Annotated in this window: 217 protein-coding genes, 9 tRNA genes, 6 rRNA genes and 3 pseudogenes (1 of these 235 cut by a window edge); 149 read left to right on the top strand and 86 right to left on the bottom strand. The window is 53.0% G+C overall.

Annotation, left to right across the window (positions count from 1 at the left end):
* Together mdtD and HV345_RS23550 are read right to left on the bottom strand one after the other, a co-directional pair.
* On the bottom strand, positions 1–797 hold the 5' portion of the coding sequence (gene mdtD / locus HV345_RS23555) for a multidrug transporter subunit MdtD (RefSeq protein ID WP_181636115.1). The gene continues 631 nt to the left of window position 1, outside the view; 797 of the gene's 1428 nt are visible here — the first part of the coding sequence; it begins with the start codon at positions 795–797; the stop codon falls past the left edge of the window.
* 1 nt (position 798) lies between these two features.
* Positions 799–1503: a FadR/GntR family transcriptional regulator gene (locus HV345_RS23550; protein WP_016157828.1), complete on the bottom strand. Its 705-nt coding sequence runs from the start codon at positions 1501–1503 to the stop codon at positions 799–801.
* A 454-nt stretch (positions 1504–1957) separates the two neighbouring features.
* Between HV345_RS23550 and HV345_RS23545 the strand changes: the two genes are divergently transcribed.
* The 6 genes from HV345_RS23545 to HV345_RS23520 all read left to right on the top strand — a co-directional run bounded on the left by HV345_RS23545 (position 1958) and on the right by HV345_RS23520 (position 7261).
* Positions 1958–3499: ribosomal RNA gene (locus HV345_RS23545) — 16S ribosomal RNA — on the top strand.
* 85 nt (positions 3500–3584) lie between these two features.
* Positions 3585–3660, top strand: a tRNA-Glu gene (locus tag HV345_RS23540).
* A gap of 220 nt (positions 3661–3880) precedes the next feature.
* Positions 3881–6787, top strand: a 23S ribosomal RNA gene (locus HV345_RS23535).
* Between the two features lie 98 nt (positions 6788–6885).
* Positions 6886–7001 (top strand): 5S ribosomal RNA (rrf, locus tag HV345_RS23530).
* The 16S, 23S and 5S rRNA genes sit together here with 3 tRNA genes alongside, the layout of an rRNA operon.
* A 55-nt stretch (positions 7002–7056) precedes the next feature.
* A tRNA-Asp gene (locus HV345_RS23525) sits at positions 7057–7133 on the top strand.
* Between the two features lie 52 nt (positions 7134–7185).
* Positions 7186–7261 (top strand) — tRNA-Trp (locus HV345_RS23520).
* 100 nt (positions 7262–7361) lie between these two features.
* Here HV345_RS23520 and hdfR read toward each other — a convergent pair.
* Positions 7362–8207, bottom strand: coding sequence for an HTH-type transcriptional regulator HdfR (gene hdfR / locus HV345_RS23515; RefSeq protein ID WP_087121878.1), 846 nt, complete (start codon positions 8205–8207; stop codon positions 7362–7364).
* Between the two features lie 106 nt (positions 8208–8313).
* Here hdfR and maoP point away from each other — a divergent pair, with 106 nt between their 5' ends.
* Complete coding sequence (gene maoP, locus HV345_RS23510) at positions 8314–8652, top strand: macrodomain Ori organization protein MaoP (protein WP_003018025.1); 339 nt, start codon at positions 8314–8316, stop codon at positions 8650–8652.
* A 25-nt stretch (positions 8653–8677) separates the two neighbouring features.
* On the opposite strand, the pseudogene HV345_RS23505 reads toward maoP, so the two are convergent.
* Positions 8678–10198 (bottom strand): annotated as a pseudogene (locus HV345_RS23505) (YifB family Mg chelatase-like AAA ATPase).
* A gap of 353 nt (positions 10199–10551) precedes the next feature.
* Between HV345_RS23505 and ilvL the strand changes: the two are divergent.
* The 6 genes from ilvL (at position 10552) to ilvA (ending at position 17201) form a co-directional block, all read left to right on the top strand.
* Positions 10552–10650 (top strand): ilv operon leader peptide, encoded by a 99-nt coding sequence (ilvL, locus tag HV345_RS23500; RefSeq protein WP_001311244.1) that lies wholly within the window; start codon positions 10552–10554, stop codon positions 10648–10650.
* Between the two features lie 139 nt (positions 10651–10789).
* Complete coding sequence (gene ilvG, locus HV345_RS23495; RefSeq protein ID WP_047499578.1) at positions 10790–12436, top strand: acetolactate synthase 2 catalytic subunit; 1647 nt, start codon at positions 10790–10792, stop codon at positions 12434–12436.
* The gene (gene ilvM, locus HV345_RS23490) at positions 12433–12696 is read left to right on the top strand and encodes an acetolactate synthase 2 small subunit (RefSeq protein WP_003018017.1); all 264 of its coding nucleotides are present in this window, start codon (positions 12433–12435) and stop codon (positions 12694–12696) included. Before ilvG ends, ilvM begins: the two co-directional genes overlap by 4 nt.
* A 17-nt stretch (positions 12697–12713) precedes the next feature.
* Entirely contained in the window at positions 12714–13643 is a 930-nt protein-coding gene (locus tag HV345_RS23485) for a branched-chain amino acid transaminase (RefSeq protein ID WP_003829030.1), read from the top strand.
* 157 nt (positions 13644–13800) lie between these two features.
* On the top strand, positions 13801–15651 hold the full coding sequence (gene ilvD / locus HV345_RS23480; protein ID WP_016157832.1) for a dihydroxy-acid dehydratase: 1851 nt from the start codon (positions 13801–13803) through the stop codon (positions 15649–15651).
* 5 nt (positions 15652–15656) lie between these two features.
* Positions 15657–17201, top strand: a complete 1545-nt coding sequence (gene ilvA / locus HV345_RS23475) for a threonine ammonia-lyase, biosynthetic (RefSeq protein WP_016157833.1) — start codon at positions 15657–15659, stop codon at positions 17199–17201.
* A gap of 63 nt (positions 17202–17264) precedes the next feature.
* On the opposite strand, the gene fabV is transcribed toward ilvA, so the two are convergent.
* Both fabV and ilvY read right to left on the bottom strand, forming a co-directional pair.
* The gene (gene fabV, locus HV345_RS23470) at positions 17265–18458 is read right to left on the bottom strand and encodes an enoyl-ACP reductase FabV (RefSeq protein ID WP_049270475.1); all 1194 of its coding nucleotides are present in this window, start codon (positions 18456–18458) and stop codon (positions 17265–17267) included.
* A 175-nt stretch (positions 18459–18633) separates the two neighbouring features.
* Positions 18634–19536, bottom strand: coding sequence for an HTH-type transcriptional activator IlvY (gene ilvY / locus HV345_RS23465; RefSeq protein WP_016155102.1), 903 nt, complete (start codon positions 19534–19536; stop codon positions 18634–18636).
* Between the two features lie 152 nt (positions 19537–19688).
* On the opposite strand from ilvY, the gene ilvC reads away from it, so the two are divergent.
* Positions 19689–21164 carry a ketol-acid reductoisomerase gene (ilvC, locus tag HV345_RS23460; protein WP_016157835.1) on the top strand — a complete coding sequence of 492 codons (1476 nt, stop codon included), beginning with the start codon at positions 19689–19691 and terminating at the stop codon, positions 21162–21164.
* A 55-nt stretch (positions 21165–21219) separates the two neighbouring features.
* Here the strand turns inward: ilvC and ppiC are convergent, their stop codons facing one another.
* Positions 21220–21501 carry a peptidylprolyl isomerase PpiC gene (gene ppiC, locus HV345_RS23455; RefSeq protein WP_016155104.1) on the bottom strand — a complete coding sequence of 94 codons (282 nt, stop codon included), beginning with the start codon at positions 21499–21501 and terminating at the stop codon, positions 21220–21222.
* Positions 21502–21646: 145 nt separating this feature from the next.
* Between ppiC and rep the strand changes: the two genes are divergently transcribed.
* On the top strand, positions 21647–23668 hold the full coding sequence (gene rep / locus HV345_RS23450) for a DNA helicase Rep (RefSeq protein WP_181636114.1): 2022 nt from the start codon (positions 21647–21649) through the stop codon (positions 23666–23668).
* A 47-nt stretch (positions 23669–23715) separates the two neighbouring features.
* Here the strand turns inward: rep and gppA are convergent, their stop codons facing one another.
* A complete protein-coding gene (gene gppA, locus HV345_RS23445; protein WP_181636113.1) occupies positions 23716–25200 on the bottom strand; it encodes a guanosine-5'-triphosphate,3'-diphosphate diphosphatase in 1485 nt (494 codons plus the stop codon).
* An 8-nt stretch (positions 25201–25208) separates the two neighbouring features.
* The gene (gene rhlB, locus HV345_RS23440; protein WP_003829013.1) at positions 25209–26477 is read right to left on the bottom strand and encodes an ATP-dependent RNA helicase RhlB; all 1269 of its coding nucleotides are present in this window, start codon (positions 26475–26477) and stop codon (positions 25209–25211) included.
* Between the two features lie 143 nt (positions 26478–26620).
* Between rhlB and trxA the strand changes: the two genes are divergently transcribed.
* From trxA to HV345_RS23350, 18 genes are all read left to right on the top strand, one after another.
* A complete protein-coding gene (gene trxA / locus HV345_RS23435; protein ID WP_001280776.1) occupies positions 26621–26950 on the top strand; it encodes a thioredoxin TrxA in 330 nt (109 codons plus the stop codon).
* Positions 26951–27080: 130 nt separating this feature from the next.
* Positions 27081–27200, top strand: a complete 120-nt coding sequence (locus HV345_RS23430; protein ID WP_049259789.1) for a rho operon leader peptide — start codon at positions 27081–27083, stop codon at positions 27198–27200.
* An 87-nt stretch (positions 27201–27287) separates the two neighbouring features.
* On the top strand, positions 27288–28547 hold the full coding sequence (rho, locus tag HV345_RS23425) for a transcription termination factor Rho (RefSeq protein ID WP_002437993.1): 1260 nt from the start codon (positions 27288–27290) through the stop codon (positions 28545–28547).
* 239 nt (positions 28548–28786) lie between these two features.
* Positions 28787–29890 carry a UDP-N-acetylglucosamine--undecaprenyl-phosphate N-acetylglucosaminephosphotransferase gene (gene wecA, locus HV345_RS23420; RefSeq protein ID WP_016155107.1) on the top strand — a complete coding sequence of 368 codons (1104 nt, stop codon included), beginning with the start codon at positions 28787–28789 and terminating at the stop codon, positions 29888–29890.
* Between the two features lie 12 nt (positions 29891–29902).
* A complete protein-coding gene (wzzE, locus tag HV345_RS23415; RefSeq protein ID WP_016155108.1) occupies positions 29903–30949 on the top strand; it encodes an ECA polysaccharide chain length modulation protein in 1047 nt (348 codons plus the stop codon).
* A 55-nt stretch (positions 30950–31004) separates the two neighbouring features.
* Positions 31005–32135 carry a non-hydrolyzing UDP-N-acetylglucosamine 2-epimerase gene (gene wecB, locus HV345_RS23410; protein WP_029139774.1) on the top strand — a complete coding sequence of 377 codons (1131 nt, stop codon included), beginning with the start codon at positions 31005–31007 and terminating at the stop codon, positions 32133–32135.
* Positions 32132–33394, top strand: a complete 1263-nt coding sequence (wecC, locus tag HV345_RS23405) for a UDP-N-acetyl-D-mannosamine dehydrogenase (RefSeq protein ID WP_047416514.1) — start codon at positions 32132–32134, stop codon at positions 33392–33394. Before wecB ends, wecC begins: the two co-directional genes overlap by 4 nt.
* On the top strand, positions 33391–34068 hold the full coding sequence (gene rffC / locus HV345_RS23400) for a dTDP-4-amino-4,6-dideoxy-D-galactose acyltransferase (RefSeq protein ID WP_181598711.1): 678 nt from the start codon (positions 33391–33393) through the stop codon (positions 34066–34068). Before wecC ends, rffC begins: the two co-directional genes overlap by 4 nt.
* Positions 34069–34072: 4 nt before the next feature.
* Positions 34073–35203: a dTDP-4-amino-4,6-dideoxygalactose transaminase gene (rffA, locus tag HV345_RS23395; protein WP_016155114.1), complete on the top strand. Its 1131-nt coding sequence runs from the start codon at positions 34073–34075 to the stop codon at positions 35201–35203.
* A 1-nt stretch (position 35204) separates the two neighbouring features.
* Positions 35205–36455, top strand: coding sequence for a lipid III flippase WzxE (gene wzxE, locus HV345_RS23390; RefSeq protein ID WP_019078442.1), 1251 nt, complete (start codon positions 35205–35207; stop codon positions 36453–36455).
* On the top strand, positions 36452–37531 hold the full coding sequence (locus HV345_RS23385; RefSeq protein ID WP_181598710.1) for a TDP-N-acetylfucosamine:lipid II N-acetylfucosaminyltransferase: 1080 nt from the start codon (positions 36452–36454) through the stop codon (positions 37529–37531). The genes wzxE and HV345_RS23385 overlap by 4 nt, the downstream gene beginning before the upstream one ends.
* Positions 37528–38883 carry an ECA oligosaccharide polymerase gene (gene wzyE, locus HV345_RS23380; protein ID WP_016155117.1) on the top strand — a complete coding sequence of 452 codons (1356 nt, stop codon included), beginning with the start codon at positions 37528–37530 and terminating at the stop codon, positions 38881–38883. The genes HV345_RS23385 and wzyE overlap by 4 nt, the downstream gene beginning before the upstream one ends.
* Positions 38883–39623: a lipopolysaccharide N-acetylmannosaminouronosyltransferase gene (wecG, locus tag HV345_RS23375; protein WP_065554886.1), complete on the top strand. Its 741-nt coding sequence runs from the start codon at positions 38883–38885 to the stop codon at positions 39621–39623. The genes wzyE and wecG overlap by 1 nt, the downstream gene beginning before the upstream one ends.
* Before the next feature lie 278 nt (positions 39624–39901).
* Entirely contained in the window at positions 39902–41287 is a 1386-nt protein-coding gene (locus HV345_RS23370) for an amino acid permease (protein ID WP_181626745.1), read from the top strand.
* A 102-nt stretch (positions 41288–41389) separates the two neighbouring features.
* A tRNA-Arg gene (locus HV345_RS23365) sits at positions 41390–41466 on the top strand.
* 56 nt (positions 41467–41522) lie between these two features.
* Positions 41523–41598, top strand: a tRNA-His gene (locus tag HV345_RS23360).
* A gap of 20 nt (positions 41599–41618) precedes the next feature.
* Positions 41619–41704 (top strand) — tRNA-Leu (locus HV345_RS23355).
* A 41-nt stretch (positions 41705–41745) separates the two neighbouring features.
* A tRNA-Pro gene (locus tag HV345_RS23350) sits at positions 41746–41822 on the top strand.
* Positions 41823–42281: 459 nt separating this feature from the next.
* Here HV345_RS23350 and hemY read toward each other — a convergent pair.
* The 4 genes from hemY to hemC are packed head-to-tail and all read right to left on the bottom strand — an operon-like array spanning position 42282 to position 46359.
* The gene (gene hemY, locus HV345_RS23345; RefSeq protein ID WP_016155120.1) at positions 42282–43481 is read right to left on the bottom strand and encodes a protoheme IX biogenesis protein HemY; all 1200 of its coding nucleotides are present in this window, start codon (positions 43479–43481) and stop codon (positions 42282–42284) included.
* Positions 43482–43483: 2 nt separating this feature from the next.
* The gene (gene hemX, locus HV345_RS23340; protein WP_181636112.1) at positions 43484–44659 is read right to left on the bottom strand and encodes a uroporphyrinogen-III C-methyltransferase; all 1176 of its coding nucleotides are present in this window, start codon (positions 44657–44659) and stop codon (positions 43484–43486) included.
* Between the two features lie 21 nt (positions 44660–44680).
* Entirely contained in the window at positions 44681–45421 is a 741-nt protein-coding gene (gene hemD, locus HV345_RS23335; protein ID WP_181636111.1) for a uroporphyrinogen-III synthase, read from the bottom strand.
* Positions 45418–46359 carry a hydroxymethylbilane synthase gene (gene hemC, locus HV345_RS23330; RefSeq protein WP_016157846.1) on the bottom strand — a complete coding sequence of 314 codons (942 nt, stop codon included), beginning with the start codon at positions 46357–46359 and terminating at the stop codon, positions 45418–45420. The genes hemD and hemC overlap by 4 nt, the downstream gene beginning before the upstream one ends.
* A gap of 395 nt (positions 46360–46754) precedes the next feature.
* Here hemC and cyaA point away from each other — a divergent pair, with 395 nt between their 5' ends.
* Positions 46755–49301, top strand: a complete 2547-nt coding sequence (cyaA, locus tag HV345_RS23325; RefSeq protein WP_019078435.1) for a class I adenylate cyclase — start codon at positions 46755–46757, stop codon at positions 49299–49301.
* A gap of 40 nt (positions 49302–49341) precedes the next feature.
* Here the strand turns inward: cyaA and cyaY are convergent, their stop codons facing one another.
* Positions 49342–49662, bottom strand: coding sequence for an iron donor protein CyaY (gene cyaY, locus HV345_RS23320; protein ID WP_003828967.1), 321 nt, complete (start codon positions 49660–49662; stop codon positions 49342–49344).
* Positions 49663–49800: 138 nt separating this feature from the next.
* Here cyaY and HV345_RS23315 point away from each other — a divergent pair, with 138 nt between their 5' ends.
* The 8 genes from HV345_RS23315 (at position 49801) to corA (ending at position 56874) form a co-directional block, all read left to right on the top strand.
* Positions 49801–50004: a lipoprotein gene (locus HV345_RS23315; RefSeq protein WP_003017937.1), complete on the top strand. Its 204-nt coding sequence runs from the start codon at positions 49801–49803 to the stop codon at positions 50002–50004.
* A 48-nt stretch (positions 50005–50052) separates the two neighbouring features.
* Entirely contained in the window at positions 50053–50877 is an 825-nt protein-coding gene (dapF, locus tag HV345_RS23310; RefSeq protein WP_181636712.1) for a diaminopimelate epimerase, read from the top strand.
* Positions 50874–51581 carry a DUF484 domain-containing protein gene (locus HV345_RS23305; RefSeq protein WP_032932189.1) on the top strand — a complete coding sequence of 236 codons (708 nt, stop codon included), beginning with the start codon at positions 50874–50876 and terminating at the stop codon, positions 51579–51581. The genes dapF and HV345_RS23305 overlap by 4 nt, the downstream gene beginning before the upstream one ends.
* Positions 51578–52480, top strand: a complete 903-nt coding sequence (xerC, locus tag HV345_RS23300; protein WP_046274891.1) for a tyrosine recombinase XerC — start codon at positions 51578–51580, stop codon at positions 52478–52480. Before HV345_RS23305 ends, xerC begins: the two co-directional genes overlap by 4 nt.
* Positions 52480–53196 (top strand): 5-amino-6-(5-phospho-D-ribitylamino)uracil phosphatase YigB, encoded by a 717-nt coding sequence (gene yigB, locus HV345_RS23295; RefSeq protein WP_016155129.1) that lies wholly within the window; start codon positions 52480–52482, stop codon positions 53194–53196. Before xerC ends, yigB begins: the two co-directional genes overlap by 1 nt.
* An 88-nt stretch (positions 53197–53284) precedes the next feature.
* A complete protein-coding gene (gene uvrD / locus HV345_RS23290; RefSeq protein ID WP_181636110.1) occupies positions 53285–55447 on the top strand; it encodes a DNA helicase II in 2163 nt (720 codons plus the stop codon).
* A 265-nt stretch (positions 55448–55712) separates the two neighbouring features.
* On the top strand, positions 55713–55769 hold the full coding sequence (gene ysgD, locus HV345_RS26270; protein ID WP_212723238.1) for a YsgD/CorL family protein: 57 nt from the start codon (positions 55713–55715) through the stop codon (positions 55767–55769).
* 154 nt (positions 55770–55923) lie between these two features.
* Positions 55924–56874, top strand: coding sequence for a magnesium/cobalt transporter CorA (gene corA, locus HV345_RS23285; protein WP_003017920.1), 951 nt, complete (start codon positions 55924–55926; stop codon positions 56872–56874).
* A gap of 41 nt (positions 56875–56915) precedes the next feature.
* Here the strand turns inward: corA and rarD are convergent, their stop codons facing one another.
* Together rarD and yigI are read right to left on the bottom strand one after the other, a co-directional pair.
* Complete coding sequence (rarD, locus tag HV345_RS23280) at positions 56916–57809, bottom strand: EamA family transporter RarD (protein ID WP_016155131.1); 894 nt, start codon at positions 57807–57809, stop codon at positions 56916–56918.
* A 51-nt stretch (positions 57810–57860) separates the two neighbouring features.
* The gene (gene yigI / locus HV345_RS23275; RefSeq protein ID WP_003017917.1) at positions 57861–58328 is read right to left on the bottom strand and encodes an acyl-CoA thioesterase YigI; all 468 of its coding nucleotides are present in this window, start codon (positions 58326–58328) and stop codon (positions 57861–57863) included.
* A gap of 165 nt (positions 58329–58493) precedes the next feature.
* On the opposite strand from yigI, the gene pldA reads away from it, so the two are divergent.
* The 3 genes from pldA (at position 58494) to rhtC (ending at position 61966) form a co-directional block, all read left to right on the top strand.
* Positions 58494–59363 carry a phospholipase A gene (gene pldA, locus HV345_RS23270; protein WP_016157849.1) on the top strand — a complete coding sequence of 290 codons (870 nt, stop codon included), beginning with the start codon at positions 58494–58496 and terminating at the stop codon, positions 59361–59363.
* Positions 59364–59451: 88 nt separating this feature from the next.
* A complete protein-coding gene (gene recQ, locus HV345_RS23265; RefSeq protein WP_019078429.1) occupies positions 59452–61281 on the top strand; it encodes an ATP-dependent DNA helicase RecQ in 1830 nt (609 codons plus the stop codon).
* 64 nt (positions 61282–61345) lie between these two features.
* Positions 61346–61966, top strand: a complete 621-nt coding sequence (rhtC, locus tag HV345_RS23260) for a threonine export protein RhtC (RefSeq protein WP_019078428.1) — start codon at positions 61346–61348, stop codon at positions 61964–61966.
* Positions 61967–62010: 44 nt separating this feature from the next.
* Here the strand turns inward: rhtC and rhtB are convergent, their stop codons facing one another.
* Complete coding sequence (gene rhtB / locus HV345_RS23255) at positions 62011–62631, bottom strand: homoserine/homoserine lactone efflux protein (protein WP_003828938.1); 621 nt, start codon at positions 62629–62631, stop codon at positions 62011–62013.
* 110 nt (positions 62632–62741) lie between these two features.
* On the opposite strand from rhtB, the gene pldB reads away from it, so the two are divergent.
* The 3 genes from pldB to HV345_RS23240 all read left to right on the top strand — a co-directional run bounded on the left by pldB (position 62742) and on the right by HV345_RS23240 (position 65554).
* Positions 62742–63758 carry a lysophospholipase L2 gene (pldB, locus tag HV345_RS23250; protein ID WP_003017911.1) on the top strand — a complete coding sequence of 339 codons (1017 nt, stop codon included), beginning with the start codon at positions 62742–62744 and terminating at the stop codon, positions 63756–63758.
* A gap of 15 nt (positions 63759–63773) precedes the next feature.
* Complete coding sequence (gene yigL, locus HV345_RS23245) at positions 63774–64574, top strand: sugar/pyridoxal phosphate phosphatase YigL (RefSeq protein WP_008787091.1); 801 nt, start codon at positions 63774–63776, stop codon at positions 64572–64574.
* Positions 64575–64654: 80 nt separating this feature from the next.
* On the top strand, positions 64655–65554 hold the full coding sequence (locus HV345_RS23240) for a carboxylate/amino acid/amine transporter (RefSeq protein WP_016157852.1): 900 nt from the start codon (positions 64655–64657) through the stop codon (positions 65552–65554).
* Here the strand turns inward: HV345_RS23240 and metR are convergent.
* Positions 65442–66395 carry an HTH-type transcriptional regulator MetR gene (gene metR / locus HV345_RS23235; protein ID WP_003017908.1) on the bottom strand — a complete coding sequence of 318 codons (954 nt, stop codon included), beginning with the start codon at positions 66393–66395 and terminating at the stop codon, positions 65442–65444. The two genes, HV345_RS23240 and metR, sit on opposite strands and share 113 nt — an antisense overlap.
* Positions 66396–66629: 234 nt before the next feature.
* Between metR and metE the strand changes: the two genes are divergently transcribed.
* Positions 66630–68891 carry a 5-methyltetrahydropteroyltriglutamate--homocysteine S-methyltransferase gene (gene metE, locus HV345_RS23230; protein ID WP_181636109.1) on the top strand — a complete coding sequence of 754 codons (2262 nt, stop codon included), beginning with the start codon at positions 66630–66632 and terminating at the stop codon, positions 68889–68891.
* 102 nt (positions 68892–68993) lie between these two features.
* On the opposite strand, the gene HV345_RS23225 is transcribed toward metE, so the two are convergent.
* Positions 68994–69800, bottom strand: coding sequence for a dienelactone hydrolase family protein (locus tag HV345_RS23225; RefSeq protein WP_016155137.1), 807 nt, complete (start codon positions 69798–69800; stop codon positions 68994–68996).
* A 265-nt stretch (positions 69801–70065) separates the two neighbouring features.
* Between HV345_RS23225 and udp the strand changes: the two genes are divergently transcribed.
* From udp to tatD, 9 genes are all read left to right on the top strand, one after another.
* The gene (udp, locus tag HV345_RS23220) at positions 70066–70827 is read left to right on the top strand and encodes a uridine phosphorylase (protein WP_006686084.1); all 762 of its coding nucleotides are present in this window, start codon (positions 70066–70068) and stop codon (positions 70825–70827) included.
* A gap of 140 nt (positions 70828–70967) precedes the next feature.
* Positions 70968–72398: a DNA recombination protein RmuC gene (gene rmuC / locus HV345_RS23215; protein WP_181636108.1), complete on the top strand. Its 1431-nt coding sequence runs from the start codon at positions 70968–70970 to the stop codon at positions 72396–72398.
* Positions 72399–72492: 94 nt separating this feature from the next.
* Positions 72493–73248: a bifunctional demethylmenaquinone methyltransferase/2-methoxy-6-polyprenyl-1,4-benzoquinol methylase UbiE gene (ubiE, locus tag HV345_RS23210; protein WP_003017897.1), complete on the top strand. Its 756-nt coding sequence runs from the start codon at positions 72493–72495 to the stop codon at positions 73246–73248.
* A 13-nt stretch (positions 73249–73261) separates the two neighbouring features.
* Positions 73262–73867 (top strand): ubiquinone biosynthesis protein UbiJ, encoded by a 606-nt coding sequence (ubiJ, locus tag HV345_RS23205; RefSeq protein WP_016155139.1) that lies wholly within the window; start codon positions 73262–73264, stop codon positions 73865–73867.
* Positions 73864–75504, top strand: coding sequence for a ubiquinone biosynthesis regulatory protein kinase UbiB (ubiB, locus tag HV345_RS23200; RefSeq protein WP_016155140.1), 1641 nt, complete (start codon positions 73864–73866; stop codon positions 75502–75504). The genes ubiJ and ubiB overlap by 4 nt, the downstream gene beginning before the upstream one ends.
* A gap of 78 nt (positions 75505–75582) precedes the next feature.
* Complete coding sequence (gene tatA, locus HV345_RS23195) at positions 75583–75837, top strand: Sec-independent protein translocase subunit TatA (protein WP_003017888.1); 255 nt, start codon at positions 75583–75585, stop codon at positions 75835–75837.
* Between the two features lie 3 nt (positions 75838–75840).
* A complete protein-coding gene (gene tatB, locus HV345_RS23190; RefSeq protein WP_016155141.1) occupies positions 75841–76389 on the top strand; it encodes a Sec-independent protein translocase protein TatB in 549 nt (182 codons plus the stop codon).
* Positions 76390–76391: 2 nt separating this feature from the next.
* Entirely contained in the window at positions 76392–77183 is a 792-nt protein-coding gene (gene tatC / locus HV345_RS23185; RefSeq protein WP_016155142.1) for a Sec-independent protein translocase subunit TatC, read from the top strand.
* 41 nt (positions 77184–77224) lie between these two features.
* Entirely contained in the window at positions 77225–78007 is a 783-nt protein-coding gene (gene tatD / locus HV345_RS23180; protein WP_181636107.1) for a 3'-5' ssDNA/RNA exonuclease TatD, read from the top strand.
* A gap of 5 nt (positions 78008–78012) precedes the next feature.
* Here the strand turns inward: tatD and rfaH are convergent, their stop codons facing one another.
* Positions 78013–78501 carry a transcription/translation regulatory transformer protein RfaH gene (gene rfaH, locus HV345_RS23175; RefSeq protein ID WP_047358740.1) on the bottom strand — a complete coding sequence of 163 codons (489 nt, stop codon included), beginning with the start codon at positions 78499–78501 and terminating at the stop codon, positions 78013–78015.
* Positions 78502–78705: 204 nt separating this feature from the next.
* Between rfaH and ubiD the strand changes: the two genes are divergently transcribed.
* From ubiD to HV345_RS23155, 4 genes are all read left to right on the top strand, one after another.
* Positions 78706–80199: a 4-hydroxy-3-polyprenylbenzoate decarboxylase gene (ubiD, locus tag HV345_RS23170; protein ID WP_016155145.1), complete on the top strand. Its 1494-nt coding sequence runs from the start codon at positions 78706–78708 to the stop codon at positions 80197–80199.
* Between the two features lie 40 nt (positions 80200–80239).
* Positions 80240–80941 carry an NAD(P)H-flavin reductase gene (gene fre / locus HV345_RS23165; RefSeq protein ID WP_003828903.1) on the top strand — a complete coding sequence of 234 codons (702 nt, stop codon included), beginning with the start codon at positions 80240–80242 and terminating at the stop codon, positions 80939–80941.
* A gap of 233 nt (positions 80942–81174) precedes the next feature.
* The gene (locus HV345_RS23160; RefSeq protein WP_047416484.1) at positions 81175–82089 is read left to right on the top strand and encodes an ROK family protein; all 915 of its coding nucleotides are present in this window, start codon (positions 81175–81177) and stop codon (positions 82087–82089) included.
* 7 nt (positions 82090–82096) lie between these two features.
* Positions 82097–83077 carry a LacI family DNA-binding transcriptional regulator gene (locus HV345_RS23155; RefSeq protein WP_181636106.1) on the top strand — a complete coding sequence of 327 codons (981 nt, stop codon included), beginning with the start codon at positions 82097–82099 and terminating at the stop codon, positions 83075–83077.
* Between the two features lie 213 nt (positions 83078–83290).
* Here the strand turns inward: HV345_RS23155 and fadA are convergent, their stop codons facing one another.
* Both fadA and fadB read right to left on the bottom strand, forming a co-directional pair.
* Positions 83291–84454: an acetyl-CoA C-acyltransferase FadA gene (gene fadA, locus HV345_RS23150; protein WP_016155148.1), complete on the bottom strand. Its 1164-nt coding sequence runs from the start codon at positions 84452–84454 to the stop codon at positions 83291–83293.
* A 9-nt stretch (positions 84455–84463) separates the two neighbouring features.
* Positions 84464–86653: a fatty acid oxidation complex subunit alpha FadB gene (fadB, locus tag HV345_RS23145; RefSeq protein WP_103767367.1), complete on the bottom strand. Its 2190-nt coding sequence runs from the start codon at positions 86651–86653 to the stop codon at positions 84464–84466.
* Positions 86654–86842: 189 nt separating this feature from the next.
* Here fadB and pepQ point away from each other — a divergent pair, with 189 nt between their 5' ends.
* The 9 genes from pepQ (at position 86843) to rrf (HV345_RS23100) (ending at position 96412) form a co-directional block, all read left to right on the top strand.
* Complete coding sequence (pepQ, locus tag HV345_RS23140; RefSeq protein ID WP_181636105.1) at positions 86843–88174, top strand: Xaa-Pro dipeptidase; 1332 nt, start codon at positions 86843–86845, stop codon at positions 88172–88174.
* On the top strand, positions 88174–88788 hold the full coding sequence (locus HV345_RS23135; RefSeq protein ID WP_065554888.1) for an IMPACT family protein: 615 nt from the start codon (positions 88174–88176) through the stop codon (positions 88786–88788). The genes pepQ and HV345_RS23135 overlap by 1 nt, the downstream gene beginning before the upstream one ends.
* Before the next feature lie 38 nt (positions 88789–88826).
* Positions 88827–90278 (top strand): Trk system potassium transporter TrkH, encoded by a 1452-nt coding sequence (trkH, locus tag HV345_RS23130; RefSeq protein WP_003017848.1) that lies wholly within the window; start codon positions 88827–88829, stop codon positions 90276–90278.
* An 11-nt stretch (positions 90279–90289) separates the two neighbouring features.
* Positions 90290–90835, top strand: coding sequence for a menaquinone-dependent protoporphyrinogen IX dehydrogenase (hemG, locus tag HV345_RS23125; protein WP_016155152.1), 546 nt, complete (start codon positions 90290–90292; stop codon positions 90833–90835).
* 374 nt (positions 90836–91209) lie between these two features.
* Positions 91210–92751, top strand: a 16S ribosomal RNA gene (locus tag HV345_RS23120).
* Between the two features lie 71 nt (positions 92752–92822).
* Positions 92823–92899, top strand: a tRNA-Ile gene (locus HV345_RS23115).
* A gap of 108 nt (positions 92900–93007) precedes the next feature.
* Positions 93008–93083: transfer RNA gene (locus HV345_RS23110), tRNA-Ala, on the top strand.
* 208 nt (positions 93084–93291) lie between these two features.
* Positions 93292–96198: ribosomal RNA gene (locus HV345_RS23105) — 23S ribosomal RNA — on the top strand.
* A 98-nt stretch (positions 96199–96296) separates the two neighbouring features.
* Positions 96297–96412 (top strand): 5S ribosomal RNA (gene rrf / locus HV345_RS23100).
* A gap of 121 nt (positions 96413–96533) precedes the next feature.
* Here rrf (HV345_RS23100) and mobB read toward each other — a convergent pair.
* Together mobB and mobA are read right to left on the bottom strand one after the other, a co-directional pair.
* On the bottom strand, positions 96534–97052 hold the full coding sequence (gene mobB, locus HV345_RS23095) for a molybdopterin-guanine dinucleotide biosynthesis protein MobB (RefSeq protein WP_029139699.1): 519 nt from the start codon (positions 97050–97052) through the stop codon (positions 96534–96536).
* Positions 97034–97618, bottom strand: a complete 585-nt coding sequence (mobA, locus tag HV345_RS23090; protein WP_016157861.1) for a molybdenum cofactor guanylyltransferase MobA — start codon at positions 97616–97618, stop codon at positions 97034–97036. Before mobA ends, mobB begins: the two co-directional genes overlap by 19 nt.
* 69 nt (positions 97619–97687) lie before the next feature.
* On the opposite strand from mobA, the gene HV345_RS23085 reads away from it, so the two are divergent.
* From HV345_RS23085 to dsbA, 3 genes are all read left to right on the top strand, one after another.
* Positions 97688–97957 (top strand): YihD family protein, encoded by a 270-nt coding sequence (locus tag HV345_RS23085; RefSeq protein ID WP_003028616.1) that lies wholly within the window; start codon positions 97688–97690, stop codon positions 97955–97957.
* A 76-nt stretch (positions 97958–98033) separates the two neighbouring features.
* Positions 98034–99020 carry a serine/threonine protein kinase gene (locus tag HV345_RS23080; RefSeq protein WP_046275259.1) on the top strand — a complete coding sequence of 329 codons (987 nt, stop codon included), beginning with the start codon at positions 98034–98036 and terminating at the stop codon, positions 99018–99020.
* Positions 99021–99036: 16 nt separating this feature from the next.
* Positions 99037–99660 carry a thiol:disulfide interchange protein DsbA gene (dsbA, locus tag HV345_RS23075; RefSeq protein WP_016155156.1) on the top strand — a complete coding sequence of 208 codons (624 nt, stop codon included), beginning with the start codon at positions 99037–99039 and terminating at the stop codon, positions 99658–99660.
* Between the two features lie 13 nt (positions 99661–99673).
* On the opposite strand, the gene HV345_RS23070 is transcribed toward dsbA, so the two are convergent.
* Positions 99674–100534 carry an acyltransferase gene (locus HV345_RS23070; protein WP_223949845.1) on the bottom strand — a complete coding sequence of 287 codons (861 nt, stop codon included), beginning with the start codon at positions 100532–100534 and terminating at the stop codon, positions 99674–99676.
* Between HV345_RS23070 and HV345_RS26540 the strand changes: the two genes are divergently transcribed.
* Together HV345_RS26540 and polA are read left to right on the top strand one after the other, a co-directional pair.
* Entirely contained in the window at positions 100428–100763 is a 336-nt protein-coding gene (locus tag HV345_RS26540; protein WP_019077950.1) for a hypothetical protein, read from the top strand. The genes HV345_RS23070 and HV345_RS26540 overlap by 107 nt on opposite strands.
* 215 nt (positions 100764–100978) lie before the next feature.
* Complete coding sequence (polA, locus tag HV345_RS23065) at positions 100979–103765, top strand: DNA polymerase I (protein WP_181636104.1); 2787 nt, start codon at positions 100979–100981, stop codon at positions 103763–103765.
* A 333-nt stretch (positions 103766–104098) separates the two neighbouring features.
* Here the strand turns inward: polA and yihA are convergent, their stop codons facing one another.
* Positions 104099–104731: a ribosome biogenesis GTP-binding protein YihA/YsxC gene (gene yihA, locus HV345_RS23060; RefSeq protein WP_005121851.1), complete on the bottom strand. Its 633-nt coding sequence runs from the start codon at positions 104729–104731 to the stop codon at positions 104099–104101.
* A gap of 209 nt (positions 104732–104940) precedes the next feature.
* Here yihA and HV345_RS23055 point away from each other — a divergent pair.
* The 3 genes and pseudogenes from HV345_RS23055 to hemN all read left to right on the top strand — a co-directional run bounded on the left by HV345_RS23055 (position 104941) and on the right by hemN (position 107366).
* Positions 104941–105189 (top strand): annotated as a pseudogene (locus HV345_RS23055) (hypothetical protein).
* Between the two features lie 105 nt (positions 105190–105294).
* Positions 105295–105804, top strand: a complete 510-nt coding sequence (yihI, locus tag HV345_RS23050; protein WP_019077947.1) for a Der GTPase-activating protein YihI — start codon at positions 105295–105297, stop codon at positions 105802–105804.
* A 188-nt stretch (positions 105805–105992) separates the two neighbouring features.
* Entirely contained in the window at positions 105993–107366 is a 1374-nt protein-coding gene (gene hemN, locus HV345_RS23045; protein ID WP_016157864.1) for an oxygen-independent coproporphyrinogen III oxidase, read from the top strand.
* An 87-nt stretch (positions 107367–107453) separates the two neighbouring features.
* Here hemN and HV345_RS23040 read toward each other — a convergent pair.
* From HV345_RS23040 to glnA, 4 genes and pseudogenes are all read right to left on the bottom strand, one after another.
* Positions 107454–107565: pseudogene (locus HV345_RS23040) on the bottom strand (YshB family small membrane protein).
* Positions 107566–107678: 113 nt separating this feature from the next.
* A complete protein-coding gene (gene glnG / locus HV345_RS23035; protein ID WP_016155162.1) occupies positions 107679–109088 on the bottom strand; it encodes a nitrogen regulation protein NR(I) in 1410 nt (469 codons plus the stop codon).
* Positions 109089–109099: 11 nt separating this feature from the next.
* Positions 109100–110149: a nitrogen regulation protein NR(II) gene (gene glnL, locus HV345_RS23030; RefSeq protein ID WP_016155163.1), complete on the bottom strand. Its 1050-nt coding sequence runs from the start codon at positions 110147–110149 to the stop codon at positions 109100–109102.
* 203 nt (positions 110150–110352) lie between these two features.
* On the bottom strand, positions 110353–111762 hold the full coding sequence (glnA, locus tag HV345_RS23025) for a glutamate--ammonia ligase (protein ID WP_003028638.1): 1410 nt from the start codon (positions 111760–111762) through the stop codon (positions 110353–110355).
* Positions 111763–112142: 380 nt separating this feature from the next.
* Here glnA and typA point away from each other — a divergent pair, with 380 nt between their 5' ends.
* A complete protein-coding gene (gene typA, locus HV345_RS23020; protein WP_008786988.1) occupies positions 112143–113966 on the top strand; it encodes a ribosome-dependent GTPase TypA in 1824 nt (607 codons plus the stop codon).
* Positions 113967–114035: 69 nt separating this feature from the next.
* On the opposite strand, the gene ompL is transcribed toward typA, so the two are convergent.
* The 8 genes from ompL to yihU form a co-directional block, all read right to left on the bottom strand.
* On the bottom strand, positions 114036–114728 hold the full coding sequence (gene ompL, locus HV345_RS23015; RefSeq protein ID WP_019077945.1) for a porin OmpL: 693 nt from the start codon (positions 114726–114728) through the stop codon (positions 114036–114038).
* A gap of 66 nt (positions 114729–114794) precedes the next feature.
* Entirely contained in the window at positions 114795–116216 is a 1422-nt protein-coding gene (locus HV345_RS23010; protein WP_131380424.1) for an MFS transporter, read from the bottom strand.
* A 46-nt stretch (positions 116217–116262) separates the two neighbouring features.
* On the bottom strand, positions 116263–117645 hold the full coding sequence (locus tag HV345_RS23005; RefSeq protein ID WP_181636103.1) for an MFS transporter: 1383 nt from the start codon (positions 117643–117645) through the stop codon (positions 116263–116265).
* Positions 117646–117690: 45 nt separating this feature from the next.
* On the bottom strand, positions 117691–119727 hold the full coding sequence (locus tag HV345_RS23000; protein ID WP_181636102.1) for an alpha-glucosidase: 2037 nt from the start codon (positions 119725–119727) through the stop codon (positions 117691–117693).
* Positions 119728–119779: 52 nt separating this feature from the next.
* Positions 119780–120655, bottom strand: a complete 876-nt coding sequence (locus tag HV345_RS22995; RefSeq protein WP_181636101.1) for an aldose-1-epimerase — start codon at positions 120653–120655, stop codon at positions 119780–119782.
* Between the two features lie 18 nt (positions 120656–120673).
* A complete protein-coding gene (yihS, locus tag HV345_RS22990) occupies positions 120674–121915 on the bottom strand; it encodes a sulfoquinovose isomerase (protein ID WP_016155169.1) in 1242 nt (413 codons plus the stop codon).
* Between the two features lie 12 nt (positions 121916–121927).
* Positions 121928–122803 carry a sulfofructosephosphate aldolase gene (gene yihT / locus HV345_RS22985; RefSeq protein WP_016155170.1) on the bottom strand — a complete coding sequence of 292 codons (876 nt, stop codon included), beginning with the start codon at positions 122801–122803 and terminating at the stop codon, positions 121928–121930.
* 19 nt (positions 122804–122822) lie between these two features.
* On the bottom strand, positions 122823–123713 hold the full coding sequence (gene yihU / locus HV345_RS22980; protein ID WP_181626731.1) for a sulfolactaldehyde 3-reductase: 891 nt from the start codon (positions 123711–123713) through the stop codon (positions 122823–122825).
* Between the two features lie 166 nt (positions 123714–123879).
* On the opposite strand from yihU, the gene HV345_RS22975 reads away from it, so the two are divergent.
* From HV345_RS22975 to fabY, 6 genes are all read left to right on the top strand, one after another.
* Positions 123880–124776, top strand: a complete 897-nt coding sequence (locus HV345_RS22975; protein WP_019077939.1) for a sugar kinase — start codon at positions 123880–123882, stop codon at positions 124774–124776.
* Positions 124777–124809: 33 nt separating this feature from the next.
* Positions 124810–125613, top strand: a complete 804-nt coding sequence (locus HV345_RS22970; protein WP_016155173.1) for a DeoR/GlpR family DNA-binding transcription regulator — start codon at positions 124810–124812, stop codon at positions 125611–125613.
* A 104-nt stretch (positions 125614–125717) separates the two neighbouring features.
* Positions 125718–126317, top strand: a complete 600-nt coding sequence (gene yihX / locus HV345_RS22965) for a glucose-1-phosphatase (RefSeq protein WP_181636100.1) — start codon at positions 125718–125720, stop codon at positions 126315–126317.
* The gene (locus HV345_RS22960; RefSeq protein WP_181636099.1) at positions 126311–127183 is read left to right on the top strand and encodes a virulence factor BrkB family protein; all 873 of its coding nucleotides are present in this window, start codon (positions 126311–126313) and stop codon (positions 127181–127183) included. Before yihX ends, HV345_RS22960 begins: the two co-directional genes overlap by 7 nt.
* Positions 127180–127617 carry a D-aminoacyl-tRNA deacylase gene (dtd, locus tag HV345_RS22955; protein ID WP_149382140.1) on the top strand — a complete coding sequence of 146 codons (438 nt, stop codon included), beginning with the start codon at positions 127180–127182 and terminating at the stop codon, positions 127615–127617. Before HV345_RS22960 ends, dtd begins: the two co-directional genes overlap by 4 nt.
* 44 nt (positions 127618–127661) lie before the next feature.
* Positions 127662–128603 carry a fatty acid biosynthesis protein FabY gene (fabY, locus tag HV345_RS22950; protein WP_003825286.1) on the top strand — a complete coding sequence of 314 codons (942 nt, stop codon included), beginning with the start codon at positions 127662–127664 and terminating at the stop codon, positions 128601–128603.
* A gap of 17 nt (positions 128604–128620) precedes the next feature.
* Here the strand turns inward: fabY and HV345_RS22945 are convergent, their stop codons facing one another.
* The 3 genes from HV345_RS22945 to HV345_RS22935 all read right to left on the bottom strand — a co-directional run bounded on the left by HV345_RS22945 (position 128621) and on the right by HV345_RS22935 (position 130395).
* On the bottom strand, positions 128621–129073 hold the full coding sequence (locus HV345_RS22945; RefSeq protein WP_094761751.1) for a type II toxin-antitoxin system HigA family antitoxin: 453 nt from the start codon (positions 129071–129073) through the stop codon (positions 128621–128623).
* Positions 129070–129381, bottom strand: a complete 312-nt coding sequence (locus tag HV345_RS22940) for a type II toxin-antitoxin system HigB family toxin (RefSeq protein WP_019077936.1) — start codon at positions 129379–129381, stop codon at positions 129070–129072. The genes HV345_RS22945 and HV345_RS22940 overlap by 4 nt, the downstream gene beginning before the upstream one ends.
* Before the next feature lie 84 nt (positions 129382–129465).
* Positions 129466–130395: an alpha/beta hydrolase gene (locus HV345_RS22935; RefSeq protein ID WP_181636098.1), complete on the bottom strand. Its 930-nt coding sequence runs from the start codon at positions 130393–130395 to the stop codon at positions 129466–129468.
* Between the two features lie 204 nt (positions 130396–130599).
* Here HV345_RS22935 and HV345_RS22930 point away from each other — a divergent pair, with 204 nt between their 5' ends.
* Positions 130600–130842 carry a CopG family transcriptional regulator gene (locus HV345_RS22930; RefSeq protein WP_016155181.1) on the top strand — a complete coding sequence of 81 codons (243 nt, stop codon included), beginning with the start codon at positions 130600–130602 and terminating at the stop codon, positions 130840–130842.
* The gene (locus HV345_RS22925) at positions 130842–131216 is read left to right on the top strand and encodes a type II toxin-antitoxin system VapC family toxin (protein WP_016155182.1); all 375 of its coding nucleotides are present in this window, start codon (positions 130842–130844) and stop codon (positions 131214–131216) included. The genes HV345_RS22930 and HV345_RS22925 overlap by 1 nt, the downstream gene beginning before the upstream one ends.
* 36 nt (positions 131217–131252) lie before the next feature.
* Here HV345_RS22925 and fdhE read toward each other — a convergent pair whose 3' ends face one another.
* From fdhE to fdnG, 4 genes are read right to left on the bottom strand one after another with little or no spacing between them, the layout of a single operon-like run.
* Positions 131253–132182 carry a formate dehydrogenase accessory protein FdhE gene (gene fdhE, locus HV345_RS22920; RefSeq protein WP_003028685.1) on the bottom strand — a complete coding sequence of 310 codons (930 nt, stop codon included), beginning with the start codon at positions 132180–132182 and terminating at the stop codon, positions 131253–131255.
* A complete protein-coding gene (fdoI, locus tag HV345_RS22915) occupies positions 132179–132814 on the bottom strand; it encodes a formate dehydrogenase cytochrome b556 subunit (protein ID WP_003028686.1) in 636 nt (211 codons plus the stop codon). Before fdoI ends, fdhE begins: the two co-directional genes overlap by 4 nt.
* Positions 132811–133713, bottom strand: a complete 903-nt coding sequence (gene fdoH, locus HV345_RS22910; protein WP_003028691.1) for a formate dehydrogenase O subunit beta — start codon at positions 133711–133713, stop codon at positions 132811–132813. Before fdoH ends, fdoI begins: the two co-directional genes overlap by 4 nt.
* A 12-nt stretch (positions 133714–133725) precedes the next feature.
* Positions 133726–136776 (bottom strand): formate dehydrogenase-N subunit alpha, encoded by a 3051-nt coding sequence (gene fdnG, locus HV345_RS22905; protein ID WP_088583081.1) that lies wholly within the window; start codon positions 136774–136776, stop codon positions 133726–133728.
* Positions 136777–136970: 194 nt separating this feature from the next.
* Between fdnG and fdhD the strand changes: the two genes are divergently transcribed.
* Together fdhD and HV345_RS22895 are read left to right on the top strand one after the other, a co-directional pair.
* On the top strand, positions 136971–137807 hold the full coding sequence (gene fdhD, locus HV345_RS22900; protein ID WP_181636097.1) for a formate dehydrogenase accessory sulfurtransferase FdhD: 837 nt from the start codon (positions 136971–136973) through the stop codon (positions 137805–137807).
* Positions 137808–137935: 128 nt separating this feature from the next.
* Complete coding sequence (locus HV345_RS22895; protein ID WP_003825262.1) at positions 137936–138148, top strand: DUF1471 domain-containing protein; 213 nt, start codon at positions 137936–137938, stop codon at positions 138146–138148.
* Positions 138149–138204: 56 nt separating this feature from the next.
* On the opposite strand, the gene HV345_RS22890 is transcribed toward HV345_RS22895, so the two are convergent.
* The 6 genes from HV345_RS22890 to HV345_RS22865 all read right to left on the bottom strand — a co-directional run bounded on the left by HV345_RS22890 (position 138205) and on the right by HV345_RS22865 (position 144077).
* Complete coding sequence (locus HV345_RS22890; protein WP_137367529.1) at positions 138205–139950, bottom strand: putative frv operon regulatory protein; 1746 nt, start codon at positions 139948–139950, stop codon at positions 138205–138207.
* Positions 139950–141020: an aminopeptidase gene (locus tag HV345_RS22885; protein WP_181598699.1), complete on the bottom strand. Its 1071-nt coding sequence runs from the start codon at positions 141018–141020 to the stop codon at positions 139950–139952. The genes HV345_RS22890 and HV345_RS22885 overlap by 1 nt, the downstream gene beginning before the upstream one ends.
* Positions 141010–142455 (bottom strand): PTS fructose-like transporter subunit IIBC, encoded by a 1446-nt coding sequence (locus HV345_RS22880; RefSeq protein ID WP_016157882.1) that lies wholly within the window; start codon positions 142453–142455, stop codon positions 141010–141012. The genes HV345_RS22885 and HV345_RS22880 overlap by 11 nt, the downstream gene beginning before the upstream one ends.
* A 10-nt stretch (positions 142456–142465) precedes the next feature.
* Complete coding sequence (locus tag HV345_RS22875; RefSeq protein WP_181636096.1) at positions 142466–142912, bottom strand: PTS fructose transporter subunit IIA; 447 nt, start codon at positions 142910–142912, stop codon at positions 142466–142468.
* A gap of 182 nt (positions 142913–143094) precedes the next feature.
* Positions 143095–143418: an AzlD domain-containing protein gene (locus HV345_RS22870; RefSeq protein ID WP_016155190.1), complete on the bottom strand. Its 324-nt coding sequence runs from the start codon at positions 143416–143418 to the stop codon at positions 143095–143097.
* A complete protein-coding gene (locus HV345_RS22865) occupies positions 143418–144077 on the bottom strand; it encodes an AzlC family ABC transporter permease (protein ID WP_181636095.1) in 660 nt (219 codons plus the stop codon). The genes HV345_RS22870 and HV345_RS22865 overlap by 1 nt, the downstream gene beginning before the upstream one ends.
* Before the next feature lie 101 nt (positions 144078–144178).
* Between HV345_RS22865 and HV345_RS22860 the strand changes: the two genes are divergently transcribed.
* Positions 144179–144727 (top strand): helix-turn-helix domain-containing protein, encoded by a 549-nt coding sequence (locus tag HV345_RS22860; protein ID WP_016155192.1) that lies wholly within the window; start codon positions 144179–144181, stop codon positions 144725–144727.
* Between the two features lie 336 nt (positions 144728–145063).
* Positions 145064–146461 (top strand): carbohydrate porin, encoded by a 1398-nt coding sequence (locus tag HV345_RS22855; RefSeq protein ID WP_016157885.1) that lies wholly within the window; start codon positions 145064–145066, stop codon positions 146459–146461.
* A 291-nt stretch (positions 146462–146752) separates the two neighbouring features.
* On the opposite strand, the gene rhaM is transcribed toward HV345_RS22855, so the two are convergent.
* The 5 genes from rhaM to rhaB form a co-directional block, all read right to left on the bottom strand.
* The gene (rhaM, locus tag HV345_RS22850) at positions 146753–147067 is read right to left on the bottom strand and encodes an L-rhamnose mutarotase (protein ID WP_016155195.1); all 315 of its coding nucleotides are present in this window, start codon (positions 147065–147067) and stop codon (positions 146753–146755) included.
* Complete coding sequence (gene fucO, locus HV345_RS22845) at positions 147064–148212, bottom strand: lactaldehyde reductase (protein WP_181636094.1); 1149 nt, start codon at positions 148210–148212, stop codon at positions 147064–147066. Before fucO ends, rhaM begins: the two co-directional genes overlap by 4 nt.
* A gap of 126 nt (positions 148213–148338) precedes the next feature.
* The gene (rhaD, locus tag HV345_RS22840) at positions 148339–149166 is read right to left on the bottom strand and encodes a rhamnulose-1-phosphate aldolase (protein ID WP_016155197.1); all 828 of its coding nucleotides are present in this window, start codon (positions 149164–149166) and stop codon (positions 148339–148341) included.
* Positions 149167–149309: 143 nt separating this feature from the next.
* The gene (gene rhaA / locus HV345_RS22835) at positions 149310–150569 is read right to left on the bottom strand and encodes an L-rhamnose isomerase (RefSeq protein ID WP_019077926.1); all 1260 of its coding nucleotides are present in this window, start codon (positions 150567–150569) and stop codon (positions 149310–149312) included.
* Positions 150566–152035, bottom strand: a complete 1470-nt coding sequence (rhaB, locus tag HV345_RS22830) for a rhamnulokinase (protein WP_181636093.1) — start codon at positions 152033–152035, stop codon at positions 150566–150568. The genes rhaA and rhaB overlap by 4 nt, the downstream gene beginning before the upstream one ends.
* A 300-nt stretch (positions 152036–152335) precedes the next feature.
* Between rhaB and rhaS the strand changes: the two genes are divergently transcribed.
* The 8 genes from rhaS (at position 152336) to HV345_RS22790 (ending at position 162529) form a co-directional block, all read left to right on the top strand.
* The gene (gene rhaS, locus HV345_RS22825) at positions 152336–153184 is read left to right on the top strand and encodes an HTH-type transcriptional activator RhaS (protein ID WP_181636092.1); all 849 of its coding nucleotides are present in this window, start codon (positions 152336–152338) and stop codon (positions 153182–153184) included.
* A gap of 105 nt (positions 153185–153289) precedes the next feature.
* Positions 153290–154138 (top strand): HTH-type transcriptional activator RhaR, encoded by an 849-nt coding sequence (gene rhaR / locus HV345_RS22820; RefSeq protein WP_049040553.1) that lies wholly within the window; start codon positions 153290–153292, stop codon positions 154136–154138.
* A 222-nt stretch (positions 154139–154360) separates the two neighbouring features.
* Positions 154361–154822, top strand: coding sequence for a hypothetical protein (locus HV345_RS22815; protein WP_141876144.1), 462 nt, complete (start codon positions 154361–154363; stop codon positions 154820–154822).
* The gene (locus HV345_RS22810; protein WP_016157892.1) at positions 154752–155066 is read left to right on the top strand and encodes a PTS fructose transporter subunit IIB; all 315 of its coding nucleotides are present in this window, start codon (positions 154752–154754) and stop codon (positions 155064–155066) included. The genes HV345_RS22815 and HV345_RS22810 overlap by 71 nt, the downstream gene beginning before the upstream one ends.
* Complete coding sequence (locus HV345_RS22805; protein WP_181636091.1) at positions 155059–156174, top strand: PTS fructose transporter subunit IIC; 1116 nt, start codon at positions 155059–155061, stop codon at positions 156172–156174. Before HV345_RS22810 ends, HV345_RS22805 begins: the two co-directional genes overlap by 8 nt.
* A gap of 87 nt (positions 156175–156261) precedes the next feature.
* Positions 156262–158853: a glycoside hydrolase family 38 C-terminal domain-containing protein gene (locus HV345_RS22800; protein WP_104651891.1), complete on the top strand. Its 2592-nt coding sequence runs from the start codon at positions 156262–156264 to the stop codon at positions 158851–158853.
* Between the two features lie 4 nt (positions 158854–158857).
* Entirely contained in the window at positions 158858–161347 is a 2490-nt protein-coding gene (gene ptsP / locus HV345_RS22795; RefSeq protein WP_181636090.1) for a phosphoenolpyruvate--protein phosphotransferase, read from the top strand.
* Positions 161348–161350: 3 nt separating this feature from the next.
* Positions 161351–162529 (top strand): MFS transporter, encoded by a 1179-nt coding sequence (locus tag HV345_RS22790; RefSeq protein ID WP_181636089.1) that lies wholly within the window; start codon positions 161351–161353, stop codon positions 162527–162529.
* A 116-nt stretch (positions 162530–162645) separates the two neighbouring features.
* Here the strand turns inward: HV345_RS22790 and rhaT are convergent, their stop codons facing one another.
* On the bottom strand, positions 162646–163680 hold the full coding sequence (rhaT, locus tag HV345_RS22785; RefSeq protein WP_016157897.1) for an L-rhamnose/proton symporter RhaT: 1035 nt from the start codon (positions 163678–163680) through the stop codon (positions 162646–162648).
* A 201-nt stretch (positions 163681–163881) separates the two neighbouring features.
* Positions 163882–165303, bottom strand: coding sequence for an L-fucose/L-arabinose isomerase family protein (locus HV345_RS22780; RefSeq protein WP_032932209.1), 1422 nt, complete (start codon positions 165301–165303; stop codon positions 163882–163884).
* A 255-nt stretch (positions 165304–165558) separates the two neighbouring features.
* Here HV345_RS22780 and sodA point away from each other — a divergent pair, with 255 nt between their 5' ends.
* Entirely contained in the window at positions 165559–166179 is a 621-nt protein-coding gene (gene sodA / locus HV345_RS22775) for a superoxide dismutase [Mn] (protein ID WP_016155203.1), read from the top strand.
* Positions 166180–166414: 235 nt separating this feature from the next.
* Complete coding sequence (gene kdgT / locus HV345_RS22770) at positions 166415–167398, top strand: 2-keto-3-deoxygluconate transporter (RefSeq protein WP_016155204.1); 984 nt, start codon at positions 166415–166417, stop codon at positions 167396–167398.
* 41 nt (positions 167399–167439) lie between these two features.
* On the opposite strand, the gene HV345_RS22765 is transcribed toward kdgT, so the two are convergent.
* A complete protein-coding gene (locus tag HV345_RS22765) occupies positions 167440–168336 on the bottom strand; it encodes a dihydrodipicolinate synthase family protein (protein WP_046276210.1) in 897 nt (298 codons plus the stop codon).
* A gap of 152 nt (positions 168337–168488) precedes the next feature.
* On the opposite strand from HV345_RS22765, the gene yiiM reads away from it, so the two are divergent.
* The 4 genes from yiiM to HV345_RS22745 all read left to right on the top strand — a co-directional run bounded on the left by yiiM (position 168489) and on the right by HV345_RS22745 (position 172430).
* Complete coding sequence (gene yiiM, locus HV345_RS22760; protein ID WP_053388910.1) at positions 168489–169163, top strand: 6-hydroxyaminopurine reductase; 675 nt, start codon at positions 168489–168491, stop codon at positions 169161–169163.
* Positions 169164–169391: 228 nt separating this feature from the next.
* On the top strand, positions 169392–170096 hold the full coding sequence (locus HV345_RS22755; RefSeq protein WP_019077919.1) for a GntR family transcriptional regulator: 705 nt from the start codon (positions 169392–169394) through the stop codon (positions 170094–170096).
* A gap of 8 nt (positions 170097–170104) precedes the next feature.
* Positions 170105–171061, top strand: a complete 957-nt coding sequence (locus HV345_RS22750; RefSeq protein ID WP_047497555.1) for a sugar phosphate isomerase/epimerase — start codon at positions 170105–170107, stop codon at positions 171059–171061.
* A gap of 118 nt (positions 171062–171179) precedes the next feature.
* Positions 171180–172430 carry an MFS transporter gene (locus tag HV345_RS22745; RefSeq protein ID WP_029139693.1) on the top strand — a complete coding sequence of 417 codons (1251 nt, stop codon included), beginning with the start codon at positions 171180–171182 and terminating at the stop codon, positions 172428–172430.
* Between the two features lie 40 nt (positions 172431–172470).
* Here HV345_RS22745 and cpxA read toward each other — a convergent pair whose 3' ends face one another.
* Both cpxA and cpxR read right to left on the bottom strand, forming a co-directional pair.
* Positions 172471–173844, bottom strand: coding sequence for an envelope stress sensor histidine kinase CpxA (cpxA, locus tag HV345_RS22740; RefSeq protein WP_016155210.1), 1374 nt, complete (start codon positions 173842–173844; stop codon positions 172471–172473).
* A complete protein-coding gene (cpxR, locus tag HV345_RS22735; RefSeq protein WP_006686193.1) occupies positions 173841–174539 on the bottom strand; it encodes an envelope stress response regulator transcription factor CpxR in 699 nt (232 codons plus the stop codon). The genes cpxA and cpxR overlap by 4 nt, the downstream gene beginning before the upstream one ends.
* A gap of 150 nt (positions 174540–174689) precedes the next feature.
* Between cpxR and cpxP the strand changes: the two genes are divergently transcribed.
* Positions 174690–175190, top strand: a complete 501-nt coding sequence (gene cpxP / locus HV345_RS22730; protein ID WP_016155211.1) for a cell-envelope stress modulator CpxP — start codon at positions 174690–174692, stop codon at positions 175188–175190.
* Between the two features lie 167 nt (positions 175191–175357).
* Here cpxP and HV345_RS22725 read toward each other — a convergent pair whose 3' ends face one another.
* On the bottom strand, positions 175358–176338 hold the full coding sequence (locus tag HV345_RS22725) for a tyrosine-type recombinase/integrase (protein WP_016155212.1): 981 nt from the start codon (positions 176336–176338) through the stop codon (positions 175358–175360).
* A 69-nt stretch (positions 176339–176407) separates the two neighbouring features.
* Positions 176408–176713, bottom strand: coding sequence for a helix-turn-helix transcriptional regulator (locus HV345_RS22720; RefSeq protein ID WP_016155213.1), 306 nt, complete (start codon positions 176711–176713; stop codon positions 176408–176410).
* 110 nt (positions 176714–176823) lie between these two features.
* Between HV345_RS22720 and HV345_RS22715 the strand changes: the two genes are divergently transcribed.
* The 13 genes from HV345_RS22715 (at position 176824) to HV345_RS22655 (ending at position 184263) form a co-directional block, all read left to right on the top strand.
* Positions 176824–177105 (top strand): Cox family DNA-binding protein, encoded by a 282-nt coding sequence (locus HV345_RS22715; protein ID WP_016155214.1) that lies wholly within the window; start codon positions 176824–176826, stop codon positions 177103–177105.
* 12 nt (positions 177106–177117) lie between these two features.
* Entirely contained in the window at positions 177118–177315 is a 198-nt protein-coding gene (locus HV345_RS22710) for a DUF4761 family protein (protein WP_181636088.1), read from the top strand.
* A complete protein-coding gene (locus HV345_RS22705; protein ID WP_181629464.1) occupies positions 177315–177545 on the top strand; it encodes a phage filamentation protein Fil family protein in 231 nt (76 codons plus the stop codon). The genes HV345_RS22710 and HV345_RS22705 overlap by 1 nt, the downstream gene beginning before the upstream one ends.
* Before the next feature lie 86 nt (positions 177546–177631).
* The gene (locus HV345_RS22700; protein ID WP_063922350.1) at positions 177632–178063 is read left to right on the top strand and encodes a tellurite resistance TerB family protein; all 432 of its coding nucleotides are present in this window, start codon (positions 177632–177634) and stop codon (positions 178061–178063) included.
* Complete coding sequence (locus HV345_RS22695; protein ID WP_155020265.1) at positions 178063–178245, top strand: DUF3927 family protein; 183 nt, start codon at positions 178063–178065, stop codon at positions 178243–178245. The genes HV345_RS22700 and HV345_RS22695 overlap by 1 nt, the downstream gene beginning before the upstream one ends.
* An 85-nt stretch (positions 178246–178330) precedes the next feature.
* Positions 178331–178723, top strand: a complete 393-nt coding sequence (locus tag HV345_RS22690) for a hypothetical protein (protein ID WP_181629461.1) — start codon at positions 178331–178333, stop codon at positions 178721–178723.
* Between the two features lie 69 nt (positions 178724–178792).
* Positions 178793–179734 (top strand): Dam family site-specific DNA-(adenine-N6)-methyltransferase, encoded by a 942-nt coding sequence (locus tag HV345_RS22685; protein ID WP_181636087.1) that lies wholly within the window; start codon positions 178793–178795, stop codon positions 179732–179734.
* Positions 179734–179970, top strand: a complete 237-nt coding sequence (locus HV345_RS22680) for a hypothetical protein (RefSeq protein WP_001514715.1) — start codon at positions 179734–179736, stop codon at positions 179968–179970. The genes HV345_RS22685 and HV345_RS22680 overlap by 1 nt, the downstream gene beginning before the upstream one ends.
* A gap of 2 nt (positions 179971–179972) precedes the next feature.
* A complete protein-coding gene (locus HV345_RS22675) occupies positions 179973–180182 on the top strand; it encodes a hypothetical protein (RefSeq protein WP_001514716.1) in 210 nt (69 codons plus the stop codon).
* Positions 180182–180490: a DUF4406 domain-containing protein gene (locus HV345_RS22670; RefSeq protein WP_160387343.1), complete on the top strand. Its 309-nt coding sequence runs from the start codon at positions 180182–180184 to the stop codon at positions 180488–180490. Before HV345_RS22675 ends, HV345_RS22670 begins: the two co-directional genes overlap by 1 nt.
* Entirely contained in the window at positions 180487–182964 is a 2478-nt protein-coding gene (locus HV345_RS22665) for a replication endonuclease (protein ID WP_255467590.1), read from the top strand. The genes HV345_RS22670 and HV345_RS22665 overlap by 4 nt, the downstream gene beginning before the upstream one ends.
* Positions 182961–183392 (top strand): hypothetical protein, encoded by a 432-nt coding sequence (locus tag HV345_RS26535; protein WP_239689278.1) that lies wholly within the window; start codon positions 182961–182963, stop codon positions 183390–183392. Before HV345_RS22665 ends, HV345_RS26535 begins: the two co-directional genes overlap by 4 nt.
* Before the next feature lie 190 nt (positions 183393–183582).
* The gene (locus HV345_RS22655) at positions 183583–184263 is read left to right on the top strand and encodes a DNA adenine methylase (protein WP_181636086.1); all 681 of its coding nucleotides are present in this window, start codon (positions 183583–183585) and stop codon (positions 184261–184263) included.
* A gap of 382 nt (positions 184264–184645) precedes the next feature.
* Here HV345_RS22655 and HV345_RS22650 read toward each other — a convergent pair whose 3' ends face one another.
* Positions 184646–185692 (bottom strand): phage portal protein, encoded by a 1047-nt coding sequence (locus HV345_RS22650; RefSeq protein ID WP_181636085.1) that lies wholly within the window; start codon positions 185690–185692, stop codon positions 184646–184648.
* A 2-nt stretch (positions 185693–185694) separates the two neighbouring features.
* Positions 185695–187410 carry a terminase large subunit domain-containing protein gene (locus HV345_RS22645; RefSeq protein WP_181636084.1) on the bottom strand — a complete coding sequence of 572 codons (1716 nt, stop codon included), beginning with the start codon at positions 187408–187410 and terminating at the stop codon, positions 185695–185697.
* A 146-nt stretch (positions 187411–187556) separates the two neighbouring features.
* Between HV345_RS22645 and HV345_RS22640 the strand changes: the two genes are divergently transcribed.
* The 17 genes from HV345_RS22640 (at position 187557) to HV345_RS22560 (ending at position 197977) form a co-directional block, all read left to right on the top strand.
* Positions 187557–188396: a GPO family capsid scaffolding protein gene (locus HV345_RS22640; protein WP_181636083.1), complete on the top strand. Its 840-nt coding sequence runs from the start codon at positions 187557–187559 to the stop codon at positions 188394–188396.
* Between the two features lie 38 nt (positions 188397–188434).
* The gene (locus HV345_RS22635; protein ID WP_181636082.1) at positions 188435–189481 is read left to right on the top strand and encodes a phage major capsid protein, P2 family; all 1047 of its coding nucleotides are present in this window, start codon (positions 188435–188437) and stop codon (positions 189479–189481) included.
* A gap of 44 nt (positions 189482–189525) precedes the next feature.
* Entirely contained in the window at positions 189526–190371 is an 846-nt protein-coding gene (gene gpM / locus HV345_RS22630; protein ID WP_181636081.1) for a phage terminase small subunit, read from the top strand.
* Positions 190372–190470: 99 nt separating this feature from the next.
* Complete coding sequence (locus HV345_RS22625) at positions 190471–190959, top strand: head completion/stabilization protein (RefSeq protein ID WP_181636080.1); 489 nt, start codon at positions 190471–190473, stop codon at positions 190957–190959.
* The gene (locus tag HV345_RS22620) at positions 190959–191162 is read left to right on the top strand and encodes a tail protein X (RefSeq protein ID WP_001514728.1); all 204 of its coding nucleotides are present in this window, start codon (positions 190959–190961) and stop codon (positions 191160–191162) included. The genes HV345_RS22625 and HV345_RS22620 overlap by 1 nt, the downstream gene beginning before the upstream one ends.
* A gap of 9 nt (positions 191163–191171) precedes the next feature.
* Positions 191172–191501: a phage holin, lambda family gene (locus HV345_RS22615; protein WP_001514729.1), complete on the top strand. Its 330-nt coding sequence runs from the start codon at positions 191172–191174 to the stop codon at positions 191499–191501.
* On the top strand, positions 191494–191883 hold the full coding sequence (locus tag HV345_RS22610; RefSeq protein WP_181636079.1) for a M15 family metallopeptidase: 390 nt from the start codon (positions 191494–191496) through the stop codon (positions 191881–191883). The genes HV345_RS22615 and HV345_RS22610 overlap by 8 nt, the downstream gene beginning before the upstream one ends.
* Positions 191880–192404 (top strand): DUF2514 family protein, encoded by a 525-nt coding sequence (locus HV345_RS22605; protein ID WP_181636078.1) that lies wholly within the window; start codon positions 191880–191882, stop codon positions 192402–192404. Before HV345_RS22610 ends, HV345_RS22605 begins: the two co-directional genes overlap by 4 nt.
* Positions 192401–192586 (top strand): hypothetical protein, encoded by a 186-nt coding sequence (locus HV345_RS22600; protein WP_181636077.1) that lies wholly within the window; start codon positions 192401–192403, stop codon positions 192584–192586. Before HV345_RS22605 ends, HV345_RS22600 begins: the two co-directional genes overlap by 4 nt.
* Positions 192579–193046, top strand: coding sequence for a phage tail protein (locus tag HV345_RS22595; RefSeq protein ID WP_181636076.1), 468 nt, complete (start codon positions 192579–192581; stop codon positions 193044–193046). The genes HV345_RS22600 and HV345_RS22595 overlap by 8 nt, the downstream gene beginning before the upstream one ends.
* Positions 193047–193679, top strand: a complete 633-nt coding sequence (locus HV345_RS22590) for a phage virion morphogenesis protein (RefSeq protein ID WP_181629448.1) — start codon at positions 193047–193049, stop codon at positions 193677–193679.
* Positions 193680–193859: 180 nt separating this feature from the next.
* Positions 193860–194495, top strand: a complete 636-nt coding sequence (locus HV345_RS22585; protein ID WP_181629447.1) for a phage baseplate assembly protein V — start codon at positions 193860–193862, stop codon at positions 194493–194495.
* Complete coding sequence (locus HV345_RS22580; protein ID WP_181629445.1) at positions 194492–194857, top strand: GPW/gp25 family protein; 366 nt, start codon at positions 194492–194494, stop codon at positions 194855–194857. The genes HV345_RS22585 and HV345_RS22580 overlap by 4 nt, the downstream gene beginning before the upstream one ends.
* The gene (locus HV345_RS22575; protein ID WP_181629443.1) at positions 194854–195765 is read left to right on the top strand and encodes a baseplate assembly protein; all 912 of its coding nucleotides are present in this window, start codon (positions 194854–194856) and stop codon (positions 195763–195765) included. Before HV345_RS22580 ends, HV345_RS22575 begins: the two co-directional genes overlap by 4 nt.
* Positions 195758–196375, top strand: coding sequence for a phage tail protein I (locus HV345_RS22570; protein ID WP_181629441.1), 618 nt, complete (start codon positions 195758–195760; stop codon positions 196373–196375). The genes HV345_RS22575 and HV345_RS22570 overlap by 8 nt, the downstream gene beginning before the upstream one ends.
* Positions 196365–197378, top strand: a complete 1014-nt coding sequence (locus HV345_RS22565) for a phage tail protein (RefSeq protein WP_181636075.1) — start codon at positions 196365–196367, stop codon at positions 197376–197378. The genes HV345_RS22570 and HV345_RS22565 overlap by 11 nt, the downstream gene beginning before the upstream one ends.
* On the top strand, positions 197378–197977 hold the full coding sequence (locus HV345_RS22560) for a tail fiber assembly protein (protein ID WP_181629437.1): 600 nt from the start codon (positions 197378–197380) through the stop codon (positions 197975–197977). Before HV345_RS22565 ends, HV345_RS22560 begins: the two co-directional genes overlap by 1 nt.
* Before the next feature lie 116 nt (positions 197978–198093).
* Here HV345_RS22560 and HV345_RS22555 read toward each other — a convergent pair whose 3' ends face one another.
* Genes HV345_RS22555 through HV345_RS22530 form a run of 6 tightly spaced genes read right to left on the bottom strand, consistent with a single transcriptional unit; the run spans position 198094 to position 203689 of the window.
* Positions 198094–198543 carry a phage tail protein gene (locus HV345_RS22555; protein WP_087904820.1) on the bottom strand — a complete coding sequence of 150 codons (450 nt, stop codon included), beginning with the start codon at positions 198541–198543 and terminating at the stop codon, positions 198094–198096.
* 11 nt (positions 198544–198554) lie between these two features.
* On the bottom strand, positions 198555–201485 hold the full coding sequence (locus tag HV345_RS22550; protein WP_181636074.1) for a phage tail tape measure protein: 2931 nt from the start codon (positions 201483–201485) through the stop codon (positions 198555–198557).
* Position 201486: 1 nt separating this feature from the next.
* Positions 201487–201561 carry a GpE family phage tail protein gene (locus tag HV345_RS26530; protein ID WP_326490683.1) on the bottom strand — a complete coding sequence of 25 codons (75 nt, stop codon included), beginning with the start codon at positions 201559–201561 and terminating at the stop codon, positions 201487–201489.
* Positions 201562–201611: 50 nt separating this feature from the next.
* Positions 201612–201950 carry a phage tail assembly protein gene (locus HV345_RS22540; RefSeq protein ID WP_181636073.1) on the bottom strand — a complete coding sequence of 113 codons (339 nt, stop codon included), beginning with the start codon at positions 201948–201950 and terminating at the stop codon, positions 201612–201614.
* A 14-nt stretch (positions 201951–201964) separates the two neighbouring features.
* Entirely contained in the window at positions 201965–202480 is a 516-nt protein-coding gene (locus HV345_RS22535; RefSeq protein WP_004956533.1) for a phage major tail tube protein, read from the bottom strand.
* Between the two features lie 12 nt (positions 202481–202492).
* On the bottom strand, positions 202493–203689 hold the full coding sequence (locus HV345_RS22530; RefSeq protein WP_181636072.1) for a phage tail sheath subtilisin-like domain-containing protein: 1197 nt from the start codon (positions 203687–203689) through the stop codon (positions 202493–202495).
* A 161-nt stretch (positions 203690–203850) separates the two neighbouring features.
* On the opposite strand from HV345_RS22530, the gene HV345_RS22525 reads away from it, so the two are divergent.
* Together HV345_RS22525 and HV345_RS22520 are read left to right on the top strand one after the other, a co-directional pair.
* The gene (locus HV345_RS22525) at positions 203851–204978 is read left to right on the top strand and encodes a phage late control D family protein (RefSeq protein WP_181636071.1); all 1128 of its coding nucleotides are present in this window, start codon (positions 203851–203853) and stop codon (positions 204976–204978) included.
* A 46-nt stretch (positions 204979–205024) separates the two neighbouring features.
* On the top strand, positions 205025–205267 hold the full coding sequence (locus HV345_RS22520) for an ogr/Delta-like zinc finger family protein (RefSeq protein ID WP_001514747.1): 243 nt from the start codon (positions 205025–205027) through the stop codon (positions 205265–205267).
* 39 nt (positions 205268–205306) lie between these two features.
* Here the strand turns inward: HV345_RS22520 and HV345_RS22515 are convergent, their stop codons facing one another.
* The gene (locus HV345_RS22515) at positions 205307–206032 is read right to left on the bottom strand and encodes a hypothetical protein (protein WP_181636070.1); all 726 of its coding nucleotides are present in this window, start codon (positions 206030–206032) and stop codon (positions 205307–205309) included.
* A 286-nt stretch (positions 206033–206318) separates the two neighbouring features.
* Between HV345_RS22515 and fieF the strand changes: the two genes are divergently transcribed.
* The 5 genes from fieF (at position 206319) to HV345_RS22490 (ending at position 211796) form a co-directional block, all read left to right on the top strand.
* Positions 206319–207221 (top strand): CDF family cation-efflux transporter FieF, encoded by a 903-nt coding sequence (gene fieF / locus HV345_RS22510; protein ID WP_016155246.1) that lies wholly within the window; start codon positions 206319–206321, stop codon positions 207219–207221.
* 184 nt (positions 207222–207405) lie between these two features.
* Positions 207406–208368, top strand: a complete 963-nt coding sequence (gene pfkA / locus HV345_RS22505) for a 6-phosphofructokinase (RefSeq protein WP_003028778.1) — start codon at positions 207406–207408, stop codon at positions 208366–208368.
* A 206-nt stretch (positions 208369–208574) separates the two neighbouring features.
* Positions 208575–209564, top strand: a complete 990-nt coding sequence (sbp, locus tag HV345_RS22500; RefSeq protein WP_016155247.1) for a sulfate/thiosulfate ABC transporter substrate-binding protein Sbp — start codon at positions 208575–208577, stop codon at positions 209562–209564.
* Positions 209565–209668: 104 nt separating this feature from the next.
* A complete protein-coding gene (locus HV345_RS22495) occupies positions 209669–210418 on the top strand; it encodes a CDP-diacylglycerol diphosphatase (RefSeq protein ID WP_016155248.1) in 750 nt (249 codons plus the stop codon).
* Between the two features lie 73 nt (positions 210419–210491).
* Positions 210492–211796, top strand: a complete 1305-nt coding sequence (locus HV345_RS22490; protein WP_181636069.1) for an SLC13 family permease — start codon at positions 210492–210494, stop codon at positions 211794–211796.
* Positions 211797–211877: 81 nt separating this feature from the next.
* On the opposite strand, the gene tpiA is transcribed toward HV345_RS22490, so the two are convergent.
* Positions 211878–212645, bottom strand: coding sequence for a triose-phosphate isomerase (gene tpiA, locus HV345_RS22485; RefSeq protein WP_003028783.1), 768 nt, complete (start codon positions 212643–212645; stop codon positions 211878–211880).
* Between the two features lie 111 nt (positions 212646–212756).
* The gene (locus tag HV345_RS22480; protein ID WP_016155250.1) at positions 212757–213353 is read right to left on the bottom strand and encodes a YiiQ family protein; all 597 of its coding nucleotides are present in this window, start codon (positions 213351–213353) and stop codon (positions 212757–212759) included.
* 100 nt (positions 213354–213453) lie between these two features.
* Between HV345_RS22480 and HV345_RS22475 the strand changes: the two genes are divergently transcribed.
* The gene (locus tag HV345_RS22475) at positions 213454–213885 is read left to right on the top strand and encodes a DUF805 domain-containing protein (RefSeq protein WP_016155251.1); all 432 of its coding nucleotides are present in this window, start codon (positions 213454–213456) and stop codon (positions 213883–213885) included.
* 38 nt (positions 213886–213923) lie between these two features.
* Here the strand turns inward: HV345_RS22475 and fpr are convergent, their stop codons facing one another.
* From fpr to HV345_RS22455, 4 genes are all read right to left on the bottom strand, one after another.
* Positions 213924–214670, bottom strand: coding sequence for a ferredoxin--NADP(+) reductase (gene fpr, locus HV345_RS22470; protein ID WP_049040560.1), 747 nt, complete (start codon positions 214668–214670; stop codon positions 213924–213926).
* Positions 214671–214765: 95 nt separating this feature from the next.
* The gene (glpX, locus tag HV345_RS22465) at positions 214766–215776 is read right to left on the bottom strand and encodes a class II fructose-bisphosphatase (protein WP_016155253.1); all 1011 of its coding nucleotides are present in this window, start codon (positions 215774–215776) and stop codon (positions 214766–214768) included.
* A 135-nt stretch (positions 215777–215911) separates the two neighbouring features.
* Positions 215912–217420, bottom strand: a complete 1509-nt coding sequence (gene glpK / locus HV345_RS22460; protein WP_016155254.1) for a glycerol kinase GlpK — start codon at positions 217418–217420, stop codon at positions 215912–215914.
* 22 nt (positions 217421–217442) lie between these two features.
* Complete coding sequence (locus HV345_RS22455) at positions 217443–218288, bottom strand: MIP/aquaporin family protein (RefSeq protein ID WP_016155255.1); 846 nt, start codon at positions 218286–218288, stop codon at positions 217443–217445.
* 428 nt (positions 218289–218716) lie between these two features.
* Between HV345_RS22455 and zapB the strand changes: the two genes are divergently transcribed.
* Positions 218717–218962, top strand: a complete 246-nt coding sequence (gene zapB / locus HV345_RS22450) for a septal ring assembly protein ZapB (protein WP_019077914.1) — start codon at positions 218717–218719, stop codon at positions 218960–218962.
* Between the two features lie 221 nt (positions 218963–219183).
* Here zapB and rraA read toward each other — a convergent pair whose 3' ends face one another.
* From rraA to priA, 7 genes are all read right to left on the bottom strand, one after another.
* Complete coding sequence (gene rraA, locus HV345_RS22445) at positions 219184–219669, bottom strand: ribonuclease E activity regulator RraA (RefSeq protein WP_008787034.1); 486 nt, start codon at positions 219667–219669, stop codon at positions 219184–219186.
* Positions 219670–219761: 92 nt separating this feature from the next.
* On the bottom strand, positions 219762–220691 hold the full coding sequence (gene menA, locus HV345_RS22440; RefSeq protein WP_016157915.1) for a 1,4-dihydroxy-2-naphthoate polyprenyltransferase: 930 nt from the start codon (positions 220689–220691) through the stop codon (positions 219762–219764).
* A 67-nt stretch (positions 220692–220758) separates the two neighbouring features.
* Positions 220759–222090, bottom strand: coding sequence for an HslU--HslV peptidase ATPase subunit (gene hslU, locus HV345_RS22435; protein WP_003028803.1), 1332 nt, complete (start codon positions 222088–222090; stop codon positions 220759–220761).
* Between the two features lie 9 nt (positions 222091–222099).
* Positions 222100–222630 (bottom strand): ATP-dependent protease subunit HslV, encoded by a 531-nt coding sequence (gene hslV, locus HV345_RS22430; protein ID WP_003028805.1) that lies wholly within the window; start codon positions 222628–222630, stop codon positions 222100–222102.
* A 91-nt stretch (positions 222631–222721) separates the two neighbouring features.
* Entirely contained in the window at positions 222722–223696 is a 975-nt protein-coding gene (ftsN, locus tag HV345_RS22425; RefSeq protein WP_071600361.1) for a cell division protein FtsN, read from the bottom strand.
* A gap of 93 nt (positions 223697–223789) precedes the next feature.
* Positions 223790–224815 (bottom strand): DNA-binding transcriptional regulator CytR, encoded by a 1026-nt coding sequence (gene cytR, locus HV345_RS22420; protein ID WP_016157916.1) that lies wholly within the window; start codon positions 224813–224815, stop codon positions 223790–223792.
* 156 nt (positions 224816–224971) lie between these two features.
* The gene (priA, locus tag HV345_RS22415; RefSeq protein WP_151223058.1) at positions 224972–227170 is read right to left on the bottom strand and encodes a primosomal protein N'; all 2199 of its coding nucleotides are present in this window, start codon (positions 227168–227170) and stop codon (positions 224972–224974) included.
* Between the two features lie 257 nt (positions 227171–227427).
* On the opposite strand from priA, the gene rpmE reads away from it, so the two are divergent.
* The 3 genes from rpmE (at position 227428) to HV345_RS22400 (ending at position 230172) form a co-directional block, all read left to right on the top strand.
* On the top strand, positions 227428–227640 hold the full coding sequence (gene rpmE, locus HV345_RS22410) for a 50S ribosomal protein L31 (RefSeq protein ID WP_008787040.1): 213 nt from the start codon (positions 227428–227430) through the stop codon (positions 227638–227640).
* A gap of 339 nt (positions 227641–227979) precedes the next feature.
* Positions 227980–228660, top strand: coding sequence for an oligogalacturonate-specific porin KdgM family protein (locus tag HV345_RS22405; protein ID WP_115191123.1), 681 nt, complete (start codon positions 227980–227982; stop codon positions 228658–228660).
* Between the two features lie 87 nt (positions 228661–228747).
* Positions 228748–230172 carry an MFS transporter gene (locus tag HV345_RS22400; protein ID WP_053388904.1) on the top strand — a complete coding sequence of 475 codons (1425 nt, stop codon included), beginning with the start codon at positions 228748–228750 and terminating at the stop codon, positions 230170–230172.
* Between the two features lie 53 nt (positions 230173–230225).
* Here the strand turns inward: HV345_RS22400 and metJ are convergent, their stop codons facing one another.
* Positions 230226–230543, bottom strand: coding sequence for a met regulon transcriptional regulator MetJ (gene metJ / locus HV345_RS22395; RefSeq protein ID WP_003825168.1), 318 nt, complete (start codon positions 230541–230543; stop codon positions 230226–230228).
* Between the last annotated feature and the right edge of the window lie 143 nt (positions 230544–230686).

Below are 230686 nucleotides of genomic sequence, written 5' to 3'. Positions count from 1 at the left end.
ACGGAAAAAGTTCGGGTCTTAAATATAGGAAGCGATATTAGCGGCGTTGGGTGACGACGCGCGTGGCGAATGTAGGCGAGCAGTAACAGAATGCTGGCAAGAATAATGCTGAGCGCTATCCAGGTCTCGACAAGCTTCTCACCGAACAGCTCTACCCCGCTGGAAAACAACACCAGGCTCAAACCAAACAGAAAGAAACCGGTCATATCAAAACCGCGGCGCGGCGTGGTGAAGTTCGGCATATATTTGCGGGCATAGAAGATACCGGCAACCCCAATTGGAATATTAATCAGGAAGATCCAGTGCCAACTGGCCCACGTGACCAGTACACCGCCCAATACCGGACCTAAAATCGGCCCCACAAGTCCAGGCATGGTTACGAAGTTAAGCACCGGAAGCAGTTCGCTGCGGGGGTAAGCACGTAATAATGCCAGACGGGCAACGGGCATCATCATGGCGCCACCGATGCCCTGAATGATGCGGAAAATCACCAGTTCGCTTAGGGAGCTGGACAGCGCACAAGCCAGCGAACCCAGCGTAAACAGGCTAACAGCTATCATAAAGACGCGCCGGGTACCGAACCTGTCTGCCAGCCATCCACTCACCGGGATCAGCATCGCGACCGTCAGGGTGTAGCTGATAATGGCCGACTGCATGGCGAGCGGAGAGCGGTTAAGGCTGTGTGCTATTGCGGGTAAGGCGGTATTTAGGATCGTGGCGTCTAGTGCCTGCATAAAAAAGGCCATGGCTGCTATCCACGGTAGCCCGGCCATACTGCGTGATTTCTTTTCTGACATATTATTTATCCGGTAGCACGTTCGGTGCTATCAGCAATGCCTGACAGGCAGCGAAGGCGCGATCGCCATCGCTCTCATCTATTGCGTCGACAATGGCCTGGTGTAAATCCAGCTTGACCACGTCGTTATAGGTAATAGAGGTAAAATAGGTCTGGTAAACGGAATGGAAGAGTGATGCAAAGGAGATAAGGAACGGGTTCGCACTCATTTCATAGATGTGTTCATGCCAGGCGATATCAACCTCAATCCAACGCTCGCGTCTGAAGTTTCTTTTCAGCTCGACCATTTCTTCCATCAGCGTGTTGAGATGCGCTTTCTGTTCTGCCGTACCTATAGTCGCCGCCAGTAAACACGCCTGAGGCTCCAGGCTGATACGCATCACCAGAAAATGTTTAATGACCTGAGAGAAATTATCTTCTGTCATCCACCAGGTGAGCAGCTCCTGGTCGAGGAAGTTCCAGTTTGCCTGCGGCATGACGCGTGTACCAATACGCGGGCGCGGTAATACCATACCTTTTGCCGTTAACGTCTTTACCGCTTCTCTTACCGCGGTACGACTCACGCCAAACTGATCGCCCAGCTCTATTTCGCCAGGCAATATAGCGCCCGGTGCGTATTCACCTTTTAATATTCGCTGAGCCAGCTTTTCGGCCAGAACGTAGGACAGGTTTTTCTGTGCGGCTAGCTGTTGGGCATTTAACGGCATGAATGGTTTTCCTTACTTTATTTCTTATTCATTAGTATGCCACCTGGAAGTGTTATTGCGGCTGCAAAAACGGCAATTTGCTTATTTTATGGCATGTTAATGGTGGTTTTGCTGAAAAAACACGCACTCGGAAAGTTATTTTAAATTTCCCCTTGTCAGCCTGAAATAACTCCCTATAATGCGCCTCCACTGACACGGAACAACGGATTACAAACCGCCGGGTCAGCGGAGAAAAGCGAAAATAAACGCTTGACTCTCCAGCGGGATGGCGTAATATGCACACCCCGCGCCGCTGAGAAAAAGCGAAGCGGCACTGCTCTTTAACAATTTATCAGACAATCTGTGTGGGCACTCGAAGATACGGATTCTTAACGTCGCAAGACGAAAAATGAATACCAAGTCTCTGAGTGAACACGTAATTCATTACGAAGTTTAATTCACGAGCATCAAACTTAAATTGAAGAGTTTGATCATGGCTCAGATTGAACGCTGGCGGCAGGCCTAACACATGCAAGTCGAACGGTAGCACAGAGGAGCTTGCTCCTTGGGTGACGAGTGGCGGACGGGTGAGTAATGTCTGGGAAACTGCCCGATGGAGGGGGATAACTACTGGAAACGGTAGCTAATACCGCATAACGTCGCAAGACCAAAGAGGGGGACCTTCGGGCCTCTTGCCATCGGATGTGCCCAGATGGGATTAGCTAGTAGGTGGGGTAACGGCTCACCTAGGCGACGATCCCTAGCTGGTCTGAGAGGATGACCAGCCACACTGGAACTGAGACACGGTCCAGACTCCTACGGGAGGCAGCAGTGGGGAATATTGCACAATGGGCGCAAGCCTGATGCAGCCATGCCGCGTGTATGAAGAAGGCCTTCGGGTTGTAAAGTACTTTCAGCGAGGAGGAAGGTGTTGAGGTTAATAACCGCAGCAATTGACGTTACTCGCAGAAGAAGCACCGGCTAACTCCGTGCCAGCAGCCGCGGTAATACGGAGGGTGCAAGCGTTAATCGGAATTACTGGGCGTAAAGCGCACGCAGGCGGTCTGTCAAGTCGGATGTGAAATCCCCGGGCTCAACCTGGGAACTGCATCCGAAACTGGCAGGCTAGAGTCTTGTAGAGGGGGGTAGAATTCCAGGTGTAGCGGTGAAATGCGTAGAGATCTGGAGGAATACCGGTGGCGAAGGCGGCCCCCTGGACAAAGACTGACGCTCAGGTGCGAAAGCGTGGGGAGCAAACAGGATTAGATACCCTGGTAGTCCACGCCGTAAACGATGTCGACTTGGAGGTTGTGCCCTTGAGGCGTGGCTTCCGGAGCTAACGCGTTAAGTCGACCGCCTGGGGAGTACGGCCGCAAGGTTAAAACTCAAATGAATTGACGGGGGCCCGCACAAGCGGTGGAGCATGTGGTTTAATTCGATGCAACGCGAAGAACCTTACCTACTCTTGACATCCAGAGAACTTAGCAGAGATGCTTTGGTGCCTTCGGGAACTCTGAGACAGGTGCTGCATGGCTGTCGTCAGCTCGTGTTGTGAAATGTTGGGTTAAGTCCCGCAACGAGCGCAACCCTTATCCTTTGTTGCCAGCGATTCGGTCGGGAACTCAAAGGAGACTGCCAGTGATAAACTGGAGGAAGGTGGGGATGACGTCAAGTCATCATGGCCCTTACGAGTAGGGCTACACACGTGCTACAATGGCATATACAAAGAGAAGCGACCTCGCGAGAGCAAGCGGACCTCATAAAGTATGTCGTAGTCCGGATTGGAGTCTGCAACTCGACTCCATGAAGTCGGAATCGCTAGTAATCGTGGATCAGAATGCCACGGTGAATACGTTCCCGGGCCTTGTACACACCGCCCGTCACACCATGGGAGTGGGTTGCAAAAGAAGTAGGTAGCTTAACCTTCGGGAGGGCGCTTACCACTTTGTGATTCATGACTGGGGTGAAGTCGTAACAAGGTAACCGTAGGGGAACCTGCGGTTGGATCACCTCCTTACCTTAAAGAAACGTTCTTTGTAGTGCTCACACAGATTGTCTGATGAAAAGTAAATAGCAAGGCGTCTTGCGATTGAGACTTCAGTGTCCCCTTCGTCTAGAGGCCCAGGACACCGCCCTTTCACGGCGGTAACAGGGGTTCGAATCCCCTAGGGGACGCCACTTGCTGGTATGTGTGAGTGAAAGTCGCCGACCGAAGTATCTCAAAACAGACTTTCGAGTCTCGTTTGAGATATTTGCTCTTTAAAAATCTGGATCAAGCTGAAAATTGAAACGACACACTGTTTCATTTCTCCGTAAACAAGAAATGAAAAGCGGTGTGTTCGAGTCTCTCAAATTTTCGCAATACTGAAGTGTTTTACGAAACATCTTCGGGTTGTGAGGTTAAGCGACTAAGCGTACACGGTGGATGCCCTGGCAGTCAGAGGCGATGAAGGACGTGCTAATCTGCGATAAGCGTCGGTAAGGTGATATGAACCGTTATAACCGGCGATTTCCGAATGGGGAAACCCAGTGTGATTCGTCACACTATCATTACGTGAATACATAGCGTAATGAAGCGAACCGGGGGAACTGAAACATCTAAGTACCCCGAGGAAAAGAAATCAACCGAGATTCCCCCAGTAGCGGCGAGCGAACGGGGAGCAGCCCAGAGTCTGAATCAGCATGTGTGGTAGTGGAACGGTCTGGAAAGTCCGGCGATACAGGGTGACAGCCCCGTACACAAAAGTGCATATGTTGTGAACTCGAAGAGTAGGGCGGGACACGTGGTATCCTGTCTGAATATGGGGGGACCATCCTCCAAGGCTAAATACTCCTGACTGACCGATAGTGAACCAGTACCGTGAGGGAAAGGCGAAAAGAACCCCGGCGAGGGGAGTGAAAAAGAACCTGAAACCGTGTACGTACAAGCAGTGGGAGCCTCTTTATGGGGTGACTGCGTACCTTTTGTATAATGGGTCAGCGACTTATATTCTGTAGCAAGGTTAACCGAATAGGGGAGCCGAAGGGAAACCGAGTCTTAACTGGGCGTTAAGTTGCAGGGTATAGACCCGAAACCCGGTGATCTAGCCATGGGCAGGTTGAAGGTTGGGTAACACTAACTGGAGGACCGAACCGACTAATGTTGAAAAATTAGCGGATGACTTGTGGCTGGGGGTGAAAGGCCAATCAAACCGGGAGATAGCTGGTTCTCCCCGAAAGCTATTTAGGTAGCGCCTCGTGAACTCATCTTCGGGGGTAGAGCACTGTTTCGGCTAGGGGGTCATCCCGACTTACCAACCCGATGCAAACTGCGAATACCGAAGAATGTTATCACGGGAGACACACGGCGGGTGCTAACGTCCGTCGTGAAGAGGGAAACAACCCAGACCGCCAGCTAAGGTCCCAAAGTCATGGTTAAGTGGGAAACGATGTGGGAAGGCACAGACAGCCAGGATGTTGGCTTAGAAGCAGCCATCATTTAAAGAAAGCGTAATAGCTCACTGGTCGAGTCGGCCTGCGCGGAAGATGTAACGGGGCTAAACCATGCACCGAAGCTGCGGCAGCGACACTATGTGTTGTTGGGTAGGGGAGCGTTCTGTAAGCCGTTGAAGGTGTGCTGTGAGGCATGCTGGAGGTATCAGAAGTGCGAATGCTGACATAAGTAACGATAATGCGGGTGAAAAACCCGCACGCCGGAAGACCAAGGGTTCCTGTCCAACGTTAATCGGGGCAGGGTGAGTCGACCCCTAAGGCGAGGCCGAAAGGCGTAGTCGATGGGAAACAGGTTAATATTCCTGTACTTGGTGTTACTGCGAAGGGGGGACGGAGAAGGCTATGTTAGCCGGGCGACGGTTGTCCCGGTTTAAGCATGTAGGCGGAGATTCCAGGTAAATCCGGAGTCTTGCTAACGCTGAGGTGTGATGACGAGGCACTACGGTGCTGAAGTAACAAATGCCCTGCTTCCAGGAAAAGCCTCTAAGCATCAGGTAACACGAAATCGTACCCCAAACCGACACAGGTGGTCAGGTAGAGAATACCAAGGCGCTTGAGAGAACTCGGGTGAAGGAACTAGGCAAAATGGTGCCGTAACTTCGGGAGAAGGCACGCTGATATGTAGGTGAAGTGATTTACTCATGGAGCTGAAATCAGTCGAAGATACCAGCTGGCTGCAACTGTTTATTAAAAACACAGCACTGTGCAAACACGAAAGTGGACGTATACGGTGTGACGCCTGCCCGGTGCCGGAAGGTTAATTGATGGGGTTATCCGTAAGGAGAAGCTCTTGATCGAAGCCCCGGTAAACGGCGGCCGTAACTATAACGGTCCTAAGGTAGCGAAATTCCTTGTCGGGTAAGTTCCGACCTGCACGAATGGCGTAATGATGGCCAGGCTGTCTCCACCCGAGACTCAGTGAAATTGAACTCGCTGTGAAGATGCAGTGTACCCGCGGCAAGACGGAAAGACCCCGTGAACCTTTACTATAGCTTGACACTGAACACTGGTCCTTGATGTGTAGGATAGGTGGGAGGCTTTGAAGTGTGGACGCCAGTCTGCATGGAGCCAACCTTGAAATACCACCCTTTAATGGCTGGTGTTCTAACGTAGACCCGTGATCCGGGTTGCGGACAGTGTCTGGTGGGTAGTTTGACTGGGGCGGTCTCCTCCTAAAGAGTAACGGAGGAGCACGAAGGTTAGCTAATCCTGGTCGGACATCAGGAGGTTAGTGCAAAGGCATAAGCTAGCTTGACTGCGAGAGTGACGGCTCGAGCAGGTGCGAAAGCAGGTCTTAGTGATCCGGTGGTTCTGAATGGAAGGGCCATCGCTCAACGGATAAAAGGTACTCCGGGGATAACAGGCTGATACCGCCCAAGAGTTCATATCGACGGCGGTGTTTGGCACCTCGATGTCGGCTCATCACATCCTGGGGCTGAAGTAGGTCCCAAGGGTATGGCTGTTCGCCATTTAAAGTGGTACGCGAGCTGGGTTTAGAACGTCGTGAGACAGTTCGGTCCCTATCTGCCGTGGGCGCTGGAGAATTGAGGGGGGCTGCTCCTAGTACGAGAGGACCGGAGTGGACGCATCACTGGTGTTCGGGTTGTCATGCCAATGGCATTGCCCGGTAGCTAAATGCGGAAGAGATAAGTGCTGAAAGCATCTAAGCACGAAACTTGCCCCGAGATGAGTTCTCCCTGACCCTTTAAGGGTCCTGAAGGAACGTTGAAGACGACGACGTTGATAGGTCGGGTGTGTAAGCGTAGCGATACGTTGAGCTAACCGATACTAATGAACCGTGAGGCTTAACCTTACAACGCCGAAGGTGTTTTGGCGAAAGAGACATCGAAATTCAGCTTGATTACAGATTACATCGACAGGCCCGAGAGGTGTGTTGATAAACAGAATTTGCCTGGCGGCTGTAGCGCGGTGGTCCCACCTGACCCCATGCCGAACTCAGAAGTGAAACGCCGTAGCGCCGATGGTAGTGTGGGGTCTCCCCATGCGAGAGTAGGGAACTGCCAGGCATCAAATTGCAGTAAACCGGGATGAATAATCCGGGTAGTGACAAAGAAATTCGGTGGAGCGGTAGTTCAGTTGGTTAGAATACCTGCCTGTCACGCAGGGGGTCGCGGGTTCGAGTCCCGTCCGTTCCGCCACTTATTAGAAAATTAAGCCTGCTACCAAGCAGGCTTAATGATAAGAAAATTTAGGGGCGTAGCTCAGTTGGTAGAGCACCGGTCTCCAAAACCGGGTGTCGCGAGTTCGAGTCTCTCCGCCCCTGCCAGAAACAATCCTTAGCATTTTTGCTAAGGATTTTTTTTTACCTGCAATTTGAATTATGCCTTCCTGCTGTTTTACTCCCGGCATCCTTGCCTATATTTTCTTTAATTTTCCAGAATATCTGTTCTCAGCAGATCGCAAATTAGTCCATTTTTATCGCTGTTTTGCAGCCAAACTGCATATAAAGGACGTGAAAGCGTTGTACTGTCGGTAACCGTATGGAGATCGCTTTTGGTTTTGGCCCAGTTGACGGGAAGCCAGCTAAAGCCCTTAATCACTGAAAGTTGCTGCCTGGCCAATTCTGCCGAACTGGTGGTGAGTACCGGCACTTCATCTCCCGCTATTAGTCCCGCTTCGTGTTGTTGAAAATCGGGTCCCCATTCCAGGCGTAAATAATTCAGCTCATCTTTGGTTTGCGAAGGAGAGCTGCAATAGAGCGCCAGCGTGAAATATCCCAACAGTTGGCTGCTAAATTCGTCCATTTTGGGTGTTTCGGTAGTAATCAGTAGATCAAGCTGTCGTTCATGAAGCTGTTTTACTAACGATTGGCGTTGAGCGATCCTCGCTTCAAACTGCAGGCTGGATTGTGGCTCCTGAGATTGATACAAACGCTTCAACCAGTCATTAAGCATGCACTCCCAGAGAGATGCGCTGGCACCGATAGAAAACTCGTTATGCCGCGAGGTATTCGCGACTTCCTTACGTGCTGCCTGCCACGTATTCATCAACGTTTCGGCGTAAGGCAATAATTTTTCACCTGCAGCGGTTAAACGGATATTGTTTCTGTGTCGGGTGAACAGGTTTACACCCAATTGATTTTCCAGTTGTCTGATCCGGAAACTAACCGCTGATTGGGTCAGGTAGAGCGCTTCAGCAGCCCTGCCAAAGTGGCGTGTCCGGCTAACTTCCAGGAAAGTTTTTAACAATTCCGTATCCACAACTCGCTCCATAAAATTATTTGTCGTTATGATTTAAATCTTTTGTTTGACGCTCTGTCAAGCGTAACTAATACTCCGCGCCATAAATAGCTCGGCCAAAGAATTAGGAGCGTGCAGGATGGCGGAAAGCTTTACGACGACTAATCGATATTTCGATAATAAATATTATCCCCGCGGATTCTCCCGTCATGGTGATTTCACCATTAAAGAAGCACAACTGCTTGAGCGTCACGGTTATGCTTTCAACGAGCTGGATCTGGGCAAGCGTGAGCCGGTAACTGAAGAAGAAAAACTGTTTGTTGCGGTATGCCGTGGTGAACGTGAGCCGGTTACCGAAGCTGAACGTGTGTGGTCTAAATACATGACGCGTATTAAGCGTCCAAAACGTTTCCACACCTTATCGGGTGGGAAACCTCAGGTGGAAGGCGCAGAAGACTACACCGAATCTGATGATTAATAAAAAAAGGGCGAAAGCCCTTTTTTTATGTCAGTAATTTCTGCAGATGAATGAGTAACCTGTCTATCGCTCGGTACCCAACGGCCTCCTGTAAATGCTGGCGAGAGATGTGATCACATTGTTCGATATCCGCAATCGTTCGAGCGACCTTAATCAGGCGCAGCCAGGCGCGGATAGACAATCCGAGATGCGCGAGCGTTTCTTCAAGCCACTGTGCATCGTCGCTACGCAGTAGGCAGTATTTATGGATATCCTGACTGTCCAGATGTGCGTTTAACTTATTTTGCCGCTGATACTGACGCTCTCGCGCTGCCATAACACGTTGCTTCACCGTTGCGCTATTTTCCCCTTTCATCGCGTTCTGGCTGAGTATACCGGGCGGCGGTTAGGGAATTTCGAGGGAGAGGTCGAAGCGGTCAAGAAATGGACCTGACAATCGATTTAGGTAGCGCAGCGTCTGTTCTGGGGTACAGCGGTTATGGTTCCCCTGATAATGGCCCGTCGGGCTTGGATTCATCGCAGCTATGAGTTGAAAGCGTGCGGGATAGGTTATTTTTGCTCTGGTGCGGGATAGATGGATCTGCCCGGACTCGATGGGTTCGCGCAGTGCATCCAGCGTGCGCCGCTCAAACTCGGGTAGTTCATCCAGAAACAGTATGCCGTTGTGCGCTAAAGAGATCTCTCCTGGCGCAGGAATAGAGCCTCCACCGACCATGGCGGTTAATGAAGCACTGTGATGTGGCGAGCGAAAAGGGCGCTGCTTCCACTGTTTTTGTATCGTGTCGGAATGGATCAGACTGAGTATCGCGGCACTTTCCAGCGCTTCATCGTTGCTAAGTGGAGGGAGTAGCCCTCTGAGTCGACTGGCTAGCATAGTCTTTCCCGTACCCGGCGGGCCGATGAGCAAGAGGTTGTGGCCGCCTGCTGCGGTAAGCTCCAGCCCGCGTTTACCCTGTTCCTGGCCGATAACATCACTCAGATCATCAGCTAATGCGTTAGGCGTAAAATCTGCGGATGATGGCCTGTCTAAATCATGCTTACCTTCGAGAAATGCGCATACGGTCTGCAGGTGATCGGCGATCAGGCACCCTTCGCCGTGTATCAGTCCAACTTCAGCGGCATTCTCTTTTGCGACAATAATTCGCCTGCCTGCACGAATGGCCTCGGTTGCGCTTGATATCGCGCCGGGAACGCCGCGTAGCGCGCCTGTAAGCGCTAATTCACCTACCAGCTCGTAGGTGTCGAGATTGTGGGGTGTAAGCTGCTCAGAAGCGGCCAGAAGCGCAACAGCGATAGGTAAATCATATCGCCCCCCTTCTTTCGGGAGATCGGCCGGAGCGAGGTTTATAGTTATCTTCTTTGCCGGGAATTCATAACCGCTATTAATAATCGCGCTGCGTACCCGATCGCGAGCCTCTTTCACCGTCGTTTCGGGCAGCCCCACCATGGTTAAACCAGGCAGGCCGTTGCTGATATGTACCTCGATGGTAATGGCTGGCGCATTCACGCCTAGCGCGGCGCGTGTGTGAACAATCGATAGTGACATAATTCCTCCTGATAAAAGTATTATGTCGTAATACATCGCGGCAAGATTTCATATAATTGCGGTTTTTAGATGCTGATTCCCGTATTTTTGCGCAACGTATAACTGCTTGCATTAAGCCTGGAATGACGCCCGCAAATGCTTTTGAATGGTGTTTGTATTGGGGATCGGGTTACCGAGGATCGCCTGAAGCGTGAAATATTTTCATTTTTGATTTTTTTGTATAAAAAACAACGGTATTTATCTAAACCGTTAACGACGTCAGAAAAACGAATAAAAAAATATCTTGTGTCATTTGCAAATTCTATGGTAACTCTTTAGGTATTCCTTCGAACAAGATGCAAGAAAATACAAAAATGACAGCCCTTCTACGAGTGATTAGCCTGGTCGTGATTAGCGTGGTGGTGATTATTATCCCACCGTGCGGGGCTGCACTTGGACGAGGAAAGGCTTAGAAAACAAACCTTAACGAACTAAGACCCCCGCACCGAAAGGTCCGGGGGTTTTTTTTGACCTTAAAAACATACACGAGGAGCAGAAAGTGAACGGTAGCATAAAATTCTGTTTCTCAAGATTTACGGCGGGGATGTAACTATGAATGGGGCACAGTGGGTGGTACATGCGTTGCGTGCACAAGGGGTTCAAACCGTCTTTGGTTATCCTGGTGGCGCAATTATGCCGGTTTACGATGCGTTGTATGACGGCGGCGTAGAGCACCTGTTGTGCCGACACGAGCAGGGTGCGGCAATGGCGGCGATTGGCTATGCCCGTGCGACCGGTAAAACCGGCGTTTGTATCGCTACCTCCGGCCCTGGCGCAACCAACCTGATCACGGGCCTTGCCGATGCGCTGTTAGATTCTGTTCCAGTGGTGGCGATCACCGGTCAGGTGGCATCACCTTTCATCGGAACGGATGCGTTCCAGGAAGTGGACGTGCTGGGGATGTCTCTGTCCTGCACCAAACACAGCTTCCTGGTACAGTCACTCGAAGAACTGCCGCGTATCATGGCTGAGGCTTTCGCCGTGGCGAATTCCGGTCGTCCGGGTCCGGTTCTGGTTGATATCCCGAAAGACATCCAATTAGCCAGCGGTACGCTGGAGCCATATTTTACGACCGTCGAAAACGTAGAGACGTTTCCGCACGCTGACGTTGAGCAGGCACGTAATATGCTGGCGCAGGCACAAAAACCCATCCTGTACGTAGGTGGTGGCGTAGGTATGGCGCAGGCGGTCCCGGCCCTGCGTGAATTTATCGCGGTAACCCAAATGCCGGTCGCCTGCACGCTGAAAGGTCTGGGCGCAGTAGATGCTGACTACCCGTACTATTTGGGCATGTTGGGAATGCACGGTACTAAAGCCGCGAATTTCGCGGTGCAAGAGTGCGATTTACTGATTGCGGTTGGCGCACGTTTTGATGACCGGGTGACTGGCAAGCTGAATACCTTCGCACCGAACGCCAGCGTAATCCACATGGACATCGATCCAGCGGAAATGAACAAACTGCGCCAGGCACACGTGGCGCTGCAGGGGGATTTAAATTCTCTTCTGCCAGCATTACAGCAATTGATGAAGATTGACGAATGGCGTCAGCACAGCGCTGAACTGCGCGCAGAACATACCTGGCGCTACGACCATCCGGGGGAAGCTATCTATGCGCCACTGTTGTTAAAGCAGTTATCCGATCGCAAACCTGCGGATAGCGTAGTGACAACGGATGTTGGCCAGCATCAGATGTGGTCGGCACAGCATATGACCTACACTCGCCCTGAAAACTTCATCACGTCGAGCGGTCTGGGGACGATGGGCTTTGGCCTGCCAGCAGCGGTTGGCGCGCAGGTTGCTCGCCCGAATGATACGGTAATCTGTATCTCCGGTGACGGTTCCTTCATGATGAATGTACAGGAATTGGGCACCGTAAAACGCAAGCAGTTGCCGCTGAAGATAGTTTTACTCGACAACCAGCGGTTAGGCATGGTGCGACAATGGCAGCAGCTGTTTTTCCAGGAACGTTATAGCGAAACCACCCTTACCGATAACCCCGATTTCCTCATGTTGGCCAGAGCCTTCGGCATTCCTGGTCAACACATCACCCGTAAAGACCAGGTTGAAGCGGCACTCGACACCATGCTGAACAGCGAGGGGCCATACTTGCTTCATGTCTCAATCGACGAACTTGAGAATGTCTGGCCTCTGGTGCCACCTGGCGCCAGTAACTCAGAAATGCTGGAGAAATTATCATGATGCAACATCAGGTCGCCGTTGAGGCTCGTTTCAATCCGGAAACGTTAGAACGTGTTTTACGCGTGGTACGCCATCGTGGTTTTCAGGTGTGCTCCATGAATATGGAAGCCGCCAGCGATGCGCAGAATATAAATATCGAATTGACCGTTGCCAGCCCCCGGTCGGTCGACTTACTGTTTAGTCAGTTAAGTAAACTGGTAGATGTTGCACATGTTGCTATCTGCCAGAGCACAACCACATCACAACAAATCCGCGCCTGAGCGCAAAAGGAAGAAAAATGACGACGAAAAAAGCTGATTACATTTGGTCTAATGGCGAGATGATTCGTTGGGAAGACGCGAAGGTCCACGTGATGTCCCACGCGCTGCACTACGGTACTTCTGTATTTGAAGGGATCCGTTGCTACGATTCTCACAAAGGGCCGGTAGTGTTCCGACATCGCGAACATATGCAGCGTCTGCGTGATTCAGCCAAGATCTATCGTTTTCCCGTTTCTCAGAGCGTTGATGAGCTGATGGAAGCTTGCCGTGAGGTGATTCGTAAAAACAACCTGACCAGCGCCTATATCCGTCCGCTGGTGTTTGTTGGCGACGTAGGGATGGGCGTTAACCCGCCTGCGGGATACACCACTGATGTGATAATCGCCGCGTTCCCATGGGGGGCTTACCTCGGTGCTGAAGCGCTGGAGCAGGGGATCGACGCGATGGTTTCTTCCTGGAACCGCGTTGCACCAAACACGATTCCTACCGCTGCTAAAGCAGGTGGTAACTATCTGTCTTCGCTGCTGGTGGGTAGTGAAGCGCGTCGTCATGGCTACCAGGAAGGCATTGCGCTGGATGTGAATGGCTACATCTCCGAAGGCGCGGGCGAAAACCTGTTTGAAGTAAAAGACGGCATTCTGTTTACCCCGCCGTTTACCTCTTCCGCGCTGCCGGGTATCACCCGTGACGCGATCATTAAGCTGGCGAAAGATCTCGATATCGAAGTGCGTGAGCAGGTGCTGTCTCGTGAATCGCTGTACCTGGCCGACGAAGTGTTCATGTCCGGTACCGCGGCCGAAATCACCCCAGTACGCAGCGTCGATGGTATTCAGGTGGGCGAAGGCCGCTGCGGTCCGGTCACCAAACGCATCCAGCAGGCCTTCTTTGGCCTCTTCACCGGTGAAACGGAAGATAAATACGGCTGGTTGGATTCAGTAAACCAATAACAAAATTAATATTTCCCCAAAATAGTTCACGTTGCAGGAAGACGGCAACGCAGCGAGTCCCCAGGAGCTTACTTTAGTAGGTGACTGGGGGGAGCGAGGCAGCCCTCAGCTGCGGCGTGAAATATACAGGGGAAAGACAGACGGGAGTTAATCAAGCATGCCTAAGTATCGTTCTGCTACCACCACCCACGGCCGCAATATGGCGGGTGCCCGCGCACTGTGGCGCGCCACCGGGATGACCGATGATGACTTCGGTAAACCGATTATCGCTGTGGTGAACTCCTTTACCCAGTTTGTGCCGGGCCACGTCCACCTGCGCGATCTCGGTAAGCTGGTTGCCGAACAAATCGAAGCCTCAGGCGGCGTGGCGAAAGAGTTCAACACCATTGCCGTGGATGATGGTATCGCCATGGGTCATGGCGGCATGCTTTATTCACTGCCGTCGCGTGAGCTGATCGCCGATTCAGTGGAATATATGGTTAACGCCCACTGCGCCGATGCGATGGTCTGCATCTCTAACTGCGATAAAATCACCCCCGGGATGTTAATGGCCTCTCTGCGGCTAAACATTCCGGTGATCTTTGTTTCCGGCGGCCCAATGGAAGCCGGGAAAACCAAGCTCTCTGACCAAATCATCAAGCTTGATCTGGTTGATGCGATGATTCAGGGCGCAGACCCGAAAGTCTCCGACTCGCAGAGCGAGCAGGTTGAACGTTCGGCCTGTCCGACCTGCGGCTCGTGCTCCGGGATGTTCACCGCCAACTCGATGAACTGTCTGACCGAAGCGCTGGGTCTGTCGCAGCCGGGTAACGGTTCGCTGTTGGCGACTCATGCCGACCGTAAAGAGCTGTTCCTCAACGCAGGTAAACGCATCGTTGAGCTGACCAAACGCTACTACGAGCAGGATGACGCTTCAGCCCTGCCGCGCAACATTGCCAGCAAGGCGGCGTTTGAGAACGCCATGACGCTGGATATCGCGATGGGCGGCTCCACCAACACCGTTCTGCACCTGCTGGCGGCCGCGCAGGAAGCGGAAATCGACTTCACCATGAGTGATATTGATAAGTTGTCCCGCAAAGTCCCGCAACTGTGTAAAGTTGCGCCGAGTACGCAGAAATACCATATGGAAGACGTGCACCGCGCGGGCGGCGTACTGGGCATTTTAGGTGAGCTGGATCGCGCCGGGCTACTGAACCGCGACGTGAAAAACGTGCTGGGGCTGACTCTGCCGCAAACGCTCGATAGTTATGACGTTATGCTGACCAAAGACGACGCGGTGAAAAAAATGTTCCGCGCAGGTCCGGCTGGCATCCGTACCACCCAGGCGTTCTCACAGGATTGTCGTTGGGACACCCTGGATGATGACCGCGCAGAAGGTTGCATTCGCTCGTTGGAACATGCTTACAGCAAAGACGGCGGCCTGGCAGTCCTGTACGGTAACTTCGCGGAAAACGGCTGTATCGTAAAAACCGCTGGTGTGGATGACAGCATCCTGAAATTCACCGGCCCGGCAAAAGTGTATGAAAGCCAGGACGATGCGGTTGAAGCTATCCTCGGCGGTAAAGTGGTTGCCGGCGACGTGGTGGTGATTCGCTACGAAGGGCCGAAGGGCGGGCCAGGCATGCAGGAAATGCTCTACCCAACCACCTTCCTGAAATCGATGGGTCTCGGTAAGGCCTGCGCGCTGATTACCGACGGTCGTTTCTCTGGCGGTACTTCGGGGCTTTCCATTGGTCACGTTTCTCCTGAAGCGGCCAGCGGCGGTAATATCGCAATTATCGAAGATGGCGACATGATTGCTATCGATATCCCGAATCGTGGCATTCAACTGCAACTGAGCGATGCGGAAATCGCTGCGCGCCGTGAAGCGCAAGAAGCTCGTGGTGACAAAGCCTGGACGCCAAAAGATCGTCAGCGTCAGGTCTCCTTTGCGCTGCGCGCTTACGCCAGCCTGGCAACCAGCGCCGACAAAGGTGCGGTGCGCGATAAGTCGAAACTAGGGGGATAATGACCATGGCGGATTCTCAACCCCTCTCCGGCGCTCCAGAAGGCGCCGAGTATCTCAGAGCAGTGCTGCGTGCGCCGGTATACGAAGCGGCGCAGGTCACACCGCTACAAAAAATGGAAAAACTCTCTTCGCGCCTCGATAACGTGATTCTGGTGAAGCGCGAAGACCGTCAACCCGTTCACAGCTTCAAGCTGCGCGGTGCCTATGCCATGATGGCCGGTCTGACCGAAGAGCAAAAAGCGCATGGAGTAATCACCGCATCGGCAGGTAATCATGCTCAGGGCGTAGCTTTCTCTTCTGCGCGATTAGGCGTGAAGGCGCTGATTGTCATGCCTACGGCTACCGCTGATATCAAAGTCGATGCCGTTCGCGGTTTCGGTGGTGAAGTACTGCTACACGGCGCGAATTTTGATGAAGCCAAAGCCAAAGCGATTGAGCTGTCGCAGCAGCAGGGTTTTACCTGGGTTCCTCCGTTCGACCATCCGATGGTGATTGCCGGGCAGGGCACGCTGGCACTGGAGTTATTGCAGCAGGATGCCCACCTTGATCGTGTATTCGTGCCGGTGGGCGGTGGCGGATTAGCGGCAGGCGTGGCGGTGCTGATCAAACAGCTGATGCCGCAGATCAAAGTGATTGCCGTTGAAGCTGAAGACTCAGCCTGCCTGAAAGCGGCGCTGGATGCCGGTCAACCGGTCGATCTGCCGCGTGTTGGCCTCTTTGCTGAAGGCGTGGCGGTGAAACGTATCGGCGACGAAACCTTCCGTTTGTGCCAGGAGTATCTCGACGACATCATCACTGTCGATAGCGACGCTATCTGTGCGGCAATGAAAGATCTGTTCGAGGATGTGCGCGCGGTGGCGGAACCATCCGGTGCGCTGGCGCTGGCGGGGATGAAAAAGTACATTGCCCAGCACAACATTCGCGGCGAACGTCTGGCGCATATCCTTTCCGGCGCTAACGTTAACTTCCATGGCCTACGCTATGTTTCCGAACGTTGCGAGCTGGGCGAACAGCGCGAAGCGTTGCTGGCAGTAACTATTCCGGAAGAAAAGGGCAGCTTCCTGAAGTTTTGCCAGCTGTTGGGAGGACGCTCGGTTACCGAGTTTAACTACCGATTTGCTGATGCGAAAGACGCCTGTATTTTTGTTGGCGTCCGTCTGAGCCGTGGGCTGGAAGAGCGTAAGGAAATCCTCCAGTTGCTTAACGAGGGTGGCTACAGCGTAGTGGATTTGTCCGACGACGAAATGGCGAAGCTGCACGTGCGCTACATGGTCGGTGGGCGCCCGTCTAAACCCTTGCAGGAGCGGCTGTACAGCTTCGAATTCCCGGAATCTCCGGGGGCATTGCTCAAATTCCTGCATACCCTGGGGACGCACTGGAATATTTCGTTGTTCCACTATCGTAGTCACGGAACCGATTATGGTCGCGTACTGGCGGCGTTTGAGTTGGGTGAGCACGAACCTGATTTCGAAACGCGACTGAACGAACTGGGTTATGACTGTCATGATGAAACGCATAACCCGGCGTTCAGGTTCTTCCTGGCGGGTTAGCGGCAGCCATTAAAAAAGGGTTCATGTAAAAACATGAACCCTTTTTGCAACTGTATCAGCAGATTACAGCGTGATGACTTCGAATTCGACTTCGGTGTTTACATCCGCATCGTAATCCACTTCGTCGAGACCAAAACCGAACAGATTCAGGAATTCCTGCTTATATCCTGCATAGTCCGTTTTTTGCGCCAGGTTTTCGGTAGTGATCAGCGGCCACAGATCGCGGCATGCCTGCTGAATGTCTTCACGCAGTTCCCAGTCATCCATACGGATACGCTGGTTGTCATCAAGCACCACTTTATCGCCGTACAGGCTGGTGGTCATCAGACGGTTGATCTGCTCGATGCAGCCTTCATGAATGCCCTGTTCTTTCATCAGCTTGAAGACCATGGAGATGTACAGCGGCATCACCGGAATAGCAGAAGAGGCCTGCGTGATAACGGATTTCAGTACAGCAACGTTAGCGGAACCGTTCAGCGGAGCCAGTTGATTACGCAGCGCGCCTGCCGCGCGGTCGAGATCTTCTTTTGCTTTGCCCAGCGCGCCGTGCCAGTAGATTGGCCAGGTCAGGTCAGTACCGATGTAGGAGTAGGCAACGGTTTTCACGCCGTCAGCCAGCACGCCAGCTTCGCTCAGCGCGCCCATCCACAGTTCCCAGTCTTCGCCGCCCATAACGGTGACGGTGTTCTGAACTTCTTCTTCGGTTGCCGGCTCAATGCTGGCGGTTATGATCTGATCTTTGTTGGTATCGATCGCTTTAGAGGTATAAACCTCACCGATTGGCTTCAGCGCAGAACGGACGATTTCACCGGTTTTCGGCATTTTACGTACCGGAGATGCCAGTGAGTAAACCACCAGGTCAATCTGACCCAGGTCTTCTTTGATCAGTTTGATAACTTCGTCGCGACACTCGTCGGAGAACGCGTCGCCGTTGATACTTTTGGAATACAGACCTTCACGTTTTGCGGCCTCATCGAAGGCTGCAGAGTTATACCAGCCCGCGGAACCTGGCTTGGTTTCCGTGCCTGGTTTTTCGAAAAATACGCCGATAGTGGCGGCTCCGCTGCCAAACGCGGCGGAAATTCTGGAAGCAAGGCCGTAACCGGTGGAAGCACCGATGACCAGCACGCGGGAAGGGCCGTTAGCGATTTTCCCGTTTTTCTTCACATAATCGATCTGTTTTTCCACATTGACTTTGCAGCCAGTCGGATGGGTCGTTGTACAGATGAATCCACGAATTTTTGGTTTGATTATCATAATGATGGCTAATTAAGTTTGTATTTTCGCTGTCAAGTGCGCAATGACACCGTCTGTTCTGGCTTGCTAAACGTGATGGTTAACAAGCCCCCCACATCTATTATGGCACGGGACATTATACAGAAAAGGAGCGCCAATACTGAATCTACCACTGATTTTAGGCCTGACGCTGGCGCTACTCGGCGGATTTACGCTCCAGAACAATCTTCCAGAACGCGTCTATGAGCGGCTCATGCAGCCGTTTTTTCGGCGCGCAGACACCCAGCTCGAACGGTGTTTTTTCGTCGCTGCGTTCTAAAATCATCACGCGATTCCGTACCGGCTCCGGGCTATTTTCCAGCACCACTTCCGGCAGCAGAGCCACGCCGCAGCCCAGCGCCACCATCGAGACCATCGCTTCGTGCCCCCCGACCGTGGCGTAAATCGATGGGTTGCTGATTTTGTGACGGCGGAACCACAACTCGATGCGGCGGCGTACCGGCCCCTGGTCGGCCATGATAAACGGCACCGTCGACCAGTCCGGCTTATCGACCGAAACCTGATTCCGTACCGGGCAAGGCAATGCTGGTGCGATCAACACTACCGTTAAATTCTCCAGCATCGAGAATGCTACTGCGCCGGGCAGCGTCTCCGGCTTACCCGCTATTGCCAGATCGGCCTCTCCGGTGACCACTTTGTCCATTGCGTCAGCGGCATCGCCGGTGGTGAGCTTAATTTCAACCGAGGGGTGCTCGGCGCGAAAGCGGTCGAGAATTGGCGGCAGGTGGCTGTAGGCGGCGGTAACCGAGCAGAAGATATGCAGCTCACCCGACAGCGACGGTCCCTGTTGATCGAGGGTGTGGCGCAATTGTTGATACTGCAACAGCGTCTGCTGGGCAAACACTCGCAGCTCTTCGCCTGCTTCGGTCAGCGTGACCGTACGGTTATCGCGCACAAACAGCGCCTGGCCGAGATCTTCTTCCAGCCGTTGGATCTGGCGTGAGAGTGTGGAGGGGCTGACGTGCATTGCCCGCGCACTGCGGCCAAAGTGGCGGCTTTCCGCCAGATGCAGGAACATTTTCAGATCGCGTAAATCCACGGACGAGCCTCCGATTTTCTACGTTGCAGATATTGCAATGTGATGTTGTGAATATATCAATTTCCGCAATAAATTTCCTGTTGTAATGTGGGTTCATTCTCGCTGAAACGCGAACCGAACAATAAGACAGTACAACATCACGAGGTATCACCATGGCTAACTACTTTAATACACTGAACCTGCGCCAGCAGCTGGCGCAGCTGGGCAAATGTCGCTTTATGGGGCGCGACGAATTCGCCGATGGCGCAAGCTACCTTCAGGGTAAAAAAGTGGTCATCGTCGGGTGCGGTGCTCAGGGGCTGAACCAAGGCCTGAACATGCGCGACTCCGGTCTGGATATCTCCTACGCCCTGCGTAAAGAAGCGATTGCTGAGAAGCGCGCTTCGTGGCGCAAAGCGACCGAAAATGGCTTCAAAGTAGGTACTTATGAAGAACTGATCCCGCAGGCAGATCTGGTGGTTAACCTGACCCCGGACAAACAGCACTCCGACGTTGTACGTTCCGTACAGCCGCTGATGAAAGATGGCGCGGCGCTGGGCTACTCCCACGGTTTCAACATCGTCGAAGTGGGCGAGCAGATCCGTAAAGATATCACTGTGGTGATGGTTGCGCCGAAGTGTCCGGGTACCGAAGTGCGTGAAGAGTACAAACGTGGTTTTGGTGTTCCAACCCTGATCGCCGTTCACCCGGAAAACGATCCGAAAGGCGAAGGCATGGCGATTGCCAAAGCATGGGCTGCGGCCACTGGCGGTCACCGTGCAGGCGTGCTGGAATCGTCCTTCGTTGCGGAAGTGAAATCTGACCTGATGGGCGAGCAGACAATTCTGTGCGGTATGCTGCAGGCTGGCTCTCTGCTGTGCTTCGACAAGCTGGTGGAAGAGGGTACTGACCCGGCTTACGCCGAAAAACTGATTCAGTTCGGCTGGGAAACCATCACCGAAGCGCTGAAGCAGGGCGGTATCACCCTGATGATGGATCGTCTGTCTAACCCAGCGAAACTGCGTGCTTATGCGCTGTCCGAACAGCTGAAAGAGATCATGGCGCCACTGTTCCAGAAACACATGGATGACATCATCTCCGGCGAATTCTCTTCAGGCATGATGGCTGACTGGGCCAACGACGATAAGAAACTGCTGACCTGGCGTGAAGAGACCGGCAAAACCGCGTTCGAAACCGCGCCGCAGTTTGAAGGTAAAATTGGCGAGCAGGAGTACTTCGATAAAGGCGTGCTGATGATCGCGATGGTGAAGGCTGGCGTTGAGCTGGCGTTTGAAACCATGGTGGATTCCGGCATCATCGAAGAGTCTGCTTACTACGAATCACTGCACGAACTGCCGCTGATCGCGAACACCATCGCCCGTAAGCGCCTGTACGAAATGAACGTTGTCATTTCCGATACCGCAGAATACGGTAACTACCTGTTCTCTTACGCGTGCGTACCGCTGCTGAAAGAGTTCATGACCACCCTGCAAACCGGAGATCTGGGCAAAGCGATTGCCGAAGGTGCGGTAGACAACGCGCAGCTGCGCGACGTAAACGATGCTATTCGCGGCCATGCTATCGAGAAAGTGGGGCAGAAACTGCGTGGCTATATGACTGATATGAAACGTATTGCTGTAGCTGGCTAAGAGGCTGCAATTTGGCAAAAAAAAAGCCCGGTGGTTGAACACACCGGGCTTTTTATTAGTTACGGTACAGCACTTTAATGATGTGATAACCGAACTGAGTGTGCAGTGGGCCGGTTGGCTCCAGCACCGGGCAGGAGAACACCACTTTATCAAACGCCGGAACCATCTGGCCCTGACGGAATTCGCCTAAATCGCCGCCGCGTTTGCCCGACGGGCAGATAGAGTGTTTCTTCGCCAGTTTACCAAAATCGGCGCCATTTTTGATTTGTTCCAGAAGATCGAGAGCCAGTTTCTCTTCTTTAACAAGGATATGCACTGCTGATGCTGTTTTTGCCATGGTTTGCGCTCTGAGTTGAGTGATAAATCAGGGCGCAATAGTAGCATGTAATCCATGGTCTTCGGCGATGGGCTATGACCGATCCCCCTGGCGTCACTTTCTGCTACAATCCACATCCCCGTGTTTACAGATTGAGCAATCCTCTATGCGTTTGAACCCCGGACAACAACAAGCCGTCGAATTCGTCACCGGACCTTGCCTGGTGCTGGCGGGAGCGGGTTCCGGTAAGACGCGTGTTATCACTAACAAAATCGCACATCTGATCCGTGAATGTGGCTATCAGGCACGACATATTGCGGCAGTAACCTTTACCAATAAGGCTGCGCGCGAGATGAAAGAACGTGTGGCGCAAACGTTGGGTCGTAAAGAAGCGCGCGGGTTGATGATCTCTACTTTCCACACTCTGGGACTGGATGTCATTAAGCGTGAATACGCCGCGCTAGGGATGAAGTCGAACTTCTCGTTGTTTGATGATACTGACCAGGTGGCCCTGCTTAAGGAATTGACCGAAGGGCTAATTGAAGACGATAAGCTTATCCTTCAACAATTGATTTCAACGATCTCCAACTGGAAAAACGATCTGATGACCCCAGCGCAGGCGGCAGCCAATGCAAAGGGTGAACGCGATCGTATTTTTGCCCACTGCTATGGTCTGTATGACGCGCATATGAAGGCGTGTAACGTCCTCGATTTTGACGATCTGATCCTGCTCCCCACGCTGCTGTTGCAGCGCAATGAAGAAGTACGTGAACGTTGGCAAAACCGAATCCGCTATCTGCTGGTGGATGAATATCAGGATACCAACACCAGCCAGTACGAGTTGGTGAAGTTGCTGGTGGGGAAACGCGCGCGCTTTACCGTCGTGGGTGATGACGATCAGTCGATCTACTCCTGGCGCGGTGCACGTCCGCAGAACCTGGTACTGTTAAGCAAAGATTTTCCGGCGCTGCAGGTGGTGAAGCTGGAGCAAAACTATCGCTCATCAGGGCGTATCCTGAAGGCGGCGAACATCCTTATTGCTAACAACCCGCACGTCTTTGAAAAACGGCTCTTTTCTGAGCTGGGCTACGGCGCTGAGCTGAAGGTGTTGAGTGCGAATAATGAAGAGCACGAAGCGGAACGCGTGACCGGGGAACTGATTGCCCATCACTTTGTGAACAAGACGCAGTATAAAGACTACGCCATCCTGTATCGCGGTAATCATCAGTCGCGAGTGTTCGAAAAGTTTCTGATGCAAAACCGCATCCCGTACAAAATTTCCGGCGGGACGTCGTTCTTCTCACGTCCGGAGATTAAAGATCTGCTGGCCTATCTGCGCGTGCTCAGCAACCCGGATGATGACAGTGCATTTTTGCGCATCGTAAATACGCCAAAGCGTGAAATCGGTCCGGCCACGCTGCAAAAGTTGGGGGAATGGGCGATGACGCGTAATAAAAGCCTGTTTACCGCCAGCTTTGATATGGGACTTAGCCAGACGCTAACCGGGCGTGGATATGATTCTCTGACCCGCTTTACGCACTGGCTGGGTGAAATTCAACGTCTGGCGGAGCGCGAGCCGGTTGCCGCCGTACGCGATCTGATCCACGGCATTGATTACGAATCCTGGCTGTATGAAACCTCGCCGAGCCCGAAAGCGGCCGAAATGCGTATGAAAAACGTCAACACGCTGTTCAGCTGGATGACGGAGATGCTGGAAGGTAGTGAGCTGGAAGAGCCAATGACCCTGACTCAGGTCGTTACCCGCTTTACCCTGCGCGACATGATGGAGCGCGGAGAGAGCGAAGAAGAGTTGGATCAGGTGCAGTTGATGACGCTGCATGCTTCAAAAGGACTGGAGTTCCCGTACGTATTTATGGTGGGAATGGAAGAAGGATTTTTGCCGCATCAGAGCAGCATCGATGAAGACAACATCGACGAAGAGCGTCGTCTGGCTTACGTCGGGATTACGCGTGCGCAGAAAGAACTTATCTTCACGCTGTGTAAAGAGCGCCGCCAGTACGGTGAACTGGTTCGACCGGAACCGAGCCGGTTCCTGTTGGAACTACCACAAGATGACGTTATCTGGGAACAGGAGCGTAAAGTGGTGAGTGCCGAGGAGCGGATGCAAAAAGGGCAGGCCAGCATTGCCAATATTCGGGCGATGATGGCGAAAGCCAAAGAGAAATAGGTATTTTGTAGGCCGGATAAGCGTAAGCGCTATCCGGCAGCCAGCATCTAATGCACTTCCAGCGGCCAGTGGACATAGCTTTGCCACTGTATTTCCTGATCGATTAACTCTGTACCTAATGGATGATGTTCCAGCCAGCCTTCCGGTAGCGTTAACGTCAGATTCTCATCCTGAGCTTGCAGGGTGATATGTGGCACTAAATCGTCGCGACGGCGAGCGGCGAAAATGATCGCCAGGCGTAGCAAACGGCAAAGGTGCTCAGCGATGCGTGGTGGCACAGCGTTTTGCTGGTGGAGTGAAGAGAGATCGACCGGATTAGTTTGGTTGAGCAACAGCGTGGCTAACAGTTTTTTCTGCGCGGGAGTAAAGCCCGGGAGATCGAGATTACGTACCAGCCAGGCGGCATGCAGTGGCGCCTGCTTATATTCTACGCTCAGTCCTATTTCATGCAACTGACAGGCACTTTGCAGCAGTTCACGACAAATGGCTTCAAGATGCCACTCATCTTTCACCTGTTCGAGTAAATGTACAGCCAATTGCGTGACGCGATTCGCCTGATCGGTGTCGACCATAAATCGACGCTGAATATTACGCAGCGTACGGCTGCGAATGTCCTGATCAACCGGCAAGTGCAGCATTCCGTAGACCAGACCTTCGCGTAGTGCGCCGCCGGCCAGTGTCATGCATTGAATATTCAGTTCGGTGAAAATGGCGATCAGAATGGCCAGTCCGCTGGGAAAAACCAGTGCGCGTTCGAGCGTTAACCCTTCTATTTCCAGCTCTTCCAGACGACCACAATGAATGGCGCGCTGTTTAAGCTGCTGAAGCTTGGCCAACGTAATGCGCTCATCCATGCCTTGCGCCATCATGATTTCCTGTAACGCCTGGACGGTGCCAGAGGCACCAACGCAAACTTTCCAGCCATGAAAACGCAGTTTGTCGGCGACCGGGCGCAGAACTTCGCGAGCCGCTTTCTCTGCTTCGTCAAAGTTTTCCTGTGCCAGATTACGATTGGTGAAATACCTTTCGAGCCAGGTGACGCAGCCCATTGACAGGCTGAACAGAGAGGTGGTTTGCGCGCCGGAGCCGGTAACCAGTTCAGTGCTGGCACCGCCAATATCAACGACAAGACGCTGATCGGCACCGCCGGTGGTGTGGGCAACACCTTGATAAATCAGCCGCGCTTCTTCTTCGCCGCTGATGACCTGGACAGGACAGCCGAGGATCTCTTGCGCTTTGGCGATAAACTCATCGGCGTTTACCGCGATGCGTAATGTTGCCGTGGCGACCACGCGGATTTGCGGCTGAGGGATATCCTGCAGACGTTCAGCAAACAGGCGCAGGCATTGCCAGCCGCGCTCCATAGCTTCAGCGGAAAGAACGTTGTCGCTGTTGAGGCCAGCGGCCAGACGCACCTTGCGTTTAATACGCGTGAGTGTCTGAATGCTTCCCGCCACCTCGCGTACAACCAGCATATGAAAACTATTCGAGCCTAAATCAATTGCGGCGTACAGCGAAGTGGTTGTGAGCATATCTAACGTTAACCTGAACGACGACGATTACGCGGAGCACCACCGGTACGGCGTGGGCCATTGCCTGTGCGCGGACGCGTTAAGCGTAACGGCTTCGGCAGATCGGTCATCAGCGCATCCGGGTTGTACTTGCTGACCGGGATCGAGTGACCGATATAGGTCTCGATTGCTGGTAAATTCAGCGCATATTCTTCACACGCCAGGCTGATAGAGTGACCGCTTGCTCCGGCGCGACCGGTACGACCGATACGGTGAACGTAATCTTCACAGTCATCCGGCAGGTCATAGTTAAATACGTGCGTTACGGCTGGGATATGCAGACCACGCGCGGCGACATCCGTCGCAACGAGAATGTCGAGATCGCCACGGGTGAACTCATCAAGGATACGCAGACGTTTTTTCTGCGCCACGTCACCGGTCAACAGACCGACGCGATGACCGTCAGCGGCAAGGCTACCCCAGATATCTTCACAACGATGCTTGGTGTTAGCAAAGACGATGGCGCGATCTGGCCACTCTTCTTCAATCAGCGTTTGCAGTAAACGCATTTTCTCTTCGTTGGAAGGATAGAAGAGCTCTTCTTTAATACGGTGACCTGTCTTCTGTTCCGGTTCGACTTCAACGTACTCGGCGTTATTCATCTGTTCGAACGCCAGTTCGCGAACGCGGTAAGAGAGGGTTGCAGAAAACAGCATGTTCAGACGTTGGGTGGTTGGCGGCATACGACGGAACAGCCAACGGATATCTTTGATAAAGCCCAGATCGTACATACGATCGGCTTCATCCAGCACCACGACCTGAATCGCGCCCAGGTTAATGTGGTTCTGTTTTGCATAGTCGATGAGACGACCGGTCGTGCCGATAAGAATATCGACGCCGCTTTCCAGCACTTTCAGCTGTTTGTCATAACCGTCGCCGCCATAAGCCAGGCCTAATTTCAAACCGGTGGTCTGTGCCAGCGGCTCGGCGTCAGCGTGGATCTGCACGGCTAACTCACGCGTTGGCGCCATAATTAACGCACGCGGTTGGTTCACCTTGCGATCGGCAATCGCGGGATGAGAGAGAAGATAATGAAACGTTGACGTCAGGAACGCCATCGTTTTTCCGGTACCGGTTTGCGCCTGCCCTGCAACATCACGACCTGCCAGCGTTAGCGGCAGCGCGAGGGCCTGAATGGGCGTGCAGTTATGAAAGCCTTTATTTTCAAGGGCTTCTATCACCTTTGGGTGCAGGGCGAAGTCGGAAAACTTCTGTTCTGTTAAATGTGTTTTGCTCATAGTGTGGTAGAATATCAGCTTACTATTGCTTTACGAAAGCGTATCCGGTGAAATAAAGTCAACCTTTAGTTGGTTAATGCTACATCAACACGTCGTTGATTAAGAGTACACCAACGCACCAGGCTTATTCCTGTGGAGTTAATATGAGCGATAAAATTATTCACCTGACTGACGACAGTTTTGACACGGATGTACTCAAAGCGGACGGAGCTATCCTCGTTGATTTCTGGGCAGAGTGGTGCGGTCCGTGCAAAATGATCGCTCCAATTCTGGATGAAATCGCTGACGAATATCAGGGCAAATTGACGGTTGCTAAACTGAACATTGACCAAAACCCAGGCACCGCGCCGAAGTATGGTATCCGTGGCATCCCGACCCTGCTGCTGTTTAAAAACGGCGAAGTTGCGGCGACTAAAGTCGGCGCACTATCCAAAGGTCAGTTGAAAGAATTCCTCGACGCTAATTTAGCGTAAGGAAGTCTCATGATCGGGCGACCATACTTCGAAATGATTCGGATGACTGGACGCCCGACTTGAGTCGTGCTAAGTTAGTGTTGACTTCGTATTAAACATACCTTATTAAGTTTGAATCTAGTTATATCCAATACTTCCCGTTGTTTCTCGCGCGAGAAGTGGACAGATTCCTGGCTTGTCACTCAATCCGTCTTGTCGTTTCAGTTCTGCGTACTTTCCTGTGACCAGACAGCGAACAGACATGAGTTGATGGCCGTAAACAGGCATGGATGACCCTGCCATACCATTCACAACATTAAGTTCGAGATTTACCCCAAGTTTAAGAACTCACACCATTATGAATCTTACCGAATTAAAGAATACGCCGGTTTCTGAGCTGATCACTCTCGGCGAAAATATGGGCCTTGAAAACCTGGCTCGTATGCGCAAGCAGGACATTATTTTTGCCATCCTGAAGCAGCACGCAAAGAGTGGCGAAGATATCTTTGGTGACGGTGTGCTGGAGATATTGCAGGATGGATTTGGTTTCCTCCGCTCTGCAGACAGCTCCTACCTCGCCGGTCCTGATGACATCTACGTTTCTCCCAGCCAAATCCGCCGTTTCAACCTCCGCACTGGTGATACCATCTCTGGTAAGATTCGCCCGCCGAAAGAAGGTGAACGCTACTTTGCGCTGTTGAAAGTTAACGAAGTTAACTACGACAAACCAGAAAACGCCCGTAACAAAATCCTCTTTGAGAACTTAACACCGCTGCACGCAAACTCTCGTCTGCGTATGGAACGTGGTAACGGTTCTACTGAAGACTTAACGGCGCGTGTACTGGATCTGGCATCACCGATCGGTCGTGGCCAACGTGGTCTGATTGTTGCTCCGCCGAAAGCAGGTAAAACCATGCTGCTGCAGAACATCGCGCAGAGCATTGCTTACAACCATCCGGACTGCGTGCTGATGGTGCTGCTGATTGACGAACGTCCGGAAGAAGTTACCGAGATGCAGCGTCTGGTGAAAGGTGAAGTGGTTGCGTCTACCTTTGACGAACCAGCCTCCCGCCACGTTCAGGTTGCGGAAATGGTTATCGAGAAGGCGAAACGTCTGGTTGAACACAAGAAAGACGTTATCATTCTGCTCGATTCCATCACCCGTCTGGCGCGTGCTTACAACACCGTGGTTCCGGCTTCCGGTAAAGTTTTGACCGGTGGTGTTGATGCCAACGCCTTGCATCGTCCGAAGCGTTTCTTCGGTGCGGCGCGTAACGTGGAAGAGGGCGGTAGCCTGACCATCATCGCGACTGCGCTGATCGATACCGGCTCTAAAATGGATGAAGTTATCTACGAAGAGTTTAAAGGTACCGGCAACATGGAACTGCATCTCTCTCGTAAGATTGCTGAAAAACGCGTCTTCCCGGCTATCGACTACAACCGTTCCGGTACCCGTAAAGAAGAGCTGCTCACCACTCAGGAAGAGCTGCAGAAAATGTGGATCCTGCGCAAAATCATCCATCCGATGGGTGAAATTGATGCCATGGAATTCCTCATTAACAAGCTGGCGATGACCAAGACTAACGACGACTTCTTCGATATGATGAAGCGTTCGTAATTCAGGTCTCATCCGAAAACGCCACGTTTTTACGTGGCGTTTTGCTTTTGTGGCTGTAATCTTAACGACACAATAACGATAATACGGTATGAAGTACCAACAAGTAGAAAAAGATTCGTAATCTGTTTCTTGTGGTTGATAATTATACAAAACCATTGGGTATGAAGTCGGGTTTCCCTTCTGAATATAGGTCTTCGTGGTTATACTTCTGCTATTAATATTCTCTGAGAGCATGCATTGTGAATTTACTGACAGTAAGCACTGATCTCATCAGTATTTTCTTATTCACAACACTGTTTCTTTTCTTTGCCCGCAAGGTCGCAAAAAAGATTGGTTTAGTGGATAAACCCAACTTCCGTAAACGGCATCAGGGATTGATTCCGTTGGTTGGAGGGATTTCGGCTTACGCAGGTGTATGTTTTACGTTTGCCATTGCTGACTACTACATCCCGCATGCTTCTCTCTTTCTGGCCTGTGCTGGTGTATTAGTTTTGGTCGGCGCGTTAGACGATCGCTTTGATATCAGTGTAAAAATCCGTGCGATTATCCAGGCCGCGATCGGCATTATTATGATGTCGGTTGGCAAACTCTATCTTCTTAGCCTTGGGTATATTTTTGGCCCCTGGGAGATGGTGCTCGGTCCGTTCGGCTATTTACTCACCCTGTTTGCCGTCTGGGCGGCAATAAACGCCTTCAATATGGTGGATGGGATTGATGGTCTGCTAGGTGGGTTGTCCAGCGTTTCATTTGCGGCGATGGGATTCATTTTGTGGTTTGATGGTCAGACGAGTCTGGCTATCTGGTGTTTTGCCATGATCGCCGCCATTCTGCCTTATATCCTGCTAAATCTGGGCATCCTTGGACGTCGCTATAAAGTTTTTATGGGTGACGCGGGCAGTACACTGATTGGCTTCACCATTATTTGGATCCTGCTGGAGACTACGCAGGGCAAAACTCACCCCATTAGCCCGGTAACTGCACTGTGGATTATTGCCATTCCATTGATGGATATGGTGGCAATCATGTACCGACGTTTGCGAAAAGGCATGAGCCCTTTCTCCGCGGATCGTCAACACATACATCATTTGGTGATGCGGGCAGGGTTTACTTCCCGACAAGCATTTGTTCTGATTACGCTGGCTGCGGCGGTACTGGCGTCTATCGGCGTGTTGGCTGAATATTTTCGCTTAGTCCCTGAATGGGCCATGTTGTTGCTTTTTTTACTGGCCTTTGGCCTCTACGGTTACTGTATCAAGCGTGCCTGGAAGGTAGCGAGATTTATCAAGCGAGTGAAGCGCAGATTGCGAAGAATTCGTGAAGGCAAACCAAACTTAACCAAGTAAATTGAGGATGCGATGAGACAACCATTACCGGGGGAAGACGCCGTGAGCGCTGAAAATGAACTGGATATCCGTGGGTTGTTTCGTACCTTGTGGTCAGGGAAGGTGTGGATCGTCGGTATGGCTCTCGCCTTCGCGATAGCGGCCCTCGCCTATACGTTTTTTGCGCGTCAGGAGTGGAGCGCCACGGCGATTACTGACAGGCCAACGGTCAATATGTTGGGTGGCTTTTACTCTCAACAACAGTTTTTACGCAACCTGGATATTAAGGCCAGTCTTGCGTCCACGGACCAACCGTCAGTAATGGATGAGGCCTATAAAGAATTCATTATGCAGCTTGCCTCCTGGGATACACGCCGAGAATTCTGGCAGCAGACTGATTACTATAAGCAGCGTATGGTCGGTAATAGTAAAGCCGATGCGGCGATGCTGGATGAACTGATCAATAACATTCAGTTTTTACCTGGCGATGCGCTACGTAATACCAATGACAGCGTGAAGCTGATTGCCGAGACGGCTCCTGATGCCAACAATTTGCTGCGCCAGTACGTCGCGTTTGCCAGCCAACGCGCGGCACGTCATCTGAATGATGAGTTAAAAGGCGCATGGGCCGCACGCACTGTGCAGATGAAAGCGCAGGTCAAACGTCAGGAAGAAGTGGCAAAATCCATTTTCTCTCGCCGCGTCCACAGCATTGAACAAGCGCTTAAAATTGCTGAGCAGCATAATATTTCGCGTACTTCCACAGATGTTCCAGCTGATGAATTACCGGATTCAGAATTGTTCTTACTCGGACGTCCTATGTTGCAGGCGCGACTTGAGAATCTGCAGTCAATTGGTCCGGATTTCGATCTGGACTATTTCCAGAACAGGGCAATGCTGAACACCCTGAACGTTGGACCAACTTTAGATCCGCGTTTTCAGACCTATCGTTATTTGAGAACGCCGGAAGAGCCGGTAAAACGTGACAGCCCTCGTCGCGCCTTCCTGATGATTATGTGGGGTATCGTTGGGGCTCTGATCGGTGCTGGTGTCGCGTTAACCCGTCGCCGTACGATTTAGCAATGCCGTTGCAGTGAGGGGCTGGGCCCTCACTGCCAATCCGAAGAGAATCGATGTGAAAGTACTGACTGTATTTGGTACGCGACCGGAGGCCATTAAGATGGCTCCTCTGGTTCATGCGCTGGAAAAAGATCCTGATTTTGAGGCGAAAGTTTGCGTTACGGCGCAGCATCGGGAGATGCTCGATCAGGTGTTGAATCTTTTTTCCATTGTACCTGACTACGATCTCAATATTATGCAGCCAGGTCAGGGACTAACAGAAATAACCTGCCGCATCCTGGAAGGGTTAAAGCCTATTTTGGCTGAATTCAAGCCTGATGTGGTGTTGGTTCATGGTGATACCACAACCACGATTGCTACCAGTCTGGCCGCATTCTATCAGCGCATCCCGGTGGGGCATGTAGAGGCTGGTTTACGTACAGGCGATCTCTATTCACCATGGCCGGAAGAGGCTAATCGTACGCTGACCGGGCGTCTGGCAATGTATCATTTTGCCCCAACAGAAAACTCGCGGCAAAATCTGTTACGAGAAGCTATCCCTGATGATCGTATTTTCGTCACGGGTAATACGGTTATTGACGCGTTGATCTGGGTTCGGGATCGCGTACTGGGAAATGAGACGCTGCGTGCGGATCTAGCCGAACGTTATCCTTTCCTGGATGCTGATAAAAAGATGATCCTGGTGACCGGTCATCGTCGGGAAAGCTTCGGTCGCGGTTTTGAGCAAATCTGTCATGCCCTGGCGGAAATAGCCGCGTCTAACCAAAATGTGCAGATTGTCTATCCGGTACACCTGAACCCTAACGTCAGTGAGCCGGTCAATCGCATCCTGGGTCACGTTGAAAACGTGGTGTTGATTGAACCGCAGGACTACCTGCCATTCGTATGGCTGATGAATCACGCCTGGTTGATCCTTACTGATTCCGGCGGGATTCAGGAAGAAGCGCCGTCTCTGGGGAAACCTGTGCTGGTGATGCGTGAAACAACGGAGCGCCCGGAAGCTATTACCGCAGGGACTGTACGTCTGGTAGGTACAGACCCACAGCGGATTGTTGAAGAAGTCACGCGTTTGCTGCATGACGACAATGAATATCAGATCATGAGCCGCGCCCATAATCCGTATGGAGACGGGCTGGCATGTGACCGCATTTTAGATGCATTAAAAAATAATCGGATATCGCTATGAGTTTTACGACCATTTCTGTCATTGGGCTGGGTTATATCGGACTGCCAACGGCGGCTGCCTTTGCTTCCCGTCAAAAACACGTAATTGGCGTAGATATAAATCAACATGCGGTGGATACCATTAATCGCGGTGAAATTCACATCGTTGAGCCCGATCTGGGGGCGGTGGTGAAAACGGCGGTCGAAAATGGGTTTTTACGTGCGAGCGCGACACCCGTAGATGCTGATGCGTATCTGATTGCGGTGCCTACCCCGTTCAAGGGAGATCATGAACCCGATATGGTCTACGTAGAAGCCGCGGCGAAATCTATTGCGCCAGTTTTGAAAAAAGGCGCATTGGTGATTCTGGAATCCACTTCACCTGTCGGGGCAACTGAACAGATGGCCGCATGGCTTGCAGAAATGCGGGCTGACCTGACTTTCCCGCAGCAGGTCGGTGAACAGGCGGACGTTAACATTGCTTATTGCCCAGAGCGCGTACTGCCGGGTCAGGTAATGGTCGAACTGATTAAAAACGATCGGGTGATTGGAGGAATGACCTCCGTCTGTTCCGCGCGCGCCAGCGAGCTGTACAACATCTTTCTCGAAGGCGAATGTGTGGTAACCAACGCCCGCACCGCAGAAATGTGTAAGCTGACGGAAAATAGCTTTCGCGATGTCAATATCGCCTTCGCCAACGAACTGTCGCTGATTTGCGCCGATCAGGGGATCAACGTCTGGGAACTGATTCGCCTGGCAAACCGCCATCCACGCGTGAATATTTTGCAGCCCGGCCCTGGCGTAGGTGGACACTGTATCGCGGTCGATCCGTGGTTTATCGTGGCGCAGAACCCACAGCAGGCGAAATTGATCCGTACTGCACGTGAGGTAAACGATGGTAAACCGCATTGGGTGGTCGATCGGGTGAAGGCTGCCGTAGCCGACTGTCTGGCGGATACCAACAAACGGGCTAGCGAAGTAAAAATTGCCTGTTTTGGTCTGGCATTCAAACCCAATATTGACGATTTGCGTGAAAGCCCGGCGATGGGAATTGCGCAGAATATTGCGCAATGGCACAAAGGCGAAGTGCTGGTGGTGGAACCGAACATCCATCAACTGCCGAAAAAACTGGATGGTCTTTGCCAACTGGCGACGCTGGACGATGCTCTGGCACGTGCTGATGTGTTGGTCATGTTGGTTGACCATAATGAATTTAAAGCCATCAAAGGCGATGCGGTTCAACAGCAGTACATCGTTGATACCAAAGGGGTCTGGCGGTGAAAATCCGCGCCAGTATTGAGCCGCTTAGCTGGGAAAATACGTTCTTTGGCGTGAATAGCGCCATTGTCCGTTTTGACCAACGCGCGCCGGTTCTAACCGCAGATGCGTTGCTGCCCTGGTCGCGTGTACAAGCAAAAATACTTGCCGCAAATAGCCATGAATTAGATGCTCTGCAGCATTTGGGGTTCTCACTGGTAGAAGGTGAAGTCGATTTTGTACTGCCGGTAACGTGTGCCAGCGGCGACCCCGGTGCGCAGGTCGCGCAAACTACGGATATCCCGGTATTACGCCATCTGGCAGGACAGGCATTTGCGCAAAGCCGTTTTCGCGCCCCGTGGTATGCCGAAGATGCCAGCGCGCGTTTCTACGCACAGTGGATTGAAAACGCGGTGCTGGGGACGTTTGATCATCAATGCCTCATTTTTCGTAAACCGACTGGTGAGATTCGTGGCTATGTCTCGCTGCGTGAACTGAATGCGACCGAGGCGAGAATTGGCCTGCTGGCCGGGCGTGGTGCGGGTGCAGAACTGATGCAGGCCGCGCTTTGTTGGGCACAGGCCCGCGGTAAAACAACATTGCGCGTGGCGACCCAAATGGGCAACACCGCCGCGCTTAAACGTTATATACACAGTGGTGCGAATGTGGAAAGCACCGCGTATTGGTTATACAGGTGACACGATGATTCCATTTAATGCACCGCCGGTGGTGGGAACTGAACTCGATTACATGCAGTCTGCGATGAATAGCGGCAAACTGTGTGGTGACGGTGGCTTTACCCGTCGCTGTCAGCAGTGGCTGGAGCAGCATTTTGGCAGCGAGAAAGTGCTGCTGACGCCTTCCTGCACCGCATCGCTTGAGATGGCGGCATTGTTGCTGGACATCCAGCCTGGCGATGAAGTCATTATGCCGAGCTACACGTTTGTCTCGACGGCCAATGCCTTCGTGTTGCGCGGCGCGAAAATCGTCTTTGTTGATATTCGCCCGGATACCATGAACATTGACGAAACGCTGATTGAAGCGGCGATCACCGATAAAACCCGCGCTATTGTGCCGGTACATTACGCGGGCGTGGCCTGCGAAATGGATACCATCATGGGGCTGGCCACTAAACATAACCTGTATGTGGTGGAAGATGCCGCCCAGGGCGTCATGTCGACCTACAAGGGGCGTGCGCTGGGTACGATTGGTCACATCGGCTGCTTTAGCTTCCATGAGACCAAAAACTATACCGCAGGCGGGGAAGGTGGAGCGACGCTGATTAATGATAAAAAATTAGTCGAGCGTGCAGAGATCATCCGTGAAAAAGGGACGAACCGTAGTCAGTTTTTCCGCGGCCAGGTAGACAAGTATACCTGGCGTGATATCGGTTCCAGCTATTTGATGTCCGATCTGCAGGCGGCTTATCTGTGGGCGCAGTTGGAAGCGGCTGATCGTATTAACCAGCAGCGTCTGGCGCTGTGGCAAAAGTATTACGATGCCCTGGAACCGCTGGCGCGTGCCGGGCGTATTGAGCTGCCTTCGATACCGGAGGGTTGCGTACAGAATGCCCATATGTTTTACATCAAACTGCGTGATATCGACGATCGCACGGCGTTGATTAACTTCCTGAAAGAAGCTGAAATTATGGCGGTGTTCCACTATATCCCGCTGCATGATTGCCCGGCTGGCGATAAATTCGGCGTGTTTGCCGGTGTTGATCGTTACACCACCAAAGAGAGCGAACGCCTGCTGCGTTTACCGCTGTTCTACAATCTGTCGCCGGTGAACCAGCGAACAGTCATTACGACCTTACTCAACTACTTCGCCTGATATGTCGCTTGCAAAAGCGTCCTTATGGACGGCGGCCAGTACGCTGGTAAAAATTGGTGCAGGTTTGCTGGTTGTGAAGTTGCTGGCGGTGTCGTTTGGACCGGCAGGCGTGGGGCAGGCGGGTAACTTCCGCCAGATGGTCACCGTGCTTGGCGTGTTGGCGGGGGCCGGCATTTTCAATGGCGTCACGAAATACGTTGCGCAGCATCATGACGATCCGGCCCGGCTCCGTAAGGTGGTCGGTACATCTTCCGCGATGGTGCTGGGATTCTCTACGCTGATGGCGGTGATTTTTTTGCTGGCGGCCGCACCTATCAGTCAGGGATTATTTGGTCATACTCATTATCAGGGGCTGGTTCGACTGGTTGCGCTGGTGCAGATGGGCATTGCCTGGGCGAACCTGCTGCTGGCGCTGATGAAGGGCTTCCGCGATGCGGCGGGTAACGCGCTGTCGTTGATTGTGGGGAGCCTGGTGGGTGTAGCGGCTTATTATGGCTGTTATCGCCTGGGAGGGTATGAAGGCGCCTTGCTGGGCCTGGCGCTGGTACCTGCGCTGGTCGTTATCCCTGCCGCTATAATGCTGATTAAGCGTGGGACTATCCCCCTGCATTACCTGAAACCCTCGTGGGATAACGGTCTGGCAGGGCAGTTAAGCAAGTTTACGCTGATGGCGCTGATTACCTCCGTAACGCTGCCAGTGGCATACGTGATGATGCGAAACCTGTTGGCGGCGCAGTACAGCTGGGATGATGTGGGGATCTGGCAGGGGGTGAGCAGTATCTCCGATGCTTATCTGCAATTCATCACCGCCTCATTCAGCGTTTACTTGCTGCCGACGTTGTCGCGTTTGACTGAAAAGCGCGACATCACACGCGAAGTGATCAAGTCGTTGAAATTCGTGCTGCCGGCGGTTGCTGCCGCAAGCTTTACCGTCTGGCTACTGCGCGATTTTGCTATCTGGCTGCTTTTCTCCGCTAAATTCACCGCCATGCGCGACCTGTTCGCCTGGCAACTGGTCGGTGATGTGCTGAAAGTCGGCGCCTATGTTTTCGGTTATCTGGTGATCGCGAAAGCGTCGCTGCGGTTTTATATCTTGGCAGAAATTAGCCAGTTCATGTTATTGACGGCGTTTGCACATTGGCTGATCCCTGCACATGGTGCGCTGGGCGCGGCACAGGCTTACATGGCAACGTACATTGTCTATTTCTCTCTTTGTTGTGGCGTGTTTTTACTCTGGCGTAGGCGGGTATGACTGTACTGATTCACGTTCTGGGATCGGATATCCCTCACCATAACCAAACCGTGCTGCGGTTTTTCAACGACTCGCTGGCCGCGATGAGCGAGCACGCGCGCACGTTTATGGTTGCAGGTCAGGATGCCGGATTCAGAGAGAACTGCCCGGCGTTATCGCTAAGCTTCTATGGTGGGAAAAAGGCGCTGGCTGAAGCGGTTATCGCGAAAGCAAAAGCGGATCGCCAACAGCGTTTTTTCTTCCACGGTCAGTTCAACACCAGCCTGTGGTTAGCGCTGCTGAGCGGGGGAATTAAACCGGAGCAGTTTTACTGGCATATCTGGGGCGCGGATTTATATGAAGTCTCCAGTGGACTGAAATTTCGCCTGTTTTACCCCATTCGCCGTATGGCGCAGAACCGCGTGGGCTGCGTATTTGCCACGCGGGGTGATTTGAGCTATTTCGCCGAACAGCATCCGCGCGTGCGTGGCGAGTTGCTCTATTTCCCAACGCGGATGGATCCCTCGCTCAATAATATGAGCAACGCGTGTCAGCGCAGCGGCAAGATGACGGTGCTGGTTGGCAACTCTGGCGATCGCAGCAATGAGCATATTGCCGCGCTACGCGCCGTCCATCAGCAGTTCGGCGACACGGTGAATGTGATTGTACCGATGGGGTACCCCGCCAATAATGCGGCTTATATCGACGAGGTTCGTCAGGCCGGCCTGGCATTGTTTAGCGCTGAGAATCTGCAAATTTTAAGTGAAAAGCTGGAATTTGATGCCTATCTGACATTATTACGTCAGTGTGATTTGGGTTACTTTATTTTTGCCCGTCAGCAGGGGATCGGTACCCTGTGTTTACTGATTCAGGCCGGTATCCCGTGCGTGCTCAACCGTGAAAATCCCTTCTGGCAGGATATGGTGGAACAGAATCTCCCGGTGTTATTTACCACTGATGAGCTCAATGAAGGCGTCGTACGCGAAGCGCAGCGCCAGTTGGCATCGGTAGATAAAAATTCAATCACCTTCTTTAGCCCGAATTATCTGCAGCCGTGGCACAACGCGTTGCGTATTGCTTCAGGAGAAACCGTATGAGCCTGATGCAATTTAGCGGTCTGCTGGTGGTATGGCTGCTCTCCACCTTGTTTATCGCCACGCTGACCTGGTTTGAATTCCGCCGCGTGCGTTTTAACTTCAATGTTTTCTTCTCACTGCTGTTTTTGCTGACGTTCTTCTTCGGGTTCCCGTTGACCAGCATACTGGTGTTCCGTTTTGATGTGGCAGTTGCTCCGCCGGAGATCCTGCTGCAGGCCTTGCTGTCAGCCGCCTGTTTCTATGCCGTCTACTACGTGACGTATAAAACACGCCTTCGCAAGCGAGTCGAGGATAAGCCACGCAGGCCGCTATTTACCATCAATCGCGTTGAAGCGCATTTGACCTGGGTTATCCTGATGGCGATTGCATTGGTGAGCGTGGGCGTCTTCTTTATGCACAACGGATTCCTGCTGTTCAGACTGCAATCCTACAGCCAAATTTTTTCCAGTGAAGTCTCTGGCGTCGCTCTGAAGCGTTTCTTCTACTTCTTCATTCCGGCAATGCTGGTGGTCTATTTCCTGCGTCAGGACAGCAAAGCGTGGTTATTCTTCCTGGTGAGTACCGTCGCGTTTGGTTTGCTGACCTATATGATTGTTGGCGGGACGCGCGCCAATATCATCATTGCGTTTGCCATCTTCTTGTTTATCGGCATCATTCGCGGCTGGATTTCGCTGTGGATGCTAGCCGCCGCGGGCGTGCTGGGTATCGTCGGGATGTTCTGGCTGGCGCTGAAGCGCTATGGGATGAACGTTAGCGGCGACGAGGCGTTCTATACCTTCCTGTACCTCACGCGCGACACCTTCTCGCCGTGGGAGAATCTGGCGCTGTTGCTGCAAAATTACCACAATATTGAGTTTCAGGGGCTGGCGCCGATTGTCCGTGACTTCTACGTCTTTATCCCTTCCTGGCTTTGGCCTGGGCGGCCGAGTATTGTCCTCAACTCAGCGAACTACTTTACCTGGGAAGTGTTGAACAACCACTCAGGTCTGGCGATTTCGCCGACGTTAATTGGTTCACTGGTGGTGATGGGCGGGGCGCTGTTTATCCCGTTAGGCGCGATTGTCGTTGGACTCATCATCAAGTGGTTTGACTGGCTGTATGAGTTAGGCAACCGCGAAACCAATCGCTACAAGGCGGCGATTCTGCACAGTTTCTGTTTTGGCGCTATTTTCAATATGATCGTGTTGGCACGTGAAGGGCTGGATTCGTTTGTCTCGCGAGTGGTCTTTTTCCTCGTGATTTTCGGCGTTTGTCTGCTGGTGGCAAAACTGCTGTTTTGGCTATTCGATAGTGCGGGACTCATCCATAAACGAATCAAATCGCTGCCCCGGACACAGATTGAAGGATCGTAATGACAGATAACACAACTGCGCCACTCTACTCGCTGCGCGGGCTACAATTGATTGGCTGGCGCGATATGCAGCATGCGCTAAATTACCTGTTTGCCGAGGGGCATCTCAGGCCTGGAACACTGGTGGCAATCAACGCCGAGAAGATGCTGACGGCAGAAGATAACCCTGAAGTGCGGGATCTGATCAACGCCGCTGAGTTCAAATATGCGGATGGGATTAGCGTGGTGCGCTCAGTGCGCAAAAAATTCCCGCAGGCGCAGGTTTCACGCGTGGCAGGGGCTGATCTTTGGGAAGCGCTTATGGCGCGAGCCGGGCAGGAAGGAACGCCTGTCTTCCTGATTGGTGGCAAGCCTGAAGTTCTGGCGCAAACGGAAGCCAAACTGCGTGCCCAGTGGCGCGTGAACATTGTAGGCAGTCAGGACGGTTATTTTACCCCGGACCAGCGCCAGGCGTTGTTTGAACGTATCCACGCCAGCGGTGCGCAGATTGTGACGGTGGCGATGGGCTCGCCGAAACAAGAGATCTTTATGCGTGACTGCCGGAAGATTCACCCTGAAGCGCTGTATATGGGCGTCGGTGGGACCTACGACGTCTTTACCGGTCACGTTAAGCGTGCGCCGCGAATCTGGCAGAGTCTGGGGCTGGAGTGGCTGTATCGCTTATTGTCGCAGCCAAGCCGTATCACTCGTCAACTTCGCTTATTACGCTATCTCCGCTGGCACTATACCGGCAATCTCTGACGCCCTCCCTCCTTTGATAAGTAGCGTGATCTGCTAATTACGCTACTTATTCACAACATAATCGCTGCTTTCTCGCACAATCTATTTATTTTTTGAATGCTTTAATTGCCATTTAAGCGATTTTAGGAAACCATTCGCAACAATCATTGCAGTGCCGTGGTGTTTTTGACGCCAACCGTTAAGCGGTCGGTGCCGTATGGCCTGTTATGGCATAACAAGATGTACCCATAACGAGAACCGGTAATACCGGACAGTATGCAAACACAACAAGAGGATTTATGGCCGAGAACAAACCTGAGCTACAGCGTGGGCTGGAGGCTCGTCACATCGAATTAATTGCCCTTGGGGGGACAATTGGCGTCGGGCTATTTATGGGGGCCGCCAGTACCCTGAAATGGGCGGGACCTTCGGTTCTGCTGGCATACATTGTCGCCGGGCTGTTCGTCTTTTTCATTATGCGTTCTATGGGTGAGATGTTATTCCTCGAGCCGGTTGCCGGTTCATTTGCTGTTTACGCCCATCGTTATATGAGCCCCTTCTTTGGTTATCTCACTGCCTGGTCATACTGGTTTATGTGGATGGCGGTGGGGATATCAGAGATTACCGCCATCGGGGTGTACGTCCAGTTCTGGTTCCCGGAAATGGCACAATGGATACCCGCACTGATAGCTGTCGGACTGGTTGCGCTGGCAAATCTCGCCGCGGTTCGCCTGTATGGTGAAATTGAGTTCTGGTTTGCCATGATTAAAGTGACCACCATCATTGTGATGATCGTCATTGGATTAGGGGTGATTTTCTTCGGTTTTGGCAATGGCGGTCAGGCGATCGGCTTTGGCAACCTGACCGAGCACGGCGGCTTCTTTGCTGGTGGTTGGAAGGGCTTCCTGACGGCATTGTGTATTGTCGTGGCTTCTTACCAGGGCGTGGAGCTGATCGGCATTACTGCGGGTGAAGCGAAGAATCCGCAGGTCACGCTGCGTAGTGCAGTAGGGAAAGTGCTGTGGCGTATTCTGATTTTCTACGTTGGTGCGATTTTTGTTATCGTCACTATTTTCCCGTGGAATGAGATTGGCAGTAACGGTAGCCCGTTTGTTCTCACCTTTGCCAAGATTGGTATTACCGCCGCGGCAGGGATTATTAACTTTGTGGTCCTGACGGCGGCGCTGTCGGGCTGTAACAGTGGGATGTACAGCTGTGGGCGTATGCTTTACGCGCTGGCAAAGAATCGCCAGCTACCTGCTGCCGTTGGAAAAGTTTCGCGCCAGGGCGTGCCGGTTGCCGGCGTGGCTATTTCTATCGCGATCCTGCTGGTTGGTTCGTGCCTGAACTACGTCATTCCCAACCCGCAGCGTGTGTTCGTTTATGTCTATAGCGCCAGCGTGCTGCCGGGGATGGTGCCGTGGTTTGTGATCCTGATAAGCCAGATACGTTTCCGTCAGGCGCATAAAGCGGCGATCGCCAGTCATCCCTTCCGCTCGATTCTGTTCCCGTGGGCGAACTATTTGACGATGGCGTTCCTGATTTGCGTATTAATCGGCATGTACTTTAATGAAGATACCCGAATGTCGCTGTTTGTTGGCATTATCTTCTTACTGGCCGTGACGCTCATTTATAAGGTTTTTGGCCTGAATCGTCATGGCACAGCCCAAAAATTGCAGGAATAAGCGACAAAACGCACAAACCATGACCAAACGATAATTTATTTTAAAAAAGCACTAGACAGCAGACCGAGACCTCCGTAATATCCAGCCCCGCAACGGCGCTAAGCGCCCGTAGCTCAGCTGGATAGAGCGCTGCCCTCCGGAGGCAGAGGTCTCAGGTTCGAATCCTGTCGGGCGCACCATTTAGTAAGGTGCCGGAGCTGCGGTGGTTTTAATACCGCGTAAAAGATTTGCAGTGGTGGCTATAGCTCAGTTGGTAGAGCCCTGGATTGTGATTCCAGTTGTCGTGGGTTCGAATCCCATTAGCCACCCCATTAATTTAAAGTTGTGAAATGCGAAGGTGGCGGAATTGGTAGACGCGCTAGCTTCAGGTGTTAGTGTCCTTAGGATGTGGGGGTTCGAGTCCCCCCCCTCGCACCACGACTTAAAGAATTGAACTAAAAATTCAAAAAGCAGTAAAACGGCGAGTAGCGCAGCTTGGTAGCGCAACTGGTTTGGGACCAGTGGGTCGGAGGTTCGAATCCTCTCTCGCCGACCAATTTTGAACCCCGCTTCGGCGGGGTTTTTTGTTTTCTGATTTTCCCTTCTCAGCCTTTATTTCCCCGAATTTCCTGATGTCTTAAAAAGTCCGGTTCCATTGTTTTTGCAGTGCAATCGTGGCATGCCTTGTGCAATAATATACGGGTAGATGCTCATTCCATCTCTTATGTTCGCCATCTGGCCTCATAAACTCAGGAATGATGCAGAGCCGTTTACGGTGCTTATCGTCCACAGACAGATGTCGCTCTGGCCTCATCAAACACCATGGACATAACGTTGAGTGAAGCACCCATTTATGTTGTCATACAGACCTGTTTAACGCCTGCTCCAAAAGAGCGGGCGTTTTTTTATGCATATACACCTCATCCTTCAAGTCGCCTCGAAGCATCTCGAATGATTTGGTGTATATGAAATAACGGTAGGCCCGGTAAGCGAAGCGTCACCGGGCAAGAAGGAATTACTGCGGGGGATTGTTGTTCTGCAGCGTCAACATCAGGCCATCACGACGCATGGTGGCGGCTTCTTCCGGCTGATGCAGTCTGTCCAGCGCGTCAGCAAGCCAGGCGTAGTCATAGGCATCTGGACGCTGTTTGAGAGCGGCACGGAAGGCGAACGTGGCTTCCTGCCATTCGCCGTGCTTCATTAGCGACTGGCCCAGCGTGCTCCACAGTAATGGGCGATCGCCGACGGCTTTAATCTGCTGGCGCAACACTTTTTCTATCTGTTCCGGGTTGTTGGTTTTCAGACGCGGGATCGGCAGCACCAGGCGGTCGTCATACTGGCGTTTAAGACCATCAATGATGACCTGCTGTGCCGTATCGTGATCGTCACACTCAATCAGATGTTCAGCCATTGCTACCTGCAGGGCAACCTGGTGACGGGTTTTACGGTTCTGGTTTTTCCACCATGCACGTAGCCCCTCGCTGCCCTGATCGGCGCGAACCTGATCCATCAGACCAACCCATGCCTGCTGTTCCAGCATCGCGCGGTGCTCGTCATCACCCACGTGCGCTTTTGCCATGGATGGAATGATATCCAGTAACGAACTCCATGCACCGGTACGAATGTAGGCCTGTTCAGCCAGACGCAGCACTTCCGGATGACGTGGCGTCACTTCCAGCAGTTTATCTACGCTGTGGCGCGCGGCGTGATTTTCATTACGCGCCAGCTGCAGGCGAACGCGAGTGATTTCTACCGGGATCGTATCATTTCCGGCCAGTTCGGCAGCACGCTCAAGGTGTTGGTTGGCACGAGCTTCGTCACCGCGCTGTTGAGCAGCTTCTGCCGCCAGCAGGTAATTCACTACCGGCTGTTCTGCATGATCGGCGTTTTTCGACATCAGCTTTTCAACCTGCTGATAATCGCCTTCTGCCAGCTTGAGCAGCGCCTGCTCCGTCTGCTTACGGGCGCGACGACGCTTCCGACCGACAAACCATCCGCGGGTATGCGCGCCAGTGCGGAAAATTCGGCGCAGCAGCCATTCAATCGCAAACAGGACGACCATTGCGACGATCAGAATGATCACCAGCCCCGTCACGCTGGTTTCGATATTGTAATTATCCGTCTGGATCAGTACGTAGCCCTGATGACCGGCAATCATTGGACCGACAACGATCCCGGCGATTAACAGCACAAAGAGCAATAATACTTTTAGCATCATTATTCTCCTTGCGGCGCAGTTGCCGGAGTTTCAGCTGAAGGCGCAGGAGTTGCTGTAACCGGCGCTGTGGCAGGCTGTGCCAGTAAATTACGTACGCGGGTCTGCATGAGCTTGTCGAGAAGCGCCTGGCTCTGCAGCGTTTCCGGTACGTCCATGCTGATGCTTTGTTGGCTCAGTTGGTCTACCTCTTCAAGGAAAGCTTTGGTGGCTGCATCGTCGGTGTCGTAGTAGGCGCGCACCCAGGTGGAGACGTTTTCCAGCGCCTGGCGATATGTTTCCTCCTGATGACGCGGCACGGCCTGGGCGGCTACTAACAGGCGAGAACGGATATTTTCACGTAAGTAAACGTCCTGGTTCGGTGCCAGCAGCGGGACGGCGGTTTCATCACGACGGCGAACGGTGATAAAGCTGTCCATAAAGTTCTGCCAGCTTTTTTGCAGATTGACGCGCCATTCGCTGATCGAGCTGGAAAGCTCGCTGCTGTCGGAATCCATCGGCGAATCGTCGGTGTCGTTGTCGGCCAGACGCAGGTTATCAATCTGGTTAGAGAGCTGATTCACTTTCAGGATAATGCCGTCATAGTCGACCTGAGTCACCGCAGAGAGGCTCGCGATATCGTCGGTAATCGCGCGACGGGCGGTAATCAGGCTTGGGTCATTCATATCCGCCAGACTGGCGTCAGCGCTTTTCAGCAGCGCCGCAGCGGTAGTAACGTCCTGATCGCTCCATAATTTGCGACCGGCCAGTTTCACCAAGAAATCAGCCTGCGCCAGCAGCCACGTCCCGGCATCGCTGCCGGAGATAGTGGCGACTTTTTGCTGGACTTCGTCAAGCTGTTTGACCAGCGCGGCTTGCTGGCGAGCGGCTTCATCCAGCTGCGTTGCCTGCTGTTTAATAATGTCTTCCAGCTCAGCTTTTTGGCTTTCTTGCGCTTTTTGCAACGCTGTAAGCTGGTTCGCCAGCGCATCGCTGGTTGCTGTCTGCGTTGTTGCCTGCTGTTTCCCCCAACCGTACAGCCCAACGCCTGCAGCCAGCGCAATAGCAATCGCCACTGCGCTCAGAATCAGCGCCGTGCTGTTCTTACTCTTTTTTTCAGTATTGACTGGCTGTGACGTGGTTTCCACGGCCTCCCTGGTCTCTTCAACCACGGCGGAGGATTTTTCTTGTTCCGTCATTATGGCATCCCATTATGAGAGTTATTGTAATGCGCGTAGTAGCGCATCGTTGTCGGCGTTATCAGCGACCTTAATATCTTGCCAGCCCAGTTCCCGGGCGAAGTGCGCCAGACGCTCACTGACGACCAGCAGCCGACAGCGTAGTAACCAGTGCTCACGATACCACTGCGGAATGAGCGACCAGAGCTGTTGTAGCATCTCTCCGCTGGTGACAACCACCGTGGTCACACCACGAGATTGCCAGCGCATCGCTTCTTCTGCACCATCGTAATATTTTGCACTGCGTTGATAACATTCACAAAAATTGACATCAGCTCCGCGTGCTGTCAGGGTTTCACCTATCAGCTCACGGCCACCATTGCCGCGTAATATAAGCGCGCGTTTTCCCGCAATATTTTGTAATTCAGGTAATTGTAGCAAGACTTCGCTAATTTCCCGATCCAGAGGGTAGTGAATATTGAAACCGCTAACGGTATGCAGCGCCAGCGCCGTTGTGCGACCAATGGCAAAATAACGCGGAAGGGAGGGCCAGCTTTTCCCTTGTTGCTGAAGTTCGGCATCTGCAAAGGTGACGGCGTGCTGCGAGAGGGCGAAGACCAGATCGTTTTCCGTCAGCGCCGACAGTCGGGAAGCCAGCGTTGCCAGTTCCCGACCGGGCGAAAACTCGATGAGCGGAAAGCTCCAGGCCACCTGCCCCAGTGTGCGCAGACGGCTCACTAACTCTTCCCCTGCGGGAGACGGGCGGGTGACCAGAATACTCATGCGGGGGCTTCTCCGTTGTAAACTTCAGCCAGAATGGTGCGCGCACCGTTCTCCAGCAGCTCTTCAGCCAGAGAGATGCCCATCTGTTCAGCTTCCTGCGCGGCGCCGCGACGTTCTCCGCATACCATCTGCGAACCGTCAGGCGCGCCGACCAGCGCCCGCAGCCAAATCTCACCGTTAATGAGTTCTGCATAACTGCCGATAGGGACCTGACATCCCCCTTCCAGGCGGGTATTCATGGCGCGTTCGGCTTTGACGCGCAGCGCCGTCTCTTCATGGTTGAGCGGTGCTAACAGCGCCTGAGTGCGCATATCATCCAGTCGACATTCTATGCCAACTGCGCCTTGCCCGACAGCGGGTAGGGAGACTTCCGGCGGCAGAGCGGTGCGGACTCGCGACTCAAGACCTAAACGTTTTAATCCGGCGACCGCCAGAATAATGGCGTCATAATCGCCGTTATCCAGTTTGCTCAGACGCGTACCTACGTTACCGCGCAGTGAACGGATGACGAGATCCGGGCGACGCTTTGCCAACTGGCACTGGCGACGCAAACTGGATGTCCCGACGATGCTGCCTGCCGGTAGTTCATCCAGCGTGTTGTACTTATTTGAGACGAAAGCATCACGCGGATCTTCTCGCTCGCAAATGGTGACCAGTCCAAGACCGTCAGGGAATTCAACCGGCACATCCTTCATGGAATGCACGGCGATATCGGCGCGTTTTTCCAGCAGCGCGACTTCCAGCTCTTTAACAAACAACCCTTTCCCCCCGACTTTCGCCAGCGGGGTATCAAGGATCACATCGCCACGGGTTACCATCGGAACCAGTTCCACGATCAGACCGGGGTGGTTTGCCATTAAGGCGTCTTTGACATAATGTGCCTGCCAGAGCGCAAGGGGGCTTTGGCGTGTGGCAATTCTCAAAACATTGTCTAACATGCTTGTTACCGTCATTATCAATCATTGACCATCCTAACATCCTTATCAAAGGGATGTCAGCGTTACGCTCAAACGTGAGTGAGAGGAAAAGGCGCTGCATCATCACTGGCAGTGAATAATGACGAGAAACCTCCCGACCGTATGAAGGAATTTACACGTAACGAACGGTGCTACACTTGTATGTAGCGCATCTTTCTTTACGGTCAATGAGCAAGGTGTTAAATTGATCACGTTTTAGACCATTTTTTCGGCTGTACAGCATAAAAAAATATGGGCGAAAAAACAGGTAACGGTTATTTTTGACATACGGTTTATCCGAATTGATGACGATTATTGTGAGCGCTTGTGCCGCAGCAATCGACAACATGACGGATAGCAACATCAGGCGATACGTCTTGTACCTCTATATTGAGACTCTGAAACAGAGACTGGATGCCATAAATCAACTGCGTGTGGATCGCGCGCTTGCTGCCATGGGACCTGCCTTCCAGCAGGTATACAGTCTGCTGCCGACATTATTGCACTACCACCATCCGCTGATGCCGGGTTACCTTGATGGTAACGTTCCCAAAGGCATATGCCTTTACACGCCTGATGAAACCCAACGCCACTACCTGAACGAACTTGAACTGTACCGCGGTATGTCACCGCAGGATCCTCCCAAGGGCGAACTGCCTATCACCGGCGTTTACTCAATGGGCAGCACCTCTTCGGTAGGGCAAAGCTGTTCCTCTGACCTTGATATTTGGGTCTGCCATCAATCCTGGCTGGATAGCGAAGAGCGCCAGTTGCTGCAGCGTAAATGTAGCCTGCTGGAAAGCTGGGCCGCCTCGCTGGGCGTGGAAGTCAGCTTCTTCCTGATTGATGAAAACCGTTTCCGCCACAATGAAAGCGGCAGTTTGGGTGGTGAAGACTGTGGCTCGACGCAGCATATCCTGCTGCTTGATGAATTCTATCGCACCGCTGTGCGTCTCGCGGGTAAACGTATTCTGTGGAATATGGTGCCGGGCGACGAAGAAGAGCATTACGACGATTACGTCATGACGCTTTACGCACAGGGTGTGTTAACGCCAAACGAATGGCTGGATCTCGGCGGACTCAGTTCGCTCTCCGCCGAAGAGTACTTTGGCGCCAGCCTCTGGCAGCTGTACAAGAGTATCGACTCCCCGTACAAAGCGGTATTGAAAACGCTGCTGCTGGAAGCTTATTCCTGGGAATACCCCAATCCACGCCTGTTGGCGAAAGATATTAAACAGCGCCTGCACGATGGCGAGATCGTCTCTTTTGGTCTCGACCCTTACTGCATGATGCTGGAGCGCGTTACCGAGTACCTCACGGCGATCGAAGACCCGACTCGTCTGGATTTAGTGCGTCGATGTTTCTACTTAAAAGTGTGTGAGAAACTGAGCCGCGAGCGCGCCTGCGTGGGCTGGCGTCGTGAAGTATTAAGTCAGTTAGTGAAAGAGTGGGGCTGGGATGACGCCCGTCTGACCATGCTGGATAACCGCGCTAACTGGAAGATTGACCAGGTACGCGAAGCGCATAACGAACTGCTCGATGCGATGATGCAGAGCTATCGTAACCTGATCCGTTTTGCCCGCCGAAATAACCTCAGCGTGAGCGCCAGCCCGCAGGATATCGGCGTGCTGACCCGTAAGCTGTATGCCGCGTTTGAAGCATTACCAGGTAAAGTAACGCTGGTGAACCCGCAGATATCTCCGGATCTCTCGGAACCGAATCTGACCTTTATCCATGTGCCGCCGGGCCGTGCCAACCGTTCGGGTTGGTATCTCTATAACCGCGCGCCTAACATGGACTCGATCATCAGCCATCAGCCGCTGGAATATAACCGCTACCTCAATAAACTGGTGGCGTGGGCCTGGTTCAACGGCCTGCTGACCTCGCGTACGCATTTATTTATTAAGGGCAACGGCATTGTTGATTTGCCGAAGCTGCAAGAAATGGTCGCCGACGTGTCGCATCACTTCCCGCTGCGACTGCCAGCGCCAACGCCGAAAGCGCTCTATAGCCCGTGCGAGATTCGCCACCTGGCGATTATTGTTAACCTTGAATATGACCCGACGGCAGCATTTCGCAATCAGGTGGTTCATTTTGATTTCCGTAAGCTGGACGTCTTCAGCTTTGGTGAAGAACAAAATTGCCTGGTGGGTAGCGTCGACCTGCTGTACCGCAACTCGTGGAATGAAGTGCGTACGCTGCACTTCAACGGTGAGCAGGCGATGATTGAAGCGTTAAAAACGATTCTCGGCAAAATGCACCAGGATGCCGCGCCGCCGGATAGCGTCGAGGTCTTCTGCTATAGCCAGCATCTGCGCGGTTTAATTCGCACCCGTGTACAGCAACTGGTGTCTGAGTGCATCGAGTTGCGCCTCTCCAGCACCCGTCAGGAAACCGGACGCTTCAAAGCGCTGCGCGTTTCCGGTCAGACGTGGGGTCTGTTCTTCGAGCGCCTGAACGTCTCGGTACAGAAGCTGGAAAACGCGATTGAATTTTATGGCGCGATTTCACATAACAAACTGCACGGGCTTTCCGTTCAGGTTGAGACCAATCATGTGAAACTCCCGTCAGTGGTTGACGGTTTTGCCAGCGAAGGGATCATTCAGTTCTTTTTCGAAGAAACGGGTGATGAGCAGGGCTTTAATATCTACATTCTGGATGAGAGTAATCGGGCTGAGGTGTATCACCACTGCGAAGGCAGCAAAGAGGAGCTGGTACGCGATGTCAGCCGTTTCTACTCGTCGTCGCACGATCGCTTTACCTACGGCTCCAGCTTCATCAACTTTAACCTGCCGCAGTTCTATCAGATTGTGAAAACCGATGGGCGCGCGCAGGTGATCCCGTTCCGTACCCAGCCGATTAGCGCCGTGCCGCCCGTCAGTCAGGAAAACGACACTCCGCTGTTGCAGCAGTATTTCTCGTGAGCATGATGCCGGATAAGCGAAGCGTATCCGGCAATAAAACTTAACGGAAGCTCACCTCTTCACCCGCCTGCTGTGTCGCCGCCTGTTCTAGCAGATCCCAGAACGTTTCGCCGCTACGATCGCAGATCCACTCGTCGCCTTTCAGGTCAAAGTGGTAGCCGCCCTGTTTGGTCGCCAGCCACACCTGATGCAGCGGCTCCTGACGGTTAATAATAATTTTGCTGCCGTTTTCGAAGCTGATGGTCAGCACGCCGCCGTTGATCTCACAATCGATATCGCTGTCGCCGTCCCAGTCATCCAGACGCTCTTCAATGGTCATCCACAGGGTGTCAGCAAGGCGATGAAATTCACTGTCGTTCATTTTCTTATCCTGTTTTTCGTGATGACGGCAGTATAACCTGAAACAAAACGCGTTGCAGATTACAGGCTAACTCTTGCTTTTACGCCTTCTCCTGCGATGATAGAAAACAGAAAGCATGAACTTTACAGGCAATCGATAATGAAAAACGTGTTAAAGCCACTCGCTGTCATTTTTACTCTGTTCAGCCTGACGGGCTGTGGGCTAAAAGGCCCGCTCTATTTCCCGCCAGCAGATAAAACCGCGCCGCCTCCGACCAAGAGCGTTCAGCCGCAATCACAATCCACCACGCCAGAGAAAAACGATCGTGGGATTAGTGACGGGCCTTCTCAGGTGAATTACTGACGGCAGGAATAGATGTATATTTCTGTACCCGCGTGAACGGAGTGAATGATGCAATTCTCTAAAATGCATGGCCTTGGCAACGATTTTATGGTCGTCGACGCGGTAACGCAGAATGTCTTTTTCTCACCAGAGCTGATCCGCCGCTTGTCCGACAGGCATCTCGGCGTTGGATTTGATCAACTGCTGGTGGTTGAACCTCCGTATGATCCGGAGCTGGATTTCCACTACCGTATTTTTAATGCCGACGGTAGTGAAGTGTCACAGTGTGGCAATGGCGCCCGCTGTTTTGCCCGCTTTGTTCGCCTGAAAGGGCTGACCAATAAGCGTGATATTCGCGTCAGTACCGCTAATGGTCGTATGGTATTAACCGTAACCGACGACGAGCTGGTACGGGTGAATATGGGTGAACCCAATTTTGAACCCGCGCAGGTTCCGTTTCGCGCCAACAAAGCAGAGAAGACCTATATTATGCGCGTGGCTGAACAGACAGTATTGTGCGGCGTGGTTTCAATGGGGAACCCGCACTGCGTAATTCAGGTTGATGATGTTGATACGGCCACGGTAGAAACGTTGGGGCCGGTTCTGGAAAGCCACGAACGCTTTCCTGAACGCGCCAATATCGGATTTATGCAAGTGGTAAAGCGCGAGCATATCCGGCTGCGCGTCTATGAGCGCGGCGCGGGTGAAACGCAGGCCTGCGGCAGCGGTGCGTGCGCCGCTGTTGCGGTTGGTATCCAGCAGGGCCTGCTGGCAGAAGAAGTGAGGGTGGAATTACCGGGCGGTCGACTTGATATCGCCTGGAGAGGTCCGGGTCATCCGCTGTATATGACTGGCCCGGCGGCACATGTCTACGACGGATTTATTCACTTATGAAGCAACCAGGGGAAGAACTACAGGAAACGCTGATGGAGCTGGACGACCGGGCGGTCGTCGATTACCTGCAACGTAATCCTGAGTTTTTTATCCGTAATGCCCAGGCAGTTGAAGCGATGCGTGTTCCGCACCCGGTGCGGGGTACGGTCTCTTTAGTGGAATGGCATATGGCGCGGGCACGTAATCATATCAACGTGCTGGAAGAGAATATGGCGTTGTTGATGGAACAAGCCAACGCCAATGAAAGCCTGTTCTATCGACTGTTAAATCTGCAAGCACGGCTGGTATCGGCCAGCAGTCTTGACGACATGCTGATGCGATTTCATCGCTGGGCGCGTGAGTTAGGGCTGGCTGGGGCGACGGTTCGTCTGTTCCCGGATCGCTGGCGACTTGGTGCGCCATCAAAATTCACTCATCTGGCATTAAGCCGTCAGGCTTTTGAACCGCTGCGTATTCAGCGTCTGGGCCAGTCACTGCACTATCTTGGACCGCTCAATGGCCCGGAACTTCTGGTCATGATGCCCGAGGCGAAAGCGGTAGGCTCGGTGGCGATGTCGATGTTGGGGCAAGATGGATCCCTGGGCGTGATGCTGTTCAGCAGTCGCGACGTTAATCATTACCAGCAGGGGCAAGGTACGCAATTACTGCAGGAAATCTCGCTGATGTTGCCGGAGCTGCTGGAGCGCTGGATTGAACGCGTATGACCGATTCACCCCTTTCTCAGGATGTGGCGCGCTTTTTACGCTATCTGGGCGTTGAGCGCCAGCTTAGCCCGATCACATTGCTGAATTATCAGCGTCAGCTTGATGCCATCATTGCGTTAGCCGGAGAGACCGGTCTGCAAAGCTGGCAACAATGTGACGCTTCGATGGTACGCAGTTTTGCCGTGCGCAGCCGTCGTAAAGGGCTGGGGCCAGCGAGCCTGGCGCTGCGTCTCTCCGCATTGCGCAGTTTCTTTGACTGGCTGGTTAATCAGGGCGAGCTGAAAGCCAATCCCGCAAAAAGTGTTTCCGCGCCGAAAGCACCGCGTCATCTACCTAAAAATATCGATGTCGACGACGTTAATCGTCTGCTGGATATCGACCTCAACGATCCCCTCGCCGTGCGCGACCGGGCAATGTTAGAAGTGATGTACGGCGCAGGGCTGCGTTTGTCTGAACTGGTTGGGCTGGATATTAAACATCTCGATCTCGACACCGGCGAAGTATGGGTGATGGGGAAGGGCAGTAAAGAACGTCGCCTGCCAATTGGCCGCAATGCAGTGGCGTGGATTGAGCACTGGCTGGACCTGCGGGGGCTATTTGGCAGCGATGACGATGCGTTATTCCTGTCAAAACTGGGCAAACGCATTTCTGCGCGTAATGTGCAAAAACGCTTTGCGGAATGGGGGATCAAACAGGGGCTGAACAGCCACGTACATCCCCACAAATTGCGCCACTCTTTTGCGACGCATATGCTGGAGTCGAGCGGCGATCTGCGCGGGGTACAGGAGTTATTGGGGCATGCTAATCTCTCCACTACCCAAATCTATACCCATCTTGATTTTCAACACCTGGCTTCAGTGTACGATGCGGCGCATCCACGCGCCAAACGGGGGAAATAATGCGTTTTTACCGGCCTTTGGGGCGCATTTCTGCGCTCACCTTTGACCTTGATGACACCCTTTACGATAACCGTCCCGTTATCACACGCACCGAGCAGGAAGCGCTCGCGTTTGTACAGAATTACCATCCGGCGTTGAATTCGTTGCAAAATAGCGACCTACAGCGCTTACGTCAGGCCGTTCGCGACGCTGAGCCGGAAATCTACCACGACGTTACCCAATGGCGTCACCGCGCCGTAGAGCGCGCTATGCTGGAGGCGGGATTGTCAGAAGCAGAAGCCAGAATGGGGGCAAATGCGGCGATGATGAATTTCGCCAAATGGCGTAGCCGCATTGACGTCCCGCAGGCGACGCATGACACGCTGAAGGCGCTGGCCCGCAAATGGCCGCTGGTGGCGATCACCAACGGTAACGCACAGCCAGAACTGTTCGGCCTGGGCGATTACTTTGAGTTTGTGCTGCGCGCCGGTCCCGACGGGCGATCAAAACCGTTCAGCGACATGTATGCGCTGGCGGCGGATAAACTGAAAATGCCTGTGGCTGAGATTCTGCATGTGGGCGATGACCTGACGACAGACGTGGCGGGGGCCATCCGTTGCGGTATGCAGGCCTGCTGGATCAAACCGGAAAATGCCGACCTGATGCAAACCGCAGACAGCCGTTTGCTGCCGCATATCGAAATTTCACAGTTGGCATCTCTGACCTCGCTGATATAATCACCAGCAGAACTCTGTATATATACCCAGCTTTTTGGCGGATGACGCTACGCTTATCCGCCTTACCTACTTTTACGCGGCGGTGCCAATGGACGTTTCTTACCTGCTCGACAGCCTTAATGATAAACAGCGTGAAGCGGTGGCCGCGCCACGCAGCAACATGCTGGTTTTGGCCGGCGCGGGGAGTGGTAAAACTCGCGTGCTGGTGCACCGTATCGCCTGGTTACTGACGGTAGAGAACAATTCGCCATACTCCATTATGGCGGTGACCTTTACCAACAAAGCGGCGGCGGAAATGCGCCACCGTATTGGCCAGATCATGGGAACCAGCCAGGGCGGTATGTGGGTGGGTACATTCCACGGTCTGGCGCACCGCCTGCTGCGCGCGCACCATATGGATGCGAACCTGCCGCAGGATTTCCAGATCCTCGACAGCGAAGACCAATTGCGTTTGCTCAAGCGTTTGATCAAGGCGATGAATCTTGATGAGAAGCAGTGGCCGCCGCGTCAGGCGATGTGGTTTATCAATAGCCAGAAAGACGAAGGGCTGCGCCCGCACCATCTGCAGAGCTATGGCAACCCGGTAGAGCAAACCTGGCAGAAAGTGTATCAGGCCTATCAGGAAGCGTGTGACCGTGCGGGGCTGGTGGATTTTGCCGAGCTGTTGCTGCGCGCCCATGAACTGTGGCTCAACAAGCCGCATATCCTGCAGCACTACCGCGAACGCTTTACCAATATCCTGGTGGACGAATTCCAGGATACCAACAACATTCAGTACGCCTGGATCCGCCTGCTGGCGGGCGATACAGGCAAAGTGATGATCGTTGGCGATGATGACCAGTCGATCTACGGCTGGCGCGGGGCGCAAGTGGAAAACATCCAGCGCTTCCTCACGGATTTCCCGGGCGCAGAAACCATTCGCCTGGAGCAGAACTACCGCTCGACCAACAACATCCTCAGCGCGGCCAACGCCCTGATTGAAAACAACAACGGGCGTTTGGGTAAAAAGCTGTGGACCGATGGCGTCGACGGCGAACCAATTTCACTGTACTGCGCGTTCAACGAACTCGATGAAGCGCGTTTTGTGGTCAATCGTATCAAAACCTGGCAGGACAACGGCGGTGCGCTGGAACAGTGCGCCATTCTGTATCGCAGCAACGCCCAGTCGCGCGTGTTGGAAGAGGCGTTGTTACAAACCAGCATGCCGTACCGTATCTATGGTGGGATGCGCTTCTTCGAACGCCAGGAAATCAAAGATGCGCTCTCCTACCTGCGCCTGATCGCTAACCGCAATGACGACGCTGCATTCGAACGTGTGGTGAATACGCCAACCCGCGGGATTGGCGATCGTACATTAGATGTCGTGCGTCAGACCTCCCGTGACCGCCAGCTTACGTTGTGGCAGGCCTGTCGTGAGCTGTTGCAGGAAAAAGCCCTCGCGGGTCGTGCCGCCAGCGCCTTACAGCGTTTTATGGAGCTGATCGATGCGCTGGCGCAGGAGACCGCCGATATGCCGCTGCACGTGCAGACTGACCGGGTGATTAAAGACTCCGGCCTGCGCATGATGTACGAGCAGGAAAAAGGCGAGAAGGGTCAGACGCGTATCGAAAACTTAGACGAACTGGTGACGGCAACGCGCCAGTTCAGCTACAACGAAGAAGACGAAGACTTAATGCCGCTACAGGCGTTCCTGTCTCACGCCGCGCTGGAAGCAGGCGAAGGGCAGGCGGATACCTGGCAGGATGCGGTACAACTGATGACGCTGCACTCGGCGAAAGGTCTGGAGTTCCCCCAGGTATTTATCGTGGGTATGGAAGAAGGCATGTTCCCCAGCCAGATGTCGCTGGACGAAGGCGGGCGCCTCGAAGAAGAGCGCCGCCTGGCTTACGTAGGCGTGACTCGCGCGATGCAAAAGCTGACGCTGACCTACGCCGAAACGCGTCGTCTGTACGGCAAAGAGGTTTACCACCGCCCGTCGCGCTTTATCGGCGAACTGCCGGAAGCGTGCGTTGAAGAGGTTCGCCTGCGCGCCACGGTTAGCCGCCCGGTGAGCCATCAGCGGATGGGCACGCCAATGGCGGAAAATGATACCGGCTACAAGCTCGGCCAGCGCGTGCGCCACGCTAAGTTTGGTGAGGGCACCATCGTCAATCTGGAAGGAAGCGGTGAGCACAGTCGTTTGCAGGTCGCGTTCCAGGGGCAAGGGATCAAATGGCTGGTGGCAGCCTACGCCAGACTGGAAACGGTTTGATCGGTTTGGCTTTGCCGGATGGCGACGCTGGCGCGTCTTATCCGGCCTACAGACCGGGTAACATTTTGATTTCCAGGCCGGACGAGGCGAAGCCGCCATCCCGCTATCTGTCGGTTAATATTCTGAAATCATAGATAAATAATTCCCCTCTGCTAACCTTTTTGTATAAGGGGAAATTATTACTTTTTCGCCATCTGTTGCGTGTTGACGTCAAAATTTTGCTGGCGTAACATGCGCGCACGATTACGCTAAGAGGACATTCGCCTTGGACACACCCAGTAGATACTGGCTCATTATCCTGTCATCCAGGATCAACTCCTAAGGCTATCCCTTTTTGCTGATAGCCTTCGCGGTTGTCAGCGACCTTCTGTTTTTTCCCGTCGCGCTGAGTCAGGCTGTTTAATGGTCTGAAACCCAATTTGTTTCTGTGTGCCCTCCGAACTGTCCGATAATTTTTTGCATTGGGAGTCCCGGTCATGCTGAGCGCATTTCAACTGGAAAACAATCGTTTAACTCGCCTTGAGGCAGACGAAATCGAGCACCTGGCCAGTTCGGTTTGGGTCGATTTAGTCGAGCCGGATGACGAAGAACGAAACCGTGTGCAAAAGGACTTGGGCCAGAATCTGGCTACGCGCCCTGAACTGGAAGACATCGAAGCATCTGCGCGTTTTTTTGAAGACGAAGACGGTCTGCACATTCACTCCTTCTTCTTCTATGAAGATGCCGACGATCACGCGGGTAACTCAACCGTCGCATTTACCATTCGCGAAGGTCGCCTGTTTACTCTGCGCGAGCGCGAGCTGCCGGCATTTCGCCTGTACCGCATGCGTGCGCGTAATCAGGCGATGGTGGATGGCAACGCTTACGAGCTGCTGCTCGACCTGTTCGAAACTAAAATTGAACAGTTGGCGGATGAGATCGAAAATATCTACAGCGACCTGGAAAAACTCAGCCGTGTGATCATGGAAGGGCGTCAGGGCGATGAATATGACGAAGCGCTTTCGACGCTGGCGGAACTGGAAGATATTGGCTGGAAGGTCCGCCTGTGTCTGATGGATACCCAGCGCGCACTGAACTTCCTGGTGCGTAAAGCGCGTTTGCCGGGGAGTCAGCTGGAACAGGCGCGCGAGATTCTGCGCGATATCGAATCCCTGCTGCCGCACAACGAATCACTGTTCCAGAAAGTTAACTTCCTGATGCAGGCGGCGATGGGCTTTATCAATATCGAGCAGAACCGCATCATCAAGATCTTCTCGGTGGTCTCTGTGGTGTTCCTGCCGCCGACGCTGGTGGCTTCCAGCTACGGGATGAACTTTGAGTTCATGCCGGAACTGCACTGGAGCTTCGGTTACCCAGGGGCGATTGTCTTTATGATGCTCGCGGGTCTGGCACCGTATCTGTACTTTAAGCGCAAGAACTGGCTGTAATGGCTGTGCCGGATGGCGGTTACGCCTTATCCGGCACTTCTTCAGCTCCGACGTACCCGTCGTTGCGTATAAATCGCATCCATCACGAAAACTGCCAGCGCCACCCAGATAAACGCAAACGTGACCATTTTATCCGCTCCCGGAACTTCACCGTAGAAAGTGACGGCCAGCAGGAACATTAGCGTGGGTCCGATATACTGGAAGAAACCCAGCGTGGACAGACGCAGGCGGGTCGCCGCGCCGGTAAAGCACAGCAGCGGAATGGTGGTCACGACACCTGCAGCAATCAGCAGCAGATTGAGCGACATGGGGTTTTGACCCATATGGCTGGTTGGGCTGTCCGCGATGCCAAACAGATAGATAGCCGCAACGGGTAAAAGCCACAGGGTTTCGATCAGCATGCCGGTTTGTGCTTCGACGGCAATCTTCTTGCGTACCAGACCATAGAAAGCAAAGCTGAACGCCAGGCCCAACGCGATGATTGGCAGCGATCCGAAGGTCCACAGCTGTACCAGTACGCCGCAGGCGGCTAACAGTACCGCCAGCCACTGCATGCGACGAAAGCGCTCGCCGAGGAAAAGCATTCCCAGCACAATATTCACCAGCGGGTTAATAAAATAGCCCAGGCTGGCTTCCAGCATATGATGATTATTGACCGCCCAAATGAACAGCAGCCAGTTTCCACCGATGAGCACTGCAGAGAGCGCCAGCAGGAAGATCTTCTTTGGCGTTTGTAGCAGCGTTTTGATGCCCGACCACTGGCGGCTGATGCTCATCAGTACCACCATAAAGAAAAATGACCAGATGACGCGGTGCGTCAGGATCTCATCCGCCGGGACATAGTAAATCAGCTTGAAGTAGGCAGGAGCGATACCCCAAATAAAATAAGCAGCAAGAGCGAGTAACACGCCCTGCCGCGTTTGTTTAGCATCCATCGGGAAAACTCATTTCAGAAATGTAACAGCAGTTTACCTTTTTTTGGGCACTTACCCCACCATATAAGTGGCGGTTGCGCTGGCAATATAAAGCTGTTCTTCGTTATGCAGTTCCACGCGCGCAACGGCGACTTTATTCCCCGCCCGCAGCAGGCTACTGGTGGCGGTAAAGCGATTTCCTCTCCCCGGGCGCAGGTAATCAACGCGCAAATCGATTGTCCCCATACGTGACATTCGCTGACGCAGTTCGTCCTCGCTGATCGTCTCATGGCGGGTCAGCGTACTGCCAACGCACACCAGCCCGGCGGCAACGTCCAGCGCCGACGCGATCACGCCGCCATGCAGAATGCTTTGCGCCCAGTTGCCGACCATCATCGGTTGATTATTAAAGGCTAATTGAGCAAATTCTTTCTCATAGCGTTCAAGCTCCAGACCCAGCGCCCGGTTAAACGGCATATGATAGACAAACATTTCACCCACTAACTTCAGCGCTTCCTCAGCAGTAAGTACGGCAGACATACGATCCCTACATCTCAATGGTTAATGAAATGTTGATATTATGCTTATTATTTGTTGTTTTCTACTTTAGGACGGGATAACTAACGAGGAACTCGCTAAGTATGTAGAATACTTGCCAGATAATTATACAATTCATCAATATTTTGGTTCAGGAGAACATTACCGATGCGGGCGATTCTGGGATGGTTACTACCAGCAGTCATGCTGCCGTTGACCGCGTATGCGCAGGAAGCGACAGTGAAAGAGATTCATGATGCACCGGCGGTTCGCGGCAGTATCATCGCCAACATGCTGCAGGAGCATGACAACCCTTTCACGCTTTATCCTTATGAGACCAACTATCTCATCTACACCAATACCAGCGACATGAACAAAGAGGCGATCAGCAGCTATAGCTGGTCCGAAAATGCGCGCAAAGATGAGGTTAAGTTTCAGCTAAGCCTGGCGTTTCCGCTCTGGCGCGGAATATTAGGCCCGAACTCGGTACTCGGCGGTTCCTATACCCAGAAGTCCTGGTGGCAGCTTTCGAACAGTGAAGAGTCTGCGCCGTTTCGCGAAACCAACTATGAACCGCAATTGTTCCTCGGTTTCGCCACCGACTATCGCTTTGCCGGTTGGACGCTCCGCGATGTTGAAATGGGCTATAACCATGACTCCAATGGTCGATCCGACCCCACCTCACGTAGCTGGAACCGCCTTTACACCCGGCTGATGGCTGAAAACGGTAACTGGCTGGTGGAAGTTAAGCCGTGGTACGTTATCGGCAGCACTGACGATAACCCTGATATCACCAAATATATGGGCTACTATCAGTTGAAAATGGGTTATCACCTGGGTGACGCGGTGATCAGTGTGAAAGGCCAGTACAACTGGAATACCGGCTACGGCGGCGCAGAGCTGGGGGCCAGTTATCCCATTACCAAGCATGTGCGTCTTTATACCCAGGTCTACAGCGGCTACGGCGAATCACTGATTGACTACAACTTCAATCAGACCCGTGTTGGCGTGGGTGTAATGCTTAACGATATCTTCTGACAGGTATTGAGAGTATTTTAATCATTGCAGTTTCTCTCTCAGGCGCTGAAAATAGCGCCTGTTTTTATTTCAGGCTAATGGGGTTAATGTGGCGCAGGCGGAAGTGTTGAATCTGGAAATGGGCGCTAAACAGGTTTTGCAGGAAACCTTTGGCTACCAACAGTTTCGCCCTGGTCAGGAAGAAATCATTGATACCGTGATCGCTGGTCGCGACTGCCTGGTCGTTATGCCGACCGGTGGCGGAAAATCCCTGTGCTATCAAATTCCCGCATTATTGCTTAACGGCCTCACCGTTGTTGTTTCTCCGCTGATTTCTCTGATGAAAGATCAGGTCGATCAACTGCTTGCCAACGGCGTGGCGGCCGCGTGTCTGAACTCCACCCAAAGTCGTGAGCAGCAGCTTGAGGTGATGGCAGGCTGTCGTAGCGGGCAGATTCGCTTACTGTACATTGCGCCCGAACGCCTGATGCTGGATAACTTCCTTGAAAATCTGGCGCACTGGAACCCGGTGCTGCTGGCGGTTGATGAAGCGCACTGTATTTCGCAGTGGGGGCATGATTTCCGCCCGGAATACGCCGCGCTGGGGCAGTTGCGTCAGCGTTTCCCAACTCTGCCGTTTGTCGCGCTGACCGCGACCGCGGACGAGACAACCCGGCTGGATATTGTGCGTCTGCTGGGGCTCAACGACCCGTTAATTCAGATCAGCAGCTTTGATCGCCCGAATATTCGCTACATGTTGATGGAGAAGTTTAAGCCGCTCGATCAACTGATGCGCTACGTGCAAGAGCAGCGCGGTAAGTCCGGTATTATTTACTGTAACAGTCGCGCTAAAGTAGAAGACACTGCCGCGCGTCTGCAAAGCCGAGGCATTAGCGCCGGGGCTTATCATGCCGGGCTGGAAAACGCTGTACGTGCAGAAGTGCAGGAGAAATTCCAGCGTGATGACCTGCAAATCGTCGTGGCGACCGTGGCGTTTGGCATGGGAATCAACAAACCCAACGTACGCTTCGTGGTGCATTTCGATATTCCGCGCAACATCGAGTCCTATTACCAGGAAACCGGCCGCGCCGGGCGTGACGGCCTGCCTGCGGAAGCAATGCTGTTTTACGATCCGGCTGATATGGCATGGCTGCGCCGTTGCCTCGAAGAGAAACCCGCCGGGCAACTGCTGGATATCGAACGGCATAAGCTCAATGCGATGGGGGCGTTTGCCGAGGCGCAAACCTGTCGTCGTCTGGTGCTGTTGAACTATTTTGGCGAGGGGCGTCAGGAGCCGTGTGGTAACTGCGACATCTGTCTCGACCCGCCAAAACAGTACGACGGACTCATGGATGCGCGCAAAGCGCTGTCGACTATCTACCGTGTTAATCAACGCTTTGGTATGGGTTATGTCGTGGAGGTTCTGCGCGGAGCGAATAACCAGCGAATTCGCGAGCTGGCCCATGACAAGCTGCCTGTCTATGGCATTGGTCGTGAGCAAAGCCATGAACATTGGGTAAGCGTTATCCGCCAGCTTATTCATCTTGGGCTGGTGACGCAGAATATTGCTCATCACTCCGCGTTACAGCTAACCGAAGCCGCGCGTCCGGTACTGCGTGGTGATGTTGCGCTACAGCTTGCGGTACCGCGTATTGTGGCGCTGAAACCGCGAGCGATGCAGAAATCCTTCGGTGGCAACTACGATCGCAAACTGTTCGCCAAATTGCGGAAGCTGCGTAAAGCCATTGCTGATGAAGAAAATATCCCGCCGTATGTAGTGTTCAACGATGCCACGCTGATTGAAATGGCTGAGCAGATGCCGGTTTCACCGAGCGAAATGCTGAGCGTTAATGGCGTGGGGATGCGTAAACTTGAGCGTTTTGGCAAAGAGTTTATGGCGCTTATTCGCGCGCACGTTGATGGTGACGACGAAGAGTAGTCAGCCAGGCAAAAAAGTGCCAGGATGGTGACTCACTGAACTATTTCCCCCGCGAGTCATTTTTATGTTAACGCTATTTTTCACCGTTGCGTTGGTGCATATCGTTGCGCTGATGAGCCCTGGTCCCGACTTTTTCTTTGTTTCTCAAACAGCGGTTAGCCGTTCGCGCAAAGAAGCTATGATGGGCGTGCTGGGTATTACTTGTGGCGTCATGGTCTGGGCTGGCATAGCGCTGCTCGGCCTACATCTGATTATCGAAAAAATGGCCTGGCTGCACACCATTATTATGGTGGGCGGGGGGCTGTATCTGTGCTGGATGGGTTATCAGATGCTACGCGGCGCGTTTAAAAAACAGGATGTTGCGACTCCCACTCCGCAAGTTGAGCTGGCGCAGAGCGGACGCAGCTTTTTGAAGGGGCTGCTGACCAACCTGGCGAACCCTAAAGCCATTATCTATTTTGGCTCCGTGTTCTCATTGTTCGTTGGCGATAACGTGGGAACGGGCGCACGCTGGGGGATCTTTGCCCTGATCATCGTGGAAACGTTGGCGTGGTTTACCGTAGTCGCCAGCCTGTTTGCACTGCCGAAAATGCGTCGTGGCTATCAGCGTCTGGCGAAGTGGATTGATGGTTTTGCCGGTGCGCTGTTTGCGGGCTTCGGTATCCACCTGATTATTTCGCGTTAAGTTTCTTCCGGGCCGGATAAGCGCAAGCGCCTCCGGCACCTTCATCAGGCATGCCGTGCCGAGGCTAACAAGGCGCCTATCAGCATAAACAGCGAGCCAAACACTTTGTTTAACGCTTTCATTTGCTTTGGCCCTTTAATCCAGCCAGCAATGCGCGTGGCCAGCGTCGCGTAACCGATCATCACAATGATATCGACCACGATGGTCGTGACGCCAAGCACCACGTACTGCATTAACTGCGGTTCCTGCGGCAGGATAAACTGCGGGAACAGGGCTGCAAGGAAAACGATGCTCTTGGGGTTGGTCAGATTAACAAAGACTGCGCGTTTGAACAGGCGGCTGCGCGATTGCGTATTCGCCATGGTGTTCAGATCGATAGCACCCGCCGCCCGCCATTGCTGAATACCCAGCCAAATCAGATAGGCCGCCCCCGCCCATTTCAGCACCTCAAATGCGATCACCGAACGTGAAAATAGCGTTCCCAGTCCTACACCAACCAGAACGATATGAATGCCAAGCCCAGTCTGTAAACCAGCGATCGACGCGCTGGCGCCGCGATAACCGTGACTGATGGCGGTGGTCATGGTGTTGATTGCGCCAGAGCCTGGAGACAAGCTCAAAATAATAGAGGTCAACAGGTAGGCGAACCACCATTCAAAGGTCATGAGAAACTCCCGGATTGTCTATTTTTATGCCACAATACGCTACTGCCGTTAGGTTGTGTCAGCGACGGCGAAAAAAACGATTTTACTTGGTCAGCGAGGCTGGATACCCGATGTTTCAGCAGCAAAAAGACTGGGAAACAAGAGAAAACGCGTTTGCTGCTTTTTCCATGGGGCCACTGACAGATTTCTGGCGTCAGCGGGAAGAAGCGGAATTTACGGGCGTGGATGATATCCCCGTCCATTTTGTGCGTTTTCACGCAGAAAAAAACGATCGCGTCATCGTCGTCTGTCCTGGACGCATTGAAAGCTACGTGAAATACGCTGAACTGGCGTATGACCTGTTTCATTCTGGTTTTGACGTCCTCATTATCGATCACCGTGGCCAGGGGCGTTCCGGGCGTATGCTTTCGGACCCGCATCGCGGTCATGTCGATAACTTTAATGACTATGTCGACGATTTAACCGCCTTCTGGCAGCAGGAAGTGCTACCCGGTCCGTGGAGAAAGCGCTATATACTGGCGCATTCAATGGGCGGAGCGATAGCCACGTTATTCTTGCAGCGCCACCCGAATCAGTGTGATGCCATCGCGCTTTGCGCGCCGATGTTTGGTATTGTGATGCGCTTTCCCGACTGGATGGTACGCCACATTCTGGACTGGGCTGAAGGGCATCCGCGGATCCGCGAAGGTTATGCGATGGGGACCGGGCGCTGGCGGGCGCTGCCATTCGGTATGAATGCGTTAACCCATAGTCGACAGCGCTATCGGCGCAATCTACGCTTCTATGCGGATGAGCCACGGCTGCGCGTTGGCGGCCCCACCTACCACTGGGTACGTGAAGGTATTCTGGCAGGCGAACAGGTTCTGGCTGGAGCAGGAGACGACGCGACGCCGACGCTGCTGATTCAGGCCGAAGAAGAGCGTGTGGTAGATAACCGCATGCACGATCGTTTTTGTGAACTCCGCGCCGCAGCGGGTCATCCCGTAGAAGGGGGGCAGCCGCTGGTCATCAAAGGCGCGTACCATGAGATCCTTTTTGAAAAGGACGCAATGCGCTCAGTCGCGCTTAACGCTATTGTCGAATTTTTCGACAAGCATAACTCATCCAGCGGAACCCGCTTTGCCTAGAGGTTGAATTTTCTTATGTATCAGGTTGTTGCGTCTGATTTAGACGGTACGCTGCTTTCTCCCGACCATACTCTGTCCCCTTATGCCAAAGAGACGCTGAAGTTATTGACCGCTCGTGGCGTTAACTTTGTGTTTGCGACTGGCCGTCATCATGTTGATGTGGGGCAAATTCGCGATAACCTCGGCATTAAAACCTACATGATCACGTCCAACGGCGCGCGTGTGCATGATTCTGACGGGAATCTGGTGTTTTCGCATAACCTGGATCGCGACATTGCCAGCGACCTGTTTGGCGTAGTAAATGCAAACCCGGACATCGTTACCAACGTTTATCGTGATGATGAGTGGTTTATGAACCGCCATCGCCCGGACGAAATGCGCTTCTTCAAAGAAGCAGTGTTTAACTATTCACTGTTTGAACCTGCGCTACTGGAGCCGGAAGGTGTGAGTAAGGTGTTTTTCACCACCGATTCTCACGAAAGGCTGCTGCCGCTGGAGCAGGCGATTAACGCCCGCTGGGGCGACCGCGTCAACGTCAGTTTCTCTACGCTTACCTGCCTGGAAGTCATGGCTGGCGGCGTATCGAAAGGTCATGCGCTTGAAGCGGTAGCGAAAGCGATGGGCTACAGCCTGAAAGATTGCATCGCTTTTGGCGACGGGATGAACGATGCGGAAATGCTCTCCATGGCAGGGAAAGGCTGCATTATGGGCAACGCTCACCAGCGCCTGAAGGATCTGCATCCGGAACTGGAAGTCATTGGTCTTAATGCCGACGATGCCGTGCCGCATTATCTGCGTGAGCTGTTTTTGCAGTAATTTTTTTGTTCGTTAGTTGACCAGATGTCAACTTAAAACTTCGCTACAATGGGCGTACCTTTTGTTAAGAGACATCCATTGTGGCGTTACTCATCATTACCACAATTCTGTGGGCCTTTTCCTTTAGCCTGTTTGGCGAGTACCTTGCCGGTCATGTCGATAGCTATTTTGCGGTGCTGGTGCGCGTTGGGCTGGCGGCGCTGGTGTTCCTGCCGTTTTTACGTACCCGTGGGCATAGCGTAAAAACCATCGCGCTGTATATGCTGGTGGGCGCCATGCAGCTTGGCATTATGTATATGCTGAGTTTTCACGCCTATCTGTACCTGACGGTTTCAGAACTGCTGCTCTTTACCGTGCTGACGCCGCTCTACATTACGCTGATTTATGACCTGATGAGCGGACGTCGTCTGCGCTGGAGCTACGCCTTCAGTGCGTTGCTGGCGGTGATTGGTGCGGGGATCATTCGTTACGATCAGGTGACCAGCCACTTCTGGACCGGCCTGCTGCTGGTGCAGTTGTCCAATATCAGCTTTGCTATTGGCATGGTGGGCTACAAGCGTCTGATGGAAACGCGGCCAATGCCGCAGCACAACGCCTTTGCCTGGTTTTACATGGGGGCCTTTATGGTGGCGGTCGTGGCCTGGTTCATGCTGGGGAATGCGCAGAAAATGCCTGCAACCACGCTACAGTGGGGAATTCTGGTCTTTCTTGGCGTGGCAGCGTCCGGCATTGGTTACTTTATGTGGAACTACGGCGCGACCCAGGTGGATGCGGGGACGCTGGGCATCATGAACAATATGCATGTGCCGGCCGGGCTGCTGGTTAACCTGGCTATCTGGCATCAACAGCCTCACTGGCCAAGCTTCATTATTGGTGCGGCTGTGATAGTGGCTTCACTGTGGGTACATCGAAAGTGGGTCGTTCCGCACTCCGTACAAACGGCAGGTGATCGCAGGCGTGATTCCGCGCTGAGCGAATAAACGCTTCCGTGACCGGCTGTCGCTGCTCGCCATCGCGCACGGCGGCGTACAGCCGACTCCACAATCCATCGCCCAGGGTTTTGGTCACCACCAGGCCCTGGCGTTCAAAACTCTCCACCACCCAGTGCGGTAAAGCTGCAATACCCATTCTGGCTGCAACCATCTGAATCAGCAGCAGGGTGTTATCCACGCTCTTCAGCGACGGACTAACGCCCGCAGGCTGCAAGAAATGCCGCCAGACATCCAGTCGACTCCGTTGCACCGGGTAAATAAGCAGCGTCTCACTGGCTAAATCCTCCGGCGTGATCTGCGTCTTGCTGGCCAGCGGATGGTCCGGCGCCAGTACCAGGCGGACTTCAAAATCGAACATCGGCGAGTAGTGCAGTCCGCTACGCGGCAGAATGTCGGATGTCAGCACCAGATCCAGCTCATCCTGTTGTAGCGCTGGTTGCGGATCGAACGTCACGCCGGATTTAAAGTCCATCTCCACCTGCGGCCAGTTGGCACGAAAATTCTCCAGCGCGGGCGTCAGCCATTGAATACAGCTATGGCATTCAATAGCGATCCGCAGCCGGGTTTGCTGCGGTTCGTTGCAGGCCTGCAGCGCACGACCAATTTGCGGCAACACCTGATTTGCTAACTGCAGCAAAATTTCGCCTTGCGGCGTAAAGCGCAGAGGCTGGCTTTTACGGATAAAAAGTCGAAAGCCAAGGCGCTGTTCCAGATCGCTGAACTGGTGAGAGAGGGCGGATTGGGTCTGATGCAACGTCGCCGCTGCGGCCGCCAGCGAACCACTATTCCGCAACGCCTGGAGCGTTTTCAGGTGTTTAATCTCGATCATGAAAGTCCTTCACTTCGGCATGAACAAATTGCGCTTGAGGAATATACAGTAACTGTCAATTATGGATGTGTAAACATCTGGATGGCTAAAATCCTTCGTCTTTTAAATTTATGGTGCGTTGGCTGTGTTTTTCCACCCCGGTCACTTACTTCAGTAAGCTCCTGGGATGAATAAACTTGCCACCTTCCCTAAATTAAAAATCAATAGGATTTACATATAATTAGAGGAAGAAAAATGACAATACTTAATCACACCCTCGGTTTCCCTCGCGTTGGCCTGCGTCGCGAGCTGAAAAAAGCGCAAGAAAGCTACTGGGCGGGAAATTCTTCCCGTGAAGATTTGCTAACCGTTGGCCGCGAGCTGCGTGCCCGTCACTGGGATCAGCAGAAGCAGGCGGGCGTTGACCTGCTGCCAGTGGGCGATTTTGCCTGGTACGATCACGTGCTGACCACCAGCCTGCTGCTCGGCAACGTTCCGGCTCGTCATCAAAATAAAGACGGCTCGGTCGATATCGATACCTTATTCCGCATTGGCCGTGGCCGCGCACCAACCGGGGAGCCCGCGGCGGCGGCAGAAATGACCAAATGGTTTAACACCAACTATCACTACATGGTGCCAGAGTTCACCAAAGGTCAGCAGTTCAAACTGACCTGGACCCAACTGTTGGATGAAGTGGATGAAGCGTTGGCGCTCGGTCACAAGGTGAAACCTGTGCTGCTGGGACCGGTAACTTACCTGTGGCTGGGGAAAGTGAAGGGCGAACAGTTTGACCGCCTGAGTCTGTTGAACGATATTCTGCCGGTTTACCAGCAGGTGCTGGCCGAGCTGGCGAAACGCGGTATTGATTGGGTGCAGATTGATGAACCGGCTCTGGTGCTGGAGCTGCCTCAGGTTTGGCTGAACGCCTTCAAACCGGCGTATGACGCGCTGACGGGTCAGGTGAAGCTGCTGCTGACCACCTACTTCGAAGGCGTAACGCCAAACCTGGATACCATTACCGCGCTGCCGGTGCAGGGGCTGCACGTTGACTTCGTGCACGGTAAAGATGATGTGGCCGAGCTGCACAAGCGTCTTCCTGCCGACTGGTTGCTGTCAGCGGGGCTGGTGAATGGTCGCAACGTCTGGCGTGCCGATCTCAGCGAAAAATACGCGCAAATTAAAGATATCGTCGGTAAACGTGACCTGTGGGTAGCTTCTTCCTGCTCCCTGCTGCACAGCCCAATCGATCTCAGCGTGGAAACCCGCCTTGATGCAGAAGTGAAGAGCTGGTTTGCCTTCGCCCTACAAAAATGCAGCGAGCTGGCGCTGCTGCGTGATGCGTTGAACAGCGGTGATACGGCGGCAATTATGGCGTGGAGCGCACCGATCCAGGCTCGTCGTCACTCTACCCGCGTACACAACGCCGCAGTGGAAAAACGTCTGGCGGCGATCACCGCCCAGGACAGCCAACGTGCCAACGCTTACCCGGTTCGCGCCGAAGCGCAGCGTGCCCGCTTTAATCTGCCGGCATGGCCGACCACCACTATCGGCTCATTCCCGCAAACCACGGAAATTCGCGGCCTGCGTCTGGACTTCAAAAAGGGCAACCTGGATGCAAGTAACTACCGCACCGGTATCGCGGAACATATCAAACAGGCGATTGTTGAACAGGAACGTCTGGGGCTCGACGTGCTGGTGCACGGTGAAGCCGAACGTAACGACATGGTGGAATATTTTGGCGAGCACCTGGACGGTTTCGTCTTTACCCAGAACGGTTGGGTGCAGAGCTATGGCTCTCGCTGCGTGAAGCCGCCGGTGGTTATTGGCGATGTCAGCCGCCCGGAAGCGATCACCGTGGAGTGGGCGAAGTATGCCCAGTCGCTGACCGACAAACCGGTAAAAGGCATGTTGACCGGTCCGGTGACCATTCTCTGCTGGTCATTCCCGCGTGAAGACGTGACGCGTGAAACCATCGCTAAGCAGATTGCGCTGGCGCTGCGTGATGAGGTAGCGGATCTGGAAGCGGCGGGTATTGGCATCATCCAGATTGACGAACCGGCACTGCGCGAAGGTCTGCCACTGCGCCGCAGCGACTGGGCGGCGTATCTGGAGTGGGGCGTGGAAGCCTTCCGCATTAACGCGGCGGTGGCGAAGGATGAAACCCAGATCCACACCCACATGTGTTACTGCGAGTTCAACGACATTATGGACTCCATTGCGGCGCTGGACGCGGACGTGATCACCATTGAGACTTCACGCTCTGATATGGAGTTGCTGGAATCGTTTGAAGAGTTCGACTATCCGAACGAAATCGGGCCGGGCGTATACGATATTCACTCGCCGAACGTCCCGAGCGTGGAGTGGATTGAAGCCCTGCTGAAGAAAGCCGAGCAGCGTATTCCTGCCGAGCGTCTGTGGGTCAACCCGGACTGCGGCCTGAAAACGCGCGGTTGGCCGGAAACCCGCGCCGCACTGGCGAACATGGTCAAAGCTGCGCAGAACCTGCGTCAGGCGTAATTCAGAGCCGGTGGCCGGGAAGCGCAAGCGCTTACCCGGCTTACAGGAAATAGCAAGAGTTGTAGGCCCGGTAAGGTGTAGTCGCCGCCGGGCAATTAACGTTTATTTCTTCCCGCCGTATTGTGTGAACCACTCCAGCATTCTCAGCCAGCCATCTTTCGCGGACTCTTCGTGATAGCTCGGACGATAATCGGCGTTAAACGCATGTCCGGCATCGGGATAGACCACGATTTCCGCTTTTGCATTGGCGGCGCGCAGCGCCTGACGCATTGTTTCAACGGTATCTTGCGGAATACTGGTGTCCTGGCCGCCATAAAGTCCCAGAACAGGGGCGTTAAGATCGGTCGCGATATCAACAGGATGTTTCGGCGAGTTGAGAGTTTTATCGCCCACCAGTTTGCCATACCACGCTACCGCCGCTTTTAACTGCGGATTATGAGCTGCATACAGCCAGGTGATGCGTCCACCCCAGCAAAATCCGGTGATCATCAACTGGTGGGCATCTCCTCCGTTACGAGAAGCCCAACTGGCGACATGATCCAGATCGGCCAATACCTGAGAGTCAGGCACTTTGGCGACAAGGCTGCTGAGCAACGTAGGGATATCGGCAAAGTCATTGGGATCGCCTTCACGAAAATAGAGCTCTGGTGCGATAGCCAGATACCCTTCCAGAGCCAGACGGCGGCAAACGTCACGAATGTGTTCATGAATGCCAAAAATCTCCTGCACGACAATGACCACAGGCAGCGGGCCATCGGACTGTTTTGGTCGTGCGTGATACGCTGGCATATCATCGCCTTGTGAAGGTATGGACGTTACACCGGCGATAATGGCGTTATCCGGAGTGTGAACCGTGGTAGACGTCGGTGGAGATACAGCAGGTGCAAAGCCAGATTGTCGTGTTGTCATGGTATTCTCCGTACCCTTAAATATTCAGCCAAAAAGCGCATTGTTAACTATAGACACATGCAACGAACCACATTGCCTTAAACGGTCTATCTTTTGTGCAGGGCTTCCTTACATTGCATCATTTATGTGATTCAAGTCACTATTTTATGGTAATGGAATGCAATTGATTTACATCATAGTGATGACTGTCACGAAAATATGTTCATGCCTTCGGTAAAGTGTGTTTTTGCTTCTTCTGACAAAACCGATTCACAGAGGAGTTTTTATGTCTAAGTCTGATGTTTTTCATCTCGGCCTCACTAAGAACGATTTACAAGGGGCTCAGCTCGCTATCGTCCCTGGCGACCCGGAGCGTGTGGAAAAGATCGCCGCGCTGATGGATAAGCCGGTTAAGCTGGCATCTCATCGCGAGTTCACTACCTGGCGTGCTGAGCTGGATGGTAAAGCCGTGATCGTTTGCTCTACCGGTATCGGCGGTCCGTCAACCTCTATTGCCGTAGAAGAACTGGCACAGCTGGGCATTCGTACCTTCCTGCGTATCGGTACGACTGGCGCCATCCAGCCACATATCAACGTAGGAGATGTACTGGTCACCACGGCGTCTGTCCGTCTGGACGGTGCAAGCCTGCACTTCGCGCCAATGGAATTCCCGGCCGTCGCGGACTTCGAGTGCACCACCGCGCTGGTGGAAGCGGCGAAATCTATCGGCGCCACCACCCACGTAGGCGTTACCGCGTCTTCTGATACCTTCTATCCGGGCCAGGAGCGTTATGACACCTTCTCTGGTCGCGTAGTGAGCCGTTTCAAAGGCTCAATGGAAGAGTGGCAGTCTATGGGCGTCATGAACTACGAAATGGAATCTGCTACGCTGCTCACCATGTGCGCAAGCCAGGGTCTGCGTGCTGGTATGGTCGCGGGGGTTATCGTGAACCGTACTCAGCAAGAGATCCCTAATGCGGAAACGATGAAACAAACAGAAAGCCACGCGGTGAAAATCGTGGTGGAAGCTGCGCGTCGTTTACTGTAATTCTCCCGTCTATTCAAAAAGGCCGACGCGTTCGGCCTTTTTATTTTGCGTAGTACCTCGCAGGAAATTCCTTTTAAACTGGACGTTTATACAGCACAATTCTATTTTGTGCGGGTAAGTCGTTGCTGTAAGGGGGCGTTGTGGATATTTCAATTATGATGAGTGCCGTGCTGGCGTTAGCCGCAGGGCTGCTGGTGGGGTGGCTGGCAACAAAAGCGCATGCCGATCGGATCCGTGCCGACCTCATCGAAGAACGACGCGAACTGGATATTGCGCTAAGCGCCGCCCGCCAGCAGCTCTCACAGGAAGCCCACTGGCGCGATGAGTGCGAATTACTCAATAACGAATTGCGCAGCCTGCACAGCATCAACACCTCTCTGGAAGCCGATCTTCGAGAAGTCACTACCCGACTGGAAGCGACGCAGCAGCATGCGGAAGATAAAATCCGCCAGATGATCAACAGCGAACAGCGTCTGAGCGAACAGTTTGAAAATCTGGCGAACCGTATTTTCGAGCACAGCAACCGTCGTGTAGACGAGCAAAATCGCCAAAGCCTGAACAGCCTGCTTACACCGCTTCGCGAACAACTGGACGGTTTTCGACGCCAGGTACAGGATAGCTTTGGTAAAGAGGCGCAAGAACGCCATACTCTGGCGCACGAAATTCGTAATCTGCAGCAACTGAACGCGCAGATGGCGCAGGAAGCGGTAAACCTGACGCGGGCATTAAAAGGCGATAACAAAACGCAGGGCAACTGGGGCGAGGTCGTACTCACGCGGGTGCTTGAGGCTTCCGGTCTGCGCGAAGGCTATGAATACGAAACCCAGGTCAGCATTGAGAACGACGCCCGTTCGCGGATGCAGCCAGATGTCATCGTCCGGTTACCGCAGGGCAAAGATGTGGTGATCGACGCGAAAATGACGCTGGTCGCCTATGAACGCTATTTTAATGCTGAAGATGAATACACCCGCGAGAGCGCGTTGCAGGAGCACATCGCCTCGGTACGAAACCATATCCGTCTGCTGGGGCGCAAAGACTATCAGCAGCTTCCTGGGCTGCGCACACTTGACTATGTGCTGATGTTTATCCCCGTTGAGCCTGCTTTTTTACTGGCGCTCGATAGACAGCCTGAACTGATTACCGAAGCCCTTAAAAATAACATTATGCTGGTTAGCCCTACCACGTTGTTGGTGGCATTGCGCACGATTGCCAACTTGTGGCGCTACGAGCATCAGAGTCGTAATGCGCAACAGATTGCCGATCGGGCCAGCAAACTTTATGACAAGATGCGGTTGTTTGTGGATGATATGTCGGCAATTGGCCAAAGCCTGGATAAAGCCCAGGATAACTACCGACAGGCGATGAAAAAATTCTCTTCAGGCCGTGGAAACGTCCTGTCGCAGGCAGAAGCGTTTCGCAGTTTAGGCGTGGAAATTAAGCGCGAGATTAATCCTGAACTGGCTGAACAAGCCACTACGCAGGATGAAGAGTACCGCTTGCGTTCGGTCCCTGAAACGCAGCAGGATGAACCTTACCCTGATGATGAAGCGGTAAACCAGCAATCAAACTAGTCCGTTTGGGGTAGTTGAACCGGGCAGAAGGGTAGGGCAAATTGGCCCAATCTGTTACACTTCTTGAACATTTTTTGGATGAGCAGGCACTGAGATGGTGGATAATTCACAAGAAACGACGCACTTTGGCTTTCAGACCGTCGCTAAAGAGCAGAAAGCTGACATGGTGGCCCACGTTTTTCATTCTGTGGCGTCTAAATATGACGTTATGAATGACTTAATGTCATTTGGCATTCATCGTTTGTGGAAGCGCTTCACCATTGACTGCAGTGGCGTGCGTCGCGGGCAAACCGTTCTCGATTTAGCGGGCGGTACGGGCGATCTGACGGCGAAATTCTCTCGCATGGTAGGCGAAACTGGCAAAGTTGTGCTGGCGGATATCAACGACTCAATGCTCAAAATGGGTCGCGAAAAGCTGCGTAATATCGGCGTCGTGGGTAACGTTGAGTACGTTCAGGCGAATGCGGAAGCATTACCTTTCCCAGACAACACGTTTGACTGCATCACCATCTCTTTCGGTCTGCGCAACGTAACGGATAAAGATAAAGCATTACGATCTATGTATCGCGTGTTGAAGCCGGGCGGACGTCTACTGGTGCTGGAGTTCTCCAAGCCGATTATCGAACCGCTGAGTAAAGCCTACGACGCATACTCTTTCCACGTTTTGCCGCGCATTGGTTCTATGGTGGCAAGCGATGCAGACAGTTATCGCTATTTGGCGGAGTCCATCCGCATGCATCCCGATCAGGACACCTTAAAAGCAATGATGCAAGATGCCGGGTTCGAAAGCGTTGATTACTACAACCTGACGGCAGGTGTCGTTGCGCTGCATCGTGGTTACAAGTTCTGACAGGAGATTGGGGATGCCTTTAAAACCCTTAGTGACCGCCGGCGTTGAAAATTTACTTAACACCTTTCTGTATCGTTCTCCTGCGCTCAAGTCAGCCAGAACGCGTTTACAGGGCAAAGTGCTGCGTGTTGAGCTCAAAGGATTTTCAACACCGTTAGTGCTGGTGTTTAGTGAGCGCCAGGTCGATGTGCTGGGGGCATGGGAAGGCGAAGCCGATTGCACCGTAATCACACATGCCAGCGTGTTACCGAAATTACGTGACCGGCAGCAACTCACCACGCTTATCCGCAGTGGTGAACTGGAGGTTCAGGGCGATATCCAGGTGGTACAGAATTTTGTCGCGTTGGCCGATCTGGCGGAGTTTGATCCCGCAGAACTGTTAGCACCTTATACCGGCGATATCGTCGCGGAAGGGGTCAGCAAAGTTTTGCGTGGTGGAGCGAAGTTCCTGTGCCACAACATTCAACGCCAGCAGCGCTATGTTGCCGAAGCGATCACCGAAGAGTGGCGTATGGCTCCAGGTCCGCTTGAGGTTGCATGGTTTGCAGAAGAAACGGCAGCCGTTGAGCGTGCGGTCGAATCTCTGGCCAAACGGCTGGAAAAACTGGAGGCCAAATGACGCCAGGTGAAGTACGGCGCCTTTATTTCATCATTCGCACTTTTTTAAGCTACGGTCTTGATGAACTCATCCCCAAAATGCGTATCACGCTGCCGCTACGGCTGTGGCGTTACACGCTGTTCTGGATGCCCAACCGACATAAAGACAAACCGCTGGGAGAACGGCTGAGACTGGCTTTACAGGAGCTCGGCCCAGTGTGGATTAAGTTCGGGCAAATGCTCTCTACCCGTCGTGATCTTTTCCCGCCGCACATCGCCGATCAGCTAGCGCTATTGCAGGATCGGGTAGCCCCATTCGATGGGCAAAGAGCGAAAGAACAAATCGAAGAGGCGATGGGTGGGCTGCCCGTCGAGGAATGGTTTGATGATTTTGAGATCACGCCGCTGGCATCTGCGTCTATTGCTCAGGTTCACACCGCGCGACTGAAATCGAATGGGAAAGAGGTGGTGATCAAAGTTATCCGCCCGGACATACTGCCGGTAATCAAAGCGGATTTAAAACTGATCTACCGCCTTGCTCGCTGGGTACCTCGCCTGATGCCAGACGGCCGCCGCCTGCGACCAACAGAAGTGGTCCGTGAATATGAAAAAACGTTGATTGATGAGCTGAATCTGCTGCGCGAGTCGGCGAACGCGATTCAGCTGCGACGTAATTTTGAAGACAGCCCAATGCTGTACATCCCGGAAGTGTACTCTGACTATTGCAGTCAGAACATGATGGTGATGGAGCGCATTTACGGTATTCCCGTTTCAGATGTCACCTCGCTTGAGAAGAACGGCACCAATATGAAGTTGCTGGCTGAACGGGGTGTTCAGGTCTTCTTTACTCAGGTATTCCGCGACAGCTTTTTCCATGCGGATATGCACCCTGGGAACATTTTCGTGAGTTATGAGCATCCCGAAAACCCGAAATACATTGGTATTGATTGTGGGATTGTGGGTTCTTTAAACAAAGAAGATAAGCGTTATCTGGCTGAAAACTTCATCGCGTTTTTTAACCGCGACTACCGCAAAGTTGCTGAACTGCATGTGGATTCTGGCTGGGTTCCGCCGGATACCAACGTAGAAGAGTTTGAATTTGCCATTCGTACCGTGTGCGAGCCGATTTTCGAAAAACCGCTGGCAGAGATTTCCTTTGGTCATGTGCTGTTAAATCTGTTCAACACAGCGCGCCGATTCAATATGGAAGTTCAGCCTCAACTGGTATTGCTACAGAAGACGCTGCTGTACGTTGAAGGTGTCGGACGTCAGCTCTACCCGCAGTTAGATTTGTGGAAAACGGCCAAGCCTTTCCTCGAATCCTGGATCAAAGATCAGGTCGGTATTCCGGCGCTTGTTAGGGCATTTAAAGAAAAAGCACCGTTCTGGGTCGAAAAAATGCCAGAAATACCTGAACTGGTGTATGACAGTTTGCGCCAGGGCAAATATTTACAGCACAGTGTTGATAAGATTGCCCGCGAGCTTCACGCGAATCATGTACGTCAGGGACAATCCCGTTATTTATTGGGCATTGGTGCAACATTGTTGCTCAGTGGAACATTCCTGCTGGTAAGCCGTCCTGAGTGGGGGCTTATGCCGGGCTGGTTAATGGCCGGCGGCGTCTTAGCCTGGTTGATCGGCTGGCGCAAAATGCGCTGAATTTTTCATCGCCCTAGGCAGGTCGTGTAACGTATACTACGGCCTTATTAATTCATCATCTATGACAGAGGAACATGTATGGGTGGTATCAGTATTTGGCAGTTGTTGATCATTGCCGTCATCGTTGTACTGCTATTTGGCACCAAGAAACTCGGCTCCATCGGTTCCGATCTTGGCGCGTCGATTAAAGGCTTCAAAAAAGCAATGGGTGATGATGAGCCAAAGCAAGATAAAACCAGCCAGGACGCTGATTTTACTGCTAAATCCATTACCGATAAGCAGGGCGAAGTGAAAAAAGAAGACGCCAAAAGCCAAGATAAAGAGCAGGTATAATCCGTGTTTGATATCGGTTTTAGCGAACTGTTATTGGTGTTCGTGATCGGCCTCATCGTCCTGGGGCCGCAACGTTTACCTGTAGCGGTAAAAACGGTTGCTGGCTGGGTTCGTGCTTTGCGTTCCCTGGCAACTACTGTTCAGAATGAACTGACCCAGGAGCTTAAGCTTCAGGAGTTTCAGGACAGCCTGAAGAAAGTAGAGAAAGCGAGCCTGACAAATCTGACCCCGGAGTTGAAAGCCTCAATGGATGAGCTGCGTGAAGCGGCAGAGTCGATGAAGCGTTCTTACAGTGTGCACGATCCTGAGAAAGAGAGCGATGAAGCGCACACTATCCATAATCCGGTGGTGAAAGAAGCTGAAGCGCAGCGAGAAGGGGTCACCCCTGCTGCCGCTGAAAACCAGGCCAGTTCGCCGGAGCAAAAACCGGAATCCACGGGTGCTAAAACGCCAGAGCCAACGGAAAACACTTCCGCTACGTTAATGGATGCAGAAAAGAAAGCTGTCGCACCTGTTGCCGAATCCTCCCCCTCGTCGAGTGATAAACCGTAAACATGGCTGTAGAAGATACCCAACCGCTCATCACGCATCTTATTGAGCTGCGTAAGCGACTCCTGAACTGCATCATTGCGGTAATCGTGATCTTTCTGGCGTTGGTTTACTTTGCCAACGACATTTACCATATGGTCGCGGCGCCGTTGATTAAACAGATGCCGCAGGGTGCAACGATGATCGCCACCGATGTGGCTTCGCCGTTCTTTACCCCAATCAAGTTGACCTTCATGGTATCGCTGATCCTGTCAGCGCCAGTGATCCTCTACCAGGTGTGGGCATTTATTGCGCCAGCGTTGTATAAACATGAACGCCGCCTGGTTGTTCCGCTGCTGGTCTCCAGTTCGTTGTTGTTCTACATCGGCATGGCATTCGCCTATTTTGTTGTCTTCCCGTTAGCGTTTGGTTTTCTGGCCAACACGGCTCCGCAAGGCGTGCAGGTATCAACGGACATTGCCAGCTATCTCAGCTTTGTAATGGCGCTATTTATGGCTTTCGGTGTCTCTTTTGAGGTGCCTGTCGCCATCGTGCTGCTATGCTGGATGGGCATTACGACGCCAGATGATTTACGCAAAAAACGTCCTTATGTTGTGGTGGGTGCTTTTGTCGTCGGGATGCTACTGACTCCGCCAGATGTCTTCTCGCAAACGTTGTTGGCGATACCGATGTACTGCCTGTTCGAGGTGGGTGTTTTCTTCTCTCGTTTCTATGTCGGTAAGCGACGTACGCGAGATGAGGACAACGAGGCTGAAGAAGCAAAAGAAGCCGAAGCCACCGAGAAAACTGAAGAATAAATTCAACCGCCCGTCAGGGCGGTTGTCATATTGGAGGAAGCATGTTTGATATTGGCGTTAATTTAACCAGTTCACAATTTGCGAAAGACCGGGATGAGGTCGTGGCGCGCGCCTTTGCTGCGGGCGTAAACGGTATGCTTCTGACCGGAACAAACCTTCACGAAAGCCAGCAGGCGTTAAAGCTGGCGCAGCATTATCCGCAGTGCTGGTCCACGGCTGGCGTGCACCCGCATGACAGCAGCCAATGGCAATCCTCAACGGAAGACGAGATTATCACGCTGGCAAACCAGTCGAAGGTAGTCGCTATTGGTGAGTGCGGCCTGGATTTCAATCGCAATTTCTCCACGCCGCAGGAGCAGGAACGTGCTTTTGAAGCGCAACTGCGCATTGCTGCTGAACTGCAGATGCCGATTTTCATGCATTGTCGGGATGCGCATGCGCGTTTTCTGACGTTGCTGGAGCCGTGGCTGGACAGCCTCCCAGGCGCGGTGCTGCACTGTTTCACCGGTTCGCGCCAGGAGATGCAGGACTGCGTGGACCGAGGGCTTTATATCGGTATCACCGGGTGGGTCTGTGATGAACGCCGGGGGATGGAACTGCGGGAGCTGCTGCCGTTTATTCCGGTGGAAAGACTGCTGATAGAAACCGATGCACCTTATCTACTCCCTCGCGACTTAACGCCTAAACCGACGTCACGTCGCAATGAACCGGCGCATCTGCCGCATATTCTTGAGCGAATTGCTCACTGGCGTGGGGAAGATCCTCAATGGCTGTCAGCAACCATTGATGCCAACGTCAGAACGCTGTTCGAAGTGACCTTCTAAACGGCTTATATTTTTCGAAAACCGGTATTTTTCACGCTCTGCTTAATCTCTTTATTCAAGAGGTTAAGCAGCAGCATGGAACGCGCTTCGCCATCCGGTTCGGTGAAGATCGCTTTCAGTCCCTCAAACGCCCCTTCAGTAATAATCACGCTGTCCCCTGGCTGAGGGGTTTGCGGGTCAACAATACCTTCAGGCTTGTAGATAGAAAGCTGGTGAATTACGGGGGATGGGACGGTCGCAGGCGTCGCTCCAAAACGAACGAAATGGCTGACACCACGCGTGGCGTTGATCGTGGTGGTGTGGATCACTTCCGGGTCGAACTCGACAAACATGTAATTAGGGAATAGCGGTTCACTGACTGTGGTACGTTTACCGCGCACCATTTTTTCCAGGGTGATCATAGGCGTCAGGCAGTTCACCGCCTGTCTTTCCAGGTGTTCCTGGGCTCGCTGAAGTTGCCCACGTTTGCAGTACAGTAAATACCAGGATTGCATAATAACTCTTATTCGCTTGTTCTGAGCGCTAGCATAGCAAAAGCCATGAGTTAAGTTAATTATACCCGCCTCAAAGCAGGCTGAAACCCAACGGGTATATACTCCCAGGACTTATATGTATCGCCAGAGTTCACGCTAATTTAACAAAAATACAGCATCACAATGATGAACGCCGTATAATGAAGCGCTTACGAAGAGGCCACAATGGACGCCATGAAATATCACGATTTACGCGACTTCCTGACGCTGCTTGAACAGCAGGGCGAGCTCAAACGCATTTCGCTTGAGGTGGATCCGCACCTGGAAATTACTGAAATTGCCGATCGCACCCTACGTGCTGGCGGGCCTGCGTTACTGTTTGAGAATCCTAAAGGCTATTCAATGCCGGTGCTGTGTAACCTGTTTGGCACACCGAAGCGTGTTGCGATGGGGATGGGGCAGGAAGATGTCTCGGCACTACGGGAAGTCGGTAAACTGTTGGCGTTTTTGAAAGAGCCGGAGCCACCGAAAGGATTCCGCGATCTGTTTGATAAGCTGCCGCAGTTTAAGCAGGTGCTGAACATGCCGACTAAGCGGTTGCGCGGTGCGCCTTGTCAGCAAAAAATCTACTCCGGTGATGACGTCGATTTAAACCGTATTCCGATTATGACCTGTTGGCCGGAAGATGCCGCACCGCTGATTACCTGGGGGCTAACCGTAACGCGTGGCCCACATAAAGAGCGGCAGAATCTGGGTATTTATCGCCAGCAGCTGATTGGCAAAAACAAGCTCATTATGCGCTGGCTGTCCCACCGCGGCGGCGCACTCGATTACCAGGAGTGGTGTGCGGCGCATCCTGGCGAACGCTTCCCGGTTTCGGTGGCGTTGGGGGCAGATCCTGCGACCATTCTGGGGGCCGTGACGCCCGTCCCTGATACATTATCCGAGTACGCATTTGCCGGGCTGTTACGTGGCACCAAGACCGAAGTGGTCAAATGTATTTCCAACGATCTGGAAGTGCCCGCCAGTGCTGAAATCGTGCTGGAAGGGTATATCGAACCGGGTGAGCTGGCCCCGGAAGGACCGTATGGCGATCATACCGGTTACTACAACGAAGTAGATAGCTTTCCGGTCTTTACCGTCACGCACATTACCCAGCGTGAAGAGGCGATTTATCACTCTACTTATACCGGGCGTCCGCCTGATGAGCCCGCAGTGCTTGGCGTGGCGCTGAATGAAGTTTTCGTTCCTATTCTGCAAAAGCAGTTCCCGGAAATCGTCGATTTTTACCTGCCTCCGGAAGGCTGTTCATATCGTCTGGCCGTGGTGACGATGAAAAAACAGTACGCTGGTCATGCCAAACGCGTCATGATGGGTGTTTGGTCGTTTTTGCGCCAGTTTATGTACACCAAATTTGTTATTGTCTGCGATGATGATGTCAATGCACGCGACTGGAATGATGTGATTTGGGCAATTACTACCCGTATGGACCCGGCTCGGGATACGGTACTGGTAGAGAATACGCCAATTGATTACCTGGACTTTGCCTCGCCGGTTTCCGGCCTGGGTTCAAAAATGGGGCTGGATGCCACAAATAAATGGCCGGGCGAAACCCAACGCGAATGGGGACGCCCGATTAAAAAAGATCCTGAAGTAACTGCGCGTATTGACGCAATTTGGGATGAACTGGCCATCTTTAATGACGGCAAAAGCGCCTGAGGCGCGATCGTTTTGCCTATTGATCCGACAGAGAGAGCGCATGACAACCTTAAGCTGTAAAGTGACCTCGGTAGAAGCTATCACTGATACCGTATATCGCGTTCGTTTAGTGCCAGACGCGGCGTTTTCCTTTCGTGCTGGCCAGTATTTAATGGTCGTGATGGACGAAAGGGATAAGCGTCCGTTCTCCATGGCATCCACGCCGGACGAGCAAGGATTCATTGAGCTGCACGTTGGCGCCTCTGAGCTAAATCTTTATGCCATGGCTGTGATGGACCGCATTCTGAAAGACCGGGAAATCAAGGTCGACATTCCGCATGGCGAAGCCTGGCTGCGTGATGAAGACGAGCGCCCGCTGATCCTGATTGCCGGTGGTACAGGGTTCTCTTACGTGCGTTCCATTCTGCTTACTGCGCTGGCGCGTAATCCAAACCGCGATATCACCATTTACTGGGGGGGGCGCGAAGAGAAGCATCTCTACGATCTCTCCGAACTGGAAGCGTTGTCTGTTAATCACCCGAATCTGCGCGTTGAGCCAGTGGTGGAACAGCCAGAAGACGGCTGGCGTGGTCGTACGGGAACCGTGTTAACGGCGGTATTGCAGGATTACGGTACCCTGGCTGAGCACGATATCTACATTGCCGGTCGTTTTGAAATGGCCAAAATCGCGCGCGATCTGTTCTGTAATGAACGCAGTGCGCGTGAAGATCGCCTGTTTGGCGACGCTTTCGCGTTCATTTAAGCGCTGTGCGCCGGAGCCCTTCCGGCGCATCCATCAATCATCTGTCTTCCAACTAGCAGGGCGCAGGCCCGGCGTCATTGCCTCTCTTTCTCATCATAATTATTTTTTAGTAAACATAATATGTCCGTCACTCAAACATAAATTGAGTTTTTGTGACAGCTCTCCATGTGTTTAGTAAACAAAATAGGCAAGCTAAACCGCATCACATTGTGAGATGCAAACGAGGAAAAACCATGAGGCTCGGACTGGATATCGGCGGGACTAAAATCGAAGCGGTGGTGATTGATAACGCGGGTGAAATTGTTTACCGCGAACGATGTGCGACACCAAAGCAGCGTTACGGTGATTTTTTCCAGGCCGTGACGGAGATGATAGCCAGGGCTATGCAGGCCATTAATCAGCCTTTATCGGTTGGCATCGGGGTGCCAGGTGCGGTGGATAGCGAAGGTTTGATTAAGAATTCCAACATTCTGGTGCTGAATCAGCAGGCCTTTGCGCAAGATCTCGAGCGTGCATTAGGAATGCCAGTGCCCGTTACCAATGATGCCAACTGCTTTACCCTGTCAGAAGCGATGGACGGTAGTGGGCGTGGGCATAGCGTGGTATTTGGCGTGATCCTCGGTACCGGATGCGGCGGTGGTCTATGCATCGAGAACCGGTTGATCTCCGGCCCTAACGCCTGTGCTGGAGAGTGGGGGCATAATGCCTTGCCGCGCTACCACGGATCTCGGGACGGGGCTGAAGTGACATGCTATTGCGGACAGTTGAACTGTATTGAGAGCTTTATTTCGGGTAGTGGCCTGGAGCGCCAGTATATGAATCACACCGCGCAACATATGGGTGTGCCACAAATTATGCAACGGGTAGCATCGGGTGATGCAGACGCCTGTTTGTTGTGGGAACGCTATTGCGATCAACTGGCTCGCGCGTTGGCGAGTGTGGTGAATATGCTCGATCCCGATGTTATCGTGCTGGGGGGCGGGGTATCCAATATCGATTTACTGTACTCAGGCTTACAGGCGCGAGTGGCGCAGTACGTGTTTGGTAAACAGTGCCGCACACCGATCGTTCAGGCCCGCCACGGCGACAGCAGCGGCGTACGCGGCGCAGCCTGGCTGGGGGCACAACAAGCCATAGTAAATCCATGAGAGTGAAATGACGAAACCTGTACGTATCAGAGACATTGCCGACGCTTGTGGCGTCTCGGTTGGCGCTGTTTCCCGCGCGCTAAAAGGGCAACCGGGGCTGCGTGAAGAGACCCGGCAGCGCATTATTTCAGTGGCGCAGCAGCAGGGTTATGATTTTTCACGCCTGCGCGCAGATAAAATCAAACGTGTCCTGTTTTTACTGCATCGCCAGCACAATATCAGCCGGGCTTTACCGTTTTACTCTCAACTGCTGCTGGGGATAGAAGATCTGTGTCGCGAAAAGGGGGTTGCGCTGAGCTTTCTCTCTATAGGTCCAGGCGATGCAGTGAGTGAGCAGGTGATGCTGCACCAGCCTGATGCGCTGATCTGCGCGGGATTTTTTGAACCTGAGTTGCTTGGGCTGCTACAACAGATGAAATTGCCGCTGGTACTGGTGGATCTCTGGGTGCCAGGACTGCCTTGCGTGAATCCTGACAATACCCTGGGCGGCTATCTGGCCACGCAACATCTGATTGCACAAGGCCGCAGCCGCATTGCTTTTCTTGCCAGTACGCTCGCGCACTACAGCATCCGTCAGCGTGAAAAGGGCTACCGTCAGGCATTGTATGAAGCCCGTTTGCTAATGCCGCCAGAGTATGACGTCGTTGCGCCGCCGCTGCTGGATACCGAGCAATCTCTGGTGGATGCGGTTAATGAGCTACTCAGACTGCCAGAGCCGCCCGATGCCATTTTTGCCTATAACGACGCGGCAGCGATGGTTGTTCAGCAGGTGTGTGCGCAGCAGGGTATACGTATCCCGGAAGATCTTGCGCTGGTGGGATTTGATGATATCGATGCTGCGTCCTGGTCACATCCGCCGCTGACTACCGTTGCGGTTGATAAAAAACAGCTGGGGCGTGAAGCGCTGCGTTTACTGCTGGAAGAAAATCAGGAAGAGAATCTGCTGCTGCCGGTGCAGTTAGTGGTGCGTGGTAGTTCAGGGAAATAAAAAACCCGCCCCTGACAGGCGGGAAGAACGGCAACTAAACTTTCTCTCTTCGCCATTGGCACCATAACTGTGTTGGCTTCGCTCATTCACCCGAATCACTTACTATACGTAAGCTCATCGGGATTCATTCGCTTGCCGCCTTGTTCTGGCACCAATGGCTTTGAGATAACATTTCGTAGGCCGGGCAAGCGAAGCGCCCCCGGCATGCTTTGATTAAACTCGCTCAAATACCGTTGCGATACCCTGACCTAACCCGATACACATCGTCGCCAGACCAAACTGCACGTCTTTGCGTTCCATCAGGTTGAGCAGGGTGGTGCTGATACGCGCCCCAGAACAGCCCAGCGGGTGACCCAAGGCGATCGCCCCGCCGTTGAGGTTGATCTTCTCATCGATCTGCTCCATCAGCCCCAGATCTTTAATACACGGCAAGATCTGAGCGGCAAAGGCTTCGTTCATCTCAAACAAACCGATGTCGCTGGTGGAGAGTCCCGCTTTTTTCAGCGCCAGCTTTGAGGCCGGAACCGGGCCGTAACCCATGATTGACGGATCGCAGCCGACAACAGCCATCGAACGAATACGGGCACGCGGCGTCAGACCCAGTTGACGGGCGCGGCTTTCGCTCATTACCAGCATCGCCGCTGCGCCGTCGGAGAGCGCAGAAGAGGTACCGGCAGTCACCGTTCCGTTCACCGGATCGAACGCCGGGCGCAGGGTGGAGAGCGCTTCAACGGTCGTTTCCGGACGGATAACCTCATCGTAGTTAAACTGCTTCAGCACGCCGTCGGCATCATGGCCGCCGGTCGGGATGATTTCGTTTTTAAAAGCGCCAGACTGTGTTGCAGCCCAGGCGCGAGCGTGTGAACGTGCGGCGAAAGCGTCCTGCATTTCACGACTGATGCCGTGCATGCGGGAGAGCATTTCCGCGGTCAGGCCCATCATCCCTGCGGCTTTCGCCACGTTGCGGCTCATACCCGGGTGGAAATCAACGCCGTGGCTCATTGGCACATGGCCCATATGCTCAACGCCGCCAATCAGGCACGCCTGAGCATCACCAGTCATGATCATGCGTGCCGCATCGTGCAGCGCCTGCATGGACGAACCGCACAGGCGATTGACCGTGACGGCCGGAACGGAGTGCGGAACTTCCGCCAACAGCGCGGCATTACGGGCGATATTGAAACCCTGCTCCAGCGTTTGTTGCACACAGCCCCAGTAAATGTCATCAAGCGCGGTTGGCTCCAGCGCCGGATTACGCGCCAGCAGGCTACGCATTAAATGTGCAGAGAGATCTTCTGCCCGCACGTTCCGAAACGCGCCCCCTTTTGAACGGCCCATCGGGGTACGGATCGCATCAACAATTACAACCTGTTCCATTGTGACTCCTTAAGCCGTTTTCAGGCTGCCAACCGGGCGGGCTGGCTCAACCTGGGGATAATACGGTTCGTTATGGCGCGCTTTATCACGCAGACCGACCGGAACTTCATACAGCGGACCAAGGTGCTGATACTGCTGAGCCATATCGAGATACTTCGCGCTGCCGAGCGTATCCAGCCAGCGGAACGCACCGCCATGGAACGGAGGGAAGCCCAGACCGTATACCAGCGCCATATCGGCTTCTGCCGGGCTGGCGATAATGCCTTCTTCCAGGCAACGCACTACTTCGTTGACCATAGGGATCATCATGCGGGCGATAATCTCTTCATCGCTGAAGTCGCGTTTCGGCTGGCTGACCTCTGCCAGCAGATCGTCAACGATGGCATCTTCTTCTTTCTTCGGCTTGCCCTTGTTGTCTTCTTTATAACGCCAGAATCCAAGACCGTTTTTCTGCCCGAAACGGTTAGCATCAAACAGGGCGTCTATCGCATCGCGATAATCTTTCTGCATACGCTGAGGGAAGCCTGCGGACATCACCGCCTGCGCGTGGTGCGCGGTATCAATACCTACCACGTCCAGCAGATAAGCCGGGCCCATCGGCCAACCAAACTGTTTTTCCATCACTTTGTCGACTTTGCGGAAATCCGCCCCGTCGCGCAGTAACTGACTGAAACCGGCAAAATAGGGGAACAGCACGCGGTTAACGAAGAAACCAGGGCAGTCATTAACCACAATCGGCGTTTTGCCCATCTGGCTTGCCCAGGCGACAACCTTAGCGATGGTTTCATCCGAGCTTTTCTCGCCGCGAATGATCTCAACCAGCGGCATACGGTGCACCGGGTTAAAGAAGTGCATCCCACAGAAGTTTTCCGGACGCTTAAGCGCGCTGGCCAGTTCGTTGATTGGGATGGTGGAAGTATTCGAAGCCAGTACGGTGTCCGGGCGAACCTGATCTTCGGTTTCCGCCAGTACCGCTTTTTTCACTTTTGGGTTTTCTACGACCGCTTCAACTACCACGTCCACGCGTTCGAAACCGCTATAGTCGAGGGTGGGATGAATGGTGGAAATAACGCCCGCCATTTTCAGACCGTCAATTTTGCCGCGCTCAAGCTGTTTGTTCAGTAGCTTGGCCGCTTCGGTCATGCCCAGCGTTAATGATTTGTCGTTGATATCTTTCATGACAACCGGCACGCCTTTCCAGGCCGACTGGTAAGCGATGCCGCCGCCCATAATGCCTGCGCCCAGCACAGCCGCTTGCTTTGGCGCTTCAACATTTTTGGTGAGCTTTTTGGCTTTGGCTTTCACGAACTGATCGTTAAGGAAAATTCCAACCAGTGCGCGGGCTTCATTGGTGTGCGCGAGTGGAACAAAGCTTTTATTTTCCAGATTCAGCGCTTCTTCACGACCAAAACGGGCCGCTGCTTCAATGGTTTTTACCGCGGTAATCGGTGCGGGATAATGCTTACCTGCCGTCTGCGCCACCATACCTTTGGCGATGGTAAAGCTCATTGCCGCTTCAATTTTACTGAGTTTCAACGGCTCCAGCTTCGGCTGACGTTTGGCTTTCCAGTCGAGGTCGCCGTTAATCGCCTGACGTAATACCGCGATCGCGCCATCAAGCAGTTTGTCTTGCTTCACTACGCCATCGACCAGACCGATTTTTAGCGCCTGCTCAGCACCCACATCTTTACCCGCAGCAATAATTTCCAGCGCGCTGTCCGCACCCAGCATACGTGGCATACGCACGGAGCCGCCAAAGCCTGGCATAATGCCCAGCTTGGTTTCCGGCAGGCCGATGCGCAGGTCCGGCGTAGCCAGACGATAATCGGTCGCCAGGACACACTCACAGCCGCCGCCCAGCGCATAGCCGTTAACCGCTGAGAGAGTCGGAACAGGCAGATCTTCCAGGCGATTAAACACGCTGTTGGCAAAATGCAGCCACTGGCTCAACTGCTCTTCAGGCACGAGGAACAGTGAAAGGAATTCGGTGATGTCGGCACCAACAATAAAGGCTGCTTTGTTAGAACGCAGCAGCAGCCCTTTTAAATTCGGTTGTTTTTCCAGCACGTCAAGCGCATGGCCCAGGCTGGCAACGGTGGCCGTGTCGAGTTTATTGACTGAGCCTGGGGCATCGAACACCAGTTCGGCGATGCCATCTTCCAGCCAGTCGAGGTACAGGGTGTCGCCTTTGTAAAGCATGTCAGTCTCCTGAATCCGCAAGGTGATCTGGTCATACCAGATGAATCGAAGTGTGTGTTTTGTGTTAATAAAATGCAAATGAATGATTAAAGAAATGACGATTTGATCACGCTCGGCAGAAATCACGCACTCACAAACCGATGTGCTAAGATGCGGACACTTGAGGTCAAAAAAACAGAAGGATAGAAAATGGAATCACTGGCCGCACTCTATAAAAATCATATCGTTACCCTACAAGAACGGACGCGCGACGCGCTGGATCGCTTCAAGCTGGATGCGTTACTTATTCACTCAGGAGAACTTGTTAACGTCTTTCTCGACGATCATCCCTACCCGTTTAAGGTCAATCCGCAATTCAAAGCCTGGGTGCCTGTAACGCAGGTTCCTAACTGCTGGTTGCTGGTGGATGGCGTGAATAAGCCGAAATTGTGGTTCTACCTGCCGGTCGATTACTGGCACAACGTTGAGCCGCTGCCGACCTCCTTCTGGACGGAAGAAATTGAGATCATCGCGCTGCCAAAAGCTGATGGTATCGGTAGCCAGCTGCCTGCTGCTCGCGGCAATATCGGTTACATCGGTCCGGTTCCGGAACGCGCGCTGCAGCTGGACATCGCGGCCAGCAATATCAACCCGAAAGGGGTTATCGACTACCTGCATTATTATCGTGCTTACAAAACAGATTACGAACTGGCCTGTATGCGCGAAGCACAGAAAATGGCGGTGAATGGACACCGTGCCGCGGAAGAAGCGTTCCGTACCGGGATGAGCGAGTTTGACATCAACCTCGCTTACCTGACTGCTACCGGTCATCGCGACACCGACGTGCCGTACAGCAACATCGTGGCGCTTAACGAGCATGCTTCGGTTCTGCATTACACCAGGCTGGATCATCAGGCTCCGTCTGAAATCCGCAGTTTCCTGCTGGACGCCGGTGCGGAATACAACGGCTATGCAGCAGACCTGACGCGTACGTGGTCGGCGAAAAGCGACAACGACTATGCGCATCTGGTGAAGGATGTGAATGACGAGCAACTGGCGCTGATTGCCACTATGAAAGCGGGCACCAGCTATGTGGATTATCACATTCAGTTCCATCAGCGCATCGCGAAGCTGCTGCGTAAGCATCAAATCGTCACTGATATGAGTGAAGAGGCGATGGTGGAAAACGATCTTACCGGGCCGTTTATGCCGCATGGCATTGGTCACCCGCTGGGTCTGCAGGTACACGATGTCGCTGGTTTTATGCAGGATGACAGCGGTACGCATCTGGCCGCGCCGTCGAAGTATCCTTACCTGCGTTGCACCCGCGTGCTGCAACCGGGCATGGTCCTGACCATCGAACCGGGCATCTACTTCATTGAATCGCTGTTGGCGCCGTGGCGTGAAGGGCAGTTCAGCAAACACTTCAACTGGCAGAAAATTGAAGCCCTGAAACCGTTCGGCGGTATTCGAATTGAAGACAACGTGGTGGTCCACGAGAACAATATCGAAAACATGACACGGGATTTAAAACTGGCGTAATGGACAGTTGGTTAATCCCTGCGGCGCCGGTAAGCGTCGTTGAAGAGATCAAAAAAAGCCGCTTCATTACGCTGCTCGCCCATACGGACGGCGTAGAAGCGGCGAAAGCGTTTGTTGAGTCAGTCAAAACGGAACACCCGGACGCCCGCCACCATTGTGTGGCGTGGGTGGCGGGCGCGCCCAATGACTCGCAGCAGCTGGGATTTTCAGACGATGGCGAACCGGCAGGTACGGCAGGCAAACCGATGCTCGCGCAGCTGATGGGGAGTGGCATCGGTGAGATTACCGCGGTGGTGGTGCGCTACTACGGCGGTATCCTTCTGGGTACGGGTGGGCTAGTGAAAGCCTACGGTGGCGGCGTGAATCAGGCGTTGCGTCAGTTAACGACGCAGCGCAAGACGCCATTAACCGAATATACTTTGCAGTGTGAGTACGGTCAGCTGGCAGGCATTGAAGCTTTGCTGGGGCAGTTTGACGGTAAAGTTGTTGCCAGTGATTACCAGGCTTTTGTTCGGCTCAGGGTGGCGCTTCCTTATGCCAAAGTGGATGAATTTTCGGCAAAACTGGCGGATTTTAGTCGTGGTTCATTGCAATTGTTAGCGATTGAAGAATAATCCCCACCTCATTTTAAAGAACTAAGGAAGCGGCAGAGATGCATTTTCGCGCCATCACCCGAATCGTTGGACTACTGGTCATCTTATTCTCGGGGACAATGATTATCCCCGGACTGGTAGCGCTCATCTACCGCGATGGGGCAGGGCGTGCGTTTACTCAAACTTTCTTCGTTGCTCTGGCGATCGGCTCCATGCTGTGGTGGCCAAACCGTAAAGAGAAGGGCGAGCTGAAATCGCGCGAAGGGTTTCTGATTGTCGTTTTGTTCTGGACCGTGCTGGGTAGCGTGGGTGCGCTACCGTTCATCTTTGCGGAAAGCCCTAACCTCACGATAACCGACGCTTTTTTTGAATCCTTCTCCGGATTAACCACCACGGGGGCGACAACGCTGGTGGGGCTGGATTCATTGCCACACGCTATCCTCTTTTATCGACAGATGCTGCAATGGTTCGGCGGGATGGGGATCATCGTGCTGGCGGTGGCTATTCTGCCTATTCTTGGCGTCGGTGGGATGCAGCTCTACCGGGCAGAAATGCCGGGCCCGCTGAAAGATAACAAAATGCGTCCGCGTATTGCCGAAACGGCGAAAACGCTGTGGCTTATCTATGTATTACTGACGGTGGCGTGTGCGCTGGCGCTATGGTTTGCCGGGATGCCCGCGTTTGACGCTATTGGGCACAGCTTTGCTACGATAGCCATCGGCGGCTTTTCCACACACGATGCCAGCGTGGGGTATTTCGACAGTCCCACGATTAACACCATTATTGCTATCTTCTTGCTGATCTCCGGTTGTAACTATGGTCTGCACTTCTCTTTACTCAGCGGTCGCAGCCTGAAGGTCTACTGGCGCGATCCAGAATTCCGCATGTTCATTGGGGTGCAGCTGACGCTGGTGGCTGTCTGTACGCTGGTGCTGTGGATACACAATACCTACGGTTCGGCACTCACGACCATCAACCAGGCTTTTTTTCAGGTGGTATCGATGGCGACGACCGCCGGATTTACTACGGACAGTATTGCCCGCTGGCCGCTGTTCCTGCCGGTGCTGTTGCTATGTTCTGCTTTTATTGGCGGCTGTGCCGGGTCGACGGGCGGTGGCTTGAAGGTGATTCGAATCCTGTTGCTGTTTAAGCAGGGTAACCGCGAATTGAAACGACTGGTCCACCCGAATGCGGTTTACAGTATCAAGCTGGGTAACCGTGCTTTGCCGGAGCGAATCCTTGAAGCTGTGTGGGGATTCTTCTCTGCCTATGCGCTGGTCTTTATTATCAGTATGCTGGCGATTATTGCGACCGGTGTTGATGACTTCTCCGCGTTTGCCTCTGTTGTGGCGACGCTGAATAACCTGGGGCCAGGGCTGGGGGTTGTTGCCGACAACTTTGCCAGTATGAACCCCGTGGCGAAGTGGATCCTGATTGCCAATATGCTGTTTGGTCGTCTGGAGGTCTTTACCCTGCTGGTACTCTTTACCCCTACCTTCTGGCGTGAATAATGGAGTAACACGTGAAAACACTGATTCTTTTTTCTTCCCGGGACGGACAAACGCGTGAAATCGCCGAGTATCTGGCTTCTGAACTCAAAGAGCTGGGCGTTTGGGCGGATGTCGTTAATTTGCATCGTACCGCGGAGCCTGACTGGCAAAATTATGACAGCGTGGTGATTGGCGCCTCGATTCGCTATGGTCATTACCATGCAGCTTTTCAGGAGTTTGTGAAAAAGCATGCCACGCGGCTGAACGCGATGCCGAGTGCCTTCTACTCCGTAAACCTGGTTGCCCGTAAACCGGAGAAACGCACGCCGCAAACTAACAGCTATGCGCGTAAGTTCCTGATGAGTTCGCCGTGGCGGCCTGATCGCAGTGCGGTTATTGCTGGCGCTTTGCTGTATCCCCGCTATCGCTGGTATGACCGCGTTATGATCCAACTGATAATGAAGATGTCAGGCGGTGAAACAGATACCAATAAAGAAGTGGTGTATACCGATTGGGAACAGGTCGCGGATTTCGCGCGGGAAATCGCCCAATTAACCCACAAAACGTTGTCAAAATAAGCACAAAGAATAAAAAATACGCACTCGGAAGATTATTTTAAATTTCCCCTTGTCAGCCTGAAATAACTCCCTATAATGCGCCTCCACTGACACGGAACAACGGATTACACGCCGCCGGGTCAGCGGGGTTCCACTGAGAATCTCGCAGAGAAAAGCAAAAATAAATGCTTGACTCTGAATGAGGAAAACGTAATATACGGGACCTCGCGACAGAGCGCTAAAGCGCGTCGCAACTGCTCTTTAACAATTTATCAGACAATCTGTGTGGGCACTCGAAGATACGGATTCTTAACGTCGCAAGACGAAAAATGAATACCAAGTCTCTGAGTGAACACGTAATTCATTACGAAGTTTAATTCACGAGCATCAAACTTAAATTGAAGAGTTTGATCATGGCTCAGATTGAACGCTGGCGGCAGGCCTAACACATGCAAGTCGAACGGTAGCACAGAGGAGCTTGCTCCTTGGGTGACGAGTGGCGGACGGGTGAGTAATGTCTGGGAAACTGCCCGATGGAGGGGGATAACTACTGGAAACGGTAGCTAATACCGCATAACGTCGCAAGACCAAAGAGGGGGACCTTCGGGCCTCTTGCCATCGGATGTGCCCAGATGGGATTAGCTAGTAGGTGGGGTAACGGCTCACCTAGGCGACGATCCCTAGCTGGTCTGAGAGGATGACCAGCCACACTGGAACTGAGACACGGTCCAGACTCCTACGGGAGGCAGCAGTGGGGAATATTGCACAATGGGCGCAAGCCTGATGCAGCCATGCCGCGTGTATGAAGAAGGCCTTCGGGTTGTAAAGTACTTTCAGCGAGGAGGAAGGTGTTGAGGTTAATAACCGCAGCAATTGACGTTACTCGCAGAAGAAGCACCGGCTAACTCCGTGCCAGCAGCCGCGGTAATACGGAGGGTGCAAGCGTTAATCGGAATTACTGGGCGTAAAGCGCACGCAGGCGGTCTGTCAAGTCGGATGTGAAATCCCCGGGCTCAACCTGGGAACTGCATCCGAAACTGGCAGGCTAGAGTCTTGTAGAGGGGGGTAGAATTCCAGGTGTAGCGGTGAAATGCGTAGAGATCTGGAGGAATACCGGTGGCGAAGGCGGCCCCCTGGACAAAGACTGACGCTCAGGTGCGAAAGCGTGGGGAGCAAACAGGATTAGATACCCTGGTAGTCCACGCCGTAAACGATGTCGACTTGGAGGTTGTGCCCTTGAGGCGTGGCTTCCGGAGCTAACGCGTTAAGTCGACCGCCTGGGGAGTACGGCCGCAAGGTTAAAACTCAAATGAATTGACGGGGGCCCGCACAAGCGGTGGAGCATGTGGTTTAATTCGATGCAACGCGAAGAACCTTACCTACTCTTGACATCCAGAGAACTTAGCAGAGATGCTTTGGTGCCTTCGGGAACTCTGAGACAGGTGCTGCATGGCTGTCGTCAGCTCGTGTTGTGAAATGTTGGGTTAAGTCCCGCAACGAGCGCAACCCTTATCCTTTGTTGCCAGCGATTCGGTCGGGAACTCAAAGGAGACTGCCAGTGATAAACTGGAGGAAGGTGGGGATGACGTCAAGTCATCATGGCCCTTACGAGTAGGGCTACACACGTGCTACAATGGCATATACAAAGAGAAGCGACCTCGCGAGAGCAAGCGGACCTCATAAAGTATGTCGTAGTCCGGATTGGAGTCTGCAACTCGACTCCATGAAGTCGGAATCGCTAGTAATCGTGGATCAGAATGCCACGGTGAATACGTTCCCGGGCCTTGTACACACCGCCCGTCACACCATGGGAGTGGGTTGCAAAAGAAGTAGGTAGCTTAACCTTCGGGAGGGCGCTTACCACTTTGTGATTCATGACTGGGGTGAAGTCGTAACAAGGTAACCGTAGGGGAACCTGCGGTTGGATCACCTCCTTACCTTAAAGAAACGTTCTTTGTAGTGCTCACACAGATTGTCTGATGAAAATTAGCAGTAAGAAAATCTCTGCAGGCTTGTAGCTCAGGTGGTTAGAGCGCACCCCTGATAAGGGTGAGGTCGGTGGTTCAAGTCCACTCAGGCCTACCAAATTCGCCTCCGTGCTGTGTTACGGCGATGCTCGCATACTTCAGTATGCTTCGCACCACCGCGCCTTGCCCGGAAACGAATTAGGGTACAGAGATTAGCATTTACGATGGGGCTATAGCTCAGCTGGGAGAGCGCCTGCTTTGCACGCAGGAGGTCTGCGGTTCGATCCCGCATAGCTCCACCATCCTTTACTGCAAAAAAACAAGAAAACTTCAGAGTGTACCTGAAAAGGTTCACTGCGAAGTTTTGCTCTTTAAAAATCTGGATCAAGCTGAAAATTGAAACGACACACTGTTTCATTTCTCCGTAAACAAGAAATGAAAAGCGGTGTGTTCGAGTCTCTCAAATTTTCGCAATACTGAAGTGTTTTACGAAACATCTTCGGGTTGTGAGGTTAAGCGACTAAGCGTACACGGTGGATGCCCTGGCAGTCAGAGGCGATGAAGGACGTGCTAATCTGCGATAAGCGTCGGTAAGGTGATATGAACCGTTATAACCGGCGATTTCCGAATGGGGAAACCCAGTGTGATTCGTCACACTATCATTACGTGAATACATAGCGTAATGAAGCGAACCGGGGGAACTGAAACATCTAAGTACCCCGAGGAAAAGAAATCAACCGAGATTCCCCCAGTAGCGGCGAGCGAACGGGGAGCAGCCCAGAGTCTGAATCAGCATGTGTGGTAGTGGAACGGTCTGGAAAGTCCGGCGATACAGGGTGACAGCCCCGTACACAAAAGTGCATATGTTGTGAACTCGAAGAGTAGGGCGGGACACGTGGTATCCTGTCTGAATATGGGGGGACCATCCTCCAAGGCTAAATACTCCTGACTGACCGATAGTGAACCAGTACCGTGAGGGAAAGGCGAAAAGAACCCCGGCGAGGGGAGTGAAAAAGAACCTGAAACCGTGTACGTACAAGCAGTGGGAGCCTCTTTATGGGGTGACTGCGTACCTTTTGTATAATGGGTCAGCGACTTATATTCTGTAGCAAGGTTAACCGAATAGGGGAGCCGAAGGGAAACCGAGTCTTAACTGGGCGTTAAGTTGCAGGGTATAGACCCGAAACCCGGTGATCTAGCCATGGGCAGGTTGAAGGTTGGGTAACACTAACTGGAGGACCGAACCGACTAATGTTGAAAAATTAGCGGATGACTTGTGGCTGGGGGTGAAAGGCCAATCAAACCGGGAGATAGCTGGTTCTCCCCGAAAGCTATTTAGGTAGCGCCTCGTGAACTCATCTTCGGGGGTAGAGCACTGTTTCGGCTAGGGGGTCATCCCGACTTACCAACCCGATGCAAACTGCGAATACCGAAGAATGTTATCACGGGAGACACACGGCGGGTGCTAACGTCCGTCGTGAAGAGGGAAACAACCCAGACCGCCAGCTAAGGTCCCAAAGTCATGGTTAAGTGGGAAACGATGTGGGAAGGCACAGACAGCCAGGATGTTGGCTTAGAAGCAGCCATCATTTAAAGAAAGCGTAATAGCTCACTGGTCGAGTCGGCCTGCGCGGAAGATGTAACGGGGCTAAACCATGCACCGAAGCTGCGGCAGCGACACTATGTGTTGTTGGGTAGGGGAGCGTTCTGTAAGCCGTTGAAGGTGTGCTGTGAGGCATGCTGGAGGTATCAGAAGTGCGAATGCTGACATAAGTAACGATAATGCGGGTGAAAAACCCGCACGCCGGAAGACCAAGGGTTCCTGTCCAACGTTAATCGGGGCAGGGTGAGTCGACCCCTAAGGCGAGGCCGAAAGGCGTAGTCGATGGGAAACAGGTTAATATTCCTGTACTTGGTGTTACTGCGAAGGGGGGACGGAGAAGGCTATGTTAGCCGGGCGACGGTTGTCCCGGTTTAAGCATGTAGGCGGAGATTCCAGGTAAATCCGGAGTCTTGCTAACGCTGAGGTGTGATGACGAGGCACTACGGTGCTGAAGTAACAAATGCCCTGCTTCCAGGAAAAGCCTCTAAGCATCAGGTAACACGAAATCGTACCCCAAACCGACACAGGTGGTCAGGTAGAGAATACCAAGGCGCTTGAGAGAACTCGGGTGAAGGAACTAGGCAAAATGGTGCCGTAACTTCGGGAGAAGGCACGCTGATATGTAGGTGAAGTGATTTACTCATGGAGCTGAAATCAGTCGAAGATACCAGCTGGCTGCAACTGTTTATTAAAAACACAGCACTGTGCAAACACGAAAGTGGACGTATACGGTGTGACGCCTGCCCGGTGCCGGAAGGTTAATTGATGGGGTTATCCGTAAGGAGAAGCTCTTGATCGAAGCCCCGGTAAACGGCGGCCGTAACTATAACGGTCCTAAGGTAGCGAAATTCCTTGTCGGGTAAGTTCCGACCTGCACGAATGGCGTAATGATGGCCAGGCTGTCTCCACCCGAGACTCAGTGAAATTGAACTCGCTGTGAAGATGCAGTGTACCCGCGGCAAGACGGAAAGACCCCGTGAACCTTTACTATAGCTTGACACTGAACACTGGTCCTTGATGTGTAGGATAGGTGGGAGGCTTTGAAGTGTGGACGCCAGTCTGCATGGAGCCAACCTTGAAATACCACCCTTTAATGGCTGGTGTTCTAACGTAGACCCGTGATCCGGGTTGCGGACAGTGTCTGGTGGGTAGTTTGACTGGGGCGGTCTCCTCCTAAAGAGTAACGGAGGAGCACGAAGGTTAGCTAATCCTGGTCGGACATCAGGAGGTTAGTGCAAAGGCATAAGCTAGCTTGACTGCGAGAGTGACGGCTCGAGCAGGTGCGAAAGCAGGTCTTAGTGATCCGGTGGTTCTGAATGGAAGGGCCATCGCTCAACGGATAAAAGGTACTCCGGGGATAACAGGCTGATACCGCCCAAGAGTTCATATCGACGGCGGTGTTTGGCACCTCGATGTCGGCTCATCACATCCTGGGGCTGAAGTAGGTCCCAAGGGTATGGCTGTTCGCCATTTAAAGTGGTACGCGAGCTGGGTTTAGAACGTCGTGAGACAGTTCGGTCCCTATCTGCCGTGGGCGCTGGAGAATTGAGGGGGGCTGCTCCTAGTACGAGAGGACCGGAGTGGACGCATCACTGGTGTTCGGGTTGTCATGCCAATGGCATTGCCCGGTAGCTAAATGCGGAAGAGATAAGTGCTGAAAGCATCTAAGCACGAAACTTGCCCCGAGATGAGTTCTCCCTGACCCTTTAAGGGTCCTGAAGGAACGTTGAAGACGACGACGTTGATAGGTCGGGTGTGTAAGCGTAGCGATACGTTGAGCTAACCGATACTAATGAACCGTGAGGCTTAACCTTACAACGCCAAAGGTGTTTTGGCGAAAGAGACATCGAAATTCAGCTTGATTACAGATTACATCGACAGGCCCGAGAGGTTTGTTGATAAACAGAATTTGCCTGGCGGCTGTAGCGCGGTGGTCCCACCTGACCCCATGCCGAACTCAGAAGTGAAACGCCGTAGCGCCGATGGTAGTGTGGGGTCTCCCCATGCGAGAGTAGGGAACTGCCAGGCATCAAATAAGTGAAGAAGCCCATCCTGCCGGATGGGCTTTTTTGCGTCTGTGCGGGATGAAAATCGCCGGAAGTGACCTCCCGCCTTATCCGGCCTACAAAGGCGTATCACGACACAGCAGCTATCTTCTTATCCATTGCGTAACAAAATCGGCAACTTGCTGTATATCGTTGATATCTAACAATGGAACATCCACCGCAAGCGGAATATCACTGGCAACCGCGATAACATAGTTGTCTAACGCCAGGTCCTCTGGACTGTGCCCGCAACCGTCGCGAAAAAGAACGATCTTAGCAACAGGTTCATGCTTAAAGCCCTCAACCAACACCATATCCAGTGTAGAAGCATCCATCCTGCTTACCAGGTACGCTAAATCCAGTTCGGGCTCTTCAGGGGTCTCTACCATTAATGCCCAGCGCTGCTGGCTGGCGACCAGGGTTTGTGCTGCACCGGCTTTGCGTAGCTCATAGCTATCTTTGCCGGGCTTATCAACATCCATATTGTGATGAGTATGCTTAATCAATCCGGGACGAATGCCTCTGGCACGTAGCTCCGGGATCAATTTTTTAAGCAGCGTAGTTTTTCCCGTTCCACTCCATGCTGCTATAGCGAGTAATGGGATCATGATTTGTCCTGCCATTTTGCAAGTTCTTCAGGGGTGTTCACGTTCACGAACGCATCTTTATGATCGCTGAAATCGACAGCATGACCGCCAGCCTGGCGCATAAAGACCATGACGCGTCTTTCACCGGACTGAAGATAATCTTGTAGCAAGGGTTGCATGGTGCGGTGCATTAGCGCAATGGTCGGATGATCTCTTTCGCCATCATGCACCCAGACAACCGGTGCAGCTTTGCGCTGCTCCTTCAAACGTTTGACCAGATCGTGAGGAATATAGGGCATATCGCACGGGCAGAACAGAAACCACTCCCCCGCTTGCTGCAGGAATACCGATAGCATCCCGGCCAGTGGGCCAGGGAAATCGGCCAATGAATCAGGGATAACTTTCAGGCCGCTTTGTTGGTAAATATCCCGGTGGCGATTGGCATTAACCACCACGGTTTCGACCTGTAAAGCGAGGGTATCGGCTACGTGCCGCCAAAGAGGTTTACCGTCCAGCTCAAGCAGACCTTTATCGGTTCCGCCCATCCGTCTGGCCTTACCGCCTGCCAGCACAACCCCTGTTATTGCACTATCCAGAATCACTGATATCGCCTCTTTTAATGTGGGATTGACCCTGCTAACGTATCTGTATTGAGCCTAAGGAGCACAACCATGAAATGTAAACGTCTGAATGAAGTTATTGAACTCCTCCAGCCGGCCTGGCAGAAGGAACCCGATCTTAACCTGATGCAATTTTTACAGAAACTGGCGCAAGAGTCAGGTTTTGACGGCGAACTGGCGGATTTAACTGATGACATTCTGATCTATCACCTGAAAATGCGTGACTCGGCGAAAGATGCCGTCATCCCAGGTATTCAGAAAGATTATGAAGAAGATTTTAAAACCGCACTACTCCGCGCACGTGGCGTAATTAAAGAGTAAAAGCTTGTAATCGCCACCACCGAAAGCGCTGCGAAATGATATCCTGAATCATTCGTAGTATTTTCCGGATGATGGGATGAACGACAACGCTTTTAATTTCCAGACGCTACACCCGGATACCATCATGGATGCACTGTTTGAGCAGGGGATCCGGGTGGACTCCGGGCTTACCCCGCTTAACAGCTATGAAAACCGTGTCTATCAATTCCAGGACGAAGACCGTCGACGCTTTGTCGTTAAGTTTTATCGCCCTGAACGTTGGTCCGTCGATCAGATCCAGGAAGAGCACCAGTTTGCTCTGGAACTGGTAAGCGATGAAGTCCCGGTAGCTGCACCGCTGGTACTAAGCGGCCAAACGCTGTTAAGCCATCAGGGTTTCCATTATGCGATCTTCCCCAGCGTCGGCGGGCGGCAGTTTGAGGCCGACAATATCGATCAGATGGAGGCGGTGGGGCGCTATCTGGGGCGTATGCATCAGACCGGATGCAAGCGTACTTTTGCCTTTCGCCCGACGATTGGCCTTGAAGAATACCTGACTGAGCCACGTAAACTTTTTGAACACGCACAGTTGATCCCATCAGGGCAAAAAGCGGCTTTCCTGAAGGCAACGGATGCGCTTATCGCGGTCGTTACCGAACGCTGGCATGCACGTTTTACCACGTTACGTCTGCACGGTGATTGTCATGCCGGTAATATTCTGTGGCGCGATGGTCCGATGTTTGTCGATTTAGATGATGCCCGCAATGGCCCGGCTGTTCAGGATTTATGGATGCTCCTCAATGGCGATAAAGCTGAACAACGCATGCAGCTTGAAACCATTATCGAGGCTTATGAAGAGTTTAGTGAGTTCGACACCTCTGAAATCGGACTGATAGAACCTTTACGCGCTATGCGTTTAGTTTATTATCTTGCCTGGCTAATTCGACGTTGGGCTGACCCTGCTTTTCCAAAAAACTTCCCGTGGTTAACCGGGGAAGATTACTGGCATCGTCAGACCGCGACTTTTATTGAGCAGGCAAAAATTCTGCAAGAGCCCCCCTTACAATTAACGCCAATGTATTAATCGGAGAAATTTTAACATGAAAAAATTATGGCTGGCGCTGGCTGGTATGGTTTTAGCTTTTAGCGCATCTGCAGCGCAGTTCCAGGATGGCAAACAATACATCACTCTGGAAAAGCCTGTTGCGGGTGAACCGCAAGTGTTGGAGTTCTTCTCCTTCTACTGCCCGCACTGCTATCAGTTTGAAGAAGTTCTTCACGTCTCTGATAACGTGAAGAAAAAACTGCCTGAAGGCACCAAGATGACCAAGTACCACGTCGAGTTTCTGGGGCCTTTGGGCAAAGATCTGACGCAAGCTTGGGCCGTTGCTATGGCGCTGGGCGTTGAAGATCAAGTAACCGTTCCGTTGTTTGAAGGTGTTCAGAAAACCCAGACCGTTCAGTCTGTAGCTGATATCCGTAAAGTGTTTGTCGACGCGGGTATTAAAGGTGAAGACTATGATGCGGCATGGAACAGCTTCGTGGTGAAATCACTCGTGGCGCAGCAGGAAAAAGCGGCGGCTGATTTACAGCTGCAGGGCGTTCCGGCAATGTTCGTGAATGGCAAATATCAGGTAAATCCGCAGGGCATGGATACCAGCAGCATGGATATCTTTGTACAACAGTATGCGGATACCGTGAAGTATCTGGTTGGTCAGAAGTAAAAGCAAAAGCCGGTCACTTGTGCTGACCGGCTTTTTCATTTGAGGCTTTAATCGCGTCGAGCTGCGCGTCTTTCTCACTCCACAGCGTATTAAGCCACAGCTGAAACCGACGCTTGAATCCCTTATCGTTGACGTAATCACCGTGTAACTCTTCATGAATTGGCTCCAGATTTACCCGCACGACAATACGCGTTAGCTTACCGCTCAGCATATCGTAGAACGGTCGGCTGCTGTTTTCCGGATAGCACAACGTGACGTTCAACATTTTATCGAACTGCGACCCCAGTACGTTCAATGCCATCGCAATACCGGCCGCCTTTGGAGGGAGCAAGTTTTGATAAGGAGAGCGGGTTTGCTCACATTTCTCTTTGGTAAAGCGTGAACCTTCGACAAAATTCACAATAGTTGTCGGGTGTACGCGAAACTTCTCGCAGGAACGACGCGTTGTTTCGACATCTTTACCGCGCCGTTCTGGATGACGGAGCAGGTAGCCACGCGAATAGCGTTTCATAAACGGCATATCCAGCGCCCAGCAGGCCAGGCCAATAAAGGGCACCCAGGCCAGTTGTTGCTTGAGGAAATATTTATTCATGGGGATGTGCTTACGGAACAGAACGCAAAGCACAACGATGTCAGCCCAGCTGTAATGGTTACAAATGAGCAGATACCAGTTTTTCTTGCTAAGACCTTCCAGCCCCTCGACATCCCACTTCAGTCGCGGATTGAGGTGTAGCAGTAGCGCCAGACCTTCACACCAGCAGTACATCATGAAATTACAGAAGACAGAAACCTTGCGCCAGACAACGGGAACGGGCAAAAGGAGTTTTACAACCCCGGCAAGGATGATCGGCACAGAACAAAAAATCGTGACCAATATGGTCAATACGATACTCAGCAACAGCGTTATCGCAGCGAGTATTCTCGTCATAATTAAATTATTCAAAAGGTTAGCCATAGATAGTGCGCTAAAGAGGCGCAAGGGGCTGATTTTATCAGAAAACGAACCAAATGATGGATCTTCCCTGAATAGAAAAAAAGGGAATATCTATCCACATCAGGATATAAGCTGTATAAATGGAATAAAATGCTACGCATTTATTTAAGCTTCTGAAATATATGTACAAAATAAATGATGTGTTAATTTTATTGCTATATTTAAAGAGCTGAAAATTATTTATTCACAAAGTTATCCACAGTCTTCTTTGCGAGCAAAGCAGAAGATCTACAAAAGTTTTTCGACAAATGCGGCGAAAAACTCATGTTTTCATCCTGTCTGTGGCATCCTTTACCCATAATCTGATAAACAGGCACGGACATTATGGTTCAGATCCCAGAAAACCCACTTATCCTTGTAGATGGCTCCTCTTACCTGTATCGCGCATACCATGCGTTCCCGCCGCTGACCAACAGTGCAGGAGAACCTACTGGCGCGATGTATGGTGTCCTCAACATGCTGCGTAGCTTGATTCTGCAATATCAGCCGACCCATGCTGCGGTGGTATTCGACGCTAAGGGTAAAACCTTCCGTGATGAGTTATTCGAACACTACAAGTCACACCGCCCACCCATGCCGGACGATCTGCGTGCGCAGATTGAGCCTCTGCATGCGATGGTAAAAGCGATGGGGTTGCCACTGCTGGCTGTTTCGGGCGTGGAAGCAGACGATGTCATTGGTACGCTGGCGCGGGAAGCAGAGAAGGTGGGGCGTCCGGTGCTGATTAGCACTGGTGATAAAGATATGGCTCAGTTGGTGACGCCGAATATCACCCTGATCAACACCATGACCAATACGATCCTCGGCCCGGATGAAGTGGTGAATAAATATGGTGTTCCACCAGAACTGATCATCGATTTCCTGGCGCTGATGGGGGATTCCTCAGATAACATCCCAGGCGTTCCTGGCGTAGGTGAAAAAACCGCGCAGGCTCTGCTGCAGGGGTTGGGGGGGCTGGATACCCTCTATGCTGAATCAGACAAAATCGCGGGGCTGACTTTCCGTGGTGCGAAAACTATGGCGGGCAAACTTGAGCAGAATAAAGAGGTAGCGTACCTCTCTTATCAATTAGCTACCATCAAAACGGATGTTGAACTGGAGTTGACCTGCGAGCAGTTGGAAGTACGTCAGCCGGCAGCGGATGAACTACTTGGCCTGTTTAAACAGTACGAATTCAAGCGTTGGGTTACTGACGTTGAAGCGGGTAAATGGCTACAGGCGAAAGGAACGAAGCCGGCGGCAAAACCACAGGAAACTATCGCCGTCGATGAAACGCCTGAGGGGCCGGCCACGGTTCTCTCGTATGATAACTATGTGACAATTCTGGATGAAGCGACGCTGGAAGAGTGGATTGCGAAGCTGAAAAAAGCGCCTGTCTTTGCCTTCGATACAGAAACTGACAGCCTGGACAACATCTCCGCGAATCTGGTTGGCCTGTCTTTTGCCATTGAACCGGGTGTGGCTGCATATGTTCCTGTTGCCCACGATTACCTGGACGCCCCCGATCAGATCGCTCGCGACCGCGCGCTGGTATTGCTGAAGCCGCTGCTGGAAGATGAGAACGCGCATAAAGTCGGGCAAAACCTGAAGTACGATCGCGGTATCCTGGCGAACTATGGCATTGAACTGCGTGGCATCACCTATGACACCATGCTCGAATCCTACATTCTTAACAGCGTCGCTGGCCGACACGATATGGACAGCCTGTCGGACCGCTGGCTGAAACATAAAACCATCACCTTTGAAGAGATCGCCGGAAAGGGCAAAAACCAGCTGACCTTTAACCAGATAGCGCTGGAAGAAGCCGGACGTTATGCTGCGGAAGATGCCGACGTTACGCTACAGCTCCATCTCAAAATGTGGCCAGAATTGCAGCAGCATAAAGGACCGCTGAACGTCTTTGAAAATATCGATATGCCGCTGGTTCCTGTTTTGTCTCGCGTTGAGCGCAATGGTGTGAAAATCGATCCGGCTGTTCTGCACAAACATTCAGAAGAGCTGACGCTGCGTTTGAACGAGCTGGAGCAAAAAGCGCACGAGATCGCCGGAGAAGCGTTTAACCTCTCTTCCACCAAGCAACTGCAAACTATCCTGTTTGAAAAGCAGGGTATTAAGCCGCTGAAGAAAACCCCTGGCGGCGCGCCATCAACGTCGGAAGAGGTACTGGAAGAGCTCGCGCTTGATTACCCATTGCCGAAAGTGATCCTGGAATATCGCGGCTTAGCAAAACTGAAGTCGACCTATACGGATAAGCTTCCGTTGATGATTAACAAGAAAACCGGGCGCGTTCACACCTCCTATCACCAGGCGGTGACCGCTACCGGGCGCTTATCATCTACGGATCCAAACCTGCAGAACATCCCGGTACGTAATGACGAAGGTCGTCGTATTCGTCAGGCGTTTATTGCGCCAGAAGACTACGTGATTGTCTCCGCAGACTACTCACAGATTGAGCTGCGTATCATGGCGCATCTCTCGCGTGATAAAGGTCTGCTTACCGCATTTGCCGAAGGGAAAGATATTCACCGCGCAACGGCTGCGGAAGTCTTTGGCTTACCGCTGGATTCCGTGACTGGTGAACAACGCCGCAGCGCGAAAGCCATCAACTTCGGTTTGATCTACGGGATGAGTGCCTTTGGTTTGGCGCGCCAGTTGAATATTCCGCGTAAAGAAGCACAGAAGTACATGGACCTCTACTTCGAACGCTACCCTGGCGTGCTGGAATATATGGAACGCACCCGTGCACAGGCAAAAGAGCAAGGTTATGTCGAAACGCTGGAAGGGCGTCGTCTCTATTTACCGGATATTAAATCCAGTAATGGCGCTCGTCGCGCTGGTGCAGAGCGCGCGGCAATTAACGCCCCGATGCAGGGTACTGCCGCAGACATTATCAAACGAGCCATGATTGCGGTGGACGGGTGGCTGCAAACCGAGCAACCACGTGTGCGCATGATCATGCAGGTACACGATGAACTGGTGTTTGAAGTGCATAAAGATGACCTCGAAAGCGTCTCTAAAAAGATCCATCAACTGATGGAAAACGAGACCCAGATTGATGTGCCGTTGCTGGTGGAAGTCGGTAGTGGCGAAAACTGGGATCAGGCGCACTAAGGGTTTACTGAATAACGCCCCTTTTTCGTAACTAAGCAACATAAGATAGAACTTTTTGTGATGTCCATTAGAATTCCCTATGTAAGGAATGAAAAAAAATTACAAAAAGTGCTTTCTGAGCTGCTCAAAAAAGAGTAAAGTTATTCACGTAGGGTACAGAGGTAAGATGTTCTATCTTTCAGACCTTTTACTTCACGTAATCGGATTTGGCTGAATATTTTAGCCGCCCCAGTCAGTAATGACTGGGGCGTTTTTTATTGTGCGAAAGAAAAGTTTCGCACAGGCTGTAGGCCGGGTAAGACGCGCAACGGCGCTATCCGGCATATCGGTGGGTTATTCCCCGTCCTGCATCTCTTCAATCGGCGCCAGTTCACTAAACCAGCTATCCAGCTTCTGCCGAAGTTTGTCCACGCCCAGTTTTTTCAGTGATGAAAATGCTTCTACCTGTACATCACCGTTAAATGCCAGTACGGCTTCACGTACCATATTCAACTGGGCTTTGCGCGCACCGCTGGCCAGCTTGTCTGCTTTAGTCAGCAGTACCAGAACCTGAACGTTGCTCTCAACCGCCCACAAGATCATCTGCTGATCGAGGTCTTTTAGTGGGTGACGAATATCCATCAATACCACCAGACCTTGCAGGCTCTGACGTTTTTCCAGATATTCAGCCAGCGCGCGCTGCCATTTGCGCTTCATCTCTTCCGGAACTTCGGCATAACCGTATCCTGGTAAATCGACCAGGCGTTTGCCGTCAACGACTTCAAACAAGTTGATGAGCTGAGTACGACCCGGCGTTTTAGATGTACGCGCCAGACTCTTTTGATTCGTCAGGGTATTTAGCGCACTGGATTTGCCTGCGTTGGAACGGCCAGCAAAAGCCACTTCGATACCGGTATCGGAAGGTAAGTGGCGAATATCAGGCGCACTCATCACAAAGTGCGTCTGTTGATAATTCAAGTTAGTCAAAGCAGTCCTCTCCATCAATCAGGGCTTTGCAGCGATTATACCTGAACCCCAGCAAAAGGCTGGTTTTTCGACGCGTAGGCTATGTAAGTAAAAACCTCGCACTTTGTGAGACATTGCCGATAGTTTCTATACGAGATGACAGAGTAAAAAATGACGTAACCAAAATAAATCATATAGTTAAGATAAGGCACTATTCTTAAAGTCCGAAATTGTTACCTAGGTTACTTGTACGTTTAAACCAAAGCGGTAAAGTAACGCCCATAGCGAGGAAGCTGACAGGATAGTCGACTCAGGATGAGGGTCAGGAGCGCCAGGAGGCGAAGACACAGGATTGTCAGGGAGACAAACGTCCGGAGACGTTAGTAAAAGGAAATGGAAACAACACGGAATGTTTCAGGCTAAGGGAAAAACAGGGTGTGTTGATAGCCAACAAGGATTGTAGAGCCCGTAAGGGTTGAGAGTCAGGAAAAAAGGCGACAGATTACTCTGTCGCCTTTTTTCTTTATTTCTGCTAGATTCCGGCGCAATTATATACTGAATAAAACAGCCAAAGACGAATCATGATGAAACCAACTTCTACACCACGCGGTAAAGGTCCTGCAAAAGCGCGTCGTAAAACACGCGAAGAAATTAATCAGGAAGCTCGCGACCGTAAGCGCCAGAAAAAACACCGTGGTCATGCGGCGGGTAGCCGTGCGTCCGGTAGCGAAGGCGCATCTGGTGGCGGAAACCAAAATAAGCAAAAAGATCCTCGTATTGGCAGCAAAAACCCCATTCCATTGGGCGTGACCGAAAAAGTCACCAAACAGCACAAACCGAAGAGTGAGAAACCTATGCTTTCACCACAGGCTGAGTTGGATTTACTGGAAACGGATGAGCGCCTGGATGCGCTGCTGGAGCGTCTTGAAGCAGGAGAAACCCTGAGCGCGGAAGATCAGACCTGGGTTGATGCCAAGCTGGACCGCATCGATGAGCTGATGCAAAAGCTGGGTCTTTCTTACGATGACGAGGAAGAAGAGGAAGAGGAAGAAAAGCAGGAAGACATGATGCGTCTGCTGAAAGGCGGCAACTAACGGTTTTACACCGTGGGTCTTCCCGTCCTGCTTATAACCCTTCCGGTTATATGTTATCTGGTGTGGTTATTCGTTAAACTACAGCGGTTGTCGCGGCGACAGAAGTGGCTGCGCAACCGGCTTATCACCCGCACTGGGGTTAAGCCGGTACGCCGTACCCGCCAGAGACGCCATCGGAAGGAGTGAGCATGTCAGAGCAGTTAATAGACTGGGACCTGGCCCTGATCCAGAAATATAACTATTCCGGGCCACGATATACCTCGTACCCGACCGCGCTGGAGTTTTCTGAAGACTACGGCACAGAAGCATTTCTAAAGGCCGTGGCGCGTTATCCTGAGCGTCCGCTCTCGCTGTACGTTCACATCCCGTTCTGCCACAAACTGTGCTACTTCTGTGGCTGCAACAAGATTGTGACTCGCCAGCAGCATAAAGCAGATCAATATCTCGATGCCCTGGAACAAGAAATTATCCATCGCGCACCGCTGTTCGCCGGACGCCATGTCAGCCAGCTGCACTGGGGCGGCGGCACGCCAACGTATCTGAATAAAGCGCAAATCAGCCGTTTGATGTCACTGCTGCGTGGCAATTTCAACTTTAACGACGATGCCGAAATCTCGATCGAAGTGGATCCGCGTGAAATCGAGCTGGATGTTCTTGATCATTTACGCGCTGAAGGTTTTAACCGTTTGAGCATGGGAGTGCAGGACTTCAACAAAGAAGTCCAGCGCCTGGTGAACCGTGAGCAGGATGAGGAGTTTATCTTTGCGCTGCTGAATCATGCGCGGGAGATTGGCTTTACCTCAACGAATATCGATCTTATTTATGGCCTGCCAAAACAGACGCCAGAGAGCTTCGCCTTTACCCTGAAACGCGTGGCTGAGCTGAATCCAGACCGTCTGAGCGTTTTTAACTACGCGCACCTGCCGACGCTGTTTGCTGCCCAGCGCAAGATTAAAGATGCCGACCTGCCCAGCGCGCAGCAGAAGCTGGATATCCTGCAGGAGACCATCTCTTCACTGACCGAAACTGGCTATCAGTTCATTGGCATGGATCACTTTGCCCGCCCGGATGACGAACTGGCCATTGCTCAACGCGAGGGCGTTTTGCATCGCAATTTCCAGGGTTATACCACCCAGGGGGATACCGATCTGCTGGGGATGGGCGTATCGGCCATCAGTATGATTGGCGACAACTACGCGCAGAATCAGAAAGAGCTGAAGCACTATTACCAGCAGGTAGACGAGCAGGGGAATGCGCTGTGGCGCGGAATTGCCCTGACCCGCGACGACTGCATTCGTCGGGATGTTATTAAGCTCCTGATCTGCAATTTCCGCCTCGACTATGCCGCCGTGGAACAACAATGGGATCTGAACTTCGCTGACTATTTTGCCGAAGACCTGAAACTGCTGGCGCCGCTGGCGAAAGATGGGCTGGTGGATGTGGATGAGAAGGGGATTCAGGTTACGCCGAAGGGGCGTCTGCTGATTCGTAATATTTGCATGTGCTTCGATGCATATCTGCGCCAGAAAGCGCGTTTGCAGCAGTTCTCGCGCGTTATTTAGCCGGGTTGCCCGGTGGCGCTTCGCTTACCGGGCCTACGAAATCTCAATACGTAGGTCGGGTAAGCGAAGCGCCACCCGACAAACCCGCTAGCTGAACAGCCCAACCAGCGCCGCACACAGCACGGCGGCAACCGCAGTTTGTGGCGTATGGCTTTCAACCGCACCGCTGCGATAGCAGATTTATCATTGATTCCAGCATGATGACTTCCCCCCCGTTTGCCGGGCACGATCATACTTAACTCATCGGAACAGTAAAGCGCAAAATAGCAGCAATTTGCGCTCAATTATCAATCTTTACACAGTGACCGATCGTCACTCCATTCCGAGTTCTTTTAACTTTCGCGTCAAGGTATTACGGCCCCAACCGAGCAGCCGTGCCGCTTCCTGTTTATGCCCCTGGGTATGGCGTAGCGCGGTGGTCAACAGCGTGCGCTCCATCTCCGGTTGAGCCTCTGAAAGCAGGTTTTGATGACCGGAACGTAATGCCCGATCCGCCCACTGTGCCAACAGGGTTGCCCAGCTGTCTGGCTGCATATGGGACGGTGCGTCAGGCACGGTGGTTTCAAACAGTTCGGTCGGTAAGTCCTGAATGAGTACTTCCTGTCCGGCGGCCATTACGGTTAACCAGCGACAGGTATTCTCAAGCTGACGCACGTTTCCCGGCCATGACAGACGGGTGAGCGCCGCCTCGGTTTCAGTGTGTAATTGCTTGGCTTCTACTCCCAGTTCGCGGGCGGCCTCCTGCAGGAAATGACGCGCCAGGCGTGGGATATCTTCCCGACGTTCGCGCAGTGGCGGCAGATGCACCCGGATGACGTTCAGGCGATGGAATAAGTCCTCACGGAATTTGCCTTCCTGCACCCGCAGTTCCAGGTTCTGGTGCGTAGCGGCGATAATACGTACGTCCACCTTCACAGGCGCATAACCGCCAACGCGGTAAAACTGTCCATCGGCTAATACGCGCAATAAACGTGTCTGCACGTCCAGCGGCATATCGCCAATTTCATCGAGGAACAGCGTGCCGCCGTCTGCCTGTTCAAAGCGCCCCTGACGAATCGTATTCGCCCCGGTAAACGCCCCTTTTTCATGGCCAAACAGCTCAGACTCGATCAAATCTTTCGGAATAGCAGCCATGTTCAGCGCGATAAACGGTGCTTTGACGCGCGGGCTATGACGGTGCAACGCATGGGCGACCAGCTCTTTACCGGTCCCGGACTCTCCGTTAATCAATACGCTGATTGAAGAACGGGACAGGCGACCAATAATGCGAAAGACGTCTTGCATTGCCGGTGCTTCGCCGATGATGTCGGTTGTTGGGCCGTTGATCTGAACATTACGCGGTTGCTGCTGTTCCTGATAATGGCTGATGGCGCGTTCGACCAGCGCCACGGCTTCATCAATATCAAAAGGTTTGGGCAGATAATCAAACGCCCCTTGCTGGTAGGCGCTGACGGCAGCATCCAGATCGGAGTGTGCGGTCATTATGATGACCGGAAGCATTGGATGCCGCTGTTTGATCTGTTTTAACAGCGTCAGGCCGTCCATGCCCGGCATGCGGATATCCGACAGCAGTACGTCCGGCGTTTTGCTGGCCAGCGCGTCCAGTACCTCTTTACCACTCTCAAATGTAGTGCAGCTTAGTCCTGCCCCTGCGAGCGCACGTTCAAGCACCCAACGGATGGAACTATCGTCATCAACTACCCAGACTATTCCTCGTTGCATAAACGTCACCTTTATTTCCTGATAGGCAGGTAAACCGAGAACTCGGTATGACCCGGCCAACTGGTAAATTCAATTTTGCCGGAATGTTGATCAATCAAATTACGGGCGATGGATAATCCAAGGCCGGTACCGCCTTCGCGACCGCTGACCATTGGGTAGAACAGCGTGTCCTGCAAATGCGAGGGAATTCCCGGGCCGTTATCCTCAACATCAATCCGCGCCGCCAGACGATAACGCATACCGTGCAGCGTGAGCTGAAACGCGGTGCGGGTACGCAGAATAATTTCGCCGCCTTCCGGTCCCAGCGCCTGCAAAGCATTGCGCACGATGTTCAGCAAAACCTGCTCGATCTGGTCCGGGTCGTGCAGTAATTCAGGCAGACTCGGGTCGTAATCACGAATCAGCGTGACGTTTTCCGGCAGCTCCATCGAGACCAGCGCTACCACGCGCTCCGCCACTTTGTGAATACTTTCCGTGACGTGCATTCCCGGCTGTTGCGGTCCCAGCAAACGGTCGACCAGATTACGTAGGCGGTCGGCCTGCTCAATAATGACTTTGGTATATTCGGTCAGCGCCGGGTCCGGAAGCGCTTTACTGAGCAGTTGCGCCGCGCCGCGTAATCCACCCAGCGGGTTTTTAATTTCGTGCGCCAGGCCACGCACCAGATCGCGGGCAGCAATCTGCTGGGCGTGCTGGAGCTGTTCCTGGCTCAGACGGCGCTGGTTATCCATTGGCGCCATCTCCAGCAGGATAAGGCCATCAGGCAGCCTCTGAGCGGTCACAGAGAGGATGTGTGAGTGGCTATCTATCACCAGCGTCACTTCGTTATCCGTAAAGCCCTGGCCTGCTTCCAGGCTCTCTCGCATCAGCCCGATGTTTAAGGAGAAATAACTCAACAGATCCGGAAGTGGGGTACCAAACAGTTTGCGGGAGCTTTGGGCGAGCAGCTGTTGTGCCGCCGGGTTGGCGTAATGTACCGCCAGCTCATCGTCGACGAGTAAGATGCTGTTGATTAAAGAATTGAGGATCTGCCCAGCATCGGGCAGCGTGCCGGTTGCCATTCAGCAGTCTCCTGAAAAGTGTTGCACCAATTTAGTGCATTATAGCTTTTTACATCAAAAAAGCGCGAGGAAGCAGGTTGTTAGTGGAGAAAAAAGCCCATCCTGGGATGGGCTAAAAGTTCCACGGCAACTTAAAGACTCTATATTTTTCTTGCTACAGCCGCGTGGGTCGCAACAAGAAATCTACGGAGTATTGGTACTAATTAAACGCTGTAGTACAGCTCAAACTCTACCGGGTGCGGAGTCATACGCACGCGGTCATCTTCTTCGCGACGCAGCGTAATGTACGCATCGATCGCTTCATTGGTGAACACGCCGCCTGCAGTCAGGAACTCACGGTCCAGATCCAGTTCTTTCAGTGCTTCTTCCAGAGAACCAGCAACCTGTGGGATCTCTTTCGCTTCTTCCGGCGGCAGGTCGTACAGGTTTTTATCCATGGCTTCGCCCGGGTGGATCTTGTTCTTAATACCGTCAAGACCCGCCATCAGCAGTGCTGCGAAGCACAGGTACGGGTTAGCAGCCGGGTCCGGGAAACGCACTTCGATACGACGCGCTTTCGGAGAAGCCACTACCGGAATACGGATAGAAGCAGAACGGTTACGGGCAGAGTAAGCCAGCATTACCGGCGCTTCGTAGCCTGGGACCAGACGCTTGTAAGAGTTGGTGGTTGGGTTAGCCAGGGCGTTGATCGCTTTAGCGTGTTTGATTACGCCGCCGATGTAGAACAGCGCCTGCTCAGACAGACCCGCATATTTGTCGCCAGAGAACAGGTTTACGCCGTTCTTGGACAGAGACATGTGGCAGTGCATACCGGAACCGTTATCGCCAAACATAGGTTTTGGCATAAAGGTCGCGGTTTTACCGAAACGGTGAGCGACGTTGTGAACCACATATTTGTAGATCTGAATTTCGTCCGCTTTTTTGGTCATGGTGTTAAAGCGGGTCGCGATTTCGTTCTGACCTGCGGTCGCCACTTCGTGGTGATGCGCTTCAACAACCAGGCCCATTTCTTCCATGATCAGACACATGGTAGAACGGATGTCCTGAGAAGAATCTACCGGAGGAACCGGGAAGTAACCGCCTTTCACGCCAGGACGGTGACCTTTGTTACCACCTTCGTATTTGGTGGAGGAGTTCCATGCGCCTTCGATGTCATCGATAGCCACGTGGGAACCGGAAATGGACGCGCCGAAACGGATGTCGTCAAACAGGAAGAACTCTGGCTCAGGCCCGAACAGAACGGTGTCTGCAATGCCGGTAGAACGCAGATACTCTTCAGCGCGTTTAGCGATGGAGCGCGGGTCGCGGTCGTAGCCCTGCAGCGTACCTGGTTCCAGGATATCGCAACGGATGATCAGGGTGGACTCTTCATAGAACGGGTCGATAAGTGCAGTAGACGCATCTGGCATCAGAACCATGTCTGATTCGTTAATGCCTTTCCAGCCACCGATTGAGGAGCCGTCAAACATTTTGCCTTCTTCAAAGAATTCGGCATTTACCTGATGAGCAGGAATAGTGACGTGCTGTTCTTTACCTTTGGTATCAGTGAAGCGTAAATCAACAAACTTCACTTCGTGTTCGTTCAGCATCGTCAAAACGTGTTCAGCGGACATACTTACTCTCCCGGATTGGTCATGGTCGTCGTGGTAACGAAGTCTTCAATTCTGCAAAAAATTGGCCGTGTCGCCGTAAAAAATATAAAGCGAAATCTGTGCCAACTTTTAAATTGCCCCTAAAAGGCGTTATCATGCGCACTATCGTGCAAAGGGGCTGCACCATGAAGGTTGTATTGCACCATTATAGTGCTTTAACGTGAACATTAAGCACCATATTGGTGCAAAGCATGTCAGATTACCCCTTTTAACGCTCCGTGAATGTGATCACAAAGAAACTCTGCAATACTTGTTTGCGGAGGATGTTTGTGATCCTGTTTTGTACTGCGATTAATCCGTGTACAATAACGCGCTATTTCTAAAATGCCTGAGGCAAAGTTGTGATCGAAAATTTGCGTAACATCGCCATCATCGCGCACGTAGACCATGGTAAAACGACCCTGGTAGACAAGCTGCTCCAACAATCCGGTACGTTCGATGCACGTGCTGAAACCCAAGAGCGCGTGATGGACTCCAACGATTTGGAGAAAGAGCGTGGGATTACCATCCTCGCTAAAAACACCGCTATCAAATGGAATGACTACCGTATCAACATCGTTGATACCCCAGGGCACGCCGACTTCGGTGGTGAAGTGGAACGTGTAATGTCCATGGTCGACTCCGTGCTGCTGGTGGTGGATGCAATGGATGGTCCGATGCCGCAGACGCGCTTCGTGACCAAAAAAGCCTTTGCCCATGGCCTGAAGCCAATTGTTGTTATCAACAAAGTTGACCGCCCTGGCGCGCGTCCTGACTGGGTTGTTGATCAGGTATTTGACCTGTTCGTTAACCTCGACGCTACCGACGAGCAGCTGGACTTCCCGATCGTTTATGCTTCCGCGCTGAACGGTATCGCAGGTCTGGATCACGAAGATATGGCTGAAGACATGACTCCGCTGTATCAGACCATCGTTGATCGTGTTCCGGCTCCAAGCGTAGACCTTGATGGCCCGCTGCAGATGCAAATCTCTCAGCTGGACTACAACAACTACGTTGGCGTAATCGGCATCGGCCGTATCAAACGCGGTAAAGTTAAACCGAACCAGCAGATCACTATCATTGATAGCGAAGGCAAAACCCGTAACGGTAAAGTCGGTAAAGTTCTGACCCATCTGGGTCTGGAACGTATCGAGAGTGATATTGCCGAAGCGGGCGATATCATCGCGATCACCGGTCTGGGCGAACTGAACATCTCCGACACCATCTGCGACCCGCAGAACGTCGAAGCGCTGCCGGCTCTGTCCGTTGATGAACCGACCGTAACCATGTTCTTCTGCGTAAACACCTCCCCGTTCTGTGGTAAAGAAGGTAAATATGTTACCTCTCGTCAGATCCTTGACCGCCTGAACAAAGAGCTGGTGCACAACGTTGCGCTGCGCGTCGAAGAAACCGAAGATGCGGATGCGTTCCGTGTATCCGGTCGTGGTGAGCTGCACCTGTCTGTTCTGATCGAGAACATGCGTCGTGAAGGTTTCGAAATGGCGGTTTCCCGTCCGAAAGTAATCTTCCGCGAAATCGACGGCCGTAAACAAGAGCCGTTCGAAAACGTAACGCTGGACGTAGAAGAGCAGCATCAGGGTTCTGTCATGCAGGCTCTGGGTGAGCGTAAAGGCGACCTGAAAAACATGAATCCAGATGGCAAAGGCCGCGTACGTCTTGACTACGTGATCCCAAGCCGTGGTCTGATCGGCTTCCGTTCAGAATTCATGACCATGACCTCCGGTACCGGTCTGCTGTACTCCACCTTCAGCCACTACGACGATGTTCGTGCGGGTGATGTGGGTCAGCGTCAGAACGGCGTACTGATCTCCAACGGCCAGGGTAAAGCAGTTGCGTTCGCACTGTTCAGCCTGCAGGACCGCGGTAAGCTGTTCCTGGGTCACGGTGCTGAAGTTTACGAAGGCCAGATCATCGGTATTCACAGCCGCTCTAACGACCTGACTGTAAACTGCCTGACCGGTAAGAAACTGACCAACATGCGTGCGTCCGGTACTGACGAAGCAACGGTTCTGGTTCCGCCGGTTAAGATGACTCTGGAGCAGGCTCTGGAATTCATCGATGACGACGAACTGGTAGAAGTTACCCCAACCTCTATCCGTATCCGTAAGCGTCACCTGACTGAAAACGATCGTCGCCGTGCAATGCGTGGCGCGAAAGAAGAGTAATTAACGCTCTTTCTCAGGTAAGCATAAAAAAGCCGCTGATTTCAGCGGCTTTTTTTATCATCAGGAGAATTAGAAGAAATACTTTGCCCCAACACGAATCTGGTTTTGTTCGCGATGATAGGGTTCAACATTGCGATCTAACCAGCGTAATTCAAGGTAGGGTAACCAGTGTTCATTGATACGATACTTAAAGGTATTGGTAATTTCCCAGTGATGATCTTTTCCATTGCTGCTATTGAAGTCATTGACTCGCATAAAATAGTGCGGTTCAAAGGTATAGGAAAATTTATCGGTAATGGTAAAGTTCCAGTAGTTGCCTATTTCATAGGTATCATTATTATCCAGCTCACCGTTTAGGTCGGTTGAACTGTAGTTATTATGGTTATATCGATTACGCACGGTAAGATTAAACCACGGAGTAAATTTATAGTTAACATCCAGATAAACAGCACCGCCTGAGCCAATACTCTTATCGTTTATTAACCCTCCAGGCTGGATTGTTAATTTATCTGTTGGTTTAAATAACGGGTACCAACCCTCTATTTCGTTATAGCCGTGTTTTAACTCATCCTTGCGTTGCATAGTGTAGGTGTTCGTAAGCATGATACCCGCACCCATATCGGAGTTATAGCCAACGCGCAGCATGACCTCCATTTGGTCGGATGCCAGGTTATATGCTTCGCGGTTTTCTACATAGGCTCCAGCGAAAGCAGAGGTTGATACCACAGAGGATAATAGAATTATTGTCGTTAATTTTTTCATGATAAATCCATTTTTTACGCGTAGGGAGGCCGCCATCCATTGGGATGGAATAGGCGGCAATTATTTTTATACGTTTACAGCAGAGGTGTTCTTTTTATTAGTAATAGGGTCCGGTTGGATGTTGTTTTTCTTCCGTTGGCTGATTTCCTCAATAATAAAAGCAAAACGAGTTTCGTTGAGCTTATAAAAGAAGCCCATCGTGAGTGCTGCAATAATTGCAAGTCCGCAAGGCCAGAGGAAAATAAGCTGACGCAAACCGAGCAGTGTGGCATCGCTCTGGACTATATTGGGGATATAACCGATTTGCGTCAGCATGATGCCTGGCAGGAAGCCTGCGAGCGCAGCAGAAATTTTGCGAGAAAAGGTATAACCCGTATACACCGAACCTTCCGCACGGATCCCCGTTTTCCATTCGCCATAATCGACCGTATCCGGAACCAGTGCCCAGTTTAGACTGTTAACAAAAGCGGTTCCGAAGAAGGCCATGCAAGAGAACGTGACGAATAAAAATGACGTACTGCCCCAGAAAAAGTTCAGCACATCACCGATAGCCCATAGCGCCAGGCCACCGAGGTAAACCTGCTTTTTACCGAAGCGTTTTACAGCCGCGGGAACCAGCAGTACCCCAACCAGAATGCATCCCATGCTGAAGAAACCCATCCACGACAGCAGATGAATATCGTTGAGCACGTACTGGGTGTAATACACCTGGATCGCCAGCTTGATGTTGAATGCCGCCAACGTGCACAGATTGGCGACACACAGCACCAGCAGTGGAGGGTTACGGAAAATGGCGCAGAACGACTTGAGAATGCTGGGCTTATGGTGATCCGGCACGATTTCGATATATCGTTCCTTCACACCGCTAAAGCACCACCACATACTGAACAGTCCGCAGACGGAGAAGATCAGTGCGGCAATCAGATAACCCAGCGAAGGTGAACTAACAAATAGCGCCTGAATAGGCATAAAGCCAACAGTACACAGTAACAGGCCTACGGTAGCTCCGCCCTGACGCCAGGCGGCGAGCTGAGCTCGTTCATGCGGGTTTTTCGTGATCGCGGGCACCATCGCGCCGTAGGAGCAGTTCATCAGGCTATAGAACAGCCCGAACAGCATAAACAACACTGTCGCCAGCCCGGTTTTCACCGTTAGCGTAAAATCTGTCGCTAAAAACTGCGCGCTGGCAACGACAGCAACAGGAAATGATGCATACAAAATAAAGGGCCTGAATTTCCCTTTTGCGCCAATATTACGCCTTGAGTCCAGCAACACACCGGTCAACATATCAGTGAAAGCGGTGAAGAACTTCGCCACCAAAAAGATAATCCCACCGTAATACGCCGGCATCCCTAGTTCATCGGTATAAAATTTAAGCAGATACAGCGTACCGATACACAGCATCAAATTTGAGCCGAAGTCACCCACTCCGTAGGCGAATTTTTCACGCAGGCTCAGTTTTAGCGTTAGCGGATCATGAAAAGACATAATCGCTCCTCAATAGCGCCCCGTAGAGCGCTATTCATTATTATTATCAAACGGGTTGTTTACGCGCTTCTATCTCTTCAACGATGCGGACATAAATCTTCTCGTTAAGGTTGTAGAAACAGCCCATAGCTACAATGGTGATCACCGCCAAGGCGCAGGGATAAATAAAGATCAACTGACGCAATCCTTCGACCGTACTTGCAGATTGCACCACATTGGGGACGTAGCCGATTTGCGTCAGCATCCATCCCGGGAAGAATCCTGCCAGCGCTTGTGACACTTTACGGAAGAAGGTGAAACCGGTGTATACCGTACCTTCAGAGCGTACGCCGGTACGCCATTCGCCATATTCCACCGTGTCCGATACCAGCGCCCAGTTCAGGCTGTTGACGAATGCCGAGCCAAAGAACGCCAGGCAGGAGAAGGCGACAAAGCTGACGGAGCCGCCGCCAAAGAAGTAATTAAGCAGATCGCCCGCCACCCAAATCAGCAAACCGCCGATGTAGACTTTTTTCTTGCCGAAACGTCTGACCATGCCAGGCATCAAGAAGACGCCGATGAAGATACAACCCATGCTAAAAAAGCCCATCCAGGAAAGGAGGATCGGGTCATTAAGAACGTACTGGGTGTAGTAGACCTGTATTGCCAGCTTGACGTTAAACGCGCCAAGCGTGCAAAGGTTGGCAATGCACAGAATAAACAGCGGGCGGTTACCGGCGATGGCGCGAAAGGATTGCAGCAATCCCGGTTTTTGCGCGGCATCAACGGGTTTCACTTCCACGTAGCGTTCTTTTACCCCGGCATAGCAGAGCCACATAAACAGCAGGCCAAACAGAGAAAACAACGTGGCGGCGAAGATATAACCCAGCTGCGAGTTGCCTTCGATCAGGTTCATTACGGGAACAAAGCCGACGGTACACAGCAACAGACCAAGGGTTGCGCCACCTTGCCGCCAGGCGGCAAGCGACGCGCGTTCGTCAGGATTTTTCGTAATCGCGGGAACCATCGCACCATAAGAGCAGTTCATCATGCTGAAAAACAATCCGTACAGCATAAACAGCACCGTTGCCATGACCGTTTTACCGGTTACTTCAAACGGAGTACCGACAAAGTTTGCAATCGCCAGCAAGGTAACCGGAAATGCGGCATAAAGAACGAACGGACGGAATTTTCCCTTCGGGCCGATTTTGCGGCGGGAATCAAGCATAATCCCAGTGCCCATATCGGTAAACGCGGTAAAAAACTTGGCGATGAGGAAAATGATACCGCCATAAGTTCCTGGTAAACCAAGGACATCGGTATAAAACTTGAGTAAATAGAGCGTACCAATATCCAGCAGGATATTGGAGCCTAAATCACCCATCCCATAGGCGAGTTTTTCTTTGAACGGCAAGCGTAGGGTTGCCGGATTAGAGGAAGTCTGACTCATTATTATTCTCCATATGCCCGCGAGTTTCCCCGCGGGCGAGCCGCATTAGATGTTGCGTAAAGTGGCAAACAGTGACGCCCATTCACTCTTCGCGCGATAAAACACCGGAGGCTTGCCAATAGGCGCATCCACGGTAATTTCACCGCCCTGGTAAGTTTCCCCGGTCCAGATGTTGACCCAGCTATCCTCCGGCAGGTACAGCGTCCAGTCGCTGCGCCCCTGTTCGTGAACCGGCGCAACCAACACATCCTGTCCCAGCAGGTACTGATATTTCAGGGTGTAGGTCCGTGCATCGTCTTCGTAATGTAGGAATAGCGGGCGCATCACCGGCAGACCGGTAGCGCTGTTTTGCGCGACCGCCTGTTTCAGATACGGTTTAAGGGTGGTAAAGACGGTGGTCATACGAGCAAAGTGAGCGATGGTTTCAGCATCACCATCAAACTGCCAGTTATCGCCAGGGCGGTTACCTTCGTGGGTGCGCATCATCGGCGTGAAGGCGCTAAAGTCACACCAGCGCAGCAGCAGCTCTTTGCTGCGTTTCATTTCAAATAGGGTGGTGTAGCCGCCGATATCGCTGTGGTGCAGACCATGACCGCTCATCGCCAGTGACAGCGCTGCAGGAACGACGGAAGCCAGACCGTCGTCAAGGCTCCAGTCAACGTTCTGATCGCCTGCCCACATCATGGTGGAGTATTTCTGGCTGCCGGTGTAGCCCGCACGCATAAAGAACAGGATCTCGCCGAGCTTGCCAGTCTCCTGTAACGCTTCGTAGTTACATTTCGCCCACAGCGCAGGCCAGGCGTTATGCATAATTTCAGCGCTAATGCCATTGTGCAGGTAAGTGTCGGTTGGCAGGTATTCGCCAAAGTCGGCCATCCAACCGCCGCATCCCAGCTCAATCATGTTCTTTTTGATGACTTCTTTGAACCAGGCGTAGGCTTCAGGGTTGGTCAGGTCCACCACGCCGCCGTAAAACTCGCCAAACTCAACCAGATAGTCAGCGCCAGAGGAATCTTTCGCCAGATAACCGTGCGCAGCCGCTTCAGCGCAGAGATCTTTATCGCTGGCGACGTACGGGTTGATGTAGGAGAGGAATTGCACGCCTTCTTCTTTCCACTGCTTAATACGGCTATCCAACTGAGGATAGTTGTCGCTGTTCCACTTCCAGTTCCACATCACGCGTTTGCCAAAGGAGGTCATGCGGATCCCGGACCAGTCCTGCGCCCAGATGCCGTTTACTTTCACGCCTGCGTTACGCATGGTGTCCAGTTTGTTCTGGCAAACCTCAGTACCGCCTTGAATACCGAGCGTGACGCCATCGTAGATCCAGTCTGGCAGCTCCGGCTGGCGTCCTAACAGCGCGGTTAGTTTTTCCAGTAAAGAGATGTAGGTGTCAGCGCATTCAAATCGCAGAGTGGTTTTGTCCTCCCACAATGCCAGTTCGTGATACTCCGGTGCGCTGAAGTCGAAATTCATATAGCAGCTGTTATCAACGTGGCAGTAGTACTTCTGCGTGCTGACGAAGGTCGGCTGCGGGAAAAAGGTCCAGTAGTAGTCACCACCGGCATTTTCTTTGCAGTCTGCCTGCCAGGTGACATAGCTATTTTTGTTACGGCCCACGCCCTGTTCGCTGGTCCACAGTGGGAACGGTTTACCGCGTAAGTCGAAATAAGAGAACTGTTCACCGCAGCCGTAAATATGATCGTCCGGGTTGGCAGCCAGACGCAGCCAGATGCGGTTATGGCTGAGGTCATCGTTGTGCAGATCCAGCTTCAGGCGACCCTGTTCATCGGTGGAGATGTGCAGCGTGGCGTTGATGGTGTTACCGCGACTGAAATGCACCTGCCAGCCGTCAGGCGACTCGCTGACCGTGGCGTCGGTCAGGGCAATCTTCTCATTGAGCTTGTCTTTAATGCTGAAGTTGCCGCGGAACATATCAATATCGGCAACGCCAGCGCCGATCCACAGGCAGGGGGTTTCTGTGCTGTGACGTAAAATCAGGCGCTGGTGGTATGTCAGCGTAAAGCCATTCTGTAACGTCGTTAGTTCTAAAGCGGTTGACCGTTGTTGTAGCGAATTCATTATCGTCTCCGTAAAAATAGGGTAATTCGGTAATTTTTGTTTTGGGATAAGGTTATTCGGCACCGATTAAAAAATGCATCCGATGCATCTCGCCGGGTGCCAGAGAGATAAGACTGATGCCTGAATTAAAGGCATCTGGCGGGCAGGTCATGGGTTCTACGGCAATCCCCAGACGGTGTAATTTCTCGCCGCTGTAAATCTGTAGCCACGGCTGGTCGCAACGTAAGTACGTCGTCATATTTTTCGTTGCACTGAACATGCTGACTTCCCATTCACGCCCGGACACAGGGGTTTTAAAGGTGTGATCGATCTGCGTTGCAGCGACAGGGCGCGGCGTGGTGAAATTCAGCGCGGTATTCTCAACGCGATGCGTTTCCAGGGTATCAATGTCAAAGACCTCATCTGTCGGAAGAGTGAGCGTACAGCTATCTATCTTCTCAAGACCACAGGTCAAATAGGGATGAGCGCCAGAACCATAAGGCGCTGATTCATCACCAATATTCAGCGTAGTAATAAAAATGTGCAGACCGCTTATTGCATCAAGGCGATATGTTGTTTCAACCAGTAATGAAAAGGGATAACCATAAGAGGGCGGCAGAAAAATCATCAGCGACACTTCCGATGCCGACTGCTGGTTAATCTGCCAGTCCCGCCAGGCCAACAGCCCGTGAATGGCGGTATGCGAAATAGGGTCGTTAACGGCAAGCTGGAAGGTCTTGCCGTTATGTTGATAGCAGCCGTCTGCAACGCGGTTTGGCCATGGGACTAACACTTTTCCTAAATGCGCCTGCGGCATCTCTTCCGGCTTATGTGGAATAACGATGTGACGCCCACGATGCATCAATTCTGCTAGCCCAGCGCCAACCGTGACGATTTTCGCCTGGTAGTGTCCGGCCTGAAGATGAATGGTTTTTCCACCACTATGCATGGCTGCTATCCTTGTGACTTATTTGGCGTTGATATCCAGAAGACCGGCAGCAACCGCCGGAGCAAGGCCCGGAGCCAGCGGTAGACGCGGGATTACCAGGCAGTGCAGCAGGTGATAAATGTCCTGCTTACCGTCCCAGACTTTGGTGGTCACTTTGTTATCGGTGTCCAACTCCTGCCACCATGAACCGGTCTCGTAGTCCATCAGATAGGTGATGCAGTAATCCCACCACTTCTGGTACCAGGCTTCGTACTGGCTGTCGCCGGTGAGGGTATACAAGGCATAGGCGGTACCCATGGCTTCGACTATCGGCCAACGCACTCTTTCGCGAACGATTGGTTTACCGTCCCAGTCCACCGAATAGACAAAACCATCCGCACCGTCCGGTGCCCAGGCATCACGGATGGTGGCGTGGAACAAGCCTTTGGCATCTTCCAGCAGCCAGGCGGGAGGCGTTTCGAAGCGGGCTTCCAACGCGGCATGCAGATGCAGCATCAGACGGCCCCATTCGATCCAGTGGCCCGGCGTGCCGCCGTATGCGCGGAAACGGTGAGCAGGGTTATCCTTGTTGTAATCGCGGATTGGGTTCCACTGTGAATCGAAGTGCTCGTTGACGCGATACTCCCCGCTGCGGGCCACGTCGTGAATAATCACCGAAGCAATTCGCAGTGCGCGATCGAGCCATTTACGGTCATGGGTAACGTCATAAACGATCAGGAAAGCCTCGACCGCGTGCATGTTGGCGTTACCGCCACGGTAATCTTCCGTCTGGCTGAAGGCTTCGTCCCAGGACTCCAGGCACATCTGCTCGTCTTCGCTCCAGAAGTACTTTTCAATCACCTCGATGGCATCATCCAACAATTGTCTGGCCTGTGGATGACCGGTAGTGACCGCGCTTGCCGCGCCGAGCAAGACGAAGAAATGCTGATAACCCTGCTTGGAGGCGTCCATCACGCCTTCGTCATTCACGCAGGCGTACCAACCGCCGTAGCGTGTGTCGCGTAGCGCACCGTTCAGCGCTTTAATGCCGTGATCGACGAGTTGGTATGCGCCAGGCCGTCCCATTGACGCGGCAACGGAGTAGACGTGCAGCATGCGGGCGGTGATCCACAGATGTGTCCCCATATCTGCTCTGACCTGACCACTGTTTCCCAGCCAGCCAAATCCGGTAGGTACCGCAGCGTTCTTACCAAAGTTAAAGATGCGGTCTGTTTCCTGCTCCAGCCAGCGGTTGTGGCTTAGGGTGTTAAACCATTTCATTCTGAGATCCTCTTAGCGCCGGGCCATCATTTCATCGACGATATCGCCCAGACGCTGCAACTTAGGTGCGGAAACATCACGCAGCATCAGTTCGGTATCCGGCAGGCCAACCACGGATGACCAGACCGCACGTCCGGCCAGGAAGCCGGATGCGCCAGCGGTCATTGCTACGCTGACCGCGCGTGGGAACAGTTTTTCATCCACACCGGAGGAGAGAATGACCCACGGCATGTTGATGTTTTCATTCAGGCGCTGAGAGGCGCTAAGCAGCTCTTGTTGGGTTCCTTTGCCGTACAGAGGCATTTCGACCTTGTAGAGATCGGCACCGCTATCACCCAGTTCTTTCGCGGCATCGATAATGGCCTGTTCACGATCGAACTTATCGCCACGACGTGGTGGGCGAACAACCGGCTCGATGATGCTCAGCAGACCATTGGAATGGCATAGTTCATTGAATTCTCCCACCATATCAAGACGTTGTTGGGCATCTTCATCGCTACGCCACAGCACCAGCAGTTTGAGGGCCTTGGCACCATCTTGCTTCACGGTCTGCGGGTCGATTTTTTTATCAATCACCACGCTATCGACCGGAATACCGTTACCCGGAATGAACTCATCAGCGGCCACAATCATGGCGCAGTTTTTGGCGACCGCGTTTTGCTCTACAACCTGGCGGTAGCAGAACTGCTGATCGACCAGAATGGCGGAGGCATAGGGGGAAAGGATCTTCGCCGCATTGACTTTGAAATCGGTCAGCACGCTGTCATTGACCGGGGATTTTGCACCCGCGGCGGCAAACATTAAGCGCATGGCTTCGCGCTGATCGACCGCCAGCATGGCAAACCCGCCGGAAGCTCGGGTGATATCTTTCAGGGTGTACTTGGTCATTGTTCAGTCCTTTTACTTATCAAAGTTGGGAATTCAGTCCGGCAGATGTCCGAACCTGCTCGAGTATTGCGGTCCAGTCTTCCCGGCCACGGCCAGCGGCGCGTGCCTGGTTATAGACTTCGCGGGAAGCGGCGCCGAGCGGCATCGGCACGTGCAATTGGTTGGCAACGTCCAGGGCGATGCCAAGATCCTTGTGAGCTAAATCGATCATGAAAGCCGGGGAAAGATCGCCTTTCAGCACTTTGTTCGGCCAGGAGGTAGTGAAGTGGCCCTTTCCGGCGGGGGTGCCGCTCATGACTTGCAAAGCCACATCGAAGGAGAGACCAAGTGCCTCGCACAACACGGCGGCTTCGGCAGAGAGGGCGTTTAGCGCGATACTCATGTAGTTGTTGATGAGCTTCACGCGGATCCCCATGCCGGGACCACCTGCATTGATCAATTCATTACCCATCGCCATCAGAACCGGTGTGGCGCGTTCTACCTGCTGTGCCGTTCCACCTGCCAGCAGCAACAGCGTTCCCGCTATGGCGTGATCGGAGGTGCGTCCAACCGGGCAATCCATCATATCGAAGCCTTTGGCACGCATATCGGCGATGAGTTTATCGGTTTGCAGTGGGTGAATAGTCGACATATCAATTACTAACGCCTGCTGTGAGAGGCTTTCGCAAATACCCTGCTCGCCGAACAATACGCTGCGCACCAGATCGCCGTTTGGCAGCATGGTGATGACAAATTCTGCACCTTTTGCTGCCTGAGCCGGGCTACTGGCAGGCTGTGCTCCTTTTTCCACCAGGCGCTGAACGGCATCCGGGTTAACGTCAAAGACGCTGAGTTGATGACCCTGCTTCAGCAAGTTGCTCGCCATGGGTGAACCCATCTGACCTAATCCGATAAATGCTATAACTGCCATAACGTTCTCCTGAGACGTGGATGTCATTTTTTGTCATTTAAGGTCGTTTGTTTCTGTCTGTTTTTGATCGTATTTGTAATTTATGGTCAAAAAATTGACAGCCGTCACTTTTTAAACATTTTGTGAAATTAAAATGATCCCATCTTGAAACGCCTAAGGAACGACCATGATTCGTATTGCTTGTGTAGGTATTGCCGTGATGGATCGCATCTATTACGTGGAAGGTTTACCGACTGAAGGAGGTAAGTATGTGGCGAAGCGTTATACGGAAGTGGGCGGCGGGCCTGCTGCAACGGCCGCAGTGGCTGCAGCGAAGCTGGGCGCTAAGGTGGACTTTATTGGCCGTGTGGGCGATGACGACACCGGAAATAGCTTGCTGGCGGAGCTGGAGTCCCTGGGGGTAAATACCCGCTATTCCCGGCGCTACGCGGGGGCGAAGTCTTCACAATCGGCAATTATGGTTGATGCGCAAGGGGAACGGATTATCGTTAACTATCCCAGCCCGGATTTACTGCATGATGCTGACTGGCTCAATGAGATCGATTTTACCCAGTGGGATGTGGTGTTGGCGGATGTTCGCTGGCACGAAGGGGCCAGGCAGGCGTTCACATTGGCGCGTCGGGCGGGAGTGATGACGGTACTGGATGGTGACGTAACGCCACAAGATATCCGCGAGCTGGTGGCGTTAAGCGATCATGCTGCGTTTTCTGAACCCGGTCTGGCGCGTTTAACCGGGATAAACGATCCTGAAGCCGGACTGAAACAAGCACAAACGCTCACAAATGGTCACGTTTATGTAACGCGTGGCAGTGCAGGCTGTGACTGGATAAAAAATAATACGTTGCAGCATCAATCTGGATTTAAAGTCGACGTTGTTGACACTACGGGGGCGGGGGATGTTTTCCATGGTGCGCTCGCGTTTAGCCTGGCCGGCGGCGACCTCCCGGAAGAGGCCGTCAGGTTCGCCAGCGGAGTTGCTGCGCTAAAATGTACGCGTCCGGGAGGAAGGGCCGGAATCCCTGACTGTGATCAAACCCGATCTTTTCTGTCACTTTTTGTATAAAATGCCAGGGCAATGGTTTTTCGAGGAAATTTCATGAGTCTTACCGAACTGACCGGTAACCCGCGACACGATCAACTGCTTATGCTGATTAGCGAGCGCGGTTATATGAATATCGACGAGCTGGCCAGCCTGCTGGACGTGTCCACGCAGACCGTGCGTCGTGATATTCGTAAACTCAGCGAGCAGGGATTAATTACGCGTCATCATGGTGGCGCGGGTAGAGCCTCCAGCGTGGTGAATACGGCGTTTGAGCAGCGTGAAGTCTCCTGGACGGAGGAGAAAAAAGCCATCGCGGAAGCGGTGGCGGACTACATTCCCGATGGGTCAACGGTGTTTATTACCATTGGCACCACCGTTGAGCAGGTGGCCCGCTCGCTGTTAAACCATAATCATTTGCGCATTATCACCAACAGTCTGCGCGTGGCGCACATTCTTTATAACAATCCACGTTTTGAAGTCATGGTGCCGGGGGGAACGTTACGCCCGCACAACAGTGGCATCATTGGTCCTTCTGCCTCGGCATTTGTCGCTGATTTTAGGGCCGACTACCTGGTAACCAGCGTTGGCGCGATCGAAAGTGATGGCGCGCTGCTGGAGTTTGATGTCAATGAAGCCAGCGTAGTGAAAACGATGATGTCGCACTCAAGACACATTCTGCTGGCAGCGGATCATACGAAATATACGGCTTCTGCCGCGGTAGAAATTGGTAACGTCTCTCAGGTGACCGCGCTGTTTACCGATGAATACCCAGGTCCCGCATTGCATAATTTACTCCAGTCACAACAGGTTGAAATTGTGCAGGTGAGTCCTTCACAAGATGATGCTTTGGCCGTGTAATTCCTCAGATGATGGCTCGATAAGTTCGAAGCCATCACTCTCACATAGTCAAACTTCTCCTTTCCCGCTACAGTTATTCATCCACGGCGAATAAGGAGAAGGGCATGCTCTATATCTTTGATTTAGGTAATGTGATTGTCGATATCGACTTCAACCGCGTGTTGGGCACATGGAGCGATCTGAGCAGTGTACCGCTGGCCTCGCTGAAGCAAAGTTTCACCATGGGGGAGGCTTTTCACCAGCATGAGCGAGGTGAAATAACGGATGAAGCCTTTGCCGAGGCGCTATGTCATGACATGGCACTGCCGCTAAGTTACGAGCAGTTCTCTCACGGCTGGCAGGCCGTTTTTGTGGCATTGCGCCCTGAAGTCATCGACATCATGCATAAACTGCGTGAGCAGGGGCATCGGGTGGTCGTTTTGTCGAATACTAACCGTCTGCACACAACATTTTGGCCGGATGAATATCCTGAAATTCGTCAGGCTGCTGACCATATTTATCTTTCCCAGGATCTGGGCATGCGAAAACCGGAAGCGCGGATTTACCAGCATGTCCTGCAGTCTGAAGGTTTTTCTGCGGACGATGCGGTCTTTTTTGACGACAACGCCGATAATATTGAAGGAGCTAACCGGTTAGGGATTACCAGTATCCAGGTCGTCGATAAAACGACCATTCCTGACTATTTCGCGAAGTTGTTATGCTAAAAAATGTTCAGCATCAAGCCAGGCACCATACGCGTCCTGTACGGGCCTGGCTGAAGCTACTATGGCAGCGGATTGATGAGGACAACATGACGACGCTGGCAGGGAATCTTGCCTACGTTTCGCTGCTCTCATTAGTGCCGCTTATCGCCGTTGTGTTTGCTCTTTTCGCCGCATTTCCGATGTTTTCCGACGTCAGTGCCCAGCTACGTCATTTTATTTTTGCAAACTTTATCCCGGCGACGGGAGACGTCATCCAGCGTTATATCGAACAGTTTGTCGCCAACTCGAACAAAATGACGGCCGTTGGGGCATGTGGGCTGATTGTCACGGCGTTATTGCTGATGTATGCCATTGATAATGCTCTGAATACTATCTGGCGCAGTAAGCGCACTCGTCCCAAAGTTTACTCTTTCGCCGTCTACTGGATGATTTTAACGCTGGGGCCGCTGCTGGCGGGGGCTAGTCTGGCGATCAGCTCTTATTTGTTGTCATTGCGCTGGGCCAGCGATCTCAACTCGGTGATTGATGACGTCTTGCGTATTTTCCCTCTGGTGCTTTCCTGGCTCTCGTTCTGGCTGCTTTACAGCATTGTACCGACTACGCGTGTGCCCAATCGTGATGCGGTTATTGGCGCCTTTGTGGCCGCCGTGTTGTTCGAGGCCGGAAAGAAAGGATTTGCGCTCTACATCACGATGTTCCCGTCGTATCAGCTCATTTACGGTGTCCTGGCGGTGATCCCCATTTTATTTGTCTGGGTATACTGGACGTGGTGTATCGTCTTGCTAGGCGCGGAAATAACTGTCACTCTCGGGGAATACCGCAAACTTAAACAAGCCGCAGAACAAGAAGAAGCAGATCAACCATGATTGCATTAATTCAGCGCGTAACCCGTGCCAGCGTCACCGTGGAGGGCGAGGTGACGGGTGAAATTGGCCCAGGACTTTTGGTCCTGTTAGGTGTCGAAAGGGATGATGACGAACAGAAAGCGAACCGTCTGTGCGAGCGCGTACTCGGCTATCGAATCTTTAGCGATGCCGAAGGAAAAATGAACCTCAACGTGCAGCAATCAGGTGGCAGTGTGCTGGTGGTTTCACAGTTCACGCTGGCGGCAGATACCGAACGTGGCATGCGCCCGGGGTTTTCGAAAGGCGCTGCACCCGAGCGGGCAGAAGCGCTGTATGAATACTTTGTTGAGCGTTGCCGCCAACAGGAAATGAATACGCAAACCGGTCGATTCGCTGCGGATATGCAGATTTCACTGGTTAATGATGGCCCCGTGACGTTCTGGTTACAAGTATGAACCAGCTACCGGTGTGGCCGCGGGCAACAAGAGAGAATACGACTATGTATCACCTTCGAGTACCGCAAACAGAAGAAGAGTTGGAGCGTTACTACCAGTTTCGCTGGGAGATGTTGCGTAAACCGTTGCACCAGCCCAAAGGCTCCGAACGGGATGCCTGGGACGCGATGGCGCATCACCAGATGGTGGTGGACGAAGAGGGAAATCTGGTCGCGGTTGGGCGTCTGTATATCAATGCGGATAACGAAGCCTCCATACGCTTTATGGCCGTTGACCCCTCTGTGCAGGAGAAAGGGTTGGGCACGCTGATGGCGATGACCCTGGAGTCTGTGGCGCGTCAGGAAGGGGTAAAGCGCGTAACCTGTAGCGCCCGTGAAGATGCGGTCGAATTTTTCGCCAAACTGGGGTTTGTGAGTCAGGGCGAAATTACCACGCCACAAACCACGCCGGTGCGCCATTTTTTGATGATTAAACCCATCGCAACGCTGGACGACATTCTCCATCGCGGGGACTGGTGCGGACAGCTACAGCAAGCCTGGTACGAACATATTCCATTGAGTGAGAAAATGGGCGTGCGCATTCAGCAGTACACCGGGCAGAAATTTATTACTACGATGCCAGAGACAGGTAATCAGAACCCGCACCATACGCTGTTTGCCGGAAGCCTGTTTTCACTGGCGACGTTAACGGGCTGGGGGCTTATCTGGCTGATGCTGCGCGAGCGTCATCTGGGGGGGACGATAATCCTCGCCGACGCGCATATCCGATACAGCAGGCCAATTACCGGGAAACCTACCGCTATTGCCGATCTGGGCTCGCTGAGCGGTGACCTGGACCGTCTGGCAAGAGGCCGCAAGGCGCGCGTTCAGATGCAGGTCGGGGTGTTTGGCGATGACACGCCGGGCGTCGTATTTGAAGGTACCTACATTGTGCTACCCGCGAAACCGTTTGGCGCATATGAAGAGGGCGGGAATGAGGAAGAGTAGGTCAGAGGGGATCCTCTTTACTCGATGAATGCGTCTGCTGGAAGGTTAAAGCGTTCTGCGAGCATTTTAATATGACTTACAGTCAGTGCTCTGCGACCATTCAAGATGTTGCTGACATTGGATTTTGAACCAAGTTCGTTGGCAAGATCTGCTGCTTTGAGACCATATTGATCCATGAGCGTACGCAGTAACGCAACGCCATGAGGAGTATGTTCCAGTTGTTGGTTGAGGGCACTGAACTCAGGCGCATGTTTTTCGTAGTCGCGGATCCGAGCTGAAAGCAGCTCAAACAACGGGTTTTCCAGGTCGTCACGATCAACCAGAAATTCCACCAAAGCGAGTGCTTTTCGGTACTCTGCCTCATTTTGTTCTTTGCCTAACAGGGGGATTTTTTTCACTGCATCGGTAAAGGTATCAATCATCAATTTTACACTGGCTGTGTCTATCTGATGGCTTTCATGCGTTCTCATTCTTTGTGACCCCGATAGTATGTGGTTAGTCTGTCATACTCGGCATGGTGAACGATATGCTTCACAAATACCTTTTGCAGTTTGAAATCAATATAGGCAATAAGTCTCAAGCAGTTACCTGAAACATTAATCACCCACCATTTATTTCTGTATTTAAAATTATCCAGTGAAGGTATGTACTGCTTCATCTCTTCAGGAGTGTGGAACATTTTTTTCTCTAAAATATTCAGCAAATCAACGAGTGCTGCCATGTGGTTTGGAAAACGGAGTATTGCCTCGTTGAAAGGTTTTCGGCTGATAACATGCATGGTGTAGTTCCATTACAAGGTTTTCAACCTGAAAACAAAATAACGCAAGGTAATTAAGTTTTCAAGATGAAAACAAAATATTAATCAAGCATGTCTTCCTGATACAGGATTTACGACGCGCCAGGCCACATCTCGCATAACATTTCGTGCCGCCTGGCTCACTCCTGCCAGCTGGAAAAATCCGTGGATAACGCCAAGATAGCGTTGGCAGGTGCACTCCACGCCCTGCTCCTGGAACCGTTGATACAGGGCCTCACCCTCATCGCGCAGTGGGTCGAATTCGGCTGTAATGATGTGCGTGGGCGGCAGACCGTTGAAGTCTTCACGCCAGACTGGGCTGGCTTCGGGATGCCGCAGGTCGGTTTGCGGCAAATACATCTCGTAGCCCGAAAGCAACGTGTCACGCGTGATAATGTAATCCTGCCCATTTCGGTCGTAGCTCTCAAACCTGGCGGTTGCGTCCAGCATCGGGTAAATCAGCATTAGCTGCGCAGGTTGCCATTGATTGGCAGCTTTCAAGCGCAGTGCGGTGACCAGCGCCAGATGCCCGCCCGCGCTGTCGCCAGCAAGCGTAATTCTGCCGCGATCGACACCCAGTTTCTGGGCATACTTCCAGATAATATTGGCTCCCGTTTCAGCGTCGTTATGTGCAGCCGGGAAAGTATGCTCTGGTGCAAGGCGATACTGCACCGCAATGACCCGACAGCCGCTGTACCAGGCGAGCTGCCTTAGCTGGTTATCATGCGTCGCGAATCCACCACTGACAAAGCAGCCGCCGTGATAATAGATAACGCAGGGTAGATTTCCCGTGGCGTCCCGCGGCGAAACAACGCGAAATGTCATTGCATCGAGTTCAATATCTTCAACCTGTACGCGGGTTTCAGTTTCTCCTGCCAGTACCGTGCTGGCAATGTAGCCTGCTCTCCGTTCATCAATATTTTGCTCGCGCGAAGAAGGGCGTCCCGCCGCGATAAATGCCTCAACCAGCTGTGCAATCCCGCTTTCCAGTGCCATTTATTATTTTCCTTATCTGTATGGATATACAGTTTTATAACCTGGATAGCCACGAATGAGAATGGGAAAAGTGACGGGTGTACGATTCTGGAAAGCGGCTCGCAAAAGTAAAAATCGTTCGCGTGAAGGCTATTTTCTCGCTTTTCTCGGGTGTATGTTGTGTGGAAATTAATCGCCAATGATATACTGGAGGTATATGTGAGTATGATGGCTGGGATGGATATGGGCAGAATTTTACTCGATTTATCAGACGAAGTGATCAAACGTCTTGATGATCTCAAGGTGCAGCGTAATCTGCCGCGGGCCGAGCTTTTGCGGGAGGCTGTTGAACAGTATCTTGAGAGGCAGGATCAAGCTGAAACGACAATTTCACGTGCTCTTGGGCTATGGCAAGGTTGTGAGGAAGATGGCGTTGATTATCAGCGTAAACTCCGTGAGGAATGGTAATGGTCACAGGATCTGCGCTTTTTGATACCAACATCCTCATCGACCTGTTTAGCGGGCGAAGTGAAGCAAAACTAGCGATAGAAACATGGCCGCCGCAGAACGCAATCAGCCTCATTACATGGATGGAGTTGATGGTGGGAGCAAAAAAATATCATCAGGAATCTCGCACACGCGTTGCGCTAGGCGCTTTTAATGTGATCGGTGTTTCACAGGATATTGCTGAACGAAGCGTGAGTATCAGGCAGGAATATGGGATGAAATTGCCGGATGCCATCATTTTGGCCACTGCGCAGATTCATCGTCTTACACTGGTTACGCGTAATACCAGGGATTTTGCAGGCATATCCGGCGTGGTCACACCGTATACGTTATAACCCGGGCGACCTGCGCCGCCCGGTAGAGCGAAGAACTTACTCCCCTTCACCCGGGAACAGGAACGGGTTGATGGAGCTGCGGGCAAAGCCCTCTTGCTCCATGTGTGCGTCCAGCATCAGTGAAGCGAGATCGTCGGCTACGGCCTCGACTTTCGGGTCTTTTTCCTGATAGAGAATCTTCAGGTAAGTCCCGCAATCGCCGCAGCTTTCAGCTTTAATTGCCGCCTGTTCGTTATCCAGCGACCAGTAGTTCAAATCACGGCTCTGCTCACAGTTGCTGCACTTCACGCGCACCACGTGCCACTCGGTTTCGCACAGGTTGCAGTGCAAATAGCGCAGCCCCTGAGTGGTACCGATTTGCACCATGCTGGAGACCGGCATTGAACCACACACCGGGCAGTACTGACGCTGTTCGCCGTATTCCGCACGGGCTTTGCCGGGGATCAGGCTCGCCATCTGCGCCCAGTAGAGCGACAGGGCAGCCCAAATGAACGGTGCTTTGTCGCTGCTGACGGAGGCGAAATCGGAGGCAAACAGCGCGCTGGCCATCAGTTCCAGCTCCTGCTCCGAGGCTTTTTCCAGATTCTCGATCACGGCCAGCGCAGGGCCGCTCATTTCCGGCTTCAGCTCAGCAATTAGCGATTGCAGCAGTTTTTGCCAGTGCTTGTCGCGTGGCAGAACGTGGATATCCAGTGGCGGTTTGCCCTGATCGTTCGCTTCTTTGATGCGAGCGGTCAGATCCATCTGCAGCGGGTGGTCGTACAACACCACTTCCTGCGCGTGAGCGATCAGCGCGGCAAAACGCAGGTAATCACCCAGCGGGTTGTTCTCGGCCAGCTCGCGCAGACGTTCAGCGCGGCGGTTATACAAATTTTTGAGTCTGGGGAATAATAACGGCGGAATCATATCCGCCGTGCGTTTCTCGCTCTTCTCCAGCTCATCTTGCGGGATTATGCGAATACTCATTCAGATGACTTTTCCTGTTTCTGGCGGACTTCACGGTACCAGCGCGGGTGATGTTTCTTCGCCCATGAGCTGGTAACCCATCCTTCCACCATCGCGGTAATGGTGCCTTTCACCCAAAGGGCGGCGTAAATGTGCACCATGATAACCACAATTAACGCTACTGCGGCAAATGAATGCAGCATTAACGCGAATCGGATCACCGGGATTGAGAAAGCAGGCGCAAAATACGGACGCCAGATGACCACTCCGCTCACCAGCAACAGGACCAGGAAGATAATCGCCGCCCAGAATACGCATTTCTGGCCGAAGTTATAACGTCCCGTGTCACCTACTTCCTCGTTGACGACAATCTTACGAATATTCTTCGCCCAAAAGATATCATCCCGATTGATTAGATTGTGGTGCCAGTAACGGAAAAACATGATGATAAACGAGGCAAACATGATCACGCCGACAAACGGGTGCACAATTCGCGCCAGTTGCGGCGTGCCCATGATGTGCATCAGCCAGTTAAAAGACGGGAAGAGAAAACCCATCCCGCTCACTGCCGCCAGAATGAAGCAGAAGGCGGTGATCCAGTGGTTGATGCGTTCCGGCGCCGTGTAGCGCACGATGGTGTCACGTCGTTTCATTTGCGCACCTCGTCTTTTTCTTCATGCAGATTGTCTTCTTCCTCTTCCGCACGGTTCGGGCCTACGCCGACGTAGTGGAAGATACTGGCCGCAAATGTCGCTGCAAAGCCGACGGCTGCGAGAGGTTTCCAGATGCCTTTCCAGAACTTCACGGTGGCGCTGATTTCCGGGTTCTCCGGCAGACCGTGGTACAGATTCGGCTTGTCCGCATGGTGCAATACGTACATCACGTGCGTACCGCCAACGCCTGCCGGATCGTACAGACCCGCGTTTTCGTAACCACGCGTTTTCAGCTCCGCCACGCGCTCACCGGCCAGCGTTTTCATCGACTCTTTAGTGCCGAAATGAATAGCGCCGGTTGGACACGTTTTCACGCAGGCTGGTTCTTGTCCGACCACTACACGGTCAACGCACAGCGTACATTTGTAAACGCGGTTGTCTTCCGGGTTGAGGCGCGGCACGTCGAACGGGCAGCCCGCGATACAGTAGCCACAGCCGATGCACTGCTCGGACTGGAAGTCGACGATACCGTTGGCATACTGAATGATTGCTCCTTCGGCCGGACACGCTTTCAGGCAGCCCGGATCGGCGCAGTGCATACAGCCATCCTTGCGGATAAGCCACTCCAGTTTGTCGTTTTGTTCCACTTCCGAGAAGCGCATTACCGTCCAGGATTTAGCGGTCAAATCAGCCGGGTTGTCGTACACCCCAACGTTGTTGCCCACTTCATCACGGATGTCGTTCCATTCTGAACACGCCACCTGACACGCTTTACAGCCGATACAGGTGGTGACGTCGATAAGCTTCGCCACCTCTTCCTGATGGTCCCGCGCCTGAGGCGCGGGGGTGAAACCGTTAGTGGCGGAACGACGAATGATGTCTTGCGATTGATAAGCCATAGGTCGTCTCCGTTACACCTTTTCCACGTTCACGAGGAAGGACTTAAATTCCGGCGTCTGCGTGTTCGCATCACCGACGAATGGCGTTAACGTGTTAGCGATAAAGCCTTTTTTCGCCACACCTTCGTAGCCCCAGTGAATCGGAATACCGATAGTGTCGATATCCTGACCGTTGGCCTTCAACGTGCGAATACGTTTGGTCACCACCGCTTTGGCTTTAATGTAGCCACGGTTAGAGGAGACTTTGACGGTATCGCCATGAGAGATACCGAGCTTATTCGCCAGCTTCTCGCCAATTTCCACAAACTGCTCCGGCTGGGCGATAGCGTTAAGCAGCGCATGCTTAGTCCAGTAGTGGAAGTGCTCGGTCAGACGGTAGGTCGTACCGACGTACGGGAACTTATCCGCTTTACCCAGTGCTTCCGCGTCACCTTTAAAGATACGTGCGGCAGGGTTAGAGATAACGTTCGGGTGCAGCGGGTTAGTCCCCAGCGGCGTTTCAAACGGCTCGTAGTGTTCCGGGAACGGACCTTCTGCCATCTTATCGATAGCAAACAGACGTCCCATCCCTTCCGGCTGCATGATGAACGGCCCAACGTTGCTGCCCGGCGCGGCGGCACTGTAGTCTGGAATATCCATCCCGCTCCATTTCGCCCCGTCCCATTTCAGGATCTGACGTTTTGGATCCCACGGATTCCCTTGTGGGTCTGCGGAGGCGCGGTTATACAGAATGCGGCGGTTGAGCGGCCACGCCCATGCCCAGCCCAGCGTATTGCCAAGGCCTGACGGATCGGCGTTATCGCGACGTGCCATCTGGTTGCCTTCCGGCGTCCAGCTACCGGCAAAAATCCAGCAGCCGCTGGAGGTGGTACCGTCGTCACGCAGTTGGGCGAACGAGCTAAGCTGTTGGCCTTTCTTGACGATAACGGCACCGGTGGCCGGGTCGATAATGTCGGCCAGGGCTTTTCCGTTGCTCTCCATCGCCACTTCTTCCGAAGCCGGTTCGTGTGGTGTGGAGTAGTTCCAGGTCATGCTCAGCACCTGTTCCGGGTTCGCGCCACCCTGTTCGGCATACATCTTGCGCAGACGCAGGAAGATACCGGCGAGGATTTCACCATCGGTAACGGCAATCCCCGGGGCATCCGCACCTTTCCAGTGCCACTGCAGCCAGCGACCGGAGTTGACGATAGAACCGTTCTCTTCGGCGAAGCAGGTGGACGGCAGACGGAATACTTCGGTCTGGATTTTCGACGGGTCAACATCGTTCGACTCACCGTGGTTCTGCCAGAAGGTGGAGGTCTCTGTGTTGAGCGGGTCGATGGTGACCAGGAACTTCAGTTTGGACAGTGAAGCCACAACCTTGTTTTTATTCGGGAATGATGCGACCGGGTTAAAGCCCTGGCAGATATAGCCATTCACTTTGCCCTGGTTCATCATCTCGAAGTACTGCAGGACGTCGTACCCTTTATCCCACTTCGGCAGCCAGTCGAAGCCCCAGCTGTTTTCTGCTGTCGCTTTATCGCCAAAGAAGGCTTTCATCATCGAAACGAAGAATTTCGGGTAGTTGCCCCAGTAGTTCACCTGGCCTTCCAGCAACGGTTTTGGCGTGTTGGCGGCAAGGTAAGTTTGCAGGTCAGTTTGTTTCTCGCTTGGCAGCGTCATGTAGCCCGGCAGGCTTTGTGACAGCAGACCTAAGTCGGTCAGACCCTGAATGTTAGAGTGTCCGCGCAGTGCGTTAACGCCGCCGCCTGCCATCCCCATATTGCCCAGCAGCAACTGGATCATCGCCATGGTACGGATGTTCTGCGCACCAACGGAGTGTTGCGTCCAGCCCAGTGCGTACAGGAACGACGCGGTTTTATCTGGGCGGCTTGTTTCTGCGATGTACTCACAGACCTTCAGGAAGTCGGCCTTTGGCGTACCGCAGATATTTTCTACGACGTCCGGCGTGTAGCGGGAGACGTGCTGTTTCAGCAGGTTCCATACGCAGCGCGGGTGTTGCAGGGTGACATCGCGTTTGGCGAAGCCTTTTTCATCCAGTTCGTAGTTCCAACTGGTTTTGTCATACTTGCGTTTGTCCGCGTCGTAGCCGGTAAACAGGCCATCTTCGAAACCGTAATCCTCACGCACGATCAGGCTGGCGTTGGTATAGGCTTCAGTGTATTCGCGGTTGAATTTTTCGTTGTTCAGCAGGTACAGCAAAACGCCTGACAGGAAAGCAATGTCAGTACCGGAACGAATCGGAGCATAGAAATCAGCCACCGCCGCGGTTCGCGTAAAGCGCGGATCGATAACAATCAGCTTCGCGCCGTTGTGAATTTTGGCTTCCATCGCCCAGCGGAACCCGACCGGGTGAGCTTCAGCGGCGTTACCGCCCATCACCACAACGAGGTTGGCGTTTTTAATGTCGACCCAGTGGTTGGTCATCGCACCGCGACCAAATGTTGGAGCAAGACTTGCTACCGTTGGTCCGTGTCAGACGCGTGCCTGGTTGTCGACCGCGAGCATACCAAGCGCGCGGGAGAATTTTTGTGTTAAATAGCCGGTTTCGTTACTGGAAGCGGAAGCACACAGCATCCCGGTGGAAAGCCAGCGGTTAACGGTTACGCCTTCGGCGTTTTGTGCAACGTAGTTAGCGTCGCGATCTTCTTTCATCAGCTTAGCGATGCGGTCAAATGCCTCATCCCAGCTAATCTGTTGCCACTTATCAGAGCCAGGTGCGCGGTATTCCGGGAATTTCAGGCGGCTTTCAGAGTGGATGAAGTCCACAAGTCCTGCCCCTTTCGGGCACAGTGCGCCACGGTTAACCGGGTGATCCGGGTCCCCTTCGATATGGAAGATGGATGCTTTGGCGTTTTTTGCTCCGTCACCGAGACTGTACATTAACAGTCCACAGCCAACGGAACAGTAAGTGCAGGTGTTACGGGTTTCGCGGGTGCGCAGCAATTTATATTGCCGTGTTTCCGCTAGCGCTACGCCGGGTGCAAAGCCCAGTGCCGCTGCCGTGGTGCCTGCCATACCGCCAGCGCAGATCTTAAAGAACTGCCTTCTGCTGACCTGCATGGTTCGCTCCTTGTTTCGACATTGTCACGTTCCCTTCGTTTTCCTATAACGCGAACGCGAGGGAAGTGGTTGTTATTTTTCTTTGCGGACGGGACCGCAAAGGTCCAGAATTGGGTGAATTTCCCTCCGTCCAGGAGGGGTTTGTAAAGAATACCACAATGTTGGTATGCGTGTTCCAATACGGTTAAAAGAAAGTGAATAAGATTATTCAAGAAAACATCAAGAATGTGACATCTCCGACAGGATCTCGTCAGTTGACCCTCTGGAAGCGCGAGGACTTGCAACATCCTCAGCCAGATGAGGTAGCTGAAGAAGTGCCTGTGGCACTGGTATACAACGGGATTTCACACGTGGTGATGATGGCATCACCGAAAGATCTTGAGCACTTTGCGATGGGTTTTTCACTTTCTGAAGGCATTATTGAGTCCTCGCAAGATATTTACGGGATGGACGTGGTGCCTTCCTGCAACGGATTAGAAGTGCAGGTTGAGCTGTCCAGCCGGCGCTTTATGGGGCTGAAAGAGCATCGTCGCGCGCTGGCCGGTCGGACTGGCTGCGGTGTTTGTGGCGTGGAGCAACTTAATGATATTGGCAAACCGGTCCAGCCGCTGCCGCTTACCCAGACATTCAATCTGGCGCATCTCGATAACGCCTTAAGGCATCTCCCTGATTTCCAGCCTGTTGGGCAACTGACAGGCTGCACGCACGCGGCTGCCTGGGTACAGCCGTCAGGTCATCTGGCGGGTGGACATGAAGATGTTGGACGTCATGTTGCGCTGGATAAACTGCTGGGACGACGTGCGATCGAAGGGGAAACCTGGCAGCAGGGCGCGGTATTAGTCTCCAGCCGCGCCAGCTACGAGATGGTGCAGAAGTCGGCAATGTGCGGCGTGGAAATCCTGTTTGCTGTTTCTGCGGCGACAACGCTCGCTGTGGAAGTTGCCGAACGCTGTAACCTGACGCTGGTGGGTTTTTGCAAACCGGGCCGGGCGACGATTTATACACATCCCGAGCGTCTGATAACTGAGTAACCAGTATTCAATTAATTTGAATAAGATTGACAAATCCTTCCGCTTTTAGTTGTGCGATGAGATGGCTATTATTTATCACATCAAGGCACGGTGCCTTAATCAAACAACTAAGTTAAAGGGTTTATATCATGAAAAGCATCAAAACTTTTGTCGCAGTTATCGCTCTGGCTACTTCTTTCGGTTCTTTCGCTGCTCAGACAGTTACCGCAACTGGTTCTACACTGGAAAGCGCTGAAGCAAAAATTGCCGCTCAGGCTGAACGTGCAGGTGCCAGCGATTATAAAATCACTCAGGCATACACCGGCAACCGCGTGCACATGACCGCTGAACTGCTGAAATAAGATACCTCAGTACTGTCGAAAGAGCGCCCTTGAGGCGCTTTTTTCATTTCCGGCATTCACTGCCTGAGCAATGCGATAAACGCGTTATAGTCTTTCAATCCCGCAATAGTTTCTGCCGGATGGCTGCTCAGCACGCTGGATAAATAACTGAAGATTTTTAGCTCATGCCGCGCCTCGGCGGCGGCACAGGCGATCAGGACATGGCTGACCGGTTCGTTATTCACCAGAATAGGGTGTGCGAGGGTAATAAAGAAACCACGAAAGCGGCGCTCCTGTTCGCTCCAGCAATGAGGAATCGCCAGGCGATTCACGATCAGGTTTTCACCTTCATGCTCCCGGGCGCAAATGCGCAGCGCTTCGTCCTCGGTGATATGGCTCTGTGCCACAAGCTGGCCGCAGATCCGGCCGATGATACTCTGCCAGCTTTCGGCCTTCATATTGGCGTAATGGAAGCTGCCCGGCTGTAAAAAGAAACGTTCGGGCTGCTGGCGGATAAAGGCCGTCGCGAGGAAGTGTTTAATCTGCTCGGTACCCGCAGAGGTGATGATATTCTTGATGGTTAAGGTGTTTTTTATAGATTCATCAAGTAAATAGTGACTATTGTTGATGATTAACAGTGGGGTGATTTCTTCACTGATGGCGCTGACTTCACTCGTATTTCGCGCAATGACCACCCGACAATTCAGAACATCTCGCTCAATGGCCTGTTGGTTAATGGTGGCGATAGCATTCTGGTCGGATAACAAAATGACCGGCTGGCGCTCGTTTTGATGGCGCTCCAGGGCGCAGGCGAAGTAAAGCCCGATGAGGTCGCTATCGAACAGTGGGATATCCAGTTTTTCACGCAACAGGGCAATAAAACGCAGACTCAAATCGAAGGCGGCAGGCCAGGTCGACTTCAGGTTGTGCATACTGCTCTGGCGATGTTCCGGTACCCAAACCGGGGCAGACACGCATCTCAGCAGGTGGCCGGTAATATTATCAACCAGTTGGGTATCGATAACGTTCAACGCAGCGATGCCGGGAACGCTTTTTAACAACAAGGTCACCGCATCGGCAGAAATTGTCATTGCCTGCTGTTGTCTGATTTCCAGAAGGCCGATCAGTGTTCTGAAGGCGTTCTCGCCCAGGTAGACTCCTCCTTGTTCCACCGCATTTTTCAGTGAAACATACCGACACTCCGGCCATGATCCGGAGAGCTGGTTACGCAGGGCATAGACGGCCAGCACCAGACTTGCCAGGTACTCTCCCGAGATGAGCGGGAATTCATTAAGTTTTTCACATGCTGCATTGAGCCTGTCGATGTTGTCTCGGGTAATACCCGGCAGTGGAATTAAGAGGGGATCTTTTTTAAGCAGATTCGCCAACAGGATAATGCGCTTTTCTTCCGGTTCATCAATGAAATGACCGACGCCCGGGCGGCTGGCAAGACAAAAGGCGCGCTCATAGCGCTGCTTCAACCGTGGGAGACGATCGGCCACCCAGGTTTCAGGTAAATTGAGCGCCGAAGCCAGCTGTACACGCGGTGTAAAGGTATTGAGCAGAAGAAAGGCCAGCAACCGGTCATCATTATCATGGCGTTGCAGAAGCTGAAAATAACCGCGTCTGTCGACAATTTCCAACTGATAGCCCGCACTGCCGCCGGGCTGAATGCGGGCCTTACCGCTGAGGGTAAAATTGAGGTAGTCAATATCGCGCAGGATGGTTCTGCCTGAAACGCCAGTTTGCCGCGCCAGGTCGCCCAGCAAACACGGCTGCTGTTCAAGAAGATCCACCAATTTTAACTGGCGTTCCGAAAGCATTAACTCTCCCGGCGAAAGTCAGTAAACGCGCGGACCTTTTCGGTCGACAGCGAGGTGAGCAGTTCGTGCACCAGCGTAAACAGCGCGTCGTAATCCGATGCGGAAATCATGCCGCTGTTGGCGTGGAGATAGCGAGTCGGCAGGCATAGTGCCGCCACCGGACGACCGCCGCCCATAACGTTATAGCGTCCACCGTCCGTCGCCCCGGTTTTCATGGTGCAAAACTGCAATGACGCACCGCTGTTTTCTGCACACGCTTTTAATGTGGCAACCAACTGCTGATTAGGGAAATAGCGCTTATCGAACAGCATCAGCCCTGGGCCCTCGCCAAGCTTGAGTGGGTATTTAATGCTGTCGATTCCGGGCACATCGCCCGCAACCGCAGTATCCAGCACGATAACCACATCGGGCTTGATATGCTCCGCTGAGGTTTGCGCCCCGCGTAGACCCACTTCTTCTTCCACGCTGCCCACGCCGTACAGGGTAATTTCAGGGTTATTCACGGTTTGTAAAAGCTCGGCCATCAGGGCGCAGCCGACGCGATTATCCAGCGCTTTGCCGACGATCTTATCTTCGCCCCAGCGAGCGAAATTGGCTTCCGGGCTAACGAAATCACCGATCGCAATTCCGCGGTTTTCTACTTCTTCGCGGCTGTTGGCACCAATATCGATGAACATTTCGTCAAATGTCAGAGGTTGCTGTTTCTGCTTTTCCGTTAAGGCGTGCGGTGCCACGGAGCCGATTATGCCAGGGATTTTAACGCCCTTGCGGGTACGGATGGCGACCCGGTGGTTCAGCATCGACTGGCTCCACCAACCGCCAATGGTGGTGAAGCGCAAAAAGCCGCTTTCGTCGATATGCGTGACCATAAAGCCCACTTCATCCATGTGACCGACGATGGCAACCTTCGGCCCACGGTTGCCCTTGCGTGCGACAAAGCTGCCGAGGCCGTCAAAAGTGATTTCATCGACGCTGGAATCCAGCGCATTAATGAGAAGAGTGCGAACTTCCTGCTCATCACCGCTGACGGCGCTGGCTTCGCATAACTGCTGAAGTAACTCAATGTTCATGGGCAAGCTCCTGCTGTGCGGCTTTACGTTTCAGCCACAATCCTTTCAGGATGATAATTAACGAAATATTCAGCGCCAGACCGATAGCCAGCACCAGGTAAAATGACCCCACCGGAGACATCAGGCCAATCAGCGGATCAAAGATACCTAAACCCGGCGCGAGACGTTTGATTCCAAAGGCGATGACCAGCATGCCGGTAATACCACCGGAGAGCGTATTGGCGGTAATCATCGGCAGCGGCGCGGCCAGCGCATAGGGGATTGCCGGTTCGGTGGCGACGGTGGCACCCACCACAATCGCACTGCTGGCGGCGGCCTTCTCCTGCTGGGTAAACAGTTTTGGCGCTAAATAGGTAGCGATACCTGCCGCGACGGGCGGCATCAGCGCCACCACGCCGACGATGGCGTACCAGTCATAGATATGTTTTTCCAGCAGTGAGAAGCAGAAGAACCAGGCCGTTTTATTGATTGGCCCGCCCATATCAAATGCCAGCATTGCGCCAACGAGGAAGGCTGCGCCCATTTTCATTGATGGTGGAATGGTGTTCAGGAAGTGCAGCAGCCCCCCCATGATGTCGGACATCACCGGGCCGATGACGTAATAAGTCAGTACGCCAAACACCAGCAAAGTGACAAACGGGATTAGCATGGAGCCGAGCAGCGGCTGCAACGCTTTGCCGAGCCGAACCTTGCGAAACCAAAGCACAAAGTAGCCAATTGCCAGTCCGAGTACGACCGCGCCGAGAAACCCCGCGCCGGACTGGGTGCCGAGAAGACCTTTATCGTTCGCCAGGTAACACACCAGAAACGCCGGGGCAAAAGCGGGCTTATCGGCAATCGACCACGCGATGTATGCCCCCATAATGGGGATCATAAAGGTGAAGCCCAGATAGCCGATGGATTCAACAACCCAGGTGAACGACGGCGCACCTTTCGACATATCGGCATAGGGCAAACCGAACTGCACCAGCATATTAGCGATGGCAACCAGAATACCGCCGCCAATAACAAACGGCAGCGCGGCGGAAACGCCAGCCATCAGGTGGCTCATCACGCTACCGTGCTGGACCTCCTGTTTTCCCAGCTTCACGCTGCTATCAGTGGCAAAAAGTTGTGAATGAGTCGGTAACTGCGTAAAAATCAGGTCGATATTTTTCAGCGCCTGGGAAATGGCTATTTCATAGACTTTTTTCCCGGCGAAACGCCCCCGGTCTTCACCGCTCAGGCCGCGCCCTGTAGCCAGAATAACGTAATCGGCAGCGGCAATTTCTTCACTGGTCAGTCGGTTTTCGACGCCGCTTGAGCCCTGGGTTTCGACTTTAATCGTATGGCCGAGCGAGCGCGCTTTTTGCTCCAGTGCTTCTGCCACCATATAAGTGTGGGCGATACCCGCCGGACAGTTGGTGATCGCCACTAAACGTAAGGATGACTCCATAGCCGCTTCCCTATGAGGTTAAGGTCTGATTTAACAAAGTGAGTACCTGACTGGCATCACCCTGTTTCAGTTGGTTGATAAAATCCTGGTGGATGATTTTGCGGCACAGGGTGCCAATAATTTTGACCTGGGCGTCCTCGCCGGTTTGTGGCACGCCGAGGCAGATCCAGCAGTTAACGTCCTCGCCGTCGCTGGCTTTCCAGTCCACTTTTTCTGATTTGCGCGCGAACAAGACGAAGGGGCGTGTGATACAGGCGCTTTTACCGTGTGGGACGGCAATGCCCGAACCAAAGCCGGTGGAATGCAGCTTTTCGCGTATCAGCAGCGTTTGCAGGAAGGCGCTGCGGTCAGAGACGTAGCCATTTTGAAGCGCCATATTCGCCAGTTGCTTGAGGATGGCATAAACGCTATTCCCCTGAATATTCAGGTCAATGCAGTTAGCTGTAAGGGCTGTCATGGTGGGACTCCGTTAAAAACTGTTTGATTTGATTTTAACGGTGAGATGGTGAAGAGATGAGCAGCAATATGTCAGCGGGAAGTGACAATTTGAGGCAGAGTTAGCGCCTGGTTTTGTGGGGTAAAACACATAACGCTACAGGTGATTACCCTGATGAATATTTCGCCAGGGTGATTATATAGTTAGTGTATACCCACCATTCGTAACAGCGCGGTTACCACCGCGGCGGCAACGATCACCACGATCAGCGGCATCTTACGCCAGGCGAGAAATACCGCAAAAGCCACGCCGAGTACGCGCGCCATTCCGGCAAAGTGTTCGCCTTCGTAAAAGGTGGTCGCCAGCGCAACGGAGAACAGTAATACCGTTGCGGCGTCGGAAAGCAGCGCCTGCGAGCGTTCTGAGAACGCTAAACGGCTTCCAAGCTTGGCTCCCCCTAAACGCATTAAATACGTTCCCAGAGATAACATGGCGATACCGACGATAAACAGCGTCATGTTGCCCATTATTTTTTCCTCGTCAGTAAGCCAAAGAGTGAGAGCAAAACCGGTAAACCGACCGGCGCAAAGGGGACGGCGGCAAGCGACAGCGCCGCGCCGCTACAGGCACGAATCAGCGTAGTGCGGTTTTTGAATGCCGGGACGACCAGAGCCAGCAGAATGGCAGGGAAGACGGCATCCAGACCGATGGTTTCCGGGGCAGGGAGCAGTTTGCCGACGCCTGCGCCGATCAGGGTGCCAACAGGCCAGAAAATTGCGACGCCCAGACCGCACAGCCAGTAGGCGGCTTTACGTTGCTCAGGCGTTTTTTGCGACAGGCCAAAGACCACGCTTTCGTCGTTCATAATATGACAGCCGAGGAAACTGGCAGCCCGGGTGCCTACCAGATCGCGCACGGTGACGCCGAACGGCACATGTCGGGCGTTAACCAGTAAACCGGCAGCCGCAGCCGCCAGTGGATTACCACCGCTGGCGATAATGCCGATAAACATAAACTCGGACGCGCCCGCCAGCACAGTAATAGAGAGTACAAACGGTACCCACAGCGGGAAGCCGTAGGCCATCGCCAGCGAGCCATATGACATGCCGACTACACCGACGGCCAGACAGACTAAAAATATTGCTTTTATCGTGTCGCCTTTGAGACTGGAAAAATAATGTTTCATACCGTTTTAGCCATATCGAACGAGTTTCCATTATAATGAACGCGACCAATTGGCTTTACAAGTCGAACAATTCGTTCGATATAAAAAACATGGAGTCGTGAATGACCCAGCCCATCAGTATGATCGCGAAAAGTCTGGTGCGTGAACGTCAGCGCACTGGTTTGTCGCTGGCGGAGATTGCCCGTCGCGCGGGGATTGCAAAATCGACACTCTCGCAATTGGAAGCGGGCAATGGAAATCCTAGCCTGGAAACGCTCTGGTCGCTGTGTGTGGCGTTAGATATTCCCTTTGCGCGCTTGCTGGAACCGCAGGAGCAAAAAACGCAGGTGATTCGCCGCGGCGAAGGGACAAAAGTCGTGGCTGAGCAGGCCCACTATCAGGCCATTTTACTGGCCGCCTGCCCACCGGGTGCGCGGCGGGATATCTATCTGCTGCTGACGCAGCCGGGCGCGGATCGTATTTCACAACCGCATCCACCGGGATCGGTTGAACATATTATCGTAACGCAGGGTAAGGCGATGGTGGGATTGACGGAAGCGCCGGAGGAGTTAGGTGAGGGCGATTATATTTGTTACCCTGCCGATCAAGCGCATATCTTTAAAGCACTGGAGCCTGACACTCAGGCGATTCTGGTTTCTGAGCAGAGTTAATTGAACGCTTATTAAATAAAGGCGCGGCGATTATTGTTCGCGCTTTTATTATTTTTAATTATATTTTATTGTTATTCATATAAAATTGTTTTTATTATTTTTCGTTAATTTCAGCACTATTGTTATATCCCTCACATTCTTAATTATATCTACGTTACACATAATAAAATCAGTATGATAATAAATATTAGCCTGCACTGGTGCCACGTTTTAATGTTCTGAATTTATTTCAGTCATCGGTATCGTATTACCTATAAAAATATTTTTTAGATTTGCATGTTGCGCGTCTTCCGGTCGGAAGACGTTGGACGATCTTTATTTCAAGGAAAGCAAATAATGAAGAAATCGACGTTAGCTTTAGCAATAGGTCTATTATTAGTGGCAAATAATGGCTTTGCTAAAACGCAAAAAATGACTCTGGAACAGCGGCTCGAACAGCTGGAGGCTCGGCTGGAAGCTGCGGAAAACCGCGCGGCAAAAGCGGAAAATCAGGTGCAGCAATTGCAGGTACAGCAGGCTGCGGAGATCCAGGAAATTAAAGTTGCTCAGGGGAATACGCCAGTCAACGGCACTACGCCCGCACAAGAGACCAAAAAGAACGCCACCACCCCTAACCTGGTGCTCTCCGGCTATGGCGATCTGAAAATCTACGGCGACGTGGAATTCAACATGGATGCGGAAAGCAACAAAGGCGTGCTGGCGGCAACCAATTCGAATGTGGGCGACCCAACCAATGAACGCTGGGATCTGAACGGACGCATCCTACTGGGCTTTGACGGTATGCGTAAGCTGGATAACGGCTATTTCGCCGGTTTCTCAGCGCAACCGCTGGCTGACATGACGGGTTCGGTCAATCTTGATGACGCCGCTTTCTTCTTCGGTCAGGAAAATGACTGGAAAGTAAAAGTCGGTCGTTTCGAAGCTTACGATATGTTCCCGCTGAATCAGGATACCTTTGTTGAGCATTCAGGGCATACCGCCAACGATTTGTATGATGACGGTAGCGGCTATATCTACATGATGAAAGAAGGTCGTGGCCGTTCAGATTCCGGCGGCAGCTTCCTGATGAGCAAACAGCTCGATAACTGGTATTTCGAGTTAAATACCCTGCTGGAAGATGGTACCTCGCTTTATCAGGATAGCCGCTATCATGGTCGTGAAATGTCGCAGGAGAAAAACGTGGCTTATCTGCGCCCGGTCGTCGCCTGGACACCGGTGGATGCGCTGACGATTTCTGCGGCCATGGAATCGAACGTTATCAATAACGCCTATGGATATACCGATGCTCAGGGCAACTTTGTCGATCAGTCCGATCGTACCGGTTACGGTATGACGATGACCTGGAACGGTCTGAAAGCCGATCCGGAAAATGGCCTGGTGTTTAACCTGAACACCGCTTATCTCGATGCGGATAACGAAAAAGATTTTACGGCGGCGGCCAACGCTCTGTGGAAGCGCTTTGAACTGGGCTATATCTATGCTCATAACAAGATCGACGAATTTAACGGTCTGATCGATCACGATGATAATGACTGGTTCTACAATGAGGGCACTTACGATATTCATACCATTCACGCGTCTTATTTAATTCCGAACGTGATGGATATGCAGAACTTTAATATTTATCTCGGCGCTTATTATTCGATGATTAACAGCGATAACAGCAATCCGGAGAATTATACCGACGACGACGACCGTTACGGCGCGCGTCTCCGTTTCAAATACTTCTTCTGATTTTCCGTTCTCAGGCGCCTGGATTCAGGCGCTTTTTTCTTAGAGCCTGGTCATCAGGCTTTTATTTTCCCACCCAGTTATTTTTGATTTTGAACTTGTCGGCGCGGTTGTAGCTACACGAGTAGTTAAATGCCGTCCCGTCTTCCAGTTTGGTGACGCCGGAGACTTTCAGCATCGGCATGCCTGAGCAGGTGCCGGGTTGTGGGGAAAAGGCGTGGATGACAAAACGAACGCAATGCTGCTGACGGGAGAAAAAGGTTTCCTCCCCCGTCAGGGGAGGAAACAGAGCGGTTAAGGCAGATAAAACACTTCTTTTAGCTCAGCGCTGACCGGGCTGTTGTCCGGGTTTGCCGGCATTACATCACGCATATGCTTCCACCAACGCTGGCAAACATCGGTGCTGGCAACGGCGTTCCAGCGCTCTTCTGACTCAATCTCTACGGTGGCGAACAGCAGGTTGCGTTCCTGGTCGAGATAAATCGCGTAGTGATGGGCACCGTGCTCTTTCAGCACCGCTTCCAGTTCTGGCCAGATGGGATTGTGCCGACGTTGATACTCAACGTGCGCGTCGGCATTCACCTGCATCACAAAGGCCTTGCGGATCATAACGCCTCCAGATACAGCTCGCGGACCTCATCGCGGCTGGCGGTGCGTGGGTTACACGGCGCACATGGATCGGCCAACGCTTTATCCAGCCAGCCTTCAATATCCTCTTTCGTCACGCCAAGGGAACTAAAACCAGCCGGAATACCTACACGCTTGCTCAGGGCACGAATCGCGGTGATGGCCTCCATGCTTGCCGCTTCGTCGCTCATCCCGCGGGTGTCCACTCCCATCGCCTGCGCCACTCGGGCAAAACGCGCCACGGCGTTAGGGCGGTTAAAGTTTTCGATGATCGGCAGCAGGATAGCGTTGCAGACGCCGTGCGGCAGATTATGGGTCGCACCTGGCTGGTGTGCCAGCGCATGCACCAGTCCAAGACCGGCGCTGTTAAACGCCATCCCTGCGAGGTACTGACCAAACGCCATTTGTTCGCGGGCTTCGAGGTTATAACCATCGTCGACCGCTTTCGGCAGCCACAGGTTGATCAGGCGAATTGCTTCCAGGGCGTTGGCGTCGGTGAGCGGATGCGCGCCAACGGAAACATAGGCTTCCACCGCGTGAGTCAGGGCGTCCATGCCGGTTGCGGCGGTAACGGAGGCTGGGATTTCCAGCATCACGCTGGCGTCATCCACGGCGATATCCGGGATGATGTTCGGGTCGATGATCACCTCTTTGACCTTGCGGGCAGAGTCGATAATGACCGCGTTGCTGGTCATCTCTGCTGCTGTACCAGCAGTGGTATTGATGGCAACCAGCGGCACGCCCGCATTTTTCACTTTGCCCACGCCGGAGTAAGCGGTAGAAGGACCGGGGTTGGCGGTCAGGATCTTCACCGCTTTGGCGGTATCGATCGGGCTGCCGCCGCCGAAGGCGATAATGTAATCACATTCTGCCCCCTGATATACCGTAAAACCTTTCTGTACCAGCTCTTCTGTCGGATTCGGGAACACCTCATCAAACAGGTGGTAAGACATTTGATGTTCATCCAGTGCGGCAAACAGGCTATCCAGCAGGCCCAGCTTCACCAGTTGACCATCGGTGACGATCAACGCTTTGCCCCATTGTTTATTCGCCACGAGATTCACCATATCGGCAATCGCGCCGGCGCCATGCAGGCTAATTTTTGGCAGTGCCAACATAAAGCTCATCACTATTCTCCTTAAAAAAAATCCCTGGTGCCCGATGGCATTACGCTTATCGGGCCGACGGTGAAACGTGCATCGTCATGTAGGCCGGATAAAGCGAAGCCGCATCCGGCGTTGAGTTGGCAGGTATCAGTACAGCTCTACGGCGCTTGCCAGCGGAGTCACGCCAAAGCGTTTAGCCAGTGCTACCAGCTCTTCACGCGTGATGGTCTGCTTCATACCGCCCATCGAATAGATTTTGACTAAAACTTCGGCGGATTTTTCTGCGGTATCTATCAAGCCAAATGCTTCGTCGAGGGAGGGGCCGCTGCCGAACACGCCGTGGAACGGCCACAGTACCAGCGAGTGTTTCTGCATTTCCTCGGCGGTTGCCTGGCCGATTTCATCCGTACCCGGCACCATCCACGGCAGAATGCCGACGCCATCCGGGAACACCACCAGACACTCGGTGCTGCCTTCCCACAGTTTGCGGGTAATCAGCGGGGTATTGTTTTCCAGCACGTAGGTCAGGGCGATCAGGTTGGTAGCATGGCAGTGCATGATCACGCGGTCTTTGCCGTTCGTCGCTTTAATACGCTCGCAATGGGAGAGGAAGTGAGCCGGCAACTCAGAGGTTGGCACCGCTTCGTGGGTCAGGCCCCAGAGGATGTGGTAGCCCGCGCCGTCGCTGTCTACTTTCACCACGCCCAAATTTGCCGCGGGATCGAGCTGAACGTTACGGAAAAATTTACCGGAACCGGTGACGATAAACGGCGTGTTCGCCAGCAAAGGCATTGGCTGACTTAGCGCGATATAGCGCGGTTTTTCGTGGAAATCGGCGCTAAATGGCGCAATATCAGCCTCATCCAGACGCAGCGTCAGATTGCCGCCGTTACGTTCGTCCCAGCCTTTCAGCCACGCGTCGGAAGTGGCTTTGATCATCCCCTGGACGAACCAGGAATTAGTCATGTTTTGCATATTCGGTGATCCTGTTGATTACCCGATCGTTATCGGGTCTTACGTAAGCCGGATAAGTGAAGATCCATCCGGCAATCGTCTTTCATTCATTGCCGGATAGCGACGTAGGGCGTCTTATCCGGCCTGTAAGCCTGGTGTCACGGTTAGCTACGTTTGCTCAAAATCTCTTTCTCATAGGCGCGCACGCTGTCCAGCCACTGGCTTCCTGCTGGCGTGTCGTGACGCTGGCAATACATCTCCCAGACGGCCTGCCACGGCAGCGATTTTTGCTCTTCCAGCAAGGCCAGACGTGCGGTGTAGTCGCCGCTGGCTTCAAGCTGACGCAGTTGTTCGGTCGGTTCTAACAGCGCGCGCAGCAGGGCTTTTTTCATATTGCGAGTGCCGATAACCCACGCGGCGATGCGGTTAATAGAGGCATCGAAGAAGTCGAGGCCGATGTGTACGCGGTCAAACAGGTTGTGGCGGACGATCTCGCTGGCAATCGCCTGCGTTTCGTCATCCAGCAGCACCACGTGATCGCTGTCCCAGCGCACCGGACGGCTGACGTGCAGCAGCAGACGCGGTACGTACAGCATGGCGGCGGAGATTTTGTCGGAAATCACTTCAGTCGGATGGAAGTGACCCGCATCCAGGCACAGAGCGGTCTGACGGCTGGTGGCGTAACCCATATAGAACTCGTTGGAGCCCACGGTGTAGCTTTCGGCGCCGATGCCAAACAGCTTGCTCTCGACGGCGTCGATATGGTGCGCCGGGTCGAGTTTTTCGCTGATCACTTCATCCAGTGCTTCAAGCAGACGTTGGCGTGGTGCTAACCGGTCAACGGTAATGTCTTTCATGCCATCCGGGATCCAGATATTCATCACTGACGGCGTACCCAACTGCTCGCCAAAATACGCTGAGACGCGACGGCTGGCTTTGCAGTGGTCAATCCAAAACTGGCGAATGGTGTCATCGGCGTGGGCCAGCGTGAAGCCGTCGGCGCTCAGCGGGTGAGAGAAGCAGGATGGGTTGAAATCCAGCCCTAACTGGTTTGCTTTCGCCCACTCAACCCAGTTTTTAAAATGTTCAGGTTTGATTTGGTCGCGGGCAACCGGCGTATCGGACTCCAGATAGATCGCGTGCAAATTCAGACGCTTTGGACCCGGGATCAGGCTCAGTGCCTGCTCCAGATCGGCGCGCAGTTCGGTGGCGTTACGCGCTTTGCCCGGATAGTTGCCGGTAGCCTGAATACCGCCTGTGAGCGAGCCTTCTGGATTCTCGAAACCGGCGACATCATCGCCCTGCCAGCAGTGCATGGAGACCGGCAGACGATCGAGCTGGCGTAAGGCCGCCTCGACATCAATGCCTACCGCGGCGAAACGCAGTTTTGCCAGTTCCCAGGCTTGTTCAAGTTGAGTGGTCATGCGCAAAGCTCCTTTGTCTGTCGTAGTGATGGAAACTGCGCCTGGTAGCGGGCAATTTCACTTTCAGGATTTGGAATGAAGGTGGTCAGGTCGTAGTTGGCACGCACCACCTGACGGAAATCATCGACGTTGTTAAGCTCGTCCAGCGTCATCAACTGGATGCCAATATTGCCGAGCGTGGAGGCCTCAATCGGCCCGGACATCACGCGAATACCGCAGGCATCCGCGCACAGCTGGTTCAGTAGGGCGTTCTGGCAGCCGCCGCCAACGATGTGCAGTTGGCTAAATGCTGCACCACGCAGCTGTGCCAGTTCTTGCAGAATGTCAGCGTATAGCAATGCCAGGCTGTCGAAGATACAGCGCGCCAGTTCGGCGTTTTGCTGGGGAACGGGTTGACCCGATTCACGGCAGGCCGCCTGAATTTCCGCGCTCATATCGTCGGGGTTGATAAAGCGATCGTCGTTCGGGTTTATCAGGAATTGGCAGGCCGGCAGCGCTTGCGTTTGGGCAATAAGCGTTGGCAGGTCGGTAATCTGGCGCTCTTTTAAAACGCGCTGGAGCAGCCACAGTCCCATGATGTTTTTCAGTACGCGGTAGCGCCCTTCCGCGCCCCCTTCGTTGGTGATGTTCGCCGCCAGCGCCGCATCGTTGGTATACGGCGTTCTGCTCTCAAAGCCCATCAGCGACCAGGTACCGGAAGAGAGATACGCACTATTTTTATCGGCCAGTGGTGAAGCGATGACCGCGCTGGCGGTGTCGTGACTGGCGACGGCCACAACCGGAATTTGGTTTTTCTGCGGGCAAATCCAGTGACCAATGACGTTCCCCGGATGCGTCGGGCGACCAAACCAGGCTTTGTCTGCCCCGGTCCACGCCAGCAGCGTGTCATCCCAGTCGTCGGTGTTGATATTGACTAACTGGGTGGTGGTGGCATTGGTGTATTCCCAGTTCAATTTGCCGGTCAGGCGAAAGCTGAAGTAGTCGGGGATCAGCAGGGCATGTGCCACCTGCGCAAGCAGTTCTGGCTGCTGTTCAACCAGCGCACGTAGCTGATACAAGGTGTTAAACGGCAGAAACTGAATACCGCTACGGCGGTAGATTTCACCTTTACCTGGCTGCGCCATCGCCTGTGACATAATGCCGGTCGTGCGGCTGTCACGGTAAGAGACCGGCAGACCAACACGTTGGCCGGCGTTATCGATCAATACGTAATCCACGCCCCAGGTATCAATGCCAATGCTGTCTATCCGAATGCCTTCATCACAGACTTTTTTCAGGCCAAGGCGAATGTCGTTTTCCAGGCTGTCGATGTCCCAGGTGTCAAAACCGTCCGTTTTTTGCAGACAGTTAACGAAGCGGTGGATTTCACGCAGCGTCAGGATGCGGTGTTTACTGTCGTAACGTGCGAGCATTACGCGCCCACTGGATGCGCCGAGATCGACAGCGACACAATGGCGAAAAGTCATGGCGAGGTCCTTCTGAGTTTTATTGCACTCAGTCTAAGAACCCCGAATAAAGCGTACCTTCTTGACAGTGACAGCCCCAATTAGCGGCTGGCAACATGGCAAAGGTGAACGTGATGTTGTTCACAGTTTCCACTAATCGCGCGGATTTTGGCGGATGTGACGCCTTCCGCATTTCCCGATCTTTCCCGCCATTTCTTGAAGAATTAACCGTGTTTACGCACTTTGGCGTCAAAAAATTAAGGTGAGGGTAGGAACCCTTAATTACTATTCAGCCATATTCGTTAATCAGGGGGAGCCGTCATGACCGTACTGCATTGCGTGGATTTTTTTCCGACAGGTAAAGCGCCAGTGGCTATTGAACCGCGGATTCCTCAGCCCGCGTTTCCTGAACATCATCATGATTTTCATGAAATTGTGGTGGTCGAACATGGAACGGGGATCCATGTGTTCAACGGACAGCCTTACACCATCAGCGGCGGTACGGTGTGTTTCGTCCGCGATCATGACAGGCATTTATATGAACATACTGACAATCTGTGTCTGACCAATGTTTTGTATCGCTCTCCGGATGCGTTTCAATTTCTGGCCGGGCTGAATCAGCTTTTACCTCAGGAACAAAATGGGCAGTATCCCTCCCACTGGCGCGTAAACCAGGGCGTACTGCAGCAGGTTCGTCACCTGGTGGGGCAGATGGAGACGCTCGGCGAGGAGATGGATACGCCCACGGCGGCAAATCGCGAGATCTTGTTTATGCAGTTGCTGGTACTGCTACGTAAAAGCAGCCTGATGGAAGCGGCGACCGATAACGATGCGCGGCTTAACCTTTTGATGGCATGGCTGGAGGATAACTTTGCCGAAGAGGTGTGTTGGGAGGCGCTGGCCGAGAAGTTTTCGCTCTCTTTACGCACTCTGCATCGCCAGCTTAAACAGCAAACAGGATTGACGCCGCAGCGCTACCTTAACCGTCTGCGACTGATTAAAGCCCGACATCTGCTCCGCCACAGTGATGACAGCGTGACTGATATCGCTTATTTCTGCGGTTTCGGTGACAGTAACCACTTTTCGACGCTTTTTCGCCGTGAGTTCGAGTGGTCGCCACGCGATATTCGTCAGGGGCGTGACCTTCTAGCGGGAAGCAGCCTTCAGTAACGCGAAAGCTATCAACGTTTTTTACCGTCCGTTTGCTGATAATCATACCCTTTCATGCCGGATAAGCGCAGCGCATCCGGCAAGCGTACAGGTTGAGGTGATGTGATGGCGAATCATCTGGTTCTTTTGAAATCAGACTTTTTTGCGCATGAGCAGCAGGCTGTCGCCGTGGCCGATCGTTATCCGCAGGATGTCTTTGCTGAGCATACCCACGAGTTTTGCGAGCTGGTTCTGGTCTGGCGCGGCAATGGTCTGCATGTCCTTAACGATCGTCCGTACCGGATAACCCGCGGCGATCTGTTTTACATTCGCGCCGAAGATAAACACTCCTACACCTCCGTTAACGACCTTGTGTTGCAAAATATCATCTACTGCCCGGAGCGGTTAACGCTGAATGTTGACTGGCAAGGGGCGATCCCCGGATTTGACGGTACGCCGAGGCAGCCGCACTGGCGGCTCGGCAGCGTTGGCATGACCCAGGCCAGACAGGTGATAAGCCAGCTTGAGCATGAAAGTAATCAGCGCGATGCGCAGGCCTTTACCATGGCTGAGCTGCTGTTTGGTCAACTGGTAACTCACCTTAAACGTCATCGTTATGCCACGGATACGCTCCCGGCGACGTCAAGTGAAACGCTGCTGGATAAACTGATCACCGCGTTAGCCGGTAGCCATGAGCATGCGTTCGAACTGGATACGTTTTGCGAGCGTGAACGGTGCAGCGAACGCGTTTTGCGCCAGCAGTTTCGCAGCCAGACCGGGATGACTATCAACCATTACCTGCGGCAACTGCGCATTTGCCATGCTCAGTATCTGTTATCGCATACTGAAAAGCTGATTGGTGAAGTTGCTATGCAGTGCGGTTTTGAAGACAGTAACTATTTTTCGGTGGTATTTAACCGCGAAGTCGGGATGACGCCAGGGCAATGGCGCCATCGTAGTCGGGTGACACCATAATATATAAATGTGGTTTATATATTGCAGTGGCGTTTTGATACATATTCAGACTAAATTTGACATAATGAGTGAATGCTCTGTGCAATAAATCACAGTTGCTCTTTTATTTTTGTTTTATTCTCAGCAAACTTATTTATCGGAGTAACGTTTGTGTTGACCAACTCTATAATCATCAAAAGTCTGCTTTTAATTTTGCTATCTTGCGATCGCAAAATTAAACGTATGCTTGATTATTTTTGCTGGTTTAATTCCGTTAACGATCTGGCTGAAAATGATATCGCCGAGCAGGAGTGTATGGATACGCAAATGGCGCGCGAATGGTCCAGCCTGTGGGACTGCGCCAGCGAAGCTATCGGCGCGAGCGTACGTCAACGCTGTCATCGTCCTGCCCGTTTTGGCCTGCATTTCCCGCAGGCGCTGCTGTGCCGTCGCAAACGTGACGAGCTGGCCTTCAGTTTCCGTAACTCCAGCCTGCACCAACTGTTAGTTTGCCGCCATGCCAGCGGCGCTGACGGTGAAAGCCAGGTTTATCAATTTGTTAGTCCTATACAAAGCACAATGCGCACTTTCGCCATTGTGCTTTTTTTATTGCCTGAATCTACGAGGAATCATTATGTACATTGTTTGTGTTGCAGCTTGTCCGACCGGCGTTGCTCATACCTACATGGCTGCGGAATCGCTTGAAATCACGGGGAAAAACCGTGGGCATGAAGTTAAAGTGGAAACGCAGGGGAGCATTGGCGCTGAGAATGAAATTACGCCAGAGGATCTGGCGCGCGCTGACGCGGTCATCATTGCTGCCGACGTTGCGATTAGCGGGAAAGAGCGTTTCGATGGCATGGTGAAGCTCGAATGCAGCGTCTCTGATCCCATCAAATTTGGCGATGCGGTGTTTGAAGCAGTAGAGCAGGAGGTTGCAAATGGCTAAGTTTCAGGGGGGAGACAAACCGTCTACCGGGATAGAGGTCAAGAACGCCATTATGACCGGCGTTTCATGGATGCTGCCGTTTGTCATTGCTGGAGCGGTGCTAATGGGGATCGCCCGTATCGGCGCTTCTCTCTACGGTATTGATAACATCTGGGATGCCAGCTACGAGCAGGCCGGCATGGTGGTGCAGTTGCTGCACAAATTTGATGGTTTCGGCGGGCTGGCGCTGTCCCTGATGTTGCCGGTGGTGGCCGGCTATATCAGCTTTGCGCTGGCGAACAAACCGGGTCTTGCGCCGGGGATGATTGGCGGACTGCTGGCGAGTAACCTGGGAACGGGTTTTCTCGGCGCGCTGGCGGCCGGTTTTGTCGCGGGCTATATCGTTCGCGCCCTGAACCGCTACATCAAATTGCCGAAGGCGCTCTCCTCTGCTGTGCCTATTTTCATTCTGCCAGTCGGCGGTACGCTGCTGACCTGCGTGGTGATGGCATTTATTATCGGTACGCCGCTGGCGGCGTTGAATCACGACATGGAAAGCTGGCTGTTATCCATGTCCGGCACGAACAAAGTGCTGCTGGCGGCGGTCATTGGCGGCATGGTTGGGTTTGATCTCGGCGGCCCGATTAACAAGGCGGCGGTAACGACGGCAATGGCGTTACTGGCCTCCGGTATTTATGACCCAAACACCGCCGCGCAGGTGGCGATTATCGTGCCGCCAATTGGTCTGGGTGTCGCTACGCTGCTGTGGTCGTCACGCTTCCCGGAATCCCTGCGTGAGGCGGGTAAAGCCTCTACGTTGATGGGGCTGATTGGTGTTTCTGAAGGCGCCATTCCGTTTGCGCTGTCAAATCCAAGAATTATTGTCGTCAACGTGATTGGCTCGGCGGTGGGGGCGGCGATGGCGGTAGGATTAGGGGCGGTAAACCATGCGCAGATCTCCGGTTTTTACGGCTGGCTGGCGGTAGAAAAATGGCCGATTTATGTGCTCTCAATTGTCTGCGGCTCGGCGATTATCGCCTGCGGCTCACTGTTGATATTCCGTGGCCCGACAGCCACGCCTGAGGTGAGAAAAGAGACGGTGGCGCCGAAATTTAAAGCCAGCCGTTAGACGTACTACTGAATTAATATTTCCCTATGTTTAGCGCGGGTAAATATCCGTGCGGGTTACCTACGCCTTAAAACAGGAATAAACGAAATGAAAACGGTTCATTTAATTCAGCATACGCACTGGGATCGTGAATGGTATTTTACGGAGAATGATTCCCAGGCTCTGCTTTATTATTTTATGGCAGATCTTATCCAACATCTTGAAGCGGATGAATCATTAGGTCCATTTATGCTTGATGGCCAAACGGTGGTGCTGGAGGATTATTTCCAACTGGCACCAGAAAACCGCGAACGCGTGCAGGCGCTGGTGAAAGCCGGACGTTTGTTAATCGGCCCCTGGTATACACAGACCGATTTTTTGGTGGTTGGTGCTGAGTCCATCACCCGCAATCTGCTGCTGGGGCAGGCTGACTGTGACGAGATAGGGCCGAGAATGGCGGTCGGTTATGTGCCGGACTCCTTTGGCCAGAGCGCACAGTTGCCCATGTTCCTTAATCAGTTTGCCATCGACCACGCGGTTATCTGGCGCGGCTGGAGCGAGTACGACACGCCGTTTACCGAGTTCCGCTGGCGAAGCCAGGGGGGCAGCGTGGTGACGACGGCGGTATTACCGCAGGGTTATGGGTGCGCGAAGTGGTTGCCGACGGATACCAACCAGGCCTGGCCGCGCCTCTCTGCGGTTATGGAAAAGCAGGCGGCATTTAGCCGCAGTACGCAGCTACTACTGCCGAACGGTAACGATCAGTCACCGTTTGAGTACGGCGTTCCGGCAATGCTCGACACGCTGAACCAGGAACAAACGGCGTACCGCTTTATTCGCAGCGACTTTAGCCGTTACTTTGCCGCGCTGGCGGATACGCCGCTGGCGATCTTTGAGGGCGAACTGCTAAGCCCGAAATATATGCGTATCCATCGCGGTATTTTTTCTACCCGCATGGATATTAAACAGGCCAACGTCCGGCTGGAGAACTTCGTCAGCCGTCAGCTAGAACCGTTGCTGAGTATGGCCTGGACGCTGGGGTTGCCCTATCCGCAGCGTGCCATTGAGACAATATGGCGCGAGGCGATGAAATCCCACGCTCACGATAGTATCGGTGGGTGTAACGCCGATCGCGTGAATGCAATGGTTAAGGCGCGTTTGCTCTCGGGTCAGGAAAAAGCCGAGCGCCTGTACGAGCTGAATATGCAGATGTTGGCAAACGGCATTACGGCGCAGCAACAGGGTAAAAAAATCATCGTCTTTAACGCGCTGCCGTCGGTGCGCGATGGCCTGGTGGCGCTGACGCTCTACCTACCCGGTGAGGCGTTCCGCATTGTTGACGAGCAGGGACAACCCTGTCGCTGGCAGATTATGCGTGAGACATCGCAAGATATGTCCGTCATTGTTCAGGAACTGTCCAATAGCCCCGATCCCGTCTTCTATCGGCGGTGCGATATTTTACTGGAGGTCGCATCGCTCCCCGCCTGCGGCTATACCACCCTGTATCTGCAAGATGAGTGCGCCCCCGGATTTGCTGTGCCGTCCTCGACAGAAGAGGCGCTGGAGAACCCGTGGTTACGCCTGACGCTGGAAGGCGAACAGGTTGTTCTGGTCGATAAGCGCAGCGGTAAGCGCTGGGAGAACCTTATTCAACTGGTGGACGGCGGCGATGCCGGTGACACCTATAACTATTCTCCACCAGAGGATGACTGGCGCGTTACCGGCGCAGGGGCGCTGCTTCACGCCGACTGGCAGCGCGGCGCGCTGGTGGACACGTTGTCGCTAAGCTGGTCTATCGCAGCACCGCACACGCTGGCCGACAGGCAGGAGCACCGTTGTAATGCACGACTGGATGTCAGCATGGTGGTCATGCTGGATCACCAGCGCCCGACGCTGGACCTCCAGGTTAGCGTCAACAACACCTTGCACGATCATCGTTTACAGGTGGAAATTCCTGCTGATGTCTTTACCGATGTCCATTTTGCCGATCAACCGTTTGGTCTCATTCGTCGCGCCAACCGACCGGCCACGCTGGATGTCTGGCAGCAGGAAAATTGGGGTGAAGCCCCGGCATCGCTGTGGCCAATGCAAAGTCTGGTAATGATGCATGATGGCAAGCAGGGCATCAGTGTGGTGACGGAGGGGCTGCGAGAATATGAAATTCCCGCAGAACGCCCATCGGTTATCGCCATTACGCTACTGCGTAGCGTGGGTTGGCTGGGACGTGCCGGTATGCCGTGGCGTCCGGGACGCGCATCCGGTATGGCGTTGCCTTCCCCAGACTCACAGATCCCAGGCGAATTTAGCGCCCGCTTCGCGCTCATCCCGTTGTGCGATGGTGAAAGCCCGAACTTCTGGCGTGAAGTCGAAGCCTGGCGCACACCGCCAGTTGGCTGGCTGGATTCCGGCTGGGCGCGTTTTAAAACCAATCCACACGCGCTGACATTCCCGACAGCCTACAGCCTGCTGCACTGGGAGACACCACTCCATTTCAGCACCTTGAAAAAAGCGCAACGTGAAGATGCGCTGATTTTACGCGGCTGGAACCCCGGCTCGCAGCCGCAGATCAGCTCAACGCCGGTCGCTGATGCGACAGTGTGCGAAGTTACGCTGGCGGAAAAATCGCTGAACTCATCGCATGAAACGATACCGGCCTGCACGCCGATCTCATGGCGTATTACGCCCGCAGCCAGAGGATAATATTGTGTTAAACATTCGTTTTACCTGCCCGTTGCCTAATGGTCTACATGCCCGCCCCGCCAGTGCGTTAGAGCAGCGCGTCAGCGCATTTCAGGCTCGCGTTCAAATAGGCAATCTGCGTAACCAGCGTCAGGCCGATGCCCGTAGCGTGTTGGCGATGATTGGGACCGATATTTTGTATCAGGACCCGTGTGAACTGGTGATTGAGGGCGAGGATGAATCTGCCGCGCATCAGGCGCTGACTCAGTTTGTGAGGCAAGAGTTTGCCGCGTGTGATGAACCCGTTGCCCGGACGCCGGAACGGGTGGAGCAACCTCTGCCGGTTTTTCTGGCGCAGACCCGTGCGGAGTGGGTGCGCGGTAACGGCGTGAGCGCTGGGCTGGCGCAAGGGGTGGCAATGCATCTGGGCGTGCCGGATCTGTATCAATTGGCAGAACAAGAGGCGGTGGCGGCGCCGGCTGTACAGCGAGCCGCGCTGACGGCGGCACTTGAGCAAGTACGCCGCGAGCTGCACGACGCATTAACGCATACGCAGGGAGAAGCCGCGTCGGTGCTACAGGCTCATGTCAAACTGCTGGACGATGCGCTCTTCGAAACCTCGCTACTTACCGACCGTACAGCGCGCAATGCGCTGGCAGCACTGGCGCTGGCGCTGGATGAACTGAGCGCGCCGCTGCGCGAAAGTCGCAGCGTCTACCTACAACAGCGGGTGCTGGATGTACAGGATTTGGGCCTGCGTCTGGCGGCGCATCTCACCGCGCAGCCGCTGATGCCGCAAACGGCATTGTCGCAAGACACCATCGTTATCAGTCCGGTTCCCATAACGCCAGGCCAGTTTCTGGCGCTGCGCGGTCCGCATCTGAAAGGTGTGGTGATGGGCGCGGGCGGGGAAACATCACATACCGTCATTCTGGCGCGATCGTTTGGGGTTCCGCTGCTGAGCGTAGAGGCGGCGGAAGCGGGGCGTATTCGCGGTGGTGAAGCGCTGCTGCTCGACACTCGCCACGGGGTGGTGGTGGTGTCGCCGGATGAGCAGGCTCTGCGGTGGTATCAACTGGAAGAGGACAAACGTCAGCGCCTTGAAGCGCGTTTACAGCCGCTTATTCAACGCCCTGGGGCGACGCAAGAGGGCGAACGGGTGACGGTGCTGGCGAATATCGCGCTGGCGGCGGAAGCGGAAGCGGCATTTGCCGCCGGGGCGGAGGGGATTGGTCTGTTCCGCACTGAAATGCTGTTCTGCGAACGAGCCGCGCCGCCTGACGAGGAGGAGCAATACCAGGCCTATCGTCACGTGCTGGAACAGGCGCGGGGGCGTAAAGTGGTGATCCGTACGCTGGATATTGGTGGTGATAAACCCTGTGACTATCTGGCGATGCCGCTGGAGGAAAACCCGTTTCTTGGCTGGCGCGGCATCCGCCTGTATCCCGAATTTATGTCGATTTTCCGTCCTCAGATACGTGCGCTACTGCGTGCCAGCGCCGCCGGACCGTTGCACATTATGGCGCCGATGGTGACTACGCTTGCTGAGGTGAAGTGGCTGCGTGAACAGTTCCAGCAAACAGCGGCGCAACTGCTGGCCGAGGGGGCGGCGGTTGGGCAGTGGTCGCTGGGTATTATGGCGGAAGTGCCATCGGTGCTTTATCTGCTGGAGAAAGCCGCCGCGTATATCGACTTTGTTTCGATTGGCAGCAACGACCTGACGCAATACTTCCTGGCCTGTGACCGGGGCAACGCGCAGGTTCGACATCTCTACAACTATTTTGACCCCGCGTTTTTACAGCTACTGAAGGAGATGACGGCGCGCGCGCAGCGGGCCGGTATTGAGATCAGCCTGTGCGGCGAGATGGGCGGCGACCCGTCGGCGCTGGCGCTACTGTTGGGCGTTGGTTTACGACAGATCAGCATGTCCTCAAGCCGTATTGCGCCAGCCAAGGCGCGCTTAATGACCTTAACCCTCGCGCACAGCGAGCAGACGCTGGAACGGGCATTAGCTTGCGAAAGTGGTCAGGACGTGGCGGTACTACTTTCGCAACAGGTGGCGGCGCAAGCAAAACCCGTGTTTGATCCCGCCCTGATCCTGCTCGATCGGGCGATTACCCGTAAAGCGGAGGCGATTAAGGTGCTCACCGATAATCTTGAGGTCGAACAGCGGGTCTTTTCCGGCTCAGCCGTTGAAGAGGCTATTTGGCAGCGTGAGGCGATTTTCTCTACCGCATTAGGATTTGCAATTGCGCTTCCTCACTGCAAATCGGCGGCGGTCGCGCACAGTAGCGTGTCGGTGATGCGTTTGAGTGAGCCGCTGGCGTGGAGCGACGAGGTGGATGTCTCGCTGGTTATCATGCTGACGGTGAGTGAGCAGGAGAAGGGCGATCATATGAAAATCTTCTCCCGTCTGGCGCGTAAGTTGATGCATGTGGAGTTCCGTGAGCAGTTGCTTGGCAGCACGTCGCCGCAGGATGTCGCCGTGCATCTGGCACAGGAAATGGCGGGATAAATCATGGTACAGAATCCTCGCCGGGCGTTCATTATGCTGTCGGCTGTCTTTTTTTACTGGGGCGTCCTGACGGCAATTAATAGCGCCACGATTCCCTTTTTCCGGCAAGTTTTTTCGCTTTCATGGCGAGACTCGATGTTGGTAAATGTGGCGTTTTATCTCGCACCGTTTGTGATTTGTTTACCGTGTTCAGGCTGGATGGCGCGTTTAGGGTATCGCAGCGCACTCTTACTGGCGTTGATACTTGCCGCAAGTGGTTCGGTGGTGATCGCCGTATCGCTCTGGCTGGCGTCATTTGCCGGTTGCCTGGTGGGGATTTTCATTGTGGCGATGGGGGTTGCGGCGATGCAGGTGGTCGCAAACCCTTATGTTAATCGGCTTGGCGAGGCGCAAAGTGCGGCTGGACGCCTCAGTCTGGCGTCGTCCATCAACTCCCTCGGGGCGGCGCTGGCGCCTGTCGTCCTGGCGGTTGTTCTGGCTGGCTCTGTCATTTCAGTTCCAGGGATGTATCTCGGTTTGATGCTGGTGGGGGGCATACTGCTGGTTGCGTTATACCGTTTTTCAATTGCTGATTTTCGTGACGCGCACGAGAATATTTTTTCTGCGATTCGTGCGCTCAGGCGCTATGCTCAGTTTCGTACTGGGGTGAGTGGCATTCTTGTTTATGTTGGCGTTGAAGTCAGCATTGGTACTACGGCTCTCAGCTATCTTCACGACCCGTCTTTGGGCGGGTTTTCGCTTGCACAAGCGACCTCCTTTATCGCGTTGTACTGGGGCGGTGCATTGGCTGGTCGGTTTTTGTATGGCTTGCTGGCTCACTGTTGCCGACCTCAGTTGTTGTTTTGCCTGTGCTCTTCGGGAGCGGTACTACTAACCGTTGCCGCGATAGTTTTCGCTAACCGTTTTGGCGGCTATTGCCTGCTGGCTACGGGGCTCATGAACTCGGTGATGTATCCCATTATTTTCTCTCGCACGCTCTCCGGACTTGATCGCTATGCGGCATCTATTTCTGCTTGCTTGATTATGGCGGGCATTGGCGGCGGGGTGCTGCCCTTTATCCAGGGGATGGTTATTGATGCTTTTGGCCTGCGTTTGAGCTTTTGGGTGCCGGTTATCGGGTATCTGTTTTTATTGCTGAACGGATTTAAGCTATACGCTCGAACGGAGGTATTTTGTGAGTAACGCCATCATTATTTGGTTAATTTAAGGTAGTACAACGAAAACTGATTTTCGGTGGTATTTAACCGTAAAATTGGGATGACGCCGAGCCAGTGGCGTCATCTCAGTACCCAACATGATTAGCTGGCCATTCCCAGACCAACAATGTTTGCCGCGACAATGATCACTACGCAGCCAAGACTTAGCACGCTGACCGGACGTCTCCCTGCATTGCTCCACTCTTTCATGATCAGGCCCACGATACCGCCGCACAGGACGTAGAAGCTCATGTGCAGCATCCAGCTCATGTAGTCATACTGTGCTGGAATTTTGGCATGGCCCCAGGCGTAAAAGAAGAACTGGAGATACCACATCAGGCCAGCAAGCGCCGAAAACAGGATATTGCTGATAATCAGCGGTTTTGCTAAAGAGAAGTCGGCCTTTACTGACAGGTTTTTCATTTTTGCCAGACGAATGAAGCAGTATCCCAGATTGATCACCGCACCACCGCCCATGATGACTACGTAGCTTGGCAGGGCGACATACAGCGGATCGATACCGAGTGTTGCAGCGGCTTCGTGCATTGGTTTAGCCGCATCCATGGCAAAGGACATCCCCGCGGAGAAAAAGCCGCACATCACCGCCAGTATCAGACCTTTTTTCAGATTGAACTCTTCGGCTTTGATGCCCATCTTGCGCTCTTTTAACTGTCCGGCGCGGGTGACAATCGCCACTCCGATCAGGGCGACCAGCACGCCGAGCAGGGTCATACGTCCGCCTGGTGTGCCAATGAGCACGTCAAATTTACCGGCAATGATTGGCGTCATTAAGGTACCAACAATTAGCGTAATGCCGATAGCGATCCCGATCCCCATCGACATACCGAGATAGCGCATAGTCAGGCCATAGTTGATATTACCAATCCCCCACATGGCACCGAATAAAAATACCGGCAGCAGGGTGGACGCACTGAATGAACTGTAATAGGCCCAGAAGTCCGGCAGAAGGATCGCGCTGACTAGCCAGGGAAGGATCAGCCATGAAACAAAACCACCTATAGACCACATGGTTTCCCAGGACCAGTGTTGTACCTTTTTAAAAGGGGCATAGAAACAAGCGGCACTAGCGGCACCGATTAGATGCCATATTATCCCCATCGTAATTGCGTTACCCATTCTGTTTCCTTTTGAATTATCGATTTGGCAGGATGAAAACACCCGTTTTGATGTTCAAAAGTCTAAAGAGTGAGCAATAGATTAACCTTCAGCATGCTGCCGTGTGATCAGTAATGCTGGCAAAATTCAGGGGATGAAAGGGATATTGATCACAAATGCGGCCCCGCCCCTCTTTTTTGAGAAGGGCGGAAATATAGAGGATTAGCAAATTCTTACTGCCTGAATACCCAGTAGCCAGGCGAGTTTTTCCAGTGCCTCGCCATGGTGCCCCAGGCCAATGCTGCAATGATGAGCTGGGCCGCCCATACACCATTGCGTGGTGAACTCGCGAGCTGATAACGGGAAGCGATAGCGGCTATTGGTGTTGCCAATATCCAGGACTTCACCTGGTACAGCTTCACCCTCGGCATACTGTAAACGCACCCCGTTTTCGGCATCTTCAATTACCGAAAGAAAGGTCACCGGACCTGATTTTACGGTCATCTGGATAGATACACCTTTACCGGGTTTACCATGATAAACCGGCAGCGGCACCAGACTCACCGGACCATCCGCCATCAGCGGGTGTGCCGGACCGTCATGTCCCCACAAAACAGCATCATCATTAAATTCAATGCCATATGGTTCTGAGAATGAACCGCCAGCCCCCAGAAGTTGCTGAATTTTCATCGCCAGCACATTTTTGATTTCATATTCTCCCGCTACGGGAATACCACGGTGGGTAAGCAGCGTGTTGCCGAGAATGATTGAGGTGATGATGTTCTCGTAAGCGTTGCCGTTACGGCCTTCATAGTAATAGGCTAGTGCACCGAGTTTATTCTGGGCAATTAGTTTATCCATGGCGCAGGCAGTGGTGAGTGCGCGGTTGAGCTCTGCAGGTTCGCATGCCACATCCAACTGAAGTACACGGTGCATTTCCTGTCGTTTGGCATTGAGGTCTGCCTCGCTGACCTGCTCGCGATATTCCGCCAACTCACACATTTCCAGTGGCTTAAAGCGTACGCCCATTTTGGCGGACAAGTTCGTCATATTGCTGTAAACGTCTACCATGCCGTCATAATAGTGCCCGAGGACGCCGACCTGACAATTTGCCAGCATTTGACGAGCGTTAAGTGCCTGTAGCCACTGCGCCGTTTGTTGCCAGACATACTCATCGCCCTGTAATGCGCCAACAATCAACTGAAAGCGGATATTCGCACGGTTAAACACGTTTGCCAGTTCGGGGGCGCTGCAGGCCTGACAGTGCGCCAGCCACTCTCCAGTACGACCTCCCCGATCGGGAATTTGACGGATTGTTGAATAAGGCAGCCCTGGCTCTGGCTGTAGGGCCAGAATAATGACCGGTTTATTGATACTCTGCACAAGCGGTAGCACCGTTGAGCTGAGCGCATAGGTGCTGATGTAAAGACAGACAGCATCGACCGGCTGTTGCTGCAACCGTCTGATAAGGGCATCGGCTTTATCGACGTTATCAATCAGGCCGCCATTAATCACGCTGGCTTGTTGCGCCGTCAGGCGCTCATCAATTGATTGCAGATAGCCCTGAAGACGTGACTCCAGGCCTGTAAACTGGGGCCAGTATGTGTCGAGGCCGATACCAAAAAGGGCAATGTTGACAGACATAGCAATATTTCCTTGTGAGATAATCTTCAGACTATGTCGTGCTTTATCTCCCATGTCCTTCATGTCGCTGCCTATTTTCTACTCAGATTGGCAAAATCAGCCTGATTTTCCCAGTGATGCTCACACTTTTACCTCATAATAGCCATGTAAAAAGTACGGCATTGATAATCATTTTCAATATCATTTAATTAACTATAATGACCCAACTGCTTACGCGGCGTTAACACTGGCCGCCCGACAATACTGGAGATGATTATGAGTTATACACTGCCATCCCTGCCGTACGCTTATGATGCCCTTGAACCGCACTTTGATAAGCAGACGATGGAAATCCACCATACCAAACACCACCAGGCTTACGTAAACAACGCGAACGCTGCGCTGGAAAGCTTGCCTGAATTCGCGAGCCTGCCTGTTGAAGAGCTGATCACCAAACTGGATCAACTGCCAGCAGACAAGAAAACCGTACTGCGTAACAACGCGGGCGGCCACGCTAACCACAGCCTGTTCTGGAAAGGTCTGAAAACCGGTACTACGCTGCAGGGCGACCTGAAAGCGGCTATCGAACGTGACTTCGGCTCCGTGGACAACTTCAAAGCTGAATTTGAAAAAGCTGCGGCAACCCGTTTTGGTTCCGGCTGGGCGTGGCTGGTTCTGAAAGGTGACAAACTGGCTGTTGTTTCCACTGCTAACCAGGATTCCCCGCTGATGGGTGAAGCTATCTCTGGCGCTTCCGGCTTCCCGATCGTGGGCCTGGACGTTTGGGAACACGCTTACTACCTGAAATTCCAGAACCGCCGCCCGGACTACATCAAAGAGTTCTGGAACGTGGTGAACTGGGACGAAGCTGCCGCGCGTTTCGCAGCGAAAAAATAAGTTCTACGCTTTAGTAAGCCCCTGCAAGCGATGCTTGTGGGGGTTTTTTTGTGATCAAAATCAATATAAAAACAATGATCCATTTAAATTGAAACAAGGTTTTATTATGCGAGTGAGATCACTTTTATAGTCTCTATGAATGTCTATCTTCGTTTCATCAAGACGGGCGCATCTCATAAGCAAGATGCAATCGCCCATAAAAATTGCCCCATTTTTATGTCTACAGGTGATGGAAATGCAGATCAAACGAACGATAGAGAAAATCCCAGGCGGCATGATGCTGGTGCCGCTTTTTTTGGGCGCGTTGTGTCACACCTTTTCCCCCGGCGCCGGGAAATACTTCGGCTCCTTTACCAACGGTATGATCACCGGTACGGTGCCTATTCTGGCGGTCTGGTTCTTTTGTATGGGGGCGTCGATCAAGCTAAGCGCCACCGGTACCGTGCTGCGTAAATCAGGCACGCTGGTCATAACCAAGATTCTGGTAGCGTGGGTGGTCGCGGCGATTGCGTCACGTATTCTGCCGGAACATGGTGTAGAAGTTGGTTTCTTCGCCGGCTTGTCTACGCTGGCGCTGGTGGCCGCCATGGATATGACCAACGGCGGGCTGTATGCCTCGATTATGCAGCAGTACGGCACCAAAGAAGAGGCCGGGGCGTTTGTCCTGATGTCACTGGAGTCTGGCCCGCTGATGACTATGGTGATTCTGGGAACCGCCGGGATCGCTTCGTTTGAACCGCACGTGTTTGTGGGGGCCGTATTACCGTTCCTGATTGGCTTTGCGCTGGGGAATCTGGACCCTGAGCTGCGGGAGTTCTTCAGCAAAGCGGTGCAGACATTGATTCCTTTCTTTGCCTTCGCGCTTGGTAACACCATTGATTTGAGCGTGATTGCGCAGACCGGTGTACTGGGTATTTTGCTGGGCGTGGCGGTAATTATTATTACCGGTATTCCATTGATTATCGCCGATAAACTGATTGGCGGCGGCGATGGCACAGCGGGGATTGCGGCCTCCAGCTCAGCCGGTGCGGCGGTCGCTACGCCAGTGCTGATTGCTGAAATGGTTCCGGCATTTAAACCGATGGCGCCGGCAGCAACTTCCCTTGTCGCCACGTCGGTGATTGTGACCTCCATTCTGGTGCCGATTATCACTTCCATCTGGTCGAAAAGAGTTAAAGCCAGGGCGGCGGAAATTGATATTCGTAGCGCCGTGAAGTAAGCCTCTTTTGCCGGATGGTCTGTTCCATCCGGCTTAACGATTTACGCTTTGACGACAAATACCTCATCGATGGTCCGACACTCACCCTCGTTCAACTCTCCGCCGGCATTTCGTGACACGCCGGTGCAATAGCCAAACTTACGCGATACCACGGTTTTGATGGTGGTGACGAAATCTTCGCCGATGGCGTAGATGGACATGTAGGTGCCAATCTGGTCCTGAATGTCGCGAAGTGCTGTCAGGTCGCCCTGTTTAAATGCTTCCCGTGCTCTGACAAACAGTTCGGGCATGACGTTGTTTAATCCTGAAATCACCCCCGCGCCGCCTGCCAGCAGGTTAGGAATGTAGTATTCGTCATAGCCGGACAACACGGCAAAATCCTCCCGTACGGCGCGGGTGGTCTGGATCATACTGCGAGTATGGGACTGGCAGTCGACGGTATCTTTAATGCCTGCGAAGTTGGGGAACTCGGCGGCGAGGGTGGCAACCAGTTCAGGCGTTAAATCGCAGCCAGTGCGCGCCGGAAAGTTATAGGCAAACCATTTACCGCTGAGCTTCTGCCCCAACTGACGGAAGTAGCTCAGCAGCTGTTTTGCCGTTTGCCCATAGTAGTAAGGCGGCAGGATCATCACGGCGTCGTAATCGGCGCGATACGCTTCCTGCGCCATCAACAGCACATCATTCTGGCAGGTGGATGAGACGTTGGCGACCATCTTCAGCGAGCTCATAGCGCGGGCCTCGCGGATTAGTAACAGCTTTTCTTCGAGCGTAAAGGAGGCAAATTCCCCGATGCTACCCATCAGCAAAATCACGTCGATTTTGGCCTCGGTAAGGCGTTTGAGATGCTGGCTTAGACCGTTAAGATCGATCTTGCCGTCATTATCCATTGGCGTAATGGAAGGACACCAGACGCCAGCAAATTGCGATTGACCAGTCACGTTGTTGACTCCTTATTTGAAATGATGTTTCAAAACCAGATTACATTGATAGCATGTGTCCCTAAGTTTCATGTGAACCGTGCTCTCATTTTGAGCGACTGGGGTAAAATAAATGTGGTGTAATGGGGGAAATTTATCGGGAGAGGGAACAGATGCGATATCCGGTCGATGTTTTTACAGGCAAGGTTCGGGACTACACGGGAAGCCGTCCCAGCGCGATTGCTAAGGTCCAGGTTGACGGCGAGCTGATGCTGACCGAACTGGGGCTGACGGGTGATGAACAGGCGGAAACGAAAATTCACGGTGGGCCGGATCGCGCGCTGTGCCACTATCCGCGTGAACACTATCAGCACTGGAGACAAGAGTTTCCGGAGCAGGCAGAGCTCTTTGTCGCGCCCGCGTTTGGCGAGAATCTCTCTACTGAGGGGCTAACGGAAGAGAATGTATTCATTGGCGACATTTTCCAGTGGGGAGATGCGCTGATTCAGGTCACGCAGCCGCGCTCGCCGTGCTTTAAGCTGAATTTCCATTTTGGCATCAGCGATATGGCCAGCCAGATGCAGGAGGCAGGCAAGACGGGCTGGCTGTGCAGCGTCATCGCTCCAGGTCAGGTGTCGGCGGACGCGCCGTTGATCCTGGCTTCACGCGTCAGCGACGTCAGCGTGCGGGAGGCGATTGCCATTGCCTGGCATATGCCGTTTGATGACTCACAATATCACCGTTTACTCTCGGCTGCCGGGTTATCGAAAAGCTGGACCAGAACGATGCAAAAGCGTCGTTTAAGCGGCAAGATCGAAGACAATTCCCGCCGTTTGTGGGGAAAATAAAGCCATTCTGGCCATGCAATTAAATCAGGTGGTAACACCTGATTTGCCTTTCTCGTGGTTCTTATCTCTGCATACTAAGGCGGGTTAAAAAACCTGCTTGTCACGCCATGTTTTCAGTCCATTCTTGATACCTGGCCCACAAAAAGAAACTCTGCGTTGAAAAAAAACTTGAGTATTTCCTGCACTCAAATATCTTAGCTTTAAATTGGTTTAAACCAGATGAGCAAAATGAAAAAGAAAAACAATGTTGATGTGCTTAGAGAGCGCTTTGAAAGCTGGTTAAACGAGAATAATTTGCCAGCGGGCTCTAAATTGCCTTCGGAGAGAGAGTTATGTGAGCTGCTGGATGCGAAGCGCATGACCTTACGTCAGGTTCTGATTGAGCTTGAGATCGATGCGCGTATCTTCCGAAAGAACCGCAGTGGTTGGTTTATTTCATCGAAGCGATTTATTTATAATCCCAAATCACTTTCCAGCTTTAATGCTGAAGCCTGTGCTCAGGGGCGCAAACCTTTTTGGGGTTATTTAACCAAAGAAACGATTGCGACGGTTCCGCACCATGTTGATGATGTTTTTCTCTCCTCCGGTGATCGCTATTTAGTTACCGGTTGGTGTGGTCTTGATTCGCATAAAGTGTTTTACCATGAGTCCTATATTGATGCTGATGTTGCGCCAGGATTCATTAACAAATTGGGCAATCAGTCTTTTGCCAGCGTCTGGGAAGATGCGTTTGGTCATGCTTTAAATATCAAAGAAATGATTTTTAAGCCGGTCAATATGCCAGAAGTGGCCTGCAAAGAGTTGGGCGTTGCGCCTAATACTTATGGAATTTTAGTAGAAAAACATCGGGCTACCCGAGATAAAAAAGTGGTTCAGGTTGATTTTGAATACTGGCGACTTGAATCAGTGGAACTTGTTATTCGTGATGAATGAGAAAAATAATGGGAAAATGCAACCAAGAACTTCTCGCTGAGCGTGCGAGAAATATACCACTGTACCTACATGCTTATGCCTTTCATCTGAATATGCGCTATGAGAGAGTCCTTCCGGGTGATCTTCTGGATATTGCGCATCAGCAACAATTAAAGGGAGTGAAAATACATGTTGAGGATGGTGAGTCCCAATCGCTGCAGAAACTAAACGATCGGCAGTTGCACGATTTTAAAGAAAAGGCCAAAAAATATAACCTCGATGTACATATTGAAACGAGCGCATCGGACAAGGCGACATTGACGGATGCGATCCGTATTGCTGTGGCAACTGGCGCAACTTCAGTACGTTTCTACCCGCGCTATGAAGGACATCTCAACGATGTCATGGCAAAGATTGCCAATGATATTGCGTGGTTGTCTCAGTATGACGATTGCGGACTAAGCTTTACTATCGAACAGCATGAAGATCTGCAAGGCCATGAACTGGTGACGCTGGTTAATAATAGTGGAATGAAGAATCTCTCTATTCTGTTTGATTTTGGCAACATGATTAACGCCAATGAGCAGCCGCTTTCTGCGTTAGAGGTCATGTCCCCTCTAATCACTCAGGTGCATATCAAAGACGCAAAAATTATTAAAGAAGGTAAAGGCTGGGGGCATGAGGCTTGTCGTTCAGGATACGGTGATTTACCAATGGAAGAGATGCTTAAGGCATTATTACTTTTAGGTGAGGATAAACCGCAAGTAAATGCTTTTGGTCTGGAAGAGGAAGTTGAATATTATGCTCCGGCATTTCGTTTTGATGATGAAGGAGATAATCCCTGGATCCCATGGCGCGATGCAAGCTATACGCCGCTGCCCGACAGTGACATGATTGATGCGCGACTGGCGCAGGAAAAAGAACATGCTCTTGCTCAAATAAAGTATATCCGTGATTTATGCGACAAGTTTACAAGTAATAAATAAACTTCTTTAAATATTATTAAATGCGAAAAGGGTTATGAAAATAACTCTCTTAATTTATTAACTGCATGATTTAATTTAAATATTTCTCTCAACAAGCAATGAGGGTTTAATTATGTTCATGAACAAATGGGCAAGGCTCTGTTTTTTAATTTTAGGCGGCGGCACAATATTCAAACTTTCAAGTATGAAAGACGTTTTCTATGTGCCAATGCAAAGTGACTGGGGTTTAACCAATACGCAAATTGGTTTAAGTTTTACTGTTTATACGATTGTTCAGACAACCGGGCTTTTTTTGTCGCTCTATATCGCAGACCGTTATTCCAAGAAAATATTATTACCATTTGGTCTGATCGGCGTTGGGCTATGCGGTTTATATTTGGCGACGCTACCGTCATTTACCGGTTATCTTATTTGCTTTGCCGCAATGGCGTTCTTTGCCGATGTGGTTTATTGGCCGGTGTTACTGAAAGCTGTGCGTCTGCTAGGTACGCAAGAAGAACAAGGGCGCATGTTTGGCTTTTTAGAAGCAGGACGCGGCGTGGTGGATGTTATCGTCGCTTCTGGCGCTCTGTTTGTTTTCGTCCAGTTTGGTGAAGGTAAAGCGGGGATGCAGGCTGGACTGCTGTTTTATACGCTAATTACGCTGGCTGCGGGCGTTCTCACTTACTTTATTGTCGATGATGACAAAGTGAAAGGCGGCGAGAAAACCAGTGCCAACATGGAAGTCTTAAAGGGTATCAAACATGTGTTGTCCTGCCCTAACGTCTGGCTGGCTTCTTTAGGGATTTTCTTTGTTTACGCCGCGTACTGTGGCCTGACTTACTTCATCCCATTCTTAAAAGATATCTACATGCTGCCGGTAGCGCTCGTCGGTGCGTACGGCATCATCAACCAGTATGCATTGAAAATGGTGGGAGGGCCGATTGGTGGGCTGCTGGCGGATAAGGTTGCTAAATCACCTACGGTTTACCTGAAGTGGACGTTTCTGATCTCTGCTGCTGCTATGGTTGTTTTTATGCTGTTGCCACATCAAACGATGAATGTGTATATCGGTATGGCGGCGACGCTAGGATTTGGGGCGATTATTTTCTCACAGCGCGCCATTTTCTTTGCACCAATGGATGAGATTGGTACCCCACGTGAATATGCCGGTTCGGCGATGGCATTTGGCTGTATCATCGGTTATATGCCCGCCATGTTTGCGTATACGTTATACGGTTATTTACTGGATACCAATAGCGGCATCACGGGCTATAACTACGTCTTTAGCGTGATGATTGCGTTCAGCTTAATGGGCTTTATCTGTTCAACCATTCTGGTGAAGCGGATTAAAAAGCAAAAGCTAGCGGCTGCGACTGTGGCAGCATAATGTGAGAACTTCCCCGGTACGACGTTACCGGGGAAGCCTGTTAAGCGCGTTTATACAGCGGCAACCAAATTACCAGCCGTAAACCACCCAGCGGGCTGTCTTCGGCTTTCACCCAGCCACGATGTTGTTGGATTGCGGTTTCAACAATCGCCAGACCCAGACCTGTTCCGCCAGACTCGCGATCGCGCGCCTCATCGGTACGATAGAACGGACGGAAAATCTGTTCTCGGTCTTCAGGGCTAACGCCCGGGCCATCGTCGTCGACGGTGATGGTAATCCCATCGATATCCACCGCGAAGCCAACTTCAATCTGCGTGTGTGAATAACGCAGGGCGTTGCGCACAATGTTTTCCAGCGCGCTTTCCAACGCATTTGGGTTGCCGTACAGCGGCCACGGGCCCGGCGGGAAATTCACCGTGAGTGATTTACCCATCTGCTCGGCTTCAAAGGCGGCGTTATCCAGCACTTCGCCCCACAGCTGATTGGCTTTCACCGTTTCACTGACCAGCGCGTTTTTCTGCTGATTACGTGACATCACCAGCAGGTCGTTGATCATGCTGTCCAGCCGATGTGCTTCTGTTTCAATACGCTCCAGCTCTTTGCTTTCACCGCTACGACGGCGCAGCAGCGCGGTGCCCAACTGCAGACGCGTCAACGGCGTTCTCAACTCGTGAGAGATGTCCGACAGCAGGCGTTGCTGCGAGGTCATCATTCGCTCCAGCGCCGTCACCATCTGGTTAAAGCTGGCGCCCGCCGCCAGAAATTCCTGCGGACCGGCTTCCAGTTCCGGATGCTGACGCAGGTTGCCCTGGGCCACTTCATCCGCCGCGTTTTTCAACTTACGCGCCGGTTTCGCCAGACTCCAGGCAAGCCAGAGCAATAGCGGAGAGCTGACTAACATGGTGACAATCAGCAACAACAGCGGTCGGTCGAACAACAGATTGATAAAGTCAGATTGTGAGCTGCTGGCAGGTCGAATGAGATACAGCTGGTAGTTATCTTCGCCGTCTCTGACGGAGAAAGGCCCGACCATCTCAACGCGACCGTATTTTTTCTTTTGCGGATGGTCGGCGTTATCGGCCTGACCAATAAAGTTACGAATGATCTGCATTTCGTTGCGTTCTGCGCCGATCACGCGTCCTTCCGTCGTAACAAGCAATAACCGCTGTCCTGGCGGCGCCCACTTGTCTATCGCCCGAAACAAGCGACGCCACCACATTAAATCGTTGGGTGGATCGTTCGCCAGTTCAGCTTCAACGTGTTGCTCAATCATCAACCCCTGGCGCTGCTCGCTGTCCAGTAGCTCGGTCATCTGGCGTGAATCAAGCTTGGGTAACATCAGTACCAACATCAACACCAGTGCCAGCGTCAACCAGAAGATGGCAAAGATGCGTGCGGTTAAGCTCCCTATCATGAAGCGGAGACCATCAGGTAGCCGCGACCGCGCAGGGTTTTAAACCACGGGTGTCCGTCTTTACGTTCTGGCAGCTTACGACGCAGGTTCGAGATATGCATGTCGATCGCGCGATCAAAAGGCGTCAGGCGTTTGCCCAGCACTTCCTGGCTCAGGTGTTCACGCGAAACCACCTGACCGAGATGCTGTGCCAGCAAATAGAGCAGGGTGAATTCGGTGCCGGTTAATTCCAGGGTTTGCCCGTCAAAGCTGGCTTCCTGGCGACCCGGATTAAGGCTTAACGCATCCACTTCCAGAGTCGGCGAACCGTTGTCGCTGTTCTGCTGCTGTTCGCTCCAGTGTGAGCGACGCAAAATAGCGCGGATGCGCGCGACCAGTTCACGGTCGTTAAACGGTTTGGGTAAATAGTCGTCCGCGCCCAGCTCAAGGCCAAGTACGCGATCCAATTCGCTGCCGCGAGCGGTCAGCATGATTACGGGTGTCTGGTGTGTCTGACGAAGTGCTTTCAGCGTATCAATGCCATTTTTCTTCGGCATCATGACGTCGAGCAAAAGTAAATCGATGCTGTCATCCAGAAGCTCAAGCGCCTGTTCCCCATCATAGGCAACCAGCACATCGAAACCTTCCATTTCGAGCAACTCCTTTAACAGGGAAGTCAGCTCTCGGTCATCATCAACTAACAGGATTTTATTCATTGTTTACGTACCTCCGAGGCAGAAATTACGTCATCAGGCGTCGCTAATCTATGACTTTACGTTGTTTTACACCCCCTGACGCATGTTTGCAGCCCGAATCGTAAACTGTCTCTCGTTGAATCGCGACAGAAAAGATTTTGGGAGCAAGTGATGGGCAAAGTTACCGCTGCCGTCATGGCCTCAACGCTGGCTCTGAGTACTTTAAGCCATGCAGCTGAAGTCGTCACAGGCGATCACTGGCACCTGGGTGAAGGCTCCGCGCAACGCAGCGTTCAGAGCCACATGTTCGACGGTATCAGTTTAACCGAACATCAACGTCAACAGATGCGAGATTTAATGCAGCAGGCAAGACACGAACAGCCTCCTGTTAATGTTAGCGAAATGGAGACAATGCATCGCCTTGTCACCGCAGAGAAATTTGATGAACGCGCTGTGCGCGCTCAGGCAGAAAGAATGGCGCAAGAACAGGTTGCCCGCCAGGTTGAAATAGCCAAGGTTCGCAACCAGATGTATCGCCTGTTAACGCCCGAGCAGCAAGCGGTTTTAAATGAGAGACATGAACAACGAATGGAGCAACTGCGCGACGTAGCGCACTGGAAAAAAAGCTCATCGTTGAATTTATTGAGTAGTAGCAACTCACGTTCCCAGTAGTAACCCTGTTTTCCTTGCCATAGACACCATCCCTGTCTTCCCCCTCATGATGAGGGGGTTTTTTTTATCAGGTACTTAGAAAAAATCCCTTTTAAATCAAGTCACCGTGTAACCGCCAGAAGCGGCTACAACGGGTTATAGTGTTTATGGGCGTAGACAACGTGTAGTCAAATCGCCAGCCCTCCACCCAGCGGGTTTAACGTTACTGCGTGCTTGAGATAATCGGGGGCAAGGTGAGCATAAACCATCGTCTGCTGTATGCTTGCGTGCCCCAGAATCTGCTGTAACGCAATAATGTTCCCCCCGTTCATCATGAACCAGCTTGCGAACGTGTGCCGAAGCACATGCGTGGCCTGACCACGTGGTAGATCGGGCTTTACCTTTCTGAGCCGTTCGCAGAAGTTTTCATAGTCAACTTTGAACAGCGGCCCCGTGTCGCTGGTCTTGATCTCTTCCTCCAGCGCTTCCGATATCGGAACCGTTCTATTTTTCCCATTTTTGGTCTTAAGGAAGGTCACGCGCCCGTGGTTAACCTGTTCACCTCGCAGCGTGCTGCCCTCTCCCCATCGTGCGCCAGTGCTGAGACATACCAGAGCTACGCGCCGATCGTCACCGGTCAAAGTTTCCAGCAGCCTGCCGATCTCTGACTTCGTTAGATAGGTCATGGCGGGCGGTGTTTCTTTCAGCGGTTCCAGACCCTTGCAAGGGTTTTCCTTCCTGAACTCTTCCATCTTGATCAACGCGCTGAACATGCCGGAAAGCCGATAGATATCACGATTAATCGTGGCTGCGCTGATCCCGTCCTCCAGCCGTTGGCTTCGGTGCTGCGCTATCGTGCGTTTGCTTAACCGGTTAACGGCCGGATCTCCCAACGCCCTGATCGTTTTGTTCAGGTGCCGTTTCTCAATTTCGCCATTTTCCAACGTCTGCCCGTATAGCAACCACCAGGCTTCTAACAATTCGCTTAAGGTGCGGCGATCTACGCTCGCGCCAAGCCATTCTTTTTTGTCGGCGTTGACCAATACATAACGCTCAAAAAGTACAGCTTCTTGTTTCTTATCAAACCGCCTACGGATGCGTTTTCCGTTACGCCCGCGCGGGTACACGTCTACTTCGTATTGACCACCTTCGAGCTTCTTAATCGACATAGCGAAGCCCTCCAGTAGTGCGATTGTCGTTTTGCGCCGTGTGTTCTAGCGCAAAGAAAAACCAGATTTTTAACCAGCCTTCGGCCTTGATTGGCGCGATGTTGTTTTGCCTTGCCCATCAGGGGAGAGAGCCGGGGAAACCTGCCCCGCTGCTGGTGCGGTTTTATCGGTCATGAGCCATAGGGTGTATTTCTCAAATCGCGGATTTTCGAGAATCAATGCTAAGTAGTCGCCGGGTATTTGCCTCCCTATAGCTTCGTAGTTTTTCAGGTTGTTAGCTGAAATGCCTGTTATCTCAGACATTTCTCTACGGGATAGTCCTTCGGCTTTTCTCATAAGCATGATTTTTTCACCGATGCTTGTTTTTTGGATCATAAGTGATCTAAACTCCTCAATGTTGGGATTACATGTAATCCATTTAAGACACCGCCTAAGGCGGCTACAGTCAGCTATAAGCGGCTGAACATCGAAGAGGATTATTACACATGAAAGACAAATACCCAGAGGGCTACATTGAATTGCGCCACCCTGTGGACGCGGTGCCAACTCCGAAATTTGCCGAAATGATCGGTAAATCAGCCAGCGCAGTGGGTGATATGGTGCGAGATGGTAAGTTGCCAGTGGTTCCGATGAAGAACCCGGAAGCCCTGAATGGTCGATCTGAAAATTGGATCTTCATCCCAGAATTTAACCGCGCCATGCGTGAAGCATTTTTCAACCGCCCAAAAGAGCAACGTGATGCCTGGCTGCTGTGGATTGGTCTGTAAGGAGTCGATGAGATGACGGGCCAGTTAATACAATTAAGCCGCCATAGTTATATTTATCGTGGCTTCACCATTCATAAATGCCCGCGCAATGCCATTACTATGAAAACGGCATATAGCATTTTAAATAATGGTAATTATTTTGGGCGAGACTTTGCATTAGCGGAAGCAATGAAAACCGTTGATGCTATTCGTGACGGGGTATCACACTAATGAACGCAGACCAAGGGCCATCACTCGCTAGCCTGTTAAGGCACGGTTGCCAAGTTAAGCACTACCGCAATACACGCGGTTGGATTGAATGCCCGGATGGGCGTTTCTTTAAACCGGAACCGAATAAGGTGCGCTTTATTAAAGGTATGAGTAAGCCTTTTGTTTATACGAAAAAGATAAACAAAGGCTTATTTGGTGTATTAGCAAGGTTATTTAGAAAACTGCTTTAGTAATTAAGTAACAGATAAAACTTTTTCTACCTGTCGTCACTTTATTAAGTGATGGCGCATTCACTCACCCAAAAAATGGGTTAATTATGTTTGGCATGTTCAAGAAAAAAACCGCTGCTGTAAAAGTTGAATTAAAGAAAGTTGAAAACCGCGATCTGATGGAGGCCATTGTTGGTGGCTGTCTGCTGGTTGCTGCTGCTGATGGTGAAATTGAGAAAGAGGAAACCGCAAAGCTCGATCAGCTGCTGCGCTCCAATCCCCGCCTGAGTCATTACGGCAACGAAATCACCGCGCTGATCACCCGCTTCACTGAACAGCTTGAGGCAGGTTTTCGCGTTGGTCGCATGAACATCCTGCGTGAAATCGAAGATATCAAAAACGACCCGAAAGAGGCTGAGGAAGTCTTCGTCAACATGCTGACCATTGCCGAAGCTGACGGCGAGATCGAGCCGGAAGAGCAGAAGGTACTGGAAGAGGTTGGGCGTCGTCTGGGTCTGCGCGTTGAGGATTACATCTGATGAGCCAGGTGCTGAGCATGTTGCGGCCTGCGCTGGTTCTGCTGCTGGCTTTCATGGTGGTAGCGGTGGACTTCACCAGCTATCTGCTCTCAGCGGTTGGCGATCTGTTCTTCGTGGGGGCGCTCGTTGTTCTGGTATGGCCTGCGATTAAGCCAGCCAAAGAGCAGCAGGGCGACGAGTAAGAGAGGCACCGGGAAACCGGTGCTTATCCGGGGCGTTACTTCCGAGTGGCGCGCCTGATAAGCGGCAGTGATGGGGGATAGGATTATGAGTATCGGACAAGAAAAACCAGTCTCTGGGCGTCAGATGTTCCTTGAGCAGCGCGCCCGCTTGCAGTCGAGCATTTCAGTTTCCCGCACCAATGACACGGCGAGCCGTTTCAACCGCCTGGGCGAGACTCAGAAAAAGGCGATCATCCTGCTGGCAAACGAAGCCGCCCAGCGGTTTAAAGACCTGCCGTCGCTGACTCACTCCCATCTCACTATGCCTTTCGAACAGTTCAGCTCTCAGGACAAAGTGAGCTTGATGTTGGGCATTAAGCGCCTTGCCGAGCTGGCTGCGGCGTTGCCGTGGGAGTTTCCCGATCATGCTGCGCCCCGCCTTGAAATGCTGGCGTTACGCGAATCACCACCACCCGCGCCTGATGGCGCAGTCAATTAACCACTGAATGATTAACCAGTAGTCAGGCGCATCACCGCGCCGGGCTTCCTGCACCCAGGAGAAAGCAAGATGATTCGATCACTACTCAAATGGCCCGGTGGCAAAAGCCGCGTGATGCCTGAATTACTGCCGCATTTACCAAAGGCTGGTTGCCTCGTTGAGCCTTTTGTTGGCGGCGCTTCCGTGTTCCTCAATACCGATTATCGCCGCTATATCCTTGCGGATATCAACCCGGATCTGATCCGCCTTTATCGTGAGGTAAAAAGCAATCCTGAGTTGGTGATTGATCTTGCCCGCCCGCTCTTTGCTACCGGCAATTCCAAAGAGGAATATTTACAGAACCGCCGCATTTTCAACGGTACAAAAGGCTTGCTTGATGTAGCCCGCGCGGCTCTGTTTCTCTACCTCAACCGCCACGGCTACAACGGCGTGGTGCGTTACAACCAGAGCGGCGGTTATAACGTGCCGTTTGGTCAGCACAAAACCGCGCCTTACTTCCCCGAAGCGGAGATCCGCCAGTTTGCTGAGAAGGCCAACGACACCAAAGCTATTTTCCTGTGCAGCTCGTTTCAAAATACCCTCAAAGTGATGGTTGGAACGGATGAAGCCATCTACTGCGATCCGCCGTACCTGCCAGCCAGCGAAACCGCCAATTTCACCCAATACCACACCGAGCCATTCACCGAGAAGCACCACCGCCAGTTAGCGGCGGAGCTGCTGGAAGTGAACCGCAAATATGGCGCGCCGGTTGTCATTTCCAACAGTGACACCGAAACCACCCGCGAGATTTACCACCGTTTCCGCCTGCATGAAATCGACGTGCAGCGCTCTGTTAGTACTGACGCCAGCAACCGCCAGAAGGCTAAAGAGGTGATCGGCGTTCTCAAGGTATGCGAAGGGTGCGGGCGCGCGGGCGGAGGCAACTGCCCGGACTGCGGGCAGTGCTGTGGTGATGCCACTTACAACGCGATGGTTGCAGCGGGCGCTTTTGATGAGCAAGGGGGTTTCTGATGGCGAGCTTAATTGAATTTTTAGAGGCGGTTGGTCTGGAAAATGTGACCGTTCAACCACTTCACCAGTGCATTACGGGCGTAGCGATGGAGAGAAAAGGCGGTGCCAAAGTCAGCTTTTTGACCAATGAAATAACCCCATCTGATGCATTCGGAGAGATGAAAAGAACGGCGTTCATCGTCTGGATGGACGCTAAGAAGTTTGATGCCGCACTTGAAAAAACGAAGGGCAAATGAGCATGAAACAGAATAAGAGCGCGGTTTTATCATCAATCCAAAATGTTGCTGTTTTCTTCAATTACGGCGGTGAAACAGTAGCGTTAAAAATGACAGCCGAACAAAAGAGAGTGATCGGCCTGTTTGCTATTTCAGCCGTTGAAGGTACTGCGGAACTGGTGCGGGTGCCTCATTTGTCATTACCAGCAGATCCAGAAATGGAGGCTCTGTAATGTCAAAAATCTATATCGCTGGCCCAATGAGCGGATTACCTGGTTTTAATCGCCCGGCGTTTCACCGTGCTGCCGCGCACATTGTACGGCGCGGAAACGTTGCTCTTAATCCGGCGATCCTGCCGGATGGGTTAGAGCAAGCGGAGTATATGGATATCTGCCTTGCCATGCTTCGCTGCGCTGATGGCGTCTTCATGTTGGACGGTTGGCAACAGTCTGCTGGGGCAAAGGCAGAGTACGCGCTTGCTGAAAAGTTGGGGTTGGATATTCAGCACCAGATGATTGATCGGTACATGGGCGCACGATGACCACCGCAGCAAGTGGGCGCGGCGCTCCAACGCCGCCCCCTCCGTATCCGGGTAGCGCACCAGACGCCACCCGGTACGCTTACGAATGGCAGAAGCCGAAAGCTGCCATTTGTGTTGATAAGACTCCCGTTGTTGATCTAGTCGAGCTGGGTCAAGAACAGGAGTTTTTGGCGTGGGTGAAAGTTACCCTTTCGCCGCTACCCCGCTTTATTCGTCTGCGTCTGGCTTCCCGCATTGACAGCATTCACACCATGAAGGGCAGACACATCGCCCGTCTGGCGCTGCGCGATATCATCCGCAGGGATCTGCCACCCATCAACATGGTTAATGAGCAATACGCTATTGCGATGACCGATGAGGCTAAATCTCAGGCTGATACAGCATTCAAAGGGGTAAACCCGCTTTACCACACGTTTAACACTCTTCACGGATTGGTTGAGCGCTTTAACCGCCTGCCGGACTTCACGCCGGAAGATGTTGAGCTGCTGGCGCAGGATATTGCTATCTATATGCGGTCTGTGCTGAGCGAAGTTCACGAAACGGTAGAGACGCAGAGTGATCGCAAATATGCCGAATACCTTTACACCGAAGCGGCTATCCTCGCGCGGCTTTTCTTCCTGACGCCTCCAAGCTGGGAAAAGTATTGCCGGGGCGCGCTGTTTATTGATGAAGCTACTACCGGCATCAGCAAGATGCTGGATGATCGCTATTGGCACCGTAACCTGAAAAAGTACGCTGCGCGCTGGCGCGAGCACCTGCACATTGCCTTTGGTGACGTGAAGCGGGGCGCTGCACCGTATTGCAGTAAGCACCATGTTGATGAGTGGGATGCCCGGCGTAAACGTAGCCGCGCGATCATGGCCCGTCTTGAACTGGAAGACCAGGACACCAAAGAGCGCATTTCACTTATTGAGCAGATCGATAAGAGTATTTCTAACCCGGCATTGCGCCGCGTTGAACTCATGACCCGCATTGGTGGTTTTGAGAAAGTAGCCACCGAAAGCGGCTATGCAGGCCAGTTTTTTACTCTGACAGCACCATCAAAATACCACGCCTATACCGTATTCGGTCATCGTAATGCCAAATGGAACGGTGCCAGCCCAAGAGCAACGCAGCGCTACCTTAACCGGGTATGGCAACAGATTCGTGCTGAGCTTGCCCGCCGTGAAATTCCGGTCTTTGGCCTGCGGGTGGCTGAGTCACACCACGATGGTACGCCGCACTGGCACGGCCTGTTGTTTTCCCTGCCGGAACATTCCACCGAGTTGCTGGAAGTTATGGAAGACTACGCAACCCGTGAGGATGCGGAAGAATTACAAGGTAAACACGGCAATCAACCGCGCTTTGATATGAAGCCGATCGATCAGGAAATCGGCAGCGCCACCGGCTATGTGGTGAAGTACATCAGTAAGAATATTGACGGCTACGCGCTCGACGGCGAAACGGACGACGAGAGCGGCAGGCCACTGAAAGAAACGTCAAAACATGCAACCGCCTGGGCATCGTGCTGGGGCATCCGTCAGTTTCAGTTTTTGGGCGGTGCGCCGGTATCTGTCTGGCGTGAGCTGCGCCGGTTCCGCAATCAGGAACAGGCCGACAAGATAAACCCGCTATTTGCTGAGCTGCACCGTGCTGCGGATGCTGGCGACTGGCAGCAATACACCCAATTGCAGGGCGGGGCACTGGTTGCCCGCCGTGATCTGCCGTTGCGCATCTGGTACCAGCAGAAAGACGAGCCGAATGATTACGGCGAGTATCTGGATCTTATCAAAGGTCTGGTGATGCCTGCCGTTCACATCCCACCAATTGAAACCCGCCTGCATACCTACCGCATTGTGCGTAAGAAACCGGAAGTTTTAGACGACTCCGGGCAGGCCGTTGACTTTGATTTTGACCTTCGGGGCGCGTCCGCGCCCTCTAGGACTCGTGTCAATAACTGTACTGAGGTCAAAAAACATACAAATTCAGGGGGTGACAATTCGCCACCAGTTGAGCCTGAACAGTATGAAATTGGTCAAATGACCCACGAGCAGAAAAAACGGCTCAATGAAAGCATCAGAAACTACAAACCGGAACGGCAAAAATCACCTGCTGATGAGTTTGAGGAGCTGGCGCGCAGCATTACCAGCGGCGACTGTTCCGAATATGACACCCAGCGGGCAGAAAGTTACCTCAAAGCCGCCCATGCGATCAGGCAGCAAGAGCAGGTTTTATCACCGGCAATTGCTGGTCTGGCTGGGCTGGTTCAGTCATGGGCGAAGGTTAAGAAGGTACAGATCAGTAAACCGCAGGCCATTCAACTGGCGCGCGGTAATGAAGTGACGGTACTCGATACCGTGTATCGCGCGCATCCGGTTACTGGTGAGTTGATTATCGCCGGTACCGATCAGCCATGGCGTAAAACCATCGCGAACCACAAAGCCAGTGAGCTGATCAGCCGCTGGAAGAAAGCACAATCGAAAGGAGAAGTATGATGAATTGCAAATTATCAAATCAGCAAATGACGCTGGATAGCGCAATCGCGCACGCTGACCAGCTCGCGTCTCAACTGTCAGGCCCATGCTCTGAACAGCACGCACAGCTTGCCGAGTGGCTGAGAGAGTTACAGGGACGTAGGAATATTGAAGAGTTTGCAGGTAGTAGGCATGAGTCAACTTTAGCGCTTGTATCTGTTTTGGATGAGATGGAAAAGCAAGATCGCCAGTGGGGTGCCGATCGCAATCAGCACCCATTTATTTGGGGGGCGATATTAGGTGAAGAGGTAGGGGAGCTTAACCAGGCTTTTCTGCATGATGAGTTTGGCGGAAGCCATGCGGGAACTGCGCGCGCGGAAGCTGTGCAAGTGGCTGCTGTTGCGCTTCAACTGATCGAATACTACGACAGGGTAAAAATCAGGAAATGACAATCGGTATGACTGGCGCAACTTGTTGCGCGGGGAATAGCGATTCTGCGGGCGCGGGCGGCAAAGAGTCCGCTAGCGCCACTAAGTGGCGCTCATTGGGTACCGCACTGTCAGGTTTGGCAATGTCGGCCATAAGCATCGAGCACCGTCATTTTTAGCAGTGCTGCAGGTTGAACGCGAGGATTTACGGATGAGTTATTTAGGGAGCAAAGGCGGTAGTGGCGTATATCAAAAAATCATTGCCGAGATGCCGCCACATGATACTTACATTGAAACCCACCCGGGCAGTGGGGCTGTGATGCTACGCAAGCCGCCAGCTATGCACAATGTTGGTATTGATATTGATGCGGAACCGTTAAAAGAGTTCGCACATAGGCATAACAGGCTTTACATAGATCTGGTGTGCCGTGATGCGGTGGACTATCTGAACGATTATGATTTTTATCGTGCCGGTCGCGTTCTTATCTATGCTGATCCGCCTTATATGCCTGAAACGCGCACCAGTCGCGCCCGCTACCGTCATGAATATACCGTTGCCGATCATGAGCGTCTGTTAGCCTGCCTAATAAGCCTGCCGGAAAACGTCAGCGTGATTCTGTCTGGCTACCCGTCGCAACTTTATGACGAAACGTTAGCGGGCTGGCGCAGCATGGAATTTCAGGCGATGACGCGCGGCGGGGTGAGAACAGAAAAAATCTGGATGAATTACGGCGAGGGGCGGGCATATTCCCACGCTTTTGCTGGCAAAGATTACAACGATCGGAGCCGCATTAAGCGGAAAGTTGAGCGCTGGCGCGCGAAATATGCGGCTTTACCGCCTGCTGAGAGGCTGGCAATTATGGCGGCGCTCAATGAGGTTGACGCCGGTTAAGCCCTCGCTTTCAGAAAGTGCGCGTTTTTGGTGCAAAATTACGCGCGCGTTTGCACAATTTTTTTGATGGTACTTTTGCCAGACAAGCCCAGACGCGGCGCGGCCTGCCGTGATCTGCAAGTTTGCACAAAAAGACGGGGGTTTTGTGTGCGGGCGAGGCGGGGGAACCATCGCGCGCTGAGGGGGTAAGGAGGGTATGCCTGTTAATGCCCTTTTTCGCGTCTGTGCGGCTCTGTTTTGATGTGGTTGCGTTGTGGTCAGGTGAGGGGATGGAAAAGAAAAGCCCCTGCCAGCGTGGCGTTGAGGGGCTTCTATGGCGTTTGGCTTTTGGGCGGGCTGTGCTCACCCTCTGGCAGGGTGAAGCGTCAATCTTTTTGAATGGTCAGGCGGCTGTTGATGGGGCTGCGAGGGCGTAAGGGTTGAAGCGGATCACCTCAATGCCCAGCCAGTCATTCAGCTCTTTCAGGCTTTCCTGTATCGGCGTCAGCTCGTTGATGGAGAAGACACGGGCGGCTTTCTCAACGTCGCCAAACCCCCCGGCGTTGCCTGGCATCACCCCCATCAGTTGAGGCGGGACGCGATGCGCGGCAAGCATATCATCCCGCGTTGCATCCTTGATGCCGGTAAACTCATCCTTTGCCGCTATCTGGCTGAATGGCAGGATTTGCAAGCCGTCTTTCTTTCCGCCTGCTGCGTATACGAACAGGTTTTTAAAAGCGCCACCGCCGCGCGCATCCTTCAATGACTTTTTCAGGCTCTCAACGTCTTTGTTGTTGGCGATCGGGTCGGTAAGGTAGACGATTACCCCGGCGTGACTGCCGTTGATGTAGTAGTTACGGCGGAACATAGTCGCTTCACTGTTGAGCATGGCGCTTTGTAACGAGGCCATGTATTCAGGTGCACCGTAGATCTCCTGGTGGATGCTGGGGTTTTTTATCTGGCAGATGCTGCCCGGCTTGAATGGGTAGTCCGCATCGCGGCGGGTGATAAACCAGTATTGATCCTTTTTCAGGTCGCTGCCGCGCCGGGTATATTTGGCCTGGGCATGTTTTAACGCAATAGGCTCACCCAGCATGTTACGGCGCACCTCCATGTAGTTGTTGCCGAATACCAGATAATCCAGCACCCAAGCGCTCATTTCCTGCCTGCTCAGCAGTGGGTGAGGGATGTAGCAGGATGTGATCACATTACGCTTAAAGACCAGCGGAGACTGATGATAGGCCGTTGAATCAAACATTCGGGCAATGCCGTAGGGGCTGATCGGTGGTTCAAAATATACGCCGTTATCAGCACACTCCATGCAATCCAGCAACATGCTGCGATCGGTGATAGCTACCGGGTCGCCAAAGCTGAATGACTCAATGCCTGCTGTTTGTTCGCTGGCAACCGGCTGCGGTCTGGCCTGAAACTTTTGCTTTTTGCGGCTCACGTTTAAAACTCCTCTACAAAACTGTCACTACCGCCGCCGCTTTCGCTGCCGATCGGCTCGTTATACAAAGCTGTCATTGATGCCCAGGCGAGATCGCCGTGATTGCTTCCGCGTTTGCGGTCGGAAACGTAGGTCATTACCCCGCCCTTCTGCACCTTGCGAACCGTCATAAATGACTGGACGAGATCCAGCATTCCCGCATCAACTTCCAGACGACCGGCACGGATCAACATAAGCGCTTTCAGCACCATGGCGCGCTTGAGCGGGGCGGAATACTGGTACTTCACCGCCAGCGGGAAGAACTTGATCACCAGTTGCCAGACTGCATCACCAATACCGGTGGCATCAATGGCGATGTGCTGGACGTTGTAACGCTCCATCAGCCCCTGAATGGCCTCTGCCTGCTCCTCAAACTCCATCCCACGAAGCTGGATGCGTTCAATGATGCGGAACTTGCCACCCGGTACCGCTGGCGGAACGATGACGACAAGCCCGGCAGAGTCACCGTTACCGCTTCCCCCGTTAGGGTCATAGCCAACCCAGACACCGCGATCGCCTATCGGTCTGGGGGCGAATGGGTTCCAGTCGGGCCATACATCATCGTTGAAGCCGTCAACGCAGCAGCCGATCATGGCGTTGTAGTTAAAGGCGCGCTCTCCCGCAGTCACGAAGCGGCAACGATAGAGGTTGTCGTATTCCTCCGGGGAGTTTTCCATCTTGATGGTTTCAATTTTCACCAGGTTGAAGCCGAGTTTTACCGCATCTTCAATGGTGACAATCTGCCGCCAGATCCCATCACCGCCCAACTTGCCGTTTTTCAGCACTTTATGGCTGACGTCTATTTCTACCCGTTCACCTCTGGGCCTTGCCTTGTTGAACAGGTCGCCAGTCCAGAAGGCGTAAGCCTCATGTTCCTCTGTGGATGGCGTGGAAAAGTAGGTACGGCGCAGCCCTTCATGGGTTGCCATACCTGCGGCGACTTTGCGCAGCTCAAGGAAATTGTTGATCCAGAATGCTTCATCCAGATACAGATCCCCGGTGTAGCTCTGCGCTGTTGCTGCTGAGGTGCCGAGAAAGTAGAACGTTGCGCCATTGCTCAGGGTGATGGCGTCGCCGCCTTTCAGCTCAACGCCAACCTGTGCAGCCAGTAGCTGGATGAACTTCTTGAACTGGAACGCCTGGGCACGGCTGGCTGATAAAAAGATTTGGTTGTTGCCGGTTTCCAGCGCCCGTAACAGCGCTTCGCGGGCAAAGTACCAGGTGGCACCAATCTGGCGCGATTTGAGGATAAAGCGGTTGCGGCGTTCGCGCTGCTTGTACCACCGTTTTTGATGCTCGTAGAGCGAATCAAGCACCAGCGCGCGCAGATCCCCGATCTGCTCTTCCGTAAAGTGATTTTTCGGCTTCTTCTCGCGCCCCTTCTCTTCGCTGCGGTGTTCTTCGCGCTCCATCCGCACCAGTTGACGGGTTAACAGGTCAATGGTTTTGAAGTCATGCGCTGTCAGGTCTGGCTTTTCCGTCAGGCGTAACAGCCGCACCTGCATCCGATCCTGTACGCGCTCCAGCGCGGTGGACTCGTCCCACTTATCGCGGCGACGCCATGAATACAGGGTGTTGGTGCTCACGCCGATCGATTTTGCGATCTGCGTGATGCTGTATGCCTGCCAGTACATGACCTTAGCGGCAATCCGTGGCTCATCGTGGGAAGTCTGTTTCATGCTGGCAGAGTACCGCGCCCGCGCGCGCGTCGCTTTGGGTTGTCATTGTCGGAAAACGGCAACAACGGCAACGCTTTGCGCGTTTCGGCTGCGGCGGGAATGATAGGGGCACTGGTTAATATCACTCACTCATTCGGGATTTCGACATGCCAAAGTCAAAACCATTTCGCGTTGCTGTCGAGGGTGCCACCTGCGACGGTCGGACGCTGGAGCGTCAGCACATTGTGCAGATGGCTCAACGCTTTAACCCAACCGTATACGGTGCCCGCGTCAATCTGGAGCACCTCCGGGGCTACTCACCAAACAGTGATTTCCGTGCTTATGGCGATGTTATTGCCGTCAAGGCAGAGGAGATCACCGAGGAGCCGCTGAAAGGCAAAATGGGCCTGTATGTGCAGGTTGATGCCACTGATGATCTGGTTGCCCTGAAAAAGAACCGCCAGAAGATTTATCACAGCATTGAAGTGCATCCCTCTTTTGCAGATACCGGCGAAGCCTATTTGATGGGGCTGGCCTGTACCGATAGCCCCGCCAGTCTGGGCACGGAAATGATGGAGTTTTGTTCCAAAAACACCGTTAACCCGCTGGCATCCCGTAAGCATGATCCGGCTTGTTTCTTCACCGCCGCCGTTGAATCCACGATGGAATTTGAAGATGAGCAGCCGCCGCAGGATGAAGGCAAAAACTTCTTTGCCCGTGTTAAGGCGCTGTTGGGCGGTACGCAACAGCAGTTTAGCCAGCAGAACGGTGAAAACCGTGAAGCTATCGAGGCGATTGCCGAGAGCCAGGGCAAGCTGCTGGACACCACAACCCAGCTTTCTGCTGCGGTGAAAGGTAAGGCTGATGCCACCGAGCTGGAAAGCCTGCGTAAGGACTTCAAAGCGCTGGAAGAGAAACTGAAAGGCCAGGACGCCGATCAGTACAGCCAGCGCCCGCCTGCCACTGGCGGCGATGGTCAATCAACTCAACATCTGGCTGATTGCTGATAAGGCTCAGTGCGTCAGGCTCAGGAAAGGAAAATAAGATGCGTAATACAACCCGCGATTTGTTTGATAAGTACATTCAGCGACAGGCTGAACTGAACCATATCAGTGCTGCTCACATCACCAAGGCGTACAGCATTGATCCGAGCGTTGAGCAGAAGCTTGAGGATAAGATCCAGCAGTCGTCTGAGATGCTGAAAAAAATTAACATTTACGGCGTTAACGATCAGACCGGTGAAAAAATCGGGCTGGGTGTTAGTGGCCCGGTATCCAGTACCAACAATTCCACCACGGATCGCCGTCAGCCTACCTCTGTGGCGGCGCTGGATTCGAATAAGTACACCTGTAACAAGGTGAACGCCGATACCTTTACGCCGTACACGCAGCTTGATGCCTGGGCAAAATTCCCGGACTTTCAGCAGCGCCTCAGCAATCAGATCATCAAGCGTATTGCGCTCGATCGCATCATGATCGGCTTCAACGGTACCAGCTACGCGGAGAAGTCAGACCGCGCCGCCAACCCACTGTTACAGGATTGCGGTATCGGCTGGCTCCAGCAGTACCGTGCTAACGCAGCTCAGCGCGTGATGAAAGATGTCACCGTGACCAGCCGTGACGACACCAACCAGGTGATCGCGAAAGGTGATTACGGTAACTACGACTCCATCGTATTTGATGCGGTCAACTCTCTTATGGATGAGTGGTACAAGGATTCGCCTGATCTGGTGGTTATTACCGGGCGTAACCTGACGGTTAACCGTTCATTCCCGATCATCAACGCCGTCAGCACCAATAACCCGAACTCCGAAGCGCTTGCCGGGCAGTTGATTGCGTCGCGTAAAACGATCGGCAACCTGCCGTCATTCATCGCGCCATTCTTCCCTGATGGCAGCATGTTCATTACCTCCTGGGAAAACCTGTCCATCTACTGGCAGGAAGGCGGGCACCGTCGCCGCATCGTTGAGGAGCCGGAATATAACCGCGTCTCAACGTACAGCTCTTCGAATGATGCCTACGTCATTGAAGACTACGGCTATGGCTGTCTGATCGAGGGCATCACCGCCGCCGAGCCAGACCCGGCACCATAAGACGCCGCAGGCCAGCAGTGCGCTGGCCTGCTCAGGGGGCATAAATGTTAACACCAGCACAAAAACATTTTGATCGGGTGATGGCTGAGCGCCGCAGTAATCGCGGGACAACCACCGCCGAAAGAACTGCATACGAGCAGATACTTTTTCGTCTGCGCATGGATAAAGCCGACCTCAGCCGCATCCAGTCGAATGCAGGTAAGGCGAAGCTGAAAAGCGAGCGCCTGCCGGATTACCAGCCGTGGATTGATGGCGTACTGGCAGCGGATACGGGCCAGGCGGATGAAGTGATAACCACCGTAATGATCTGGGCAGCGGATGCCGGTGATATTGCGCAGGCGCTGCGGATTGGTCAGTACGTGCTGCGCCATAAAATCCCGATGCCTGACCAGTACAAGCGCACTACCGCCACGGTACTGGTTGAAGAGATTTGCGATCCCATCCTTGCCGCGTTCAAAGCGAACCCGGCAAAGGCGAGCGTAAGCATTGACAACCTCAACGCGCTGAACGGCATCACCACCCATGAAGATATGCCCGATCAGGTAAGGGCCAAGCTGTTTAAGGTCATGGGGTACACCGTGCGCCTTAATCAGGATGTTGAATCCCAGCAACTTGCCCGCTCGCATTTGCAGGAAGCTATCAGGCTCAACGCAAAAATTGGCGTGGCGCGTGATATCGAACTGCTTGATCGCAATATCAAAAAGCTGACCGCCACCAACGGCGGAGAAGGTGAGGGCGATGCGCCACCGGTACAGCCGGAAGCGAAGCCAGAGGCCGCGAAAGCAGCGCCGGAGACAGCGCCGCGCACCACCGCAGCTAAAAAGCCGAAAAACAGCCAGGCAAAGCCAGCAGCAAAGAACAAGACGGCGCGTAAAAACGTGAAGTCATAACGAATGTGCCCCCGCGCACCAGGCGGCACGGTGTGACGTAATAAGGCCAAGCCTCTACTGCGTTACACCGTCCACCGCCTGCCTTATGGAGAGTCCTGTATGAGTCTGGTCGCCACTGAGCCGGTAAGACCGCCATCAGATCCAGCGCCTGACGATGGCGGCGCAAAAGTTGAGAGCCTGCCTTTCTGGCCTGTAATCGTGCTGGCTGATCTGCGCCGTGCGATGCGCTTAGACGGACAGGTAACAACCGATCGCCTTATGTCCCGCACGATTGAAGCGATGAGCCATGTAAATAATCAGCTTCGCCTATGGCGTCAGGTTCAGGTTGATGCCGGTTATCAGGCTCTTGCGGAGATCCCTGCCGATCCGGTGAACGGCGAATCGGTGAAAGTCTGGAGCTATAAAAATGCTGTCTGGTCGCTGACCAAAGCCCTGCTGATTGAGGGGTATCGCGATATTGATACCACCAGTAAGGGGGAAGACCATGCGCAGGCATTGAGCACCCAGATAGATACGCTCTGGCGTGATGCTCGCTGGTCGATTCGCGATATCCAGAATGAAGATCGCGGCATTGCGGAGCTGTGCTGATGAACGTGCAGGCGCAGCAGGATGACACCGTTGATGAACTCTGCTGGCGGTATTACGGCAGAACGGCGGGAGTGACCGAAGCCGTGCATGAAGCCAATCCGGGACTCTGCGACAGCGGCCCGCTGCTGAGTGCCGGGCAGGTTGTTTATCTTCCCGAATTACCACCACCCACCCAGCGGGAAACCGTGCAGCTATGGGATTGAGAGGTTGCCATGAGCGACGTACCTACGGGGATGCTGGAACAAACAATGAAATGGATTGCTACTTATCTGCCAACGCTTTACGCGGCTGGCGCTGCGCTGAGCATATCGGCGCTTATGAGTCTGTATGACGGTCAGTCAATGTTGAAAACCGCCACCGGTTCACTGGTCTGCGGGATCGTTACGCTGGCGGTTGCCGGTTCGCTGGAGTATCTGGGGTTGCCGTCGAATGCCGTTACCTTCGTGGGCGCATCCATTGGTTTTATGGGGGCTGACAAGGTACGCAACAAAGTGACCGGCTTTATTGAAACCCGTATCGGGGGAGCGAAAGGAAATGAGTGAATTTAAATTCAGTCAGAGAAGTGAAAATAACCTGAAAGGTGTTAACGCTGACCTTGTGAAAGTCGTCCGCCGCGCCCTTCAACTTTCCGCCATTGATTTTGGTATCACCGAAGGGCTGCGCACGGTAGAGCGGCAAAAGCAGCTTGTTGCTGAGGGGAAAAGCCAGACGATGAACAGCAGGCATATTTCAGGCCATGCGGTTGATGTGTTTGCTTATCCCACTCCGGCAGGCTCATGGGACTGGAAATATTATCAGCAGATTTCCGAAGCCTTCAAACAGGCGGGTAAGGAGCTGAGTATTCCCGTTGAGTGGGGCGGCGACTGGAAAACCCTGAAAGACGGCCCGCACTTCCAGCTTCCTTATGCGGCTTATCCTGCATGATTCTGAACTGGCTCAGGCGACACTGGCGCGGCCTTTTGGTTGCGCTAATTCTGGGTGGTGCCTTCCTTTCTGGTTCGTGGTTTGGTGCCAGTCAGGCTAATACGGGCTGGGCACTGAGATGGAAACAGCGGGATGCCGACGACGCTACCGCGCTGGCAAAGCGGCAGGCAGAAGCCAGAGCCGAAGAGCAGCGCCGACAAGGTGAAATAGATGCGATTGAGAAAAGGGCAGAGGGGCAGATTGCTCAGGCCGCTGCTGATGCTGACCATGCCCGCGCTGTTTCTGACGGGCTGCATGATGAAGCCGCAAAACTCGCCGCCAGACTGGCAGCAAGTGAGCGCGCCCGCCGTGCCGTTACTGCCAGCGGAGGCTCGACAGGCACCACCGGCAGCGAGCTGCTTGCCGAGCTGTTCCGCCGCGCTGACCAGCGAGCGGGAGAACTGGCGGCAATTGCTGATCAGGCAAGGATCCGAGGGTTAGCCTGTGAGGCTGCTTATGATGCAAACATCAGGGGGAGATGATGGATTTTTATCTGAAAGTAAAACTGGCGAATGTTGAAGAGATGGAAGCTATACGAAAGGCGCTATTGCAGCAGCATATGGATGCGCCGCTGAGTGCTGAGTTATTGCAGCAAGTAGCAGAAGAGGCACGGCAGCGTATTAACCAGCTTACTATTGTTGAGTTGGTGCCTTACCATGCTTAAGCCCGATCTTCTGCGCAAACACATCAGCCAGGCGGTGCCGTGGTTGCGTGACAACCCTGACAATCTGGCGGTGTACGTCCAGAAGGGGCGCATGGTGAGCACCGGGCAGCGCTCTGCCTCGTTTGAATACGAGTACACCATTGAGGTGCTGGCGATGGATTACCCTGAGCCACTGGATACCCTCAGCCTGCCAATTCTGGCATGGGCGCGCCTGTATCAGCCTGAGCTGCTATTTAACCCTGACCGTGCCCGCGATGGCATCACTTTTGAAGCGGATATCCTGAGCAATTCCACCATGGATGTGCTCATCAAAATCCAGGCCAGTGAGGCGGTTGTTGTCAAAGTTGAAGAGGGTAAGCCGGTTATTCATCACCGTGCTGATCCTATGCCGGGGCCGGAGCTGGGTGCCTGGTCACTGGTCTTTGAAGATACGGTAAGCGGCGAGACGTGGACGGACTAAATGAACGCTGATCCGCTGTTCCATGCCCTTGATGATTATCTGGCAACCGTGGCGGCGCAACTCGCACCGGGCCAGCGCCGTAAGCTCACGCGCGAGGTGGCTATTGGTCTGCGCAAGCGCCAGCAACAGCGCATCAATAGCCAGAAAAACCCCAGCGGAGAGAGCTACACGCCGCGCCGCCGTAAGATTTTGCGCACTCAGGGCGGGGTTAAATTCCTGTGGAAAGATGAAGTGCGCGAGCTGAGCAACTGGCGCACTACCGGACGCGGCGAACAGCGCGCCATCACCGGCTACGATGTTGAGAAAGGGGCGTTGCGCACGTTCTATAAGCGCGATATTGAGCGCTATATTGAGATCCATCTGAACCAGTCCAAGCGCACCACAACCCGTAAAGAAAAGATGTTCCGCCGCCTGCGCACCGCTCGCTTTCTCAAAGCATACGGTACCGCCAGCGCCGCCGTGGTGGGTTACTCCGGGCATACCGCAGAGATCGCCAGCGTTCACCAGTATGGTGAGGTTGATACCGTGGCACCCGGTGCCCGTACCCGTTACCCGGCGCGTGAACTGCTGGGCTTTACGGAAAGCGATCTTGACTGGCTGGCAGATACTATCGTCAGTTTTCTGCAACCCTGACTCCTTCCTGCAGCACTGTTAAAAGTGACGGTGCTCGATGTTTTTTCCCGCCACTGTTATAGCTGGCAGTGTCTGCCGGTACCGCTATCCATTGTTACCAACCCCTGACAACGCCAGCGCGTTGCTTGCGCGCGCGTGGATCATGAAACTGGCTGTAAATTTAATAACGCAAGCCAGCTTATGAACCTAAATGAACTCTATCGCCTGATCTGTAACCTTGTCCGTATTGGTACGGTGACGGATGTTGATCTTGCTGCTGAGCCGCCAGTTGCGCGAGTCTCAACGGGAGAGAATACAACGGACTGGATTCGCTGGGCGGCATTGCGCGCTGGAACGGCTGTTACATGGTGGGCACCATCACCGGGCGAGCAGGTGTTACTTTTTGCCCCATGCGGCGATTTGGAAAATGCCGTCATCATGGGCAGCTTGTACAGCGATAGTGTGAAGCCACCGGATAACGGTGAAACATCAAATGTTACTTTGCACCCTGACGGGGCGAAGGTTTTGTATGACCCGGCAACCGGCGCGCTCGCTGCTACTGGTATTAAGAGCGCAACCGTAGAGGCTTCTGACTCTATCGCCGCGACTGCCCCTAAGATGACCTGTACCGCAACAACCTCCATCACCCTTGATACGCCGGAAGTGATCTGCACTAAAAAGCTCTCGTGCTCCACATTCGAGATGAAACAGGGTGGCAAGATGACCGGCAATGTTGAGCATAGCGGCGGCAGCATTACATCAAATGGCGTTGTGGTGCATACCCACGAACATGGCGGCGTAGAACGTGGCGGAAGCCAGACGGACGGCCCGCAATGACCAGCGCAAGATATAGCGGGATGAACGCTGAAACCGGCGAAGCGCTCACCGATAACGAGCACATTTCTCAATCCATCAATGACATTTTGCTAACGCCGGTTGGCTCTCGCGTTATGCGCCGCGCCTACGGCTCGCAGCTCACTAACCTGATTGATCAGCCTGGTAACGCTGTAACGCGCCTTCGCATTATGTCCGCGATATACAGCGCGCTTTTCCTCTGGGAGCCGCGTATCTCGCTGACCAATATTGTGCTGACGGAAACCGGAGCGGGGCAGATGGTTGCCACCATCAAAGCCAGTCGTACCGATACCCAATCACCCTTTACCACGGACGTAACGATCGGCAGGCAGGTGCGGGCATGAGCGGAACAATTGACCTTTCACAATTACCGCCTCCGGTAGTGGTGGAGCCGCTGGACTTTGAAACGCTGTTCAATGAACGTAAAGAGGCGTTTATCGCCCTTTACCCGGAAGATGAGCAGGACGTTATCAGGCGCACTCTCTCGCTGGAATCTGAGCCGATCACCATGCTGCTGGAAGAAAACTGTTATCGCGAATTGTTGCTACGCCAGCGCGTGAACGAAGCGGCGCGCGCGGTAATGGTGGCGTACTCCGTGGGCAGTGATCTGGATCAGCTGGCGGCAAACTTTAACGTGGAGCGCCTGACCATCACACCGGAAGATGACAGCGTTGTACCGCCTGTTCCTGCGGTGATGGAGTCGGATGCCGATCTGCGCGTCCGTACTCCGCAGGCGTTTGAGGGGTTGAGCGTCGCCGGGCCTACGGCGGCATATGAATTTTTCGGCCTGTCTGCTGATGGGCGCGTTGCTGATGTGTCTGCCGTAAGCCCAACACCTGCCTGCGTCACCATCTCTGTGCTTTCCCGCGAGGGTGACGGCACAGCCAGCCAGGAGTTGATAGATATTGTTGCCAGCGCGCTGAATGGTGAAGAGGTGCGCCCGGTTGCCGATCGCGTGACCGTGCAGGCGGCGGAGATCGTGCCATATGAGATTGATGCCACGCTGTATATCTATCCGGGGCCGGAGTCGGAACCCATCCGCCAGGCATCCGAGCAGAAGTTACAGGCGTACATAGCCGATCAGCGTCGTCTGGGGCGCGATATCCGGCTGTCTGCCATTTATGCCGCGCTGCACGTTGAAGGAGTTCAGCGGGTGGAGTTGGCGCAGCCGGTGGCGGATATGGTGCTTGATGATACTCAGGCGTCAAACTGCACCGGATACACCATAACTGTTGGGGGGTACGATGAGTAAAACCCTTGCGCCTCCCAGCTCGACGCGCCTTGAACGTGTTGCCGCCCGCGTCTGCGCTTCTCTGGGGGAAGTGCGGGTACCGCTGCGCCAGCTCTGGGATCCGTACACCTGCCCGGTTGACCTGTTGCCCTATCTGGCGTGGGCCTTCTCCGTTGATCGGTGGGATGAGAACTGGCCCCAGACAACGAAGCGCAAGGCCATAGCTGATGCGTATTACCTGCACCGCTACAAAGGCACTACCGGGGCAATGCGCCGCGTTGTGGAGCCGTTCGGCTACTTCATCAGGGTTAACGAGTGGTGGAACATCAACACCGACCCCGGCACGTTTACGCTGGATATTGGCGTTGAAGATGAAGGCATCAGCGAAGAAACCTATCAGGAGCTTGAGCGGCTGATTGCTGATGTTAAGCCGTGTAGCCGTCACATGCTGGGCATGAGCCTGCACTTACAGACTGCTGGCCCCGTATATGTTGGCGCGTCTGCCTATCTGGGCGACACGCTGACCGTGTACCCCTATTTCCCCGAAACCATTTCAGTTGGCGGTGCGGAGTATGTGGGTAGTGCAATTCATTTGATCGATACCGTGGAGATCTCACCAAGTGGCAACTAAATATTATGCCCTGCTAACCAATGTCGGGGCCGCGAAGCTGGCGAACGCCACGGCATTGGGTCAACAGGTTGAAATTACTCAGATGGCGGTAGGGGATGGCAACGGCGCACTGCCGACGCCAAACCCTGCGCAAACCGCGCTTGTGCACGAGCTGCGACGCGCGCCGCTCAATACGCTGACCATTGACCCGGTAAACACCAACCAAATTATTGCTGAGCAGGTGATCCCGGAGGACGTGGGCGGATGGTGGATCCGTGAGATTGGTTTGTATGACAGTGCTGGTGATTTGATTGCTATTGCCAACTGTGCGGAAACTTATAAGCCGTTATTGCAGGAAGGTAGCGGGCGGGTGCAGGTGATTCGCGTCATTCTGATCGTCAGTAGCACCCAGGCGGTAACGCTTAAGATTGATCCATCTGTGGTGCTGGCAACCCGCCAGTATGTTGATGACCAGATAATCCAGGTTAAAGCCTACGTTGATCAGCAACTGGCGGCACATATTGCAGCCAGTGACCCGCATCAGCAATATCTGCTTGAGGCGGATATTGATAAATATATCCCCGCTGGTTTCCCTCTCCCATGGCCTGCGGCGACTCCGCCAACCGGGTGGCTCAAGTGCAACGGCGCAGCATTCGATAAAGTAAAATATCCGAAACTGGCGGTGATATACCCTTCTGGCAGTTTGCCGGATCTTCGTGGTGAGTTTCTGCGCGGCTGGGATGACGGGCGCGGGGTTGATGGTAGCCGAAGTCTTCTTACCATGCAGGCGGGTACATATGTGGCTTTCGATCCAGCATCTACAGATGATGCGCCAGTTTTTACCCCGGCAGTTACTTCGCCGAGTGTCATGAATGGGGATGTGGTTTCACTCTCTGTTGCTGGTATGACATACCAGTACGCTGCTGTTACAGGGATGGTTAAAAACACCCCGTATCCATCATCAGCTTTGGTGGCTGCGCGCCCCCGGAATATCGCATTTAACTACATAGTGAGGGCTGCATAATGGCGCAGGCAGTTTTAAACAAAGAAAATATTGCTACAAAGGCAGGTGATATCACTGTTTTTAATTACGATAGTGTGACACGTGAACATCTGTTTTCAACGGTGGAGTATCTGGCTGTTGGCGTGGGTATTCCTGCTGCTTCATGTACTGATGAGCCGGGCGAAGAGAAGGCAGGCTACGCAATTTGCAGGACGGCAGAATTATCAGGATGGGAATACATTATTGATCATCGCGGTGAGGATGTTTTTAGTACGGAAACAGGGGAGCCTGTAGCCATCACATCGCTGGGCGATTACCCGGAAAATACCACCACGCTGGCACCTGCCACGCCATACGATACGTGGAACGGTAGCGAATGGGTGACGGATACGGAAGCGCAGCGCACGGCAGACGTGGAAGCAGCAGAACAGCAGAAAGCGGCGCTACTGGCGGAGGCTCAGGCAACAATCAGCTTTTGGCAAACTGAGTTACAGCTAGGCATTATCAGCGATGAAGATAAAGCCAGCCTGATAGCCTGGATGAACTACATCAAAGCAGTGCAGGCGGTAGACACGTCAGGCGCGCCAGATATTAACTGGCCTGAGAAGCCGGAAGCGTAAACGGATATCGAGCACCGCCATAAATGACCGTGCTGCAGCACGATTAAAAATGACGGTGCCCGATGATTTCGGTACCACACTGCCAACAATGAACGTGTTGGCCATAAAAAATAAAGTTAGAAATTTACCCCAGCTTTCACCATAGACAGCACATCATCATTGGTGATCTCTGCCAGCTTCTCCCTGATATCCTCACTGACCCTTTTCAGGCTGAGCGTAAACTCAATTTTCCGCGCTTTACCGTCCTGAAAGAACTCCGTGCGATTCTGGGTTAACCCTTCGATCACGTACATGCCGTAAATTGCGCCAGTGCCTTCAATCAGGGGCCACGCTCTGCCGGTGAACGCCATTGTTTTTAGCGTAGTGAGTGACACATCACCCCCGCTGATTTCCGGGTACAACGTGCCGGAGAGCGTGAACGGCTCTTCATCCGGGCCTATGTACTGATAGCGCGGGGATTTCCCCACGCGATCGTTTTTGACGTGTCGCCATGTATTCGACTGGTTCGACGTCTGGTAGGGCGTCGTTTGCAGTGCAAACGGAAACATGCCCAATATCATCATCATGACTTTGCCCCTTATTCGTGGTCGGTCAGTTGCGAGCGTTTGCGCCGTGCGGCCTGCTGCTGGGCAACGGTGAACTCTTCGCGGATACGCTGGACAAGTTTTTGCTCATCCATCTGGCCCGCGTCGTTGATATTAATTTCAAAGTTAAACACGTCGCCGCCAGGCATTAGCGCCGCGACGGAAGCCGCAGACGGAACCGCCGACACTGGTGAACGGGTGGCAGGTTGCTGAACGCTGTACGGCAGCACTGAGGAAACCAGCGCCCCAGCCTGCTGCTGCATCCATGCGGTGAGTGATGGCACCTGCCGCTGAACCTGCTGCACCGGTTCGGCATACCCGCCACGGATAGGAATGTACGGCTGTTTATTTTTGAATACGATTTCACCGGGGCCGTCTTTCTTCTCTGCCGTGTTGCTGGCAATTTTATCCAGGCTACCGCTGATCTTCGGTGCGAGGTTCGCCGGGCCTTTCAGGTTATTGGCAAGCGCCTGTTGCTGCTGGCTCTGTTCCGTTTTCCGCTTTTGCTCCTTCTTCTCCTCCTCCTTCTTCGATTGCGCGGTGACGGCTTTCAGATCCCCGGCAAGCGTATCCGCCAGCCCGGTAAGTTTCTTCTGCGTGTTCACCTGCTCAACGGCTTTTTTGGCCCGCTCTGCCTGATCGGGGATCAAGCCCAGCTTTTCCAGCACCAGATCCAGACCTTTCCAGAGTTGTTCAACGGGCCATAGCACCAGTGAGATGGCATCACCCACAATCTTGCCGAAGGATTCCCCGGCACTGGTGCAGGATTTCAGCGCCTCAGTAGAGAACTGGATCGGCTCAAACAGCTTTGTAAACCAGTCCCATACCGTACTGAGCGCGGAGATGATGGCGTCAAATATCGGTACCAGCGGCGAGAATACGGCGGAAACGATAGAAAAGATCGGCTGTAGCCCCTGCATTAGGCCGGTAAAGAACCCGCTGAAAAACGCCTTGATAGGTTGCCAGAACTGGATGATCGCAATAGCGACGCCAGCAAACAGAGCAATCAGACCCCAGACCGGGGCAGAGATACCCGCCAGCAGCGTGATCAGGGGGCCAAAGACTGCCCGACCGGCAATAAGCAGCGCCTGCATAGGCGAACCTGCCAGCCACTGAAACGCGCCGCCCAGCCGGGTGATGCTGGTCAGCAGCTTAGCGATCCCGCCTTCACCTGCCAGCGTGGTAAAGCTCAGGCGCACAAGCGCCATCGGGCCGAGTATTGCGCCCAGCGCCAGCATAAGCGAACCCAGCACCGTGAGAATGGCACCAATCGCGGCGACGGTCTTCATGATGGCGGCAACCAGTGCCGGGTTGGCTTCAATCCAGCCCCGGATTGATTGCAGGACGCCGCCGACTGATTTCATAATCGCCATCATTGGCCCGCGCATAGTTTCGCCCAGCGCGCTGAAATTGTTGCCAAACTCAGCTTTGGTTATCTGCCACTGTGATGAAAGGGAATCTTTATCAATATCGGATTCCCGCTTCATGGAGCCTTTCGACGCGGTGCCGTGGGTTAATTCGAGCTGCCTGCGCAGCTCCGGCAGGTTGTTAGCGACTTTGGAAACCGCCATTGCGTACTCATCGCCAAAGAGCTGAGTAAGCACGTTCATTTGCTTATCTGGTTCCAGCTTTTTGGTGGCCTCCATTACCGCCATAATGGTGCCCATGGCGTCTTTTGCCATGTTCTTTTGCACTCTTTCAGCGCTCAACCCCAGCGCGTCCAGACCTTCCATAAACCGATCCGGCTGCACCATTGCGTTGCCCAGCTCGCGCACCATCGCTTTAACAGCGGTGCCCGCTGTTTCGGATTGTTCACCAAGGCTCAGGAACGTGGAGCCAAGTGCCGCCGCATTCTGATAGCCGAGCTGATCGGCAGCACCACCCACGCGCTGCAACACGTCGATAATGTCAGAGCCTTTTGATTTGGCGTTATCGTCCAGATAGTTGATGACGTCGCCCAGCTTGCCAATATCCTGAATGGGGATCTTATACAGACCGGCGATTTTACCCAGGCTTTCCGACAGCTGATCGGCAGGTAGCTCAAACGCCTTTGAGGCCATGGCGGCAGTGTTGGCAAAATCCAGCAGATCCTTTTTCTGTTTCTGCCACGGGTCATCACTGTTAGCCACGCCCATACGTGCGCCGCCCTCTACCAGCGCGGCATAATCAACGGCCCCATTGGGCATGGGCAGGTTTTCGGCGGCGTCTTTGATGGCGTTTTGCATCTCCGCAAACTGAGCGGTGCGGTTGCCGTCATCATCGCGCAGACCATTCACCTGTTTGGATACGCCCTTCATGGCATCTTCCAGGCTGCTGTAACTCTTGATGGCGGCTGCTACGGGGGCAAGTACCGCCGCGCCGGTCGCTGCGGTCTTCATGCCTGAACTTTGCAGCTTCTCACCGGTTTCTTTGGCGCGGGCATAGCGGGCCTGCGCCTGAGTGACGGACTCAAGCCGCCGCTGCTGCTCAGTAAGCTGGCGGTTGTACTGCGCGGTGCGCTGGCTGATTTGTTCCGTTGCCCGGCTGGTACTGCTGATCGCAATCCCTTCGCTGTAGAAGCTGGCGCGCAACTGGTTGAGCTGGGCCTGTTCCGCTTTCTGCTGGGCTGTGAGGTTGCGGATAGCTGCCCGCTGCTGGTTGAGGACGGTAACTTGTTCAGCACTGCGCTGTTTAAGTGGGCCGAAAGCCGCCGCCATTTCACGCGCCTGCGTCTTTGCCTGAGCCAGTTGATCGGTGGTTTTTTTGTTGGCGTTGGTCAGCCGGTCAAAGCTGGTAGCCTGACGCTCAAGCCCTTTGATGCTGCTCTGCGTCTGCTTAATCTGAGAGGCCAGCGCGGCGGCACTCTGGCGCGCCGCGTTGACAGGTTGAGACATATTATTCAGGGCGCTGAATGCCACCTGAATATTTAATTTGCGGTCTGCCATTTTATTGATCTCCGCCACTGCGCGCAGCGGCTTGATCACGCCATAACAGAAGTTCCTCTACCGTCATGGCGTCCATCTCCGCTGGTCGCCAGTGGAAAATGACGGCGATATCCGCCATTAAGTTTTCTATGCGTTCGCAGGGGCATCGGATGACGCGCTGCCCGTATCCGTCCCGCTCTGATCCGAAGGTGGTTGCAAAAAATCAACCACCGCATTGGCGAGCTGGCAGAAGTCCCACGTATCCATGCGGGCGATTTCGTCAGCGGTCAGCGCCGGGGCGGTAACGCGGGGCAGCAGAACAACCAGCGCATCATAATTCGACGTCAGAACGTCATAGACTTTTAAGCCACGCAGCGATCCGGCCTGCTTTAAGACTGGCGTGATCGTGATTTCGTTGATTGCCGTCTTGCCGCGAACGATAGGCGCATTGAGCGTGACAACTTCTTTACCGGTTACTTTGGTCATGGTGCGTTAATTCCTTATAGGCCAATGTTGGCGCGGTGTTTTTCCATCATGTCAACGCCGCCAACTTTGTAGATCATATTGAGCACATCAACTTCAATGATTTCTTCGCTGTTGATGGTCAGCTTGTAATAGGTATTTTTCAGGGTGTACTTATGGGAAGTATCATCCCCGGTTTTGGACGTGCCCGGATCCATCTCCGTAAAGCGCCCACGCGTCTGGATTTCAACGGGTACCGCTTCGCCGGTTGAATCATCCTGGTACGACCCCGCATAACGTGTTTGCATACCATCGGCGGTGGCGATGCCCCATTTTTTCAGAAGCCCCGCATCCATGCCGCCAAGGGTGATATCCATATCCAGCGCCCCGGCATCAAAGCCGAGATCGACCGCGACAGAACCAGGCATACCACCGGCCTGATAATCCTCTGTTTTGCGGGTTAACTTCGCCGGGGTGATTTCCGGCACCATGCCGAAATAGTTATCCCCGTCAAAGAACATGTTGAAGTATTTAAGTTTTTTAGGCAGAGCCATACGCGCCCCCGGTTAGTTATTCACTGCGCTGGAAAACGTAGCGAAGTATTCATCAGTGAACTCCTGCACCAGGCTGAGATTTTCCAGCGGTGGAACAGGCGTGTAGTTGTATTTGATGGTGAGCTGCCCGTTGCGCAGCGTTTCGCTGGTATTTGGTTCAGGGTCATACCAGCAGCGCGCACCCAGCAGCTTGCCAGCCGTCACATAAGACGTCAGCTTGCGGTTGATACCGTCAACGATATCTTTCACCAGCGACGGGGTGAGCGGTTTATCAACGTAAGAGAAGTGCGCTTCTGCCACGGTGTCCGCTACAATCTGAGCGGTACGGGTGTAGCTCTCAAAGATGTAGGTTTCTTCGTCGCAGGTGCGCGATCCCCAGATGCGATAGCCGTCCTGTTTGATCAGGGTGGTGACGCCTGCGGCGTTCAGCTCGTCCGCATCGGTATCGGTGCCCTGTAGGGTGAAATAGATATCGCGATCCATCCCCAGCACGTTATTCACCGGCACGTTGGAAATGGTTTTGTGCCAGCCCTGCGTAGCGTCGATTTTGGCGCGCATCCCTACCGCATGAGCACCCACCGGCACGGTGGCGTTTGACCCCGCGTTGGTGTCGTAGCAAATGAAGTTAGGCCAGATCACCATCATTTCACGCTGGGCAAACTGCTCGCGGTATTCCTTTGCCTCTGCAATGGTGTTGCAGCCGTTTGCTGAAACATAAGCAAAGGCGCGCAGCTTCTCCGCCATCACGCCGAGTTGCGCCGCCACTGGCTGAGTATCAAGGCCGGGAACGGCAAGCACACGCGGACGGACGCCAACACGCATCTCAGCCGATAGCAGCGCATACATGCCGGTGAATAGCCCCGTTTCCGGGTCAGTGCCGCCAATGACCAGCTGATCCTGAGTCGGGGCGGTGCCGGTTTCCGGTGGTGGAATTTTTGACGCATCAGCCACGCGGATCACAATGGTCTGTGGGCTGGTCTGGTCTGAAATGGCTTTCAGGGTGGTGAACAGGGTGCCGGTTTTGCCTGCTTTGCCCAGCATGTTAGCCACGCGGGTAATGAGTACAGGGGTATCCAGCGGGAAAGCGTCTTCGTCCGCATCGTCAGCGATACAAACGACGCCGATAACCGCCGAATCAATATCGGTGATCATCGTGCTTAGATCGGTGGTTTCCGTGACGGTTGCACCGTGATGGTAATTTGTGGCCATGTAGTTGCCTCGCCAGGTCAATGATTGCCACTTATCATTGCGACAATTGCCAGCCGGTGCGAGAGGTGGGCGTTGTCAGCAGACCGCAACAACGGCCCCGCGTTGTCTGTACGCGCGCGCGTGGCGACGATGGTACCCTCACCAATGAGGGAACCAATAAGATGTTGGATGATGATGCGCGTTATTCGCCCCGCCCGGCGTTCAGTATTCAGATTGAAGGCAAGCAGCTCACGGCGCTGGATGACCGTTTGATCTCGTTGTCTCTGACGGACAACCGGGGATTTGAAGCGGATACGCTTGATCTCACGCTGGACGATTCAGACGGGCAGATAGTGATGCCATCGCGCGGTGCAAAGATTTCCGTTTCGCTGGGATGGGATAATGATCCGCTGGTATTTAAAGGGCTGTACACCGTTGATGAGGTTGCGCACCGTGGCCCGCCTGACCAGCTCACCATCAGCGCCCGCAGCGCAGATTTTCGCGACACGTTCAACGTGAAGCGTGAATACTCCTGGCACGATATTACCGTTGGTGATGTGGTTGCCAGTATCGCCAGCCGGTACGACCTGCGCGCCGGGGTAAGCGAGGAGCTGGCGAAGATTGAGATCGATCACGCTGACCAAACCAGTGAATCAGATATCAGCTTTCTCACCAGAATGGCGGATATGCTGGGCGCGGTTGCCACCGTCAAAAACGGCATGTTGCTGTTCATCACGCCGGGGCAGGGCGTAACCCAGAGCGGTAAACCATTACCGGCGATCAGCATTGTGCGGGCCAGCGGTGACAAGCACAGCTTTAGCATTGCCGATCGTGACGCTTATACCGGCGTTACTGCTTACTGGCTGGATCTGAATTTCGGTAAGAAACCCGCCACCACGGTACAGACAAACACCCGCAGACGCCGTAGAACAACCCAGCCGAAGAAGCCGAAAGAACCCGCCTCAAGCAGCAAGGAAGGGGATTATATGGCAGGCGCGGAAGGCAACGTATTCGTGATCCGCAAGACGTTTAAAACGGAGAAGGCAGCGAAGCGGGCAGCAGCGGCGAAGTGGAGCCAGTTACAGCGTGGCGCGGCGTCATTCTCCATCACACTGGCGCGGGGCCGGGCGGATTTGTACCCGGAACAACCGGCAAGCGTATCGGGCTTTAAGTCCACGATTGATAATGGCTACTGGACGATTACCCGATGTGTGCATGATATCGGCAGCGGAGGTTTTACCACCTCGCTGGAGCTGGAAGTTAAGATCGATGAATGGACGGCTGAGGCGGGTGACGAATCAACGGGTTAAGCGTTATACTTGACGTGATATTAACCAGCCCAGAGGAGGCCCGCGTATGGCAATGCGCTGTCCTCGCTGCCGTGCAGTTGCGAAAACTCGTACCAGTGTAGAGTTGAGTGATTTAGTGCGACGCAGTTATCACCAGTGTCAAAACATGTTGTGCGGCTACTGCTTTACCAGCATGACGCAAATAGACGAATCATTAAACCAGACTCAGCCAGTCCCCGGCGCGGTGGTTCCTCAAGATGTTTTCCCGCGAAGTCATCACGGCGAAGACCAGTTAAGTTTGGTGTTATAAAAAACAAACCCGCCTGAAAAATAGGCGGGTTATTTGTTTCTACTGCTCAAGTATTTTTATTATCTGACCGCTTTTGATGTCCACGTCCGCAGAAACTGTTTGTTTTACAACTGCCCCGTAAGCGTTTGTGCCTTTGAATGTTGTGCTAACAATGGCATGAGGTGTTCCTTTCATCATCACCCGATAGGTTGTTTCTACGTGTTCATATGAATCATCGTTATTCATACTTTTCTTGATGGCAGTCTCTAATGGTTTATACGCCCCACTCCAGTGATTGAATTGATCTTCGAAGGTGTCAAACGTGACGCGATTATCCAAGGATGTTGGGTCATTTTTATAATCACCCTGGCACCAATCGAGCACCATGCCGAGCTGGAGATCTTTGGATTTTGTGTATGAATACTCGCTTACGCAACCGTAAAAACCATTGATTGAAGATTGTGGAAATTCATTGATTTTTGTAAACGTTTCAATGATGTTGCGGCGCTCTTTTTTAGAGCTAAGACGCCAATCATTAAGTGTTTTGGTTGCGTATTCGAATTCTTTTTTCTGTGGTTGGGTAGCGGCTGGCGCTGCTGCCGCTTGCGGTGCTGTTGTTTGCTTTGGGGATAGGCTTGCGCCAATAGCGCTAACGATAATACAGATTGCAAAATAGACGAGTGAAGATTTTTTCCTGTTTGGCATAAAAACCCACTTCGGATTTATAAGCCCGACCCAGAAAGCGATACCGGCTATCGCTGCAATGATGGTGATGATTTTTTCCATTGGATACCCTCCGTATTGAGGCGGGTATTATTGTCGATGGTGCTCAAAAACGGAACAGCCAAGCGCGGTGCGCCTGGCTGCTTCTTTGTCGAAGTGTAGTCAAAATGTAGACGAAGATTAGAATAAATCCTTTTATTCCATTGTGTTACTTGCTGGATTTCTTCACCATCCCTGTCTTCCCCCACATGATGTGGGGGTTTTTTTTGCCCAAAATTTGTCACTCGGTTATTGCCTGACTGTTTTACTTCATCCGTTATACTAGCGGCATATCCTGGCAGGAGTGTTTATGAATCAAACCTATGGGCGGCTGGTTAGCCGGGCGGCAATCGCGGCGACCGTAATGGCATCGCTGTTACTTTTGATCAAGATTTTTGCGTGGTGGTACACCGGATCGGTCAGTATTCTGGCAGCGCTGGTGGATTCTTTGGTGGACATCGCCGCGTCGTTAACCAACCTGTTGGTGGTGCGCTATTCTTTGCAACCGGCCGATGATGAACATACGTTCGGACACGGAAAAGCGGAATCGCTGGCGGCGCTGGCGCAAAGCATGTTTATTTCCGGTTCGGCGCTGTTTTTATTCCTGACCGGGATTCAGCATCTCATCCAACCCACGCCAATGAAAGATCCTGGCGTCGGGGTGGTTGTCACCATCATTGCGTTAGTGTGTACAATCATTCTGGTCTCGTTTCAGCGCTGGGTGGTGAAGCGCACGCAAAGTCAGGCCGTTAGGGCGGATATGCTTCATTATCAGTCTGATGTTATGATGAACGGTGCGATTCTCGTGGCGCTTGGGCTGGCATGGTACGGCTGGCATCGCGCAGATGCCTTGTTTGCGCTCGGGATTGGCATCTATATTTTATATAGTGCATTACGCATGGGTTATGAGGCGGTACAGTCTTTGCTGGATCGCGCTTTACCCGATGAAGAACGTCAGGAAATTATTGATATTGTGACGTCATGGCCTGGAGTCAGCGGCGCTCACGATCTTCGCACGCGGCAGTCAGGGCCGACCCGCTTTATTCAGATTCATTTGGAAATGGAAGATAATCTGCCGCTCGTTCAGGCGCATTTAGTGGCTGAACAGGTAGAGCAGGCAATTTTACGGCGTTTCCCGGGATCGGATGTCATCATTCATCAGGATCCCTGTTCGGTCGTACCCAAGGAAGGCAAGATGTTTGAGCTTTTATAATTCGTTGTAAAAAAGTGAACCGGGCCAGCATTTTGTGTATAAATTACCACCATTTGGCCTGACCTGAATCAATTCAGCAGGAAGTGATTGTTATACTATCTGCATATTCGTTGGATCGTTTCGATATGCGGAATCGACTTCCGGCAGCAGATTTCATTTTGCATTCCAAAGTTCAGAGGTAGTCATGATTAAGAAAATCGGTGTGTTGACAAGCGGCGGTGATGCGCCGGGCATGAACGCAGCAATCCGTGGTGTTGTACGTGCAGCGTTGACGGAAGGGCTGGAAGTCATGGGGATCCATGATGGCTACCTGGGTTTGTATGAAGACCGTATGGTTCAACTTGACCGCTACAGCGTGTCCGACATGATCAACCGTGGCGGTACATTCCTCGGTTCTGCCCGCTTCCCGGAATTCCGCGACGAAAACGTGCGTGCCGTGGCTATCGAAAACCTGAAAAAGCGTGGCATTGACGCGCTGGTTGTTATCGGTGGTGACGGTTCATACATGGGGGCAAAACGCCTGACTGAAATGGGCTTCCCATGCATCGGTCTGCCGGGCACTATCGACAACGATATCAAAGGCACCGACTACACCATCGGTTATTTCACCGCTCTGGGTACCGTAGTCGAAGCGATTGACCGTCTGCGTGATACCTCTTCTTCTCACCAGCGTATTTCCATCGTTGAAGTGATGGGCCGCTACTGTGGCGATCTGACTCTGGCGGCTGCCATTGCTGGTGGCTGTGAGTTTGTGGTGGTTCCGGAAGTGGAATTCAGCCGTGACGATCTGGTTGCTGAAATCAAAGCCGGCATCGCGAAAGGTAAAAAACACGCGATTGTGGCGATCACTGAGCACATGTGTGACGTTGACGAACTGGCGCATTACATCGAGAAAGAAACGGGTCGTGAAACGCGCTCAACCGTACTGGGTCACATCCAGCGTGGTGGTTCTCCGGTGCCTTACGACCGTATCCTGGCGTCCCGTATGGGCGCATATGCCATTGAACTGCTGTTGGCAGGTCACGGCGGTCGCTGTGTAGGTATTCAGAACGAGCAACTGGTTCACCACGACATCATCGACGCGATTGAAAACATGAAGCGTCCGTTCAAAGGTGACTGGCTGGACTGCGCGAAAAAACTGTACTGATTGTTTTTTCCGCGCCTGATGGCGCTAAGCGCATCAGGCCTACAGGTTGTAAAGACTTGTAGGCCTGATGAGCCGCTAACCACCATTCGGCACAATTCCCCGCATTTATTCCCCCAAGTTATAGCAAATCTTTTTTTATTCTTTAATGTTTGGATACCTTTCTGGCACGCTTTGCTCATCACAACACCACATAAGAGAGCTGGGCGATGAACAAATGGGGCGTAGGGTTAACATTATTGCTGGCATCGACCAGCGTTCTGGCAAAGGATATTCAGTTACTTAACGTATCATACGATCCAACGCGTGAATTGTACGAGCAGTACAATAAGGCCTTTAGCGCGCACTGGAAGCAGGAAACGGGCGACAACGTCGTGATCCGCCAGTCGCATGGCGGTTCGGGTAAACAAGCGACCTCCGTCATTAACGGTATTGAAGCCGATGTCGTGACGCTGGCGCTGGCTTACGATGTGGATGCCATTGCTGAACGTGGTCGTATCGATAAAAACTGGATTAAGCGTCTGCCGGATAACTCCGCGCCATACACCTCCACCATCGTTTTCCTGGTCCGCAAAGGCAACCCCAAACAAATTCATGACTGGAACGATCTGATCAAACCAGGCGTGTCGGTCATTACGCCAAACCCGAAAAGCTCAGGCGGCGCACGCTGGAACTATCTGGCGGCATGGGGCTACGCCTTGCACCACAACAACAACGATCAGGCCAAGGCACAAGACTTCGTGAAGGCCCTGTATAAGAATGTTGAAGTGCTGGACTCCGGTGCGCGTGGCTCAACCAATACCTTCGTTGAACGCGGTATCGGTGATGTGCTGATCGCCTGGGAAAACGAAGCCCTGCTGGCGACAAACGAGCTGGGCAAAGACAAATTCGAGATAGTGACGCCGAGTGAATCTATCCTCGCGGAACCGACCGTTTCCGTGGTCGACAAAGTCGTGGAAAAGAAAGACACCAAAACGGTGGCGGAAGCCTACCTGAAATATCTCTACTCACCGGAAGGTCAGGAAATTGCAGCGAAAAACTACTATCGTCCGCGTGATGCAGACGTTGCGAAGAAATACGAAAATGCATTTCCGAAGCTGAAACTGTTCACCATCGACGAAGAGTTTGGCGGCTGGACGAAAGCGCAGAAAGAGCACTTCTCTAACGGTGGTACGTTTGACCAGATCAGCAAGCGCTAAATAAGTCTGTGATTTACCGACCCGGTGGCATAACGCGACCGGGTTTTTTATTTGTCATGGTTTTGCGTTACTCTTGCCCTTCAATGAGATACAGGGAACGCGTAATGAAAAAAGCAGGCTATCTTTTACTGGCGGTGATTGTAGTCGCCGCTGCTGCAGGTATCGGGTACTGGAAATTCACCGGTAACCCGGACGCATTACGCCAGATCGTTCTTCAGCAATGCCTGCCGCACCAGTTGCAGCAGCAGGATCCCGCGCCGTGCGCCGAAGTGAAGCCGGATGCCGGATATGTGGTGTTCAAAGATCGTAACGGCCCACTGCAATACCTGTTGATGCCGACCTGGCGTATCAACGGAACGGAAAGCCCGTTGCTGCTGAAATCAGGGACGCCGAACTTTTTCTGGCTGGCCTGGCAGGCGCGCAGCTTTATGAGCCAAAAATACGGTCAGGAAATCCCTGACAAAGCGGTATCGCTGACCATTAACTCGCGTAGTGGGCGTACGCAAAATCATCTGCATATTCATATCTCCTGCCTGCGGACCGATGTCAGAAAACAGCTGGATGACAATCTGGCGAAAATCAGCACTCGTTGGCTGCCATTACCGGGTGGGCTGCGCGGTCATGAATATCTGGCGCGTCGCGTCACGGAAAATGAACTGGCGCAACGCAGCCCGTTTATGATGCTGGCGGAAGAGGTGCCGGATGCGCGTGAGCACATGGGCAGCTATGCGCTGGCGATGGTGCGTCAGAGCGATGAGTCCTTTGTCCTGCTGGCGACCCAGCGCAATCTGTTGTCGCTCAATCTCGCCTCCGCTGAGGAAATTCAGGATCATCAATGTGATATTCTGCGTTAACCCCACCTAATCTGGCATTTACTCCGCATGTCTGTCCCCGTATTCTTGTTGAAAAAAACAACAGGAGACAGGCATGTCGCTCTGGCTTACACACCCTCTGTTTATCCCCTCTCTGGTGGTTGGCATTACTATCCTGCTCTGGGCGACGTCGCTACTGCCGGAGTTTATAACGGCGCTGCTGTTCTTTGCCGTAGCAATGGTCGCCAAAATCGCACCTGCGGATGTGATCTTTGGCGGATTTGCGTCTTCGGCATTCTGGCTGGTCTTTAGTGGTTTTGTGCTGGGTATCGCGATTCGCAAAACGGGGCTGGCGGACAGGGCGGCGAGAGCGCTGTCATCGCGATTGACCGATTCCTGGCCGTTAATGGTGGCGAGCGTGGTGCTGCTCAGTTACGCGCTGGCGTTTGTGATGCCGTCCAATATGGGGCGTATTGCGCTGCTGATGCCGATTGTTGCCGCAATGGCGAAGCGTGCCGGAATTAACGAGGGTACGCGCGCCTGGTATGGTCTGGCGCTGGCCGTCGGGTTTGGGACGTTCCAGCTTTCCGCGACCATTTTACCCGCGAACGTGCCAAATCTGGTAATGAGCGGCGCGGCGGAAGGCTCTTACGGCATCCACCTCAATTATCTTCCCTATTTGCTGCTGCATACGCCGGTTCTGGGTTGGCTGAAAGGCGCGGTGCTCATCATGCTTATCTGCTGGCTGTTCCCTGGCAAGCCCCACGCACCGCGCGATCTCACGCCAGCGGAACCAATGAGCCGGGATGAAAAACGTCTGGCCTGGATGTTAGCAGTGGTGCTGCTGCTGTGGGTAAGTGAACGCTGGCACGGTATAGGGCCTGCGTGGACCGGGTTGGCGGCAGCGGTTATCACGCTGCTACCACGGGTTGGCTTTATCAATGGCGACGAGTTTTCCTCCGGGGTAAATATCAGGACCTGCATTTACGTGGCGGGGATTCTGGGGTTGGCAATTACCGTTACCCAGACCGGCATTGGCAATGCAGTGGGCGAGGCGCTGTTACAGGTGATGCCGCTGGATGAGGAAAAACCATTTACCAGCTTTCTCGCGCTGACCGGCATTACCACCGCACTCAATTTTATTATGACGGCGAACGGCGTTCCGGCGCTGTATACCACTCTGGCGCAAAGTTTTGCCGATGCGACTGGGTTCCCGCTGCTGTCGGTAATTATGATTCAGGTATTGGGGTATTCCACACCGCTACTGCCGTATCAGGCTTCGCCGATTGTGGTGGCGATGGCGCTTGGGAAAGTGCCTGCGAGGGCGGGGATGCTGCTGTGTATCGCGCTGGCGACGGCAACATATCTGCTTCTTCTGCCGCTGGATTATCTGTGGTTTAGCGTGTTGGGTAAGTTGTAAAAAAAGCCCGGTAGCGCTAACGCTTACCGGGCCTACAGTCTTGGAGGACGGGTCAGCGAAGCGCTACCCGCCTCAACAGCATTACGCCTGTTTAGCCGCTTCTGCTGCTTTAACGATGACCGCGAAGGCATCTGCTTTCAGAGAAGCACCGCCAACCAGCGCGCCATCGATGTCCGGCTGAGCGAACAGTTCTGCTGCGTTCGCTGCGTTTACGGAACCGCCGTACTGGATGATAACTTGTTCAGCGATTTTCGCGTCAGCTTTAGCAATGTGGTCACGAATGAATTTGTGAACAGCCTGAGCCTGAGCAGGAGTTGCAGATTTACCGGTACCGATAGCCCAAACTGGTTCGTAAGCGATAACGACGCCTTCGAATGCTGCCGCGCCCTGAGTTTTCAGAACGGCGTCGATCTGACGTGCACAGACTTCTTCAGTTTTGCCCGCTTCGTTTTCTGCTTCGGTTTCACCGATGCACAGAACCGGAGTCAGACCTTGTTCTTTCAGCACGGCGAATTTTTTAGCGATCAGCTCGTCAGACTCTTTGTGGTAAGTACGACGTTCAGAGTGACCGATAATGATGTACTGCGCGCCGATATCTTTCAGCATTTCAGCACTTGTTTCACCGGTAAATGCGCCAGACAGGTTCAGGTCAACGTTCTGCGCGCCCAGGATAATGTGGCTACCGGCAGCGGCGTGTTTCGCCAGGTCGATATACATTTCCGGCGGAGCGATTGCTACTGCACAGCCAGCAACGCCAGCCAGTTCTTTACGCAGATTAGCAACCAGTTCGTTTACCATGTGGCGGCTGCCGTTCAGTTTCCAGTTACCCATCACTAAAGGATGTCGCATTTCATTTCTCCACGCTTGTCAGCGAATTAAGGAATATGGCCGCCCGTCAGGGCAGCATGGTCTGTGAAACAGTATAGAGATTCGTCTGCGGAAAGGCTTTGCTTTTTGTCATCAATTCGCCTTCTCAAGACTTTCTGATAGTGCCAGCTTAATCGGTTCAACAGCGAAGGTCAGCCCTTTTTCACCGTTATCTGCCACAACATAGCGAATTGCGCCTTCTGTTTCGGCGTAATAGTGTTTACCTTTGCCGGCAGCGAGCAGTTTTTGCAGCTTTTTCTGGCTCTGCTCTTTCGTCAGTAGCGGCGCGACGGTACGAATGACGGCGGTCATGTATTCCAGCGCTTTCGCTTTGGCCGCCTTTTGTTCTGGTCCCTGAATCGGCAACCAGGTTATCTGCATACTTTTGATTTTTAGCGTGCCGCGCTCAAGGGCGGAGGACGCATACAGGTTTTCATTGATTTTACTGGCCGCGCGGGTGAGGTTTGCCCGATCGCGGCTGCTGTCGATGGCGCGGAACTCATTCAGGATAAGCTTCGGATTCTGCGTATTAAAGTTTTCGCGAAACTGGCTAATCGACAGGTCAAAGGTCGGCGCACCCGCCAGTAAATAGGGGGCCGTGGTTGCCGTCGATGGCTCTTCCGCCCGTGCCGCAACGCTCGCGGTGAAGGCTGAAAACAATAATAAAAACAGTGTAAATCCTTGCTTCATCAATCGTACCTTTCGTTATGACTGCTCACGATTAAAACGGTAACTGTCGGGCTTGTCAAAAGGGTAAACTGTTCTGGAAGGTAATAATAAAGGAACTTACATGACCATACAGCAGTGGTTATTTTCATTTAAAGGGCGCATCGGGCGCCGTGATTTCTGGATTTGGATAGGTCTGTGGATCGTCGGAATGCTGGTTCTGTTCTCGCTGGCGAGCAAGCAATTACTCGATATTCAGACTGCGGCATTTTGTCTGGTTTGTCTGCTATGGCCGACGGCGGCAGTGACGGTAAAACGCCTGCACGATCGGGGACGTTCTGGAGCGTGGGCGCTGCTGATGATTTTGGCGTGGATGCTGCTGGCCGGAAATTGGACGATGTTACCCGGCGTCTGGCAATGGGCGGTTGGTCGCTTTGTTCCGACGCTCATTCTGGTCGGCATGCTCATCGATCTGGGCGCGTTCGTTGGCACCCAGGACGAAAATAAATATGGTAAGGATACGCAGGACGTAAAGTACAAAGCCGAGCGCCAGTAGTTGTCGACCGGAGAAGCGCAAGCGCCTCCCGGCAACCCTCACCAGTAGTGCTCAGCAGTCATATGGCCCGGTCGACGGCGCAGGTGTTTGGTCATCTGCCGGGTCTCTTTCAGCAGTTGCTGCGTGTCGCGTACCATTTGTGGATTTCCGCACAACATCACATGGCTGGTTTCTTTATCCATTGGCAGCCCTACCGCCTTTTCCAGTTCACCGCTTTCAATCAGCGCCGGTACACGCCCGGTCAGCGAATCTACGGCTGTCTCACGGCTAACAACCGTCTGGATGCGTAATTTACCTTCGTAGCGTTTTTCCAGCGCCTGCATCAATGGCAGGTAGCTCAAATCGGCGGCATAGCGTGCGGCGTGGACCAGCACCAGATTTTTAAAGCGATCCAGGTCTTTGCCTAATTGAAGAATCGACAAATACGGGCCGATAGCCGTGCCGGTTGCCAGCATCCATAGCGTTTCGCAATCAGGGACTTCATCCAGCACGAAGAAACCAGCGGCCTCACTCACCACCTGAACTTCATCGCCAGGCTTTAGCGCCGCCAGTTGAGGGCTGAGTTTGCCGTCGGGAACCGTCACCAGATAAAATTCTAAGTCGGGGTTATCGGGCGCATTCACGTAGGAATAGGCGCGCTGGACGCGCTCACCGTCGATCTCAAGGCCAAGCTTGGTGAACTGACCTGCAGTGAAAGGAAGAACCGGAGCTCGCACGGTCAAACTAAACAGGGCATCGGTCCAGTTCTGCACCTTTGTGACTTTGCCTGTTACCCAATCTGCCATGGTTTTCTCCTGTCTGCTTTGATTGCCTTATCTTCGTTCGTTGGACGAAAGATTTCCAGCCCGGATGGGCTGGAAGGCTCTATTGATCAAATCAATTACAGGATGTGCGCCTGCACATCGGGATCTTTGCGATCGAGGTAGTGAATCGACTGAATGCGGCGGATCGTGCGTGATTTGCCGCGGATCAACAGCGTTTCGGTGGTTGCGATATTGCCTTTACGGCTAATCCCTTCCAGCAGATCGCCTTTGGTGATGCCGGTAGCGGAGAAAATGACGTTGTCGCTGCGCGCCATTTCATCCAGACGCAGCGCTTTGCCCGCTTCAATGCCCATCGCGGTGCAGCGGGCCAGTTCCTGTTCGCCAATACGACGGTTCTCTTCGCTGTCGCCTTTGACGTCATGGCGCGCCAGCAGGCGGCCCTGCATGTCGCCGTCCAGCGCGCGGATGACGGCCGCGGAAACCACGCCTTCCGGTGCGCCGCCAATACCGTACAGCACGTCAACTTCGCTGTCAGGCATACAGGTCAGAATCGAGGCCGCAACGTCGCCGTCAGGAATGGCGAAGACGCGCACGCCCAGTTTCGCCATCTCTGCAATAACCTCGTCATGGCGTGGTTTTGCCAGGATGGTGACGGTCAGGTCACTCAGTGGTTTGTTCAGCGCGGCTGCAATGTTTCGTAGGTTGGTTTCCAGTGACAGGTTCAGGTCGATGGACCCTTTTGCGCCAGGGCCGACAATCAGCTTTTCCATGTACATGTCTGGCGCGTTCAGGAAACAGCCTTTATCGCCTACAGCCAGCACCGCCAGCGCATTCGCCTGGCCCATTGCTGTCATACGCGTGCCTTCGATAGGATCGACGGCGATGTCGACCGCATCACCGTGGCCGGTTCCGACTTTCTCGCCGATAAACAGCATCGGCGCTTCATCAATCTCACCCTCGCCAATCACGATGGTGCCGTCGATGTTGACCTGGTTGAGCATAATACGCATGGCGTTCACCGCCGCGCCATCAGCGGTATTTTTATCGCCGCGGCCCAGCCATTTATAGCCAGCCAGCGCGGCCGCTTCGGTCACGCGTGAAAATTCAATGGCAAGTTCTCGTCTCATTGCAAACTCGTAGCTGAAAGGAATGGCGCGAAGTGTAGCACAGGGGAGGGGACTAGATTATTGATGTGTGTGCGGGGTTGCCCCCGCACGAAGATATTGCCGGACAAGGTAACGTCGCCATCCGGCAATGACGAATTACTCGTCGTGATCTTCCCACGCCATGGCGCGTTTGACCGCTTTTTTCCAGCCGCTGTAACGGAAATTACGCTCGGTGGTTTCGATGCCCGGGCGGAATTCACGCTCGATGACCGCTTTCTCCTGCAGTTCATCCAGATTCTGCCAGAAACCTACTGCCAGACCGGCAAGGTACGCCGCACCCAATGCGGTGACTTCGCGGACTTCCGGGCGCTCAACGCGCGTGCCGAGAATATCGGACTGGAACTGCATCAGGAAGTTGTTGGCGACCGCACCGCCATCGACGCGCAGGGCGTGCAGGCGAATACCGGAATCAGCCTGCATCGCTTCCAGTACGTCACGGGTCTGGTAAGCGATAGACTCAAGCGTTGCGCGGATGATGTGGTTGGAGTTTACGCCACGGGTCAGGCCGAAGATGGCTCCGCGTGCATACGGGTCCCAGTACGGTGCGCCAAGGCCTGTGAATGCCGGAACGACGTATACGCCGTTGGTGTCTTTCACTTTGGTGGCGAAATATTCAGAGTCGAATGCATCGCTGATGAGTTTCATTTCATCGCGCAGCCACTGGATGGATGCGCCAGCCATAAATACCGCACCTTCCAGCGCGTAGTTCACTTCCCCGGTCGGTCCACAGGCGATGGTGGTCAGTAGTCCATTTTCGGACTTAACGGCTTTCTCGCCAGTGTTCATCAGCATGAAGCAGCCGGTACCGTAAGTGTTTTTCGCCATCCCTTCCTTCACGCACAGCTGGCCAAACAGAGCGGCCTGCTGGTCACCGGCAATACCGGAGATAGGAATACGAATGCCGCCTTTACCACCGATGTTGGTCTGGCCGTACACTTCAGAAGAACGACGCACTTCTGGCAGCATTGCACGCGGAATATCCAGCGCATCCAGCATCGTGTCATCCCAGTCCAGGGAGTGGATGTTGAACAGCATGGTACGAGAGGCGTTGGTGTAATCCGTTACGTGTACGCGTCCCTGCGTCATTTTCCAGATAAGCCAGGTGTCTACCGTACCGAACAGCAGTTCGCCGCGACGAGCGCGCTCACGTGAGCCTTCTACGTGGTCGAGGATCCACTTCACTTTAGTGCCGGAAAAGTACGGGTCAATTACCAGACCCGTGTTATTACGGATGTACTCTTCCATACCGTCGCGCTTGAGCTTTTCGCAGATATCCGCGGTACGACGACACTGCCACACAATTGCGTTATAGATAGGTTTACCGGTCTCACGCTCCCAGACGATGGTGGTTTCACGCTGGTTGGTAATACCGATCGCTGCAATTTCATCGGAACTGATATCGGCTTTCGCCAGAACTTCTACCAGCGTGGAGCTTTGGGTCGCCCAAATTTCCATTGGGTCATGTTCTACCCAACCTGCTTTCGGGTAGATTTGCTCGAATTCGCGCTGTGAAACGCTAACGATATTCGCATCGTGGTCCATTACGACCGCGCGGGAGCTGGTGGTGCCCTGGTCGAGCGCAACGATATATTTTTTTTCAGTCATGATTATTTGTCCCGTAGTCACATTACTGCGAAGCTTTTTGTTGAGTGTTGGTCGCAACGTCTTTCTCTTCAATCGCGCAGACATCGCACGGTAAATGGCGACCAATCAGTTTGCGATATGCCCATGCGCCTAAAATCGCGCCGGTAATCGGGCCAAACACCGGGACCAGGAAGTAAGGGATATCACGACCACCCGTGAAGGCAATCTCACCCCATCCGGCCATCCAGGCGAAGAGTTTCGGTCCGAAGTCACGTGCCGGGTTCATCGCAAAACCTGTTAGCGGACCCATGGAAGCACCAATAACGGCAATCAACAAGCCGATCAGCAGTGGTGCCAGCGGACCACGAGGTACACCGTTACCATCGTCGGTCAGAGCCAGAATCAGCCCCATTAGAATAGCGGTAATGACCATTTCAACCGCGAAGGCCTGCACAAAATTGATATGCGGGTTCGGATAGGTCGAGAAAGTACCTGCCAGACCCAGGCTCTCGGTACTGCCGCGCACGATATGGTTAGTTTGTTCGAAATCGATGAAAAGATTGTAATAAAGCCCGTAAACCAGTGCCGCTGCGCAAAAGGCGCCGGCAATTTGCGAAATAATAAAAGGAGCAACTTTGCGTTTATCAAAACAGGCGAACAGCCAGAGTGCGATGGTTACCGCTGGATTCAGGTGTGCACCAGAAACGCCTGCAGTCAGATAGATAGCCATCGCTACCCCCAGACCCCAGATGATACTGATTTCCCACTGACCAAAAGTAGCCCCAGCAACTTTGAGTGCAGCGACACATCCCACACCGAAGAAAATCAACAACCCGGTACCGAGGAATTCAGCAATGCACTGGCCTTTTAAGGTTGATGTTTGACTCATAATCGGATCCTGAAGAGAGTTTAATGTTTATTGTATGCGAGAAGGTCACTGACATCCCCGGAGCCGGTAGGCACACTGTTAATTTATCGTTAACGCTCAAAAACGAGAAATATCGAAATTGAAATGTGTGTACTCCATCAACAAAATGAGCGTTATCGCGCCATTTCGCGGTATTTGTTATACAAAAATAGTGTGAGCTGAATCATTTCAATGATCAATTCGTTAACACTTAAGAGTTATGATAGTAATGTCACCAGGAGAAAGACGAAAAGTGTTGCAAACCGCAATCTGCGCGGGATGCCGCTGGACAGGGATGACGCGGCTTCATACAATCGGTGTTAAGTAGAGTGCGCTCGTTTTTATTAAGGCGTCGCCGGTTATCGGGACGAGGATTTTTATCCATCAACGCCTTGCAATTCAGGAGAGGTATGACGATGTCATTAGAAGTGTTTGAGAAACTGGAAGCAAAAGTACAGCAGGCGATTGATACCATCACGCTGTTGCAGATGGAAATCGAAGAGCTGAAAGAAAAGAACAACTCACTGTCGCAGGAAGTTCAGTCTGCACAGCAGCAGCGTGAAGAGCTGGAGCGTGAGAACAACAACCTGAAAGAACAGCAGAACGGCTGGCAGGATCGTCTGCATGCCCTGTTGGGGCGTATGGAAGAAGTCTAATCCTCGTCATATTTCACGTTATGGCGGCGTTGGCTGCGTACATTCACCCCAGTCACATAGTGGCCTATGCTCCTGGGGATTCACTTACTTGCCGCCTTGCCCTGACGCGAAATCTATAGAGGATGTAGACTGCGAGTGCCTGTAGGCCGGATAAGGCGTAAGCCGCCAACTGGCAATCAGTGACAACGCATAAAAAAGGCACCTTGCGGTGCCTTTTTCACTTACTCGATATCGAGCGGGTCTTCGGAGAGGATTATCCCGGTGTTGTCGGCGTACAGGTGGTCGCCGGAGAAGAATGTCACGCCGCCAAAGTTGACGCGCACATCGCTTTCCCCAATACCTTCTCCTGAAGCACCTACCGGAATTGCGGCAATCGCCTGAATGCCGATATCCAGTTCTTCCAGATCGTCTACCTGGCGGACTGAGCCGTAGATGACCAGACCTTCCCATTCATTCTGTACGGCCAGTCGCGCCAGTTCGGCATCGACTAGCGCACGACGGACAGAACCGCCGCCATCGACCAGCAGAATGCGACCACGGCCATTTTGTTCGAGCAGATCGTACAGCAACCCGTTGTCCTCGAAACATTTTACCGTGATGATTTGTCCGCCAAACGACGACCGTCCTCCAAAGTTAGAGAACAGCGGTTCCACGACGTTGACATCTTCCTGATAGATGTCACAAAGCTCGGATGTATCGTATTTCATAGGCTTAACGTTCAGTTGCTGCGAGAATTTTTAGTATATCGCGCTATGTGTACTGTTGGCAAAATCATCAATTGTTAATTGATATTTGTCAGTTAAAGAGACCACTGACTTAAGAAAATTCCAACGACAAACAGCAAGTTAGTTAATAGCGCCGCTTTTACGGTGCGTTCCAGCATCGGACGCATTGCCGCAGGATCCATTTCGCGCATCACGTAACGCGCCTGTTTGAAAAGCAGCGGAGCGGCAAGGATAAACAGCCATCCCCACAGACTTTGTAGCGAAAACAGGTTAAACAGCGCCAGGCAGACCAGCGTACCCATCAGCAGGCAGGCATGGTAGCGGCGGGCATTGACGGCACCTAAACGTACTACCAGCGTGTTCTTGCCGTTCTCTCTGTCGCTGTTGATATCGCGCAGGTTGTTGACGTTGAGCACGGCAGTTGCCAGCAGGCCACAGGCGGTGGCAGGCAGAATCAGCGCCGGAATCAGCGTATGCGCCTGCAGATACCAGCTTCCCATCACGCTAAGCCAGCCAAAGAATACCAGCACGGAAATATCGCCCAGACCGATATATCCGTAAGGGCGATTACCCACGGTGTAGGTGATCGCCGCGATAATCGACAGGCCACCAAGTACCAGGAAACCGACAAAATCCGCCAGCGTGTGACAGGCCACAGCAACCAGGGCCAGACCCGACAGACAGATCAACACCACGGTAACGATCAGCGCACGCTTCATCTGCTGTTGGGTGATAACCCCTTTTTGCATACCGCGCAGTGGTCCAATGCGGTCGGGCTTGTCGCTGCCTTTGACGGCATCGCCATAGTCGTTAGCGAGGTTGGACAGAATTTGCAGCAGTCCTGCTGTAATCAATGCCAACAGAGCAACCAGCGGATCGAAGTATCCTTGCCACCATGCTAATGCCGTACCGACGATGATCGCCGCGAAGGCGAGCGGTAAGGTCTTAGGTCGTAAACTTTCCAGCCAGGCTTGTGAGCGGCTAATTTTTTGTTGTTCAGTCATATTTAGCGCCAATAAAAATGGGGCTTTATCAGCCCCATCAACAGTGATGAAAATGCATTGAACGCGATTATAGGATAAAACGGCTCAGATCTTCATCTGCGACCAGCGCATCCAGATGTTTGCTCACATATTCGGCATCAATTGTGATGCTTTGGCCGTTTAAATCGCTCGCATCATAGGAAATATCTTCCATCAGACGCTCGAGAACGGTATGCAGACGACGTGCACCGATGTTTTCGGTGGTTTCATTGACCTGCCAGGCCGCTTCGGCAATGCGTTTAATGCCCGATTCGGTGAAGTTGATGTCCACACCTTCGGTCGCCATCAGCGCTTTGTACTGGACGGTGATGGAGGCATTCGGTTCGGTAAGGATACGCTCAAAATCGCTGGTGGTCAGCGCCTGCAGTTCGACACGAATCGGCAGACGCCCCTGCAGTTCCGGGATCAGGTCAGACGGTTTCGCTACCTGGAATGCGCCAGAGGCGATAAACAGAATGTGATCTGTTTTCACCATACCGTGTTTAGTGGAGACCGTGCAGCCTTCAACCAGCGGCAGCAGGTCGCGCTGTACGCCTTCACGGGACACGTCCGGGCCGGAGGATTCGCCGCGCTTACAGATTTTGTCGATTTCGTCGATAAACACGATTCCGTGTTGCTCAACGGCGTCGATAGCTTCCTGTTTCAGCTCTTCCGGATTCACCAGTTTGGCCGCTTCTTCTTCAATCAGCAGCTTCATCGCGTCTTTGATTTTCAGCTTACGCGGTTTTTGCTTCTGACCGCCCAGGTTCTGGAACATGGACTGTAGCTGGCTGGTCATCTCTTCCATTCCCGGAGGCGCCATGATTTCAACGCCCATCGGTGCGGCCGCGAGATCGATTTCGATCTCTTTATCATCCAACTGGCCTTCACGCAGTTTTTTACGGAACGCCTGACGCGCTGCTGAAGGTTCCTGCGGCTGCTCTGACTGTCCCCAGTTATTTTTAGCCGGTGGGATCAGCACGTCGAGAATGCGCTCTTCCGCCATCTCTTCGGCACGGAAGCGGTTTTTCTCGATGGCCTGAACGCGGACCATTTTGATGGCAGCATCGGTCAGATCGCGGATGATAGAGTCAACTTCTTTACCAACATAGCCGACTTCGGTGAATTTCGTTGCTTCAACTTTGATGAACGGCGCGTTGGCCAGTTTTGCCAGACGACGGGCGATTTCGGTTTTACCGACGCCGGTTGGGCCAATCATCAGAATGTTTTTCGGCGTAACTTCATGGCGCAGCTCTTCGTTGAGCTGCATGCGGCGCCAGCGGTTACGCAGGGCAATCGCCACGGAACGCTTAGCGTTGTCCTGGCCGATGATGTGTTTGTTCAGTTCGCTGACAATTTCGCGTGGGGTCATTTCAGACATGGGGGATCCTTACGCTTTGGAGTTCAATTCTTCGATGGTATGGAAGTGGTTGGTATAAATGCAGATATCCCCTGCAATATCCAACGCTTTCTCAGCAATCTCGCGTGCGCCAAGCTCGGTGTTTTCCAGCAGAGCGCGTGCAGCAGCTTGGGCGTAGGGACCGCCGGAGCCGATGGCAATCAGATCGTTTTCTGGCTGTATGACGTCGCCGTTACCGGTGATGATGAGTGATGCAGTTTCATCCGCAACGGCCAGCAGCGCTTCGAGTTTGCGCAGCATACGGTCGGTACGCCAGTCTTTTGCCAGTTCAACGGCAGCTTTCACCAGGTGACCCTGGTGCATTTCCAGCTTGCGTTCAAACAGTTCAAACAGCGTGAATGCATCCGCAGTACCGCCCGCAAAGCCCGCGATGACTTTGTCGTTGTACAGACGGCGGACTTTCTTCACGTTGCCTTTCATTACGGTGTTACCCAGTGTGGCCTGACCATCACCGGCGATTACCACATGGCCGTTACGGCGTACGCTTACTATTGTTGTCACGAGCAGACCCCTTGGTTACAAATGCAAAACACAGGCCCCGCGCAGTATGCGGGGCGTAATGCAAGTATAGATGGGGGGGATTTTGGGGGTTTCAACCCCCAGTGGCGAGTCGAATGCAGTTTGTGTGACCAGCAACTTTCAGGCGGCTGATGGTGTTGTCGGCATTCTCTTTGCCTTTGACCGGACCAATGACCACGCGATTCCAGCCGTTATTGGTGGTAATACGTGAGTTGAAGCCTTCAAAAGCCAACTGCGCGCGCACGGTTTCTGCCTGCTCAGCGCCTTTAAATGAGCCGCACTGTACCATCCAGCGGCGTTCATCTTTTTTCTCCGCCGTCTGTTTTGGCGGCTGCGTTTCATTTGTTATCGGCGCGGCCGGCTGCGTTTTCGGCTGAGCGGCGGTGGTATGCGCAGGTGTTTGCAGTAGATCCTGATACGGCTGTTGGGCCGCAGGTTTTGGCTGCGCCTTCGGCTGCTGTACCGGTGCGGTTTGCGCAGTACGCGTTTGCTGCTGCTGGTACGGCTGTTCCGTTACCCGTTGGCGCGGCTGTTGAGCCTGCTGTTGGGTGTTATTCCACTGCTGCTGTTGCACCTGACGTTGACGCTGCAGCGTTTGCTGGCGTTGTTCCGCAGTTTGTTCGTTCCATGGTACTTCGTTGAGCTGCGTTGGCTGTTGGCGCATATCGGCCTGCATTTGCGCCAACAACTGGCGCTGCTCATTGGTAAGCTGATCGGCGTTCAGTACCTCGCCGCCTGCAGACGGTTCGGTAGGCGCACGTACGCCAGGCTGACGGCTTTCCAGCTCTTTGATGTATCGCCAGCGCTCTTCCGGTTTTGGCGGGATGCCATTACCGGTGACTTTCTGGTTTTGCAGCGTTTCGGACTCTTCTTTCTTGTGATGCGTAATGAAGTACAGACCACCGATAAAGGTCACGAGTACGGCTGCAGCAATAGCAACCATAGCGGGCGATACCGCAGGCGTATTGCGTTGTTTTTTCCGTGATGTGCTCTTCTTGCGCCGCGAAGGTGCCGGTTGGCCGCGACGTACATAATCTCGTTGTGCCACTATCGTTTCGCTGTATTTATTCGTTCGTCAGCCCGCCATGTTACTTAAGCGGCGGGCCTTTGACCAGACAGGGGAGTCCGAAAGCACTTTACTTTACGTCAGTGCCCGGGTAGTACCCCGAATAATAAGCTCGCAGTCCAGTAAACGTGAGCCACTGCTGACGTTCTGACCTTGTAGTTGATCGAGCAGTAACAGCATAGCTTCACGTCCGATATCGAAACGCGGCTGTGCGACGGTTGTCAGGGGTGGATCACAAAATTCCGTGAGCGAAATATTATCAAAGCCAATGATGGATAAATCGTCAGGTACCTTCAGACCCTGACGTTTGGCGTAAGAGAGTGCCCCCAGCGCCATGACATCGCTGTGGCAAAAGACCGCAGTAGGTGGCTGTGGAAGCTCAAGGAGCTGCTTAAGCGCATTGGCTCCCGCTTCATAGGTAAAGTCACCGCGCGCGATGAAATGCGGATCGACCGTAATTCCACTGCGGCGCAATGCCTGAACGTAACCTTGCAGACGGTAATGGCACAGCGGCATATCCTCTGGTCCGGCGATACAGCCAATGCGTTTATGCCCCAATTCCAGCAGATAGTTCATCGCGTTGAAGGCGGCGGTGAGATTATCAATGTGCACGGTGGGGAGTTCCAGCTCTGGCGCGAACTCGTTGGACATGACCATCGGCGGCAAGTTGCGCTGCTCTTCCACGCTGGCATCAAACGGCAGTCGCGAACTGAGCAGCACCATGCCATCGATCTGTTTGGTGATAATGAGGTTGAGGAAGGTCTTTTCCTGCTGATTCTGGTGGGCGCAGTCGCCGATAAGCACCAGATATCCCTGCTCAGCGGCGGTCACTTCTATGCCGCGAATCACTTCGCTAAAAAACGGATCGCAGATATCCGGGACAATCACCAGAATGGTACGTGATTCATTACGCTTAACGTTGCGTCCCATTGATTGGGGTAAATATCCCACTTCCAGCGCAGCCTGTTCAACCTTGTTACGGGTTGACTGCGAGACTTTGTCCGGGTTCATTAATGCGCGGGATACGGTTGCCGTTGAGACTTTCGCCTTCAGAGCAACATCTTTCATCGTAGCGGCGGCAACCTGCTTATTCGGTTTCACTCTTTCTCCTCGCCAGAGACCTGCTGGCACAGACTCGTCCTTGAATAGCCTTCATCTGAAACATTTTTATCAGATAGTTAATGGAAGCGGTTACAGAATTTTCATAAAAAGTGTGATGGATCTTTAATTTTACGATCCGCCTCGCATCGTGAGGGATTATCCCTCGATGGGATCGACATCCAGCACCCATTTAACCTTACGTGCATCGGGTAACGTATTGATCAGCGCCAGCGTGCCGCTGACGATATGCTGCAGGCGAATTCGCGACGGATGTTGCAACAAAATTTGCCAGCGATAGCGACCGCCGCGCTTGGGGGCCAGGGCGGGAACCGGGCCGAGCACCCACAGTTTGTCATCGGCAAGCGGACTGGCCTGGATCAGATTTCGCAACTGTTGTAAGAACATAGGCGCATGCTGGTTGTTATGATCTTCTGCCCGCACGATCACATGGCTGGTCCACGGTGGAAGCTGGAGCGTTTGTCGCTCGGCCAGCGCCTGCTCGGCAAACGCGTCATAACCTCTGTACAGCAAAGTTTGCAGCAGCGGATGCTCAGGATGGTGCGTTTGTAGCACCACTTCGCCCTGTTTCCCGGCGCGTCCTGCTCGCCCGGAGACCTGCGTGTAAAGCTGGGCGAAGCGTTCTGCCGACCGGAAATCTGCAGAGAACAGCGCGCCGTCAACGTCCAGAAGCGCCACCAGGGTGACGTCCGGGAAGTGGTGGCCCTTGGCCAGCATTTGCGTGCCGATCAGAATTCGTGCGCCGCCGCGATGTACTTCCGCCAGATGCTGCTCCAGCGACCCTTTACGGCTGGTGGTGTCGCGATCGATGCGTGAGATTGGCACGCCGGGGAAAAAAGGGGCCAGAGCCTGCTCAAGCTGTTCGGTGCCGAGTCCAACCGGAACCATATGCGTTGAGCCGCAGGAAGGGCACTGACGTGGTATTGGGCGCTGGCTGTCGCAGTGGTGGCAGCGTAAATGGTGCTGTGCCTGATGCAGCGTGTAGTAGTGATCGCAGCGCGGACATTCGGCAATCCAGCCGCAGTCATGACACAGCAGCGCAGGAGCAAAGCCCCGGCGGTTCAAAAACAGAATCACCTGGTTATCCGCCTGCAGGTGCTGACGCATACGGGTGATAAGCGCAGGGGCGAGTCCGGCCTGCACCTGCTGACCTTTGAGATCCAGCACGTGCTGAGTGGCTGGGCGCGCATTTCCGGCACGGCGCGTCAGGCGCAGCATGCGATATTTTTTCTGTCGCACGTTGCACAGCGTTTCCAGAGCCGGAGTGGCTGAGCCGAGAATAATCGGGATCTGCTCGCTGTGGGCGCGATAAACCGCGAGATCGCGCGCATGATAGCGCCAGCCTTCCTGCTGTTTATAAGAGCTGTCATGCTCTTCGTCGATGACAATCACGCCGAGATTTTTAAACGGTGTAAACAGTGACGAGCGCGTGCCGATAACAATCGCCGCTTCGCCATTTTTTGCTTTCAGCCAGGCCGAAAGACGTTCGCTGTCGTTCAAACCGGAGTGCAGGACTTCGACCGGCGCATTGAAGCGTTCGCGAAAACGGGCAATAGTTTGCGGCGTCAGGCCAATCTCCGGCACCATTACCAGCGCCTGCTTGCCCTGGGCCAGGACATTTTCCAGTACGCTTAGATAGACCTCTGTTTTGCCTGAGCCCGTCACGCCCGCTAATAGCCAGGCGCTAAAACTGTCCGCGGCGCTGTGAATCGCCCCGACGGCGGTGGCTTGCTCGGTGTTCAGTCGAAGACGCTCACCGGAAACCGCGTAGTGGGTACGCCAGTCGCTAAAACCAGGCGTTTCGCTCGCCAGATCGCACAGCCCTTTTTTCCGCAGCGCCTGTAATGCGGCGTCATTAAATTCGAGCTCAGCCACCTGGTCGCGCCAGATTTTTCCCTGGCGTAGCGCAGCCAGCGCCTGCTGTTGCTTGGGAGAGCGCTTGAGGCTGTTGAGATCAATAACCTGACCTTCTTCAGTGGCAAACCAGTACCATATGGGCGCGTTTGTCGCCGGGCGTCCCTGGCGCAGCAGAATCGGCAGGGCGTGAAACAGTACGTCGCCGATAGGATGGTGATAATAGTCAGCCGCCCACAGCAGCAGACGCCAGACGGAGGTCGAATAAACCGGCTCGCTGTCCAGCACTTCGAGAACGGCTTTCAATTCGCTCAGCGGCAGTTCGCTGTGCTCGCTGACGGATAAAACGATGCCCACGCGCTCCTGTTGCTTGCCAAAGGGCACGCGTACACGACACCCGGCTTTGGCGCTCATGCCTTCCGGCAGCAGGTAGTCAAAGGTGCGAGGTAGCGGAACGGGTAAGGCAACGTGCGCAACGGGCATTGAATCATCCTGACTTGAAATCTGGCGGGTTAGTATACACATTAGTGAAGGGTAGAATGCGGATCAGTTTGCATGAGCAGGTTAATTTCTGTATGATTCGCCGCCTTTGATGCAAATTGATTGCGTCAAACAATGACCATTACCCGAGAGTTTCAGGCTGTTGATGCAGCGTGAAAGGTGACGGGGAATAATTAACATCGCGTGGTGTCTGGCGTTAGGGCTGGAAGAGCGACGCGGCCTTAAACCGAGGTTTTCCCATGAAAAAAGATATTCACCCGAAATACGAAGAAATTACTGCAAACTGCTCTTGCGGTAACGTCATGAAAATCCGCTCTACCGTCGGTCACGATCTGAACCTGGACGTGTGCGGTCAGTGCCACCCGTTCTATACTGGCAAGCAGCGTGATGTTGCTACCGGTGGCCGTGTTGATCGCTTCAACAAGCGTTTCAGCATCCCAGGCAGCAAGTAAGTTTCAGCTGTCAGAAAAAAGCGCCTTATGGCGCTTTTTTTGTTTCTGCGTCTGCAGACTGAAATTCGTATTGATGTATTGAATGATGTCTTTTATTTAATAAATAAAACATCGTTTTTATTTTTACGATAAAATGTTTCAACTGGTGATCTGCGTCCTTTTTATCTTCTTGTTTTTGCCACTTATGCCAATCTTTGGCAAAATACCAAAGGTTTCTTCCTTCTTTCTAAAATACACTTTCGTGGAAATATAAAATTATTCTTATTCCTTCATCGTTTCTTCATTTATGGACGGAGCGAGATGGGCAATTTCCTAGATTTAGTGTGAAGAGGGATGGTCATGAAATTTAAATCCGCGTTATTACTGATTTCATTATTCTCTGCGGCCGCGCAAGCGGGTTATGTTGATTATCGACATGAATATTATGATGATGGTCGTAATTACGACCGTGTTTATATGTCGCATCGTTTTGCTACGGGTTTTGGTGTGGCAGTCGAGGCCATTTCACGTTCCGAAAATACGCAATCTAATGATGCGTGGAATAATATGGAAAGTAATGGCAACGAGTATACGGCAAGCTACCAGTTCACCTGGAAGGACCTTATCTGGCAGCCGGGTATTGCGATCGAAACGGGCGATAACATCGCGATTTATAAGCCTTATATTCGCGTGCAGTATAACATCAATGACCATTGGTGGACCGCGTTCCGCTATCGTCAGGAGTACATGCGCAGAAACACTGATGGCAAGGATGACCGCATGGTCTATCGTCCGGAAGCATGGCTCGGTTATAACATCAATGACTGGATGTTTGAGCTAAATGGCATTTATAAAATTGCCGATAGCGAAGATTTATATAACAACCGAAAAGACGATTACGAATATAACTTCCGTGTGGCGTATAAAATAGGCTCATGGGTTCCATTTGTTGAGGTGGGTAACGTTTCCTCGGGGTATAACACCACAACCACAGACGATCGTCAGACCCGCTATCGCGTTGGTCTCGGTTATAACTTCTGACCGTTAATACACTTCGTATCGATTTATTACGCTGAGCATCGGTATACGCATAGTTTGCGTGAATAATGTGTCTAAGGAGTTAACATCATGTCTAATGATGGAACAATGATCGGAAGCAATCAAAATATTGCCGTCAGGCCTTTCGGATTAAGAGATAAATTCGGTTATTTATGTGGTGACCTCGGAACCTGTTTTATTCTTGGGCTGGTAAATAGTTTTTTAATGATTTATTACACCAACGTACTCGGTATTTCCGGTGTTATTGTTGGTTCACTCTATTTTGTGACCAAACTCTTTGATGCGTTTGTCGACGTTGGCGTAGGGCGCTTATGTGATACCTCTAAACTAACGGTACATGGGCGATTTAACCCCTGGGTGCGCCGCATGAAGTACCCGTTTTGCATCATTGCGGTCGTTCTGTTCCTGCCGTTTGTGCATGATTTTTCTTATACGGCGAAAATTATCTACATCTGCTGTTCCTATTTTATTTACGGTTCGCTGTTATCGACAGTGAGTATTCCGTATGGCGCCATGTCTGCGGCGATAAGCTCGAATCCGGAAGATCGCGTATCGCTGTCAACCTGGCGCAGCGTTGGGTCCGCCATCGGCGGCGGGACAACCGGCTTTTTTATTCCGATCCTGATGTACACCACTCTGGTGGACGGAAGCCAGGTGATCTCTGGGCAGCATTTCTTCTGGATTGCCATTGGTTGTTCTGTGCTGGGGTTTATCTTTTTAACGTTGACCTGTCAGTTAACGACGGAACGCGTGCGGGTGGAAAGAAAAGAGAGCATGCCGGTTTCTGTGCTGCTGAAGGGGCTGATACGCAATAAAGCGCTAATTGTTTTAGTGGTTGTGGATCTGCTGATTGTGATTAATCAGGGGTTGTCTGGTACCAACATGACTTACCTGTTTAATGACTATTTCCATAACAAAGAGGCCATGTCCGTTGCATTGCTCTTCACCTTTGGCTCTCTGGTTTTGCTGGCACCCTCGGCATCCTGGCTCACGAAGCGCTTTGGTAAGAAAGAAGCCAGCGTAGGCGCGCTGCTCTTTGCGGTAGCCATGTATGTGATTATGTACTTCACCCACATTACCGACGCGAAGGTTTATTTGGTTTTCCTGTTCCTGGCGACGCTGGGGGCTGGGTTATTCAACCTGATGATTTGGGCGTTTATGACCGATGTGTGTGATTATCACCAGTATGTCACCGGCGATCGTGAAGATGGGACCGTCTATGGCGTGAACTTCTTCGCCCGCAAGGTTGGCCAGGCGTGCGCAGGGGCTATTGGCGGCTTTATGCTGGCCATCATTGGTTATCAATCTTCGTCAACGGGCGGCGCTGTGCAAACCAGCATTGTGCAGGAAAACATCTATACGATGGCAAATCTGTTACCGGCTTTATGCCTGTTCTTGGCAGCGGTCATTCTGATTTATTTCTATCCATTGAACCGTAAAGAGACGCTCAAAATGGAAGAAACATTGAATAAGCTTAATGGTATCAGTAAGTAACGTAGTGAGAAGCGGCGGGAGTAATCCCGCCTTTTCTCATCTGTCTTGAAAAATCAGTATTCCCACGTTTCCGGGTTGATACCCAGTTCACGCATGATTACCTTTGCTTCTTCCGGAATTTCATCGCTGCGCTCTTTACGCAGGTCGTCATCGTTGGGTAATGGTTGCCCGGTAAAAGCATGCAGAAACGCTTCACACAGCAGTTCGCTGTTGGTGGCGTGACGCAGGTTGTTAACCTGACGACGCGTGCGTTCATCGGTAAGGATTTTTAACACCTTCAGAGGAATGGAAACCGTAATTTTTTTGACTTGCTCACTCTTCTTACCGTGCTCAGCGTATGGGCTGATATATTCGCCGCTCCATTCAGCCATGAGATACCTAATCCTCTTTGTCATTAATATTGAGGCCAGAACCTGAGCCCGGACCATAATTGCGCGTAGTTTATCGTAGTGGCGTGGCCCTGACACGAAGTAAGCCGACGCAGATGTACGCTAATGCATATAATTTTAACGGC

Origin of the sequence: Citrobacter sp. RHBSTW-00986 (assembly GCF_013783065.1) — a bacterium.
Taxonomy (GTDB): Bacteria; Pseudomonadota; Gammaproteobacteria; order Enterobacterales; family Enterobacteriaceae; genus Citrobacter; species Citrobacter braakii.
Note: the sequence above shows the minus strand (reverse complement) of the source record. Positions and strands in the feature narration are given on the sequence as shown.

What these genes read in the sequence shown, in the direction of transcription:
- HV345_RS22475 (WP_016155251.1), top strand. Translation starts at nt 213,454, where the DNA reads ATGACCATACAGCAGTGGTTATTTTCATTTAAAGGGCGCATCGGGCGC.
- HV345_RS22725 (WP_016155212.1), bottom strand. Translation starts at nt 176,338, where the DNA reads ATGTCGATTAAGAAGCTCGAAGGTGGTCAATACGAAGTAGACGTGTAC.
- HV345_RS23160 (WP_047416484.1), top strand. Translation starts at nt 81,175, where the DNA reads ATGAGGCTCGGACTGGATATCGGCGGGACTAAAATCGAAGCGGTGGTG.
- rep (WP_181636114.1), top strand. Translation starts at nt 21,647, where the DNA reads ATGCGTTTGAACCCCGGACAACAACAAGCCGTCGAATTCGTCACCGGA.
- zapB (WP_019077914.1), top strand. Translation starts at nt 218,717, where the DNA reads ATGACGATGTCATTAGAAGTGTTTGAGAAACTGGAAGCAAAAGTACAG.
- HV345_RS22480 (WP_016155250.1), bottom strand. Translation starts at nt 213,353, where the DNA reads ATGAAGCAAGGATTTACACTGTTTTTATTATTGTTTTCAGCCTTCACC.
- HV345_RS23550 (WP_016157828.1), bottom strand. Translation starts at nt 1,503, where the DNA reads ATGCCGTTAAATGCCCAACAGCTAGCCGCACAGAAAAACCTGTCCTAC.
- maoP (WP_003018025.1), top strand. Translation starts at nt 8,314, where the DNA reads ATGGCGGAAAGCTTTACGACGACTAATCGATATTTCGATAATAAATAT.
- HV345_RS26540 (WP_019077950.1), top strand. Translation starts at nt 100,428, where the DNA reads ATGAAATTACAGAAGACAGAAACCTTGCGCCAGACAACGGGAACGGGC.
- rhaA (WP_019077926.1), bottom strand. Translation starts at nt 150,569, where the DNA reads ATGACCACTCAACTTGAACAAGCCTGGGAACTGGCAAAACTGCGTTTC.
- rhaS (WP_181636092.1), top strand. Translation starts at nt 152,336, where the DNA reads ATGACCGTACTGCATTGCGTGGATTTTTTTCCGACAGGTAAAGCGCCA.
- HV345_RS22925 (WP_016155182.1), top strand. Translation starts at nt 130,842, where the DNA reads ATGGTCACAGGATCTGCGCTTTTTGATACCAACATCCTCATCGACCTG.
- HV345_RS22575 (WP_181629443.1), top strand. Translation starts at nt 194,854, where the DNA reads ATGAGCGGAACAATTGACCTTTCACAATTACCGCCTCCGGTAGTGGTG.
- dapF (WP_181636712.1), top strand. Translation starts at nt 50,053, where the DNA reads ATGCAATTCTCTAAAATGCATGGCCTTGGCAACGATTTTATGGTCGTC.
- fre (WP_003828903.1), top strand. Translation starts at nt 80,240, where the DNA reads ATGACAACCTTAAGCTGTAAAGTGACCTCGGTAGAAGCTATCACTGAT.
- HV345_RS22945 (WP_094761751.1), bottom strand. Translation starts at nt 129,073, where the DNA reads ATGAGAACGCATGAAAGCCATCAGATAGACACAGCCAGTGTAAAATTG.
- ilvL (WP_001311244.1), top strand. Translation starts at nt 10,552, where the DNA reads ATGACAGCCCTTCTACGAGTGATTAGCCTGGTCGTGATTAGCGTGGTG.
- ilvA (WP_016157833.1), top strand. Translation starts at nt 15,657, where the DNA reads ATGGCGGATTCTCAACCCCTCTCCGGCGCTCCAGAAGGCGCCGAGTAT.
- ubiD (WP_016155145.1), top strand. Translation starts at nt 78,706, where the DNA reads ATGGACGCCATGAAATATCACGATTTACGCGACTTCCTGACGCTGCTT.
- HV345_RS22690 (WP_181629461.1), top strand. Translation starts at nt 178,331, where the DNA reads ATGAGTATCGGACAAGAAAAACCAGTCTCTGGGCGTCAGATGTTCCTT.
- yigB (WP_016155129.1), top strand. Translation starts at nt 52,480, where the DNA reads ATGCGTTTTTACCGGCCTTTGGGGCGCATTTCTGCGCTCACCTTTGAC.
- HV345_RS22710 (WP_181636088.1), top strand. Translation starts at nt 177,118, where the DNA reads ATGACGGGCCAGTTAATACAATTAAGCCGCCATAGTTATATTTATCGT.
- HV345_RS22540 (WP_181636073.1), bottom strand. Translation starts at nt 201,950, where the DNA reads ATGACCAAAGTAACCGGTAAAGAAGTTGTCACGCTCAATGCGCCTATC.
- HV345_RS22580 (WP_181629445.1), top strand. Translation starts at nt 194,492, where the DNA reads ATGACCAGCGCAAGATATAGCGGGATGAACGCTGAAACCGGCGAAGCG.
- HV345_RS22585 (WP_181629447.1), top strand. Translation starts at nt 193,860, where the DNA reads ATGAACCTAAATGAACTCTATCGCCTGATCTGTAACCTTGTCCGTATT.
- HV345_RS22815 (WP_141876144.1), top strand. Translation starts at nt 154,361, where the DNA reads ATGCTTGATTATTTTTGCTGGTTTAATTCCGTTAACGATCTGGCTGAA.
- HV345_RS22810 (WP_016157892.1), top strand. Translation starts at nt 154,752, where the DNA reads ATGTACATTGTTTGTGTTGCAGCTTGTCCGACCGGCGTTGCTCATACC.
- hemC (WP_016157846.1), bottom strand. Translation starts at nt 46,359, where the DNA reads ATGTTAGACAATGTTTTGAGAATTGCCACACGCCAAAGCCCCCTTGCG.
- HV345_RS22645 (WP_181636084.1), bottom strand. Translation starts at nt 187,410, where the DNA reads ATGAAACAGACTTCCCACGATGAGCCACGGATTGCCGCTAAGGTCATG.
- fdhE (WP_003028685.1), bottom strand. Translation starts at nt 132,182, where the DNA reads ATGAGTATTCGCATAATCCCGCAAGATGAGCTGGAGAAGAGCGAGAAA.
- HV345_RS22995 (WP_181636101.1), bottom strand. Translation starts at nt 120,655, where the DNA reads ATGCATAGTGGTGGAAAAACCATTCATCTTCAGGCCGGACACTACCAG.
- HV345_RS22805 (WP_181636091.1), top strand. Translation starts at nt 155,059, where the DNA reads ATGGCTAAGTTTCAGGGGGGAGACAAACCGTCTACCGGGATAGAGGTC.
- HV345_RS22640 (WP_181636083.1), top strand. Translation starts at nt 187,557, where the DNA reads ATGCCAAAGTCAAAACCATTTCGCGTTGCTGTCGAGGGTGCCACCTGC.
- HV345_RS22595 (WP_181636076.1), top strand. Translation starts at nt 192,579, where the DNA reads ATGCTTAAGCCCGATCTTCTGCGCAAACACATCAGCCAGGCGGTGCCG.
- rhtB (WP_003828938.1), bottom strand. Translation starts at nt 62,631, where the DNA reads ATGACCTTTGAATGGTGGTTCGCCTACCTGTTGACCTCTATTATTTTG.
- pldA (WP_016157849.1), top strand. Translation starts at nt 58,494, where the DNA reads ATGCGGGCGATTCTGGGATGGTTACTACCAGCAGTCATGCTGCCGTTG.
- HV345_RS22750 (WP_047497555.1), top strand. Translation starts at nt 170,105, where the DNA reads ATGGGAAAATGCAACCAAGAACTTCTCGCTGAGCGTGCGAGAAATATA.
- cpxP (WP_016155211.1), top strand. Translation starts at nt 174,690, where the DNA reads ATGGGCAAAGTTACCGCTGCCGTCATGGCCTCAACGCTGGCTCTGAGT.
- HV345_RS22715 (WP_016155214.1), top strand. Translation starts at nt 176,824, where the DNA reads ATGAAAGACAAATACCCAGAGGGCTACATTGAATTGCGCCACCCTGTG.
- gppA (WP_181636113.1), bottom strand. Translation starts at nt 25,200, where the DNA reads ATGCTCACAACCACTTCGCTGTACGCCGCAATTGATTTAGGCTCGAAT.
- HV345_RS23155 (WP_181636106.1), top strand. Translation starts at nt 82,097, where the DNA reads ATGACGAAACCTGTACGTATCAGAGACATTGCCGACGCTTGTGGCGTC.
- fucO (WP_181636094.1), bottom strand. Translation starts at nt 148,212, where the DNA reads ATGAGCTTTATGTTGGCACTGCCAAAAATTAGCCTGCATGGCGCCGGC.
- uvrD (WP_181636110.1), top strand. Translation starts at nt 53,285, where the DNA reads ATGGACGTTTCTTACCTGCTCGACAGCCTTAATGATAAACAGCGTGAA.
- menA (WP_016157915.1), bottom strand. Translation starts at nt 220,691, where the DNA reads ATGACTGAACAACAAAAAATTAGCCGCTCACAAGCCTGGCTGGAAAGT.
- HV345_RS22520 (WP_001514747.1), top strand. Translation starts at nt 205,025, where the DNA reads ATGGCAATGCGCTGTCCTCGCTGCCGTGCAGTTGCGAAAACTCGTACC.
- ompL (WP_019077945.1), bottom strand. Translation starts at nt 114,728, where the DNA reads ATGAAAAAATTAACGACAATAATTCTATTATCCTCTGTGGTATCAACC.
- HV345_RS22600 (WP_181636077.1), top strand. Translation starts at nt 192,401, where the DNA reads ATGATGGATTTTTATCTGAAAGTAAAACTGGCGAATGTTGAAGAGATG.
- tpiA (WP_003028783.1), bottom strand. Translation starts at nt 212,645, where the DNA reads ATGCGACATCCTTTAGTGATGGGTAACTGGAAACTGAACGGCAGCCGC.
- HV345_RS22960 (WP_181636099.1), top strand. Translation starts at nt 126,311, where the DNA reads ATGCTAAAAAATGTTCAGCATCAAGCCAGGCACCATACGCGTCCTGTA.
- glpX (WP_016155253.1), bottom strand. Translation starts at nt 215,776, where the DNA reads ATGAGACGAGAACTTGCCATTGAATTTTCACGCGTGACCGAAGCGGCC.
- ppiC (WP_016155104.1), bottom strand. Translation starts at nt 21,501, where the DNA reads ATGGCAAAAACAGCATCAGCAGTGCATATCCTTGTTAAAGAAGAGAAA.
- HV345_RS22560 (WP_181629437.1), top strand. Translation starts at nt 197,378, where the DNA reads ATGGCGCAGGCAGTTTTAAACAAAGAAAATATTGCTACAAAGGCAGGT.
- hslU (WP_003028803.1), bottom strand. Translation starts at nt 222,090, where the DNA reads ATGTCTGAAATGACCCCACGCGAAATTGTCAGCGAACTGAACAAACAC.
- HV345_RS22670 (WP_160387343.1), top strand. Translation starts at nt 180,182, where the DNA reads ATGTCAAAAATCTATATCGCTGGCCCAATGAGCGGATTACCTGGTTTT.
- yihI (WP_019077947.1), top strand. Translation starts at nt 105,295, where the DNA reads ATGAAACCAACTTCTACACCACGCGGTAAAGGTCCTGCAAAAGCGCGT.
- HV345_RS23385 (WP_181598710.1), top strand. Translation starts at nt 36,452, where the DNA reads ATGACTGTACTGATTCACGTTCTGGGATCGGATATCCCTCACCATAAC.
- rpmE (WP_008787040.1), top strand. Translation starts at nt 227,428, where the DNA reads ATGAAAAAAGATATTCACCCGAAATACGAAGAAATTACTGCAAACTGC.
- rhaM (WP_016155195.1), bottom strand. Translation starts at nt 147,067, where the DNA reads ATGATCCGCAAGGCCTTTGTGATGCAGGTGAATGCCGACGCGCACGTT.
- yigL (WP_008787091.1), top strand. Translation starts at nt 63,774, where the DNA reads ATGTATCAGGTTGTTGCGTCTGATTTAGACGGTACGCTGCTTTCTCCC.
- xerC (WP_046274891.1), top strand. Translation starts at nt 51,578, where the DNA reads ATGACCGATTCACCCCTTTCTCAGGATGTGGCGCGCTTTTTACGCTAT.
- HV345_RS22700 (WP_063922350.1), top strand. Translation starts at nt 177,632, where the DNA reads ATGTTTGGCATGTTCAAGAAAAAAACCGCTGCTGTAAAAGTTGAATTA.
- rarD (WP_016155131.1), bottom strand. Translation starts at nt 57,809, where the DNA reads ATGGATGCTAAACAAACGCGGCAGGGCGTGTTACTCGCTCTTGCTGCT.
- cpxR (WP_006686193.1), bottom strand. Translation starts at nt 174,539, where the DNA reads ATGAATAAAATCCTGTTAGTTGATGATGACCGAGAGCTGACTTCCCTG.
- priA (WP_151223058.1), bottom strand. Translation starts at nt 227,170, where the DNA reads ATGCCCGTTGCGCACGTTGCCTTACCCGTTCCGCTACCTCGCACCTTT.
- rhaT (WP_016157897.1), bottom strand. Translation starts at nt 163,680, where the DNA reads ATGGGTAACGCAATTACGATGGGGATAATATGGCATCTAATCGGTGCC.
- HV345_RS22855 (WP_016157885.1), top strand. Translation starts at nt 145,064, where the DNA reads ATGAAGAAATCGACGTTAGCTTTAGCAATAGGTCTATTATTAGTGGCA.
- HV345_RS22605 (WP_181636078.1), top strand. Translation starts at nt 191,880, where the DNA reads ATGATTCTGAACTGGCTCAGGCGACACTGGCGCGGCCTTTTGGTTGCG.
- ubiJ (WP_016155139.1), top strand. Translation starts at nt 73,262, where the DNA reads ATGCCTTTAAAACCCTTAGTGACCGCCGGCGTTGAAAATTTACTTAAC.
- yihU (WP_181626731.1), bottom strand. Translation starts at nt 123,713, where the DNA reads ATGGCAGTTATAGCATTTATCGGATTAGGTCAGATGGGTTCACCCATG.
- HV345_RS22620 (WP_001514728.1), top strand. Translation starts at nt 190,959, where the DNA reads ATGAACGTGCAGGCGCAGCAGGATGACACCGTTGATGAACTCTGCTGG.
- yigI (WP_003017917.1), bottom strand. Translation starts at nt 58,328, where the DNA reads ATGTCTGCCGTACTTACTGCTGAGGAAGCGCTGAAGTTAGTGGGTGAA.
- HV345_RS22975 (WP_019077939.1), top strand. Translation starts at nt 123,880, where the DNA reads ATGATTCGTATTGCTTGTGTAGGTATTGCCGTGATGGATCGCATCTAT.
- HV345_RS22890 (WP_137367529.1), bottom strand. Translation starts at nt 139,950, where the DNA reads ATGCTTTCGGAACGCCAGTTAAAATTGGTGGATCTTCTTGAACAGCAG.
- rraA (WP_008787034.1), bottom strand. Translation starts at nt 219,669, where the DNA reads ATGAAATACGATACATCCGAGCTTTGTGACATCTATCAGGAAGATGTC.
- yihX (WP_181636100.1), top strand. Translation starts at nt 125,718, where the DNA reads ATGCTCTATATCTTTGATTTAGGTAATGTGATTGTCGATATCGACTTC.
- rhlB (WP_003829013.1), bottom strand. Translation starts at nt 26,477, where the DNA reads ATGAGCAAAACACATTTAACAGAACAGAAGTTTTCCGACTTCGCCCTG.
- dsbA (WP_016155156.1), top strand. Translation starts at nt 99,037, where the DNA reads ATGAAAAAATTATGGCTGGCGCTGGCTGGTATGGTTTTAGCTTTTAGC.
- corA (WP_003017920.1), top strand. Translation starts at nt 55,924, where the DNA reads ATGCTGAGCGCATTTCAACTGGAAAACAATCGTTTAACTCGCCTTGAG.
- HV345_RS22590 (WP_181629448.1), top strand. Translation starts at nt 193,047, where the DNA reads ATGAACGCTGATCCGCTGTTCCATGCCCTTGATGATTATCTGGCAACC.
- HV345_RS22865 (WP_181636095.1), bottom strand. Translation starts at nt 144,077, where the DNA reads ATGAAACATTATTTTTCCAGTCTCAAAGGCGACACGATAAAAGCAATA.
- wzzE (WP_016155108.1), top strand. Translation starts at nt 29,903, where the DNA reads ATGAGACAACCATTACCGGGGGAAGACGCCGTGAGCGCTGAAAATGAA.
- sbp (WP_016155247.1), top strand. Translation starts at nt 208,575, where the DNA reads ATGAACAAATGGGGCGTAGGGTTAACATTATTGCTGGCATCGACCAGC.
- hemY (WP_016155120.1), bottom strand. Translation starts at nt 43,481, where the DNA reads ATGCTAAAAGTATTATTGCTCTTTGTGCTGTTAATCGCCGGGATCGTT.
- hemX (WP_181636112.1), bottom strand. Translation starts at nt 44,659, where the DNA reads ATGACGGAACAAGAAAAATCCTCCGCCGTGGTTGAAGAGACCAGGGAG.
- ilvD (WP_016157832.1), top strand. Translation starts at nt 13,801, where the DNA reads ATGCCTAAGTATCGTTCTGCTACCACCACCCACGGCCGCAATATGGCG.
- HV345_RS23010 (WP_131380424.1), bottom strand. Translation starts at nt 116,216, where the DNA reads ATGTCTTTTCATGATCCGCTAACGCTAAAACTGAGCCTGCGTGAAAAA.
- HV345_RS22400 (WP_053388904.1), top strand. Translation starts at nt 228,748, where the DNA reads ATGTCTAATGATGGAACAATGATCGGAAGCAATCAAAATATTGCCGTC.
- HV345_RS22755 (WP_019077919.1), top strand. Translation starts at nt 169,392, where the DNA reads ATGAAAAAGAAAAACAATGTTGATGTGCTTAGAGAGCGCTTTGAAAGC.
- fadB (WP_103767367.1), bottom strand. Translation starts at nt 86,653, where the DNA reads ATGCTTTACAAAGGCGACACCCTGTACCTCGACTGGCTGGAAGATGGC.
- HV345_RS22555 (WP_087904820.1), bottom strand. Translation starts at nt 198,543, where the DNA reads ATGATGATGATATTGGGCATGTTTCCGTTTGCACTGCAAACGACGCCC.
- glpK (WP_016155254.1), bottom strand. Translation starts at nt 217,420, where the DNA reads ATGACTGAAAAAAAATATATCGTTGCGCTCGACCAGGGCACCACCAGC.
- HV345_RS22680 (WP_001514715.1), top strand. Translation starts at nt 179,734, where the DNA reads ATGGCGAGCTTAATTGAATTTTTAGAGGCGGTTGGTCTGGAAAATGTG.
- dtd (WP_149382140.1), top strand. Translation starts at nt 127,180, where the DNA reads ATGATTGCATTAATTCAGCGCGTAACCCGTGCCAGCGTCACCGTGGAG.
- HV345_RS23080 (WP_046275259.1), top strand. Translation starts at nt 98,034, where the DNA reads ATGAACGACAACGCTTTTAATTTCCAGACGCTACACCCGGATACCATC.
- HV345_RS22800 (WP_104651891.1), top strand. Translation starts at nt 156,262, where the DNA reads ATGAAAACGGTTCATTTAATTCAGCATACGCACTGGGATCGTGAATGG.
- wzxE (WP_019078442.1), top strand. Translation starts at nt 35,205, where the DNA reads ATGTCGCTTGCAAAAGCGTCCTTATGGACGGCGGCCAGTACGCTGGTA.
- fadA (WP_016155148.1), bottom strand. Translation starts at nt 84,454, where the DNA reads ATGGAACAGGTTGTAATTGTTGATGCGATCCGTACCCCGATGGGCCGT.
- HV345_RS22515 (WP_181636070.1), bottom strand. Translation starts at nt 206,032, where the DNA reads ATGGAAAAAATCATCACCATCATTGCAGCGATAGCCGGTATCGCTTTC.
- HV345_RS22780 (WP_032932209.1), bottom strand. Translation starts at nt 165,303, where the DNA reads ATGTCTGTCAACATTGCCCTTTTTGGTATCGGCCTCGACACATACTGG.
- fabV (WP_049270475.1), bottom strand. Translation starts at nt 18,458, where the DNA reads ATGATAATCAAACCAAAAATTCGTGGATTCATCTGTACAACGACCCAT.
- HV345_RS22720 (WP_016155213.1), bottom strand. Translation starts at nt 176,713, where the DNA reads ATGATCCAAAAAACAAGCATCGGTGAAAAAATCATGCTTATGAGAAAA.
- HV345_RS23305 (WP_032932189.1), top strand. Translation starts at nt 50,874, where the DNA reads ATGAAGCAACCAGGGGAAGAACTACAGGAAACGCTGATGGAGCTGGAC.
- pepQ (WP_181636105.1), top strand. Translation starts at nt 86,843, where the DNA reads ATGGAATCACTGGCCGCACTCTATAAAAATCATATCGTTACCCTACAA.
- HV345_RS22655 (WP_181636086.1), top strand. Translation starts at nt 183,583, where the DNA reads ATGAGTTATTTAGGGAGCAAAGGCGGTAGTGGCGTATATCAAAAAATC.
- pldB (WP_003017911.1), top strand. Translation starts at nt 62,742, where the DNA reads ATGTTTCAGCAGCAAAAAGACTGGGAAACAAGAGAAAACGCGTTTGCT.
- ubiE (WP_003017897.1), top strand. Translation starts at nt 72,493, where the DNA reads ATGGTGGATAATTCACAAGAAACGACGCACTTTGGCTTTCAGACCGTC.
- HV345_RS23315 (WP_003017937.1), top strand. Translation starts at nt 49,801, where the DNA reads ATGAAAAACGTGTTAAAGCCACTCGCTGTCATTTTTACTCTGTTCAGC.
- glnG (WP_016155162.1), bottom strand. Translation starts at nt 109,088, where the DNA reads ATGCAACGAGGAATAGTCTGGGTAGTTGATGACGATAGTTCCATCCGT.
- rffA (WP_016155114.1), top strand. Translation starts at nt 34,073, where the DNA reads ATGATTCCATTTAATGCACCGCCGGTGGTGGGAACTGAACTCGATTAC.
- cpxA (WP_016155210.1), bottom strand. Translation starts at nt 173,844, where the DNA reads ATGATAGGGAGCTTAACCGCACGCATCTTTGCCATCTTCTGGTTGACG.
- HV345_RS22525 (WP_181636071.1), top strand. Translation starts at nt 203,851, where the DNA reads ATGTTGGATGATGATGCGCGTTATTCGCCCCGCCCGGCGTTCAGTATT.
- HV345_RS22685 (WP_181636087.1), top strand. Translation starts at nt 178,793, where the DNA reads ATGATTCGATCACTACTCAAATGGCCCGGTGGCAAAAGCCGCGTGATG.
- HV345_RS23135 (WP_065554888.1), top strand. Translation starts at nt 88,174, where the DNA reads ATGGACAGTTGGTTAATCCCTGCGGCGCCGGTAAGCGTCGTTGAAGAG.
- ilvM (WP_003018017.1), top strand. Translation starts at nt 12,433, where the DNA reads ATGATGCAACATCAGGTCGCCGTTGAGGCTCGTTTCAATCCGGAAACG.
- HV345_RS22940 (WP_019077936.1), bottom strand. Translation starts at nt 129,381, where the DNA reads ATGCATGTTATCAGCCGAAAACCTTTCAACGAGGCAATACTCCGTTTT.
- HV345_RS22860 (WP_016155192.1), top strand. Translation starts at nt 144,179, where the DNA reads ATGACCCAGCCCATCAGTATGATCGCGAAAAGTCTGGTGCGTGAACGT.
- HV345_RS22615 (WP_001514729.1), top strand. Translation starts at nt 191,172, where the DNA reads ATGAGCGACGTACCTACGGGGATGCTGGAACAAACAATGAAATGGATT.
- tatD (WP_181636107.1), top strand. Translation starts at nt 77,225, where the DNA reads ATGTTTGATATTGGCGTTAATTTAACCAGTTCACAATTTGCGAAAGAC.
- gpM (WP_181636081.1), top strand. Translation starts at nt 189,526, where the DNA reads ATGTTAACACCAGCACAAAAACATTTTGATCGGGTGATGGCTGAGCGC.
- HV345_RS22705 (WP_181629464.1), top strand. Translation starts at nt 177,315, where the DNA reads ATGAACGCAGACCAAGGGCCATCACTCGCTAGCCTGTTAAGGCACGGT.
- udp (WP_006686084.1), top strand. Translation starts at nt 70,066, where the DNA reads ATGTCTAAGTCTGATGTTTTTCATCTCGGCCTCACTAAGAACGATTTA.
- hdfR (WP_087121878.1), bottom strand. Translation starts at nt 8,207, where the DNA reads ATGGAGCGAGTTGTGGATACGGAATTGTTAAAAACTTTCCTGGAAGTT.
- metE (WP_181636109.1), top strand. Translation starts at nt 66,630, where the DNA reads ATGACAATACTTAATCACACCCTCGGTTTCCCTCGCGTTGGCCTGCGT.
- HV345_RS23005 (WP_181636103.1), bottom strand. Translation starts at nt 117,645, where the DNA reads ATGAGTCAGACTTCCTCTAATCCGGCAACCCTACGCTTGCCGTTCAAA.
- cyaY (WP_003828967.1), bottom strand. Translation starts at nt 49,662, where the DNA reads ATGAACGACAGTGAATTTCATCGCCTTGCTGACACCCTGTGGATGACC.
- HV345_RS22875 (WP_181636096.1), bottom strand. Translation starts at nt 142,912, where the DNA reads ATGACAGCCCTTACAGCTAACTGCATTGACCTGAATATTCAGGGGAAT.
- tatC (WP_016155142.1), top strand. Translation starts at nt 76,392, where the DNA reads ATGGCTGTAGAAGATACCCAACCGCTCATCACGCATCTTATTGAGCTG.
- HV345_RS23225 (WP_016155137.1), bottom strand. Translation starts at nt 69,800, where the DNA reads ATGACAACACGACAATCTGGCTTTGCACCTGCTGTATCTCCACCGACG.
- HV345_RS22635 (WP_181636082.1), top strand. Translation starts at nt 188,435, where the DNA reads ATGCGTAATACAACCCGCGATTTGTTTGATAAGTACATTCAGCGACAG.
- HV345_RS22675 (WP_001514716.1), top strand. Translation starts at nt 179,973, where the DNA reads ATGAAACAGAATAAGAGCGCGGTTTTATCATCAATCCAAAATGTTGCT.
- HV345_RS22935 (WP_181636098.1), bottom strand. Translation starts at nt 130,395, where the DNA reads ATGGCACTGGAAAGCGGGATTGCACAGCTGGTTGAGGCATTTATCGCG.
- glnA (WP_003028638.1), bottom strand. Translation starts at nt 111,762, where the DNA reads ATGTCCGCTGAACACGTTTTGACGATGCTGAACGAACACGAAGTGAAG.
- HV345_RS23000 (WP_181636102.1), bottom strand. Translation starts at nt 119,727, where the DNA reads ATGAATTCGCTACAACAACGGTCAACCGCTTTAGAACTAACGACGTTA.
- HV345_RS22880 (WP_016157882.1), bottom strand. Translation starts at nt 142,455, where the DNA reads ATGGAGTCATCCTTACGTTTAGTGGCGATCACCAACTGTCCGGCGGGT.
- HV345_RS22870 (WP_016155190.1), bottom strand. Translation starts at nt 143,418, where the DNA reads ATGGGCAACATGACGCTGTTTATCGTCGGTATCGCCATGTTATCTCTG.
- polA (WP_181636104.1), top strand. Translation starts at nt 100,979, where the DNA reads ATGGTTCAGATCCCAGAAAACCCACTTATCCTTGTAGATGGCTCCTCT.
- tatA (WP_003017888.1), top strand. Translation starts at nt 75,583, where the DNA reads ATGGGTGGTATCAGTATTTGGCAGTTGTTGATCATTGCCGTCATCGTT.
- metR (WP_003017908.1), bottom strand. Translation starts at nt 66,395, where the DNA reads ATGATCGAGATTAAACACCTGAAAACGCTCCAGGCGTTGCGGAATAGT.
- HV345_RS22570 (WP_181629441.1), top strand. Translation starts at nt 195,758, where the DNA reads ATGAGTAAAACCCTTGCGCCTCCCAGCTCGACGCGCCTTGAACGTGTT.
- hemN (WP_016157864.1), top strand. Translation starts at nt 105,993, where the DNA reads ATGTCAGAGCAGTTAATAGACTGGGACCTGGCCCTGATCCAGAAATAT.
- rho (WP_002437993.1), top strand. Translation starts at nt 27,288, where the DNA reads ATGAATCTTACCGAATTAAAGAATACGCCGGTTTCTGAGCTGATCACT.
- rhaD (WP_016155197.1), bottom strand. Translation starts at nt 149,166, where the DNA reads ATGCAAAACATGACTAATTCCTGGTTCGTCCAGGGGATGATCAAAGCC.
- fieF (WP_016155246.1), top strand. Translation starts at nt 206,319, where the DNA reads ATGAATCAAACCTATGGGCGGCTGGTTAGCCGGGCGGCAATCGCGGCG.
- trxA (WP_001280776.1), top strand. Translation starts at nt 26,621, where the DNA reads ATGAGCGATAAAATTATTCACCTGACTGACGACAGTTTTGACACGGAT.
- HV345_RS22625 (WP_181636080.1), top strand. Translation starts at nt 190,471, where the DNA reads ATGAGTCTGGTCGCCACTGAGCCGGTAAGACCGCCATCAGATCCAGCG.
- HV345_RS22495 (WP_016155248.1), top strand. Translation starts at nt 209,669, where the DNA reads ATGAAAAAAGCAGGCTATCTTTTACTGGCGGTGATTGTAGTCGCCGCT.
- fpr (WP_049040560.1), bottom strand. Translation starts at nt 214,670, where the DNA reads ATGGCAGATTGGGTAACAGGCAAAGTCACAAAGGTGCAGAACTGGACC.
- rfaH (WP_047358740.1), bottom strand. Translation starts at nt 78,501, where the DNA reads ATGCAATCCTGGTATTTACTGTACTGCAAACGTGGGCAACTTCAGCGA.
- fdoH (WP_003028691.1), bottom strand. Translation starts at nt 133,713, where the DNA reads ATGGCTTATCAATCGCAAGACATCATTCGTCGTTCCGCCACTAACGGT.
- HV345_RS23085 (WP_003028616.1), top strand. Translation starts at nt 97,688, where the DNA reads ATGAAATGTAAACGTCTGAATGAAGTTATTGAACTCCTCCAGCCGGCC.
- HV345_RS22530 (WP_181636072.1), bottom strand. Translation starts at nt 203,689, where the DNA reads ATGGCCACAAATTACCATCACGGTGCAACCGTCACGGAAACCACCGAT.
- HV345_RS22930 (WP_016155181.1), top strand. Translation starts at nt 130,600, where the DNA reads ATGATGGCTGGGATGGATATGGGCAGAATTTTACTCGATTTATCAGAC.
- yihT (WP_016155170.1), bottom strand. Translation starts at nt 122,803, where the DNA reads ATGACCAAGTACACCCTGAAAGATATCACCCGAGCTTCCGGCGGGTTT.
- ilvC (WP_016157835.1), top strand. Translation starts at nt 19,689, where the DNA reads ATGGCTAACTACTTTAATACACTGAACCTGCGCCAGCAGCTGGCGCAG.
- HV345_RS22610 (WP_181636079.1), top strand. Translation starts at nt 191,494, where the DNA reads ATGAGTGAATTTAAATTCAGTCAGAGAAGTGAAAATAACCTGAAAGGT.
- wzyE (WP_016155117.1), top strand. Translation starts at nt 37,528, where the DNA reads ATGAGCCTGATGCAATTTAGCGGTCTGCTGGTGGTATGGCTGCTCTCC.
- HV345_RS22535 (WP_004956533.1), bottom strand. Translation starts at nt 202,480, where the DNA reads ATGGCTCTGCCTAAAAAACTTAAATACTTCAACATGTTCTTTGACGGG.
- fabY (WP_003825286.1), top strand. Translation starts at nt 127,662, where the DNA reads ATGTATCACCTTCGAGTACCGCAAACAGAAGAAGAGTTGGAGCGTTAC.
- HV345_RS22695 (WP_155020265.1), top strand. Translation starts at nt 178,063, where the DNA reads ATGAGCCAGGTGCTGAGCATGTTGCGGCCTGCGCTGGTTCTGCTGCTG.
- ubiB (WP_016155140.1), top strand. Translation starts at nt 73,864, where the DNA reads ATGACGCCAGGTGAAGTACGGCGCCTTTATTTCATCATTCGCACTTTT.
- HV345_RS22550 (WP_181636074.1), bottom strand. Translation starts at nt 201,485, where the DNA reads ATGGCAGACCGCAAATTAAATATTCAGGTGGCATTCAGCGCCCTGAAT.
- yihS (WP_016155169.1), bottom strand. Translation starts at nt 121,915, where the DNA reads ATGAAATGGTTTAACACCCTAAGCCACAACCGCTGGCTGGAGCAGGAA.
- HV345_RS23485 (WP_003829030.1), top strand. Translation starts at nt 12,714, where the DNA reads ATGACGACGAAAAAAGCTGATTACATTTGGTCTAATGGCGAGATGATT.
- yiiM (WP_053388910.1), top strand. Translation starts at nt 168,489, where the DNA reads ATGCGATATCCGGTCGATGTTTTTACAGGCAAGGTTCGGGACTACACG.
- HV345_RS22665 (WP_255467590.1), top strand. Translation starts at nt 180,487, where the DNA reads ATGACCACCGCAGCAAGTGGGCGCGGCGCTCCAACGCCGCCCCCTCCG.
- HV345_RS26535 (WP_239689278.1), top strand. Translation starts at nt 182,961, where the DNA reads ATGATGAATTGCAAATTATCAAATCAGCAAATGACGCTGGATAGCGCA.
- metJ (WP_003825168.1), bottom strand. Translation starts at nt 230,543, where the DNA reads ATGGCTGAATGGAGCGGCGAATATATCAGCCCATACGCTGAGCACGGT.
- HV345_RS22490 (WP_181636069.1), top strand. Translation starts at nt 210,492, where the DNA reads ATGTCGCTCTGGCTTACACACCCTCTGTTTATCCCCTCTCTGGTGGTT.
- HV345_RS22895 (WP_003825262.1), top strand. Translation starts at nt 137,936, where the DNA reads ATGAAAAGCATCAAAACTTTTGTCGCAGTTATCGCTCTGGCTACTTCT.
- mobB (WP_029139699.1), bottom strand. Translation starts at nt 97,052, where the DNA reads ATGGCAGGACAAATCATGATCCCATTACTCGCTATAGCAGCATGGAGT.
- HV345_RS22405 (WP_115191123.1), top strand. Translation starts at nt 227,980, where the DNA reads ATGAAATTTAAATCCGCGTTATTACTGATTTCATTATTCTCTGCGGCC.
- HV345_RS22455 (WP_016155255.1), bottom strand. Translation starts at nt 218,288, where the DNA reads ATGAGTCAAACATCAACCTTAAAAGGCCAGTGCATTGCTGAATTCCTC.
- kdgT (WP_016155204.1), top strand. Translation starts at nt 166,415, where the DNA reads ATGCAGATCAAACGAACGATAGAGAAAATCCCAGGCGGCATGATGCTG.
- trkH (WP_003017848.1), top strand. Translation starts at nt 88,827, where the DNA reads ATGCATTTTCGCGCCATCACCCGAATCGTTGGACTACTGGTCATCTTA.
- pfkA (WP_003028778.1), top strand. Translation starts at nt 207,406, where the DNA reads ATGATTAAGAAAATCGGTGTGTTGACAAGCGGCGGTGATGCGCCGGGC.
- HV345_RS22885 (WP_181598699.1), bottom strand. Translation starts at nt 141,020, where the DNA reads ATGAACATTGAGTTACTTCAGCAGTTATGCGAAGCCAGCGCCGTCAGC.
- ilvG (WP_047499578.1), top strand. Translation starts at nt 10,790, where the DNA reads ATGAATGGGGCACAGTGGGTGGTACATGCGTTGCGTGCACAAGGGGTT.
- HV345_RS22790 (WP_181636089.1), top strand. Translation starts at nt 161,351, where the DNA reads ATGGTACAGAATCCTCGCCGGGCGTTCATTATGCTGTCGGCTGTCTTT.
- hemD (WP_181636111.1), bottom strand. Translation starts at nt 45,421, where the DNA reads ATGAGTATTCTGGTCACCCGCCCGTCTCCCGCAGGGGAAGAGTTAGTG.
- fdoI (WP_003028686.1), bottom strand. Translation starts at nt 132,814, where the DNA reads ATGAAACGACGTGACACCATCGTGCGCTACACGGCGCCGGAACGCATC.
- wecG (WP_065554886.1), top strand. Translation starts at nt 38,883, where the DNA reads ATGACAGATAACACAACTGCGCCACTCTACTCGCTGCGCGGGCTACAA.
- HV345_RS22745 (WP_029139693.1), top strand. Translation starts at nt 171,180, where the DNA reads ATGAACAAATGGGCAAGGCTCTGTTTTTTAATTTTAGGCGGCGGCACA.
- rhaB (WP_181636093.1), bottom strand. Translation starts at nt 152,035, where the DNA reads ATGACTTTTCGCCATTGTGTCGCTGTCGATCTCGGCGCATCCAGTGGG.
- wecC (WP_047416514.1), top strand. Translation starts at nt 32,132, where the DNA reads ATGAGTTTTACGACCATTTCTGTCATTGGGCTGGGTTATATCGGACTG.
- HV345_RS23370 (WP_181626745.1), top strand. Translation starts at nt 39,902, where the DNA reads ATGGCCGAGAACAAACCTGAGCTACAGCGTGGGCTGGAGGCTCGTCAC.
- glnL (WP_016155163.1), bottom strand. Translation starts at nt 110,149, where the DNA reads ATGGCAACCGGCACGCTGCCCGATGCTGGGCAGATCCTCAATTCTTTA.
- HV345_RS22970 (WP_016155173.1), top strand. Translation starts at nt 124,810, where the DNA reads ATGAGTCTTACCGAACTGACCGGTAACCCGCGACACGATCAACTGCTT.
- rhtC (WP_019078428.1), top strand. Translation starts at nt 61,346, where the DNA reads ATGTTAACGCTATTTTTCACCGTTGCGTTGGTGCATATCGTTGCGCTG.
- rhaR (WP_049040553.1), top strand. Translation starts at nt 153,290, where the DNA reads ATGGCGAATCATCTGGTTCTTTTGAAATCAGACTTTTTTGCGCATGAG.
- sodA (WP_016155203.1), top strand. Translation starts at nt 165,559, where the DNA reads ATGAGTTATACACTGCCATCCCTGCCGTACGCTTATGATGCCCTTGAA.